The organism is Mycoplasmopsis cricetuli ATCC 35279, from assembly GCF_000526955.1.
Taxonomy (GTDB): Bacteria; Bacillota_I; Bacilli_A; order Mycoplasmatales; family Metamycoplasmataceae; genus Mycoplasmopsis; species Mycoplasmopsis cricetuli.
This window is the reverse complement of record NZ_JAHB01000001.1, coordinates 1-178,003: the sequence shown is the minus strand read 5'-3', so window position 1 is coordinate 178,003 and position 178,003 is coordinate 1. Positions and strand designations below refer to the sequence as shown.

Annotated in this window: 161 protein-coding genes, 11 tRNA genes, 1 rRNA gene, 1 other RNA gene and 1 riboswitch; of the genes, 106 read left to right on the top strand and 68 right to left on the bottom strand. The window is 24.4% G+C overall.

Translation table 4 applies throughout. The features are described 5' to 3' along the window. Together U744_RS0100935 and U744_RS0100930 are read right to left on the bottom strand one after the other, a co-directional pair. A partial coding sequence (locus tag U744_RS0100935; RefSeq protein WP_025755244.1) for a DNA polymerase III subunit beta occupies positions 1-600 on the bottom strand: 600 nt, incomplete at its 3' end. A gap of 129 nt (positions 601-729) precedes the next feature. Then, positions 730-2,148 carry a helix-turn-helix domain-containing protein gene (locus tag U744_RS0100930; protein ID WP_156921600.1) on the bottom strand — a complete coding sequence of 473 codons (1,419 nt, stop codon included), beginning with the start codon at positions 2,146-2,148 and terminating at the stop codon, positions 730-732. 350 nt (positions 2,149-2,498) lie between these two features. Between U744_RS0100930 and rpsL the strand changes: the two genes are divergently transcribed. The 7 genes from rpsL to U744_RS0100895 all read left to right on the top strand — a co-directional run bounded on the left by rpsL (position 2,499) and on the right by U744_RS0100895 (position 10,086). Next, complete coding sequence (gene rpsL, locus U744_RS0100925; RefSeq protein WP_025755242.1) at positions 2,499-2,918, top strand: 30S ribosomal protein S12; 420 nt, start codon at positions 2,499-2,501, stop codon at positions 2,916-2,918. Between the two features lie 40 nt (positions 2,919-2,958). Continuing rightward, a complete protein-coding gene (gene rpsG / locus U744_RS0100920) occupies positions 2,959-3,429 on the top strand; it encodes a 30S ribosomal protein S7 (RefSeq protein WP_025755241.1) in 471 nt (156 codons plus the stop codon). Between the two features lie 28 nt (positions 3,430-3,457). Then, a complete protein-coding gene (gene fusA / locus U744_RS0100915; RefSeq protein ID WP_025755240.1) occupies positions 3,458-5,548 on the top strand; it encodes an elongation factor G in 2,091 nt (696 codons plus the stop codon). A gap of 86 nt (positions 5,549-5,634) precedes the next feature. Then, positions 5,635-6,138 carry a hypothetical protein gene (locus U744_RS0100910; RefSeq protein ID WP_025755239.1) on the top strand — a complete coding sequence of 168 codons (504 nt, stop codon included), beginning with the start codon at positions 5,635-5,637 and terminating at the stop codon, positions 6,136-6,138. Between the two features lie 139 nt (positions 6,139-6,277). Continuing rightward, positions 6,278-6,366: riboswitch (TPP riboswitch) on the top strand. Between the two features lie 49 nt (positions 6,367-6,415). Beyond that, positions 6,416-7,660, top strand: a complete 1,245-nt coding sequence (cypl, locus tag U744_RS0100905; protein ID WP_025755238.1) for an ABC transporter thiamine pyrophosphate-binding lipoprotein p37/Cypl — start codon at positions 6,416-6,418, stop codon at positions 7,658-7,660. 7 nt (positions 7,661-7,667) lie between these two features. Continuing rightward, positions 7,668-8,390 (top strand): ATP-binding cassette domain-containing protein, encoded by a 723-nt coding sequence (locus U744_RS0100900; RefSeq protein ID WP_025755237.1) that lies wholly within the window; start codon positions 7,668-7,670, stop codon positions 8,388-8,390. Position 8,391: 1 nt separating this feature from the next. After that, on the top strand, positions 8,392-10,086 hold the full coding sequence (locus U744_RS0100895) for an ABC transporter permease subunit (protein WP_025755236.1): 1,695 nt from the start codon (positions 8,392-8,394) through the stop codon (positions 10,084-10,086). A 14-nt stretch (positions 10,087-10,100) separates the two neighbouring features. Here U744_RS0100895 and U744_RS0100890 read toward each other — a convergent pair whose 3' ends face one another. From U744_RS0100890 to U744_RS0100880, 3 genes are read right to left on the bottom strand one after another with little or no spacing between them, the layout of a single operon-like run. Continuing rightward, positions 10,101-14,444 carry a PolC-type DNA polymerase III gene (locus U744_RS0100890; RefSeq protein WP_025755235.1) on the bottom strand — a complete coding sequence of 1,448 codons (4,344 nt, stop codon included), beginning with the start codon at positions 14,442-14,444 and terminating at the stop codon, positions 10,101-10,103. A 14-nt stretch (positions 14,445-14,458) separates the two neighbouring features. Then, positions 14,459-15,484: a phosphatidate cytidylyltransferase gene (locus U744_RS04480; RefSeq protein WP_025755234.1), complete on the bottom strand. Its 1,026-nt coding sequence runs from the start codon at positions 15,482-15,484 to the stop codon at positions 14,459-14,461. 27 nt (positions 15,485-15,511) lie between these two features. After that, positions 15,512-16,255, bottom strand: a complete 744-nt coding sequence (locus U744_RS0100880) for a phosphotransferase family protein (RefSeq protein ID WP_025755233.1) — start codon at positions 16,253-16,255, stop codon at positions 15,512-15,514. 138 nt (positions 16,256-16,393) lie between these two features. Here U744_RS0100880 and U744_RS0100875 point away from each other — a divergent pair, with 138 nt between their 5' ends. From U744_RS0100875 to trmB, 5 genes are all read left to right on the top strand, one after another. Next, the gene (locus U744_RS0100875; RefSeq protein ID WP_025755232.1) at positions 16,394-17,761 is read left to right on the top strand and encodes an FAD-dependent oxidoreductase; all 1,368 of its coding nucleotides are present in this window, start codon (positions 16,394-16,396) and stop codon (positions 17,759-17,761) included. Between the two features lie 113 nt (positions 17,762-17,874). After that, on the top strand, positions 17,875-18,975 hold the full coding sequence (ychF, locus tag U744_RS0100870; RefSeq protein ID WP_025755231.1) for a redox-regulated ATPase YchF: 1,101 nt from the start codon (positions 17,875-17,877) through the stop codon (positions 18,973-18,975). A 13-nt stretch (positions 18,976-18,988) separates the two neighbouring features. After that, a tRNA-Trp gene (locus U744_RS0100865) sits at positions 18,989-19,062 on the top strand. 105 nt (positions 19,063-19,167) lie between these two features. After that, positions 19,168-19,383 carry an MAG6790 family protein gene (locus tag U744_RS0100860; RefSeq protein WP_025755230.1) on the top strand — a complete coding sequence of 72 codons (216 nt, stop codon included), beginning with the start codon at positions 19,168-19,170 and terminating at the stop codon, positions 19,381-19,383. Positions 19,384-19,464: 81 nt separating this feature from the next. After that, a complete protein-coding gene (gene trmB / locus U744_RS0100855) occupies positions 19,465-20,082 on the top strand; it encodes a tRNA (guanosine(46)-N7)-methyltransferase TrmB (RefSeq protein WP_025755229.1) in 618 nt (205 codons plus the stop codon). Between the two features lie 35 nt (positions 20,083-20,117). Here trmB and U744_RS0100850 read toward each other — a convergent pair whose 3' ends face one another. The 4 genes from U744_RS0100850 to U744_RS0100835 all read right to left on the bottom strand — a co-directional run bounded on the left by U744_RS0100850 (position 20,118) and on the right by U744_RS0100835 (position 23,452). Continuing rightward, a complete protein-coding gene (locus tag U744_RS0100850; RefSeq protein ID WP_025755228.1) occupies positions 20,118-21,044 on the bottom strand; it encodes an energy-coupling factor transporter transmembrane component T family protein in 927 nt (308 codons plus the stop codon). Then, a complete protein-coding gene (locus U744_RS0100845) occupies positions 21,044-21,976 on the bottom strand; it encodes an energy-coupling factor transporter ATPase (protein WP_025755227.1) in 933 nt (310 codons plus the stop codon). Before U744_RS0100845 ends, U744_RS0100850 begins: the two co-directional genes overlap by 1 nt. Beyond that, positions 21,967-22,767: an energy-coupling factor transporter ATPase gene (locus tag U744_RS0100840; RefSeq protein WP_025755226.1), complete on the bottom strand. Its 801-nt coding sequence runs from the start codon at positions 22,765-22,767 to the stop codon at positions 21,967-21,969. The genes U744_RS0100845 and U744_RS0100840 overlap by 10 nt, the downstream gene beginning before the upstream one ends. Positions 22,768-22,843: 76 nt before the next feature. After that, positions 22,844-23,452, bottom strand: coding sequence for a ribonuclease HII (locus tag U744_RS0100835; protein WP_025755225.1), 609 nt, complete (start codon positions 23,450-23,452; stop codon positions 22,844-22,846). A 60-nt stretch (positions 23,453-23,512) separates the two neighbouring features. Between U744_RS0100835 and U744_RS0100830 the strand changes: the two genes are divergently transcribed. Beyond that, positions 23,513-24,034 (top strand): hypothetical protein, encoded by a 522-nt coding sequence (locus tag U744_RS0100830; protein ID WP_025755224.1) that lies wholly within the window; start codon positions 23,513-23,515, stop codon positions 24,032-24,034. A gap of 51 nt (positions 24,035-24,085) precedes the next feature. On the opposite strand, the gene U744_RS0100825 is transcribed toward U744_RS0100830, so the two are convergent. Then, positions 24,086-24,394, bottom strand: coding sequence for a thioredoxin family protein (locus U744_RS0100825; protein ID WP_025755223.1), 309 nt, complete (start codon positions 24,392-24,394; stop codon positions 24,086-24,088). Between the two features lie 184 nt (positions 24,395-24,578). On the opposite strand from U744_RS0100825, the gene U744_RS0100820 reads away from it, so the two are divergent. Continuing rightward, positions 24,579-25,010: a hypothetical protein gene (locus U744_RS0100820; RefSeq protein ID WP_025755222.1), complete on the top strand. Its 432-nt coding sequence runs from the start codon at positions 24,579-24,581 to the stop codon at positions 25,008-25,010. Positions 25,011-25,375: 365 nt separating this feature from the next. Here the strand turns inward: U744_RS0100820 and lysS are convergent, their stop codons facing one another. Next, positions 25,376-26,845: a lysine--tRNA ligase gene (gene lysS / locus U744_RS0100815; RefSeq protein ID WP_025755221.1), complete on the bottom strand. Its 1,470-nt coding sequence runs from the start codon at positions 26,843-26,845 to the stop codon at positions 25,376-25,378. Positions 26,846-27,024: 179 nt separating this feature from the next. Here lysS and U744_RS0100805 point away from each other — a divergent pair, with 179 nt between their 5' ends. The 12 genes from U744_RS0100805 (at position 27,025) to U744_RS0100750 (ending at position 40,729) form a co-directional block, all read left to right on the top strand. Beyond that, positions 27,025-27,330: a hypothetical protein gene (locus U744_RS0100805; protein ID WP_025755220.1), complete on the top strand. Its 306-nt coding sequence runs from the start codon at positions 27,025-27,027 to the stop codon at positions 27,328-27,330. Continuing rightward, on the top strand, positions 27,323-28,954 hold the full coding sequence (locus U744_RS0100800) for a DAK2 domain-containing protein (protein WP_025755219.1): 1,632 nt from the start codon (positions 27,323-27,325) through the stop codon (positions 28,952-28,954). The genes U744_RS0100805 and U744_RS0100800 overlap by 8 nt, the downstream gene beginning before the upstream one ends. Further along, on the top strand, positions 28,954-29,943 hold the full coding sequence (plsX, locus tag U744_RS0100795) for a phosphate acyltransferase PlsX (RefSeq protein WP_025755218.1): 990 nt from the start codon (positions 28,954-28,956) through the stop codon (positions 29,941-29,943). The genes U744_RS0100800 and plsX overlap by 1 nt, the downstream gene beginning before the upstream one ends. After that, a complete protein-coding gene (gene rnc, locus U744_RS0100790) occupies positions 29,933-30,613 on the top strand; it encodes a ribonuclease III (protein ID WP_025755217.1) in 681 nt (226 codons plus the stop codon). The genes plsX and rnc overlap by 11 nt, the downstream gene beginning before the upstream one ends. 11 nt (positions 30,614-30,624) lie before the next feature. Continuing rightward, entirely contained in the window at positions 30,625-33,573 is a 2,949-nt protein-coding gene (locus U744_RS0100785) for an AAA family ATPase (protein WP_025755216.1), read from the top strand. Between the two features lie 107 nt (positions 33,574-33,680). Continuing rightward, positions 33,681-34,238: a peptide deformylase gene (gene def, locus U744_RS0100780; RefSeq protein ID WP_025755215.1), complete on the top strand. Its 558-nt coding sequence runs from the start codon at positions 33,681-33,683 to the stop codon at positions 34,236-34,238. Positions 34,239-34,246: 8 nt separating this feature from the next. Then, entirely contained in the window at positions 34,247-35,296 is a 1,050-nt protein-coding gene (locus tag U744_RS0100775) for a hypothetical protein (RefSeq protein WP_025755214.1), read from the top strand. A 44-nt stretch (positions 35,297-35,340) separates the two neighbouring features. After that, positions 35,341-36,225, top strand: coding sequence for an MSC_0882 family membrane protein (locus tag U744_RS0100770; protein ID WP_025755213.1), 885 nt, complete (start codon positions 35,341-35,343; stop codon positions 36,223-36,225). Further along, positions 36,225-36,782: a DJ-1/PfpI family protein gene (locus U744_RS0100765; protein WP_025755212.1), complete on the top strand. Its 558-nt coding sequence runs from the start codon at positions 36,225-36,227 to the stop codon at positions 36,780-36,782. Before U744_RS0100770 ends, U744_RS0100765 begins: the two co-directional genes overlap by 1 nt. 23 nt (positions 36,783-36,805) lie before the next feature. Then, a complete protein-coding gene (gene rsmD, locus U744_RS0100760) occupies positions 36,806-37,348 on the top strand; it encodes a 16S rRNA (guanine(966)-N(2))-methyltransferase RsmD (RefSeq protein WP_025755211.1) in 543 nt (180 codons plus the stop codon). Next, on the top strand, positions 37,311-38,633 hold the full coding sequence (locus tag U744_RS0100755; RefSeq protein ID WP_084644100.1) for a class I SAM-dependent RNA methyltransferase: 1,323 nt from the start codon (positions 37,311-37,313) through the stop codon (positions 38,631-38,633). Before rsmD ends, U744_RS0100755 begins: the two co-directional genes overlap by 38 nt. A 17-nt stretch (positions 38,634-38,650) precedes the next feature. Next, on the top strand, positions 38,651-40,729 hold the full coding sequence (locus tag U744_RS0100750; RefSeq protein WP_025755209.1) for an MYPU_1760 family metalloprotease: 2,079 nt from the start codon (positions 38,651-38,653) through the stop codon (positions 40,727-40,729). A gap of 28 nt (positions 40,730-40,757) precedes the next feature. On the opposite strand, the gene U744_RS0100740 is transcribed toward U744_RS0100750, so the two are convergent. From U744_RS0100740 to U744_RS04475, 3 genes are read right to left on the bottom strand one after another with little or no spacing between them, the layout of a single operon-like run. Continuing rightward, positions 40,758-41,675: a nucleotidyltransferase gene (locus U744_RS0100740; protein ID WP_025755208.1), complete on the bottom strand. Its 918-nt coding sequence runs from the start codon at positions 41,673-41,675 to the stop codon at positions 40,758-40,760. Positions 41,676-41,711: 36 nt separating this feature from the next. Further along, a complete protein-coding gene (gene asnS, locus U744_RS0100735) occupies positions 41,712-43,064 on the bottom strand; it encodes an asparagine--tRNA ligase (protein ID WP_025755207.1) in 1,353 nt (450 codons plus the stop codon). A 53-nt stretch (positions 43,065-43,117) separates the two neighbouring features. Beyond that, positions 43,118-43,936: a GNAT family N-acetyltransferase gene (locus U744_RS04475; protein WP_025755206.1), complete on the bottom strand. Its 819-nt coding sequence runs from the start codon at positions 43,934-43,936 to the stop codon at positions 43,118-43,120. Between the two features lie 382 nt (positions 43,937-44,318). On the opposite strand from U744_RS04475, the gene U744_RS0100725 reads away from it, so the two are divergent. From U744_RS0100725 to U744_RS0100690, 8 genes are all read left to right on the top strand, one after another. After that, positions 44,319-46,457, top strand: a complete 2,139-nt coding sequence (locus tag U744_RS0100725) for a HinT-interacting membrane complex protein P80 (RefSeq protein WP_025755205.1) — start codon at positions 44,319-44,321, stop codon at positions 46,455-46,457. Continuing rightward, positions 46,457-47,686 carry a HinT-interacting membrane complex lipoprotein P60 gene (locus U744_RS0100720; RefSeq protein ID WP_025755204.1) on the top strand — a complete coding sequence of 410 codons (1,230 nt, stop codon included), beginning with the start codon at positions 46,457-46,459 and terminating at the stop codon, positions 47,684-47,686. The genes U744_RS0100725 and U744_RS0100720 overlap by 1 nt, the downstream gene beginning before the upstream one ends. Beyond that, on the top strand, positions 47,676-48,020 hold the full coding sequence (gene hinT / locus U744_RS0100715; protein ID WP_025755203.1) for a histidine triad protein HinT: 345 nt from the start codon (positions 47,676-47,678) through the stop codon (positions 48,018-48,020). Before U744_RS0100720 ends, hinT begins: the two co-directional genes overlap by 11 nt. Positions 48,021-48,117: 97 nt before the next feature. Beyond that, complete coding sequence (locus U744_RS0100710; RefSeq protein WP_025755202.1) at positions 48,118-48,537, top strand: ribosome assembly cofactor RimP; 420 nt, start codon at positions 48,118-48,120, stop codon at positions 48,535-48,537. Between the two features lie 9 nt (positions 48,538-48,546). Beyond that, positions 48,547-50,199, top strand: a complete 1,653-nt coding sequence (locus U744_RS0100705) for a NusA N-terminal domain-containing protein (protein ID WP_025755201.1) — start codon at positions 48,547-48,549, stop codon at positions 50,197-50,199. Next, on the top strand, positions 50,171-50,482 hold the full coding sequence (locus U744_RS0100700; protein WP_245578666.1) for a YlxR family protein: 312 nt from the start codon (positions 50,171-50,173) through the stop codon (positions 50,480-50,482). Before U744_RS0100705 ends, U744_RS0100700 begins: the two co-directional genes overlap by 29 nt. Next, entirely contained in the window at positions 50,457-52,259 is a 1,803-nt protein-coding gene (infB, locus tag U744_RS0100695) for a translation initiation factor IF-2 (RefSeq protein WP_025755199.1), read from the top strand. Before U744_RS0100700 ends, infB begins: the two co-directional genes overlap by 26 nt. 13 nt (positions 52,260-52,272) lie before the next feature. Then, positions 52,273-52,782, top strand: coding sequence for an adenine phosphoribosyltransferase (locus U744_RS0100690; protein ID WP_025755198.1), 510 nt, complete (start codon positions 52,273-52,275; stop codon positions 52,780-52,782). Between the two features lie 43 nt (positions 52,783-52,825). Here the strand turns inward: U744_RS0100690 and frr are convergent, their stop codons facing one another. Both frr and pyrH read right to left on the bottom strand, forming a co-directional pair. Then, positions 52,826-53,377: a ribosome recycling factor gene (gene frr, locus U744_RS0100685; RefSeq protein WP_025755197.1), complete on the bottom strand. Its 552-nt coding sequence runs from the start codon at positions 53,375-53,377 to the stop codon at positions 52,826-52,828. Next, the gene (gene pyrH, locus U744_RS0100680; protein WP_084644098.1) at positions 53,377-54,096 is read right to left on the bottom strand and encodes a UMP kinase; all 720 of its coding nucleotides are present in this window, start codon (positions 54,094-54,096) and stop codon (positions 53,377-53,379) included. Before pyrH ends, frr begins: the two co-directional genes overlap by 1 nt. 174 nt (positions 54,097-54,270) lie before the next feature. Here pyrH and U744_RS0100670 point away from each other — a divergent pair, with 174 nt between their 5' ends. The 3 genes from U744_RS0100670 (at position 54,271) to U744_RS0100660 (ending at position 55,984) form a co-directional block, all read left to right on the top strand. Further along, positions 54,271-55,170: a Cof-type HAD-IIB family hydrolase gene (locus tag U744_RS0100670; protein ID WP_025755195.1), complete on the top strand. Its 900-nt coding sequence runs from the start codon at positions 54,271-54,273 to the stop codon at positions 55,168-55,170. Continuing rightward, on the top strand, positions 55,170-55,868 hold the full coding sequence (locus tag U744_RS0100665) for a ribonuclease HIII (protein ID WP_025755194.1): 699 nt from the start codon (positions 55,170-55,172) through the stop codon (positions 55,866-55,868). Before U744_RS0100670 ends, U744_RS0100665 begins: the two co-directional genes overlap by 1 nt. 40 nt (positions 55,869-55,908) lie before the next feature. Further along, a tRNA-Thr gene (locus U744_RS0100660) sits at positions 55,909-55,984 on the top strand. Positions 55,985-57,560: 1,576 nt separating this feature from the next. Here U744_RS0100660 and U744_RS0100645 read toward each other — a convergent pair. From U744_RS0100645 to U744_RS0100635, 3 genes are all read right to left on the bottom strand, one after another. Then, positions 57,561-58,607 (bottom strand): M24 family metallopeptidase, encoded by a 1,047-nt coding sequence (locus U744_RS0100645; protein WP_025755191.1) that lies wholly within the window; start codon positions 58,605-58,607, stop codon positions 57,561-57,563. A gap of 76 nt (positions 58,608-58,683) precedes the next feature. Then, positions 58,684-58,836 (bottom strand): 50S ribosomal protein L33, encoded by a 153-nt coding sequence (rpmG, locus tag U744_RS0100640; protein WP_025755190.1) that lies wholly within the window; start codon positions 58,834-58,836, stop codon positions 58,684-58,686. Between the two features lie 104 nt (positions 58,837-58,940). Beyond that, the gene (locus U744_RS0100635) at positions 58,941-59,585 is read right to left on the bottom strand and encodes a DUF402 domain-containing protein (RefSeq protein ID WP_025755189.1); all 645 of its coding nucleotides are present in this window, start codon (positions 59,583-59,585) and stop codon (positions 58,941-58,943) included. A 135-nt stretch (positions 59,586-59,720) separates the two neighbouring features. Between U744_RS0100635 and rrf the strand changes: the two genes are divergently transcribed. Continuing rightward, positions 59,721-59,826: ribosomal RNA gene (gene rrf, locus U744_RS0100630) — 5S ribosomal RNA — on the top strand. Positions 59,827-59,970: 144 nt separating this feature from the next. Here the strand turns inward: rrf and U744_RS0100625 are convergent. Continuing rightward, a tRNA-Gly gene (locus U744_RS0100625) sits at positions 59,971-60,044 on the bottom strand. Positions 60,045-60,237: 193 nt separating this feature from the next. Here U744_RS0100625 and U744_RS0100620 point away from each other — a divergent pair. Then, a complete protein-coding gene (locus tag U744_RS0100620) occupies positions 60,238-61,632 on the top strand; it encodes a BMP family ABC transporter substrate-binding protein (protein ID WP_025755188.1) in 1,395 nt (464 codons plus the stop codon). Positions 61,633-61,695: 63 nt separating this feature from the next. After that, positions 61,696-63,279, top strand: coding sequence for an ABC transporter ATP-binding protein (locus U744_RS0100615; RefSeq protein WP_025755187.1), 1,584 nt, complete (start codon positions 61,696-61,698; stop codon positions 63,277-63,279). An 80-nt stretch (positions 63,280-63,359) separates the two neighbouring features. Here U744_RS0100615 and U744_RS0100605 read toward each other — a convergent pair whose 3' ends face one another. Then, a complete protein-coding gene (locus U744_RS0100605; protein ID WP_156921598.1) occupies positions 63,360-63,563 on the bottom strand; it encodes a hypothetical protein in 204 nt (67 codons plus the stop codon). On the opposite strand from U744_RS0100605, the gene U744_RS0100600 reads away from it, so the two are divergent. From U744_RS0100600 to U744_RS0100520, 17 genes are all read left to right on the top strand, one after another. Continuing rightward, positions 63,535-64,986 carry an ABC transporter permease gene (locus tag U744_RS0100600; protein ID WP_084644097.1) on the top strand — a complete coding sequence of 484 codons (1,452 nt, stop codon included), beginning with the start codon at positions 63,535-63,537 and terminating at the stop codon, positions 64,984-64,986. The two genes, U744_RS0100605 and U744_RS0100600, sit on opposite strands and share 29 nt — an antisense overlap. Then, complete coding sequence (locus U744_RS0100595; protein ID WP_025755184.1) at positions 64,986-65,915, top strand: ABC transporter permease; 930 nt, start codon at positions 64,986-64,988, stop codon at positions 65,913-65,915. Before U744_RS0100600 ends, U744_RS0100595 begins: the two co-directional genes overlap by 1 nt. A gap of 194 nt (positions 65,916-66,109) precedes the next feature. Beyond that, entirely contained in the window at positions 66,110-68,104 is a 1,995-nt protein-coding gene (gene uvrB / locus U744_RS0100590; RefSeq protein WP_025755183.1) for an excinuclease ABC subunit UvrB, read from the top strand. An 11-nt stretch (positions 68,105-68,115) separates the two neighbouring features. Further along, positions 68,116-68,619, top strand: coding sequence for a hypothetical protein (locus tag U744_RS0100585; RefSeq protein ID WP_025755182.1), 504 nt, complete (start codon positions 68,116-68,118; stop codon positions 68,617-68,619). Positions 68,620-68,629: 10 nt separating this feature from the next. Continuing rightward, on the top strand, positions 68,630-71,476 hold the full coding sequence (gene uvrA, locus U744_RS0100580; RefSeq protein ID WP_025755181.1) for an excinuclease ABC subunit UvrA: 2,847 nt from the start codon (positions 68,630-68,632) through the stop codon (positions 71,474-71,476). Between the two features lie 35 nt (positions 71,477-71,511). Beyond that, positions 71,512-72,435 carry an HPr(Ser) kinase/phosphatase gene (hprK, locus tag U744_RS0100575; protein WP_025755180.1) on the top strand — a complete coding sequence of 308 codons (924 nt, stop codon included), beginning with the start codon at positions 71,512-71,514 and terminating at the stop codon, positions 72,433-72,435. Further along, on the top strand, positions 72,428-73,417 hold the full coding sequence (gene lgt, locus U744_RS0100570; protein WP_025755179.1) for a prolipoprotein diacylglyceryl transferase: 990 nt from the start codon (positions 72,428-72,430) through the stop codon (positions 73,415-73,417). The genes hprK and lgt overlap by 8 nt, the downstream gene beginning before the upstream one ends. Position 73,418: 1 nt before the next feature. Continuing rightward, the gene (locus tag U744_RS0100565) at positions 73,419-74,342 is read left to right on the top strand and encodes an NAD(P)/FAD-dependent oxidoreductase (RefSeq protein WP_025755178.1); all 924 of its coding nucleotides are present in this window, start codon (positions 73,419-73,421) and stop codon (positions 74,340-74,342) included. A 145-nt stretch (positions 74,343-74,487) separates the two neighbouring features. After that, the gene (locus U744_RS0100560) at positions 74,488-76,365 is read left to right on the top strand and encodes an alpha-amylase family glycosyl hydrolase (protein WP_025755177.1); all 1,878 of its coding nucleotides are present in this window, start codon (positions 74,488-74,490) and stop codon (positions 76,363-76,365) included. A 33-nt stretch (positions 76,366-76,398) separates the two neighbouring features. Beyond that, positions 76,399-76,857, top strand: coding sequence for a hypothetical protein (locus U744_RS0100555; RefSeq protein WP_025755176.1), 459 nt, complete (start codon positions 76,399-76,401; stop codon positions 76,855-76,857). Between the two features lie 20 nt (positions 76,858-76,877). Continuing rightward, positions 76,878-79,304, top strand: a complete 2,427-nt coding sequence (locus U744_RS0100550) for a hypothetical protein (protein ID WP_025755175.1) — start codon at positions 76,878-76,880, stop codon at positions 79,302-79,304. Next, positions 79,304-79,783 (top strand): hypothetical protein, encoded by a 480-nt coding sequence (locus U744_RS0100545; protein ID WP_025755174.1) that lies wholly within the window; start codon positions 79,304-79,306, stop codon positions 79,781-79,783. Before U744_RS0100550 ends, U744_RS0100545 begins: the two co-directional genes overlap by 1 nt. Positions 79,784-79,786: 3 nt before the next feature. Further along, positions 79,787-82,801: a carbohydrate ABC transporter permease gene (locus tag U744_RS0100540; protein WP_025755173.1), complete on the top strand. Its 3,015-nt coding sequence runs from the start codon at positions 79,787-79,789 to the stop codon at positions 82,799-82,801. After that, the gene (locus U744_RS0100535; protein WP_025755172.1) at positions 82,802-83,752 is read left to right on the top strand and encodes a sugar ABC transporter permease; all 951 of its coding nucleotides are present in this window, start codon (positions 82,802-82,804) and stop codon (positions 83,750-83,752) included. 2 nt (positions 83,753-83,754) lie between these two features. Further along, positions 83,755-84,957: an ABC transporter ATP-binding protein gene (locus U744_RS0100530; protein ID WP_025755171.1), complete on the top strand. Its 1,203-nt coding sequence runs from the start codon at positions 83,755-83,757 to the stop codon at positions 84,955-84,957. Positions 84,958-84,996: 39 nt separating this feature from the next. Further along, on the top strand, positions 84,997-85,596 hold the full coding sequence (locus tag U744_RS0100525; protein ID WP_156921596.1) for a hypothetical protein: 600 nt from the start codon (positions 84,997-84,999) through the stop codon (positions 85,594-85,596). Positions 85,597-85,723: 127 nt separating this feature from the next. After that, entirely contained in the window at positions 85,724-87,832 is a 2,109-nt protein-coding gene (locus tag U744_RS0100520; protein ID WP_025755169.1) for a bifunctional metallophosphatase/5'-nucleotidase, read from the top strand. A gap of 78 nt (positions 87,833-87,910) precedes the next feature. On the opposite strand, the gene yidC is transcribed toward U744_RS0100520, so the two are convergent. From yidC to rpmH, 3 genes are read right to left on the bottom strand one after another with little or no spacing between them, the layout of a single operon-like run. Beyond that, positions 87,911-89,950 (bottom strand): membrane protein insertase YidC, encoded by a 2,040-nt coding sequence (yidC, locus tag U744_RS0100515; protein ID WP_025755168.1) that lies wholly within the window; start codon positions 89,948-89,950, stop codon positions 87,911-87,913. Continuing rightward, positions 89,928-90,266, bottom strand: coding sequence for a ribonuclease P protein component (gene rnpA, locus U744_RS0100510; RefSeq protein WP_025755167.1), 339 nt, complete (start codon positions 90,264-90,266; stop codon positions 89,928-89,930). Before rnpA ends, yidC begins: the two co-directional genes overlap by 23 nt. Before the next feature lie 5 nt (positions 90,267-90,271). Next, positions 90,272-90,418: a 50S ribosomal protein L34 gene (gene rpmH, locus U744_RS0100505; protein ID WP_025755166.1), complete on the bottom strand. Its 147-nt coding sequence runs from the start codon at positions 90,416-90,418 to the stop codon at positions 90,272-90,274. Positions 90,419-90,601: 183 nt separating this feature from the next. On the opposite strand from rpmH, the gene serS reads away from it, so the two are divergent. Further along, the gene (gene serS, locus U744_RS0100500) at positions 90,602-91,867 is read left to right on the top strand and encodes a serine--tRNA ligase (RefSeq protein WP_025755165.1); all 1,266 of its coding nucleotides are present in this window, start codon (positions 90,602-90,604) and stop codon (positions 91,865-91,867) included. Positions 91,868-91,913: 46 nt separating this feature from the next. Here the strand turns inward: serS and U744_RS0100495 are convergent, their stop codons facing one another. The 3 genes from U744_RS0100495 to U744_RS0100485 are packed head-to-tail and all read right to left on the bottom strand — an operon-like array spanning position 91,914 to position 95,093. Next, on the bottom strand, positions 91,914-93,287 hold the full coding sequence (locus U744_RS0100495) for a M17 family metallopeptidase (protein WP_025755164.1): 1,374 nt from the start codon (positions 93,285-93,287) through the stop codon (positions 91,914-91,916). A 54-nt stretch (positions 93,288-93,341) separates the two neighbouring features. Continuing rightward, a complete protein-coding gene (locus U744_RS0100490; RefSeq protein ID WP_025755163.1) occupies positions 93,342-94,700 on the bottom strand; it encodes a M17 family metallopeptidase in 1,359 nt (452 codons plus the stop codon). Positions 94,701-94,718: 18 nt separating this feature from the next. Continuing rightward, positions 94,719-95,093 carry a YigZ family protein gene (locus tag U744_RS0100485; RefSeq protein WP_025755162.1) on the bottom strand — a complete coding sequence of 125 codons (375 nt, stop codon included), beginning with the start codon at positions 95,091-95,093 and terminating at the stop codon, positions 94,719-94,721. Positions 95,094-95,167: 74 nt separating this feature from the next. Here U744_RS0100485 and U744_RS0100480 point away from each other — a divergent pair, with 74 nt between their 5' ends. Next, the gene (locus U744_RS0100480; protein ID WP_025755161.1) at positions 95,168-96,532 is read left to right on the top strand and encodes a DUF2130 domain-containing protein; all 1,365 of its coding nucleotides are present in this window, start codon (positions 95,168-95,170) and stop codon (positions 96,530-96,532) included. A gap of 33 nt (positions 96,533-96,565) precedes the next feature. Here the strand turns inward: U744_RS0100480 and rsmA are convergent, their stop codons facing one another. From rsmA to mnmE, 3 genes are read right to left on the bottom strand one after another with little or no spacing between them, the layout of a single operon-like run. After that, the gene (gene rsmA, locus U744_RS0100475) at positions 96,566-97,342 is read right to left on the bottom strand and encodes a 16S rRNA (adenine(1518)-N(6)/adenine(1519)-N(6))-dimethyltransferase RsmA (RefSeq protein WP_025755160.1); all 777 of its coding nucleotides are present in this window, start codon (positions 97,340-97,342) and stop codon (positions 96,566-96,568) included. Positions 97,343-97,344: 2 nt separating this feature from the next. Then, positions 97,345-98,136: a TatD family hydrolase gene (locus tag U744_RS0100470; protein WP_025755159.1), complete on the bottom strand. Its 792-nt coding sequence runs from the start codon at positions 98,134-98,136 to the stop codon at positions 97,345-97,347. A gap of 1 nt (position 98,137) precedes the next feature. Next, complete coding sequence (mnmE, locus tag U744_RS0100465; RefSeq protein WP_025755158.1) at positions 98,138-99,496, bottom strand: tRNA uridine-5-carboxymethylaminomethyl(34) synthesis GTPase MnmE; 1,359 nt, start codon at positions 99,494-99,496, stop codon at positions 98,138-98,140. A gap of 57 nt (positions 99,497-99,553) precedes the next feature. Between mnmE and U744_RS0100460 the strand changes: the two genes are divergently transcribed. After that, a complete protein-coding gene (locus U744_RS0100460; RefSeq protein WP_025755157.1) occupies positions 99,554-100,237 on the top strand; it encodes a PQ-loop domain-containing transporter in 684 nt (227 codons plus the stop codon). Positions 100,238-100,310: 73 nt separating this feature from the next. Next, a tRNA-His gene (locus U744_RS0100455) sits at positions 100,311-100,386 on the top strand. A 29-nt stretch (positions 100,387-100,415) separates the two neighbouring features. Here U744_RS0100455 and U744_RS0100450 read toward each other — a convergent pair. Then, the gene (locus U744_RS0100450; RefSeq protein WP_025755156.1) at positions 100,416-103,007 is read right to left on the bottom strand and encodes a DNA topoisomerase IV subunit A; all 2,592 of its coding nucleotides are present in this window, start codon (positions 103,005-103,007) and stop codon (positions 100,416-100,418) included. A 463-nt stretch (positions 103,008-103,470) separates the two neighbouring features. After that, a complete protein-coding gene (locus U744_RS0100440) occupies positions 103,471-104,100 on the bottom strand; it encodes a Vmc-like lipoprotein signal peptide domain-containing protein (protein WP_025755155.1) in 630 nt (209 codons plus the stop codon). A gap of 692 nt (positions 104,101-104,792) precedes the next feature. Here U744_RS0100440 and U744_RS0100435 point away from each other — a divergent pair. Further along, positions 104,793-105,092, top strand: coding sequence for an HU family DNA-binding protein (locus U744_RS0100435; protein ID WP_025755154.1), 300 nt, complete (start codon positions 104,793-104,795; stop codon positions 105,090-105,092). Here U744_RS0100435 and recU read toward each other — a convergent pair. Beyond that, positions 105,089-105,571, bottom strand: a complete 483-nt coding sequence (gene recU, locus U744_RS0100430; protein WP_025755153.1) for a Holliday junction resolvase RecU — start codon at positions 105,569-105,571, stop codon at positions 105,089-105,091. The genes U744_RS0100435 and recU overlap by 4 nt on opposite strands. A gap of 97 nt (positions 105,572-105,668) precedes the next feature. Here recU and dnaJ point away from each other — a divergent pair, with 97 nt between their 5' ends. From dnaJ to U744_RS0100395, 6 genes are all read left to right on the top strand, one after another. Further along, positions 105,669-106,772: a molecular chaperone DnaJ gene (gene dnaJ, locus U744_RS0100425; protein ID WP_025755152.1), complete on the top strand. Its 1,104-nt coding sequence runs from the start codon at positions 105,669-105,671 to the stop codon at positions 106,770-106,772. Positions 106,773-106,998: 226 nt separating this feature from the next. Then, a complete protein-coding gene (locus tag U744_RS0100415) occupies positions 106,999-108,408 on the top strand; it encodes an MFS transporter (protein WP_025755151.1) in 1,410 nt (469 codons plus the stop codon). After that, entirely contained in the window at positions 108,401-109,120 is a 720-nt protein-coding gene (locus U744_RS0100410) for a glycerophosphodiester phosphodiesterase family protein (protein WP_025755150.1), read from the top strand. The genes U744_RS0100415 and U744_RS0100410 overlap by 8 nt, the downstream gene beginning before the upstream one ends. A gap of 219 nt (positions 109,121-109,339) precedes the next feature. Further along, on the top strand, positions 109,340-110,713 hold the full coding sequence (locus U744_RS0100405; protein ID WP_025755149.1) for an APC family permease: 1,374 nt from the start codon (positions 109,340-109,342) through the stop codon (positions 110,711-110,713). 241 nt (positions 110,714-110,954) lie between these two features. After that, the gene (gene tpiA / locus U744_RS0100400; protein ID WP_025755148.1) at positions 110,955-111,692 is read left to right on the top strand and encodes a triose-phosphate isomerase; all 738 of its coding nucleotides are present in this window, start codon (positions 110,955-110,957) and stop codon (positions 111,690-111,692) included. Then, on the top strand, positions 111,692-112,690 hold the full coding sequence (locus tag U744_RS0100395) for a hypothetical protein (RefSeq protein WP_025755147.1): 999 nt from the start codon (positions 111,692-111,694) through the stop codon (positions 112,688-112,690). The genes tpiA and U744_RS0100395 overlap by 1 nt, the downstream gene beginning before the upstream one ends. Positions 112,691-112,742: 52 nt before the next feature. Here the strand turns inward: U744_RS0100395 and U744_RS0100390 are convergent. After that, positions 112,743-112,819: transfer RNA gene (locus U744_RS0100390), tRNA-Arg, on the bottom strand. A 109-nt stretch (positions 112,820-112,928) separates the two neighbouring features. On the opposite strand from U744_RS0100390, the gene U744_RS0100385 reads away from it, so the two are divergent. Genes U744_RS0100385 through plsY form a run of 4 tightly spaced genes read left to right on the top strand, consistent with a single transcriptional unit; the run spans position 112,929 to position 116,774 of the window. Next, positions 112,929-113,903, top strand: coding sequence for a ribose-phosphate pyrophosphokinase (locus tag U744_RS0100385; RefSeq protein WP_025755146.1), 975 nt, complete (start codon positions 112,929-112,931; stop codon positions 113,901-113,903). After that, complete coding sequence (gene rsmG / locus U744_RS0100380; RefSeq protein WP_245578664.1) at positions 113,863-114,588, top strand: 16S rRNA (guanine(527)-N(7))-methyltransferase RsmG; 726 nt, start codon at positions 113,863-113,865, stop codon at positions 114,586-114,588. Before U744_RS0100385 ends, rsmG begins: the two co-directional genes overlap by 41 nt. Before the next feature lie 9 nt (positions 114,589-114,597). Continuing rightward, positions 114,598-116,106, top strand: a complete 1,509-nt coding sequence (gene gpmI, locus U744_RS0100375; RefSeq protein WP_025755144.1) for a 2,3-bisphosphoglycerate-independent phosphoglycerate mutase — start codon at positions 114,598-114,600, stop codon at positions 116,104-116,106. Then, positions 116,106-116,774, top strand: a complete 669-nt coding sequence (gene plsY, locus U744_RS04110) for a glycerol-3-phosphate 1-O-acyltransferase PlsY (RefSeq protein WP_036431587.1) — start codon at positions 116,106-116,108, stop codon at positions 116,772-116,774. Before gpmI ends, plsY begins: the two co-directional genes overlap by 1 nt. Before the next feature lie 43 nt (positions 116,775-116,817). Here the strand turns inward: plsY and U744_RS0100365 are convergent, their stop codons facing one another. Continuing rightward, entirely contained in the window at positions 116,818-118,767 is a 1,950-nt protein-coding gene (locus U744_RS0100365) for a DNA topoisomerase subunit B (RefSeq protein WP_025755143.1), read from the bottom strand. Positions 118,768-118,861: 94 nt separating this feature from the next. Further along, positions 118,862-119,530, bottom strand: a complete 669-nt coding sequence (locus U744_RS0100360) for a hypothetical protein (RefSeq protein WP_025755142.1) — start codon at positions 119,528-119,530, stop codon at positions 118,862-118,864. A gap of 27 nt (positions 119,531-119,557) precedes the next feature. On the opposite strand from U744_RS0100360, the gene coaBC reads away from it, so the two are divergent. From coaBC to U744_RS0100340, 4 genes are read left to right on the top strand one after another with little or no spacing between them, the layout of a single operon-like run. Next, positions 119,558-120,691 carry a bifunctional phosphopantothenoylcysteine decarboxylase/phosphopantothenate--cysteine ligase CoaBC gene (gene coaBC / locus U744_RS0100355; RefSeq protein WP_025755141.1) on the top strand — a complete coding sequence of 378 codons (1,134 nt, stop codon included), beginning with the start codon at positions 119,558-119,560 and terminating at the stop codon, positions 120,689-120,691. Beyond that, positions 120,679-121,497, top strand: coding sequence for a type III pantothenate kinase (locus U744_RS0100350; RefSeq protein WP_025755140.1), 819 nt, complete (start codon positions 120,679-120,681; stop codon positions 121,495-121,497). The genes coaBC and U744_RS0100350 overlap by 13 nt, the downstream gene beginning before the upstream one ends. A gap of 45 nt (positions 121,498-121,542) precedes the next feature. Beyond that, complete coding sequence (locus U744_RS0100345) at positions 121,543-122,529, top strand: lipoate--protein ligase (protein ID WP_025755139.1); 987 nt, start codon at positions 121,543-121,545, stop codon at positions 122,527-122,529. A 1-nt stretch (position 122,530) separates the two neighbouring features. Beyond that, on the top strand, positions 122,531-123,331 hold the full coding sequence (locus tag U744_RS0100340; protein WP_025755138.1) for an alpha/beta fold hydrolase: 801 nt from the start codon (positions 122,531-122,533) through the stop codon (positions 123,329-123,331). Between the two features lie 10 nt (positions 123,332-123,341). Here U744_RS0100340 and tsaD read toward each other — a convergent pair whose 3' ends face one another. The 9 genes from tsaD to U744_RS0100300 all read right to left on the bottom strand — a co-directional run bounded on the left by tsaD (position 123,342) and on the right by U744_RS0100300 (position 129,507). Next, positions 123,342-124,292: a tRNA (adenosine(37)-N6)-threonylcarbamoyltransferase complex transferase subunit TsaD gene (tsaD, locus tag U744_RS0100335; protein ID WP_025755137.1), complete on the bottom strand. Its 951-nt coding sequence runs from the start codon at positions 124,290-124,292 to the stop codon at positions 123,342-123,344. A 1-nt stretch (position 124,293) separates the two neighbouring features. Further along, positions 124,294-124,854 (bottom strand): tRNA (adenosine(37)-N6)-threonylcarbamoyltransferase complex dimerization subunit type 1 TsaB, encoded by a 561-nt coding sequence (tsaB, locus tag U744_RS0100330; protein WP_025755136.1) that lies wholly within the window; start codon positions 124,852-124,854, stop codon positions 124,294-124,296. Further along, on the bottom strand, positions 124,854-125,261 hold the full coding sequence (gene tsaE, locus U744_RS0100325) for a tRNA (adenosine(37)-N6)-threonylcarbamoyltransferase complex ATPase subunit type 1 TsaE (RefSeq protein WP_036431585.1): 408 nt from the start codon (positions 125,259-125,261) through the stop codon (positions 124,854-124,856). The genes tsaB and tsaE overlap by 1 nt, the downstream gene beginning before the upstream one ends. 66 nt (positions 125,262-125,327) lie before the next feature. Then, positions 125,328-125,424, bottom strand: an RNA gene (gene ffs / locus U744_RS04560) — signal recognition particle sRNA small type. A gap of 46 nt (positions 125,425-125,470) precedes the next feature. Beyond that, on the bottom strand, positions 125,471-125,824 hold the full coding sequence (gene rplS / locus U744_RS0100320; RefSeq protein WP_025755134.1) for a 50S ribosomal protein L19: 354 nt from the start codon (positions 125,822-125,824) through the stop codon (positions 125,471-125,473). Continuing rightward, complete coding sequence (gene trmD / locus U744_RS0100315) at positions 125,814-126,497, bottom strand: tRNA (guanosine(37)-N1)-methyltransferase TrmD (protein ID WP_025755133.1); 684 nt, start codon at positions 126,495-126,497, stop codon at positions 125,814-125,816. Before trmD ends, rplS begins: the two co-directional genes overlap by 11 nt. Before the next feature lie 15 nt (positions 126,498-126,512). Next, on the bottom strand, positions 126,513-126,764 hold the full coding sequence (rpsP, locus tag U744_RS0100310; protein ID WP_025755132.1) for a 30S ribosomal protein S16: 252 nt from the start codon (positions 126,762-126,764) through the stop codon (positions 126,513-126,515). Positions 126,765-127,179: 415 nt separating this feature from the next. Further along, a complete protein-coding gene (locus tag U744_RS0100305; RefSeq protein ID WP_025755131.1) occupies positions 127,180-128,688 on the bottom strand; it encodes an ABC transporter permease in 1,509 nt (502 codons plus the stop codon). A gap of 135 nt (positions 128,689-128,823) precedes the next feature. Beyond that, positions 128,824-129,507: a winged helix-turn-helix domain-containing protein gene (locus tag U744_RS0100300; protein WP_025755130.1), complete on the bottom strand. Its 684-nt coding sequence runs from the start codon at positions 129,505-129,507 to the stop codon at positions 128,824-128,826. A gap of 211 nt (positions 129,508-129,718) precedes the next feature. Between U744_RS0100300 and U744_RS0100295 the strand changes: the two genes are divergently transcribed. From U744_RS0100295 to pyk, 6 genes are all read left to right on the top strand, one after another. After that, positions 129,719-130,675, top strand: coding sequence for a phosphate acetyltransferase (locus U744_RS0100295; RefSeq protein ID WP_025755129.1), 957 nt, complete (start codon positions 129,719-129,721; stop codon positions 130,673-130,675). A 44-nt stretch (positions 130,676-130,719) separates the two neighbouring features. After that, positions 130,720-131,907, top strand: coding sequence for an acetate/propionate family kinase (locus tag U744_RS0100290; RefSeq protein WP_025755128.1), 1,188 nt, complete (start codon positions 130,720-130,722; stop codon positions 131,905-131,907). After that, the gene (gene coaD, locus U744_RS0100285; protein WP_025755127.1) at positions 131,897-132,325 is read left to right on the top strand and encodes a pantetheine-phosphate adenylyltransferase; all 429 of its coding nucleotides are present in this window, start codon (positions 131,897-131,899) and stop codon (positions 132,323-132,325) included. Before U744_RS0100290 ends, coaD begins: the two co-directional genes overlap by 11 nt. 1 nt (position 132,326) lies before the next feature. After that, positions 132,327-132,914, top strand: coding sequence for a ribosome biogenesis GTP-binding protein YihA/YsxC (yihA, locus tag U744_RS0100280; protein WP_025755126.1), 588 nt, complete (start codon positions 132,327-132,329; stop codon positions 132,912-132,914). Next, positions 132,907-134,079 (top strand): MAG1430 family protein, encoded by a 1,173-nt coding sequence (locus tag U744_RS0100275; RefSeq protein ID WP_025755125.1) that lies wholly within the window; start codon positions 132,907-132,909, stop codon positions 134,077-134,079. The genes yihA and U744_RS0100275 overlap by 8 nt, the downstream gene beginning before the upstream one ends. Before the next feature lie 121 nt (positions 134,080-134,200). Then, positions 134,201-135,631: a pyruvate kinase gene (pyk, locus tag U744_RS0100270; RefSeq protein WP_025755124.1), complete on the top strand. Its 1,431-nt coding sequence runs from the start codon at positions 134,201-134,203 to the stop codon at positions 135,629-135,631. A 93-nt stretch (positions 135,632-135,724) separates the two neighbouring features. On the opposite strand, the gene U744_RS0100265 is transcribed toward pyk, so the two are convergent. The 6 genes from U744_RS0100265 to U744_RS0100240 form a co-directional block, all read right to left on the bottom strand. Beyond that, on the bottom strand, positions 135,725-136,168 hold the full coding sequence (locus tag U744_RS0100265; RefSeq protein ID WP_025755123.1) for a hypothetical protein: 444 nt from the start codon (positions 136,166-136,168) through the stop codon (positions 135,725-135,727). Next, positions 136,161-136,964: a hypothetical protein gene (locus U744_RS0100260; RefSeq protein WP_025755122.1), complete on the bottom strand. Its 804-nt coding sequence runs from the start codon at positions 136,962-136,964 to the stop codon at positions 136,161-136,163. Before U744_RS0100260 ends, U744_RS0100265 begins: the two co-directional genes overlap by 8 nt. 30 nt (positions 136,965-136,994) lie before the next feature. After that, complete coding sequence (locus U744_RS04470; RefSeq protein WP_025755121.1) at positions 136,995-137,816, bottom strand: hypothetical protein; 822 nt, start codon at positions 137,814-137,816, stop codon at positions 136,995-136,997. A gap of 283 nt (positions 137,817-138,099) precedes the next feature. Continuing rightward, on the bottom strand, positions 138,100-138,864 hold the full coding sequence (locus U744_RS0100250) for a trypsin-like serine protease (RefSeq protein WP_025755120.1): 765 nt from the start codon (positions 138,862-138,864) through the stop codon (positions 138,100-138,102). 33 nt (positions 138,865-138,897) lie between these two features. Continuing rightward, positions 138,898-140,205, bottom strand: a complete 1,308-nt coding sequence (locus tag U744_RS0100245; protein ID WP_025755119.1) for a DUF2179 domain-containing protein — start codon at positions 140,203-140,205, stop codon at positions 138,898-138,900. Positions 140,206-140,265: 60 nt separating this feature from the next. After that, a tRNA-Lys gene (locus U744_RS0100240) sits at positions 140,266-140,341 on the bottom strand. An 89-nt stretch (positions 140,342-140,430) separates the two neighbouring features. Between U744_RS0100240 and gltX the strand changes: the two genes are divergently transcribed. The 12 genes from gltX (at position 140,431) to tig (ending at position 151,184) form a co-directional block, all read left to right on the top strand. Next, on the top strand, positions 140,431-141,834 hold the full coding sequence (gltX, locus tag U744_RS0100235; protein WP_025755118.1) for a glutamate--tRNA ligase: 1,404 nt from the start codon (positions 140,431-140,433) through the stop codon (positions 141,832-141,834). Beyond that, positions 141,824-142,243 carry a DUF1934 family protein gene (locus U744_RS0100230; protein ID WP_025755117.1) on the top strand — a complete coding sequence of 140 codons (420 nt, stop codon included), beginning with the start codon at positions 141,824-141,826 and terminating at the stop codon, positions 142,241-142,243. The genes gltX and U744_RS0100230 overlap by 11 nt, the downstream gene beginning before the upstream one ends. Before the next feature lie 68 nt (positions 142,244-142,311). Beyond that, on the top strand, positions 142,312-142,620 hold the full coding sequence (locus U744_RS0100225; RefSeq protein WP_025755116.1) for a 4'-phosphopantetheinyl transferase superfamily protein: 309 nt from the start codon (positions 142,312-142,314) through the stop codon (positions 142,618-142,620). 13 nt (positions 142,621-142,633) lie between these two features. Next, positions 142,634-143,404 (top strand): lysophospholipid acyltransferase family protein, encoded by a 771-nt coding sequence (locus tag U744_RS0100220; RefSeq protein WP_036431582.1) that lies wholly within the window; start codon positions 142,634-142,636, stop codon positions 143,402-143,404. Beyond that, positions 143,394-144,140 (top strand): segregation/condensation protein A, encoded by a 747-nt coding sequence (locus U744_RS0100215; protein ID WP_025755114.1) that lies wholly within the window; start codon positions 143,394-143,396, stop codon positions 144,138-144,140. Before U744_RS0100220 ends, U744_RS0100215 begins: the two co-directional genes overlap by 11 nt. Then, positions 144,130-144,702 (top strand): SMC-Scp complex subunit ScpB, encoded by a 573-nt coding sequence (scpB, locus tag U744_RS0100210; RefSeq protein WP_025755113.1) that lies wholly within the window; start codon positions 144,130-144,132, stop codon positions 144,700-144,702. Before U744_RS0100215 ends, scpB begins: the two co-directional genes overlap by 11 nt. 32 nt (positions 144,703-144,734) lie before the next feature. Beyond that, the gene (locus U744_RS0100205) at positions 144,735-145,580 is read left to right on the top strand and encodes a pseudouridine synthase (protein ID WP_025755112.1); all 846 of its coding nucleotides are present in this window, start codon (positions 144,735-144,737) and stop codon (positions 145,578-145,580) included. Between the two features lie 10 nt (positions 145,581-145,590). Continuing rightward, positions 145,591-145,893, top strand: coding sequence for an Asp-tRNA(Asn)/Glu-tRNA(Gln) amidotransferase subunit GatC (locus U744_RS0100200; RefSeq protein ID WP_025755111.1), 303 nt, complete (start codon positions 145,591-145,593; stop codon positions 145,891-145,893). Beyond that, complete coding sequence (locus tag U744_RS0100195; RefSeq protein WP_025755110.1) at positions 145,893-147,212, top strand: amidase family protein; 1,320 nt, start codon at positions 145,893-145,895, stop codon at positions 147,210-147,212. Before U744_RS0100200 ends, U744_RS0100195 begins: the two co-directional genes overlap by 1 nt. Then, positions 147,205-148,632, top strand: coding sequence for an Asp-tRNA(Asn)/Glu-tRNA(Gln) amidotransferase subunit GatB (gene gatB, locus U744_RS0100190; RefSeq protein WP_025755109.1), 1,428 nt, complete (start codon positions 147,205-147,207; stop codon positions 148,630-148,632). The genes U744_RS0100195 and gatB overlap by 8 nt, the downstream gene beginning before the upstream one ends. Continuing rightward, positions 148,613-149,776, top strand: coding sequence for a YhjD/YihY/BrkB family envelope integrity protein (locus U744_RS0100185; RefSeq protein ID WP_025755108.1), 1,164 nt, complete (start codon positions 148,613-148,615; stop codon positions 149,774-149,776). Before gatB ends, U744_RS0100185 begins: the two co-directional genes overlap by 20 nt. 64 nt (positions 149,777-149,840) lie before the next feature. Further along, positions 149,841-151,184 carry a trigger factor gene (gene tig / locus U744_RS0100180; protein ID WP_025755107.1) on the top strand — a complete coding sequence of 448 codons (1,344 nt, stop codon included), beginning with the start codon at positions 149,841-149,843 and terminating at the stop codon, positions 151,182-151,184. A gap of 73 nt (positions 151,185-151,257) precedes the next feature. Here tig and U744_RS0100175 read toward each other — a convergent pair whose 3' ends face one another. The 6 genes from U744_RS0100175 to U744_RS0100150 form a co-directional block, all read right to left on the bottom strand. After that, positions 151,258-152,940 carry an MAG3240 family lipoprotein gene (locus tag U744_RS0100175; protein WP_025755106.1) on the bottom strand — a complete coding sequence of 561 codons (1,683 nt, stop codon included), beginning with the start codon at positions 152,938-152,940 and terminating at the stop codon, positions 151,258-151,260. 114 nt (positions 152,941-153,054) lie between these two features. Next, positions 153,055-153,138: transfer RNA gene (locus tag U744_RS0100170), tRNA-Leu, on the bottom strand. Between the two features lie 47 nt (positions 153,139-153,185). Continuing rightward, a tRNA-Thr gene (locus U744_RS0100165) sits at positions 153,186-153,261 on the bottom strand. 2 nt (positions 153,262-153,263) lie between these two features. Further along, positions 153,264-153,339 (bottom strand) — tRNA-Val (locus tag U744_RS0100160). Between the two features lie 4 nt (positions 153,340-153,343). Then, positions 153,344-153,419 (bottom strand) — tRNA-Glu (locus tag U744_RS0100155). Between the two features lie 5 nt (positions 153,420-153,424). Beyond that, positions 153,425-153,499, bottom strand: a tRNA-Asn gene (locus U744_RS0100150). 264 nt (positions 153,500-153,763) lie between these two features. Between U744_RS0100150 and ptsP the strand changes: the two genes are divergently transcribed. Next, positions 153,764-155,467, top strand: coding sequence for a phosphoenolpyruvate--protein phosphotransferase (gene ptsP / locus U744_RS0100145; RefSeq protein WP_025755105.1), 1,704 nt, complete (start codon positions 153,764-153,766; stop codon positions 155,465-155,467). Between the two features lie 7 nt (positions 155,468-155,474). Then, a complete protein-coding gene (gene whiA / locus U744_RS0100140) occupies positions 155,475-156,356 on the top strand; it encodes a DNA-binding protein WhiA (RefSeq protein WP_156921594.1) in 882 nt (293 codons plus the stop codon). Positions 156,357-156,429: 73 nt separating this feature from the next. Here whiA and era read toward each other — a convergent pair whose 3' ends face one another. Genes era through U744_RS0100115 form a run of 5 tightly spaced genes read right to left on the bottom strand, consistent with a single transcriptional unit; the run spans position 156,430 to position 160,615 of the window. Then, positions 156,430-157,305 (bottom strand): GTPase Era, encoded by an 876-nt coding sequence (era, locus tag U744_RS0100135; RefSeq protein ID WP_025755103.1) that lies wholly within the window; start codon positions 157,303-157,305, stop codon positions 156,430-156,432. Beyond that, the gene (gene cdd, locus U744_RS0100130) at positions 157,305-157,697 is read right to left on the bottom strand and encodes a cytidine deaminase (protein ID WP_025755102.1); all 393 of its coding nucleotides are present in this window, start codon (positions 157,695-157,697) and stop codon (positions 157,305-157,307) included. Before cdd ends, era begins: the two co-directional genes overlap by 1 nt. A gap of 1 nt (position 157,698) precedes the next feature. Then, positions 157,699-158,169: an rRNA maturation RNase YbeY gene (gene ybeY, locus U744_RS0100125; protein ID WP_025755101.1), complete on the bottom strand. Its 471-nt coding sequence runs from the start codon at positions 158,167-158,169 to the stop codon at positions 157,699-157,701. A 15-nt stretch (positions 158,170-158,184) separates the two neighbouring features. Beyond that, positions 158,185-158,583: an MAG1140 family protein gene (locus U744_RS0100120; protein ID WP_025755100.1), complete on the bottom strand. Its 399-nt coding sequence runs from the start codon at positions 158,581-158,583 to the stop codon at positions 158,185-158,187. Continuing rightward, on the bottom strand, positions 158,558-160,615 hold the full coding sequence (locus U744_RS0100115) for an Mbov_0121 family peptidase domain-containing ABC transporter (protein WP_025755099.1): 2,058 nt from the start codon (positions 160,613-160,615) through the stop codon (positions 158,558-158,560). Before U744_RS0100115 ends, U744_RS0100120 begins: the two co-directional genes overlap by 26 nt. 81 nt (positions 160,616-160,696) lie before the next feature. On the opposite strand from U744_RS0100115, the gene U744_RS0100110 reads away from it, so the two are divergent. Further along, positions 160,697-161,134 (top strand): RpiB/LacA/LacB family sugar-phosphate isomerase, encoded by a 438-nt coding sequence (locus U744_RS0100110; protein ID WP_025755098.1) that lies wholly within the window; start codon positions 160,697-160,699, stop codon positions 161,132-161,134. A 127-nt stretch (positions 161,135-161,261) separates the two neighbouring features. Next, positions 161,262-161,903 carry a hypothetical protein gene (locus tag U744_RS0100105; protein WP_025755097.1) on the top strand — a complete coding sequence of 214 codons (642 nt, stop codon included), beginning with the start codon at positions 161,262-161,264 and terminating at the stop codon, positions 161,901-161,903. Positions 161,904-162,008: 105 nt separating this feature from the next. On the opposite strand, the gene U744_RS0100100 is transcribed toward U744_RS0100105, so the two are convergent. The 3 genes from U744_RS0100100 to U744_RS0100080 form a co-directional block, all read right to left on the bottom strand. Continuing rightward, entirely contained in the window at positions 162,009-163,196 is a 1,188-nt protein-coding gene (locus U744_RS0100100; protein WP_025755096.1) for a phosphopentomutase, read from the bottom strand. 1,010 nt (positions 163,197-164,206) lie between these two features. Then, positions 164,207-164,779, bottom strand: coding sequence for a nitroreductase family protein (locus tag U744_RS04790; protein ID WP_025755095.1), 573 nt, complete (start codon positions 164,777-164,779; stop codon positions 164,207-164,209). A 2-nt stretch (positions 164,780-164,781) separates the two neighbouring features. Then, positions 164,782-165,651, bottom strand: a complete 870-nt coding sequence (locus U744_RS0100080; RefSeq protein ID WP_025755094.1) for a DegV family protein — start codon at positions 165,649-165,651, stop codon at positions 164,782-164,784. A gap of 43 nt (positions 165,652-165,694) precedes the next feature. On the opposite strand from U744_RS0100080, the gene tapR reads away from it, so the two are divergent. The 6 genes from tapR (at position 165,695) to U744_RS04465 (ending at position 171,310) form a co-directional block, all read left to right on the top strand. Then, positions 165,695-166,276 (top strand): TyrS-associated PheT N-terminal domain-related protein TapR, encoded by a 582-nt coding sequence (gene tapR / locus U744_RS0100075; RefSeq protein ID WP_025755093.1) that lies wholly within the window; start codon positions 165,695-165,697, stop codon positions 166,274-166,276. Between the two features lie 2 nt (positions 166,277-166,278). Next, positions 166,279-167,511, top strand: coding sequence for a tyrosine--tRNA ligase (gene tyrS / locus U744_RS0100070; RefSeq protein ID WP_025755092.1), 1,233 nt, complete (start codon positions 166,279-166,281; stop codon positions 167,509-167,511). A 91-nt stretch (positions 167,512-167,602) separates the two neighbouring features. Then, on the top strand, positions 167,603-168,739 hold the full coding sequence (locus U744_RS0100065) for a hypothetical protein (RefSeq protein WP_025755091.1): 1,137 nt from the start codon (positions 167,603-167,605) through the stop codon (positions 168,737-168,739). 377 nt (positions 168,740-169,116) lie between these two features. After that, positions 169,117-170,304 (top strand): elongation factor Tu, encoded by a 1,188-nt coding sequence (tuf, locus tag U744_RS0100060; RefSeq protein WP_025755090.1) that lies wholly within the window; start codon positions 169,117-169,119, stop codon positions 170,302-170,304. A 218-nt stretch (positions 170,305-170,522) separates the two neighbouring features. Next, positions 170,523-170,744 (top strand): arginine deiminase family protein, encoded by a 222-nt coding sequence (locus tag U744_RS04890; RefSeq protein WP_025755089.1) that lies wholly within the window; start codon positions 170,523-170,525, stop codon positions 170,742-170,744. Positions 170,745-170,998: 254 nt separating this feature from the next. Continuing rightward, a complete protein-coding gene (locus U744_RS04465; RefSeq protein WP_156921591.1) occupies positions 170,999-171,310 on the top strand; it encodes a Rossmann-fold NAD(P)-binding domain-containing protein in 312 nt (103 codons plus the stop codon). A 436-nt stretch (positions 171,311-171,746) separates the two neighbouring features. Here the strand turns inward: U744_RS04465 and U744_RS04800 are convergent, their stop codons facing one another. Beyond that, on the bottom strand, positions 171,747-171,917 hold the full coding sequence (locus U744_RS04800; RefSeq protein ID WP_245578663.1) for a hypothetical protein: 171 nt from the start codon (positions 171,915-171,917) through the stop codon (positions 171,747-171,749). Between the two features lie 639 nt (positions 171,918-172,556). Between U744_RS04800 and U744_RS0100025 the strand changes: the two genes are divergently transcribed. After that, positions 172,557-174,179, top strand: coding sequence for an APC family permease (locus U744_RS0100025; RefSeq protein WP_025755087.1), 1,623 nt, complete (start codon positions 172,557-172,559; stop codon positions 174,177-174,179). Between the two features lie 97 nt (positions 174,180-174,276). Continuing rightward, a complete protein-coding gene (gene argS, locus U744_RS0100020; RefSeq protein WP_051449484.1) occupies positions 174,277-175,959 on the top strand; it encodes an arginine--tRNA ligase in 1,683 nt (560 codons plus the stop codon). Positions 175,960-176,108: 149 nt separating this feature from the next. Here the strand turns inward: argS and U744_RS0100015 are convergent, their stop codons facing one another. Together U744_RS0100015 and U744_RS04670 are read right to left on the bottom strand one after the other, a co-directional pair. Then, positions 176,109-177,398: a hypothetical protein gene (locus U744_RS0100015; RefSeq protein ID WP_156921589.1), complete on the bottom strand. Its 1,290-nt coding sequence runs from the start codon at positions 177,396-177,398 to the stop codon at positions 176,109-176,111. 223 nt (positions 177,399-177,621) lie between these two features. Then, positions 177,622-178,003, bottom strand: a 382-nt coding sequence (locus tag U744_RS04670) for a hypothetical protein (protein ID WP_036431579.1), incomplete at its 5' end; no start/stop codon positions are given.

Genomic DNA, 178,003 nt, shown 5'->3' with positions numbered 1-178,003 from the left:
TACTGATAAATTTATTTCAACAGGTTTTGATACTTTTAATGATCCTGTGCTTAATCGATATGAATCAGTTGAAACAAATTGTATTTCTGAATCGCCTTCACTACTAATATTTATGCATTTGTGTTTTAATGCATTTAAACGATCACTTGAAGTAACTGCAGAAATAGAAGAATTAATGATAACTTTTTCAAGTTCATAAGAATCTACTTCTGTTCTATTATCTTGATCATTAAAATCAACATAAGGATATTGTTCAGAACTTATTTTAGTTAATGTAAAATTTGTTGTATCTTCATAAATATTAATAACAGAATCTGTTGAATTAAAAGTTATAGTTTTATTAAATTTTTTAATTATATTTTTTAATATATTCGCATTAATTAAAAATTTTCCTGATTCTTCTACTTTTATATTTAATTCATCAATTTTAATTTCTTTTTTAGCTGAAATCATTGAAGATTGAGCTGTTATAGTTAAATGTGTTGAATTTAATTTAAAAAACAAACATCTAAATGGAGTAAAAGAATCAGCTGAGTCTACATAATTACTTAAAAATTCAATTATATTTTCTATTTTATTTTTTTTAATTGTAAATTTCATAAATACTCCTTATAAAAAATAATATTAAGTATTGTTAATTTGTGGAAAAATCTTAAAAAACATTTTTTTACTAAAAAAATAAACTAAAAAAAACTTTTTTGTATTTTTTAAATTGTTTATAAAATGTGTTTAATTATTTTCGATTTGCCTTTTTAAAACTTCAAATGCTTTTTTTATTGAAACTTCATTTGAACAATTTTTGAATTTTTCAATTGCATTTAAAATTGTTGAGTGATCTTTTTTAAATATTTTTCCTATTTGAGTTGATGGATAGTTTAAAATTACATTTATCAAATTAATTCCCATGTGCCTAGCTATTACAATTTGTTTATTTCTGCTTTTACCAGTCATTTCTGTAGTTGAAATTTTATAATATTTAGAAACAGCCTCTAAAATAATTTCAGGAGTTATTTTTTTATCAGGAGCAACAAAATCCTTAAAAATATTTTTAACAACATTATAAACATAATCACTGTTGACAATTTCTTTTTTATAAAAACTTAATCTTTTTACTGCTCCACTTAAATCTCTAATTGATGAAGAATGACCTTTAATTATTCAATCCACACTTTTTCTATCTAACATATTTATTTCAATTTTTGTTTCTCTAGTAAGCAAATGAGAAAATATTTTTTCTAAATCTTCTTTATTAGGTTTTTGAATTTTAGTTTGAAAACCAGAACGAAGTCTTGTTATAAAACGTTCTTCAAACATATTAACTAAATCTTTTACCTCATGTTCAGAAGCAAAAATAGTTAGTTTATTAAGAGAAATTCTTTTATCAATAATACTAAAAAGAAAATTTTTAGTTGCTATTTTCTTCCCTTCAGCAAAAATATGAAAGTCATCAAAAACAAGAAGATCCAAATTTGAAAAATGTTTTAAAACTGAACTTGTATTAACAGGATTATTTTCTTTAATTAAGTTTGAAATATAAGTTGTAAAATTATATGGACTAACATAAAAAGTTGTTTTGTTGTTTTTTCTATATTCTTTGATTAAAGCATGTAATAAATGAGTTTTACCTAATCCTGATTTACCTGAAAGATAAACAACACTTAAATCATCATCATTATCATTATTTTCTAAAATTTTTTCAAAAATTTTAATTGGTTCTTGATTAAATTCAGATTGAATATAGTTTGCAAAAGAAAAATTTTCATTAATTTTTTCATTTTGAATTTGGGATTTAATTGTTTCTTTAATTTTTTTCTGAGTTACTTTTTGCTCTTTTATTTTAGATTTGTATTCTTCTAAATCTATATTAATAAATTTTCAAACATATTCATCTGATTTTATTATATCTTTTACAGCTATATTTAAGGGTTCTCTTATTTCTTTTTCATATTTAAGTAAAAAATCATCATTAATTTTAGGGTTATAAAAAATAATTTCTTTTTTTTCACATTTTATAACACTCATATCTTGAAAAAATATTGTAAAAACAAAATTATCAACTTTATTTCCTATATATTCTTTAAATTGAGAAGTAAGTACACTTAGTCTTCTGTTTTCATGCAATAAATCTTCTTTTAAATTCTGTTTCATAACAATAAATTTTAAATCTTTTTTAAAATCATTTTTTATTTTTAAAAATTTTAAGAAAAAAAATAAGTTATCCACAATTTTATCCACAACTTTTATGCCTATTTTTATGTAAAAAAACTAATTTATTAACCTTTATTATGTTAATGTGAATAACTATATGGATAAATATGTTAATATCTTATTATTTAATATTAAAAAAATGATTTTTTGTTTTTTAATTAACTAAAAAATAATTTAAAAAAATGATACACCAGGATATAGTTTTAATGTATAATAATCTCACACATGTTTTAAAAGTGTAACATTTTGAAATTAAAAAATATTTTTGACTCAAGATAAGAAAGGAAAAAATGCCAACAACAAATCAATTGGTTACTAATGGACGTGAATCTAAGATTAAAAAGCAAAATGCACCTGCTTTAAGTCTAAGTTATAACTCATTAATTAAAAAGGCTAAAAAAATGGCTTCACCATTCAAACGTGGTGTATGCACCCGTGTTGCTACAATGACACCTAAAAAACCTAACTCAGCTTTACGTAAATATGCTCGTGTTAAATTATCAAATGGTATGGAAGTTACAGCTTACATCCCAGGAGAAGGGCATAATCTTCAAGAACACTCTGTTGTATTAATTCGTGGAGGACGTGTTAAAGATTTACCAGGGGTTAGATATCATATTGTTCGTGGAACTCAAGATGCTGCTGGTGTTGCAAAACGTCAACAAGGTCGAAGTTTATATGGAACTAAAAAAGAAAAAACTAAACAATAATAAACTTTATAAAATATAAAACAATTAAATAGGAGAAAATATGTCAAGAAAGAAAAGCGCATCTATCCGTGAAGTATTAGCTGATCCAGTATTTAATTCAGTAATTGTTACTAAATTAATTAATACAATAATGCTTGATGGTAAAAAATCAATTGCACAAGATATTTTATATTCTGCATTTGAAATTGTTAAAGAAAAAACACAAAAAGATCCAATGGAAGTATTTTTACAGGCAGTTGAAAATGTTACTCCACAACTTGAAATTAGAACTAGAAGAATCGGTGGAACTAACTATCAAGTACCAACAGAGGTTTCTCCTCGTAGAAAAAAAACTCTTGCACTTAGATGACTTGTAAATTATGCTCGTTTAAGAAATGAAAAAACTATGGAAATTCGTTTAGCAAATGAAATTATTGATGCATCAAATAAAACTGGTGGAGCTATTAAAAAACGTGAAGATACTCATAAAATGGCTGAAGCTAATCGTGCATTTGCACATTTTAGATGATAAATATATTTAAATTTGATTAGGAAAATTTATGGCTAGAGATTATGAATTAAAAGATTACCGTAATATTGGTATTATGGCTCACATTGATGCAGGAAAAACAACCACAACAGAAAGAATTTTGTTTCATACAGGTAAAATTCATAAAATTGGTGAAACACATGATGGTGCTTCACAAATGGATTGAATGGCGCAAGAACAAGAACGTGGTATTACTATCACATCAGCTGCTACAACAGCTTTTTGAAAAGGGAAAAGAATCAATGTTATTGATACTCCTGGACATGTTGATTTCACAGTTGAAGTAGAACGTTCACTTAGAGTTTTAGATGGAGCAGTTGCTGTCTTAGATGCACAATCAGGTGTTGAACCTCAAACCGAAACAGTTTGAAGACAAGCAACAAACTATAAAGTTCCAAGAATTGTTTATGTTAATAAAATGGACAAAGCTGGTGCAGATTTTGCAGCTTCAGTAGAGTCAGTTAAAACTAGACTTGGTGGAAATGCAGTTGCAATTCAATGACCAATTGGAGCCGAAGCTGATTTTAATGGGATTATTGATTTAGTTACATTAAAAGCTTTCACATATAATGGAGAACCACAAGAAGAAGAATTTGAAATTGAAATTCCTACTGATTTAGTTGAAATTGCTAAAATAAAAAGACAAGAATTACTAGAAGCTGTTGCAAATTTTGATGAAGATTTAATGATGGTTGTTTTAGAAGGACAAGATATTGATGAAACAACTTTTAAAGAAGCTATTCGTAAGGCTACTTTAACTTCTGAATTTTTCCCTGTTGTTTGTGGTACATCATTTAAAAATAAAGGTGTTAAAAAAATGATTGATGCAGTTGTTGATTATTTACCTTCACCTCTTGATATTCCAGCAATTAAAGCATTAGATGGTGATAAAGAAGTTGAAGTTGCAGCAACTGATGATGGAGATTTTGCAGCTCTTGCATTTAAAGTTATGACTGACCCATTTGTTGGAACTCTTACTTTTTTCCGTGTTTATAGAGGTGTTTTAAATAAGGGTAGTTATGTATATAATTCTGTAAAAGAACAAAAAGAACGTATTGGACGTATTTTACAAATGCATGCCAATAATAGAGTAGAAATTGATGAATGTCGCGCTGGAGATATTGCAGCAGCAGTTGGACTTAAATCAACAACTACAGGAGATACTTTAATTTCAGAGAAAGCAACTAGAATTGTTTTAGAAAAAATGGTATTCCCTGAACCTGTTATTTCTCAGGCACTTGAACCAGATTCAAAAGCAGCAACTGAAAAATTATCTTTAGGTCTTCAAAAATTAGCTTCAGAAGACCCAACATTTAGAACTTATACCGATGAAGAAACAGGTCAAACCATTATTGCTGGAATGGGAGAATTACATCTTGATATTATTGTTGATCGTTTAAGAAGAGAATTTGGTGTTCAAGTGAAAGTAGGAGCGCCTCAAGTTTCATATCGTGAAACAATTACTAAAACAGCAGAAGTTGAAGGAAAACATATCAAACAGTCAGGTGGAAAAGGTCAATATGGACACGTGTGACTTAAATTTGAACCTAATCCTGATGGAGGTTTTGAATTTGTAGATAAAATTGTTGGTGGAAAAATCCCTAAAGAATATATTAAACCAATTCAAAAAGGTCTTGAAGATAAAATGGCTGCTGGTATTTTAGCAGGATATCAAATGATTGATATTAAAGCAACATTGTTTGATGGATCATATCATGATGTTGATTCTTCTGAAATGGCATATAAAATTGCAGCTTCTAAAGCTCTTACAAAAGCAAAGGATGCAATTGGAACCGTGTTACTAGAACCAATTATGGATGTAGCTGTAGTTGTTCCTAGTGATCATATTGGTGATGTTATTGGTGATCTTTCAAGAAGAAGAGGACTTGTTAATGATCAAGAACAAAGAAATGATGGAGCAACAATTGTTCGTGCAGCAGTTCCACTTTCTGAAATGTTTGGATATTCAACAGAACTTAGATCTATGACAAGTGGACGTGGAACTTATCAAATGCAATTTGATCATTATGAAAAATGTCCTAAAAATATTGCTGATGAAATTATTAAAAAGAGAAATATTCAAAATAAGGATGATGAATAATAATTAAATTTATTAAATTATAAAAAACTATATTTTAATGAAATATAGTTTTTTCATTTTTTTTAAATTAAATATATAATTTTTACATGAAAAATTATTATAATTCAATTCAAAGTGAAATTTTAAACACTAAAAAATGATCAAAGTTAGTTATAATTATTTCAATATTAGAAATAATTTTAAATGTTTTAGTTATTATTTTTGCTATAGTTTCAGTAGCAACAGCTGTACATGCAGCATTTGATGGTGCAGTATTTAGTGCTATAGCTGGAATAGTTGGAATAGGTGCGGCGATTATTGTGTTTTTAGTTTTATTAATTGTTCTTACTATTACAAAACTTATTTTTTCAATTTTATTAATTGTAGAATTAAAAAAAGTTGAAGGCAAACTATCTGCAGCGCCAATTTTAATTATTGTTGGATTGTCATTAGGTTTAATTTCAATAATTTTGTCTTTTGTTGTTCCATTTATAGGATTTTTAGGTTTAATGGGTTTTGTTTTAGTTTTAGTTGGAGCAATTATGGCAAAAAATATTGCTAATTCTATTAGTTATGCTACCATTAAAAAAAATACAGAGGAGATAATTTAATTTAATATTTTTTAATATAACTTTAAGTGAAAAACTTAAAGTTTTTTTTTTTTTTTTTTATTTATTTTTTTATTTACACACACACACACATATATATATATATATATTATTTTTATTTATAAAGTATAGTATAATTTATAAGTATTAACGAGGGTGCTTTTTAAAAGCTGAGAAATACCTAAACTGATCAAGGTAATGCTTGCGTAGTTAAGTTAAATTTATCTGAACAAAAAAGTAAAAGTATTTTAAAAAGCACCTCTAAATTAGGGGTTTTTTAATGAAAAAAAGAAATTTATTTTGAAAGAAAATAATAACACTATTTCCTTTATTATCAATTGGAGTTTTAAGTGTAAAATCATGTCAAACACAAACAATTAATTGAGATGCAAATTTAACTATTATTGCTCCAGTTCCAAATAACAATTTTACTGAAGAAGAAAAGCTTAAATGAGAAAAATTAGTAAGTAAAAAATTTAATGAATTAAAAAATAACAATAATTTAACTAAAAATTATCAGGATGTAAAAATTAATCTCAAATTTGTTGAAAAAACATCAAATGAATATCAAAATGTTGAATCAGGAAATTTAAATAATGATTTTATTGTTTTATCTTTTTCAGACATAATAAATAAACCAAAAGAAGATCTCTTATTACCAGTAGTTCAAACAGAAACATTAAAATTTTTATGATCTCCAAATGAAGAAATATATTTAGATAATTCTTTATATTCTGAAAAAATGCTTAAATTAGCAGAAAAAGCAAATGAAATACAACTTGAAAATACTAAAATAGGATCATATCCTAAAGATTGAGTTGATAAAAAAGATTTTTTAAAATGAGATGGATCAAAATTTAGCTATTTTTATCAAGACCCTTCAAAAGAAACTTCTTATACTGATAGCTTTTTTGGAGCAATATTAATTTCAGGAACAAAAAAACAAAGAGATGAAATAAAAAAAGCTTGAATTGATAAAGATTGAGAAAAATTTAAAAAATTCGGAATTGCATTTAAAAAGTCAACATCAATTTCAAAATTTATAGTTCAAGCAAAATTAATTGCAAAAAATTTTAATTTATCATATAAAGAAATTGTTGATTATTTAAAAAATACAAATAACAAAAATTTAGTTTTATTAGGAAAAAGTGTAGAAAATATTATAGGAAATTCTACTTCAGAAAATAAAAAATATAATATTGTTTTTTCAGATGATGGTGTTTTTAATTGAACTTATCCACTTATAAAAGAAGATGATTTAAAATCAGGTTATAATTTTAAACCAGAAAATTATCCAGATGAGCAAGTTAGATATTTAACTTTAGCAGGACCTATTTTTTATAATGTAATTTTAGCTAGAAAAAATATTGATGAAAATCAAAAAAAATTTTTAGCACAAAGTTTATCAGAACTTAAATATGAAGAAAATACTTATGGAATTTATAGTGGATTTAATAAGTTTAAGTTAATTGATAAAGATGAATTTGAAAAAAAATATGATATCCAGAAAGAATTAATTAATTAATTAGTGAATGAAAAATATTATAGTTTTTGAAAATGTTAATATTTCATATGATAAAAACTTAATTTTTGATAATTTAAATTTACAAATTCCAAAAGAAAAAATGATTGCTATTATTGGAAAATCCGGATCAGGAAAAACCACTCTATTAACTTCAATTATAGATAATGAAAAAGTATCTAATGGAAAAATATTTTTTAATAAAGAAATTATTAGTGATAAATTAAAAAAAAATTTAAACAAAGATATTGCTTTTTTATCTCAAAATACAAACTTAATAGAATCTGATTCAGTGTATAATAGCATTGTTAGATCTAACATTAAGTATAAAAATTTTTGATATAAAATGTTTTCAATATTAACTAATGAACAAGAAAAATTGATATTTTTTTATTTAAAAAAATTAAATATCTTAAATAAAATTTTTACTAGAACAGATGAACTTAGTGGAGGTGAAAAACAAAGAGTCGAAATAGCTAAAATTTTGATGAAAAAAAGTAAAATTATTTTAGCTGATGAACCTACCTCTAGTTTAGATTATTCATCATCAAAAGAAGTGATTAAATTATTAAAATGATTAAATAATGAATATAATTTATCAATTTTAGTTATTATGCATGATTTACAATTAGCTTTTAAAAACTTTGATTATTTTTTAGTTGTAAAAGATAAAACAGTAAAACTAATTGAAAATAAAAATTTAACTTTTGATCAAGTAAAGGAATTAATTTAAATTGAATAAAGAAAATATAAAAATTAAAAAAACATGACTATTTTTATCAATCGAAGGACACAAAAAACAAAGAATATTAAATCCAAAATTTAAAAAATTTTTATGATTTTTAATTTTTATTATTTCAATTAGTTTGTTTTTAAGTTTAGATTTTAAAGTTAATAAAAGTGGAATTGAAATTTTTTTAAAAAATCTAAAAAAAATTTTAAGTTTTACAAATTTTAGCAAAACAGATGGTGTTGAAAAAAATTTGTGAAGTGAAAGCTTTAAATTACTATTTATTAGTATAAAAACAGCTATTACTGGAACTTTTTTAGGTTTTATTTTAAGTTTAATTAGTTCATTTGTAACTAATTCAAAATTTAATAATAAATATTGAAGTTTTATAAATAGAATATTAGCTCTTTTTTTAAGATCAATTCCTGAAATTTTTATAATCACATTATTTAATGAATCATTAAACTCTCAATTAGCTATTTTAATGGTATATTTTTGATTTACATGATTGTGACTTCATAAATATTTTTTAGAAATACTTCAAAGTGTAGATACAAAATATTATTACTTATCAATTAAATTAGGAAATAGTAAATTTTATGCTTTTTTTAAAGAAATATGACCTAGAATTAATAATAAATTTATTAGTTTATTTTTATATTCTCTTGAGTCGAATATTCGATGATCAGCATTACTTTCAGCAATGGGTTTGATTGGAATTGGAACTTTGATTTCAGAAGGAAAAGAAAATGCTAATTTTTTAGGAATTCCTTTATTTATTTTAATTTTATTTATTATATTAATAGAAATTTTCAATATTTTAATTAATAAATTTTTATTAAAAGATATATCAAAAAAATTTAATGAAAATCATATAACAAGAAAAAAAATTTTTTGAATTACTAAAAAAAGAAAATTATTTATTTTATTTTTATTTATATTGATTGCTATTTTTTCCCTTTATTGAATTATCAATACTAGCAGCGAAATTATTCAATTTGATTTTTACAAAAATTATATTAAAAGTTTTTTTAATCCAAATTTTTCTATTTTATCTTTCAAAAGTTTTAGTGTTGAAAAAAATTTAATTTTACAAATTTTACAAACTTATTTAAATGCTTTTATTGTTTTTATTATATTGATTGCAATTACTATTTTTTTACTTTATTTTTTAGTGGATTTTAATAATTCTAAATATATAAGATTTTTAATTAAGATATTTTTAATTTTGTTTAGAGTTACTCCAGTAACAATTGTATATTATGTTTTGAGCCCGCTTTTTATGACATCTATTACGCCAATTTTAATTGCTTTGGGAATTCATTATTCTGGGTCTATTTTAAAGCAGTTAAATGAAACAATTAATAAAATTGAAATGAGCACACTTTATAATTTAAAGTTAAATGGTTGATCAAAAAGAAAAATTTATTTTAATTATTTGTTACCAAAAATTAAAATTGAATTAATTGCAATTTTAGTAGTTTACTTTGAAATATGTTTTAGAGCAATTATTTTATATAGTTTTTTTTCACAACATGATTTTCTTTTAGGTGGCAATATGTATAGATATTTAAATTTTAAAACAAATTCGCTATCTGAAGCATTTGCATATATGTGAATTATTATTATAAATATTTTGATAATTAATTTTATTGGTTGATTTATAACAAAAAAAATAAATAGAAAAATGCATATTTAATACTATGCATTTTTTTAAAATAAAGTCATTTGGTCAGTTTCATTTAGTTCATCTAAAATTTTTAATTCATTAAAAGTATTAAATAAAGTTTTATTAACTGAACTACGTCGTAAAAAATCTTCTTTGGAACGAAAAGGCCTTTCATTTCGTGCTTGAATTATTTTTTTTGCAACAGCTTCTCCTAATCCTTTAATAGCAGTAAATGGAGGAATTAGTGAATTATTTTTGTAATCAATAATTCATTCAATTTCATGAGATTTTTTTAAATCAATATTTGAAATAGAAATACCTCTAGCATACATTTCTCTTGTAATTTCAAGGGTGATTAAAAGTTCTTTGTCTTTGGCTTTTTTATCATTTAACAATTGAATTTCTTTAATTTTTTTATTAATTTTTTCACCACCAAAATCATTAATTAAAGTTTCAAGTTCAAACTCACTAACTCTAGTGCTTAGAAAAGTAGCATAATATTCAATTGGATAATAAAGTTTAAATCAAGCAATAATTCAAGCCATGATAACATAAGCTGCAGCATGAGCTTTTGGGAACATATATTTAATTTTTTTCATACTTTCAATATATCAAGAAGGAATTTTGTTTTTAAGTAAAAATTCTTCTTCTTCAGATGTTATACCTTGACCTTTACGAACTTTTTCCATTATTTTAAAAGCATATAAAGGATCAATTTTTTTATCCACTAAATATATTAACATATCATCACGACATGAAATAACATCTTTAATTTTTAAGCCATTATTTTTAATTAATGTTTGAGCGTTGTTGGCTCAAACGTCTTCTCCGTGTGATAATCCACAAAGAGAAATTAAATCAGCAAAAGTTTGTGGTTGAGCTTCAGCTAACATTTTACGAACAAAATTAGTTCCAAATTCAGGTATTCCTAATGCACCAGTTTGTTCACCACCAATTTGTTCTGGTTTAATTTTAAGTTCTTTTGTAGAACTAAAAAGCGACATAACTCTTTTATCTTTTCTTGGTATGTCTTTTCAAGCATTAACATTAGTTAAACGCTCTAACATACGCACAGCTGTAGGGTTGACATGGCCTAAGATATCTAATTTTAAAATATTATCATGTAAAAATTTGTAGTCAAAATGAGTTGTTTTTCAGTCAATTGTATTATCACCAGCTGGATAATTAACTGGAGTAAAATATTCAACTTCAAATTCTTCTGGAATAATAATAATTCCACCAGCATGTTTACCAGTTGTTCGTTTAACTCCAACAACTTTGTTAGCTAAAAAAGTTAAAAAAGCAGGTGAGTATCCAAAATTGTATTCTTCATCAACTTTTTTCACAAAGGCATAAGCTGTTTTATCTTTGATTTTTAAAATAGTTCCAGCTCTAAAAATATTTTTTTCTCCAAAAATTCTTTTAACTTCATTGTGAATTTCTAATTGAAATTCACCTGAAAAATTTAAATCAATATCAGGAACTTTATCCGCATTAAAACCAAGAAAAGTTTCAAATGGGATATTGTGGCCATCTTTTAACATGATATTTTGACATTTAGGGCATGCTTTATCATCTAAATCAAATCCAGAAGTAATTTCATTATCTTGATTTAGTTCAAAATATTTACATTTAGAACAATTATAATGCGGTGGTAAAGGATTAACTTCTGAAATATTAGCTAAATTTGCTACTAAAGAAGACCCAATGCTACCACGACTACCAACAATATAACCACTATCTATACTTTTTTTAACTAATATATGAGAAATTCAATAAATAACATCAAATCCATGATTAATGATAGGGTTTAATTCTGATTCAATTCTATTTTTAATTAATTCAGGTAAAACATCACCATATTTATTATGTGCATTTTTATAAACTAAATCATAAAGTTTTCTGCTTGAATTGTCAAATTTAGGGGTGTAAAGATCTTTTTTTACAATCTCAATATTATCTTCAATTAAATTAAAAATTTCAAGAGGATTATTAATGACAATATCTTCAATTAATTGGGTATCTTTTAAAAAAGCAAATTCTTTCAACATTTCATCAGTTGTTAAAAAATGCAAATCAGGCAATTTGAAAGTATTATTTTTTATTTTACGACGATCAAATAAAAAGTGAGAAGTATTACCCACTCCTTTGGAATATACTAAAATTTTATAAAAAGCTTGATCTTCTTGATTTGCATATCTTGCATCTGACACTGCTACAACTTTTTTATTTTTTTTAAGAGCATCATAAATTATTTTTTTTAGAATTTCATAAATATCATTTAATGAAAAATCGTTTTCACCAACTAAATTTAAAAGAGATTTGGGTTGTGGTATTTCAATATAATCAAATAAGTCCATAAGTTTTTGTTGTGAATATTTTGATCGATACATATAAGAGTATAGCAAAGGACTTCTTATTCCGCCTGAACCAACTAGTAAATTAGGAGATTTTGGTAGATCCTCATAAAATAACTTTGGAGTTTTAAAAACTCTTTCTGTTAAAGTTAAACTAACTAATTTAAAAAGTTCATTGATTCCTTTTTGATTTTTAGCAAGAACACTAATTTGAAAATCAGAACGTTTTTTGTTGTAAAAATTTTCAGTAATAATTTTTGACAAATCAATAGTAGTAAAAATATTTAAATTTTTAAATTTATTTAAAAATTGAATTCAAATTTTACCTAAAACTTCAGCATCATAATCAGCTCTGTGAGCTGCTATTTCATTGTATTCAACTGATAAATAAAATGCAGTATCACCTAAACTGTGTTTTGAACGTTCATCAAAAATTAATCTAGAAACAGCAAGTGTATCAATAAATGTACATTGTAAAGCAGGAAGATTATATTTTTGAAATTTTTCAAAAATATGACTCATATCAAAATCAGCATTATGCGCAATTGCAACTCTACCTTTTAGAATTTGATAAATTTTTTCAATTCCTTCTTGCTGATTTATTCCATCATTTTGAAGCATTTCATCTGTTATTGATGTTAATTCTTTTGTAAATTGACTTAAAGGTTTATGAGCTTTAAGAAAAAATTGATGTTTTTCAATAATTTTTTTATTTTTAATAACAACAGCACCAAATTCAATAATATCTGCTATCATTGGGGATAAATTAGTTGTTTCAAGGTCAAAAGCAACATATTCAATATCATCCAAAATTAAATTATCAAATTCATTTAAAAATATTTTGTTGTTTTGCTCTATAACACTAAATGATGATCCATAAATTGGTTTAATATTAGCTTTTTTAGCTGCACTTGAAAAATTATGAAATTCTTGAATTCCATCAGAATCAAGCAACGCAACCGCCTTATGACCAAAATCAGAAGCCATTTTAACAAGTTGTTGAGCTGACATTAATCCATCCATAGTATTCATTTGGCTTTTGGCATTTAATTCAATTCTTTTTTTAGGTGCTAAATCTTCTCTTAAATCATTAGGAGAATTAATTTTTTCTATTTTATCTGCTTTAATAATTTTTTGAGTACTTTTAAATTTATTTTCAACAATTCCTGAAATTTGAACATAATCATCAATATCAAAAATATCACTACCTGAAAGCTTATTTTTAGAAAAAAAAGAAATTTCAATAGCATCTTTAAAATCACTAATTCAATATTTATAAATAAAAAATTGTTTACGATTAATAAAATCAGTTTTAAAAATAACCCCATCACAACTAATTGCAAATTTTTCAGGAATTTCATCTAGTGAATTAATTTCACTAATAGAAATTTTTTGAAAATTTTTTGAAGTTTTATATTTATTATATTTAGCTTCTGAAACACTTGCTTTAAATTTATCTTCAAAATTATTAAATTCATTAAATGAAAAATCAAAATTACTAATATCTTTTTCAGGAATATTTTCAATACTATGAAAATCTAAATCAAATTCTATTTTAGTAAGACCTAAAATTTTAAATTGATTTTGAAGAAATTCAATCATTGATTGCAAAAATTCAAATTCATCTTTATTAGTATAAGAAAAAGTTCATTTTCTATTATCTATATTATTGTAAAGAGTTTTACCTTGTTTATAAAATTCACCTTTTAAAAAATAATTAGAATTATGAAGTAAAAAATAACAAATGTATTCTTTAATTAAATTATCTTCAGGATAATAAGAATCAATATGATAAGAAACATTTATTTTAATAGGCTTGTATTCAATTAGTTTATTATTTAATTTTACAAAATCAGAAATAATAGGAAGCGTTTTAAAACAAATAGTAAAAGAAAAAGAATTATTTTTTTCATCATATAATACTTCATTTTCAAAAAAATAAGCATCCTTAATTGAATCTAAATTTTCAAGATTAATATTTGTAACAAAATTATGAAATGAAATATCACTATAAAATTTCTTTAAAGACATTACTTTCTCCTTTTTTATACAAAATTTAAAGCTATTAATGAAAAAATAAAATAAACAACACTAATACTATCTAATCTATCTAAAAAACCACCATGTCCTTTAAAAATTTTTGAAAAATCTTTAATTCCAGTTCACCTTTTAATCATTGAAAATAATAAATCACCAATAGTAGCAATAAAAGGAATAGTAAAAGTAAACAATATTATTGAAATTTTTGTTTGAAAAGTATTCTTTTCTTCCAAACCAAATAAAATATTAAATCAACTAAATGAATCTACTTTTGAATAAGAATCAATAAAGTGTGAGCATATAATAAAAATAAAAGCAGCAAAAATTGAAAAAATAACACTTCCTAATAGTCCACGTCATGTTTTATTTGGACTAATTCCTGGTGCTATTTTTTGAGGTAAAAAAGTTTTAGGTAGAAAATTACCAGCTAAATAACCTCCAGTATCTGAACAAGAAGTAATTAATACAATTCCAATATTGTATATTAAACCACTTTTTTGAGTATTTAAAAAAATGAAAGTTTTTCAAAAAATAGTTAAAATAAATATAAAAACACCAAAAACAACGGCTTTTAAAAATAAGTATTTGTAATTAATATTTTTTATAGTAATTAATCTAATTAAAATAAAAATACAAATATCAAATAAAATTAATAAATACAAAAATATATCACTATATAAAAGATTAAATAATTTTTCATATGAAAAATTATTTAATTTAATTTGATAAAAAAGAAATCTAAAATAATCAGGCCCTAAAAATAAATTTACACAAATAATGAGCGTTAGTAAAAATGAATATATTTTATATTCAACAAAAGCCTTTGAAAGTTCATAGAAAGCTAGGAAAGCTAAAATAAAATAAATTAAAATAGAAACAATTCTTATTGAAAGAAAACTGTAACTTGATCAATTTTGAGCATTAAAAAAACTTAAACGAAAAACAATTAAAACAAAAATAAAACAAAATGCTAACAAAAAAGTAGGAATTAAACGATTTTTCAAAAAATCTGAATTTTTAAAATTATTCATAATTTCTATTGTATATTTTTAAATTAGTTATTTTTTAAATAAATTATTTTTCTTTTTATATTCAAAATTGAAAACAGCATTTTCAAGCAAATTATAAAAAGGAATATCATCAAAAGGTTTAACTTCCTGAGCATTTACTCATAAAATAATTAGATAGTAAATAAATATTTTTTGTTGATATAAATATTCTTCCCAGTAATTTTCATATTGATTTAAAAAAATTTCTTCTTGCTTTTCAGAAAGATTGTTACTAGTAATAAAATATGCCAAATCAAAATGTTTATCTCCCATTGAAGCATATTCTCAATCAACAATTCATAGTTTATTGTTTTTGTCAAGCAAAATATTAGTTTGAAATAAATCATTATGAAGAGGACGATTGTTTTGACTGTGTGATAAAATTAAATTAATTCGCTTGTAATATTTGTTTAAAACTTCAATATTAATATTTTTATTTTTCAAAATTTTACGATATTCTTTAACACGCGCAGCATGATTAGTTTTTGGAAAATCTAGTTTTGAATCGTGCAGTTCTCTTAAATTATCTGCCATTTTCTTTAAAAGTGAATCATTAAATTGATATTGAATTGAATCAATTCAACGAAATTTAATAGTTTCATTTGAATTTTCTAATAATTCAGGAACAAAATTAAATTTTTTTAGAATCTCATAATTAATTTTATGATTAAATTTATTCTTTTTTTTATTTTGAATAAATTCATCTTTAAAATGATAAGACTCATTGGTATAACCTAAAGGAATTTTTTTCATTGATCTCCTTTTATTTTTTTTAGTTTAAATCTAAATTTATTTATATTTTTTAATTTTAAAAATGTATAATTTAAACTATACAATTAATATATTATATTTATTAATGAATTTTTGCAAAAAAATTTTTGAAAGGAAATTATGAAAATTGTAGTTGTTGGGGCAAATCATGCTGGAACTTCTTTTTTAAGAACTTTACAAACAGTAAATCCAAAAGATGATATTGTGGCCTATGATGCTAACACAAATACTTCATTCTTAGGGTGTGGTATTGCGCTTTGAGTTGGAGGTGAATTTACCTCACCAGAAGGACTTTTTTATTCTTCTCCAGAAATTTTAAAAAATGAATATGGAGTTAAATTAAAAACCTCACATAAAGTTATTAAAATAAATAGACAAGCAAAAGAATTGGTTGTTCAAAATTTAGAAACAAATGAAGAATTTGTTGATACTTATGATAAACTGGTTTTTGCAGGAGGAACATCAGTTATTGAACCCCCTTGTAAAGGTAGAGAATACAAAAATATTATGCTTTCCAAGCTATATCAGCATGCAGAAGAAATTGTTAATGCAGCAAATGATAAAAAAATTAAAAATGTTGTTGTTGTAGGAGCTGGATATATTGGTGTAGAGTTAGTTGAAGCTTTTCATTTAAAAGGAAAAAAAGTAACATTAATTGATCTTCAAAATAGAGTTATTCCAAATTACTTTGATCCTGAATTTACAGATGTAATGGAAAAAAGAATGATGGAAGCAGGTGTTAAATTACAACTTGGAGAGTCAGTTGTTGAATTTAAGTCAAAAGATGGAGAACATGTTTCATCAGTTGTAACTAATAAAGGTGAATATAAAGCTGAACTTGTTATTTTAGCAATTGGATTTAGACCTAGAACTGAACCTTTAACCGACGTAGAAAAATTACCAAATGGTGCAGTTAAAGTTGATGAATATCAACGTTCAATTAGTGATGAAAATATTTATGTAATTGGTGATTCAGCTGCAATGAAACATAAAGTTATTGGAGATTATGCACATGTGGCTCTTGCTACAAATGCTGTTAAAACAGGACTTGTTGCTGCATTACATATCGCTGGAATTAATGTGCCATTTGCTGGAGTTGTAGGAACAAATGCAATTAATGTTTTTAATTGTCATTATGCATCAACAGGACTTACAAAAATTGGTGCTGAAAGATTTGGGATCAAAAATGTAGCGGAAGAATATTTTATTGATAATGATCGCCCAGAATTTATGCAGGAACATGACAAAGTAGCATTTAAAATAACTTATGATAAAGACACAAAAAGATTACTTGGGGCACAAATTGGTTCATGAGGTAAATTTTATCATACAGAAGTAATTTTTATGTTTGCGCTTGCAATTCAAAAAGGTCTTACTCTTCCAGAAATAGCTTTAACTGATGTTTATTTCTTACCACATTTTAATAAACCATTTAATTTTTTCTTAGTACCTATGTTGAATGCATTAGGAATTAAGTATAAAAAATAGTTTTTAATTTATTAAAGAAACAAAAAAAGGAAATAATTCCTTTTTTTATTTCTTTTTTAATTCAAATTGATAAAATAAAATAATTAAAATATTAATTTAATAAAAGAGGTACTATGGCACTTAAAGCAGGGATTGTGGGATTACCAAATGTTGGAAAAAGCACACTTTTTAGTGCAATTACAAAAAAACAAGTTGATTCTTCTAATTATGCATTTACTACTATTGACCCAAATATTTCAACTGTTGTGTTAAAAGATGAAAGATTAGATGCACTTGCAAAAATAGTTACTCCTCAAAAAATAATACATGCAACTTTTGATTTTGTAGATATAGCAGGACTTGTAAAAGGCGCATCAAAAGGAGAAGGACTAGGAAATAAATTTTTAGCAAATATTCGTGAAGTTGATGCAATCATACATGTAGTTAGGTGTTTTGAAAATAAAAATATAGTGCATGTGGCAGATAGTGTTGATCCAGTAAGAGATAAGGAAATAATTAATTATGAATTAATTTTTGCTGATTTAGAAACAATTAATAATGTTTTAAACAGAGTAGCTAAAAAGGCTAAAAGTGGAGACAAAAATTCTTTAATAGAGCAGCAGGCAGCTCTAAAAATTAAAAAATCTCTTGAAAAAGGAATTCCAGCACGTAAAATTGAATTTTCTGAAGAAGAATTATTTCTTATCAAAAGTTACCAATTATTAACTTTAAAAGAAGTTATTTATGTCGCAAATTTAAGTAATGATCAAATAATTAATTTTAATAAAGATAAATTATTTATAGATTTAAAATCTTCTTTAGAAAATGATGAAATTCTTATTCCTATTTCAGTTCAAATTGAAAGTGAATTATCATTGATTGAAGATGAAAAAGAAAGAAATGAATTTTTAGAAATGTATTCTATTGAAAAAAGCGGAATTGATGTTTTAACTCGCGCTGCTTTTGAATTACTTAAACTTGAAACTTATTTTACTGCAGGTGTAACTGAATTAAGAGCTTGAGTTTATCATAAAGGATGAACTGCACCACAATGTGCAGGAGTAATTCATAGTGATTTTGAAAAAAAATTTATTAAAGCTGATATCATTTCATATGAAGATTTTATTCAATATAATGGTGAACAAGGATCTAAAAATGCAGGTAAAATGCGTTCAGAAGGAAAAAATTATATAATGCAAGATGGGGATGTTTGTCATTTTAAATTTGGTAAATAATTGATTTTTTTATGGGGGTTTAGTATAATGGCAATACAACAGTCTCCAAAACTGATAATAAGGGTTCGATTCCTTTAACCCCCGCCAACTTAAAAATTTGTGTTTATACAAATTTTTTTATTTTCCAATTTGATAATCAAAATAATAAATTTAATATAATTTATGTATACATAATAATGTTTTGGAGGTCTTATGTACAAATATAAAGCAAGACTAGTATCAAATGGAGAAATAGTAGCACAAGCTAATAATTTAGATGATTTAAGTGGTCTAATTAAAGGATACAGAAGAGGACAAAAACATGGAATGCACACAAAAGCAAACGAAAATATTGAAATTATTCATGTTGAGAGAGATGGATTACATGGAAAACATTTTTCTAAGGAAGTTATAATTAAAATTGTGTAAAAAAACAAAAAAATCGATAATTCGATTTTTTTGTTTTAATTTAAAATTAAATATTTCTTTCTCTTTGATATAATCAAATTAATGAGATTAAGACATAATAAAAATGCAGCTATTGAATTAAAGAAATCACCTTTTTTTATTGACAAATATCCAATTAAATTAACCAATGAAAATATTTTAGAAATTGGAGCAGGAAAAGGAGAAATGATTAGTCAAATGGCTTTGCAATTTCCAAATAAAAAATTTTTTGCATTAGAAAAATATCATACAGTGGCTTTTCAAATTTTAAAAAAAATTAATAAATTAAATTTAACCAATTTATTTATAATTACTGAAGATGCAAGTAAATTAAATGAATTATTTGAAGGAAAAATAGATCAATTATGATTAACTTTTTCAGATCCATGGCCTAAAAATGCTCATGAAAAAAGAAGATTAACTTACAAAACTTTTTTGAATTTATATCAAAATATTATAAGTAAAAATGGTGTTTTAAAATTTAAAACAGATAATGATAAATTATTTGAATATTCAATTAAATCACTACAAGATAATAATTGAGAAATTATAAATTTAACTAAAAATTTGCATAATAGTAAATTTAATGATGATAATTTTACAACAGATTATGAAATTAAATGATCTTTAAAAGGCAAAAATATAAATTATCTTGAAGCGAAATTTAATTTACAAAAATAATAAAAATCAAGATTAAATCTTGATTTTTATTATTTTTAAATTATAGCAAACATTTTAGTTCAAAAATCAGGTAAATATTCACGACCAATAATTGAATTAACAACAAAGAAAATACCCAATGCAATCATAAATAAAAGTACAAAAGTGTCAATTAATCCAAATTTTAGATGTCTATATTTAGTTCTTTTGCTATATGGTTCATAACCACGTGTTTGCATAGCATCACTAAGATCATCAGCTTTTGCAAAAGAAGAAACAAATAGCGGAATAATTAAAGTTGTAAAAGAAATAACTTTATCTTTTAAATTACCATTTTTAAAATCTACTCCCCGAGAACTTTGAGCTTTCATAATTCTTTGAGTTTCATCTAAAAGAGTAGGAATAAATCTTAGAGCAATTGAAATAATCATAGCAATAATTTGAGTTGGAACTCGAATTAATTTTAGTGGTCACATTAAATCTTCAATTGCTTTTGTTAGTAAAATTGGTCTTGTAGTATTTGTTAATAAGGTCGTTACAAGCACCATAGTGTAAATTCTAATAAACAAATTAAAGCTTCGATTAAACCCAATAGTACTAATTACGAAGCTACTTTTTGGAATGTTTATTAATTTAGTTCAAAATGAGTTAAATAAAGCTGGATCAAAAATAAGTTTAGTTTTATCAGTATTAGAATTTATATTTCCAGGAATTGAAGATTCTGAAATAGTAAAAATATTAACTATGAAAATAACAATAAAAATTATAAATGGGACCTTAAGCATTCTAATTAGAGGAAAAAATTTTTTAATTGAAATTAAATAAACAAAAATTAAAGGAATTAATAAAATAGTTGATTCAATATATGATTTGACAAAAAAACTAAACACAACATAAAAAATAACAATTAAAAGCTTTAAGCGAGGATCTAATTTATAAAAAAAACCTTCTCCTGGAACATACCTACCAAAAAGACTCTTCATTAGTTACCACCTTTTTTATTTAATCATTGTGATAATTCTTCAATGGAACGCACTTCAGGAACATTTAAACCTTTTTTTCTTAATTTATCAACAAAATTTAATAATTTTGGAGGTTGAAGATCATTTTTTTGTAAAAAAGAAATATCATTTAATATTTTATAAGGGTCACCATCTTTTACTATTTTTCCCTTTTTAAAAACTACAACTCTTTTTGCTCTTTCTAAAACATGATCTAATTCATGAGTTACATTAACTATAGTTATTCCTTGTTCATTAAGGGAAGAAAGTATATTTAAAATTTCAACAACTCCTACTGGATCAAGTCCTGCAGTAGGCTCATCAACTACTAAAAAATCAGGTTTCATTGCTAAAATTCCAGCAAGTGCAACTCTTCTTTTTTGCCCACCAGAAAGATCAAAAGGACTTCTATTTAAATAATCTAAAGAAAGTCCTACCATTTGAAGATAATGTTTAGCTCTTTCTTTTGCTTCTTCAATTGGCACACCAAATGCAATAGGAGCAAAAATAATATCATCTAAAACTGTTTGTTTAAAAAGTTGATACTCAGCAAATTGAAATACTACCCCAATATGTCTTTTAATACTTTTAGAATTTTTAAATTTAAAAGATTTTTTTTCACCAAAAATTGAATTTTTAATTTTTGGAATAATTATATTTTTTTCAGTTTTTTCAACAATTTTATTTTTTTTATTATAAATATCATCTATGTAGTGTCATTGAATAAAACCTTCACTTGGAAATAAAAGCCCATTTAGATGTTGAATAAAAGTGGTTTTACCACTTCCTGTTTGCCCAATAACTCCAATATATTCTCCCTGCTGAATTTCAATATCAATACCATTTAAAGCTTTGAATTCTCATGGTGTTTTAGGAGAAAATATATGCTCAACATTTTTTAATTTTATTTGCATAATTGTTTTATCAATTCCTCTTCATTATATGTTGGGTCAATCCCATCAATAAGTGAGCTTAATCTATAAATAAATGGAGAATCAATTTTAGCTATTTCAATAATTTCTTTATTGTTTAGGATATCAATTGGTTTTCCTGAAGCAATTAATTTACCTTGTGAAAAAACTAAGCATTTGTCTGCCATAATAGCTTCATCCATATCATGAGTGACAGAAATTAATGTTTTTTCACGAGAAGAACGAATTTCTTGAATAATTTCAAGAACTTTCTTTTTTCCCATGGGATCAAGCATTGAAGTGACTTCATCAAAAATAATAATTTCTGGATCTAAAGCTAAAACTGAAGCAATAGCAACTCTTTGTTTTTGCCCTCCTGAAAGTTTTTCAGGCTCACGTTCTAAATGTCTTAGCATATCAACTTTTTCTGCAAAAAATTTTACTTTTTCAATCATTTTTTGCCTTGTCATTTGTTTATTTTCAAGTCCAAAAGCTATATCATCTTCAACAGAAGAACCAATAAATTGGTTTTCAGGATTTTGAAAAACAATCCCAACTTTTTTTCTTACTTTTGAAAGTGTTTCACGAGAATAAACAATACCATCAACTGAAACTACTCCTCATGAAGGTTTAATTAAACCAGATAAAATTTTAGAAAGTGTACTTTTTCCTGAACCATTATGACCTAAAATTGCAACATACTCACCTTTTTGAATTTCAAATGAAACCTCTGATAAAGCAGGCTTTAAATCATTTTCTCTGTATTTAAAAGTAACATTTTCCAATTTAATCATAATGTTTATATTTTACCAAAGTTAAGTAATAATTTATTTAAAAGTAAAAATCTAAAAAATCTTTTTTATATTAACTTTAAATATCTAAGTTATCCAAAATAATTTTTTGAATTGGTTTATATTTTCTTCTATGAATTGATGTAATTCCATATTTTTTAAGTTGTTTTTTATGAAATATAGTTCCATATCCTTTATGTTGCTCAAATCCATAATTAGGGAATTTGTGAGATAATTCTACCATTAAATTATCTCTAAAAACTTTTGCCATTATACTTGCAGCTGCCACATTATAAGATATTTGATCTCCTTTAATTAAGTTAATCTGAGGTAAATCTGTGTTAATAATTTCAAAATCAGTAATTATTATCTCAGGAGTTTTTTTAAATTTTTTAACACAATTAGACATAGCATTAATTGATTCTTTTTTAGGATTTGAAATATTTAATTGATCAACTTCAACTATACTAATTTGTATTTCAATTGCATAATTTAGTATTTGATCATATATTTTTTTTCGTGTTTTTACTGAAAGTTTTTTTGAATCATTAACTTCTTTTATAATTTTACTTTTTGGCATAATAACACATGCAGCAACAAGAGGACCAGCTCAAGCTCCACGTCCAGCTTCATCACATCCTGCAATTAATTTATATTGTTTTAATTTATTTTTTTCATATGTAAGCATATTTTAATTATAAAAGCATTATCTTATTTAATAACAATTAAATTATTTTATAATTATTAAATGGCACAACAAGTATTGGCAAGATGTGAAATTTGTAATTATGAATTTAAGTACATTTTTGGAATTCCTAGAGAATTATTTTTTGTTGAAATGTTTTTGGAAAGCTGGAAAAAAGAACAAAAAAATTTGTTTGACTTTCAAAATTTTAAGAATACATTTGAAGGTCAAGTTAATTTAGCTATTCAAATGAATGATCAATTAAATAAAGAAGAAATTTTAACTAAAAATTTTAAATTTATAAAAAGTTTTTTTAATTCAGAAGAAAAAGAATTATTAATTAATAATTTTTTATTAGAATATGAACTAGAAATTTATCCAGTTATTTTAAAAAATGAACTAAATTTTTCAACTAGAAAAATTTACCAAATTCCATTATTTGAATTTAATTTTTTTAAATATGGAAAATATAAGCGTGTTTATAAGAATGTTCTTTATATCCAATTTAATTCTGAACAAACATATTTAACTTGCCCTAATGATTTAAAATTATCATGTAAAAAAATTTCAGAGCAAAATATATAAAAAAACAAATCTTAAATTAATTAATTTAAGATTTGTTTTAATTTAAACGAATTATTTAGAAAGATAAGTTATTTTTTCTTTAAGTTGTGCATAAGGCATTGAACCAACAACTTTATCAACTAACACACCATCTTTATAAAATAGAATATATGGAATTGACATAACATTCTCTTCTTTTGCATATTCATTATTTTCATTGATATTAACAGTTAGAATGCTAACATTATCTTCTGAAGCTAATTTTTCAAGTTCAGGTCTTAGCATTTTACATGCTCCACATCATACAGCATGAAATACAACTAAATGAAAACCATTTTTAATTGTTTCCATTACTTCTTTTTTAGTTACTTCTCTAAGCATAATTTAAATTCCTTTTCACTATAATTAATTATTAACATTATATATTAAAAAAATAAAAAAATGTTTTTTTTATAAAAAAAAGCAAAAAAAATGTTTTTTTTAATTAATTTAGTTAAATATTTATTAACATGTGAATTTTTTTTGTAAACTTTAAAAAGTTTTATAATTTTTGAAAAGGAATTTTATGAATAAATTAGAACTAATAATTAAAAAGACAAGGCCAACTAAACAACATTTTTTTGCTTTATTTTTTGTTGGTTTATCACTTGGATTATTTATTATTTTAAGTTTGGCATCAAAAAATACTACTTATTTATTTTTAATTAATATTTCACTTTTGTGATTTGTTTTTATTTGTGCATTTACAGGTTTTTTAATAAATAAAAGAGATAATAATAAAAATTCATTATTTGGCTGAAAAATTGTTATGTTTTTTAGTTTCGTAAACATCTTAACATCAATTTTTGGAATTGCACAACTTTCTGAAGTAACAACAGAAAATTTTAAATTAATTGGGTATTTGTTGTTTTTAATTCCTTGTTTGATTAATATTTTTTTAATTATTTTATTTAGTTATTTTGATATTTACTTTATAAAAAAAGAACACCAAAAATAAATTTATATTTACAAATTTATTTTATTTTTTGCAATTGAAATATTTATTTGAGATTTTTAAGTATTTAGTTTTAATATTTTTTGAATAACTCTATAACATTTAGAAGTAACAAGCTAATTAATATCAGAATAGATTCCATTAGTTAAATTACTTGTGCCAAATTTTTAAGATTTTCATTAATTTATTTGATGGTATTTCTTAGAGAATTTGAAGAATCAATAATTTCTTTTTCATTTAATTGTGAAAGAAGTAGTTCATTTGTTTTTTGGCATAATTTCCATTAAAGTTGTTAGTGTTTAAGCTAAAAATAAGTTTTTTAATTATTAAATAATAATGTTTCATCCAAATTAAAACAAAAAGTTTTGTTATTTATTTTTTCTTTTCATTGTAGGAAAGAGTAAAACATCACGAATTGAATCTTTTTCAGCAAAAAGCATTGTTAAACGATCAATTCCAATTCCACACCCCCCAGCTGGTGGCATTCCATGTTCAAGAGCCTCAATAAAATCTCAATCAATGTCACTTGCTTCATCATTTCCATTTGATTTTTCTTCCAATTGATCTTCAAAACGTTCAAGTTGATCAATAGGATCACTAAGTTCAGTATACATATTTGCATATTCTTTAGTGTTAATAAATAATTCAGCTCTTTCAGTAAAGCGAGGATCATTAGATTTAGCTGTAAGAGGAGAAATTTCAATTGGATGCCCTCAAACAAAGGTAGGTTGAATTAAAGTATGTTCTATTAATGACTCAAAAAGTTCATTAATAATATGACCTGTTTTAAAAAATGGTTCAATTTTAATTTTGTGCATCTTAGCAATTTCACAAGCTTTTTCAAAAGTTATATTAGTAAAATCAACATTAGTTGCTTGAGATACAGCTTCAATCATATTTAGACGCTTAAAAGGTTCAATTAAATTGATTTCAATTCCTTTGTTAATGACTTTTTCTTTATTTAATTTTGTTGCAATTTTACGAATTAAGCTTTCAGTTCTATTCATCATTCCTTCTAAATTAGAATAAGCTTCATAAAATTCTATAGAGGTAAATTCGGGGTTGTGAGTTGTATCAATTCCTTCATTTCTAAAAATTCTTCCAATCTCATAAACTCTATCAATTCCACCAACTAAAAGTTTCTTGAGTGGAATTTCAGTTGCAATTCTTAAAACAAAATTTTGATCTAAAGCATTATGATAAGTTTTAAAAGGCTTTGCACTAGCTCCTGAAAGATAATCATGTAAAAAAGGTGTTTCAACTTCCATGTATTCCAATTCATCAAAATATTTTCTAATAGTACTAATAATTTTGGTACGTGTTCAAAAAGTTTTAACACTATCGTTGTTAACAATTAAATCAATATAACGATGTCTATATTTTTCTTCAACATCATGAAGTCCATGATATTTATCTGGAAGTTGTTTTAAGGATTTTGTTAAAAGTTTTAATTTTTTTGCTTTTAAAGTAACTTCACCAGTATTGGTTTTCATTGCATAACCTTGAACATAAATAATATCTCCAAAATCTAATGTTTCTACTAATTTGACTAAGTCAGGATATTCTTTTTTAGAAAAATAAACTTGAATTTTTCCATGATAATCTTTAATTAAAATAAATGGCCCTCTAATTGTTAGAATCCGACCAGCAATAGAATAGTTGATTTGTTTTTGTTCTAACTGTTCCTTAGTAAATTGATTATTTTGTGTAACAATTTCATCTGAATAAGTTAATTTATCCAAATTATCAGCTTTAGAAAAAGCTTCAATATTTCACTCTTGATATAGCTTTAACTTGTTGCGTCTAATTTTTTCTTGTTCTGTAAATTTAGTTGACATAATTTCTCCTATTATTGGTTTTAATTATATTAAATTTATTCCAAAATTATTATTATGTTGATTTATAAATATAAAGTAATTTTTAAAAAAATTTTGTTTTTAAAAACTAAAATAATAAAAAAATTAAATTTTAAAAAAATGTAAAATATAAAAATAATTATCTTTTATAAGGAGAAATTATGGAAGTTCAAGCAGTAAAAACGCTTTTTATTAAAACAATATCTTCAATTCCAGGAGTTGTTTATGTTCATGGAACTGATGAAAATATTGACAAAAACGAAGAAGTTTTAAAAGAATATGAGTATATTAATGTCAAGTTAACCCCAAAAGGATGAGATTTTGTTGGATCTATTACAATTTTAAGATCAATAGCTGCTAAACAATTAATTGAAGAAATTTACACTCAAATGAATTTTGAACTTAAAAAAGAACGTCAAAAATTAAATAATATTACAATTTTTGTTAAAGGAGTAAAAAGTGCTTAAAAGTATTAATGGAAAGAAATTATCAGAATTACTAATTTCTGGATCGAATGCTTTGATTAATTCAAAAAATAAAATTGATGCTTTAAATGTTTTTCCTGTTCCAGATGGAGATACAGGAACTAATATGGCAACAACTATGAGTGGAACATTAATTAGTTTACAAAAAGTAAGCAATGAAACTACTGCTGAAGTACTTGAAAAGTTGTCTCATGATATGATCTATGAAGCAAGGGGTAATTCTGGAGTAATTTTAAGTCAAATTTTTAAAGGATTTTATTTAGCAGTAAAAAATAAAACAGTTTTAACTACTGCTGATTTAGTGCTTGCTTTTGAAGGTGCTACTTCAAGAGCATATAAAGCAGTTTATAAACCAGTTGAAGGTACTATTTTAACAGTAGTACGTGAAACTTCTGAAAATTTGAGCAAAAAATATTTCAATAAAGAATTAGATATTATTGAATTTTTTAAAGATGCCCTTAAATTTGCACGTGAAAGTTGTAATTCAACTCCAAAACATTTAAAAATTTTAAGAGAAGTCAGAGTAACTGATAGTGGCGGAGAAGGTTTTTATAAAATTTTGTGAGGAATTAATGAAGCACTTGAAGGGCGACCTGTAGAAAAAAAAGATAAACTCGAAGATATCTCTAGTTTTATTTCTGATGTTGAAACATATGAAGGTGAATTTGGTTATTGTAGTGAATTTTTAATAGAATTAAATAATCCCAAAAATTTTGATAAAAATAAATTTACATCTTTAATTGAAAAAATAGCAAATTCACTTGTAATTGTTCAAGATGATAATTTACTTAAAGTTCATGGGCATACACTTAGGCCCCGTGATATGTTAAATTTAGGTCAAGAGTATGGAGAATTTATAAAACTTAAATTTGAAAATATGACAATTCAAGCAAATAATTCAAAAGCTCAAACAGAAGAATTACTCAAAGCTAAGGAAAATAAAGAAAGAGTGTCAAGTGCAATTATTTCATGCAACCTTGGATCAGGTATTGTTGAATTTATGAAAGAAAATGGTTGTGATTATGTAATTGAAAGTGGTCAGAGTCAGAATCCATCAGCACAAGAAATTATTCAAGCAATTAATAAAGTTAATGCAGATAATGTTTTTATTTTGCCAAATAATAAAAATATTATTTTAACTGCTCAACAAGCTGCTACAGTGGTGAATGATTGCAATATTATAATTATTTCAACAAAAACTCAATTGGAAGGAATTGTGGCTTTATTTAATTATAATCCAGAAAATAGTGCAAAAGATAATAAAAATAATATTAAAGAAGCCATAAAATGTGTTGCATCAGCTGAAATAACAAAAGCAGTACGTGATAGCAAGATTGGTGGATTAAAAATCAAAAAAGGTGAATTTTTATCAATTGTTGGTGGTAAGATTATTGGTTCAACTGAAAATTACATTATGGCAGCCAAAGTGGCAATTGAAAGTATGATTAAACCTCAAAGTGAAATTGTTACTATTTTTTATGGGGATGAATCAAGTTATGATGATGCACAAGAATTATTAAATTTTATTAACTCTAAATGGGAAATTGAAGTTGAAATTTATGAGGGTAACCAACCAAATTATCATTTTATTATAGGAGTTGAATAATGTTTAAATATACAATTGCTTTTGATATCAATGGCAATGATAATGGACCAGAAGCAGCAATTGAAGCCAGTAAAGAATTTGCATTAAGCAATCCTGATATTAAAATTATTTTAATAGGAGATATAAAAAATGCAAAAAATGATGATTTTCCAATAAATATTGAAGTTAAAAAAAATGACAAAATTCCAACTGATCCTAAAAATTTTAAACAAACTTTACGCGAAAATACTTCAATGAATGAAGCAATTGAATTAGTAAAAAATAATGAAGCAAATTGTATTCTTTCAAGTGGTGATAGCGGAAGCTACATAGCTTCACTAACATTAAAAATCAAACGAATTAGTTCGATTTCTCGTCCAGCTTTTATGCCAGTAGCAAATGCTATTAATGGTAAAAAATTTGTATTTTTAGATGTAGGAGCTAATTTAGAAGCTAAACCAGAATGATTATATCAATGAGGTAAAATGGCTAGCGATTTTTATAGTGTGATGTTTAATGATGATAAACCTAGAATTACAATGTTAAATATTGGAACTGAAAATTATAAAGGTTTAGAAGCAACCAAACAAGCTCATAATTTATTTTTAAATGATCCAAAAATAAATTATTTAGGTTTTAGTGAAACGCGTGATTTATTCCGAGGAAACTTTGAAGTTGGAGTAATTGATGGATATGGGGGAAATTTAGTTTTAAAAAGTTATGAAGGAGCAGTTTTTACTTTTATTGATGCCTTAAAGGCAAGTATTCATAAATCATTTAAATATAAAATTGGAGCATTATTGATGAAAAATGCCTTCAAAGATGTTATGAAAACACTTGATTATCGTAATGTAGGAAGTGCTTGAGTGATTGGGGTTAAGTGTCTTGCGCTCAAATGCCATGGTTCAAGTGATAAAAAAAGTTATTTATCAGCTTTAAAACAATTAAAAGAAGCACTTGAAAAAAATGTAATAGCCAAAATAATGGAAAATAAACAACATGAATTTTAAAAAAAGTTTAAGTTTGAATGAATTTTTAGAATTACACAAAATTAAACCTAAAAATATTTATTTTTATTTTCAAGCAATCACACATGCTTCACATGCTAATTTTTTTAAAAAAGGAAAAAGTTATGAACAGCTGGAATTTTTAGGAGATGCAATTTTAAGTTACATTTCAAGTGAATATATTTTTACAAAATACAATAAATTAGAACCTGGTATGCAAACAAGAGTGCGAGCAACAGCAGTTAAAACTGAAACATTAGCAGAAATTTCAGAAAAATTAGGACTTGTAGATATTTTAAAAACAGGAGTTAAACAAACAGGTCTTGATGTAAAAAATTCAATTAAAGTTAAAGCTGATATTTTTGAATCAATGCTTGCTGCGATATATTTAGATCAAGGGCTTGAATCAGCAAAAAAATTTTTAAGTTATTATATTTTTCCAGTAATTGATCAAGTACATTTACAAACAAATAAAGATGATAAAACAATTTTACAAGAACACTTTCAAAGTTTTTCAAAAACTAGTGTAACTTATTTAGTTAAGCAAAATAAAGACAAAACTTTTACAGCTAAAGCTATTCATAATAAACAAATTTATGGAAAAGGAATTGGAATTTCAAAAAAAGAAGCTGAACAAGCTGCAGCTAAGGAAGCACTTAGCAAGTTAAAATAAAGGGATTGAATATGAAATTAATTAAAATTGAAGCTCATGGATTTAAATCTTTTGCTGATCCAATTGTATTGCGATTTGATGGAGGAGTAGCAGGAATAGTTGGACCAAATGGTTCAGGAAAAAGCAATATCAATGATGCTATTAAGTGAGTCTTAGGTGAGCAAAGCGCCAAGGAACTTCGTGGTGATGAAATGAAAGATGTTATTTTTTCAGGGTCAAAAGTTGCAAAACCTCTTGATAAAGCTACTGTCACATTAACTTTTAAAAATTCAGTTGAACTTACTAATTATGATGGTGATACCATTAGTATTACCAGAACTTTAGATCGTAATAAATCATTAAATGAATATTTTATTAATGGCAAAATAGCACGTCATAAAGACATTAAATCAATTGCTATGGGAACTGGAATTGGAAAAAGTTCGTTAGCCATTATCTCACAGGGAACTGTAAGTGAAATAGCACAAGCAAGTGATGAAAGTCGCAGGGCAATTTTTGAAGAAGCAGCTGGTGTATCTAAATATAAATTAAGAAAAACAGAATCACTTAGAAAACTTGAAAGAGCTGAAGAATCACTAAGAGTTATTAATGCTCATGTAAGTGAATTAGAAAAACAATTGATTCCCTTGAGAAAACAAGCAGAAAAAGCTTTAGTTTATAAAGAAAAAAATTTACAATTAAAAAATATTGAAATTGCTTATTTAGCCAATGAAATTAAGCATCTTGAAAAATCCTTATATGATTTAAAAGAAAAATTAGAAGGTGTTGAAGAAACAAAAAAAGATTACTCTAGTAAAATTGAAGAATATACTATTAACATAACTAATAAAAAACAAGAACAATCTAATTTAAATCAAAAAATTTCAGAATTATCAGCCAAAAAAACTAGTTTAGAAACACGCTTAAATGAATTAAAAATTATTCATAGCAATGAAACAGCAAAAAGAAATTTAATTGCTTCTGGAGAATTTCAAAGTAATTTAGAAGAGAAAAAACAAGCTTTAGAAACCAGTTATTTAGAAAGTAAACAAGTTTTACAATATTTAATAGACTCAGAGCAAGATATTAAAATTAAAAAACAAAAATCTGAAAAGCAATTGCAAGAAGTTAATATTAAGATTAATCAATTACAAACTAATCTAACAAAGTTAGCAATTAAAAAACAAGAAATTAATATTCAATTAAGAATTTTAATTTCAAAAAAAGAAAATAAAAATAATTTATATAAGGGAACTAAAACAATTTTAGAAAATATAAATAATTTAAAAGGAATTAAAGGTATTGTTGCGAATATATTAAAAGTTCAACATGAACACACTAGCGCTATTGAAGCAGTATTGGCTTCAAGTTTGCAACATGTAGTTGTAGATAATTCAGAGAGTGCTGTTAAAGCAATTAATTTTTTAAAATCAAATAAAGGTGGAAGAGCCACTTTTATTCCTTTAAATTCAATTAAAGAAAAAACAATTAGAGATGATTATTTAATGGTTATTCGCAATCAAGCTGGCTTTATAGGAATAGCAAATGAATTAGTTACAACTAACAAGGAATATGAAATCTTAAACAAATTTTTACTTGGTAATATAGTTGTAGTTGAAAATATTGAACAAGCCAATAAAATATCAAAAATTTTAGAAAAAAAATATATGTTAGTTACTAAAGATGGAGATATTGTTCGACCTGGGGGAATTATGGTAGGTGGAACAAAACAAGATAGTGATGATATTTTAGGTCTTGATGAAAAAATAATAGAACTTAAAAATTTAATTCCTGGACTTGAAATTCTTGAGAAAAAAACAATAAATGATATTGAAAGCTTAAAAAATTATTCAATTAATTTACAAAATTATGTTACTACTTATAGCAACGAATTATCAGCTAATATAATTTCAATTAAACATGCTCGTGAAAAATTAGATAAGTTAGAATCAGAATATAGTGTTTTAGGAACAAGTGTTAGTTCAATTTCAGGAGAAAAAATCAGTACAACTATTGAAAGAATTAATCAACTTGAAAAAGAATTAAAACAACATATTTTTGAGTTAAGTGCTTCATTGCAAATTAAACATAAATTAGATGCTGATATTGAACAGTTAAATGAACTTAGAAATGATGCAAATAAATTATTGAATCAATTAACTCAATCATTTAGTGAAAAATTGTTTAATTTAAAAGAAACAAGCAATTTACTTGAACAATATAAAAATCGTTTAGGTGGATTTTATAACTTAACTGTTGAATATGCTTTAAAAAATTTTTCTTTAAATTTACCTAAAGAAAAAGCAAAAGAAGTAATTGATGAATTAACTTTAGAAATTAAAGAATTAGGAAATGTTAATTTAGATTCAATTTCACAACTTGAAGAAGTTGAAGAAAAATATAATATTTTTGTCACAAATCAAACAGAAGTTGAAGAAGGAAAAAATATTTTGTTAAATGCTATAACTGAAATGGACAAAATTATTATTACTCGTCTTAGTAATATTGTAAATGATGTTAATATAGAATTTGATAAAGTATTTAAATCAATGTTTGGAGGCGGTGGAGCAAAAGTTGAGTTTGTTGACCCAAACAATATTTTAGAAAGTGGAATTTCTATTTATGCACAACCACCAGGAAAAAGTGTTAAAAATTTAAAACTATTTTCTGGTGGAGAAAAATCATTAATTGCTATTTCATTACTTTTTGCTATACTGAAAGCTAGACCGTTACCTCTTTGTATTTTAGATGAAGTTGAAGCTGCATTAGATGAATCAAATGTGGTGCGGTATGCAAATTATTTACAACAATTAAAAAATCAAACTCAGTTTATAGTTATTACTCATAGACATGGAACAATGTCAAGAGTTGATCAATTATTAGGTGCTACAATGCAAAATCGTGGTGTAACTAGTTTTTTTTCAATTAAACTTTCTGATGCAGAAAAATTAATACAAAAAAATAAATCAGCCATTTCTTAAAAAAGCCGCATTTAAAGTGTCTTTTTTGATAATTATTTATTAAGTTAAGCTAAAAACAGTTTTTATAATCTTTAAAATATTATTTGGTTTTTTAATATAATTAAAAAATGAAAAAATTTGAAATAAATATTGTTAATTTGCCTAATGAAGTTTTAAGAAAAAAATCACTAGATGTTTCAATACCTTTACTTGATGAAGATATTGAACTTGCAGAAAAAATGATTTATCATATTGATGATTCTCAAAAAGAAGGAAGTCAATTTAGAGCAGGAGTTGGTGTTGCTGCTGTTCAATATGGTATTTTAAAAAACGTTTTTTATGTTTATCTTCCTGATGATAAAGGAAATCCAATATTTAAAGATGTTATTTTTAATCCTAAAATATTAAGAAAAAGTGACCAACTAGTTGCACTTTCTGCAGGAGAGGGATGTCTTTCAGTACCTGAAGAATGAGCAAATCAAGAAGGATATGTTCCACGTAGTTATAAACTTACAGTTCAAGGGTATAGTTATTACAAAAGAGAGTTGGTAAATATTGATTTAACTGGATATCTTTCAATCATTTTTCAACATGAACTAGATCATTTGCAAGGAAAATTATTTATTGATAGAATCAATAAAAAAGATCCTTGAAAAAAACCAAACAAAAGAACCATTATTATTTAAGGAAAATTATGGAATCACAAATTAATAATATTTTAGAAAAAATTAATAATTTATTTTTTTTAAAGTATATAGGAATAGTATTTCTTGTTTTAATTGTGTTTGGAGCTATTTTTACTGGATTCTTTTTTCAATGAAAATATGTTATTACAAACATTTTAATAATTTTAACTTCAAGCGGAATAAGTGTTGGATTTTTTTTAATTGCAAAAAAATACATTAATAGTAGTTTAGTAAATAATTGGGGAACTTTTTTTATAATTTACTTATTTTTAATTGTTTATTTTTTAGCAATGACGATTACAACAATTATATTTTTAATTGTAGGAATTAAAAATCTTTTCAAAAGAAAAACAAACAAAAAAATATTTAGACGTTTAATTTTTGCTGGTTTAAATTTAGCTGTTTTAATACCAATTTTTACTTCAACTCTTGCATCTATAAGTATTAATGAACAAAGAGCAGATAAGTTTACAACTTTTTCAATTAAAGCACTAACTCTTTTTCAGGGTGATAACCCTTCAATTATTATTTCTAAAATTAAAATTTTTTTTCAAAATGATCAAAACATATTGAAAACTTTAGAAAAACCAGAAAATGAATTAACTGATAAAGAAAAATTAAAAATTACTCAAACAACAGATGTTATTATTGATACTTTAAATAATGATAATTTAAGAGAAAAAATTTTAAAAACATTTTCTGAAAATTCAAATTTAGGTTCAGTTTTAAATAATTCAATTAATGCTGCTCGTGATAATTTTAAAGAAATTGAAAAACAATTATCTGAGGAAATTTTAAATTATGAAAATAAAACAGAAAAAGAAAAAAAAGATATTCTTTTAAGTAAATTAAAAAATAATTCTAAAATAAATTTGAAAAGCGAAATAAATAAAAATGGATATTCAAAAATTATTGATAATATACTTAAAGATTTAAAACCTGAAGCAACAAATGATTTAATCTCTATTTTAGGTAAAAAAATTGATAAAATGTTAGGCTTTAATGATTTAAGTGCAGATATTTTAAAAGAAGCTTATAAAATTTTAAGATCAAATTAAAATATATAATAATTTCAAATTATAAAATATATAAAAGGAGATATGTGTTTAAACCAAAAGTATCAAATAATACAATTGAAATTCAACAATCTTCAATAGTTCAAAATTCTATTGATCTAAATCAAAAAACTAATAATAAATTTATTGATCCTCAAAATATAATTAGTCCAGAGTCATATAAAATTTTAAAAAAAGAAAAACAAATTAGAAAAATAGGTATTATATTTTGATGCATTGTTTTACTTTTAACTATTGTAGGATCCATAGTAAATTGATTTTTAAATTTTAACGCATATGGTTGGTGAGTTTTTATTGGGATGTTTTTTTTAGTTTCAGTTTTTCTTTTAGTTAAAAATTGAATTAAGCTTATTGCATGAAAAAAAATTGAAATTAGATATAGAGAAAGTTTTGCTTTAGGAGATTTAGCAGCTAGTACAACATTTGCTGAATTGTGCAAAAGTTTAATTCATAAATCAGTATCATTTTTATGAATTTATATTTTTATTTTTACATATTATGGTTTATTTAATTTAATTGTGTTTGGATTATACAAATGAAATACTATTGAAATAAAAACACCTGAAACCAGTTCTTTAAAATTAAATTTTGAATTCAATATTAGAGAAGCATTAGAAAATACCTTTGGAAATGTGAAAATTTTGTTAATTGTTGGTATTTCAATTTTATTTGTTATTACTATCTTATTTATTGTTATTCGTTTGTATGATAAAAAAAGAATCGAAGATGCTAAGTTATTTATTATCAATGACTCAGGGGTTGTTTTTTCAACTATAGAGGAATCTAAAAGAAAATTAAATAAGGCATGAAGAAATTTTTATTTTATTATTTTTACATTAACTATTTTGCTTCCATTAGCATTAATTATTTATTTAGTATCAAGAAAAATTTTAAAATTTAGGAAAAAATAATGAAAGTATTAACTATTTTAGAACCAAAATTTAATGATATTGAATTAACAACACCATTGTCATGTATAAAAAGAGCAGATGAAAATGTTTTAATTGATTATTTTCATCCTGAATTTAAAAAATTAACAGGTCAGTATAATATTGTTACAATTGATAATATTAAAAATAAAGTTAATTTTGATGAATATGATTTAATATTTATTCCTGGAGGAGTTGGTGCTCAAAATCTTAGAACAAATAAAGAAAGTTTAAATCTAATTAAAAACACCAAAACACCAATTGCAGCAATTTGTGATGCTCCAAATGTGTTAAGAGAAAACAATATTATTTCTGAAGAATTAACTTATTCTTCATATCCAAGTGAGTGATCAATAAAAACATGATCTACACTACGTAAAAATGAATATGTAACTAATAATTTTAAAAATAACAAGATCATTACAGCTAAATGTGCAGATGCTGGTATGGATTTAGGACTTGAAATAGTTAAAGAATTTTATGGAGAAAAAATTTATACTAAGGTTGTAACAGCTATGAAAGGAATTAAAGAACAATAATTTGTTTTATAAATAATTAGTTTATGTTAAGAATTATTGCAGGCATATATCGTAATTTAAAAATTAAAGAGCCAGATTCTAATTTTACTAGACCTACTACAGAAAAAGTTCGTGAATCTATTTTTTCAAGTTTGCAATTTAAAATTGCTAACAAACGTTGTTTAGATCTTTTTTCAGGAAGTGGAGCTTGAAGCATCGAAGCAGAAAGCAGAGGAGCTAAAGAAATTGTTGCAATTGAAAAAAATAGTCAGGTATATAAAGTATTAATCAATAACTTATTGTTGATTAAAAGCAAGAATATTACAGCAATTCAAACAGATGCCTTGCTATATCTAAAAAAAGAAAATCAACCTTTTGATTTTATTTTTATAGATGCCCCATTTAAAGACTTTGATTTGGTTTCAAAATCTTTAAAAGAAATTACTTTAAAAAAATTATTAAATTTAGATGGCGAAATTATAATTGAGACAGATGTGTCTAAATTAATTGAATTACCTGATGAATTAAAAATTTATAAGCAAAAAAAACATGGAAGAATTGATTTGCTCTATGTATGTTGAAAATAAACTTTATAAAGTAAAATGTTTTGAATTAACTTACCAAGGATTAGGGGTTGTTTTAGTTAAAAATAAACGCTTTTTTGTGCCCAACTTATTTGTTGATGAAGTTGCAGAAATAAAAATTATCCAAGAAAATAAAAATTATGGATATGGAGAAATTGTAAATTTAATTACTAGAAGTTTAAAAAGAACTAATAATTTATTATCATTTAATTCTTATTCTTTAATTAATTTAGATTATCAAGAACAAATTAATTGAAAGAATCAATATTTAAAAAAATTATTTGGGTGAAATTTAAATATTAATTTAAAAAATATTAAGGAAATAATTTTTGACCAAAATAATTTTTATAGAAATAAAGTTAAGTATCCATTATTTGTTGATATTAATGATAACTTTTTAAAGTTAGGAGAATATCAAATTAAAAGTAAGAAATTGTTACTAGCAAACAATTTGAGTCAAAATTTTGTTTCAATTAATAATTTTTTAAAATATTTTTTAGAACAAGCAAATAATTATTTTAAAAAAGATTTGCAAAAATTAAATTTTTTTAGTTGAATTTCTGTTAGAAGTAATATTGATAATCATTTACAGGTTTCAATAGGAATTTATAATGATTTTGATTTGCCAAAAAAATTTATAGAAAAATTAAAAGAATATAATTTAATTGTTGAGTTGTTTGTTGTAAAAAATAATATTTATAAAGAAATTTTTAAAAAAGCACCATTTTTTATGAAAATTTTTAATAAAAAATTTATTATTAATCCTGAAAATTTTTTTCAAATAAATTTAAAAATTTTTGAAAAAATTTTAGAAAAATTAAATTTTTTAATAAAAGATACTAATTTGAATATTTTTATTGATGGTTATTGTGGAGTTGGAGTTTTCTCACAAACATTAAATTTAGATAAGAATACAAAAATTATAGGGATAGAATTGCAAAAACAAGCAATAGAATTGGCAAAAATTAATGCAAATTTAAATAAAACTAAAAATTTTTATTATTTCAGTGGCAAAATTGAAAAAATAGTTAAAAATTATGATTTAAAATTTTATAATGGTGCAATTATTGTTGATCCACCAAGATCTGGTCTTAATATTGAAGTTATTAATTGAATAGATAAAATGCAATTTAAAAATATTTTTTATTTATCTTGTGATCCAAGAACTTTGCTCAGAGATTTAAAAGAATTTGAAAAACTAAATTATTTATTTGAGGAAATCCAACCTTATGATATGTTTCCAAATACACATCATATTGAAACTTTGGTAAAAATTTCAAAAAAATAATTTTAAGAAAGAAAAATATGAAAAACAAATTTATTCCATTGATTTTTGCAACAATTTCACTTTCAGCTATTGGTTTTATAACTGGATTTTCTTATCTTTTTTATAAAATTTTAAATGTTAATGTTTCACCAAATATAAATAAGTCCAAAAAAACAATTAAGCAAGATCTTAAAAATCTTAAAATTATGAATAATTATTTAAATTTTGATCAACAACTTGATATTTCTCCAAAATCTTTAGTACCAATTAGTGATGGAGAAGTGCAGGTGGTTAATTGAAATGAAATAAAACCAGGTGTTCGTGACATAATAGTTAAAAAATACAACAATAAAATTGAAGATTTTAATATAGTTGAAGAATTTTTTAACAATGAATACAATCAATGATATATAGAATTTCAAGATCCAATTACTAAAATTAAATTTAGAGAATATGCATATTATAATGATTCTCATGATAATAAACGTTATCTTTTAGGAAAAAATGCACTTGTTAAAATAGCTCAGGAATTTAAAAGAAAAGTTCCATTTGGACCTGAAGTATTTGATTTAGAAGCAATTAATATTAATGATTTTAATGTTATTCCTCCTCTTGCGAATGGACTTTATATTCCAAATAATAAAAATATTTACATTAATGCTTTTAATTTTTTAGAAAAAGGAATTAAATTGTATAGCATTGTAGGAAGTATAATGAGTGTTATTTTTCATGAATATTTACATCATTGATCAAACTCTTATGCTCAAATTGTTTTACCTGATGATAAAGATGAAAATGAAACAAGTGAAGACAAGAAATATACAAAGTATCCAATTTATTATCATGGAAGCTCAATTGAAAATGAACAAGGACATGCACAATATTGAAATGGAGAATTTGTAAAAAAATTTAAAAATATTTTAAATTTTAATATAGACACAATTAGTTATTTAAAAAATAATCCATTATATATAAATGCAAATAATAAAATAAAAGAAAAATGAATAAGCAACAATTTTTCTTTAAAAAATTTATGAGATTTTTCTAATACTAATAATGATTTTTTAAATATTAAAGATAATGAACGTTATTATTTTAGTCCAGAAGGTCAATATGGTCTTACTAAAAGTGAAATTCGTTATTACTATTCTTTAACCGAACTTGTTGCTCGAGAGTATACTAAATATGCATTTGAAAGCTATTTTCCTCAAGATGGACTCGAAAATACATTATTAGATCCTGGACTTATTTCAAATAAAGTTAATTTTTTTAATTGATATGGAGCAATTGAAAGTGATAATTCAAAAGGAAATTTAGTTGTTTCTCAATATGGACAATCAAATGATTGAATGAGAGTTTATTTAAGCTCATTAAAAAATATTGTTGATAACAAAAAAATAAAATTAAATGATTATGTAATTTATCCAAATACTCCTTTTAAATTTGAATATTTGACAGAATCTAAAGAAAAACCAAATGAATTTTTAACTTTAAAAAATAAATTTAAAAAAGATCGTTCTGAAGAATTTTATAATTTGTATCTTGAAACTATGGGGTATGGTAAAGCTATTGCACAAATTTTTAGTAAAAATGTTTGAAAATGAAATGATCTAATTAACAATGATAATTTATTGCATTCAAAAATAAATTTTGATCATTCAGTTTCAGATGAAATTAAATTTGTTGGGTATTTGCCTGATAAAAAATATACAGGATTTGCAATTATAAAAAAAGATAAATTAATTCAAAAAGCAAAATTTCAATATTCAGATACATTTAGCTTTTTTGGTCATAAAAATTTTGATTATGGAGCATTTTTAAATTCAGGAAAAAAACGAAAAGAACAATTTTTAGATCGCAGATATCCTAAAGAACATTTTTATAACTATATAACTGAAGAATTTGTTAAGATTTCAAATGGGAGTGAAGTTTATTTTTGAACTGATTTAAATAATGATAATGAAATTCAAGAAAATGAAATTGATTTTAATAAAAATATTTCAATTCCAGATCAAAGAAGAGTTACAACTTTAAGAGATGAACGAAATTCTGATTTAGATTTTTATATTGAAAAATCATCTAATGAAAAAATTCAAATTAAAAAAATTTTATATTAAAAATAACTCATTAGCAAAATTTAATGAGTTATTTTTTAATTTTCAGCAAAACAAATAAATATGCTCTTTTAATTCTTGAAGCTGTGTATCTTTTACTTACACATGCTTGAATGAATTCATCATAACTTTTGTGATGAATTTGTTTTTTAAAAAGATTTTCCATCCCTTCAGAAATCATTTTGTATTTAGCTATTTTTTTTGCTGAAGTATTTTTAATAAATTTTTGAAATTTAATATAAGTACTTTCAATATTTTTTTGTTTTATATCATTAATTTTTACTGGAGTGTAATGTGAAAAGTTTTGTTTAAATTTAATTAGTTGTCTAATTTTTGAGGCACTAGCAAAATTTTCAGTTGTAGTTTCAGAATGAAAATCAATTGTTCTAGCTATTGAAATGGGTACAATAGGCAAATTGTAATTTACTATTGTTTTAACATATTCAAGTCCTAAAATGTCATTAGGCATATTTATATTAACACCCATTAGTTCTTGCAAAGCTAAATTGGTTGCTCTAGGAAAACTTAACCCCTTTTGTTTTAGAAACTTTTTAACCAAAAAATTATATTTATCAATATTTTTTTTTAATGTGTGAGCAATTTGCAACATAGTTTCAATGTTGTTTGTTTCACTACCAAAAACTAGATAATCAATTTTCTTTTTAGCTAATTTCAAAACACTTTCCTTGGCAAAAATATGGGCAGCTTGTGCAGAAATTGAAGTTTTTAGTTTGATAAATTTATTAACTCCATATTGTTTTGCATACTTTTTACGCTTTCTTCAGGAAAGACAAATAATTTCTCCCCTTTGTGAATATTTATGTGACATAGCTACATAAATTTTCGAGTTAGGAAATGTATTTTTAATTCAATTGAGCTGATAAATATGCCCATTATGAAAGGGATTGTATTCAACTACAATTCCAATTTTAGTAATTTTGTTTTTCATTGCAAAATATATAAAAAATTAGCATTGCTAATTTTTTTACATTCTAATATTTCCTGAAGTTCTCGGAAAAGGAATAACATCTCTTATGTTGTCAATACCAGTTACATACATCACCAATCTTTCAAATCCAATACCAAAACCAGCTGATCCTAAATTTCCAAATCTTCTTAAATCAAGGTATCATTTTAAATCATTTTCATTAATATTTAATTCCTTAATTCTTTTAGTTAATTTATTTACATCACCTTCTCTTTGACTGCCACCAATTAACTCACCAACTCCAGGAACCAATAAATCAAATGAAGCAACAGTTTTTCCATCAGAATTTTGAGTCATGTAAAAAGCTTTAAAATCTTTTGGAAAGTTAATAACTGCCACCGGAGCCTTATAAATTACTTCAGTTAAATATTTTTCATGCTCAGTGGCTAAATCAAGTCCAAACTTAATATCTTGATTTTCAAATTTTTCTTTAACTTGTGATAGTTGTTTAATTGCTTCAGTATATTCAATAATTTTTAATGGAGTTTTAACAAAGTGTTGTAATCTATTAATTAACTCTTGATCAAAGTTGTCATTTAAATATTGAATTTCATCTTTATTTTTAAACAATGTATTTCTAATAACTGTTTTCAATAAATGATCAGCAAGTTCAATTACATCATGTAGCTTATAAAAAGCAACTTCAGGCTCAATCATTCAAAATTCAGCTAAGTGTCTCTTAGTATTTGAATTTTCAGCCCTAAAAGTAGGAGCAAACGTATAAATTTTATTCATTCCAAGCGCAGCTGCTTCTCCATGAAGTTGACCAGTTACACCTAAAGTGGCTTTATTGTTTTCTCCAAAAAATGTTTGACCTTTATTATCAACAACATTAAAAGTTTCACCTGCTCCTTCACCATCATTACTAGTGATAATTGGTGAATTCATATAGTAAAATTGTCTTTGCATAAAATATCTATGAACTTCATGGGCCAAGGTAGAACGCACTAACATTATTGCTTTTAAAACATTAGTTCTATGTCTTAGATGAGGTATTTCTCTTAATGTTTCTAATTTGATTTCATTTCCTTGTATTGGATAATCTTCATCAGCAATTTTATATTCTTTAATTTCAGTAGCTTCAAGTTCCACCGGTTGCTGTGCTTGGGGAGTTGATTTTAAAATTCCCTGAACAATAATAGCACTTCCAATTTTAATTTTATCTAAAATTTCAAAATTAAAATCAATACCTTTAAATACTACTTGTAAAGATTTGATTGTTGTTCCATCATTTACACTAATGAAACGAATTTTTTTATTACCTCTATTTGAAGTTACTCATCCTTTTAAAAGATATTTTTTTTCATTATAATAATCTGGCTTTAAAATAATTTTTTTAATTGAAACCATAATAAGCTCCTTGCTAAACTCAAATTATAAAATTATACTTTATTTACAATAAATTATTTCTTTACTAAAACAGCTAATTCTCCAATTTTTTTAAATCCAAGTTTTTTATATAAAAATCCGGCAGCTGGATTGTTTCAAAATAAAATTGGAACTTTTCCTTGATTTATTATTTGATTGCATAAATTAATTGTACAATCAGTAGCAAAACCTTTTTTTCGATTTGTTTCTAAGGAAAAAACACCCCCAATCATAACAGCTTCTTTTGTTATAGAGGAAGAAGCTGCATGAGCTAATATTTGATTTTTATTTTTAATAATATATCCAAAATATGTTTTATTTTTAAATGAGTTTTTTAAATATTCATAATTTAAATATTGTTTTCCAATTTCATTAAATTCTTTAATTGATTTTCTTGATTTAATAATTTCTGGAATATCATTTAAAGTAATTTTCTCAGATTTAAGAGGAACCCCCTTGATATTATCTTTGTATTTTTGTTTATCTAAACGATCAAATTGTTCTAAGTGAATTTCATAATTAATATTATCTTCTTTGGCAATTTTGACTAAAATTTCTGGATTTATTCCAACTACAACTATATTTTTAACTTTGTGTTTGATTAAAATTTCTCTAAATTGAATTTTATTAAAATTATCATCTTTAAAATAAATAACTAAATTTGAGTAAAAATACAAAATTATGTGTGATAAATCTAAATCATCATTGATATAAGTGATAATATCATTACCTTTAGAAACTCCGAATCATTCAATATCAGAGATTAAAAAGGTATTTAAATATGGAGATTCTTTATATAAAAAATCAAGAATTTTTTCTTTTTCTTCAGATTTTGCTAAAATGAAATTTTTCATGTTTTATAATTATAAAGTATTTATTTATAACTATTATATTTTGGATATTATTTTACTTAATGATAATTAAGTTTTTAATTTTTAAAAAATGCTATCATTTTTAAATAAAATGAAATCAAATTATAAATAAAAAAATTAATAAGAAAAAATAATGTTTATTGTATTTTTTGTTTAATCACATTATTAGTGTTAATTTAGTTTATATTTGAGATTTTTTTAGTTTTTAAATATTAAAAACAAGATAAAAAATTATTGAGTTATTTAAAAAAGCGCATGGTATTTTAGGAATTTTTTATTACATTTTTATAGTTTAATTAATTAAGCAATAAAAATTACTTTTTTAGTATAATTTAAGATAAATTATACCCTTATAAGGAGTGTTATGGCGAAGAGACAAAAATCTTTTTTTGAAAGATTAAGTGAAGTAAATTCAAAACATGAAGAAAAATTTATTAAACCAACAAATCAAAAGAAAAGAAATAAGTTAGTATTAATTTCACTTGGTCTTTTGTCTGCTATTATAGTTTCAGCAATTACTATTCCTCTTTTGGTTTCTATTACCAAAGTTAATTATGTTGATGCAGTAAAACCACAAGAAACTATTTTAGAATTTAGTGATAAAGAAAATAAAAAAATAGATTTAACAGCAAAACAATTGCAATCAATTATTGAAGGCGCTAATGAAAATATTAAAGAAAAAAGCGAAGAACTTTACAAAAATGTAATTTCCTTTTGATATGACAAAGAAGTTGAAGCATCAATTGAATATCAAAGAGTATGAAACTCCTCAAGATATAATAATGAATCTGAACAAAATAACATAGCTTTAAAAACTTATGACCAAATTAACACAGAAAATAAAAATAAATTAGAAGACTTAAAACTAAGACTTCAATCAGTTTATGGGTTTGAAAACTGAAAAAAACAATTTGAAACCACATTAAACACTGATGAGTATGGAAAAAGTTCAACTGAAGAAGATGCTTTAAATTATTTAAATTTCAAACAAATTGAAGAACATGCTTTAAGACATTTTAGAATTGATTTACAAAAAAATGTTAATGTAAGAGAAATAAATAGATTCACAACTAAAGATATTTATAAAGTTGATGCTGATGGAAATGTTATAGCAGAAGAAGGAAAACCTGTTATTTTATTTTCAAAAGGAGAAAAAATTGCTCCATATTTTATTGCTCAAAGTTTTGAAACAAAAGAAAATGCCAATTTTGCAGTTAATTCAACTAATTCAAATCTTGTGACTTACATAACAACAAAAACTTTTATTCCTAAATTTAAATCAGTAACACCACTAATTGAAAAATATTTTAGAGAAAATAAATTAGTTTTGCCAGCTATTTATCAGTTACCTGGAATAATTAATAAAAACCTTTCATCACCATGATCATTTGATAAAGATTCAAAAAAAGTTTTAATTAATTTAGGAAAATATTTAGTTAATAAAAAAGATAATAAATTTGAAATTAAAAGAAATATAGATGTTTTAAAAAACTTTAAACTAGTAAATGACTATGTTATTCCACAAAATGGTCAAACTTTAGAGCAATTAAGCAAAGAGCGTTCAGAAGTTGAAACATTATTTGATTTACTTACTGTTAAAACTAAAAATTTAGGTTCAAGAGGAATAACTACTGTAGCAAAAGAATTTGAAAATGATTTTGAATTAGGACTTTCATTTATTAATAATTCAATTTTAAGAAATAGAAATTTACCAGAAGTATCAATTTCAAAGATATTAACACCAGTTTTTGAACAGCATCATCAACAAAAAATTGATGAAATGCTTGAAAAAGCTAATAGAGCATCAAATGATAATGAAGTTTCAAAACAAGTTTTCGCCATAAATCGTTATATTGATTCAATTTATGATAATTTAAGTGAAAAACAATTTAGTGATTTAATCATTAAACAATTTAATAAAAATATTGTTTTAAAAGTTAATGAAAAAGAACTTTACTCATACATTTATAAAATTTCTGATATGAATGATGCTTATTTAATTATTTCAGATAAGGGAACTTTCATAGTAAGAAATACAGCCATTACAAATAAAAAAGATTTATTTGAATTATTTCAAAATGATCTTTATTCAATTGCTAATAACAATGAATCATTATTTAAATTTAGTGAAATATTAAATAATGTATATGATAAGTATTCTATTATTAAAGAAACTTTAAACAATGATGAATTTGTAAAATATCTGTTAGAAAAAGAAAATAAATTTAACCAAAATAAAAAATATACTGACAAAGATATACAAGATTTAAAAACAGAAAATGCTTCAATTATGAATGGTAATATTACTTCTGAAAAAAATAATTTAATTTTAAAATCAAATGATTGAATAAAAGAAAAATTAAATGGTTTAAGTTACAATTTATTTGTTGAAAATGGGATTAGTAAATTTGTTTATAATTGAAACCCATTGGAAACAAGCGCTAAAAGCGCATCTGATATTTTAGTTTCTGAAATTGATAAGATTGTTAAAGGAGATAAGTAATGAAAAAAAAATACAAAACATTTACTTTATTAATTACTTTTTTAACAGCTAGTTCAACTTTAATTTCCTGTGGGAGAACAGAAAACACAGAAGCAAGAGTAAAACAAATTAATGATGCTCAAAATGCGGATTTAGCAAAAATTGCTGAAAAATTTTGACTTAATTCAACTTTAAAACAAATCTATAATATTGATGAAGATAATTTATTAGAAAATAGTAAATTTCAAAAAGAAGCTTATAATGCTTATGTTAGCAAACTTGAAAATGATTTTTTAAATGATCCATTTGCATTGTATAAAAAAATTGCTAACTGAAAAAGAGAAGGTGTTTTTAATGCGAGTGACTTAAAGATTTTAGATGATTTGAAAAATGATATATCAATTTCTAAAACTACTCCGAATTTAGAACAATTTCAAGTTCTTTATAAAAAAAATAAAACAGATATTAATTTAGAAACTAATAAAATTTTAATTGTTAAAAAATATTTTGAAATTAATAATCCCGAGCAGTTAAAAATTATTAATAAAACATCTTATGAAAACAATAAAGATACTTATGAATTGAAAGATTTTAATTTAATTGATTACTTAATCAAAGAAAAATTAGCTCAATTATGAAGATATTCTTCAAATAGTGAAAATGATGTTTTTTCAAATTTAATTAGAAGAGTTTCAAAAATTGATGATTATAAAATATTTTTTGAAAACACAGATTTAGCACTAAAAATAGCACCTAAAAGTTTACTTTTTAACAATAAAAACTTTGAATCTTCTCTTGGTAGTTATCAAGGAATTTCAAAAGATTTAAAAGATTATCAACTTAATTTTTCACAAACATATTTATTAAGTCAAACTAATTTTAGTAATTTATCAGGATTTTATGATTTTACTAATAATAAAATTGTTAAAATTGATGATAATGAAAATTTGAATGAGTCAATTAAAGTTACTAAAGATGAAAAAAATATAAATATTAGCTATTTAAATTTAGTTGCCCCAATTGCTAAAGAAATAACTAATTCAGAAAACAAAACAATTAAAATTTTAAGTTTTGACAACACTCCTTATGCAAGTAAACTTGATAATTTAAAATATGCCATTATTATTTATGGTGGAGATACATTATATAAAACAGTTCAAAATGCTTATGTGGATTTAGGGTATACTTTGAAAATTAAAAATACAGAAATTGTGGGAAAAAAATTAGAAGGTTTATCTTTTGTCAAATAAAAGCATTTTTTCTAAAATTATTAGTCGTGAAATTCCAGCACAAATTATTTATGAAGATGAAAAGGTTATTGCTTTTTATGATGCATTTCCATTTCGTGAAGGTCATTTTTTAGTTGTCCCAAAAGAAGAAAAATCTAATTATTTATTAAATGATGAATCTATATTTTTACATGCAATGAAAATTGCTAGGCAATTAGCGAAAAAATTAATTATTGATCAAGGAATTGATAGCTTTAAAACCCTTATTAATACTGGTGCAAATGCTGGACAAACTATATTTCATACTCATATTCACATTATTCCATTTAAAGAACCATATAATAAAGAACATTAATAAAAAATAATGAAAATTTGTTATAATTTATTATATCTTCTTAATGTTAAATGAAGAGTTGCCTTGCGCAACTCTTTATCTTTTTATGAAAGGGAGTATGGATTTTTTAAAAATTTTAAAAAACAAGTTTGGAAATAATATTTTAAATGTCAAAATGCAAAATGATATTTTAACAATTGAGGTAGATACTTGTGATTTAGAACAAACAATTAAATTTACAAAAGAAATTCAACAAGAATTTAAAGAAAAAAATATTAACTATGATGATATTAATTTAGAGGTTCTTTCAAGAGGAAAAAAACTAGAAGTTGAAATTAGTGAGTTAAATCAACACTTTAGTAATATGTTAAAATTTGAATTTAAAAAACCAATTGAAGAACATAAAGTTATAATTGCAAAATTAAAAGAAATTAATGATGATTCAGTTTTAGTTATATGAAATCAAAAAGGTAGAATTAGAAAAATTTCAATAGATAAAAATAATATTAAAAAAATAGAAATTTATATTAAATTTTAAGGAATAAATATGGCTATTAAAAAAGAAAATAAAGTTCATTATAATTTAACAAATGAAGAAAAGTGATACAAAATTGCCAATGCAAAAGCAGTTAAATATAATTTAGATATTGAAAAAGTTTTGGAAATATTTTCATTTGAAACAACAAAAGCTATAAATGATAAAATTGATCGAGATGCAAAAATTTTGTTTACTTTAGACAAAGAAAATCATTTAGTTTATGTTAAAAATATTAATGGAGTTGTTGAAGAAAATGACCCAGATGTAGAGTCTTCTGATTTGAAAAATACATATATTTCATTAGAACAAGCACAAAAAATTGACAAAAATGCAAAAATTGGAGATCCCTTTGAAATTGATTTTGATTTTGATTTAGTTCCTAGATCTACAAAAATTGCTATAAATAATGGATTTATGCAAAATTTTAGAGCAACAGAAAAAGAAATGATTTATGAAAAGTATGAATCTTTAATTGGGAAAAAAATTCGAGCTGAGGTTTTATCAAGCAATAAAGATGGATCATATAATGTTAAATTTGAAGATGGTACAACTGCATTTTTACCAAAAAATAAAATTAATAAAAATGCTAAATTAAATTTAGGATCTCATCTAGATGTTTATTTAGAAAAAATAAATATTTCAAACAAATTAAGTATTTGTGAAGTATCAATTGATTCTCCAAATATGGTGCGTGATATTATTAAAACAGAAATTCCAGAAATAAATCAAGGTTTACTTGAAATTGTTAAAATTGAACGTTCACCAGGAATTAGAACTAAAATTGTTTTAAAAACTTTAAATAGTGCAGAAAGTTTTGATCCATTTGGAAGTGTTTTTGGTGAAGGAGCAAGAAGAATTTTATCTATTTCAGAAAAATTAAATAATGAAAAAATAGATGTAATTAAATATTCAGAAGACATTAAAGAATATATTAAAAATGCTTTATCTCCTGCAAGAGTTTTAGATGTAGTTGGTGATGATCCTAAAAAAGGATATATTGTTATAGTTGATGTGAATGAAATGAAAAATGCCATTGGAAAAAGAGGAATTAATATTGAATTAGCAAATAAAATTATAGGTGTTAAACTACAAATTTTAAGTGATGAAGAAGCCATTGAAAGAAATATAGATTTTACCAGAACAAAATATGAAGAAAGACATTTAATTGGACACAAGAAAAGAAAATTTACATCACGTGACAATCAAAGAAATGAATATTTTAAGGGAATTGAAATTGATATGAATGAATTTTCAATGGATGTTGCTCAATTTAATGAAAGTTTATTAACTGAAAATAAAAATAAATCAACAATTCAAACTAAAAAAATTGCTAAAAAACCTGAAAAAATTGAAGAATCAGAACTTGATGATTTATTTAATAAAGAAAGTTTTTTAAATTATTTAGATGATGGTGATGATTTTGATTTTGTAGAAAAAATTAATTTAGCTGAAAATGATGAAGAATTTGAAGAAAAAATTTCACTAGATGAAAAAGATAGTAGTGAAAAAATTAAACCTATAGTAAAAGCTTATAAAGAAGCAAAAGTTGAGATAAAGGATTTTAAAGTTGATAATGATTTAGCTAATTATGGACTTAATTTAAATTTAGATTCAGTTGATTTAAGTGGTTTTGATGATGAGTGAGATTCAAATAAAAAATAAATTCTATACTCGAAAATGCATTGTAACAAATTCTATTGTTAATGTAGAAAATTTGATTCGTTTTTCTTTTGACAAAGAAAATAAAATAATTAAATTAGATTTAAATAAAACAAAAAAAGGAAGAGGAGCATATTTATTGTATAGTCCTGAAAATTGAATGAAATTGAAAAAAACTAAAAGTTTTAATAGAGTTTTTAAATTTAATTTTTCCTCTGAAACATATCTAAAACTTGAACAAGAATTATTGGAGGTAGTTTATGAGCAAAAAGAACAACAGAATTAGTAATGTTCATGATGTAAAAGAACAGTTAGTAACTACAAAAACAGAATTAAAAAATGGAATTTTTACTTTTACTGGACAAATGACAATTCATGATTTTGCAACTAAGATTAATAAAAGTGCAAATGACATCATTAAAAAATTCTTTCTGCAAGGAAAAGCAAGAACTTTAAATTACATTTTAGAGGAAGAAGAAATTGCTGAACTTTGTATTGAATATGGTTTTGATTTTAAAAAAGAAACAAACGTTGATGCAACAAATTTTTTAGATGAGGTTAATTTTATTGACAATGTAGAAGATTTAATCACAAGAGCTCCTATTATTACTGTAATGGGACATGTTGATCATGGTAAAACTACTTTAATTGATAAAATTCGTGATTCAAACATTGTTGATTCAGAGGTTAGTGGAATAACTCAACATACTGGAGCTTATCAAATTGAATATAAAAATAACAAAATCACTTTTATTGATACTCCAGGACATGAAGCATTTACTCAAATGCGTGCTCGAGGTGCTAAAGTCACAGATATTGTTGTTTTAGTTGTAGCAGCAGATGATGGAGTTATGCCGCAAACAAAAGAAGCTATTAATCATGCAAAAGCAGCAAGTGTTCCAATTATTGTTTTTGTTAATAAAATGGACAAAGCAAATAAGGATTTAGATCGAATTAAAGGTGAATTAGCTGAAAATGATGTAATTATTGAAGAGTATGGTGGAGATACTCAAGTAGTTTATGGTTCTGCTTTAAATGGGCAAGGTCTTGATGATTTATTTGAAAAAATTATGATTTTAGCAGAGGTTTTAGATTTAAAGGCCAATCCAAAACGTTATCCAATAGGAACAGTAATTGAATCAAGGGTTGACAAAGGAGTTGGATCTGTAACCACTATTATTGTAGAAAATGGAACATTATATAAAGGTGATTTTATTGTAGCTGGTTCAAAATATGGAAGAGTTAGAATGCTTTTAGATTCACACAAAAATGCTACAACTAAAGTTCTACCAGGAACTCCTGCAATTGTTTCAGGGCTAAATTATGCGCCAAATGCAGGAGATAGATTTATCGGATTAAATGATGAAAAATTTGCCAAAAAATTAGCTCTTCAAAAAGCAACTCATGACAAATTAGTAGCATTAAGTTCAAAAAATAAACAAGAATCTGTTGATGGTAAAAAAGTAATAAATATTATTATAAAAACTGATGTACATGGAACTAGTGAGGCAATTAAAAATCAAATTAATGATATGGCTAATGATGAAGCTATAATTAAAGTTATTTTTTCTAGTGCAGGAAACGTTAGTGGTTCAGATTTAATGCTTGCAAAAGCATCAAAAGCAACTATTTTTGTGTTTAATTTAAAACCAACTCAACCAATTAAACAAACTGCATTAAATCAAGATATTTCATTAATTAGTCATGATGTAATTTATAAAATTATTGAAGATTGTCAAAAATTACTTGATGGGGAAAAGGCGCCAATTTATGAGGAGAAAAAAATTGGTGAAGCACATATTATTAAAGTTTTTTTCTATTCAAAAATTGGAAAAATTGCTGGTTGTATGCAAGATAATGGTGTTGTTAAATTAGGATGTAAAGTAAAAGTTTTTCGTAAGGGCAAAAATATTCATGAAGGAATAATAGAAACTTTAAGAAGAGAATTAAATGACACAAAAGAAGTTGTTAAAGGAAAAGATTTTGGATGTCACATAAAAAATTACAATGATATTGAAGAAGATGACATTTTAGAATTTTATGAAGATGTTCAAATAAATTAAAAAGGTAAATTAAATGGAAATTAAAAATCTAATAAAAAATGTTAAAAATTTTCCTAAACCTGGGATCTTATTTAAGGATATTTCTCCTCTTTTAGCTGATGGTGAAGCATTACATTATACAATTGAGCAAATTGCAAAACATGCTCAATTAGCTGATGTGATTGTAGGGCCTGATGCTCGTGGATTTTTATTTGGAACCCCTACTGCTGCGATATTAAAAAAACCATTTATTATGGTTCGTAAGCCTAAAAAATTACCAGGTGAAGTAATTTCAATGAGCTATGATTTGGAATATGGTTCTAATACTTTAGAACTACAAAAAGGATATATTAAACCTGGACAAAAAGTAGCAATTGTTGATGATGTACTTGCAACTGGAGGAACAACTAAAGCAATTATTAAATTGCTTCAATCACAAGGAGCAGAAGTGATCAAAGTAATTGTAGTACTTGAACTTTCTGAATTAAAAGGAAGAGAACTTTTAGAAAAGTATACTGAAGTTGTTTCTCTTATAAGAGTATAAAAAATAGAACTCTTAATTTTAGAGTTCTATTTTTTATTTTTATTTAAATCTTTAAAATTTCTTTTTCTTTTTCAGATGTTAAATCATTAATTTTTTCAATTTGTTTATCAACAAAAGATTGAACTTGTTCTAAATAATTTTTTTGTAAATCTTCTGATAATTCATCATCATTTTTAATTTGTTTGTTGATTTCTTGACGAGCATTACGTACTCCAACTTTTGCTTGTTCAGTATATTTTGATAAATTTTTAATAATTTCTTTTTTTCTCTGAGTTGTTAAAGCAGGAAAATCAAGTCTAATTTGATGCCCTTCATTAACTGGAGTTACACCTAAATTTGCATTTAATAAAGCTTTATTTACTTCTTTTACTGAGGTGATATCATATGGTTTAATTAATAGTTGCTGAGGTTCAGGAACACTAATATTTGCTAATTCTTCTAAAGCTGTTGGAGTATTATAATAATCAATTTTAATTCCCTTAACAATTTGTGGATTAGCTCTACCAGTTGAAATTTTTGATAATTCAAATCGATAGTGGTTAATTGCTTTTTCACATTTTTCTTCTAAATCAAGTAAGTATAAATTAATTTCCATTATTTAGTTACCTCCGTATGTTGAGTTTTATTGCTTAATACTTTAATAATTGAATCTTTTTCTAGTAAATTAAATACAATCAAGTTAATATTATTATCTCTTGCCATACTTGTTGCAGTTAAATCCATCACTTGAAGTTTTTTTTCCAATATTTCATCATAAGTGATTTTTTGAAAATGTTTAGCTTCAGGATTTGTTTTTGGATCACTATCATAAATCCCATTAACTCTATTTTTCCCCATTAAAATAACTTCAGCACCAATTTCAGAAGCATACAAAGTAGCAGCGGTGTCCGTGGTAAAATATGGTCTACCAGTTCCTCCAGCGAAAATAACAATTTCTCCACTTTCTAAACATTTAATTGCTTTTTCATTGATATAATTTTCAGCTACTTTTGGATCAATATTAATTGAACTTTGCACCCGAGCTTTTAATCCAATTTTTTCAAAACCACTTTGTAATGTAAGCGCATTCATAATAGTAGCAAGCATTCCAATGTAGTCAGCACGATTTCTTGGAATTCCATTTTTTTCAGCAGAAACCCCTCTTCAAAAATTTCCGCCTCCAATAACAATTGAAATTTGAACACCTTGTTCATTGATTAATTTTAATTGTCTTGCTATGTCAGTTACTAATTCATAGTCAATTGCAAGATGTTTATCTTTATTGGCAAAACCTTCACCAGAAAGTTTTAGCAGTATTCTTTTGTACTTCATTAAATAATCTCCAATATCTTATAAATTATTATAAATTATTATTTATTTATTATATTTTAAAAACTTATTTTTAATTCAATAATTTTGTTAATAGTTCAAAATTGCTTATTTTGTTTAATCAAAAAAATAGATAAAAAAGCAAAAATGCTATAATTTTTTAGCAAAAAGGAATTTATTATGGAAAAAGAAAAATATTTATTTGCCATTGATTTAGATGGAACTACCTTACTTTCAAGTACAACTGGTGAAATTCATGATTTAACTGTTAATGCAATTAAAAGGGCAACTGAAGAAGGGCATATAGTTTGTATTTTAACTGGACGACCTTGAAGAGGAACTAAGTTTATTTATGAACAGCTCAACTTAAAGACAGTAGTTGGAAATTATAATGGAGCACACATTCATCATCCAAATGATGAAAATTTTATTCCATATGTAAAATATTTAAATTTAAATGAAGCCTTATATATTTTAGGAGATGAAAAAGTAGCAGCAGAAATAACAAATATTGCAATTGAAGGACCAGACTGAGTGCAACTTCAGCACCGTGATGAAGCTCTAGAAAAAGTATTTGGATTTACAAATACACCAAAACTAAGAATTGGACTTGATTTTCATAAAATTCCTTTAATGCCAACTGGTGTAATTTTTGATGTAAAAGAAACAACAAATGTTGAAAACTTAAGAAAGTATTTAAAAGCTAAATATGGAGATTTAGCAGAATTTTCATATTGATCAAAAGGAGAAGGATTAACTCCAGTGTTTGACATTACCAATATTACTGCAAATAAAGGAAAAGCACTTAGCATGCTTATTCGTTATTATAAAATTAAGGTTGAAAATACTATTGCAATTGGAGATGGTTTTAATGATGTTCCAATGTTTAAAGTAGCTAATGTGTCAGTGGCAATGGGAAATTCAACTAAAGATGTTAAAAAATATGCTACTGTAAAAATTTCTAAAACCAACAAAGATGGTGGTGTAGGATATTATATTAATCGTTTTTTGGATAATCCATTAGATGAAATTGCTAAAAGTGAAATTCGCAAACAAAAAAGAGATGAAGAGTTTGCCTAATGAATTACTTTGAACTAGAAAATTTAAATGTTTTAACAAACAAAGAAGTAATAGGTATTGATGAAACTGGTGTTGGAGATTATTTTACTCCACTTGTAGCTTGTGCATTTTATTTACCAAATCATTTGGTTGAATGAGCTAAAACAATTGGAGTTAAAGATTCAAAACTTCTTTCATTTAAACAAATTGAATTTTTAGCAAAAAAACTTAGTTATAATTTAGAAGTCAAATGATCAGTTTATCGTTTGAAACAAAGCACTTACAATAAAATGTCAAAAGAATATAATGCTAATGAATTAAAATTTTTTATTCATAATGGAGCATTTAATAATTTATTAAAAAAAATGACTTTAAGAAATCATGTGCTATTAATTGATAAATATTCAACAACAAAATCGATTTTAAAATATGATCAAAATATTTTACAACTAAATAATTGAATGAATTTTAAAAATGTTAATGTTGATACATTTTTAGCAACTAAAGCAGAAAGTGTTCATCTATCAGCTGCTTGCGCTTCAATTATGGCACGCTATCAACTAAATCTTTATATGAATGAACAAAGAAATAAATGAAAATTTAATTTTTTATTAGGAACAAGCGAATTAGTTCAAACTCAAGTAATTGAGTTTGAAAAAATCTATGGAAAATCAGCTTTAAATGAAGTTTGCAAGACTAATTTTAAAATAAAAAGTTAAAAATTTTGCTATTTAAATTTTATGGTAAAATTTTAACAATGCCGTCATAGCTCAGCAGGCAGAGCACATCCATGGTAAGGATGGGGTCGCTGGTTCAAGTCCAGTTGTCGGCACCATATCAAAATTGTCCTAAAATATATCAAGCAAATAATTGCTTGATATATTTTTATTTATTTGAAAAAATAATAAAAAAAAATATTATGAAGTTTTATTATATTTACATAATTGAAGCAAAAAAATAAAATATTTTTTTAAGTATAAAAAAAATTTTATGGCAAAAATTAAAGCAAACTTTGTTAAATATATTTCAGTCTTAACAATTTCATTTATTGGATTACAAGCTTTTACATTGAGAGCACCATTGTATATTTTAAAATTACTAGTGATTTTTAATTTGCATTAATTCTATATTTATCAATTCAAAATCCTTCATTAATTTCTTACTTTACATCTCAAAAAAAGATTTTTAATTATTTTAATTGGCACCAATACTATTGTTGTTTTTGTACATTCATTTAGATTCATATATTTAAATTATTTACTTTATTTTTGTTTCATAAAATCCAACTGAATTAAGAATATAATATTGCTTTTTCTTTTGTTATATCACTTGGTCTTTTAACTTTATTAATTCTTTATATATAAACATTTTTCTTTTTATTGGGTGATTGTTTTAACTGTATAATTTATTTAATTTCTGAAATTTTATGTTTTCTATGAAATTACATTTAAAAAGTAAATTCTTTACTTTTTCAAATAAATTAACGCATAATAATATTGATGTTAAAAATAAAAATAAGTATAAATTTAATTTTATCAAGGTAAATTATTATGGGGCTTTTCTATTTTCAAGAGTCTTATAACTTTGTATATAAATAATTATGATATTAATACATGAGGTTTTTATTTGAATATTATTTTAAATTACTTTATATTAATTGAAAAATTGTTTTTCTTTTTTATTTAAATATTAACTACTATAAATTAATAATTTATTCAATGATTGCTATTGTTTTAACTAATTTAAGTTGGATTTATTTAGTTTTAGCTCAAAATAGCAGCACTTTATTTTAGTTTTATTATTACATCAATTCAACAAGTTTTTTTAAAATTTTTTATAGTATTTTATATCAATTATTTGACAAAAAAATTTTCATAAAAAAATAAAATTTCATAACAATTAGAATTATTGCTAGATCATTGATTATTATTTTATTTATTTTTACACATATTTAACAATAATATTTATTTTAATCATATTGATGTATATAAGTTGTATTAAAATTAAACAAAAATTGCGGAACTAAAAGAACTATTTTTAAACTTGCTAAATTTTTTTTAATGTTTAAATTATTGCAATTGATATTTCTAGTGAAATTGATAAAAATTGCATTTTTAATTTTACTATTTATAATTTTTATTCTATGGATTAGTATTAAATTATTAACCTAAAAAAGTTAAAGTTGTTAAATTATCTTTATTTTCAAAAAAAATTATTGACAATATGAAAAACAATATCTAATAAAAAAAATGTTTTTATATTCAAAATGATATTTTTTCAATTGCAAAAATATTTGATTATAAAGGTGTTAATGCATAAAAAATGAAAATTTAAAACTTAAATGAATTAAAAAAATAAATCAAAAAACAAAACTTTAGAAATTGTGTTTTTTGATTTATTAAAATTTCAAATTATTTATTTTCTTCAGGACGCGAAAAAACATAGTGACCAGTTTCAGTTACTAAAACATCATCTTCAATTCTTGCACCACCTAAACCTTTAATATAAATTCCAGGTTCAACTGTAATAATCATTCCAGGTTCTAAAATATAATCTGATTTTGATGAAACAGAAGGTAATTCATGTACATCAATTCCAAGGCCATGACCAGTTGAATGTAAAAAATTATCTGCATAGCCTTTACTTGCAATGTAATCACGACATATTTTATCTATTTCACTTGCTTTAATTCCAGGTTTAACATGTGCCCGACCAAGAGCTGCTGCTTTTTCAACAATTTTTAAAATTTCTAACATTTTAGGATTAGCCTTAGTTGAATCTCCTAAAATAAAAGTTCTTGTAATGTCAGCTGCATACCCATTTAAAAGACCGCCGAAATCAATTTTGAGTAATGAATTATTTTCAATTATTTTATCAGTAGGGTGGTGATGAGGTTCAGCAGAAGAAGATCCTGAAGCAATAATTTCATCAAAACTTTCTTTATCAGATCCATTTATTTTTAATAAATAATTTAATTTTGCAGCAGCTTCTTTTTCAGTTATTCCAGGCTTTATTCATTGAATAAATTGATTGTATGCTTTAAGTGAAACATCAATAACTTGTTGCATTTTTTCAATTTCTAATTGACTTTTAACAATTCTAAGTTCTTGTGAATCAACTCATTCAATTTTTTGTGCATTAGTTAATTTTTTAATTCTATTTTCTCAGTTTTTTACCAAATAATTACTTTCAAGTGCAATTGATTTTAATTGTCTTTTGTTAAATCATTCTTCAACACTATTTTCCTTAATTAAAATAATTTCAACATTTTTAGCTTTTTTGTTTGCATATTCAATGTATCTTGAATCAACAAATAAAGTTGCTTTTTCCTTTTCAATAACAATTAATCCATCACTAGTTTGTACATCAGCATATCAAAGTCTTGTTTGAGGTGCTTCAGAAATTAAGGCTTCCACTTTAGTTTTAGCAAACATTTGATCTAATTTATTACGATTCATTTTTAATTCCTTTGAATAAAATTTTAATTTTTATTTTAAAAAATACAAAGAGCATCTTTGTATTTTTGTAAAAAAATTATTTTTTTTCTTTATGTGTGGTGTGTGTATTGCATTTTGAACAATGCTTAGATAATTCAATTTTTTCAGGGTGAGTTTTTTTATTTTTCTTTGAAATATAATTTTCCATTTTGCATCCAGTGCATGCTAAAGTATATCCTTCTCTTGCCATATTTGCTCCTTTAATTCAAATTATAAAATTTATTTAAAAATATGTTTAAAAATTTAAAAGTATTATAACACATTCATGTTTTTTAGTAATTGAATATTAATTTGTTACTTGTTTTTCATAATTTCCGAAAAAATATCAAATTCTTCATTATATTTTTGAATGTTATTTTTTACAAAATTATCATAAATACGTTTGTCCAATAATTTATCTTTTACTAGAATATCTAAATAATAAGCGAAAATTTCATTATTAAAAAAATATGCATAATTAGTATATAAGGAAATAATATTTTTAAGTTCTTCAAAAACTTTTTTTCTTAAATTTTCAGGATATTGCATTTGTACAATATTGCGAGAAAATTCATCACGATCCACAATTTGTAGTTCTTTTTTTGGGTAGCATTTGACATCTAAGTCATAATCAATAAATTTAATAGTTCCTTCTTCAAATATTGGTTTTGAAGCAATATTTATGTAATGATAGATACCAAAATTATTTTTTAACAAAATAATTGCATTAAAATAAGAATTTTTTGGTAAAAATCATAATGCACTTTCAGTATATCTTCAACGATTCAAACATTTATCATATTCATTTACTTTAGTGTTTGATAAAAATAAAACAACATGCCTTGAATTGTTAAAAATTACTTTTGCTGAAGATCATTGACGATATAAAAATCCATTAAATTTATAAGCTTGAACATCTACCATTTGTCCAACTTTTAGATTTTTAAAATCTCATTGCATAATAGTTCCTGATCATATTTTATATACTTTTAAATTATATATAATTAATATATTTAAATTGTTATTTCTAAAAAAAATTATTGTAAAAAAATAAAAAAATTTTTTTGATTTTATTTTTTTGTGTTATACTTTACTCAGAGCAACCAAAGCAGAGGGGATCACCTGATACCATTCCGAACTCAGTAGTTAAGCCCTCTTACGCCGAAGATAGCAGAAATGCAAAAATAGGGAGTTGCTTTTTTTTTTTTTTTTTTTTTTTTTTTTTTTTTTTTTTTTTTTTTTTTATATATATATATATATATTAATACAAAATTAATAATTAAAATGATTATAAAGCAAAAAGCACATCACAAAGGATGTACTTTTTTAGGACAAATAAATGAAATGGAGCGAGTGAAGGGAATCGAACCCTCACAGTCAGCTTGGAAGGCTGAAGTTCTACCATTAAACTACACTCGCAATTTATTCACTACAAAACAATTATAATACAAAAAAAGCAATAACAAAATTTTTTTTATTTTATTTTTTTATCTTAAAAAGTATGAAATAAATAATATTAATAATAATTAAATTTTTAATTAACATTGAATGATATTTGTAATTTGTTATAATTCAAATATAAATATTAAATTATTTATAAAAAAGGATTATTATGAAGAAAAAAATTTTATTTCTCTTAGGAGGAGTAGCTACTTTAGCTCCTGCAACAGTTGCTATGTCTTGTGGACAAAATACTCGTGGACAAAATATTTATGCTAACACAGATGTTGCAAATATTAAAGATGTTGTTCAAGCTAAACAAGCAGAAGTTGAAAAAGCTATTACAGAAAACAAAATTGCTAAATTAGACATTGTTTTAGTAACAGCAAGTGGAAGAGTTGATGATAAATCATTTAATCAGTCATTGTGAGAAGCAATTTCACAACATTCAAAACAAGTTAAAAATAATGATAACAATTATATTAATGCTGATGCAACAAAATTAGGGGAAACCTATACAAATCTTGTTAATTCTAACAAAAATGTTTGAGTTCTTACAGGATTTCAACATGGTACAGAATTTGAAAAATGATATAAAATTGAGCAAAATAAAAAAGCTTTTGATGATAAAAATATTATCATCATTGGTGTTGATTGAGATTTACAAGATGACAATGTTAAACCAGGAAGTTTAATTTCATTACTATATAAAACAGAAGAAGCTGGTTGAATGGCTGGATGAGCTTCAGCTAAATATTTATCAGAAACAGTTGAAAAAGATGAAGATCGAAAAGTAAATACATTTGGTGGTGGAGCAGGAGTTGGTGTAACTGATTTCATTGCAGGATATTTACAAGGTATTAAAAAATATAATGAAAATTCTTCAAAAATAACAAAAATTTCAACAAATACAATTAGTCTAAATACTGGTTTTATTTCAAATGAAAATACAAAAAATACAATCAGTTCTATTATTGCAACCAATCCAAAAATTATTTTACCTGTTGCTGGATCACTAACAGCAGAAACAGGGCAATTGGCTTATAATTCAGAAAACAAACCTTATATAATTGGTGTTGATACTAATCAAGCAGGATTATTTGGTGAAGATGTTGAAAAACTGTTCTTTACATCAATTGAGAAAAAAATCGGAAACACTTTATATAGAACATTAACTGATTTATTTGTGCAAAAAGGTTCAAATTCAGATATTATTCCTAATTTTGTTCTAGGAAGTAAAAATGAACATGCTAAATTAGGATTTAATGTTGATGCCGTAGGGTTATCTCCATCAACAATTGCAAAGACAACTAATAATGATACAAGAGATACAAGCAAGGCACAACCTGCAATTGATGCAGCGATTGCTAAATTTAAGGAAATAACTCAAAATCAGAGCGACATTAGAAAAACATTAAATATTCCAGAACTAAAAAATGGTGATGATAAAGGTAATATAACTAAAATTAATAATTTAGTAAAAGAAATCAATGAGCAAGTTCCTCAAGCAAATTCTTCTACAGCTAAAACTTCTTCACCTTTAAAAGGAACAAATTCAACTTACTAGATTAAATAAAAAATAACTTTTACTTAAAAAGTTATTTTTTGCATTTTTTCATTTTATTTTAATATGAATAATATAGATAAAAATCAAATAAATTATGCTGTAGAATTTGTTAATATTACTAAAAAATTTAATTCTATTGTGGCAAATAAGAATATTAGTATAAAAGTTAAAAAAGGCACAATTCATGCTTTAATTGGAGAAAATGGAGCAGGGAAAAGCACACTTATGTCAATTCTTTTTGGACTATATTCTTCAACAAGCGGTAGAATTAAAATTAATGGACATGGAATTTCAATTAAAAATCCAAATCAAGCAAATGCATTAGGAATAGGAATGGTTCACCAACATTTTAAATTAGTAGGTGCATATACTAATTTAGATAATATTATTTTAGGAAGTGAATTTGAAAAATATTCTTTTTTAGATAGAAAATCAGCAATTGAAAAAGTTAAAATAATTCAAAATAAATATAATTTGCATTTTGATTTATTTCAAAAAACTCAAAATGCAACTGTTTCAACTCAACAAAAAGTTGAAATTATGAAAATGTTATATCGTGATGCTGAAATTTTAGTTTTTGATGAACCAACAGCAGTTTTAAATCCTCAAGAAATTGAAGGTTTATTAGAAACTATGCGTATTTTTAGAAAAAATGGCAAAACAATTATTTTTATTTCTCATAAATTAAATGAAGTTAAAAGTGTAGCAGATGAGGCTACAGTTATTCGCTTAGGAGAAGTTGTTGCTCATTTTCCAACATTAGAAAATGTTAATACAGAAAAAATTGCTGAAGCAATGGTGGGAGAAAAAGTTGTTTTACCTAAAAATACTGAAAAAAATATTCAAAACGAAATTGGATTTGCTTTTAAAAATGTTTCAGCAAAATATTTAAAAGGAATTAAAAATGTTTCATTTGAAATTCAAAAAGGCGAAATATTAGCTATTGCAGGTGTTGAAGGAAATGGACAAGAGGAAATTGAATTTGTTGCTTCTGGAATGCTAAAGCCATCATCAGGTAAAATTTTTATAGGAACTAATAATAATGTTAAAAATTCTAGTAATTCTATTCAAAAAACTAGTTCATTAAAAGACATTACAAATTTATCAGTATCTCAGAAAAAAAATGAAGGAATTTCTTATATTCCAGGAGATCGCCACAAACACGGACTTGTATTAGATTTTTCAATTTTAGATAATTCAATTATAAGAAGATTAAATGAAAATACATTTAGTAATAATTTATTTTTAAAAACTAAAAATATTCAAAAATTTTACAATCAAATTCAACAGGATTTTGATGTAAGAGGCGGAAGAGAAGGTTATTCAGTAGCACGTTCTCTTTCAGGGGGGAATCAACAAAAAGCAATTGTTGGAAGAGAAATGTTAACTGATCACAATTTTATTATTGTAGTTCAGCCAACAAGAGGACTTGATGTTGGTGCGATAAATATTATCCATAGCAAAATTTTAGAAGAAAAAAAACAAGGAAAAACAATTTTATTAATTTCATATGAATTAGATGAAATTTTTGCACTTGCTGATTCAATTGTGGTTATTAATAAAGGAACAGTTTCAGAAAAAAAATTTGTTAAAGATATAACTAGAAATGAAGTAGGATTATTGATGGCAGGAGTAAACAATGGATAATAAAACAAAAAATATACATAAAGAAAAAAATAATTCTTTTTTCTTTAAAGAAGATAATATTTCTGCTAGAAAAAAATATTTTATTCTTCTTGAGCAATTGTTTTTGGATTAATAATTTCTTCAATTATTATTTTAATTATAGGAGTAAATCCTTTTAGTTTTTTTAAAGAAATAATTAGAATATCAGCTAAAATAAAAATATTTCAATTATTAATAACTATTTCAGTGTTTATATTTAGTTCAATAGCAGTTGGAATGTGTTTTAAATCTGGAATGTTTAACATTGGAGTTCCAGGTCAAATGATGTCTTCTGGACTTTTATCATTTTTAATCACTAGTTATTTATCATCAACTAGTGATAAAGTAATTTTTTCTTCTTGATGATCATTACTTATTGGATTTATTTTTGGAATATTAGCAGCATTACTTGTAGGTTTAATTGCAGGTGTTTTAAAAGCTTTTTTAAATGTTAATGAAGTAGTAACAACTATTTTATTAAATTGAATTATTTATTATATTTGTTATCAGATTTTAAAAGGAGTTATTCAATATCCATTTGCCTTATCACAAGGCTTTTCATCTTCGCCAACCACTAAAGATTTAGTTTTTCAAACAGATTTTTTTAAATCCCAAATTTTTGCTTGATTAATTTTAATAATTTCAATTATTTTTGCTTTTAGTATGTGAATTCTTTTAAAAAGAACCACTTTGGGTTATAAAATTAAAATGAATGGATTAAACAAGGAAGCTGCAAAATATGCTGGAGTAAATGAAAAAGTTTTAACCATTTTAGTTATTGTTGCATCAAGTATTTTTGCAGGAATAGCAGGTTTTTTATGATTTGTATTTGTTCGTGGAAAAATTGCAGTTGGTTCTTCACCTGAAACAATTGGTTTTGATGCGATTGCAGTATCGCTTCTTGGACATAATTCACCAATTGGAAGCATATTTACATCTATTTTTTATGCCTTTTTAACAACATCACCAAGTGGAGGAGGATTACAACTTTTATCTTCAAAATTAGATGAAGGAACAGTTCAAATTATCTCTGGAATTATTATTTACTTAGCAGCTATTTCAGTTGTTTTTGCTAAATTTAGACCAATCAATAAATTTATTAAGTTTATATTTTTAATTAAAAGTAAGTATTTTTATACTGATTTAAAAGGATTTAATTTTTCACTTATAAATAAAAAAATTCACACTGAAAATCAAAACAATTTATTAGAATTTAAAAAGCAAACAATAGATTATTTACAAAAAGAAAATATGAATTTTGTTAATCATATAGAAAAATTGAATAAATTGGCAAAAGAACATAAAATTAGTATTTTTAAAACATATTGAACTATTAAATATTTATTGTTCAAAAAATATTTAAAATCTAAACAAATAATTAAAATAAAAAATTTAAAAAATTCTAAAAATTGAGCTAAATGAAAAAATGAATTAAAAAATACTTTTTATGCTCGAGCTAGTGAAAATTTAAGTGATGATCAAAAATTAAATTTTTATAATGAATTATCAAAAAAGAGAATTATTCTAAATGAAAAATTAACAAATAGTGGATATTTTGATTTTAAAATTTTAAAAGAACAGTATGAACTGGAAAAAATTGAAAATAAAAAATGATATAACTATGAAAAATCACTTATTGTAGAAAGTATGCTTAAAAAACATTCAAATATTAGAATGGAGATTAAATAATGAGTGAGTTTATTTTAATTTTAATATCCACCTTTGCTTTTTTTAGTATTTTAGGGATAGCTTCTTTTTCAGGATTATTTAGTGAAAGAGTAGGAATTGTTAATATTGCAATAGAAGCAATGATGATTGTAGGTGCGGTTTTTTACGGATTTTTAGCACAATCATTTAATATATCATCTCCATGAATGCAAATTCCAATAACTTTTATAGCAGCAATAATAACAGGTTTTTTTGCTTTATTACATGGTTTTGTTACTATTAAATTAAAAGGAGATCACATTATTTCAGGAGTTGCATTAAATTTAGTTGCACCTGCAATTGCCTTTTTTATGTTAAAAATATTTGGAGAAGGAAATAAATTTATATCGCCAGTTGCTGAATTGGCTGTATCAACTGATTCTTCAACAAATCTTACTAATATTATTTCATTTAAAGTTTTTATATTAATTATAATTTTTATAATAACTTTAATTATTTTAAACAAAACTAAGTGAGGTTTAAGATTAAAATCAATTGGAGAGAATCCTCAAGCAGCTGATGTTGCAGGAGTTAATGTTAATTTTTATAAATGACAAGGAGTTTTTATTTCAGGATTTTTAGCAGGAATTGCTGGATCAATATTTTTTCAATTGCGTGGAGTTGCATTTACAGGAACTACAAATGGTTTAGGATTTTTAGCTTTAACTGTCTTAATCATGGGACAATGAAAATCAATTTATATTATTTTAATTGCTTTTATTTTTTCACTTATATATGCAACATCTTCAACTATTTCTTCAGGAATAAATTCATTTGAAAGTATTAAAAATTATTCTGATTATTTTAATATTTTACCTTATGTATTTACAATTGTATTGCTTGCATTTACTTCCAAAAATTCAAAAGCTCCAGCAGCTGTTGGATTGCCATATGATAAATCAAAAAGATAATTTGATTTTTAAATTAAGAAGTTAATAATAATAATAATAATATTTACTTAATAAAGCACTCATATTTAATATGACTATTAAGTTTAAAAAATTTAATAGCAAATTAATAAAAGAGTGTTTTTCTTATTTTTAATTAACAATCTTTATTCTTCAGTTTTAAATGATTTAATTTGAAAAAATATATAATTTAATTTATGAGTATTTACAAACTGCATTCAAATTACAAACCAAGTGGGGACCAACCTAAAGCAATTGCTGAATTAGTTGAAAATATTAAAAACAATCAAAAAAATCAAGTTCTTCTTGGAGTAACTGGATCTGGAAAAACTTTTACAATTGCAAATGTTATTAAAGAATTTAACAAACCAGTTATTATTCTTTCACACACTAAAACATTAGCAAGTCAATTATATAGTGAATTAAAAGGCTTTTTTCCTGAAAATGCTGTTGAATATTACATTTCATATTTTGATTATTATCGTCCTGAAGCATATTTACCTGGTAGTGATACTTATATTGAAAAAGATTCTAAAACTAATCAACAAATTGAAATTTTACGTTTAAGTGCAGTTAATTCATTATTAACTCGAAAAGATACTATTGTAGTAGCTTCAGTTAGTGCTATTTATGGAATTTTAAATCCAGAAATGTACAAGGAATCTTTTTATAGTTTTTTTCTTAAAATGAAAATTAGTGTTAAAGATTTTATTACTCACTTAGTTCAAATTAAGTATCAGCGTAATGATATTGATCAACAGCCAGGTAATTTCGCGGTGCGAGGAGATATTGTTTTAGTAAGACCAGCTGATTCAGAAAATACATGTATACGTGTTTCATTTTTTGGAAATGAAATTGAAGAGATTGCTTTAGTAGATCCATTAACTAAAAATGTTTTAAAAAAAGTAGCTTTATATTCATTATCTCCTGGTAATGCTTATGCTACTGAGAGTTCTATTTATGATGAAATTATTCCTTTGATTCAAAAAGAACTTGAAATCCAATTAAAACATTTTTCTGAACAAGGAAAACTACTTGAAGCTACAAGACTTAATCAACGAATTAAAAATGATATTGATGATATGAAAGAGCTTGGAATGTGTAAGGGAATTGAAAATTATTCAATGTATCTTGATAAAAGAATTCCAGGTCAAAGACCTTATACAATTTTAGATTATTTCCCAAAAGATGCTTTGATGTTTATTGATGAATCACATATGTTTATTCCTCAATTACAAGCCATGTATAAAGGTGATTTTTCACGAAAATCTTCACTAGTTGATTATGGTTTTCGACTTCCTAGCGCACTTGATAATAGACCATTAAAATTTCATGAATGAGAAAATAATTTTGATTTTACTAAAATTTATATTTCTGCTACCCCAGGAGATTATGAGTTAGATAAAACTGAAGGAGTAGTGACCAGACTCTATGTTCGTCCAACTGGATTGCTTGACCCTGAGATTGTTATTAAACCAACAAAAAATCAAATTGAAGATATTTATGATACTATAATTGAACAAAGAAAATTAAATGAAAAAACAATCATTTTAACAACAACCAAGCGAATGTCTGAGGAACTAAGTGCTTATTTGTTAGAACGTGGAATTAAAGCAGCTTATATTCATTCTGAGCATAGCACTTTTGTAAGAAATGAAATCTTAAGAAAATTAAGATCAGGAATCTATGAAGTTGTTATTGGAATTAATTTATTAAGAGAGGGAATTGATTTACCTGAAGTTTCTAAAGTAATTGTGCTTGATGCTGATAAGGAAAGTTTTATGCGTAATACACGTTCATTAATTCAGATCACAGGTAGAGCAGCACGTAATCATAAAGGTCAAGCTATTTTTTATGCTGATCATATTTCAAAAAGCATGCAAGCATGCATTGATGACAATCAAGAAAAGCGAAAAATGCAAATTGCTTATAATTTAAAAAATAATATTATTCCTCAAACAATCATCAAACCAATTCATGATCCAATTCAAGGGCATGATTTAATGAATGCAGTTGAATTACTTCTTTCAAAAAGTCAAGAAGGTAAAAATATTACAAAGAAACCTACTGTTAAAAATAAAGAACAAATTATTAAAGAAATTAAACAACAAATGGAAGAAGCTGCAAAACTTCATGATTATGAGCGAGCAATTGAATTAAGGGATATTTTAATTGAATTACAAAAAAATTAAGAGGAGCAAAAATGATTTATTCAATTGAAGAAATTAAAAATAACAAAGATTTTATTTTAAGTCAAACTTTAGATGTAGTATCAATTTATGATTCATTTCGAAAGATACTTTTAAAAGTAGCAACAAATGATCAAGCTTTGTTTCACTATTTAACTTTTTCATATTTTACTGATAATTCTACTTTTACTAGAGACATTAAATTGTTTGCTGGGGCTCTTGGATATTTAATTGTTTTAAAAAGATCATCATTAGATAAAAAAACTCAGTTACTATTTGAGCAACTAGAAAACAATAAAATTAAATGTTTTGATGATTTAATTAAAAATCAAGTTTTATTTCATCAATTTTATAATTTAGCAAAGGAGACTTTCTTTTTCTTACAACTTGATGGTAGTGCAAATGATATTATTAAATTAGTTAATGATTTAAATATTTTTACTTTAGATCAGCAACAAAAACTTTTATCAACTACTTTAATATTAAGGCCAGTTAATGGATGTGATTTACCAAATTAGGAGCAATTAAATGGCACAAAAAGATCAAATTATTATTAAAGGGGCAAGAGAAAATAACCTAAAAAATGTATCTTTAACACTTCCTAAAAACAAAATGATTGTTTTTACAGGATTAAGTGGTTCAGGAAAAAGTTCACTTGCTTTTAATACAATTTATGAAGAAGGACGCAGAAGATATGTTGATAGTTTAAGTAGTTATGCCAGAATGTTTTTAGGAGGAACAAAAAAACCTGATGTTGAATCAATTGAAGGTTTAAGTCCTTCTATTTCAATTGAACAAAAAACTACTGCTAACAATCCAAGATCAACAGTTGGTACAGTAACTGAAATTTATGATTATTTTAGATTGCTATTTGCTCGAATTGGTAAAGCTTACTGCCCAAAACACAACATTGAAATAACTTCACAAAGCACTAAGGATATAATTACTTCAATTTATAAACAGCCTAATGAATCAAAGTTAATTATTTATGCACCATTAGTTGATGGAGAAAAAGGATCACATCAAAATTTACTTGAAAAATTAAAAAAAGAAGGTTTTTTACGTGTACGTATTGATGGACAAAATTATTTACTTGAAGATAAAATTGAACTAAATAAAACTAAATCACACACAATTGATTTAGTTATTGATCGAATTACATTAATAGAGGAAAATCGCAATCAAATTACTCAAGCAGTTGAAATAGCTTGTGAAAAAGCTGAAGGATTGGTTCGTGTACAAAATTTTATAACAAGTGAAGAACAAATTTATTCAAAAAATCACTCATGTATTTACAAAGATTTTACATTACCAAAAATTGAAACAAGATTATTTTCTTTTAATTCACCATATGGAATGTGCCAAAATTGTAAAGGATTAGGAGTTGAATTTAAAGCAGATTGAGATGCTCTTGTTCCTGAACCTTGAAGAAGTATTTCTCTTGATGGAATTAAATATTTTGAAAATAAATTATTTTCTCCAAATATTGAAGTTCAAGAATTTGAAGCTTTATTAAATCATTACAATATTGATAAAAATATTCCAATTGATGAAATTCCTAATCATCTTTTAGACTATATTAAATATGGTTCAGATAAAGAAATTGAATTTGAAATTGAGTCTAAATCAAGAACCTCAGTGAGAGTTAAAAAATATATTGAGGGATTATTAACTAAAATTGAGAGAAAATATTATGAAACTACAAGTGATGCAGTTAGAGACTCATTGAAAAAATACATGGGTTCTTTTACATGTCACACTTGTAAAGGATCTCGTTTGAATAACAATGCTTTAGCAGTTAAAATTAATTTAAAAAATATTTATGAATTTAGCAAAATGTCAATTGAAGAATGTTTGGATTTTATTGATAAACTTCAACTAATTTTTACTAAAAATGAAAAACAAATTTCTAAAATTGTAATTAAAGAAATTTTAAATCGTCTTTCTTTTTTAAAAGATGTAGGACTTGAATATTTAACTTTGAATAGAAGCGCTGAAACTCTTTCAGGTGGTGAATCTCAAAGAATTAGACTTGCAACTCAAATTGGTTCAAATTTAACTGGGGTTTTATATGTTCTTGATGAACCATCAATTGGTTTGCATCAAAAGGATAATATTAAATTAATAGAAACGCTAAGAAAAATGGTTGATCTAGGCAATACATTAATTGTTGTTGAACATGATGATGATACTATTTTTTCAGCTGATTATATTGTTGATATTGGACCATTAGCTGGAAGCGAAGGTGGAGAGGTTGTAGCGGCAGGCTCAGTTGAAGAAATTGTGCAAAATAAAAATTCAATTACTGGAAAATACTTATCTGGCGAGTGAAAAATTAAAGTACCAACTACTAGAAGAAGTGGAAATGGAAAAACTATTACTATTATTGGTGCTAAAGAAAATAATTTAAAAAACATTGATGTAACAATTCCTCTTGGAAAGTTAGTTGCAGTAACTGGTGTTAGTGGATCAGGAAAAAGTACTTTAGTTAATGAAATATTAGTGAGAGGAATTCAATATTCACTTGGACTAAGTGAAGGACAAAATCACAAAAAAGCAAATTTTTCCTCAATTAAAGGATTAGAAAATATAGATAAAATTATTCCAATTTCACAAAGTCCAATTGGTCGAACACCAAGATCAAACCCTTCAACATACACTGGAGTTTTTGATGATATACGGGATATATATGCTAATGTTGAAGAATCTCGCATTAGAGGATATTCTAAATCAAGATTTAGTTTTAATTTAAGTGGAGGGCGCTGTGATAAATGTTCTGGTGATGGATTTATTAAAATTGAAATGCATTTTTTACCAGATGTTTATGTAGCTTGTGATGATTGTGATGGAAAAAGATACAATCGTGAAACTCTTGAGATTAAATATCGAAATAAAACAATTTCAGATGTGTTAAATATGACAGTAGATGATGCTTTAGTATTTTTTGAATCAAAAGTAAAAATTGTGGAAAAATTAAAAATTTTACAAGATGTTGGACTTGGATACATTAAATTAGGACAAATGTCAACAACTTTATCAGGTGGAGAAGCACAAAGAGTTAAATTAGCAACCTATTTACAAAAAAGACCAACAGGAAAAACCCTTTATGTTCTTGATGAACCAACTACAGGTTTACACAATCACGATGTAAAAAAATTAATTTTGATTTTAAATCGTATTGTTAATAATGGTGATTCAGTACTTGTAATTGAACATAATTTAGATGTAATTAAATGTTCTGATCATATTATTGATTTGGGTCCTGATGGTGGAATTAAAGGAGGAAAAATAATTGCTTCAGGAACTCCTGAACAAGTTAGAAATTCTAAAATATCATATACTGGGCAATTCTTGGATAAAATTTTAGAACAATAAAATAAAAGGTATAATTGAAGATTATATGGAGCAACATGAATAAAAAAATTTATGCCAATGATATTATTAATTTTTTTGAGCTAGATATTATCAATAAAGATATTAAATTAAATAATTTTGAAATTTTTTATCCTACTATTAAAAGACTTGGACTTGAACTTGCAACTAAAACAGGTAGCGAAAGAATTGCGCATAATGTAGTGGCTTGAGGAACAACTGAAAGCAAATGATTTGAATCAATTGGGACTCAAAAAACAAAAGAAATTTTAGAACATATTTTTGGATTTTATCCTCCTCTTGTATTACTTTCAAAAGGGGTTAGTAAAGAAAATATTGTTTTAATTAAAGAGATTGCTTCTAAATATAAAATTCCTGTTTCACATAGTCAACAATTTTCAAGTTCAATTATAGTAACTAGTATTGGCACTTATTTAAATAGCCATTTTGCTCAATTAATTCAAGTTCATGGTTCCTTGGTGCTTGTTGGAGGAACTGGTGTATTAATTGTTGGGGAATCTGGTTCAGGTAAAAGTGAGGCAGCATTAGAGTTAATTCAAAGAGGTCATATTTTTATTTCTGATGATGCAGTTTTAATTAAAGATTTAGGAAATCATTTTATTGGCTCATCACCTAAAATAACTAAAGATTTACTTGAAGTAAGAGGAATTGGAGCAATTGATATAAAATATACTTATGGAACCAGAGCAGTGGCTTCTTCTAGTGTAATTAATTTGGTAGTTGAACTAGTAAACAAAGAAAAACAAAATCAGTTAGATCGAATTGGTATTGAATTTTTAAAGTATCCAATTTTTGGTCGTTCAATTAAAAAAATTCAAATTCCAATAAAAGAAGGTGGTTCTGCTGCAGTTTTAATTGAAGCTGCTGTTAATGCTTATCTAGCAAGGCATGATGGTTTAAATGTTATTGAAAAAATGAAAAGGAGATTAAATGATGAGTAATATTCCAAGTTATGTTCCTGATGCAGCTATTCGTGTTGGAACACCAACAATTTTATTTAGAATTGGAAATTTTGATTTTAGAGTTTATTCTTTTATGATTATGCTCGGAATTATTGCTTCAATTTTAACAATTGTTTTTTTCTGAAAAAGAGAAAATTATAAAATTGATATTTTACTTACTTTTGTTGTTGTTATTATACCTATTTCATTAATTGGAGCAAGATTAGGATATGTAGTTGAAGCATTAATTTATGAAGATAAGCCTTTTGAAGGTACGCATTGGTATGCTATTTGAGATGGAGGTCTTTCAATTCAAGGAGGAGTTATTTTAGGGGCTCTTGCTGGAATGATTTATGGATGAAAAAAACGTGATGTTATTGATTATCGTAAAACATTAAGCATTATTATTCCAACTATTTTAATTGGACAATTTGTGGGGCGGTGAGGAAATTTTGCCAATCATGAAGTTTATGGAAAAATTGATTGAAGTGGAAAATCCGCAACTTCACTTGGAAAAATTATTGCTGATAATTTATACATTTCTGATTCATATACTGATACTTTGGGAATTAGTGGTGCTTATCGTTATCCATTATTTTTATATGAAGGACTCGCTAATTTATTTGGATATTTAATTATTGTTTGAGTTTTAAATTTATTTGGTATTTTTAAACCAGGAACTCATTCAGCACTTTATTTTATTTGATATGGAACTGTTCGTTTAGCAATGGAACCACTTCGTCAAGAAGCTTTTTCACTTTATTCAAATGCAGCTTTATTTTTTATTCTTGGTGGTGCTATTGTCTTTATTTATTTTCAATTTTTATCAAAAGTCAAATATATTCGTACTTGAGAAAAATATCGTTTTGTTTATACATATGAAGATGAACTTAAATATCAACAGCATGTAGCTTGCACATCATTTACAGCACATGCTTGTCGAGTTAAGGAAAAATATATTCAAAATAAAGGAGTCATTTAAAATGAATGTTAAATATGATTTAATTATTATTGGAGCTGGACCAGCTGGTTTAAATGCAGCTTTATATGCTTCAAGGGCAAATTTAAAAGTAGCCTTTATTGACAAAGAAATTGGTGGAGGTAAATTATCAGCTACTAGTAAAATTGAAAATTGAATTGGTACTGAATTAGTTGAAGGTTGACAACTTGCTACATCTTTTTTAAAGCACGCAAAAATGTATGGAGCAGAACAAATTTATGGTAATGTAGAAAAAATTATCAACCATGGCGATTATGAAAAAGAAGTCATTACTAGTGATGGCAAAATTTATAAAAGTAAAGTAATATTGATAGCTTCAGGGATGAAAAATAGAATTCCAACTTTTATCCCAAATTGTGAACGTTTAATTGGGCGTGGAGTTAGTTTTTGTGCAATTTGTGATGGACCTTTATATAAAAATTTACCTTCATTAGTTTTAGGAGGTGGTAATTCTGCCGTTGAAGAAGCAACTTATTTGAGTAAAATTGCTTCAGAAGTGCATTTAGTTATTAAAGATGATTTTTTTAATGCAGAAAAAAAACTTGTGCAAGAAATGTTAAAAATGCCTAATATTAAAGTTTACTATAGTTCACAAATTGTTAATTTACTGGGAGAAAATGCCTTAGAAGAAGCAATTATTAAAGATAGTCAAGGAAATGAACACACAATTAAAGTAAGTTCATTTTTCCCTTATATTGGTCTTTTACCTGTAGCAGATTTTGCAAAAGATCTTGATATTTTTGATAGCAGAGGATTTATTGTAACAGAATCAACTATGCAAACAAAAATTCCAGGAATTTTTGCAGCAGGAGATATTCGAGCAAAGGAAATTCGTCAAATTGTAACAGCTGCATCTGATGGAGCAATTGCAGCAAAAAAAATTTCTGATCTAATTAACAGTTTATAATTTTAGTCATAAAAAAAACACTTTTAATATTAAGTGTTTTTTTTATTTTTATTTTATTTACTTTTTAAAAATTTAAAACAAATTTAAAAAATAAAAACATTTTAAGTAATAAAAAAAGTTATTTTAAAATTTATATAATTTAATTATGATTATAAAATTTTTAAAATTTTTACTTCCTTCTTTTATTTTAGTGCCTGTTTTGTTAGTTACGTCATGTAAACAAAAAAATAAAAATGTGCAAAAATGAGGAGATACAAAGTTTTCTGAATATATTTTAAAGAATAGTTTAATCAATTTAGATTATGTACAGAATTCATTAAATACAAATAATGTAGCACCTTTTGAAAAAAAAGTTAATTCACAAACTATATATCAATTAACTGTGTATTCTTTTGCTGATGGAAACAATGATGGAATAGGAGATTTTATTGGTTTAAAAAATAATTTACATTATTTTATTGATTTGGGAATTAATACTTTATATTTATCACCAATTCATCCAGCTAGTTCATATCATGGATATGATGTAATTGATTATTTAGATGTTGCACCAGAATTAGGTGGCAAAAATGCATTTTTAGATTTTTTAAAACATGCACATAAAAATGGTATTAAAGTAATTCTTGATTTGGTTTTTAATCATACATCATATGAACATCCCTGATTTCAAGCTGCTCTTGCTGGTGATAAAAAATATCAAGATTATTATTACTTTTTAGATTTAAGCATTCCAGATAATACTGCGGGTCTTGGAATTGATGATGATCATAGTAGAAGACATTTTTTGAATTTAAAAAGTAGACAATCAACTAGTAAAAAATATGTAGCTGAATTTTGAAAAGGAATGCCTGATTTAAATTTAAATAATCCAAAAGTAATTGAACAATTAAAAGCAGTACAAAGATATTGATCTAAACTTGGTGTTGATGGCTTTCGATATGATGCTTTTTATCATTTTTTTGATAGCAAAAATCCATATAAACCTAAAACAAATGGTTTAAATAAAACAAATGAATTTTTTAGACAACTAAGAAAAGTTAACAAAGAAGTGCTAAATGATGGAACCATTAGATCTTCAAATGAACCATTTTTATTTGGCGAATGATGAAAATCACCTCAAGAAGCACAACTTTATATTAAAAAAAATAATCTGGGTCTTGATAGTGTTATTGATGGTTTTCATTGAAAAGATCAAATTTCAGTTTCTATTGAACATGAACAAGAAAAACAATTACTTGAATATTTAAATAAAAATAATTCAACTTGAATGCCATTTTTAGATAATCATGACGTGCAAAGATGAATTAATCAATTTAAAATTAAAGTCAAAAATTTGAGCAATTCTGTTTTTAATGATCAAAAACTAACTGAAGTTGATAAAACAATTATTGAATATGGTTTAACTAGTTTACTTTCACGTCCAGGGAGTCCAATTTTATATAATGGAATAGAGTTAAATTTGCATGGAGGTCCTCAACAAAAAGGAGATAATTTAATTCGTGAAGCCTTCCCTTGAAGTGATAAAGATAAAAGAGTTGATTTTTATGAAAAACGTTCTGGAGAAAAATTTAGTAGAATTTATTTAAATTTATCTAAGAATGAGCAAACAATTGAAAATGCAATCAAAGATCCTAATTCAACTTATAATTTAGTTAAAAAATTAAATTGAATTAGAAATGAATACCCTTATGTTATTTCACAAAATTTAAACACTATTGTAGATATTAAAGAATTAGTTGAAAATTTAGACAATATTGATTTTTCTAAATTTAATGTTCGCACTAATGGAAAAGGAGAATATTTACTTTATATTTTTGATTGAAACAAAATTGATTTTAAGGTTAAATTAAAAAATTCATATCAAATTATCGACACTTTAATTTCAAAGAACATAAAAATATGTGATGATAAAAATTCTTTTTTAGGTAATGGAATTGGAGCTATTGGAGTATTTAAAATAATCAATTTGACTAGTCAAAATTGAAGTAAAAAAATCTGAAATAATGCTTCCAGAAAGAAATAATCATCTTGTTTTAAACTAAAATAAAGTTAAGGCATGATTAATAATAAATTCAAAAAGCAAAGACAAAAAAACATTTCATTTAAAACTAAAATGAGATATTTTTTGCTTGGTAAATTACCACTTGAACGTAAATATGTTCCAAAAATAATTGAATATTTATTTATAGTTTTTGCAAATTTGGTTATTTTAATAGCCTTAATATTTATATTTATGTTATTCTATTCAATAAATTTTCATTTTAATGAAGCAAATTTAAAAATAATAGTTAATCAAATTAAAACATTTTCTGGAAGAATTTTAATTATTTTAATAGTTAGTTCCTGATTGATATCAACTTTAATGTGCATACACTTAGGATATATTTTTTCTAAAACTGAAAAAGGAAAAATGTGATGTGTGTTTTGTATTATTTGTAATGTTTTAGGTTTAGTTCCTTTAACTGTTATTTTTGCTATTTTAGGTTACATAAAAAATGAAATTGCATTTGAATAACATTTTAAAAGGAAAAAATTATGAAAAAAAAATTAATTTTATCATCATTGTTACTATCAACACTTGGCAGTATTTCAATTGCTAGTTCTTGTTCTTCAAATTCAACCTCAACTGTTGATAATCCAGAAGCTAGAAATGATCATATATCAAGCAATGAGTCAAAAGAAATTTTAATTGCTGTTGATGGAAAACAAACTACTTTTTATGATGAAGTAAATAAACTTTTTAATAAAAGTGAAAGTTATGCTAAAGGATATAGATTAAAAATGGTTCAAAAGGATGTTTTTAGTGCTTTAGATACTCAAGTAGGAATTGATGATCGTGAGCAAGTTCCTGATATTTTTTATGCTCCTCAAGATAGAATTACTGATTTTGTTGTTAACAATAAAGTAGTTGAACTTAATAAATTTAATCCTACTCTTTTCAATGAAATTACAAAAGAAATTGGCTCAACTGAAGAAGAAAAAAAACAATTAGAAAGTTTTGGAAGTGTTACAGGTCTTGTTACAAAAAATGGACAAATTCAAGCTGAAAATCGCTTGTATGCAATTAGACATAATACTGAAGGAATTATTTTAGTTTCAAATAAAGAACAAAAAGATGCACTAGCTGATTTACAAAACACTTCAACAAATAGTTTAAAAGAGTTAGTGGAAAAAGGTGATGCTATTATTCGTATGCAAGATTTATGATATGGAAATGGAATTTTAGCTGGAGTGTTTAAAAAACTTAATGAGACAAAATCTGAAAAAGATAAAGTTAACTATATTTCCAAGTTTCTTTATTCAAAAGATGGAAAAATTAGCTCAGGTTTTTTTGATAAAAATGAAAATATTTTCAGAGAAGAATTTAAAAAAGCAACAGGAGTTGCAGCAGAAATTTATTGACCAGTTTTTAAAGCTGCATATTTAATGTCAAAAAATGATTTTAAAACTTCAGTATGATATAAAAAAGGAATTAGTCAAGAAGATTTAAAAGCTGTACTAACTTCTGATATGGCTCAAGTGCAAAGTAAAATTTTTGAATTAATGAAGGATGGAAAAATTAACTATGCAATTATTGGTACTTGAGACTTGCAAAATGCTGAAAAATCTGCTAATGCAAAGAGTTTTTTTAATGTTATTAATGCTACTGATGAATATGAATACATTCAAGCCAAAGGGGCATGATCTTTTTTAATTAATATTAGAAATAATGGAGCTTCAGAACAAAGAAAAAAAGCAATTAGTGAATTATTAAAAAATATTTTTTCTGTAAATGCCAATTTTGCTTATTTTAAAGCTGACTCAAAAGTTCCATATACACATTTATTTCAAGATAAAATTAAAAAAGAAGCTTCTGAATTTGCAGTTAAGGAAAATCAAGAATATTTTGATTTTATTAAATCACTTAATTATAAATCACATCAAGAATTAATGGAAAATTTTAAAGAATTTGTTGAATTAAATCAAGCTAGTTCACTTGGAATTTTTTATGTTTGGGAACAAAAAGTAGAAAATACTAATGATCCAATTGGACAAAAAAATATTTTATTTAAAGAAAATTTAAAGAACAATAGCGAATTTAATTCAATTCCAAAAATTTCTCAACAGTCACGTAACTCATTTGTTGAAACAATTAATCAGTATACAGGTCTTAGAAATGCCTTAGCAGCAATGTTTGAAAAAAAATTATCAGAATTTCAATCAAAAGATGGAAAAACATGATTAATTCAAGATAATATTATTAAATCAGATAAACTTTCAACAAAAATTGAATTATTAGAAGATGAAAACAGCTGACATCTTAGAAAAATTGAAAAATATCTTTTTGGTGCTAACGGTGATAATTCTTCAGAAAAATTAAAACTTGTAAATTCACTTGTTGAAATCATAAATGATAATGAAAAACTTGAAAATAAATTTAATGAAATTGAAAATAAAGCTTTATCTTTTGTAAAAGAAGTGGCATTAACTCCAGCTGATGATTTAACAATCAAAAAAGCAGCTAGATTATATTTTGGAGCTTATGTAAATCAAGCTAAATTAAAAGTATTTATTGAAGATCAAGTTAAAAAAGCTGAAAATGAATTACCAAATAACATTAAAATTAAAACAATTGAAGAAAAAATTTCTCAATATTTAAAAACTCTTAGTTTTGATAAAATTTTAAATGTTTTAACTTCAACTAAGACAATTGAAAATGATGGACTTGGTATTTTTAAAACCCAAAATGGTCGTTTTGATAATTCAAATCCTCAGTTTGGTAGTGTTGTTTGAGACAAATGAAATGATAAAACTTTTGGAAATGTTGATTTTTTTAATAAACTTGTAACTAATAATCAAGTTAACAAAGATTTAAATTGATTTAAACAAGAAATTTTTAAGCAATTATCAGAAAATTTTGAAGTTGGAGTTAGAAACATTAATGATAGCAAAGGTGATACTTTTATAAAATTTGACAAATAATGAAATTTAAGATTAATTTTCAAAAACATGATTTTTATATCTTTGCAGTATTAAATGCAATTATTTCAATTGCACTTATGTTTTGAATTATTTCAACAGGATATGATATAAATGGTTTGTTAAAAATAAGTATAAATAAATTTGAAAATTTGAAAATTTTAAAACTTTTTTCATATATTTCTAATTCATTAATTGTTATTTTTTTTATATTTTATGCATATTTTTTAAGATATAAGCTTAAAGCTGGTTGTTTATTTTTTATTATTTGAATTATTATTTATGTTGTAATATCTTTTATTCCTTATTTGTATAAATTTAATACACTTAATATTTTTCAGCAAATTTCTGGAGTAATAATAACAATTTGTGCTTTATTGTGTGTGTTGTATTTAATTTATTTATTTGTTAATTTAATTGTTAAAAGAAAAATTAATAAATATGAGTTAAATCAAAATATGACCTCAAGAAAAAGGAGGTAAAAATTGGAGGATTTAAAATTATATAATTGATATGGAGATGAACATAAAATACTTGTTCCTGAATTATCAAAATCCCTTAAATCATATAAGCATTTTGCAAAAGTTAAAATGCAAAGAATGTTAAAAGAATTAAATTTTCAAAAAAAAGTTAATCAAGATTTGTTTTTAAGGACTAAAACAAAATTAGATTCTAATTTAAAAAGAGAATTGTATAGTCATAAAGTAGCTTATATAAATAAAATTAAGGTTTTAAAAGAAACTTACAAAAAACTATCTTTTTCTGATTCATTTGAGAAATTTATAGCATATGAAATTAAAAAATTAAAACAAAAGAAAAAAAAGTTAATTAAATATTCATTAGATTATCAAAATTCACTAACAAACACTACTGATAGTATTAAACAAAAAGAATTGTTAATTGAGAATTTAAAATTTAATACATTAAATGAAGAAATTAAGCTTTTTCAAAAATATGCTATTTTAAACGCTTCAGTTATTTGATATAAAAAATTCAATATAAAAGAATTTAATTTAGATGAAATTAAGGAAAATCTAAGTGAATTAGATTTAAAATATTTAAATCAAATTAAAAATATTAATTTAGTTATGCGAGATTTTATTTGAAAATTTGAAGAAAAAAGAATTCAATTTTTTAAACAAAAAAGAGAATTTCAAAATAAATATTTTAATCAAAAAGAAAATTTAAAAAAGCAATACTTAGTAGAAAAATATAATCTAAAATTAGATTATAAACAAAGAGCATTAAAAGCTGAATATCACTATAATCAAAAATATATCGAAGAAAAACAAAAAATAAAAGAGAAAACAAAAATTTTTAAAAATAAAATTAAAGAAAATCAAAATTTAATTTTAAAATTTCAAAAACAAAATAGTAATTATTTAAGCAATATAAAACAAACTTCTTATCAAAAAATTAAACAAATCAAATCAGAATATAAAAAAGTTTTAAAATTAATCAAAGAAGATATTAATAGTTCTCATCAGAAAGACTTAATTAATATTGCAGGTGATTTATTAAATTTAAAGAATTTGACAAATCAAAATTTAAATGATAAAATTTTATCTTTATCAGCTCAAGAGCAACATTTTTTTAAATTAATTAAAAAAGAAGTTTATTCATTAATTAACACTTATAATATTAGAAAAATTATCAAATATTATTACAAAGGAAATTTTTTAGTTAAAAAAGGAAAATGTATAGAAAAATTCACTTATAACGGAAAGTATAATTTAGTTATTGGACAAGCATATTTGGATTATGCACATGATTTAAATACAACTCGAATTCATTTTTTAAAAGAAAAATGTGAAAACATTATTCATAAACAAATTTTTATTTTAAACAATGGAATTAAAGCAGAAAAAGATAAAATCAATCATAAAAAACAAATTGCTAAAAAAAATTATGCAGATACTCTAAAAAGTATAAAAATTAAATTTCAAAATAAACAAATTTCTAAACAAGCATATAAAAATTTAAAATTAGAAACTAAAATAAATTATAGAGAATCAAAAAATGATTTAAAAATAAATAATCAATATTCTAAAATTAAAAATACTTTAAACACTCTATTTTTTAGAAGAAGATCTGAATTTAATATCGATAAAAAAATATTTGAAAGTAAATTTAATGAAGCTCAAAAATCAATTCCAGTAGAATGCATTAAAAACATTCATATTTGGGCAACTTTTCTAGGATTTATTTTTCCAGGACTACCTGAATTAATATGATTTAAACAATACATCAAAGGCTCATTAATGGTTGCCACCTCATTACTTTTTTATTTAGGTTTTATTCCATTTGCACTTGGTTTGTATTGACATAAAATTAACGGAATTTTTGGACTAATAGATTTAGGAGCTAATATTAGAGATATTGAAAAAGGTATTTTACCTGATGCTCGTTTTTATCTTTTTGGTGGCGTTGTTTCAATTATTTTACTTGTGTTTACTTTTATGTATTTTTTAATTTCAGCAATTGGTGCACGCAGAGTTTCAATAGCTTTAGAGCATGGATTGAGGCCAAGCAAATGATCAGCAACTAAAAGATGATTAAACACAAGCGGATTTCCTTGAATGATTTCTCTTTTTGGATGAGTGTTAATGATTTTTATTGTAGCAACTCCAGTAATTACTTCAATTTTAATTTCATTTACTGATTTTGGATACTTGCATGATCCTGTTACACAAAAGGTTTCGTGAGTAGGACTTGGACAGTGGGGAAAATGATGAATTTTTAGAAAAAATAATTTGTTATTATCAATGTTTAAAGTTTTTTCATGAACTATTGTATGAACTATTTTTTCATCAATTTTACCAATTATTTTGGGTATGATTTTAGCAATTTTAGTTAATAATCCTAGATTAAAAGGTAAAAAAATTTTTCGGTTAATTTATATTATTCCTTGAGCAATTCCAGTATTTGTAACCGTTACATTTTTTAAAAATTCATTTGTAGCAGGTGATTCAGGATATTTTAATTTTATTTTATTAAAATTAGGAATTTTAAAAAACTCAATTAATTGACTTAAAGAAAGTGCTAATTTAGCTCGAGTACTTGTGATTTTAGTACAAACATGAATTTCTTATGCTTGAATTTTTATGCTTGTAACAGGGAATTTACAATCAATTTCTAAAGATATTTATGAGGCAGCTTCAATTGATGGGGGTAAAGGAAAACATTTGTTATGATTTTTAACTATACCACAATTATTTTTAATGATTACACCTATGATTATTGGACAATTTGTTGGAGCATTTAATAATTTTACTACCATTTCCTTATTTACAGGTGGAGGACCAGCTTATGCACATGCAACTGCTTTTGGAGAAGGAACAACCGATATTATTATTTCATGAGTTTATAAAATTGCCACTGGAGCTGTTAAAATTGAAGGTGATCAAGCATTTGCTGCAGCACTCACTACTTTAGCTTCATTGATGACAATTGCAATTTCAGCTCGAGGATTTATTAAAAGTATGTCAAAAAAGGATTAAATGAAAAAAAATAATTTTTATAATTCAGTTGCTAACAAAATTCAATTTAATGATAATAAATATAAAATCAAAAAACGTATTAATTTTAATGAATCAGATTTAAAACCACCAACTTTAGGTGAAATTTTTTGATTGTTTGTTAATTATGTTGTTTTAATTTTTTGAGCTATTGTAATTCTTTTTCCAGTTGTTTCTCTTATAGTGACTTCATTTAATGTTGAAAATGAAAGAATTATTTCAATTTTGCCATTTAAATTTGGTTTTGATAATTTTGAATATTTATTTAAAAGTGATCGCAGTCTATTTGGACAATGATATAAAAATACATTAATAATTGCAACATTGACAATGATTCTTTCCACTTCAGGAGTAGCTCTTAATGCTTATGCATACTCACGTTTTAAATTTGTAGGTTCAAAGCATTCACTAGGTATTATTATGCTTTTACAATTAATTCCAGCTACTTCTTCACTAATTTCACTTTTTATAATCGTGAAAATGGGGCAAGCACTAGGCTTTAGTCCTATTTATATGTTAGTTATAATTTATACTGGGGGTTCAATTGCATCAAATACTTTTTTGCTTAAAGGTTATTTAGATACAGTTTCATCAGAGTTGGATGATTCTGGAAAGGTTGATGGTTGCACTAACTGAGGATTGTTTTTTAAAATTTTACTTCCTGTAATTCGTCCAGCATTAATAATGGTTGCACTTTGATCTTTTTTAATTCCATTTACTGATGTCATTTTACCACGCTTTGTATTATTTGACAATAGTGATCGAACCTTGGCAGTTGGATTACTTACATTTATTGAAACTGAACCAAAACAAATTCATTATGGAGCTTACTTAGCAGGATCACTGCTAGCTTCTGCGCCAGCTTTTGCATTATTTATGTATTTGCAAAAATATATTGTTGGAGGACTTTCAGAAGGAGCAGTTAAAGGATAACTATGAATAAAGATGAAAATTTAATATTAAATGAAGAGACTGTAGAAAATTTTTCATTTAATCGAGTTGACTTAGATAAAATGATAAATGAATTAGGTCAAATTTCAGAAACTAATAATGGTGCTCACATTCAACTTGTTAATTTGTCAAAAAAGTATGAAGGAAATGAAAACTATACTTTAAAAGATATTAATTTAGAAATTAAACAAGGATCATTTTGTATTTTTTTGGGTCCTAGTGGATGCGGCAAAACCACACTACTTAGAATGATTGCAGGGTTAAATTCAATCACTAAGGGGGATTTACTTTTTAACAATAAAAGATATAACAACTTACTTCCTAATGAACGTAATATTGCTATGGTTTTTCAATCTTATGCTTTATATCCACATATGAATGTTTATAATAACATTTCATTTGGATTAAAAATCGCAAAAGAACGCAAAGATGTTATTGATAGAAGAGTTAAAGATGTAGCAAAAATATTAAAAATTGAAAACTATTTATATAGAAAACCACGTGATCTTTCAGGTGGTCAAAGACAAAGAGTTGCAATAGGAAGAGCGATATCACGCAAACCTTCAGTATTTTTAATGGATGAGCCTCTTTCAAATTTAGATGCAAAATTACGTGAAAGCATGCGTCGTGAAATTGTTTCAATTCATCGCATGCTTAAAACTACAAGTATTTATGTAACACACGATCAACTTGAAGCAATGACTATGGGAGATCAAATTGTTGTGTTTAATGATGGAAAAATTCAACAAAATGGAACAGGGAAAGAACTTTATTTTAAACCTAAAAATCTGTTTGTAGCTAAATTTATTGGTTCGCCTACAATGAATACTTTTGAAGCAATTTATCAAGAAAATCAACTTGTTTCAAAAGATAAATTAATTAAAATAAATTTAACCGAGAACTTAAAAAAAATATTAATAAACAATCAAGAAGTTATTGTTGGATTTAGAAGTGAAGATATTAATATTGTATTTTTTGAAACTAAAGATAGTTTTCAGGGAATTATTTTTAATATTGAATTAATTGGCAAAGATCAGTTGATTGTAGTAAAATTAAGTGATTCACTCGAATTTACGATAACTATTTCAAACAGTAAAGAATTTAAGTTGTATCAAAAAATTTATATTGAGTTTGATATAAATAGAATTCATTTATTCGATATCAATAACAAAGAAAGAATTAATTAAATGCACTTATTTTTAAACTATAAAATTAGAAAAATTTTTGTGATTATTTCAACTTTTCTTTTATTGATTAGTATTATTTTTTTAATTGTTTTAAATTTTAATTTTTTAAATTGAGTTATAGAAGAAAAAAAATGAATTAGTGATCAAATTCAAAACGATTCAATTTCAGCAGAAAAAAATGTTTCTCAAATTATTCAAGAAAACTCTAATTCTTTACACTTGTTAAAAATTTTTCAAGTTTTAGATTTTTTGATAATAAGTTTATTCATTGCCGCCATTATACTGAATTTAATTAGTTTATATGGACTTTTCACTGAGAAATTCAATGGATATAAATTATTAAAATATAGTTTGTTAAATATAAGTTTAGCTCTTACTTTATTGTTTTTCTTAATTTCATTACAACCATCGGAAGTAACTTTGAGTGTAACAAAAGAAATAACAATTCCAAATACAAATGAAATAATTACAGTTAATGAAACAAAAAGCAGTGATAAAATAAGTTATTTGTTTGCTTGATTAACTTTGTTATTTAATGTAGTTACTTTTATTTTAATCATTATATCTCGAACTAAATATGGATATTTGGTTAAAGATGTTATTTTAAAAAGAAAATTTAGGCAACTAAACAAAACTTAAATCATGAAAACATCAAATTTTTATTTGGTGTTTTTTATGAAATTTTTTTACAAATTAAATCATTTGATTTTATTTATAAATTTAAAAAGTAAAATTTTATATATAAACTAAAAAATAAGGAGCTTTAATGAAAAAATTAAAATGATTTAATTTATTATTAACAAGTGGATTATCAGCTGTGACTCTACCATTAGTTGCATCCAGTTGCAATCAAACTGCAACATTAAATGAGCAAAATTCTCAAAAACGTAAAGAATATTTTAATTCTTTAAAAGAATATAACATTAAAATAAAAGAGTTAGCAACTAAATTTGAAAATAATACTAAGTCTTTGGAAAAGGCACAAAAATTAAAAGATGAAGCACAAATCAAAAAGGCATATCAAGATTTATATGATATTTATTTTGAGTCCAAATTTACTTTGAATAAAATGACAAAACAGTTAAATTTTCTTCATAGTTATCTTAATAAAAATGAACAAAATGATACATTTAAAACAATTAAAATTTTTCACACTAATGATGAACATGGAAGATTACTTTATGATAATTCAAAATTTTCTAAATATAGCGGACTAGAAGGTTTAAATAAATTTATTGAAAGATATGATTATGATTTACTTTTATCATCAGGAGATTTAATTCAAGGATTACCATTATCCGATTCAGATAAAGGAAAAACCATCACTAATATTGCTAAATTCAATGGTTATGATTCAATAGCAGTTGGAAATCATGAATTTGATTATGGGTTAAATCACATTTTAGAATTAAATAAAAAATCTTCTGAATCCAAAAATGGAAGAGAAATGCCTTTTATTTCAGCTAATATTTATTATCAAGAATTTAAAGATAATGAAATAAAACCTGAGGGTTATGATTCAACTAAAGTAAATCAAAGAGTTTTCAAGCCATATATTATTAAAAAATTAGATAATAATTTAAAAGTTGCTATTTTAGGAATTACAACTCCAGATACTAAATATACATCACATCCATCTAATTCAACTTTAGTTTACTTTAAAGATCCTGCTACTTCTGCAAAAGAAACTATTGATGAAATCAAAAAAGCAGAACCAAATATTGATTTAATAATAGCTACAGTTCATTTAGGAACTGGAAGAAGTAAAGTAGAATGAACTTCAGAATATTTAGCTAAAAATACAGATAACAAAATTGATTTAATTTTAGATGGACATAGCCATACTTATGTAAAACTTAAACAAGTCAATGATTCCAAAAGTTATGTTACTCAAACTGAATCATATACAAAGTATTTAGGTGATATAAGTTTAGTATATAATACCAAAGAGAAAAAAATTGAACAAATTGAAGATAATTTAAGAGATATTAATGAAATTTCAGTAGGAATTTTCGATGCAAATAGATTATTAATTGGAGAACTTGAAAAAATATTCAACAAAGAAAATAAAGTTGTTGTATTTAAATCTCCAGGAGAATTTATCCATGTAGAAAATCAAGTAATTGACAAAACTCCATATTGAGTTGGAAGAATTAAGCCAACAGCACTTGGTTCTTTTGTTTCAAATGCTTTAGCATGAGACTTTGTTAAAAATACCCCATGAGTAAGTCAAAAAAATTGAGAACCAGGCACACTTGATAATACCATTGGATTAACTAATGGTGGTGGGATAAGAACTGATTTAAAACAAGGAGATATCACTCGTGCTGATATTTTAGGACTTTCTCCATTTGGAAATAGAATTTCTGGAGTAAGAGTAAAAGGAAATACTTTACTTGAGACACTTAAATATGGAGCTTCAAAAGGAAGAAGTGGAGGATTTGCACAACTTTCATCTAATGTAAGCTATCTTATTAATGTAGTTAAAAAAACTGATCCAAAAACAAATGAACCTGGTTGATTGTGAGAGCTTGATACAAATTCAGTTAAAATTAATGGAAAATCAATCGATCCTGAAAAATACTATTACATTATAACTAATGATTTTATTTTAGTAGGAGGAGATGGATATACAATTCTTGATATTTCACAACCTGACAAAAATTCTGCAGTTCAACTTGCTTATGAAGGTTCAAAATGAATTGATAGTTTAATTAATTATGGACAAATTTATGGTAAAGAGTCATTAACAGAAGAAGAAAAAAATAAATATTTTGGAATTCAATTAAATAAATATCTTGAACAAGATTTTTTAAAAAATCAAATTGTAAATATTCCATCTGAAGCAATTGGAGAGCCAATTCCAAAACCTTAATTAACAAACAATTTAAAAAGCACCAATATGGTGCTTTTTAAATTGAATTATTATTATTATTATTATTATTATTATTATTTATTTTCTAGATAATGATTTTAAACTATATTTATCTTTGAATCATTTAGTTTTTTTGATTTTATGCATAAATAAGTGTTGCAATAATGTAAATAAACCAGTAATAATTCAGTAAATTTGAACTCCAGCTGAGAAAAATACCACAATTACTGTAAACAAAATAATAGTAATTCTCTGAGTTTTTTCTTGTTTTTTTAAAGCTTGTTGTTCAGCAATTGATGTTCTTTCTTTAAATCTTCGTCTATTAAGTAAGGAAGGAATTAGTTGAGAAACTAGTTGAACAATAATACTGATTGCAATAACTGAAATATAAATTCATTCTCCTTCAGTTACTTTGCTTCATGAAGTTGATCCAAAGTTAATTCCAATTCAATTAGTTGATTTAATAATTGGAATAATTTGAATTGCCCGCCACATAGTAAGAAAAATTGGAATAGTAATAATTTGACTTGCAATAGTATCAAACATATTGATGTTGTATTTTTTGTTTAAAGCTTGTAATTCTTGAGCTTTTCTAGCTTTCATAGCTTTATTATTTTCAAAACCTGAATATTTTAGTTCAATAGCTGCTTTTTTAGATTTTAATTCTTCTTGAACTGATGATTTGGCAGTTGATTTAAAAGTTAAACAAAATACTGCAAATCTAATTATAAAAGTAACTAAGAATAAAACAATAATTGTTCCTCATCCATTTAAAACACCAATTCCATGACTTAAGGCATTTATTAAATAAGTAGCAGGATATACAAATAAACCATAAAATGGACCATATGTTCATGCTTCTCCTCATGAGGATATATTAAGTAAAGGAACAGAGTCTTGATAAGCTAAAGTTTTAACATCTTTACCAATTGAGTAAATATTTTCATTGTAATTGTATTTAGTTGAGCCATCACCATTTAGAATATCATTTGAAACATTTGACTGAAGATTTTCAATTAAAGAAGATTGAATAATTTTTCCATTTTTTCAAATATAGCCAGTAGCTGTTAATCAATTGTAAACCAGTCGAATATATTCTTTAACTAATACAGCTTCTTTAGGAGTTAAAGTAAATAAAACTGTATCTGTTTGTGATTTGTAAATGTTTTTAGCTTTAGCTTCATCAATTTTTTCTTTTAAAAATTCACCTGGATCTTTATTAAAGGTTTTATAAAATTGACTTTCTTTGTTAAAAGTATAATCATAAAATAGTTGTAAAACATCACGATTAAATTTATTAACAATTTTTTTATTAGGATCACTAGAAAGATCTTGAGATTGCAAATTATCAATTTTTGCCAATCCTGATGTTCATACAATTTCATATTTGCCTTCATTATTTAAAGTTGCTTCATTAATAATATTGGCAGAATTTCCAACTGTACTAATAGTAGTTTTATTATCATTATCTTTTTCTTTTTTTATAAAACGAATAAAATCAGCATTATTTTCTTTGATATTTGCATAAAAATTAAAGAAATAAATATCTTTTATTTCATTTACAAATTTATAATCTTGAATATCATTGATTTTATTTGCTTTAGGTCCAGCAATTGCTGCCGCTAAATAATTTCCATTCTTTTGGTATATAGGTTCATTATTATTTGAAATACTAATTGCAGAAGTAAATGAATTATCTTTTCTAAAATATCCTTTATCATTATTAGTTCCATTTATTTGAACTGCAAGATTATTTAGTGTGTTTTGATCAGATATGTTATGGTTAATGCTTGTATTAACTTGTAGAGTTTTGATTTTAAACTCTTCTTTGTTTTCAGAACTATTGTTGTTTGGTAATTGTAATGTAATTTCTTTTTCTTCTAAATTTGTTACTTTAGGAGAAATTTTTTCTTTTCCATTTGTAAATTCCAAACCAGCACCAGTATTTGTTGAAGTTTTAATTACAAATGACTGAATGCAACCTGTTAGAGAAATTCCAGCAATAATGATATAAAAAGCAACTCTAAGTCATTTTCATATCTTTTTTAAAACTTTATTTCTTCTTTCTACAGGATCTTTGCTTTTGGTAAAATAATTAAAGTGTTTTGATCTTTTCATTTTTAAACTTTTCGAATAATTTTCTTATTGATTTTTCTTTTTCTAAAAAACTGTTTAAAAAAAAATCTTTACGAACAATCATTACAAAATGATATTCTAAATTAATTAAATTGCAATTTTGAATAATTGCACGTAATTGCCTTTTGTAGTAATTTCTTTGTACTGCATTTGCAAACTTTTTTGGAACAGTTAAACCAACTTTAAAAGAATTTGCTTTAATGTAGTAAACAATTAAATACTTATTTAAAAATTGTTGTTTTGAATTTATTACTTCATTAAATTCTCAATTTTTTTTTAGTCGATTTATTTTTTTCATTTTAATTATTTATCTGAAACTGTTAAATATTTTCTACCCTTAGCTCTTCTATTTGCTAATACTTTTCTACCATTTTTTGTTTTCATTCTAGCTCTAAAGCCATGAATTTTTGCATGTTTACGTTTGTTTGGTTGATACGTTCTTTTACTCATAATTCCTCCTTTTGCTATATTGTGTATAAACGTAATAATATTATAACAAATAGAGAAAAAATTGATATTTGAAAATTTAAGAGTTTTACTCCTATAAATATAGTAAAAAAGTTTAAATTAACAATAATTATAATTTAATTTTATTAAAAAGTATATAATGTAAAACATATATAAAGAGGACTAATGTTAGATATAAAATATGTATTAAAAAATCCTGAAATAGTAAAAAAATTACTCAAAAAAAGAGGATTTGATTTAAAAATTTTTGATAATTATTTAGAATTAATTTCATATCGTGGACAAGTTATGTTTGAATCGCAAAGAAAAAAAAATGAACTTAGCATGTTATCAAAGGAATTTGGAAAATTAAAAAATAATTTTAAAGAACTTGAAATTTTAAAAACAAAAATCGCTTTAATTAAACAACAAGAACAAAAATTAACTGAAAAAGCCAATAATTTAAATGATGATATTTTAAAAATTGGTGCTACAATACCTAATTTACCACTTGATGAAATTCCTTTTGGAGTTGATGAAAATGACAATGTATTAATCCAAGAACATTCTAATTTAGGTCGAGGAAAAATAACCAATGTAATCTCGCATTATGAAATTGCAAAAAAACTTGACATTTTAGATATTGAAAGAGCAGTTAAACTTGCAGGTTCAAGATTTGTCATTTACAAAAATACTGGAGCAAAATTAGTAAGAGCTTTGATTTCTTTTATGCTTGATTTACATATTTCAAAAGGTTATATAGAATTTGCAACACCTGTTTTGGTAAAATCTCCAATTTTATATGGAACAGGACAATTGCCTAAATTTGAAGAAGACTTATTTAAACTCACTCAGGATGATTTTTATTTAATTCCAACTGCTGAGGTAACATTAACTAATTATTACAATAATGAAATAATTGATTTAACAACGCCATTCAAAGCCACTGCATACACTGAATGTTTTAGAAGTGAAGCAGGAAGTTCAGGTAAGGATACCAAAGGTATAATTCGCCAGCATCAATTTAAAAAAGTTGAACTAGTTAAAGTAACTTCCGAAATAGATGCATTAAAAGAATATAATTTAATGGTTCAAGATGCTAAAGAAGTCCTAGAAAAATTAGAAATTCCTTACCGTGAAATTTTATTATGTACAGGTGATATGGGTTTTGGATCACGGAAAACAATTGATTTAGAATTATGGCTTCCAAGTGAACAACGCTATCGTGAAGTTTCTTCAATTAGCTATATGGGTGATTTTCAAGCAAGAAGAGCCATGATTCGTTACAAAGATTCAAATGGAAATAATAAATATGCTCACACTATGAATGGTTCAGGTCTAGCAATTGATCGTGTTATAGCTTCAATACTTGAACTATATCAAAATCCTGATGGAACAATTTCAATTCCAAAAGTGTTAATTCCATATATGCAAAGTGATTTAATTAAATAATAAAAACATCAATTGTTAAATAATTGATGTTTTTTATTTGTTATTTTTAATTATTTTTAAGTGCAAGTTCAATTAGTGTTTTAACCATCACACCAGTTGGTTTACCAGCTAAATCAGCAGTACCTGCAACATCTAAATGTATGTATTCAACACCTTCAGTAAATTCTTTTAAAAACATTGCAGCTGAACAACTACCAGCTCCAGCCCCAGAAAGATCGGTATTTTTTAAATCAGCAACTTCTGAATTACGAATTTCTTTAGCAAATGCTTCATCTAGAGGTAATCTTCAAACTAATTCTTTGGCTCTATTTGCAGCTTCTTGTAGATCTTTTCATCCTTTTTCAGTTGTTGATCATGCTCCGGTATAAGTGCTTCCAAGCGCAATTAATATTGCACCAGTTAAAGTTGCAACATCAACAATTCTTGTTGCTTTTAAATTTCTAACAGCATAAGTAATTCCATCAGCCATCACTAAACGCCCTTCAGCATCAGTGTTATTAATTTCTACTGTTTTTCCATTCATTGAAGTTCATACTGAATCAGGTAAAGAAGCATCACCATTTACACGATTGTCAGTAATGCACATCACTGCGGCTACATTAGTTTTAGGTTTTAATTGTGCAATTGCTTTTAAAGCACTAGCAACAAAAACAGATCCTGACATATCAAATTTCATATGAAGCATTGAACGACTTGGTTTAAGTGAATAACCTCCTGAATCAAAAGTAATTCCTTTTCCAACATAAACAGTTTTTTCTTGCGATTCAGGGTTTCCATTATATTCAATTACAACTACTCTAGGTTCATACACACTTCCACGATTAACTGAAAGTAAAAGACCCATTTTCATAGCTTCAATTTCTTTTTTGTTGTAAACAGTTACTTTTAAATTTTGATATTGTTTTAGTTCATCAACAACAGTTTGAGCTAAATATTCAGAATTTAAAATATTTGGAGGAGTAATTTGTAAATTTCTTGCAAAATTAACAGCTTCGGTAACAATTGAGTATTTTTTAAACACCTCAGCATAACTTGCTTCATCTGCAACCATTAAAAGTGAAACATCAAAATGCTTATCTTTTTTAATAGTTTTAGCTGAATAAATTTTTCCATTTACAAAATTGTATCCTTCAACAAAAGCTCTAACTACACATGGTTCACAAATATCACCTTTAACAAATGAATCAAGATCAATTTGTACATTTCTAACAATATTTTTAAAATAATTTTTAGCAAACGCTAAAAGATCTTTAAATTTATAATCTTTTGCCTCTCCCATGTAAACCAAAGCATAATTTTGATCTAAATATTCAGTTACAACACCATTTTTTTCAATTACTGTTTCAGGATATTTATCATCTTTAAAAACAGCTTTAACTAGTAAATTATTATTTCTAGTTTTATCGATTTTTTTAATCATTTTCCCCTTTCTTATTTTTGATTAATTTAATTATGTATTTATTTTACATTTATTTTATAAATTTTTAATAAATTCAACCAAAGTTGAAACTAAAACTCCTTGTGGTTGATTATCAATGTCAGCAGTTCCCGCTACATCGCAATGAATGTAGTCGATGTTTTTAACAAATTCTTTTAAAAACATAGCAGCCTGGGAAGAGTCTTGTTTTACTTTTGAAGTTCAATTCATTAAATCAGCAACTTTTGATGATTTAATTCCTTTAGCAAAATCTTCATGCATTGGCATTCTTCAAACTTTTTCACATGCAATTGTTGCTGATTTGTTAAAAATTTTTCACTTTGAATCATTTTCAGTAAATACACCAGTGTATGTTTTTCCTAAGCTAACTTGCATTGTTCCAGTTAAGGTTGAAACATCTAAAATAGTGGTTGCTTTTAATACATCAGCTGCATAGTATAATCCATCAGCTAAAACAAGTCTTCCTTCAGCATCAGTATCAGAAACCTCAACTCATTTTCCACTCATTGATTGATAGATATTTTCAGGCAAGGACGCATCATCATTGATTCTATTATCAGTAATACACATAACAGCTGAAACATTTTTATTTAATTTCAGTTGAGCTGCCACCTTAACAGCATAAGCGACAATGGCAGAACCAGACATGTCAAATTTCATACCATTCATGTGATATCCCTTGGTGTTAACTCCACCAGTGTCAAAAGTTATTCCTTTTCCAACATAAACAGTTTTTTCTTGCGATTCAGGGTTTCCATTATATTCAATTACAACTACTCTTGGTTCGTGAGTGCTACCTTTATTTACAGATAAAAGAAGATTCATTTTAAGTTCTTTTATTTCATGTTTAGTTAAAATTTTAACAGTTAAATTTTCAATTCCTGAAAAATCTGAAGCAATTTTTGCAGCAAGAATTTCACTGTTTAAAAAATTCTCAGGCATAATTTGTAAATTTCTAGTATTAGTAATTGCTTTGGCAATTATTTGCAATTCATTTATTATTTTTTGAGTTTTTATATCATTGTTTTTAATTAACAAAGTAATTTGCTTTTGTTTATTTTTTACTTGTAGTGTTTTTTTAAATAATTTTGCTTGAGCAAATTCAACTCCTAAAATAGCTAATCTAAGTGATTGTTCTAAAGTAAATAATTGCTCTAAAGAGGCAACATCTAGAAGGTAATCACGATGTATTAAGGAATTTATGTTTTTTATTATTTTCTCAACTAAATAGTATGAACTATTTTCTTGATTAACATATAAATATGCAACTGATTGATTTAAAAATTCAGTTATTTGCCCATTTTTTTTAGCAATTAAATTTGGAATTTCTTTGCCTTCAAAAACAAATTTTAAAACAATTTGATTTTCATTTATTTGATCTTGAATTTTTATCATTACACTCCTTGTTAAATATTATTTTTTTTGACTTAAAAAAGAAATTATTGATAAATTAGCACTTTGACGATAAGTTCTAATTAATAAACCTGAACCAAGTTTAATACCACCAAAGTAACGTATTGTTACTACTAAAATATTTGACATTTTTTTAATTTTTAGCAATTCATAAATAGGTCTACCTGCAGTATTTTTAGGTTCTCCATCATCATCAAAACCAGCTTGCTCAATTCCATTTTTAATTAATAGATATCCAAAACATATGTGTCTAGCTTTTTTGTGTTCAGATTTTAAATTATTAATAATTTCTTTAATTTGTTCTTTTGAATTAACAACAAAAAGATAAGAAATAAAAGTAGATTTTTTTATTACCAATTCAGTTTTATAATTCATAGTGTTAATTATATAGAATTATATTTTTTTACTATCAATGTATATAATTAAAATATATGTAAAATGGGAGTAAAATGAAAAAAACAGTTAAACTTAACATTGTTGATTTAGATAAACTAATTTTTGAATTAGCAGAAGATGCAAATAAAGGAGATCAAATTAATTTAGATCAATTTTATAAATCTAATTTAAATAACTTAAGCAAGGAATTAATAAAGATTAATCAAAAAAATATTGATGAACAAGTTAAACTTGCAAAAATAGATTTTGAAAAAAAAATTAAAAATACTGATGAATATATTAAATTAGACAAGGATAAATCAATTGAAATTGAACAAGTAAAAGAACAAAAACAAAAAGAAATAAATCAATTAAAACATGAAAAAGAAGAATTATTTTTAAAATGAAATGATGAAAAAAGAAAAAATGAAAACTTTGAACAATTAAAAAAAGCTGAACTTAATTCAGAAATTTTAAAAATTAAAGAAGAATATGTTACAAAAATTAATAATTTAACTCAACAAAATAGAGAAAATAAAAATTTATTGAAAAGTCAAGAAGAAAAATTTGAGTTACAAAAAAAACTAATTATCAAGGATACAGAAGAAAAACTAGAAAAAACTAAAAATAATGAAATTGAAAGTTTAAAAATTGAAATAAATGAACTTCAAAAAAGTTTAAGTTATTATTCATCATTACCAACAAAAACTGTTGGTGAAAATTTTGAAAATGCAATCAATGATGATTTAGTTCAATCATATTCAATGCATCCATTTATTGAATTTGAAAAAGCAAATGAGGTAATTAAAAATACTAAACCTGATTTTGTAATAACTTTTTATAATCCAGAAAATAAAGATGAACAAATTGGGAAACTTATTATTGAAGCTAAATCAAAACAAACAACAGAAGGGTCACGAAAAAATAAAGATTTTTTCAAAAAATTAGAAAAAGATCGTCAAAATTATCAAGCTGACTATGCCTTACTTGTAACAGCCCTTGAACCAGATAGTAGTTTTGTTATTTATACTCCAAGCGAAAATGAATATAAAAATGAATTAGTACTAAGAAAATTCGCTTTAATTCCAACTATTAATTTATTATATTGAATTTCAATTGAAAAAAATAAAGTTAAATGAGTGCAAAAAAATTTAGATGATGAAAAAGCATTTATCAATGATTTTGAAAGTTTTAAAGAAAACCTAACCACTGCTTTTGAAAATATTAACAAACAAGCACAAAAAATTATTGGAAATATTAATGATGGAAGAAAACTTTTTGATACATTAGAAAAAAATATAACTAATTTGGTAAGCAAAAATTTCAAAAGCTTAATTACAGCAAATAAATTTAAAACAAAAAAAATTTTAGAACTTGCACATAAAATTGAAGATAACCAATTAAGTTTGGAACATATAGAAATAGATGATGAAGAATAATGAAAAAGCACAAGAATAATAACTCTTGTGCTTTTAATTGTTTAATAATCAAAACATTTGAACAATTGTTTCAACATCAAGTTGTTGAATACGAATATTTTCAGATAAACTAAGTTGTTTAAAAACATTATTAATTTTGTTTATATGATATTTTTTTAAAAGCGAAAAAATAAGTTTTTTTCTTCGATAACCAAAAACAAGTTTAAAAAAGTCTTTGATTTCAAATCAATTTTCTAAAGAAATATTTTTTTTGAAAACAAATGATACAATAGCTGAATCTACTTTAGGAGCAGGTATAAATGAGTTTGCTTTTACAATAAATTCAATTTTCACATCAGCTAGATACTGGCATGAAATTGATAACTTTGAATAATCTTGGGAATTTTTAGCAGCAACAATTCGTTGAGCAACTTCTTTTTGAACCATTAAAAGCATTTTTGAAAATTTATTTTTGTTTTCAAAAATTTTAAACAAAATATCGGTAGTAATATAATATGGAATATTAGCAATTAAGTATGACTGCTTTAAATTAGTTAAATCAGCTTTTAGAAAATCTTGATGATAAATATGAAGATTTTGCTGATTGTCAAATATTTTATTTAAAATCGCAATCATATCTTTATCTACTTCAAAACAATGCACTGATGTAGCAACCTTTATAAGTTCTTTAGTTAATGCACCCATTCCAGGACCAATTTCAACAATATTTTGATTGTGCAAATTAAAAATATTAATAATTTTTTTAATAATATTTTGATCACTTAAAAAATTTTGACCAAAATGTTTTTTGGCTTTAATTTGTGTTTTCATATTTATTTTAAATTGAATAATTTTCTTAAATTTGAGTTAATTTTATTAACAAATTTATCCATTCCAATTTTTTTAATTCCTGCAATATAGTAACTAACAAATAAAACTGTATTTGGTTCATTTAATTCACCTGTATATGGATGCACTCTTAAGTATGGTGAATCAGTTTCAGTTAAAATTTTATCAAGTGGAAGATATTCAATTATTTTTCTAGTTTCATCAGCACTTCCATAGGTAACAGTACCACTAAAAGAAAAATAACAATTTAAGGTTTGAAATTTTTTTGCCATTTCTAAATTGCCAGCAAAAGTGTGTAGCATTGATTTGACTTTATATTTAGACAAAATTTTATATACATCTTCATATGCTTGATAACAGTTTTCTTTATCACGGATGTGCACAATTACTGGGAGATTGTATTTTTGAGCTAAAATAACTTGATTTTCAAAGGCTTGTTTTTGCAATTCAGGATCTGAAGCATCTTCATAGTAATAATCAATACCAATTTCCCCAATAGCAATAATTTGTTCATTTATTAAAGGCTCAATTAATTTAATATCATCATTGTGCTTTAAATCTTCTGGATGAATACCAATAGCAGGTTTGACAATTTGATATTTTTTTGCTAATTCTATTACTTTATAATTTTCCTCACGATGCCCACCATTAACAATCATAAATTCAATATTATGAATTTTTGCTTGTTGGATAATTTCATCAATAGCCCATTCAGGATAGTATTTATCAGTTAGATGATTATGTGCATCTACAAATTTAGTTCTTTTTTTTGCCATATTATTTTCCTAAACAAAAATTCGCAAACATATCATCAAGTAAATCTTCACGATTAATTTGACCTGTTATGCTTTTTAAAGCATCTCAAGCATCATACAAATGAATAATAAAAATATCAAAAGTAATTTCATTTTCAATTGCAATTTTAGTTTCTTGAATTGCTATTAAAGCTTTTTTAATTAATGAAAGTTGCCTTGTATTTGATAAAATTTTTGCATTTGTAAAATCAATTTTGCTAAAATGATCAATTAAAGCTTTTTTTAGGGCATCAATATCATTTTTTTTAGCTGATATTAAAATTTTATCAACATTTAAATTATCAAGTAAATCTGATTTGTTTAACACTTGCAAATAAACTTTATTAAGTTCTCTAGCTTTTTGTTCAATTATTTGATCAAAATGATTAAATTCCTGTATTACGTCAGTTACATGAATTACTACATCGGCCTCACTAATTTGTTTAAATGATTTTTCAATACCAATTGTTTCAATTTTCTCTGTTGTTTTTCTAATTCCAGCAGTATCAACTAGTTTAAATAAAATTCCTTGAATTTGATATGAAGCTTCTATAATATCTCTTGTTGTTCCTGCTATATCTGTTACAATGGCTTTTTCTTCATTTAATAATGCATTTAAAATACTGCTTTTGCCAACATTAGGCTTTCCAACAATAGCTACTTTAACTCCTTCAAAAATATATCTTGAATTTTCAGAAAAATAAATAATTTCTTGAATTTGTTTTTCAAGATCAGTTAAAATTTTAAGCGATTGTTTTGATTGTTTTAAAACATTTTCATAATCAGTGTATTCAGGATAGTCAATATTTACTTCACAAAGACCAATTAAATAACTAATTTTACTTATTAAATTATCAATTAATTTATTTGTTTTACCATCAAATTTACTAATTGAAGCTTGAGCTTGAGTTGTGGTTTGGGCAAAAATTAGATCATGAATAGCCTCAGCTTTGATCAATGACATTTTTCCATTTAAAAAAGCTCTGCGTGTAAATTCACCTTTTTCAGCAAGTCTGGCTCCATGTTTGAGTAATAACTCTAAAATTTGATTCATTACTATAATCCCACCATGACAGTTAATTTCAATTAAAGGTTCACCGACATAATTGTTGAAAAATTTTTGACCATTTTTTTCACTTCCAACAAATCACATTATTAAAACTTCATCAATTATTTTTTCATGATCATAAATATAACCATAAGTAATTTGATGATCTTTTCCTATTTTTCCTTTAAAAATTTTTTTTATAATTTCAACTGCATCTGGACCAGAAAGACGAATAATACCAATTGGTTGATTTATGTGATTACCTGAAGAAATTGCAGCTATATTATCATACATATTTGAATTTTACCTTTTAATTATTAAAATATTACTTTTTGTTAGAATATATTTTATATGATCTTAAATGTTTTTAATAGTATTTTTTCATGATTGACAGTTATAATTACTGTTTCTCTTTCAATTCCACAATTAATTAAATTATTTAAAGAAAAACAAACTAAAAACATTAGTTTTGTTTCATTTTGAATTTTTCATCTAGGAATTTTAATGTGAACTATTTTTGGAGTGTTAAGCGATAAATCTATTCCATATAAACTTCAAAATATTGTTATTGCTGATGGTCTATCACTTGTGTTGAATGGGATAATGACATATTTTTTATATCATTTTAAATTTAAAAGAAATATTCAAAATTATTTAATTAAAAGACTATTTGCTGCTGCGGGAGTGATTGCTACTTGAACTGTTGGTTTTGCATTTATTGTTATTTATTTTAAAAATTCAAGTTTTAGAATTTCAAGCAATACTGCTGCTATTTTTTCAGTTATAGCTCCTGCATTGACAACTTTTGCTTTTGCTCCTCAGTTGTATGTTTCAATTAAAACTAATAAATGAAAAGGTATTTCACCTTTTATGTTTATTTTATTTGAAATTAATAATTTAGCATGAATTGGTTTTTGATTAACTTCAATTTTTATTCATGGAATTAATTTAGATTTAATTGGTGGATTGATTTGACAGATAATTTCATTGTTGCTTTATGGATATCAATTAGTTAAAATTTCAACAGCAAAGTAAAATTGCTAATTAAACATAGCTTAAAAGTTTTGGTTTTTAAATTTTAAAATATGTTATAATAAATTAGCAATTGGCAAATGTGGTGAAGCGGTTAACACAGCGGGTTGTGGTCCCGTCATGCGCGAGTTCGAATCTCGTCATTTGCCCCATGTAATAAAAGCATCACTAAAGGATGCTTTTATTTTTCTTTTTTATAATTATTTAAAGTTTTTTGAACTTTTTCAAGTAATTTATCTAATTCTAATTCAACATTATCTAAATTTTCATTTGTTAAATTAAAATTTTTTTCTTCTTTTATATTATCTTGCTGAGAAAACATTTTTTCCAAATTTAAATGTAAATTTGAAGTTTTATAATTCTTTTTAATGCGTACTTTGTATAAATTGGGAATATCAATTTCAATTAGTTGCGGATCAATTTTTGAAAATGAATATTTTTTAATTTCATCTAAAAAAGTATTTCCTTGCATGTTTTTAATTAACAAATAATCTTCTTCACGAGTTGGATAAATGTCTGAAATTATAAAGTCTTTTTTGTTAATTTGATCTTTAAAAATATCTTTACCCTTAAGATTTTTTGATACATAAGGAATTTTTTTGTAACGAATTTTTTTCAAAAATCCATCATCAGTAATAAATGTAATTACATCATCATGTTGAACTATTGTAAAATTATTAACAACATCATTTAATGATAAAAATACTCCTTTATTCCCTTTTGCTTTTGGACCATAAATTCCTAAATCATTTTCTGAATATTTACTAATTAATCCATTTTTAGTGATAATAACAATGTCTTTAGTTCCATTACTTAAACAAGCATTTACAATAAAGTCATTTTTTTCCAAATTCATGGCAATATAGGTTTTATTTAATCTTGAAACTTGAAATTGTTTTAATAATGTTTTTTTGAACATTCCTTGTTTACTTCCAATAACTACAAATACATTATCATTTCAGTTAGATACTTCAATTATTGAAACAATTTCTTCAGAACTTTGAATGTCAACAAAATCAGTTAAGTGCATTCCAAGATCTTTTCATTTGCATTCTTGAATTTGATAAACTGGAACAATAGCGTAGTTTCCAAAATTGGTAATAATTAAAAACTGATGTAAAGTATTTGCTTTTTCATAGTGAATTAAATAGTCATCTTGTTTTAATACATAATTAGAAAATTGATTTGAGTCAGCTACTCTTTGAGAAATTCTTTTTAAATATCCATGTTTGGAAACTCCAATAATTATTTCTTCTTCTTTGATTAAATCTAGTTTTTGATATTCAAAATTATATTCTTGATTTTCAATTAAGGTTTTTCTTGGCAAAGCAAATTCTTTTTTAATTTCAAGAAGTTTTGTAATTAAAAAATTATTAAAATTTTTTTCATTATTTAATAAGTTATTAATTTGAGTAATTTCATTTTCAAGAGTTTGCTTTTCTTTTAAAAATTGCTCTTTATCAGTTTTACTTAAACGATATAGTTTTAATTCAGCAATTGCTTCAGCTTGATTATGTGAAAGTTTAAAATGTTCAATCAAAGCTTTTATAACTCCAGATTTTGATCCTTCAGCTTGTCGAATAACTTTGATTACTTCATCAGTAATTTCACTAATTTTAATAAATCCTAAAACAATTTCTAATCGAATTTGAGCTTTATTTAAATCAAATTGAAGTGATTTTTGTTTTATGTTTTTTATATGAGATATATAATTGTCAATTAAAGTTATTAAATTTGCAGTTGTTGGAGAGTTGTTTAAAATAACAGTATTGTTGTAATTGTAAAAAATTTGTAAACTAGTTTTTTGATATAAATAATTGATAATGCTTTGTTCATTTGCATTTTTATCCAATGTAATTAAGATGCTAATTCCTTCACGATCAGATTGATCTTTAACATCAATAAACCCATCAAGTTGTTCATTTAAAGCTAAGGTTTCAATTTCATACACTAATGAGGATTTTATAACTCCATAAGGAATTTCAGTAATTTCAATAAACTTATTTTGAGCTTTTTCAAAAGTGCGATATCTACTAAATAGTCGAATTTTTTCTTTGGAATTTTGTCCAAATTCAAATGCTTCTAAAATACCTTTATTTCCATAGATAATTCCCCCTGTAGGAAAATCTGGACCTTTAATAAATTCAGTTAATTCATTAAAAGATAATAAAGGTTTTTTAATTTTTGCAATAACTGCATCAATAACTTCACCTAAATTATGTGAAGGCATATCAGTGGCCATACCAATTGCAATTCCTTTAGAACCATTAACAAGCAAATTAGGAAAAAATGAAGGTAAAACCTCAGGCTCAACTTCTGAATCATCAAAATTTGGAACAAATAAAGTAGTATTTTTTTTAATATCATTTAAAAAATAATTGGCAATTTTAGCCATTTTAACTTCTGTATAACGCATAGCAGCAGCTGGATCATTATCAAGAGATCCAATGTTTCCATGCATATCTAAAAGTGGAATATTCATTTTTCATCACTGTGACATATTAACCATGGCTTCATATACTGAAGAATCTCCATGAGGATGATATTTACCAATAACATCTCCAACAATTCTAGCTGATTTTTTGTACACTTTATCATTTGTTAATCCAAGAATAAACATAGCATATAAAATTCTTCTTTGAACTGGTTTTAAACCATCTCTTACATCAGGGAGAGCTCTCTGCTGAATAACATACTTAGCATAACGCTCAAATCCTCTTTCCATGATTTTTTCAACTGAATTATTAATAATTTTTTCTACTTTACTATTCATAAAAACCTTTTAGTGTTTTAATTTTACTTTAAAGTATAAAAAATACATCAAAAACCTTTCTAGAATAAAAAAAATGAAAAATTTTTTATTTTTCATTTTTAACTGATAAGTTAATTTAACAGATATATATATATATATATATATATATATATATTATTGTAATTTTTTGATTATTTTATCACTACAAAATTTTCAAAAGCAATAATACTTTTGACTTTATAAAATTTTAATCAGTAAAATATACTTTTAATTTTTAACATTAATTTCTTTTTTTAACATTGCATTTAAGAAGTTGAACTTCATAATTTCAGGTTGTTATTATTTGTGTTTGATCTTCAAAAATATATTTACTATTTATTTGCTTTTAAAACAAAATCTTTTGTATTAGTTTAGTCTTTTTTGCTTTTTAATAATATTTTAAATTTAAACTTAAATTAAGTTTTTTACAAATTTTATTTGCACTTTATTCTTTAGTTGTAATTTTATTAAAATCATCAGGCAATTTAATTTCATATAAATATACTTGATCATTCAATAAATATTGAATCACTATTGTATTTTCTTTTACAATTACATTTCCCTTTGAATTTGTTGGATGAGTGTAGTTAGCAAAAAATAATTTAATTCCTTTTCTTGCTGATCCATCTGATCCAAATCCTTTAATTTCATTACTTGAATTATTCATTTGAATTAAAGCAAGTGGATTTTTAAATAAACTAAAATAAGAACTATTGTTTTGTTTGTATAAAGTTAAGTATGGTTTTAATGTGCTTTCATTTGTTTGTCTATATTTAGCAATTTGATCTTGTAATTCTTTTTGATTTAAAATAGTAAATTCAATATTTTGATGGATTTGTTCAATTTCAACTTCTTTTTCAATTGAATCTTCTTTTTTCTTATTTGCTTTGATTTTTTCTTTTTCTTCTTTTTGGCTTTCTTGCTTTTCTTGCTCTTTTTGAGTTGCTTGCTCATTGCTTGATTCATTTGTTGGATTGGAATCTTCTTGAGTTACATTGCTTGATGAACAACTAGCAGCAATTGAAACAATTGAAGTTGTAGTTAATAATGATAATAATGTAATTAGTTTTTTCATATTTTATTCCTTTGTAGTGTTGAATAAATTTATTCTATCAAAAAAATAGTTAAATTTTAAATTGATTTAAATTTATATAAAGTTATTTGCAATCACATTCATTTTTAAAATGCAAAAATAAAACTTAATTTTAAAAAAATGATTATAAATTAACAAAATTTTTAAAAAATTTCAAAAACAAAATAAAAATTATTTTCAAAAAAAACATCAAAAACAGAATATGAAAATTAATCTTTAGTATTCAGAATTATAATTTGTTAAATTTCATTATAGAAAAACATTAAAATTTTTTTTATTTTTAAAAAATAATTAATGATATTTTTAACAATAATAAAGTTTATAAGCTAAAAAATAATGAAAGTTTATCATGAAAATTTAAACTTTAATAATGATTTAAAAAACTTAGATTATATAAAACACACAATTTAACAATAACTTAATTCTTTTTAGAAATGATTTCATTAAAATAGTTTTTGAATTATTAAATTACTTTTGGAATTAATTTGAAACATCTAAACAACCTTTATTTTGAATAATATTTTGATTTTTTTATTTTTAATTTTTGTTATTTAATTGTATTTTTAAAAAGTTAAAATACAATAAACAAAATATTTTTTTAGGGTATTTTTTATTACATTAAAAAAATAAAAATATTATAATTTGTTTATTAAACTTATACTTATAGGAGAGTAATGACCAAAAAAGAATTTATTAATGCTGTTGCAGAAAAAATTGAGGTTAATCCTAAAGATGTAGATAAAGTTTTTGATGCAATGGTCTTTATTTTAAAAGAACAATTAATCACTGAAGACAAAATTCGTCTATCACATTTAGGTATTTTCTCAACAGAAATTAAACGTCCACGTAGAATTACAAATAAATTTTCAAAAGTAGATGAAAATGGTAATCCTATTGTAATTGAAATTCCACAAAGACGTGTAATTAAATATAAACCTTCAAAATATTTACGTGATTTAATTGATTTTAATTAATCTAATAAATTTAAATATCCAGGAAATTCTAAAGTTAATTCTTTAGAATTTTCTTTTAATCATTCTAAATCAATTTTTTTTCTGGCAGAATAGATTTTTTCTAATGTTAAAAAATCTATTTTAAAAAACAAGCATTTACTAGAGAAAAATAAAATTAAAAATGCAATTCCTTTTGCTTGATTAATTAAATTTAAGTATTTATATTGATGCTCTTTAATATTTGATAAATAAAATACATCTTCATCAGTTGTTTTCGCCTCAAAACAAATAAACTTACCTTGATAAATTCCAATATAATCTACAGTGCTTTTACCTAAAATAGTTACATTTTTAAGTTTCAACTTATTTTTTTCTACTATAATGTTTTGAAAATTATATGGAAGTTGTTTTTTCTCAATAAAAGCAATTTTATTTTTTCACATAAAATTAATAGTTTGATTAATAATTTTTTCAAGTAACATTCCTTTATTTTTATTCATATATAAAGTAATAAATATTTGCTTAATTTTTTAAAACAAAAATATTTTAAATATAATTAGCAGATTAACTATTTATGTGCTAAAATTATATTTAATTATGGCAAGAAAAAGAGATTATTATGAAGTGTTAGGTGTTTCAAAAACAGCCACAGAAAAGGAAATTAAAACAGCATATCGAAAGTTAGCGATGAAATATCATCCAGATCGTTCAAAAGAACCAGATGCTGAAAAGAAAATGCAAGAAGTTAATGAAGCTTATGAAATCTTATCAAATTCAGAGAAAAGACAAATGTATGATCAGTATGGACATGATGGCGCTAATGCAAATTTTAGCTCACAAGGATTTAATGGTTTTAGTGGGTTTGGTGGATTTGAAAATATTTTTCAAGATATTTTTAGTGGGTTTGGTGGATCATCTCGTCGTAGAAAAGGACCTATTAAAGGCGAAGATAAAGAACATAATTATTTTATAAATTTTATAGATTCATTTAATGGTCTTTCAGAAACTCGTAAATTCCCTAAATATGACTTATGTTTGTTTTGTGGTGGAACTGGAGCAGATAAAGCAGATGGTTTTCATACATGCAATACCTGTAATGGGAGAGGAAGCGTAACTAAGCAAATTAAAAGTTTTTTTGGTTCTCAAATTGTAACTGCTCAATGTGAAACTTGTGAAGGAACTGGCAAGATAATTACTAAAAAATGTTCAAATTGCAAAGGGCACCGCTATATTAAAACTGAAAAAGAAATTAAAATTAACATTCCTGCTGGAATTAAAGAAGGAACAGTTTTAAGATGTGCAGGATATGGAGAACCAGGTTATAATGGAGGACAACCAGGAGATTTATATTTACATATTAGAGTACGCGAACATAAATTTTTCAAGCGTCATGGAGAAGATTTGATTCTTGATTTTCCTGTTTCTTTTGCAGATATTATGCAAGAAAATACAATTGAGGTTCCAACCCCTAATTCAACTATTAAAATTAAACTTAAAAAAAGTTATTTAGAATCTAAAGTGATAAATTTAAGTGGAGAAGGGTTTTCACACAATTCAAGAAAAGGGAATATGAAATTAAATTTAAAAATTATTATTCCTGATTATTCTTCAAAACAAAGAAAAGAACTTTTAAAAGTTCTAGAAACTATTGAAGATACTACAAATAAAGATTTTGTAAGCAAAGTTAAACGATCAAGTTAAAAAGGATAAATGGTAAATATGGAATATTTTCCATATTTTTTTATTTAATCTTTAAATTTGTTTTTTTTAAAAAAACTTAAAAAAGTAACAAAAACAATAAAAAAAATGTTTTTTTTAAAAAAATATACATTTTTTAAAAAATGCCTTATTTTGTATTTGAAAAAGCAATTGTTTTTAGATATAAAATTAAAAAAGAAAATTTTATAAATAAAAAGGAGGAAAAAAGGTGTTTAAAAATAAATTTAAACAACTAACATGAAATCAAATTATTGCTTTGATTATTCTTGCAGCAGCTGATGTATTTGTTATTGCTGCTCCTTATTACATTAAAAATATAATACCTAATCTTCATACTTATTTACATATTAATGAAGATGATGTTGCAAGATTAACTTCAATAATTGGGTATGTAACACTAGCAACTCAATTGCCAGGTGGATTTTTAGCGAACAAATTTAGGTCAAAATGGTTATTATTTTTAGCAGTTTTTACAACAGGAATTTTAACAGTTTGATTTGGAATGAATATTTTAAATCCAAATAAATTAAGTCGCGATAGCTTAATGATTCAATATTCATTCATTTTTGGATTTTGAGGAATTTCAACCACCTTGGTGTTTTGAACTCCGCTTTGAAAATTAGTTTCACAACAAACAACAAAAGAAAATCAAGGTCTTGCTTATGGTATCCAAGGAGCAGCAAATGGTTTGGTTGGGCTTATTTTAGTGTATGTAATAAGTTTAATTATCACAGAAGGATGGGCAAAATCTAAAAATTATGTAGAATCTAACATTCCATTTGCAACATATGCATTTATCATTGCATTCTTTTTAGTTGCTACAAGTTTTTTAGTTTTAATTTTGGTGCCTGAAAAATTTACCAAAAGCACAGAAAAATGATCATGAGAAAAAGTTAAAAGTAACATTCGTCAAGTATTTAAAGCAATGTATAACTGAAAATTATGAATGCTTTCAGTATTTGTGATGGGAATGTATACCTTCCAATCAGTTTTTGCATATTATTTAGTCCAATTAATTTCAAATGGATTTCATGCACCTATTATTTTAGGTTCAATTTTAGGTGGAATAAGAACTTATGCAATTAGAATGCTAATTTCAGGATATGTAGGAAGAATTGCAGATAAATTTAAATCATATGTACTTTTTTTAATTATCGCTCTTGGAATTGGAATTATTTTAATTGGAATTATTATTTTACTTCCATTTGCAGGAAATGACGCATCAACAGAAGCATCAATTCCATTAATTGTTATTGCTTCAATTTGCTTTATTTTAGTTGGTATTTTATCATGAACAATGGTTACTTTACGCTATGTACAAATTGGAGAAATTGAAATTGAAAAGTCTTCATATGCTTCTTCAATTGGAATTTTATCATTTATCGGATTTAGCACTGATGCATGACTTTATGAAGTAACTGGCGCAATTGGTAAAGCTTATACAATTGATGGACAAACTAATACTTCACTGGCTGGATATCAACTTATTATTTTAGTTTCACTTGCCATTGCACTTGTAGGATTATTGGCAGGAGCAATTGTACATATTGCAAACACTAGAGAACTTAAAAAATTGGGCAAAACAAATTATCGTTGAAGAGAGTTACAAAATGCATAAAAAACAATTATTGCTTGCTCATAGAGGTTATTCAGGAATCGCCCCTGAGAACACTCATTTAGCTTTTGAAATGGCTTATCAATATGATTTTGATGGCGTTGAATTTGATGTGCATTTAACCAAGGATAATCATCTTGTAATTATTCATGATGAAAATACTAAAAGAACTGCTTTAACTGATAAAGTTATTGCTAAATCAACACTTAAAGAGTTAAAAAAAGATGATCATAGCGCTTTTTTTACACTAAAAACTTTAAAACAAGAAATTATGACTTTTGAAGAGTTTTTGGATCTTTATTTAGACAAATTTAGATTTATTAATGCAGAAATTAAAACTGATAATTATGATTATCCAGGAATTGAAGATGCAATTGATAAATTAGCAGAAAAATATGGAACAAAATTTTATTCCAAAATTGTTTTTTCATCATTTAATTTTTCAACTTTAGAGCGTATGTATGAAAAAAATAATAATTATAAATTAGCTTTTTTATGATGAAAAAAAAGAGAATTTGAAAAAATTAATTCTAAAAAAATTAAAAAAATTTGTTCATATTTAAATCCTTGAACTGTTTTATATGATAAATTTAAAGATAGTTATAAAGAACTTAAAATACCTTTTTTGCTTTGAACTATCCGTTCAAAATCATCTTTTGAAAAATACAAAAAAGATAAAGATGTTTATGCGCAAATTTCTAATTATAAATTTTAATTATTAAAAAAATGCCTCATTATTAAAAGTAGGGCATTTTTTAATTAAGACTATATATAATATTAGTATATTTAGTATATTTTTAATGTACACTTATAAATTAAAATTTATTAGTTAGTTTTTAATGAAAGTATTTGTGAACTTTTTTTAATAAATTTTATTAAAAATATTTTAATATATGCATTGAAATTCAACATGTTTTTTAAAAAAAGGAATTAAATGAGAGCAAAAAATAAATTATCAGAAAAAAATTTTATTTTTTTTGGAATAAATTATATAGTTGGATTTGGATTTGTTGTAACAATTGCTAATGTTATTTCAAAAGGATTATGAGGAATGTTAATTTTTACATTAACCTCATTTATCGCTCTAATTGTTATGCTTGCATTTTCAAAAGGAACTCAAGCATTTGGTAATGAAGTCGGAGGCTCATACGTTTATTCTAAAAAAGCTTTCCCAAAACAAAAATGATTTATTTTTTTAACTGGTTGAAATCAGTTTGCGCAGATACCTTTATTTGCAGCAACTACACCATTGTTTATTTCACAACTTGTTTCTGAATTTGATAAATCTAATCAATTAATTTATCAAATCTGTTCCATTGGAATTTTTATTATTTTATCCTTACTTAATTTACTTGGATTAAAGTTATCTAAGTGATTTATTTTAATAACCGCAATTTTTAAATGAATTATTTTAACACTTGGATTTATAATAGTTATTTATTTTTTAATAACTTCAGGTTCTATAACTAATGTTTTTCAAACTAATGAAAAAATTTCAATTTCTATAATTGCTTCAAGTGTTTTATCATTTTTTTATGCATTTGGAGGAATTGAAGGATTAGCTGGAATTTCTTCTGATATAGAAACAAAAAGATTTAGAAAATTATTATTTTTAATTTTTTTAATTGTATTTGTATTTTATTTTATTTTTTATTTAATTTTTATCTGAATTGACACTACAAATATAATAACAAAGGAAACTTCTTTTACCTTTAATAAAATTTTTAAAATTACTTTTGGAATTACAGGATCAATTTTATTTATTATTGGAGGTTTTTTTAGAAATTTCACTTCAACATTGAGTAGCAATATTTATTATTCAAGAATTATAGTATCACTTGCTCAAGATAATTTTATTCCAAATCAATTAGCTAAAAAAGCTAAAAATAATGAATATAAAAATGCGATTTATTTTTCTACATTTTCATCAATTATTTCAATGATTATTTTTGGTATTATTCCTTACTATTTAAATCTTGAAGATCAATTTGCATCTATTTTAAATGCTGGAATTATTGTATTTTTTATGCAATATTTATTAGCTATTTTTTCAATTTTAGTGCTTTCATTTAAAAAAACACAAATACAAACAAGCATTTTTGAAAAATTTTTATACATTATTGGAATAATTTTGATTGGATTTATTATTTTGTTAAATTTATTTCCTCCAATAGTGGGAGAAAATTATCAAATTAATTCATTACTAATTTTAATAAGTTATTTTTCTGTTATATTAATTGGATTTTTTTTATGATGAAGTTATTCATTTTATAAAAAAAGAAAAAATTTAAAATCAAATTGTAGTTAACTAAAAAATAATTTTTTTATTAATTAATATTTATAAAATATGTTGCCATAACTAATTCTATTATTATTATTTATAAATTTAAAAATAATAGTTTTTTATATTTAAAAAAATTAAATTTATCTTTATATGAAACAAAAAAATAAATTTAAATATAATTAAAAGTGTAATTAAAACAAAGTTTTAGAAAAAAATAAATTTGAAAGTTTTTAGTTTTAAAAACTTACAACCAAATTGGAGAATTATGAATAAATTAATTATTATTGGAAATTGAAAAATGAATAAAACTTTTACTGAAACAAAAAATTTTATTCATGAATTTTCCCACTTGTTTAAAAAATATCAAACTAAAATTACCTCTAATATTGAATTTGGAATTGCTGTACCATCAATCAATTTAGCTGCTTTTCAAAGTAATGAAATCAAACAATTGGGAGTTGCAGCTCAAAATGTGTCTAAACATATAAAAGGAGCTTATACTGGAGAAGTTTCTATTGATATGTTAAAGGACTTAAATGTTAAATATGTTATTTTAGGTCATTCAGAAAGAAGAATGTATCATCAGGAAAATGATTTTAATGTTAATTTAAAAGCTAAATTAGCTTTAGAAAAAAACATTACACCAATTATTTGTGTTGGAGAAACACTGGAGCAGTATGAACAAGGAATCACAAAAAAAATAATTGAAAAACAAATTAAAGATTCACTTAAAGATTTACCTTTGGATAAAATCATTGTTGCCTATGAGCCAGTTTGAGCTATTGGAACTGGGAAAGTTGCTACTCCAGAAATTGCTCAAGAAATTTGTGAATTTATTCATAAAATCACTAATAAAAATTTAATTGTTCAATATGGAGGAAGTGTTTCCCCAACAAATATTGAGTTGTTATCTAAACAAAATGATATCAATGGTTTTTTAGTAGGAGGAGCATCTCTTGAGGCATCAAGTTTTATACAGCTTCTTACATTGGGTCAAAAATAATGAAAACTAAAATTTACATTGATTTTGAAATTTTAAATACCAAAATTTACAAATTAGATTCTTTTGTTAAAATAATTCCATATTTGTATACTCTTGGGATTAAAACAGAAAAAGGATTTAAGTTTGAAACATTTTATATTCGACCTGCGAGCTTATACAAAAAAAACCCAAAAGAAACAAAACATATTTTGTTATCTCACATTAATAATGCTATTAAAAATTTTGCAAAAATTAAGTTATCAAAAAAAATTAATGAAGTTGAATTTATTGGATTTAATCCATCACTTGAAAGAAAAATTTTAACATCATTATTTCCTGGAATAAGTGTTAAAAATATTTATTCTGGATCTGAAGATGCTATTTCTTTAAATAATCTTTTAAAAGAATTGGGGAATACTGAAAATTTTGAATTTAACTATCTTAAATCAATTTCACAAAAAAATAGCAAATTATATAAAGCTATTGAAAAATCTAAAAAAGGATATATTGCAGAATTAGGTGGAGCTATTTTATATGCTAATTATTTAAAAAAGAATGATGTTATTGAAAAAATAGTTGGATCTAAAAAGATAAATGTAAAAAATGTTTTAGATGAATTAAAAAATTATAATTTAAATGATGTTAAAGCTTTGGAAATAATTGAAAATAATTTAGACAAAGTTGATGAAATAATTAAACAATTTAAAATAAATAAAGTCCTACCAAAGAAAGATGATATAAAAAATGAATTGTCAAATCAAATATTAGTTACTTCTGAACAAATAAATATAACATCTTATTTGTTAAAAATGATAAACTGAATTAATGATTCTCAATTAAAAAAAGTTTTAGAATCGTTTGCAAATTATTTAATTAACAATAATAGTGAAAATTTAACCGATTTAATTACATATTTAGATAAAAATAAAACAAAAACAAAAATTCACATTCAAAATTTTCATGAATTGTCAATAAAAACAAGTTGTTCTTGTAATTGTAACCAACATAATTGTAAATAAAAAAAGAAAGAATAAAATCTTTCTTTTTTTTATGTTTTAAAAAATAAAAAAATGGCGATCACGACAGGATTCGAACCTGTGACAACAAGCTTAGAAGGCTTGTGCTCTATCCAGCTGAGCTACGCGACCACTAAAAATATTCTACACTATTTTATATAATTAAAAAATAAATTAAACACTTTATTTATAATTAAAATTATATAATTAAAATAAACTATTTTATAAAAACAAGGAAAATATGGAAAAGAAAAATATAATTTTATTTGGAATGAACAATTCAATTCAATTGGCTAATAAAATTTCAAAATTAATTGAAATACCATTAACTAAAATTAATAAAACAACATATGCTGATGGTGAATGTATGTTAGTTTCTGAACGTTCAGTTAGAGGTATGGATGTATTCATTATCGCAAATACTTCAAAACCAGTTAATGATAATATTATGGAGTTAATGATTTTTGTTGATTCACTTACTAGAGCAAGCGCAAAAAGTATCACTGTATGTTTGAGTTATTATGGATATGCGCGTCAAGACCGTAAAGCTAATGGAAGACAACCAATTACCGCAAAACTTGTAGCTAATTTGCTTGAAAAAGCTGGGGTGACAAAATTAATTTGCATTGATTTGCATAATCCTTCAATTCAAGGATTTTTTGATATTCCTGTTGATGACTTAAGAGCACAATTTCCAATTGCTAAAGAAATTAAAAAACAAAATCAAAAATTTACAGTTGTTTCTCCAGATCATGGAGGAACTGTTCGAGCTAGAAGATTGGCTGAAATTTTAGCTGATACAATTAAAATTTGTATTATTGATAAAAGAAGAACAGATGTTAATAAAACTGAAGTTATGGGTTTAATTGGTGAAATTAAGAATAAAAATGCTATCATCATTGATGATATTATTGATACTGGCGGCACAATTATTAAAGCAACTGAAACCTTGATTAAGAATGGGGCAAATGAAGTTACAATAGCAGCGACTCATGGTCTTTTTAATAAAGGGTTTGAAATTTTTGAAAATAATAATGCAATAAAACAAGTAATAGTAACTGATAGTATTGATAACTATGAGTTAGCAAAAAAATATTCAAAATTAAAAATTGTTTCCCTTGATAATTTTTTAGCCCAAGTAATTCAAGCGCAAATTTCAGGTGAAAGCATTTCAGATGTTTACAAAAAAATGAGAAAAGAAATTAATGCACTTTAAAGAAAAAGTACAATTTATCTGTGAGAAAAATAATTGAAATTTTGATAAACTTCATCAATATGTTGAATTAATTGAACAAAAAAATAAAGTAATGAATTTAACCGGATTTACTAAAGATAAGCTTTGAGAAGAAGGAATATTAGAATCATTAGTTTTTATGGATTCAATTGTAAATGAAAATGCAAAAACTATTTTAGATGTGGGATCTGGAGTTGGATTTCCATCATTGCCATATGCAATTGTTAGAAATGATTTAAATTTTACTATTTATGAACCACTTCAAAAAAGAGTTAATTTTTTAAATATGGTAATTCAACAATTGAAATTGAAAAATATTTTAGTGATTAAGGATAGAGCAGAAAATATTAAAGAAAAAAATCTTTTTGATATTGTAACAGCTCGAGCAGTTGGTGATGTGGCAACAATGCTTATGATAAGTTTTCACTTGGTGAAATTAAATGGAAAAATTTCTTTAATAAAAGGAATTAAATATCAAGAAGAACTTAAACATGCTCAACCTATTTTAAAATTACTAAAATGTAGTATTGCAGTTAATTTACTAGAAAATAGTTATTCAACTAAACAAAACTATGTTATTAATATTGTAAAATTACGATCAACACCTAAACAATTTCCATTTTTATGAAAAGAAATAGTAAAATTTAAAAAAATAGACAGTAACTAAAGAGGAATAATGAAAAAAACAATTTTAATCGTTATTGATGGTCTTGGACTTCGAAAAGAAATTCAAGGAAATGGCTTTGCACTTGCTAGCACTCCTAATTTTGATAAATTATTTAAGGAATATCCAAATTCAATCATTCAAGCTTCAGGAGAATTTGTTGGATTGCCTAAAGGACAAATGGGTAATTCTGAAGTGGGTCATTTAAACATTGGAGCTGGAACAATTGTTTATACTGGATTATCACTTATTGCTAAAGATTTAAAAGATGGAAAATTTAAAGATAATAAAATTTTTCTTGAAGCTTTTGAGGATGTGAAAAAAAATAATTCAACTTTGCATTTAATGGGACTGCTTTCACCAGGTGGTGTTCATTCACTTGATTTGCACTTATTTGAAATTTTAAAATCAGCTCATTTAAATGGTGTAAAAAATGTTTCAGTGCATGTTTTTGGAGATGGAAGAGACGTTGCGCCAGCTTCAATTGAACATTCACTTGATCAGTTAATTGAAATAACTAACAAGTATGGGTATAAAATTGCTTCAATTGCTGGAAGATTTTATTCAATGGATCGTGATAAGATGTTTGATAGAGTTGAAAAAAGTTACAAAGCAATTTTAGGGCAAGCTAATAAAACTTTTACAGATGTTAAAGAGTATGTTAAGCAAAGCTATCAAGACAATATTACTGATGAATTTTTTATTCCAGCACATAATTTAACATTAACAAATAAAGATTTTTTTAATAATGGAGATAGCATTATTTTCTTTAATTTTCGGCCAGATCGTGCAAGACAGTTAACTCATTTATTTATTGGATCAGATTTGTATGATGTTAAACCTTCAATTATTTCTAAAGTAAATAAATTTGTTTCTATGATGAAATATGAAGGAATAAATACTAAAGTTGCTTTTTCAGAAATGGAGATTACAAATCCAATTGGAAAAGTGCTTGAACAAGCTGGTAAATCTCAATTAAGATTAGCTGAAACACAAAAATATGCACATGTTACATATTTTATGGATGGTGGGAATGATATTGAATTTAAAAATTCACATCGAATTATGGTTCCTTCACTTAAGGTTGAATCATATGCGGATGCGCCACAAATGTCAGCAAAAGGCATAACTGATGAATTAATTACTAATGCTTTAAACTATGATGTAACTATTATGAATTTTGCTAATCCAGACATGGTAGGACACACTGGTAATTTAACTTCAACTATTCAAGCAGTGGAAATTCTAGACCAACAAATAGGACGTATTATAGATTTTGCAAATAAAAACAATATCACTGTATTTATTACGGCAGATCATGGAAATGCTGAAATCACTGAAGATGAAAATCGCAACCCAGCAACTAAACATACAAATAGTCCTGTTATGCTTATTACAACTGATAAATCACTTAAATTAAGAGATGGAAAACTATCTAATATAGCCCCAACAATCTTAGATTACATTAAAGTAAAAAAACCAATTCAAATGGATGAAGATTCCCTTCTTGTAAAAGAATAATGTTAATTTTTTATAGTATTATTGCTAATCTAGCTACATTTTTAATTGGTTATTTATGAGGATCATTAAACACTTCAATTATTTTAAGTAAATTAAGTAAAAATGATGATGTTCGCAATCATTATTCTAAAAATGCAGGTGCAACTAATTCATTTCGTGCTTATGGGAAAAAATTTGCTTTAATAGTTTTAATTATTGATATTGGCAAAACAGTTTTAGCTGTATATTTAGCATATTTTCTTTCATTTGCATGACAAAATTCTAATGCAATTGTTTATTTTCCTATTTTAGCTGGTGTTGGGACCACTATTGGTCATGTTTTTCCTGTATTTTTTCAATTTAAAGGAGGAAAAGCAGTTGCTTGTTCAGTTGGGTTATTAATTGCGACTAATATTGTCTTATGACCAATTGCAGCACTGATTTTCTTTGGGAGTTTATACATTAAACGAATGGTTTCTTTAAGTAGTTTACTAACTGCAGCAGTAATGATTGTTCTTTTGTTTATTCCTTGATTTGTAACAGGTTTTTTGGCTATTACTCAAGGGCAAAATATTAATCATCACTGATATTTAAATTCAATTATTACTATTGCTCCTTTATTGTTATTAATTTTTGCTCATCGAAGTAATATCAAAAGATTGATCAATAAATCTGAAAACAAAATTTAAACCAAAAAAATAAAAGCATTTTAACAACAAAATGCTTTTATTTTTATAAATCAATATTTTTAACATATTTGGCATTTTTTTCAATAAAATCTTTTCTTGGTTCAACTAACTCACCCATTAGTGTACTAAATGCTAAATCAGCTTTATAAGCATCAATAATTTGCACTTGCAACATTTTTCTGTTTTCAGGGTTCATGGTAGTTTCTCAAAGTTGTTCTGGATCCATTTCTCCAAGACCTTTATAACGTTGAATAGTAATTTTAGTATTTGGATTTAGTTTAGATATAATTTCTTCTTTTTGAGCATCATTGTAAGCATATTGAATAGTTTTGTTTTGTTGAATTTTATAAAGAGGAGGCTGAGCAATATATAAAAATCCATATTCAATTAATGGTTTAAAGTATCGATAAAAGAAAGTAAGCAATAAAGTACGAATATGAGCACCATCAACATCAGCATCAGTCATAATTACAATTTTATGATATCTAAGTTTATTAATATTAAATGTATCTCCAAGACCAGTACCAAGAGCAGTTATTAAAGATAAAATCTCTTCATTTTCTAAAACTCTTTCTTGACGTGCTTTTTCTACATTAATAACTTTTCCGCGCAAGGGCAAAATAGCTTGAATTGAGCGATCTCTACCCATTTTAGCACTTCCCCCAGCTGAGTTACCCTCAACAATATAAAGTTCACTAATTTCAGCATTTTTACTTGAACAATCGCTTAATTTTCCAGGTAATCCACCATTGTCAAAAGCACTTTTTCTTCTTGCGCTATCACGGGCAGCATTTGAAGCAAGACGGCCTTTACGTGCTGATGTAGCTTTTTCAATGATTTTTTGAGCTAATTTAGGCTGTTCATTTAAAATTCTTTCAAATACATTTGAAAACACACGATTGACAGCTTGACGTGCATCTTTGGATCCTAATTTTCCTTTAGTTTGTCCTTCAAATTGAGGATCAGAGTGCTTAATGGAAATAATAGCACTAAGCCCTTCAGTTAAATCCTCTCTAGTAAATTTTTCTGCATCAGATTTAATATAATTTTTTTCAATTGCATAATTGTTAATAATTCTCATTAGTGAATCATAAAACCCAGAAACATGGGTTCCACCTTCATGTGTGGCAATATTGTTTGTGTAAGAAATAATGTTACTATGATATGAATTATATAAATATTGACAAGCAATTTCAACTCCAATTGAAATTGGATGTTTATTTTCATTGTAATGGGTAATAAAATCATCAGAAGCGTAAATGATTTCTTGGTTGATTGGATTTAGTCCTTCATTAAGTTCTTTTATGTAATCAATAATACCATTATCATATTTAAATTCTTGATAAGAATTATCTCTTTGGTCTTTAATTGAAACAAATAGACCCTTGTTCAAGTGAGCTATTTGTTTGGCATGATCAATGATTAAATCTTTATCAAAAGGAATTTTTTCCATAATTTTGTAATCAGGATGAAATTCAATTTTAGTTCCAGTTTCACTAATAGGAACTTGACCAATTACTTTAGTTGAAGTTACTGTGTGTCCACCATTTGCAAACTCAGCAAAATATAAATTTCCATCTCGTTTAGCTCAGGCTCTCATTTGATCACTTAAAGCATTAACAACACTAGCACCAACTCCATGAAGACCACCTGAAACCTTGTAAGCACTTGATTCGAATTTTCCACCAGCATTTAGTTTAGTTAATACCACTTCAAGTGCACTAATTCCAAATTGTTCATGAATTCCAGTGGGAATTCCTCTCCCATTATCTTCAACAATAATATGTTCATCATTGGTAATAGTAATATAAATTTTATTTGCAAAACCTGCCATACATTCATCTACTGAATTGTCTACAATTTCTCAAACCATGTGATGAAGTCCAGCTTTTGAGGTAGTTCCAATGTACATTCCAGGACGTTTTCTAACATGTTCTAAACCTTCTAAAAATTTTATGTTACTTGCATCATAGTTGTGTTTTTTTGCTTCCATAAATACCTCTTTAAACAGTATTATTCATTATACCAAAAAATTAAAATATTGTTTCTATGAATAGAAACAAGAAGAAAATTTAAAAAATAAAATATTATCAATAAATTGAATAAATTTGTTTTTTACGTTTTTTTCATAAATAAACAAGAAATGGAGCAAGAAAACTTGTTAGCATACCCATAGCTAAAAATTCAAAAATAGCATTAAAATAAATACTTGTAATTCAAAATTTAAAAGAAACTGCAATTTTCACCTCTTTAAGCCCAAAAATACTTTTATGTAAAAAAACTCCTGATGTGACAAATAAAGTATTTATTAATGCAATAAAACACCCAAGAAAAAAATAGCTTGCAAAAATTAATCATTTGCTTTTAATATTTTTAATATTTACATTTTTTTTAATAATTTTTTCCTCAATTAAATAAAGAACAACAAAAAAACAAATTCCAACTAAAAAACGAGGAAAAATTGAAATTAAAGGATAAATAAAAAGAACCCTTCCTTTAATTAAAGCATTAATAAGTGAACATATTCCAAGAAATAAACCACTAAATAAAGAACCTAAAAAACCTATATGAGCTGCTGCAAATACAATGATAATGCTAGTGATGTTAATAGAAGCTATACCAATTGGAATTAATGTTAAATTAGAAAAAGTTCCAATAATAATTAAACATAAATAAAAAGATAAATAAATTAAAATTTTAAAATTATTATTATTATTATTTATCTTTAAAAATTGAGAATTATTTTTTAACTTCATAATAAAATTATAGTAGAAAAGAGAAAAATGAAAATTTTAGTTTTAATTACAGGAAGTATTGCTTCAATTAAGTCAAAAAAATTAATTAATTTGCTTGAGAAAAATAATCATGAAGTTAAATATGCACTTACTGATTCAGCATATAATTTTGTTAATCAATCAGATTTTCCTGAAGCATTAAATAAAATTTGATATCAAAAAGGCATTTTAGAACATATTGAAGCAGTTTTATGAGCTGATTTAATCATTGTATATCCAATTACTTATAATACTCTAAATAAAATTGCTTTAGGAATAAACGATAATTTTATTACTGCTATTTTTAGTACTCAATGTTTTCAAAAAACTATTATGTGCCCTGCAATGAATAAAAATATGTATTATTCAGAAGTGCTTCAAAAAAATATTAAAAAATTAATTAATAATGGTGTTATTTTTATTGGGCCAGAAAGTGGACAATTAAAAGATGGAATGATTGGAATTGGAAGGGTATCAGAACCAGAAAGAGTCATAGATTTTATTGAAAATAAAAAAGGACCAAAAATCCTTTTAACTTATGGGTACACAACAGTAAAATTAGATCCAGTGCGAGTAGTTTCAGTTCCATCTAGTGGAAAAACAGGAATATTACTAATACATGAACTTGCAAAATTTGCGAATTTAACTGTAATTTCTGGGAATTTAAAACATTTAAACAATAAAATTCCTTCAAGTGTTAAAGTTATAAACATTGAAACAGTCAATCAGTATTATGAGGCAGTAGATAAATATATTGTTGAAAATGATTTTTTTATTTCCCTTTGTGCAGTTAGTGACTTAATTTTTAAACCAAAGTTAACTAAAATTAAAAAAAATGAAAAAATAGCATTTGAGTATAAAATTGGACGTGATGTTTTAAAGTCAATTGCTTTAAAATATCCAAATAAAATTAAAATTGGATTTGCCCTTGAAAGTAATGATTTGCTCAAAAATGGACTTGAAAAATTAGATGAAAAAAAGTTAAATGCAATTGTTATCAATGATTCTAATTCATTAAAAAATAATACTAGCAGTGGTTACTTGGTTATAAAAAATGAAAAACCCATTTTCTTTGAAAATTTAAATAAAAATGAATTAGCTCAAAAAATAGCAAAAATGGTTGAACAATTATGAAAAAAATAATTATTTTTGATATAGGAAACACCAATATTAAATGTTTTTTAGTTTCATTGATAAATTCAAATTTTTTAATTGAAAAAGAAAGCATTATTTCAAAAAGTAATCAAATACTTAAAGATCCACAAAATGTAATAAATCAATTTGTTCAAATTGCTTCAAAGTGAGATTTTGATAGTAAAATGCAATTTTATATTGCTTCTCCATCTCGAGAATATGTAGTTCAGTGAATGAAGTTACTCAAAAAACATTTTAAAAATTATAAAATTAATATTATTGATTCAAGTTATCCTTTTAATGTTAAAACCAAAATTGATAAATCTAAAATTGGAATTGATATTTTAGCTGCTGTAAACTATGCAAATTTTTTGTCTGATAATCATTATCTTTTTATGTTTGGGACTGCATCAGTTGCAGTTAAAACCAAAAATAAAACAATTCAGGGAGTTTCAATTGCCCCAGGAGTTAGTTTTTCATTTCAACAATTGCAACAATTTTTACAAAAAAGTAAATCAGGTCTTAAAAAGTGAAAATATTCAATTAAACCTAATCAAAAATTAGGAAATAACACTAATGAAGCATTAAATAGTGGTTTTTATCATCAAATTAGCGGTTTTATAATTTCTCATTTATTGAAAGATAAAATTTTTCTTATGATGAACAAAAAAGTAAAAATTATTCTAACAGGTGGTGATTTTTCAAAAATGGATAGTTTAACTATTTTTCTTAGAGAATTATTTCCAAAAAATGAATTTATTTATGTAAACAATGCAGTTACTTTAGGGTATTTATTAACTTTGAAAAAAGATTAATTTGAAAATATTTTTTATAAGATATAAATCTTATATACTTTATTTATGAAGTTATTTTTAAGTAAAGAAACAAGTCCATATTTTAATCTATCACTTGAAGAGTTAATTGCAACAGATTCAAATTTTGCTAATGAAGATGTTGTATTTTTATATCAACATGATAATGCGGTTATCATTGGAAAAAATCAAAATGCCTATGAAGAAATTAAACGTGACTATATTAAAGAAAATAAAATTGAACTTTCAAGAAGAATTAGTGGCGGAGGTGCTGTTTATCATGATTTAGGGAATGTTAATTTTTCTTTTATTACAAATTACAATAAAGATAAAACATCATATCAAAGATTTTTAGCTCCAATAATTGGTTATTTAAATTCATTGGGTCTTAATGCAGAATTTAAAGGACGCAATGATTTACTTTGTAATGGTGCTAAGATTAGTGGAAATGCACAGTTTATTAAAGGTAAAAGAATTGTCTCTCATGGTACATTGCTTTTTGATGTTGATTTAACTAAATTAGTTAATGCTTTAAATCCTTCAAAGTTAAAAATTCAATCAAAAGGAATTCAGTCAGTTCGCCAAAGAGTAACTAACATCGCAAAAGAACTTAATTATTCTTTAACTGTTGAAGAATTTATTAGTGGTTTAGTTAAATATTTTGTTGAACATCATGGGGCCAAATATGAAGAAATTGATACTAGAAAATATCAACCAGAATTAGATAAATTAATTTCATATAGAGCTTCTGAACAGTGAATTTATGGAACAAATCCAATATTTAATGTTCAAAATGTAATTAAATATCCAAATGGGATTTTGAAGGTTAAATTAAATATTGAACATAACAAAATTAAAGAAATTGCTTTTGAAGGGGATTTTTTAAGTAAAAAGGATTTAAATGATGTTATTGAATTATTTAAAAATATTGAGTATAAAAAAGAAGCATTTGCAAAAGTTTTAGATCAAATTGATTTAAATTTATACTTTGGTGGAATAGAAAAAGAAGAAATTTTAACATTAGTTTTTGGATAGCATGAGCTTTTTTTATTGAAAAAATCTTAAAATTCATTACGTTTATGAAAATGAGAATACAAATACGCCATTAGTGTTGTTTTTTCATGGTTTTAATGATAGTTTAAGCACATTCAATCCCATTTTAAAGTTAAATAGAAATTTTCGTTTTGCAGCAATTGATTTCCCTGGTTGTGGATTAAGTGAGTTTAAAAACAATCAGATCAATTTAGAACAATATTTTAAAGTCGCAAGTGAATTTGTAAATACAATTTTACAACATGAAAAAAATATTATTGTAGTGGGACATTCTTTGGGCGGAGCAAGCGCTTTATTTTTAAATGATATTAAATCAATTAAACACACTATTTTATTGTCACCAATTAATGAATTTTTACTAAAATACAAAGACACTAAAAGTTTAAAAGAAAAATTATTACCACTAACTGTAAATCAATGTATTAATTCATATGAAAGTTTATTTGCAATACTAACTGAAAGAATTTCTAAAATTGCATCATTTACTTGTTCAAAAAGAGCAAATCAATTTCAAAATGTTTATAATAAATTTTTTTATTTAGTTGAATTTAATATTTTAAACGAAAATTATTTAAGTAACAATTTAGCTAGACTTTATTTTCAAAAACAAAATATTACTATTATTTCTGGTGAAAATGATTTGTATACAACCAAAGAAGAAATTCTATCAGTTCAAGAAAAATATCAAATTCCGGTTATTTTACTCAAACAAACAGGGCATGCAATTATTTTTGAACAACCAAAAGAAATTTTAAAATTAATTGAAGAAAAAATTAAACAATAAAACACACATTTTATTTTTGTGTGTTTTCTTTTAATTTATTGTTTAATTTTAAATAAGCACTTTGAGCTATCATTGCTCCATTATCAGTTGCATATTTAAGAGATGGAATAATTGTATTAAAGTGTAGTTTAACAAATTCTTTTCTTAGTTGTGAGTTAGCCGAAACGCCACCTCCTAAAACTAAAGTTTTAACTGAATATGTTTGCAAAGCTAATTTAGTCTTATTAATTAAATATTCAATAGCTGTATTTTGAAAACTTACAGCAACTTCGATGGGATCATATTTTTCATGTTTTAATTTTTTAGTATTTACATAGTTTAAAACTTGAGTTTTTATTCCACTAAAAGAAAAATCAAAAATTTTTTCAGTTTTAGGAATTGTAAATTTAATTAAGTTACCTTTATAATTTTGTGAATATTTATCAATTAAAGGACCACCAGGAAATCCTAAATTTAAACGAGAAGATATTTTATCAAAAGCTTCTCCAACTGCATCATCTAAAGTTTCACCAATAATTTCAATTTGATTGTAATTTTTAGCATAAATTAATTGAGTATGCCCACCTGAAACAAGCAAACAAAGAGCTGGAAAATCAATTTTATTAGTTAATGTAGCTGAAAAAAAGTGCCCATCTAAATGATTAATTGGAATTAGTGGAACCTTTAAAACTTTAGCAGTTGCAAAAGCAAATAAATAACCAATTTGCAATGTACCAATAAGTCCAGGTTCTTTTGTGTAAGCAACATAATCAAAATCATTTTTAGAATATTTTTCAAGCAGCAATTTCTGAATAATGGCAATATTTTTAACATGTTCTCGTGAAGCAAGTTCAGGAATGGTTCCACCAAATTGTTTAAATAAATCAATTTGTGAAATTGTTCACATATCTAAAACTTTTCCATTTTCTAAAACTGCAATTGAAGTATCATCATGTGAGGTTTCAATGCCTAAAATTTTCATTTTATTGCCCTCCAATTTGAGGTTTACTAATATATAAAGGTTCTATTTTCATTGTTTCTTCTAAGTAAAAAATGTTTTTATACTTAACAAAATTATCAATTAAATCTTGATAGTTAATTAAATTGGCATCTAAATTATTTTCCACTATAGCTATTTTATCTTTTAAGTTAAAATAATTATTTTTAATCAAATTATCATTAGTAATATGATATTTTTTAAATTTATTCGCTTGAATAAAATACTCATTCTGAGTTTTTTGTTTTTGTAAAATTAAAAAAGAATTAGTAGTGTAAATTGGAATTTGATTTCACAAAGCAATTGTTCGAACAAAAACTAATGAGCTTCGAACTCCAGTAAAAAAACCTGGACCCTTATTGATATAAAATTGTTTAATTTCATCAACTTGTAAATTATTTTTTTGTAAAATAAAATCAAATTGACTAGTAATTAATTCAACTTTTTTTTTGTAATTTTGCAGGTATATACTATCAATTACTTTAAAATTTTGATCTAATAAAATCATAATAAAATCGCTTGCAGTAGTATCTAAAAATATTATCATTATTTAATCTCCATAATTTCAAAAAAATGTAAATCATTTTTCATTGAAGCTTTAATTAATAAATATTGTGAAAAACTTAAGGTTTTTAAATTAGCTCACTCAATTGCAACAATATTATCTTCAAAATAATCTTCAAACTCATCTAGTTCACCTTTGAAATTGTAAAGATCAATATGTACTAACCCATTATAAATTTTCATATAAGAAAAACTTGGACTAGTGATATTTTCTTTAATGTTTAATTTTTTAGCTAAATAACGAACAAAAGTGGTTTTCCCTGATCCAAGATCACCTTCAAGCAAAACAATTTTATATTGTTTTATTTTATTAAAATATTGATCAATTAAACTGATTAAATCACTTTCATTTAAGCATACAAATTTTTCTTGATTGATTATTTTTGACATAAATTACCTTATTTATATTTTACTTTTAATTTATTTTTTATTAAATATTAGTTGCAATTATTCTAAGCAAAAAAAAAGACCGCTAAACACAACACTTCCTCATGTGGCTGCTCCATTTCTGTCCTGACCAGGTTAGTGGGTTATTGTTTTAACGGCTTTAATATTATAACATAAATAAAAAATCACCATAGTGGTGATTTAGGACATATTTATTTTCTTTTGATTTCTTTAAGACGAGCACTTTTTCCAGTACGACTTCTCATAAAGTAAAGTCTTTTTCTTCTAACTTTATTTGAACGAATAACTTCAATGTGAGCAATAAGTGGAGAGTTAACAGGAAAAGTTCTTTCAACACCTATTCCATATGAAATTTTTCTTACAGTGAAAGTTTCTCTTGTTCCAGATTCTTTTTTAGAAATTACAAGTCCCTCAAAAACTTGGATACGCTCTTTTTCGCCTTCACGAATACGAACATGAACTCTTACATTGTCTCCAGTTTGAAATGCAGGAATATCTGAACGTAATTGAGATTCTTCAACAAGTTCTAATAATTTATTTCTCATTTTTAATCCTTTCAATAATATCTGGGCGATTTTGCTTTGTTTTATTAAGCTGTGCCTGATATTTTCATTTTTGTATTTCTTTATGATGTCCACTAAATAACACTTCAGGAACTTTCATTCCTTTGTATTCCCTTGGTCTGGTGTATTGAGGATAATCAAGCAAACCAGTTCCTTGAAAAGAATCAAATTGGTGAGATTCAGTTTTTATTACCCCATCAATTAAACGAATAATTGAATCTGCCATAACCATAGCAGGAAGCTCTCCTCCAGTTAAAACGTAGTCTCCAATTGAAAGTTCAATATCAACCAAACTAACAATTCTTTCATCAAAACCTTCATAGCGACCACAAATAAATGTAATTTCTTTATGTTTTGATAATTCTTGAGCAATTTTTTGATTAAAGACTTTTCCTTGAGGAGATACTAAAATTTTATAACCACCACGATTTTGTAATGAATCAAGAGCTAAATCAATTGGTTCGATTTGAAGCAATAATCCATGTCCACCACCATAAATTTCATCATCAACTTTTTTGTGTTTGGATTTACTAAAATTTCTAAAATCAATCACATTAAAGCTAACTATTTTTTTTTCAATTGCCTTATTAATAATACTTTCATTTGTGAAAGCGTCAAAATAATTAGGAAATATTGTTAAAAAGTTAATTTTCATTTTGAAATTATTTATCTATTTTTGAATTGATTGTTGAGTTTTGTTGTAACTTTTAAATAAGTTTGAAACAGTTGTTGTAGGTTTTGCTCCTTTTAAGATTCATGTATCTACTGCTTTTTTATCTAAAACAAGTTCTTTAGTAGATGGGTTGTAATGTCCTAAAGCTTCAATAAATTTTCCATCACGAGGTGCACGCGCATCAGCTACTACAATTTTATAAATAGGTTTGAATTTACTTCCCATACGTCTAAGTCTAATTTTTACCATATGTCCTCCTTTTTACTGTCAAGTACTTTTACTTGACATTTTTTAATGTGTTTAGTATTATATAGTAATTTTAGTTTTTATTAAATAATTAATATTAAATAATTAGATTTGCTGCAAATTTATTGACTAATTTAATTTTTTAATTGTTATTTTTAGTTTATAAAATTTACTTAAATAAACAAATATTTCTTAATTTTAAATTATCATTTTGTAATTTTTTTTTTTTTTAATTTATTTAAGTAAGAGTAATATATTAGATATTAAAAATAAAATGAAAAATACACAAAAAACTATAAAAAATCCAGCTCTTGGAGCTGGCTCAAAAAACAAATAATTATGTTTCTCTTTATTTCTATAATTTAAATACTATCATAAATTTTTTAATTATAAATTTAACTTACTACTAAACTATTATTTAAAAATAATCTTTTTTTATGTATATAAAATATGTTGCAATGGTAAAGAAAAAACTTAGAGATATAATAAATATTATTAATACATGATTTATATTAATACTTGATTCCTTATATATAAAAAATTCATTAACAGATCTAAATATTTTAATTTTTTTTGAGTTATTATTATCAAGTTCTGAAATATTTATTTTTTTTCCATTTAAATCAATTTCATTATTATTATCTAATATACCACTTATAAATGTTTTAATAAAATTGCTTTCCGGGTAATTTCTATATAAAAAAATCAAAATTTCTACAAAAAGATTTTTATCTTCTAAAATTTTTGAAAAATTATTTTTTTCAAGATGATTTACAAAATTATTTTTTATGTTTTCAAAATTAGAAGATTCATTATTTTTGCTATTATTTATAAACTCTTCTCAAAATTTTTTAAATTTTTCAAAATCATTTATCCTTAGTTTTTCAAAAACTTCATCTAGACTATAGTAATTTTTTTCAAAATCTGGACCTTTTAATATTTTCTTTTTATTAATTTTCTTTAAGTAAAAAAAATCATTTGGGTAATTTTGTCAATTAATTTGATTAGGATTAAAAGAATCATTAGGATCAACATTATTTAAAAAATTAGAATATCTATCAATCTGCACTGAAAACAAAAGTCAAGGAATAGGGTTTAAAAATTTTATTAAAAAACTCAATAAATAAAAATTATTTCCAGCAGAAAAAATTCTGTTTTCTTCTTGTTTTGAAAAAACATTTTTTTCTGTTTTTGTATCATTAGGGACAATTTCAAGGCTAATTTTTTTATTTTCATTAATTTTTAATATATTTTCAGATAAAAGTCATTCCCTTTTATTAAAACTTTTAATATCCTCGTAAAATGAAGAAATTTTAGTTGGAATTAATGATACCACAGAATATAATGGTTGTGGTAATAATGTTAAAAATATTAAAATACTAAAGGATATTTTTGTTGATCATTTTAGTTTTAATAACATAAAAAAAGATCCAAAAAAGAAATAAATCAAAAAATTAATCAAAAAACTTAAATAATATCAATATTGATAATGTTGCAAATCATTTTTTACTGTTAAAAAAATAAATATTTTAAAGACATATGTGAATATTGAATAAAAAACCCCCAAAATAAAAAAAACAAAAAATTTATTTATAATAAGATTTTTTCTTAAAAAAGATCTAGAAATTAACATAATTTCATTGTTAGAACTTTTAGTTGAATAAAACAATTTAGATGTGGTAAGCAAAGTTCAAATAATAAAAATAATATCCAAAAAAGAAATAAATGTTGCCGCAATAGTTCCAAAATCAATATTATAATTAGGATTATTTTTTGATTTATTTTTTAAAATTAATATTGTTGTAATTGCACATGTTAAAATAAGTATATAAACAACTAGAAATGTAATTAAAAATATTTTTTTTCGAAAAATATTTTGAAAATAAAATTGAGAAATTTTTAAATTATCTTTAAATGAATTTTTCATCAAATATCCTTTTATATAAAATTGTTGTTAAACAAAATCAATTATATAGATTATATATAAATAAGAAATAATAGTCAATAATAGTCAAAATATTTATATATGAATTCAAAACATTTTAAGTTTTATTTAGTTAAATTATCCAATTTTATGTATTGAGGCAAATTCTTGATGAAAAAATCTAAAGTCATCAGGATTAATATACATTTTTCCTGCAATTGAAATGCTATCAGCATCATAACCATGAAAAGTAATCACAACTAATTTTGTTACCCCGAAGTAATTTACATCTTCATATTCAAGAGAATATATAATGTTGTTTAGCATTTTATTTTTTACTAACTCATCAACAATAGATTTTGATAAATCAAGTTTTTCAATTACTTGAAAAAGTTTATTTGTTACATAAATAGTTGATTGAGCAATTTTTCTTTTTTCTTTAAAATATTCTTTTTCATATGTTGTATACCCTGAAATAAAAATTATATTTTTCTTTTCAAATCAATCTGGATCAGTTGCTAAATTATTAATTTTTATTCCTTGTTGTTTATCACATTTTAACAAAAAAGATAAAGGCTTAATTAAATTATGAAAATTTTCAGCAACAAAATGTCCTCTTTTATTAATTGAGTAAGTTGCTCCTAATGCTGCTAATTTATTATAAGCACTTACAACAACTCCACGAGAGCAATTAAAATGATTCATTAATGCATGTTCAGAAGGCATAATTTTGTTTGGAGGAATTTTTTTAGACTTAATTAAACCAAGTAAATATTCAACAATTTCTTGAGTAATAGTAGTGTCATTTTTGGTGTATTTCATGTTTTTTAATTAGTTTTTTTAAAGCTAATTTTTTCTCCTTGATAGATTTTATATTAAAAAGTTTTTTGTTTTTACTCTGTATTTTTATTTATTTTAGCAAATCTTTATTTAAAAAAATTTTAAATATCTCTATATTATTATTTTTTTACTATATTTTTTATAAAAATATAAAATATAAACAATTATTATTTTTATTTATATAGGAGATATAATGAATTTTGAAACATTATTACAAAATAAAGTGCTTCAATTAAAAAATACCAAAACAATTATATTAATTGATGGTGATGATCAAAGAATGATTCAAGCAGCAAAGGAATTGAAAAAATATACCAATATTAAACCAATTTTACTTGTTGAAAAAGATGAAGATAAAATTGAAGGACTTGAATTTATCAATATTTTTAAAGATCAGGCAAAGACTAAGCAATTTATTGACAAATATTTAGAAATTCGAAAAGGCAAAGAAACTTTAGAACAAGCAAGCAAAGCTTTAGCTACTCGTCCATTTTATGCTATGATGTTAGTTGTAATGGGAATGGCCGATGGAGTTGTTGGAGGATTGTTATATCCAACTGCAGATATTTTGCGAGCAGCTTTTAAAGCAATTGGAACAAAAGAAGGAATTAAAACAATTTCTTCAGCTATGATAATGCATAAAAAAGATCAAACAATTATTTTTTCAGATATTTCAGTTAATGTTAAACCAACTGAAATGCAATTAGCTGAAATTGGACTTAATGCTCAAAATTTTACTAATCAAATGGGAATTGATCCAAAAGTTGCATTTTTATCATTTTCAACTAGTTTTTCTGCTAAAACACCTGAAAGTGAACTTGTAAAGAATGCAACAGATTTATTTAATGAAAAAACTAAATTAACAAAAGCTATTGGTGAAGTTCAGCTAGATGCCGCAATTAATTTAGACATTAGAAAGTTAAAATACAAAAGCGAAAGTTTTAATGAACCAGCAAATGTTTTAATTTTTCCTGATTTAAATGCAGGAAATATTGGATATAAAATTATGCAAAGATTTGCAGACTTTGGAGCAATTGGTCCTATAGTAGTTGGAACTAAAAAGGCAGTTAATGATCTTTCAAGAGGTTCAACAGTTAATGATGTTGTAAACACTGTTTTAATCACTGCACTTCAAAGTGAAAATGAATAATTTTTTTAGATTAAAATTAAAATAATTAAAAATAAAGGAAAAAAATGAATAAAATTTTAGTTATTAATGCTGGAAGTAGTTCAATTAAAATGAGCTTGTTTGAAAAAGATACCTTAAAGGTAGTTGCAACTGGACTAGCAGAAAGAATTACTCTTCCTCAAGGAAACATTACAATTAAAACTGAACAAAAATATGAAAAAAATGTAGTGATGTTAAATCATGAACAAGCTGTTGAAGAAGTTTATAAGCTAATGCAAGAAATTAATTTAATTAAAGATAAATCTGAGATAGAATACATTGGTTTTAGAGTTGTGCAAGGAGGAGAATTTTTTAAATCATCATCAAAAATTGATGATAAAGCAATTGAAATTATTGATAAATGTTCAATTTATGCACCTTTGCACAATCCTGGTGCTGTACAAGCAATGAAAGGATTTAAAAAAGTTTTTCCTAATGCTAGATTAAGCGCCAATTTTGACACAGCTTTTCATACTACAATTGATAAAGTTAATTATACTTATCCGATTTCAAGAGAATTAACTGAAAAATACAAAATTCGTCGTTATGGAGCTCATGGAATTAGTCATCGTTTTATTACTGAAAAATTACAAGAAATATTAAACCAAGATAAAGTTACATTTATTAATTTGCACATAGGAAATGGGGCATCACTTTGTGCAGTTAAAAATTCAAAATCTTTTGACACTTCAATGGGACTTACTCCACTTGCAGGAATTATGATGGGAACTCGTTCAGGTGATATTGATCCTTCAATTCATGAATTTGTTATGAAACAAAATAATATGACTATTTCTGAGTTTACCAATGTATTAAATAAAGAAAGTGGTCTTTTAGGAGTTTCAGGAATTTCATCTGATATGCGTGATATTACTGAAAAAGCAAAACAAGGAAATAAAGATGCAGAATTTGCCATTGATTTATACTCACAAAAAATTGCAGATTATACATCAATGTATTTTAATAAAGTTGGTGGAAAAATTGATGCAATTGTATTTACTGCCGGAATTGGAGAAAATGCTTTTATTATTAGAGAAAAAGTAATAAGCAAACTCTTTTTTAAAAATATTAAATTAAATAAAGAAATTAATGAAGGTAAGATTGGTGATTATCAGCTAATTTCAGCTTTAGATAGTGATATTCCAGTTTATGTAATTAGAACTAATGAAGAACTTTTAATTGCTCGCGATGCTTTAAAATTATATGAAGTCTAAAATAGCAATTTATCCAGGATCATTTGATCCAATTCACAAAGGGCATATTGAAATTTTAAAAAAAGCTTTGAATTTATTTGATAAAATTTATGTTATTGTTTCAGTAAATCCAGATAAATTGCACCAAAATGATATTCAGATTCGTTATCAATTAGTCAAAGAAAAAACTAAACAGTTTAAAAATATTGAAATTTTAATTAATGAAAATGAATTAACTGCTTTAGTTGCTAGAAAACTAAAAGCAAATTTTATCATTAGAAGTGCACGCAATATTTTGGATTACAATTATGAAATTGAACTAGCAGCTGGAAATAAACATTTAAATAAAAATTTAGAAACTATTTTAATTATGCCTAATTATCAACATATTAATTATTCATCAACCTTGATGCGACATAAAAAAAGACTTAATAAATAACATGTTTAAATTTATTCAGTCTTCAACAAATAAAACAAATTGATATATGCATAATAATTTTGAGGTAGCTTTTTGAGGTAGATCAAATGTTGGCAAGAGCAGTTTAATTAATGTTTTAACAAATAATTCAAAACTAGCAAGAGTTTCTAAAACACCAGGAAGAACTCAATTCATTAATTTTTTTGAAAATGAATTTAACATGGTTTATGTTGATTTACCTGGTTATGGGTATGCTAAATTATCTCACCAGCAAAAACAAAAAATGCTTATAATGATTGAAGAATATCTTGTTAATCGTAAAAATTTACTAAATTTATTTTTATTAATTGATTCACGAAGAGGTTTTACTGAAATTGATTTTAAAATAATTGAATTTTTAAAGCAAAATAAAGTAAAATTTTCAGTTGTTTACACTAAAATTGATAAATTAAAACAATCAGATAAAACTAAATTATTAAAACAAAATAAACAATGATCTGAATTATTTCAATTTAAAAATACTCATTTTGTTTCAAGTGAAAGTAAAACAGGATTAATTGAATTAAGAAAATTTATTGATAATATTTTATTAAGGAGCTCAAATGATTAAAAATATTAATTTTAAATTTAAGAGTAGGTGAAATGACATTCGGAAAATAATTATTCCAATTATTGCAATTACTGAAACAATTACAATTGTTGGATTAAGTATTGGATTAGCTCAGGCAAATAAAAATAAACAAAAAACTAATCATTTTGACCAATTTTTTTTAAGTTTTACTAAAAAAGGTGAAGAAATTGCTGCAAAAAAATTTGCTTCTCAATATGCGAGCAACAATTCTATTTTAAATTCTAAATTTACTAGCGCTCTTCTTCGTGATCAATTTATTTTTAAAAAAATATTTGATCAAAATAAAATTAATCAAGAAAAATTTTTTACTTTAACCAAAGCAGATGGTACACTTTTAAATTTTTTTAATGATACTTATGATTTAAGTTTTTCATCTTATGCTGATGATGTTAATGGGAAGTTATTAATCAAAGTTAATTTAATAACTCGTGGATCAGTGGATAAAAAAGAAAATATTGAACAAATTTATGAATTAGATGGATTCCAGAAAATAACTCCAGAAAATTATAAAAAATATATGTTTTTAAGTGATTTGTCATTTAATATTAGTTCATTTGCAGATTTTGAATCATTTGATGATTTCAAAAATCAGTACACTCAAGCAGATAGCCTTAAAAAAGGTGAAATTAATAGTAAAATTTTAAATTTTAATTCTTCACCTACTAGCACACTTAATTTTTTAAAAACTACACTAATTTTTAAAGATGACTATCAATTTGAAATCACACCAGTGTTAAGTGCAGTTGCTAACAATGCAAGCAAGGAAAATCTTAATGCAACAACTATTTTAGATCAAGAAAATTTTTATGTAAAAACCCCTATTAAATTTTTATCTTTAAAACAATATTTTGATTTTAAAACAAATTATAGTAGTAAGATTTCTTTTAATCAATCAAATATAAAAAATTTAAATAATTTAACCTTTGATGATTTTAAAAAAACATTTAACAAAAATTTGCAGAGATTTAATTTACTTGGTCTTGAAAACATTCCACAAGGATATAGTTATAAAATGATTGAGGACATTCAAGAAGATCAACAAAATTATATTTTTAAATATTTAATTACAAACAATATTAGTGGATTAGTGGAATATTCAGGAAAAATTAAACTTAACAAATTTTCATTTAAGCAAACTAGTTAATAGTTTTAAAATAAAAAAACACAAACAAATAAAATAACTTATGTTTGTGTTTTTTATTGTTAAAGTTTATTATTTTTTTAGGAAATTGATAAAATTAAAATAATTAATAAAAAGGAGTGCAATGAATATTAAAAAAAGAACAAAAATTATTGCTACAATTGGACCATCTAGTGATAATTATGATACACTAAGAGCACTTGTTGAAAATGGGGTAACTTGTATTAGAGCTAATTTTTCACATGGAGATCATGAAGAACAATTAAATAAATTTGTTATAGCAAAAAAAGTTTCTAAAGACTTAAAAATTCCGATTTCATTAATGCTTGATACAAAAGGTCCTGAAATTAGAGTTGGAGCAATGAAAGATGGTGCTCAAACAATTAAAGCAGGAACTATGATTACTATTTATTCAACTGAGGATAAATTTAAAACATTGCAAGGAACTGACATTGAAATTTCAGTAAGTTATGACATGTCACAAGATTTAGTTATGGGAAATCAAGTTCTTTTAGATGATGGTAAATTATCAACAGTTGTTGAAGAAATTGGAAAAGGATATGTAAAAGTTAAAGCAGAAAACACTCATAAATTAAAAACAAACAAAAGAATTAATTTACCAGGAGTTGATTTTAGTTTACCATTTTTAGCTGATAAAGATAAAAATGACATTCTTTTTGGAATTAAAGCAGGGGTTAACTATATTGCAGCATCATTTGTAAATTCGGCTAAAAATGTTCAAGAATTAAGAGAATTACTTAATTCTAATGGTGGTTCACACATTCAAATTATTTCAAAAATAGAGTCTCACTTAGGAATAAAAAATATTGATGAAATTATTGAAGCATCAGATGGAATTATGGTAGCTCGTGGGGATTTAGGACTAGAAATACCTTATTATGATGTTCCTTATTATCAAAAGAGAATGATCAGAAAATGTCGTGAAGCAGGTAAACCAGTAATTGTGGCAACTCAAATGCTTGATTCAATGGAGAATTCTCCACATCCAACAAGAGCGGAAGTAACTGATGTTTATTTTGCAGTTGAGTTAGGAGCTGACTCAACAATGCTTTCAGGAGAAAGTGCTAATGGTTCTTTTCCAGTGGAAGCTGTTAAAACAATGACTGAAATTAGCAGAAAAGCAGAAAAAGAATTTTATTCAAAACAATACTATGATGTGCAACTTGATTTGAATTTAAAAAATTCAGATTCAAATGACATTCGTACTTTAATTGCTTATTCTACAGCAAATCGTACAAAATCAGGAGAATATAAATTTATTGTAGTGCTTTCTAGAACAGGACAATTGATTAAACAAATAGCAAAATTCAGACCAAATTCAACAGTGGTTGGTGTTGTTAAAGATGAAAAATTAATTAATGGCTTTGGAATTTATTCAGGAGTTTTTGTGTCTCTTAATTCAAAAGAAATGGCTGAAAAAATAAAGATTTCTCATGATAATGCAGTTGAAGTTTTAGCGCCATTTAGCGCTCAAAAAGGTGATAAATTTATCGTTGTGGAAAACACTAAAATCACTGAACATATTGTTGAATAGTTAATAATAAAAAATCTAATTAGTAATGAATTATTAAAATTTAATTTACTAATTAGATTTTTTTTATTTTATTTATATCAACAAATTAATGGATTAGTTGATTATATAAGAACTTGGATTTAGATCATTAAGGTTTTTATTGAATTTATTTTTTCAAGATATTAATCTATAAATTATTACAATTTGTGAATAAAATGTGAAAAATAAACTTAAAATTTGAAAGTTATAAATTTTTTTAATTAAGTCATCAATATTTTGATTATTTTTACCTACAATTATTAAGTTAAATATTTTTATTTTAAATGTAAAAATCACCAAAATAAATCATGTTAAAAGTAATGATATAACTTTAATTGATAAGGCATTACTGAAAATATCTTCTCTAGTTATTCTTTTTATTTCATTTGTATATACAGAAAATATAACAAAAACAGAAAAAATGATAATTAATTTAATTGTTGTTAAAATTAATAGTGTTATATTTGAAACTAAAATTGTATTATATTTTTCTTTGAAAAAATTTTGTAAATTACGCATGATTAAAACCTCTTTTATAAGATTTTATTATTTCTAAAAGAATTATCACTAAAGGTAAAAATGGGATTAATATTCCATATAGAAATATTTTTTGTAATATTTTATTTTCAATAAAAATAAAATATTTAGAAATAAAATTAATGAAAAAAGGCAACACAACCATAGGTAAAAATAATAAAATTCAAAAAAGTGGAAGAAGAATTTTTTCTTTAATTCCAGCAGTTTTAAATGACTCAAAATTTTCAAATACTAATAATTGAGATAATGTTACAACAATAATAATTGGAAGTACTGAAAAAATAAATACTATTATTCAATCAAAAACAAATTTACCAAAAGTATCATTTTTTAGTTTTAAATTTTGAGAGTAAACAATGTTTTGAAAGTTTAAAAAGCTAATTTTAATATTTGTTTCTTTTTCAATTATTTTTATAATTTTATTTATTTTAATAACTGAAAATGGACCCATTAAAAGATATATTAATCAATTAATATTATTTTTAATACTTATGTTATTTATTTTATAAATATTGTTTAAAACCAATTTAATATATTTATTATTTTTAAATAATAGTGAAATTCAAATAATTAAAAATATGTAAAGAGCAAATCCAATGTTAAGAGAATGAACATCACGAAACTCAGGAATTTTATTAATGATAAATAAAATAGCTGTTAAACCAAATAAAATATAAAACAATCCTGAAAAAAGAGCTATAAAATAATTTGAATATTTTACAAATACTAATTTTTTTAGTGATTCAATATCTAATTTTATAATGTTTTTCTGTTTCATTTTAATACTCCTTTTTAATAATATATTGATCTAATAATTATTATATAAATCTTTATAGTAATAATATTTAGTAAGAGCAGAAAATTTAGCACTATCCAATAATTTAATTATTGCATTAGAAACCTCCTTAGCAAGAACAATAGATGATCTTAAAAGAATTTCTTTTAGTAATGATCCTAATTCTTCAGCAATAAGGTAGTTTATATCAACTAATTTAACATTATAATTATTTTTTACATATAATTCAAAAACTTTTAAAGCTCTAATATAAGTATCATATTGTGTGTTTTTTTGATAAGAAACATATTCATCATATGATACAATTATGTCATTGGCAAAATTAATAATTGAATTAATTTCATGCAATATTATAGAGACAATTTCGGTTGCTCAATATACTCCTCATCAAAAAGCCATTTGAAATCAATGATATCATGCTTGCTCTAATTCTTTTTTATTATTAAAATTAGATTTAGCGCTATCAATTAAGCTTTTTGCAAGTTTATCATAATCAATTTTTTGATTTGACATTGATGAATTATTAAAATTAATATAATACTCTTTTAATAATTTTTTTAATTCCTTAGTATCTTCTTTTCCTTGAAATGATAAAGAAGTTTGTTCTAAAATTTTTTCTTTTAATATTTCAGTTTGACTTAATTCAATGTTCTTAGAATTAATAGACTTAACAGCTTGGTTAGAAATATTCGTAACAAAAGAAACTTGACTAAGCACAGCAGCACTTAATGGAACTCACCCAGCAAAGAAAACAAATTTATATTTTTTTTCATCTCAAAAACCTTCTTTCTTTTTACATTCATTAATATTATATTGATTTTTGCTGAGAAACATTATAAAGTTATTTTTTTAAAAAAATTTTTCATAAATTTTCAGTTAAAATTTTTAAAATATTATTTGATAATTTTTAAATTAAAAAATATAGTTTTTGGATCTAGATCAAAAAATCAAATAATTATATTGCTCTATGATTTAAACATTTATCTAATGTAATTTAAATTAACTAATTTATTTTTTAGTTATTGAGTTTATTAATACACAATATATATATATATATATAAGATCAACTGAGCAGTTTAATATTGTTATATTTTTTATTAAATAATATAAATTTATTTTAAAAATTTTTAATAAATTCATTTAATTTATTAAAAATATTATTTGTAAAATAAACAAAAAAACTTCTTAATTTGTTTTGGAATATTTTTTTGCCTCTATAAATTCCTATAATCTTATCTCCATTAAACAGTGGAGATCCAGAATTACCATCAGAAAAATTGTTATTCTCAAGTATAAAAATATGTTGAGTGTCATAAAAAATATTTTGAACTGTATTACTTACTGAAACTAATTTAGATAAATTATCTTGTTTAAAAGAAAAATTATTGTCAGTTAGAATTAATCTATATCCAGCAAAAAAGTAAATATCATATTCATTGGTAAAATAGTTAATTTCAAAATTTTTATAAATGTTATGATTTATTTTTTTAAATTTAAAAAGCAATAAATCATTTTTATTGTCTCTATAAATTTCTTCAATAATAATTTTATGTCCCTTTAAATTTTTTTTATTATTGTTGCTGGTTGTATTATTTAAAAAATTTATAAATATTTCAATTTTTTTGTTTAAATTAGGTTTTAGAACATGAGCACTAGTTAAAACTAAAAAATCAGTACCATTTTCTTTTATAATTGTTCCATTAAAACTAGAAATTAAATGATTGTCTAGTTTTAATGTAAATGCAGCAACATTTTTTTCTCAATTTTCTCTTGCATTATTATTGTATTTTTCAGAATTATTTTTAATTTCCTGATTTATTGAACAAGAAGTTAGTATTGTTACTGAGAAAAAATAAAAAATAAAAAAAATGATTTTTTTCATAAACACAACAATCCTTTTTAGTAGAATGGAAATTTAAAATTTTTCATTTGGAAGATAAATGTAGCCATCAATACTTTGAACATCAGAAACAACAGTTAGTGCTTCTGGATCAATTTTATGAATTTTCTTTAAAATTCGTGGAACTTGTCTGAATAAAGTAATAGATTTTAAAATATTAATATCTTTTTCTTCTTTTCCAGTTTTCGCCATAAATGAAGTTAAAGTAATTACCATTTTTCGATCTTCAATAATAGCGTGTTCAAGTTCGGTGTATTTTTTTGAATAAACTTCAATTTTTACTAATTTAAATTTAGGATAAATTTTATTTAGAACCAATATATAAGCAACATTTGTTAAAATTGTTGCTACAAAATTAGGAGATAAATAAAATTCAAAACTTCATTTTTGTCTTTGTAATATTTCTAATGTTTCATTGTTATTATCAAATCCTATTTGATTGGCTAAATTCACAATTTTTTGAATTAAAATAGAACCTGGCAGTCATGAACCAATAGCAACTGAAATAAAAATAATAATAATATTTAAATTTCCAGAAATAGTTCCAAATGATTTGTGTTTTGTATTTGAATATCATTCTCCAATAATCCCAGTTACTCCAGCAGTTCCACCAATAATTTGAATTAAGGCAAAAATTCAAGCTAAAATTACCCCATAAACAATAGCTATTAAAATTAAAGCTAATGTATTTCCTCCATCATTTCAAGAAAGAGGAATTAATTGTGTTAAATTAGATAAAGAAATAATTTGTTGTTTAATTTCTAAACTAGTTGTATTATTTTGCATGCTAATTAGTAAATTTTTAATTTCTTGATTTCCAAAATTTCCAATAATATATATATTGTTAGCACCAGGAATAAAACCAATAAGAAAAGAAATGCTAGAAGATACAAATAAAAAAACCACTGTTAAGTGACCGAATAATTTTCCAATTTTTTTGTATCCAAAAATAAAAATCGGAATGCTTAAAATAATATAAGCAATTCAAAACACAGCTTGATCAATGGCGTTATTTAATTCATTTGAAATAACCCCAACAGTATTTACAACAATTAAACGTGCAAATGCTTGACCAAAAGCCGCTAATCCAAAATTATAAATTCCAACATTTTTAACAAAAAAAACACTAATAATTCCAAAAACAACTGCTGTTATAAATGTAATTGAAATTAACTTTCATGTTGGTAATTGAGAATAAAAATAATTTAATTTTAATCCAAAATTAGACATTCTTGTTTTTTTGTAAATTGTATTTTGTTTTTTTATAATCTTACAAGATTCATTGCATTTTTCATTTTTACTATCATGATCTAAAAATAACAATATATCCTCCTTTTTTAAAATAAAATAAATAAAAACCCCTAAGGGTTGGCGCTTTGCATATGGTACATCGTACAGGGTTCGAACCTGTGACCCACTGGTTAAGAGCCAGTTGCTCTGCCAACTGAGCTAACGATGCATTATTTTTGTATTTATATTATAATACTTTTATAAAAAATATTAACTGTATTATAATTTAAATAATTTTTTATAAGGATAACAATAAAAATGAATAAAATTAGAACAAGATATGCACCAAGTCCAACAGGATATTTACATATTGGAGGAGCAAGAACAGCATTGTTTAATTATCTTTTTGCTAAACATTTTAATGGAGAATTTATATTTCGTTTAGAAGATACTGATGTAAAAAGAAATGTTGAAAATGGCGAAAAATCACAACTTGAAAATTTAGAATGACTTGGAATAATTCCTGATGAAAGCCCTTTAAAACCTAATTTAAAGTACGGAAAATATCGTCAATCTGAAAAATTATCTCGCTATTATGAAGTTGTTAATTGATTGCTTGAAAAGGGTTTTGCATATAAAGCATATGATACAAGTGAAGAATTAGAACTTCAAAAAAAAGAATCAGATGAAAAAGGAATTTCATCATTTAAATACAATCAAAATTGATTAAAAATTTCTCCTGATGAACAATTAAAAAGAGAACAATTAAAACAATATTCAATTCGTTTAAAAATGCCTAAAAATGTTAATTTATCTTGAAATGATATTGTTAGAGGAGAAATTCATTTTAATTCTTCTGAAATAGCTGACTGAGTTATTTTAAAATCAGATGGGTTTCCTACATATAATTTTGCTGTTGTTGTTGATGATTATGATATGAAAATTTCACATGTCTTACGTGGAGAGGAACATATTGGTAATACTCCAAAACAATTAGTTATTTATAATTATTTAGGTTGAGAACCTCCTAAATTTGGTCATTTAACTATTATCACTAATATGGAAGGAAAAAAACTTTCCAAGAGAGATTTAACTTTAAAGCAATTTATTGAAGATTATAAAAATGAAGGCTATATGCCTGAAGGTATTTTCAATTTTTTAGCACTTCTTGGTTGAACTAGTGAAGATGCAAAAGAAATAATGTTTCATCAAGAGTTAATTAAAAAATTTGATTATCAAAGATTATCAAAATCTCCTTCAAAATTTGATATTGATAAAATGAACTGATTTTCAAAACAATATTTTAAGTTAAAAAACTTCTCAGAAATTGAAAAAATGCTTGATTTAAAAATTAATAAAAATTCAAATTGAATTGAGATTTTTATTAATACTTTTAAAGAAAGCTGTTCAACATTAAAAGATTTAAAGAATCAATTAAATAATTATTTATTTCCAAAAATTGAAAAAATTATTTTTAACCAAGAACAAATTTTAATAATTAATGAATTTATTAAAAATTTAAAAAATCAAAAATTTAATATCGAAACAATTCAACAGGCAATAAATGCAACATCACAAAATATTGGTGTTAAAGGAAAAAAATTATTTATGCCAATAAGACTAGCCAGCACAAATTCTGAACATGGACCCGAACTTGCTAAAGCAATATATTTATATGGATCAGATGTAATACATGAAAGGTTAAAACAATATGAAAATTAAATTTCAATCACACACATTACAAAATGGCAAGGAAAATAACATTGAATTTACTTCAAATGGTGAATTTATTTTTGAAAATGGATTTGATATTATTACATTTACCGAACCAACATATAACATTTCAAATCGAATTGAAATATCATCTAAAAGAATAAATATTTTTGCTGGACCTACAACTTTATATTTAATTTTAGATAAAAATCAAAGCGCTTTAAATTTATTTGAAAAACATGTTGGGACAGGTTCTGTTAAAACAGGAACAAATCAAGAATTTGAAGTATTTACTCAAATTTTGGACCATCAATTTAAAACAGGTAAACAATACTTTTTTTCATATGAATTATTTCAAAAAGTTAATTCAGAAAAAAATGTTATTGGAAAATTTGACATTACTTTAACATTAGAATAAAGTCTATTTTTTGTTTTTTTGTTTTCTTAAATAAGTATATTTTAAACATTTTATAATATAATAAAAATATGTTTAATATTGGAGTTGATATAACACAAATTAGTCGTTTTCATAATAAAAAAATCACTTTTGCTCAAAAGATTTTAGGAAAAAAAGAATTATTGGAATATCAAAATTTAACTTGTAAAGATCAAGCATTATTTTTAGCAAGAGCATGAGCTATTAAAGAGGCAATTTATAAAGCAGATAACAGTTATAGCAATTATCATAAAATTGATTTAGTTAAATCAAATAATAAATGAACATTTGAAAATTTTAATATATCAATTTCACATGAAAATGATTTATTAGTAGCATTTGTAATTAAAAATATTTAAATCTGAGGTAATAATGATAAAAATAACTATTAGTCCAATTTTTAAAAAAATATTTTTTTGATTTCCTTGACTTTTTAGAGTTAAAAAAATTATGTCAATGTATCGTAAATATAAAAAAGATCCAGAATCACTTGGGGCCCAATTTAGAAATGATTATTTTGTTAAATTAAGCAAAAAAATTTTGAATATTTACAATATTGATTTAGAGATTATAGGTTTTGATAACATTCCTAAAAATGGACCACTAGTTTTAACACCAAATCATAAATCAAATATAGATGCAGTTGCTTTAATTGCAGCCCTTGAAAAACAATCTTTTGAACAGGGAACAAAAAATAGAATTGTTAATTTTTTAGCAAAAGAAGAGTTAAATAAAAAATTTCTTTTAAAAAGAATTATGTTTTTAAAAGACACTATCACTCTTGATCGTTCAAATTTTCGTGATAGTTTATTAAAACTTAAAGAATTTGGAGAATTTATTAAACAAAATGGAAATATTGGAGTTATTTTTCCTGAAGGTACTAGAATTAAAGAAGAAAAATTAGGCGAATTTAAAAGTGGTCCATTCAAAGTTGCTGCTAATTTGTATTTACCAATTGTACCAGTTGCAATTATAAATTCATCAAGAGCCTTTGAAAAGAAAAGACCTAAAAGATTAAAAATTACAATATCATTTTTAAAACCAATCAAGCCAATTAATTTTTTAAGCCAAGATAGCAAAGCAATTGCAAATCGCATAAAAAACTTAATTCAAGAGGAAATAGATAAATATAATGTTAATTAATGCAAGTGATTATAGTTTTAAGCTTAATAAATTTGATGGACCTTTAGATTTACTTCTTACACTTGTTAAAGATAAAAAAATTAGTATTTTTGAAGTTGATGTAGTAGAACTTGCAACTCAGTATTTAAAAATTATTTGACATTTAAAAGAACATGAAATTGATATTGCAGGTGAATATTTATTAATGGCAGCAACTTTGATTCAATTAAAAGCTAAAATGGTATTGCAAGAACCTAATTATATTGAAGAAGTTGAACAAGAAAAAGAAAATTTAATTAAACAACTAGTGGAGTATCAACAATTTAAAGAAATTAAAGAAACACTCAAAAATTATCAAAAAGAACGCGAAGATATTTTTATTAAAAAACCAAGTAATATTGATAATTTTTTAGTTGATTCAGATGATTCTAGACTAGATGGCTATTCAAATCCAGTCAAATTAATTACTACCTTAAGAAAAATGTTTGAAAGAGTTTATGCGCAAAAGTTAAGAACTACTAAATTAGATACCATTAAATTAACTCCAACTGATCAATTCCCATTTATTAAAAAATTATTAAAAGAAAATGAAATTATTACTTTTGAACAAGTTTTTAATCAACCTACAATTAGTCATTTTGTAATTACATTGCTTGCTTTGCTTGATTTAGCTCGTCAACAGCAATTAATTATTATTCAAAAAAAACAATTTGGTGATATTTTTATAAAAAAAGGAAGTGAATTTAATGAAAAATAAAATTTTAGAAGCCTTATTATACATTCAAGGTGATGATGGATTATCACTTGAGCAAGTTAAAGAAATTTTTTCACTAAATACTATTTCAGAAGCAAAAAAAGTTATGGATGATTTTCATCGTGATTTTAATTCTGAAGATCGAGGTTTAAAGGTGATGGTATTTGATACAGTTTATAAATTAGCTACTCGAGAAACAATAAAAGATTACATCACTAAAATGGTTTCAGTTGTAAAAAAACAAAGACTTTCAAATGCAGCAATTGAGGTAGCTGGAATCATTGCTTATAAGCAACCAATCACTAAAAGTCAAATTAATAAAATTAGAAATTCATCATCAGAACAAGTGGTAAATACTTTACTAGTAAAAGGTATTGTTGAAGAAGTTGGAATTTCGCCAACTCCAGGAAATCCAGTATTATATGGGGTTACAAATAAGTTTTATGACCATTTTAAAATAAGAACTATGCGTGATTTACCTAAAATTAATGATTTTAATTATATTGAAGGGGTTGAAAACGAACAAACTGATTTTGATTTATTTACAAGCCAAAGAGAAGATTAATCTTTGGTTGTATTTTTTTAACAAGGAGTTAAATGTTTGAAATTTATGCAACTAAAAATGATGCTACAAGAACTTTGTACAAAGTGATTCAAAAATATTTAAGTGAAGTTCCCTTAAGCAAAATTGAGCAATTATTTCGTAAAAAAGACATTAAAGTTAATGGGCGCCGCATAGCAACAAAAAATTATAAAGTAATTGAAAATGACCATATTATCATTTATGGAATTGTCAATATTAGTTTGAAAGAAAATAAAAAATTTGAATATAAAAATGAACTTTCAATAATTTATGAAGATGAAAATATTTTGGTTGTTAATAAAAAAACAGGCATTGCAGTGCATGGCTATGAAAATTGTTTAGATAATTTAGTTTTAGGATACTTAAACTATCAAAAAATTGACAGTTTTATTCCAAGTCATGTTGGTCGTCTGGATAAAGATACCAGTGGGATAATGATTTATGGAAAAAATTATTTAACTATTAAAAGCTTAAATCAAGCACAAAAATATTTCATTAAAAAGTATCAATTTTTAAGTGATTTTATTCCAAATAATAACAAAATTAATTTGTATTTTTATCAAGATAGCAAATTAAAAAAAAATAAAGTGAGTTCAAAGCCAGTTGCAAATTCTAAAATAGGGACAACTTTGTTTTATATGGAAAATAAAAAGAAAATTGCACAAATTTTAAATGGACGTAAACATCAAATTCGTTTAACCTTAAAATATTTAAATAAACCAATTTATGGTGATAAAAAATATGGAGGTAAAATAGCGCCAAGATTAATGCTCCATTCATATTATTTAAAACTTAATAATCTACCAAATGAATTAAATTATTTAAATAACATGGAATTTTGATGTCCAATTAAATGATAAAAGGAAAATTATGAAACAAATAACAAAAGAAAAACTTAAAAATATTGTTAGTTCATTAATGTTAGAACCAAAGGAAGAAATTTTAGATAATATTATCGAAAATTGAAATCAAATTCAAAAAGAACTTAAAAAATTAGATTTACTTGATTTAAACAATGTAAAACCAATGGTGCATATTGATGAAACAACATTTGTTGATTTTTTTCGTGAAGATGAAATAGATGAATCATTTTCAATTTCTAAAGTTGATCTTTTAAAAAATGCTTCTCAAAAAGACCAAGATTACATTATTACAACTAAGGTGGTCAAATAATGAATTCAAAATTAAAAATATTAGGTGATTTTAAAGCTGCTAGTTTAAATTTAAAAAACAATTTAAATAATTCACTGGCAGAGTTAGTCTCTTATAACAAAATTGGGAATGGAATTTTAAATGATGCAGTTTTTACTTTAAAAGATGTTTATGCAACCAGTTCTGGAAAAACTAGATCATCATCACTTATTTTAGATAACTTTGAACCATCATATAATGCTACTGTTGTTGAGAAGCTGCTTGCTCAAGGTGCTGTGATGGTGGCTAAAGTAAACAATGATGAATTAGCACTTGGAGGAACAGGAAAACATAGTGCTTATGGAATGATTGTCAATCCAAAAGATCCAACACGTTTAGTTGGCGGCAGTTCAAGTGGTTCAGCTGCAACTTTTGATCAAAATATTTCTTTTGCTATTGGAAGTGATACAGGAGATAGTGTACGCTTACCAGCTTCATACAATGGAATTGTTGGTTTTAAACCTTCATATGGAGCCATTTCACGATATGGTTTGTTTGCTTATACTTCTTCACTTGATACAGTTGCTTATTTTACTCACAATGTTAATGATTCATTTTATGTTTCGAAAGCTCTTTTTGGAATTGATTCTAAAGATATGACTTCAAAAGAAGTTGCTATGAAAAAACTTGAAAAAACAAAACCTAAAACAGTTATTGCTTTTGATTTTTCTCAATTTTGTGATGAGGAAGTTAATCAATCATTTACTAATACAATTAAATTAATGAAACAACAAGATATTGATGTAAAAATTATTCAACCCAACCTAGATATTTTAAGAGCAATAAAACCAGTTTATCAAATTGTTAGTTTTTCTGAAGCTTCATCAAATCTATCAAATTTAACTGGAATTGGATTTGGTGTAAGAGAATCTGGAAATGACTATCAAGAAATTATGACCAATACAAGAAGCGCTAAATTTGGACAAATGGTAAGTGAACGACTTTCACTTGGAAGTTATTTTTTATATCAAGAAAATCAAGAAGAAATTTTTTTAAAGGCACTAAAAGCAAGAAGAGTAATTAAAGATTATTTATCTGATTTACACAATCAATGTGATGTTTTAATTTATCCTTCATTTGGTTCAATTGCCCCTAAAATTAATGAAATTAAATCTCATGATGTGGTAGATTATATTTTAACTGGAGCAAATTTAGTTGGAAATCCATCAATTTCAATTCCACTAGGAAAAAAGAATAACTTACCTTTTAATTTAGAAATTGATGCTAAATTATATGATGATAATAAGTTATTAAACTATGCACTATACATTGAAGAATTATTAGGGGGAATGAATGAATAACTTTGAAACTATTATTGGAATTGAAATTCATGTTGAGCTAAAAACAAAAACTAAAATGTTTTCACCAGCAAAAATTGATTTTAATGCCCCACCAAATACATGTGCTAATCAAATTGATTTAGGTTATCCAGGAACATTACCTCTTCTTAATAAAAATGCAGTTAAATTTGCCATTGCATTAGCTAAGGCGCTTAATATGAAAATTGATGATGTGCTTCATTTTGATCGAAAAAATTATTTTTATCCTGATTTACCCAAAGGATATCAAATTACTCAGTATTTTCGACCAATTGGAAGCGATGGAACAATTGAAATTAAAACTTCACAAGGAAAAAAACAAATCGCAATTGAACGAATTCATCTTGAAGAAGATACTGCAAAGCAAATTCATGAAAACGGAATCACTAAGTTAGATTACAATCGTGCTGGAGTTCCTTTAATTGAAATTGTATCTTATCCAGTAATAAATAATGCAGAAGAAGCTGTTGCTTATATTGATATGATTAAAAAAACAGTTTTATGTTTAGAAATTTCTGATGGAAAATTAGAAGAAGGTTCACTTAGAGCTGATATTAATATTTCGCTTAGACCTTGAGGATCTAAAATTTTTGGAACAAAAGTTGAAATTAAAAACATGAATTCACTATCAAATGTAAAAAAAGCCATTGAATATGAAATTAAACTACAATCTGAAAAACTTTTAAAACAGATTCCAATTTTGCAAGAAACTAAAAGATTTGATGATCAAAACAATATTAATGTAGCAATGAGAGTAAAAACTGGCACAGTTGACTATAAATATTTTCCTGAACCAAATATTCCATTTATTAAACTTTCAAAAGAATTTATTGATTCAGTAGTTATTAATGAATTACCTTTGCAAAAAGAACAAAGATATAAAAATAGTAAAATTCAAGATGTTTACATTCAAAGTTTAATTGATGATTTGGAACTTGCTAAGTATTTTGATTCAATAAATTATTTTGATAAAGAAAAATTATCTAAAGTTTTTTTTGCTGAAATCGTTTCACTTGCAAATTTAAAAAAAATTCATCCAACTAAATTAAATATTAAATCTGAAAACATAACTCAAGTATTGCAGATGTTAGATCAAGGAATTATTTCTGGAAAATCATTAAAAAAATTAGTTCCATTATTAGTTGATTTTTCTGAAACAAAATTAGATTTTTTACTTGAAAAATATAATTTAAAACAAATTTCAGATCCAGAAATTATTAAAAATGAAATTGTAAAAATAGTTAACCAAAATGAAAAGTTAGTAAGTGAATACTTAAATCGTCCTGAAAGAGTTTTAAAATTTGTACTAGGAAATTTGATGAAAATAACAAATGGTCAAGCTAATCCAATTTTAAGTGATCAAATTTCAAAAGAAGTATTGGATGCTAAATTTAGACAATAATATAAAGTGAAATAAAATCACTTACAAAAAATTATTGTGACTTAGATATAGACGATGAAGATATCGATATTGATCAGTTAATTTAATTTGAGATGACCCATTAAAATATCTTGGATTGTGATCAAATTTTATTTTAAAATCAATTATTACATTATTTTGTTGGTTTTTAACTTTTTCATTTTCACGTTCATACAAATGATTAATTTCTGAAAATAAAAATAAGGAAATATTTCATAAATACAATAAAAAAAGACAAGCAGTTGTTGAAATTGTTTTTCAAAAATTTCGTACTAATGAGTTTAATTTTACTTGATTGACAATTGCTTTTTACTTTTTAATTTCATTTGTTCCAATTATTTTTATTGTTTCAAATTTACATTTTTTAGTTGGATATGCATATTTTGGACCTGAATCAGAAGAAAAATCAATACTTAATAATTGATTTATTTCTGGAACATTAAATAATTTTTTACCTGACATTAAGCAATATGCTAATTCTATTTCGCTTGTTGAATTTGATAATTCCACTTCAAATTTTCTAGTGTTTTTTAGAAGATTTTTCATTTTTATTGCAACTTTATGATTTGCTTCAACTGGATATGGTAAATTAGTTTCTGCAGTTAACTATATGTATGATCATGAAAAAAGCGGAACTTATTTAGGAAATAGATTAAAAGGATTAGGATTAGTGTTACTAGTATCTGTTTTATTTTGATTATTTTCACTTGGATATACATTAATTAATTATTTATTTTTAGAATACAATGAATTTTTAAAAGTATCAGTAACAACTTTTTCAAAGGCTATTTTTGGAATTTTTGTATTTGTTTTTTTGTATTTTTTATTTTTATTTTTATTTAAGTTATGCCCATCATTTACAATTAAATTTCGCCATATTAATCGAGGAATTTTATTTGCAGCCATTCCCAATGCCATTTTTGTAATTATCTTTTCTTTGTGAATTGGTGACTTTCTTAATTATGATAAATATGGAAGTATTGGATTTGTATTAACACTTGCTTTTTTTATTACATGATTTGTTAATTTGATGTTTTTAGGCATTTTATTTAATCAAGCATACTACAAATCATTTCACAATCAACGCACATACAATCGTGGATCAAGTATTTATTATCTTTATTAAAAATTAAAATTTAGTAAAATATTAAAATACATATATTATTATTGAAAATATAAGGAAATTATCTATGATAAAAAATAAAATTGAAAAAGAAAATCTAAAATTAAACATTTTTGTTTCAATTAGTTTTGATGAATTTAGCAAAAAAATTGAACAAGAAATTGATAATGCAATGAAAAAAGTTAAAGTTCCTGGTTTTAGACCTGGAAAAGCACCTAAAAATAAATTACTTGAAAGAGTTAATATCAGTGAAATTAACAATAAAGTTATATTTTATTTTGGAAATGCTAACTATTCTAAAGCATTAAATGAAGCATTGAAAATAGCAAAGGAACAAAATTTAAAATTAGCTGGAGTCAAACCTGTTGTTGATATAGATAATTCAGATAAAGATCAAGATAAAAAAGAAAAAAAAGATATAGTTTTAGTTTATTCATTTGCATTATTATTCAATTTTGATGAAGTTTCATTAGAAAAAATCAAAGTTGAATGAACTCCTGTTGAATTTTCAAAAACAGATATTGAAACTGAATTAAAAAGAATTACCACTAAAAATGAAGATGTAGAAAAATTTGAAAAAGGTAGCAAAGAAAAAGCAAAACTTGATGATATTGTTAACATTGATTTTAAAGGATTTATTGGTAATGAACCTTTTGAAGGTGGGGAAGCTGAAGGATATGATCTTAAATTAGGATCTGGTTCATTTATTGCAGGTTTTGAAGATCAACTTGTTGGGAAAAAAGCTGGTGATAAAATTGAGGTAAAAGTTGTTTTTCCTTCAAATTATTATGTTGAAGATTTTAAAAACAAAGATGCTGTTTTTAATGTAACTATAAATTCCATTTCACGCGCTAAAAATTTTGAACTTGATGATAAATTCATTCAAGAACTAAAACTTAATGGCATAACAACAGTTGAAGATTTTAAATTATTTACAAAAGAAAAAGGAATGATCAATAAATTTGATGCAAACATTAACAAATTTATTGATGATGTTATTAATGAAATAATTAATATTACTAATTTTGATGTTTCTAAAGAAATAGTTGAATATAAATTAAAAGAATTAAATAAAAATTTTACTGACTCATTAAAATCTCTGGGTGTTAAAAAACATGAATATTTAAACTTGATTAAATCAAATGAACAAAAACTTCAAAGTGAATTATTAGTGGCTGCTCAAACACAGTCAAAAACAATTATTGTTCAAGATTATATATATAGTAAATTTAAGCAAAATGAAAACAAAAAAGATGAATTTAAAAATCTTGAATTTAAATTTTCTTCAATTAATGAAAAAGACAAAAATACTATTTTAGAAAAAAAAGATCTAGCAATTAATTTAGCACAACAAATTAATAAAAAACTTGTTCAAGAAATTGAAAATGATTTTAAAAAACTTATTAAATAATATAACAAAAAGTACAAACATTTTTAGTTTGTACTTTTTGTTTTTAAAATAAATATCAAAAATTTAGAAAAAATTAAATAACAAAATTAGGAGCATTTTCAAAGGAAATACTTGAATTTTGTAAAAGATATTCATTAATTTTAGAATAATCAAAACCTTTAAAACCATTAATAAATATGTTTTTTGTTTCTAAAATTATTTTTTTATTTTTTAGATCTATAATGTTAATATCTACAATAATAGAACCAGCAGTTTCATTATTTGTTCTTATATTTTTAAATTTAACATTTAGTGGAACTAAATTATTATTATCTTCAAAATCAAATAAAAAGCTATTATAAACAAGAGTTGTTAAAATTTCAATTCATCTCAAAGGATTGTTTAAATATTGATTATCAAGAAAGTTGAATGCATCAAACTCTTTCATTGAAAAACCATTTCATAATATTTTGTTGTTTTGATTTTGATATATAAAGTAGCTAATTATTTTTTTTAAATTAACTTTAGTAAATTCTTCTAAAGATAATTGAGATTTAAATTCCATTTTATTGCTATTTTTGTTTAAAAATTTTTTAAAATTAGCAAGAGTATATTTATTTTCAAAATTAAATTTTAAATTATTTTCTAAATAATATCCATCAAAAATATGTCTATGTGAATTCAAGTCAATTGAATATCATTTAAAATTTGAATAATTTTCATTAATAAAAATTGGCAAAATAGTTTGTGAATTTAAAAATAAATTATTATTTAATTTCAATGTTTTATCTAAATCAATTGTAAAATTTTGTTCAAAATGTAAATTTGGTATTGTAATTTTAGTTAATTCTTTAAAATTATAAAGCAAACTAGCAAAGCCTTTAGTTGTAGTGTATTTATACAATGAGTTACCTTCAACTAAATCTTCAACTGAATTAATTAAAAGAGGATTTTTTTTAAAACTTAAATTTGGTTCTTTAAATATTTCATTAAAAAAAGGGATTTCTTCATTAATGTCCAAATCAAATTGACGTGGCCAAGTCTTTTTATTATTATAATTTTTGAAATTAGGTAAAACAAATTTAGTTTGTTTATAATTTTTATATATATCATTTCCTAATTTATCAAGCATTTGAATTCAAATTGATTCATCATCTAAAACATTTATTTTAAAACGTTCAAATTCTTTGATTTTAAAAGCTTTAAAATAAAAATTTAATGCAATTTCAAGGTATTGAATTTGTTCTTTATTATTTTTTCATCCTTGAAAGCGAATATTATCAAAATCAATTCAGTTAGGCAAAATTTTGTTAAATATTTTTTTATTAGTGTAAATATCAAAAATAGCAATTTGAATATTAGGAATAAAGTCTGATTTTGGAAATTTTGATTTTTTAAGATTTTTTATGTAATTTTTTGAGTACAAATTTTTCAAATCATTAATATTAAATTGACTGTTATCATAAAATGAATCAATGTCAGAAAAACCATTATTATTTGTAATATTGAAATTTTTATAAGTAATAAAATTATTTTTCTTTTTTTGAATTATAAAATTTACTTTATTTTTGTCAAGATTATCTATTTTCTTATTATTTACAGTAAAAAAATTTGAATTGTAAATAATATACTTAAGTTGTTCCTGATTAAATGAGTAATCAAAAAAATCAGAATTATACACATATTCTGTTTGTTGAATTTGATTTTTATTGCATGATACAGAAAATAAAATTACCACTGGAATTATGCTAAGCAAAAAAATTTTTTTTAAATTCATATTTGTCTTTTCAAAATAAATATATTTAATTTTACTTTATTTTTAATAAAAAATAATTTAAGTAATAAAAAAAGAGATTTTTCAAAATCTCTTATTAAAATTCAATTTTAATAATGGTGCGCGAGGAGGGACTTGAACCCTCATGCTATAAGCACTAGAGCCTAAATCTAGCGTGTCTGCCAATTTCACCACCCGCGCTCATTTTTCTTTTAAAAAAAGAAATAAAAAAAGCACTAAGCAATGCTTGGTGCCGTCTATAGGACTCGAACCTACGACCTACTGATTACAAGTCAGTTGCTCTACCAACTGAGCTAAGACGGCGATGGTGGAGAATAAGGGACTCGAACCCATGACATTCGCCTTGTAAGGGCGACGCTCTCCCAACTGAGCTAATTCTCCATAATGGCAGTCTGTACGGGGATCGAACCCGTGAATGCATGGATGAAAACCATGTGTGTTAACCGCTTCACCAACAGACCATAAATGGCGCCGATTATTGGGATTGAACCAACGACCAACTGGTTAACAGCCAGCTGCTCTACCGCTGAGCTAAATCGGCAAATGTATTCAGCTTAATAATTATAGCATTAAAATAAATTATTTAAAATATTTTAAATTATTTTTTTTAAGACTTTTATAACATTTGTTATTTATTATTATTATTAACATTATAATGTTATCAAGAAAATTAATTTTATAAATTTTTTAAAAAATAATTTTATGCAAAATTAAAAATGCTTTTAGATTTAATTTTATTATTTTAATATAATAAGTACAATAAATTAAAAATCTTACTTACATAAATTAAAGGAGATATTTGCTTATGATAATAAAAGGAATTGGAGCATCACAAGGTGTAGCTATTGCCAAAGCATTTAAAATTGATGAAATTAAATTAGATTATAACAAATCAACAACTAATCCAGAAGCATCAATTAAAGATTATGAAAAAGCTCGCACTCAAGTATTAATTCAAATTGATAAGGCTAAAGAATTAGCCACCGATCCAGAACATACAGGAATTTTTGAAGCACACAAAAACTTTGTAACTGATGAGTATGCTATTCAATCAGTGACTGATTTAATTAAAAACGAAAACTACTCAGCAGAATATGCAATTGAAATTTTTTATAAACAATTTGCTGAAATGCTTATGGGTCTTGATGAATATATGCAAGAGAGAGTAGCTGATGTTTATGATGTTTCAAAAAAATTAATTTATGCTCTTTTAGGAATTAAAGAAATTGATTTAACTTCAATTAATGAAGAAGTGATTATTGTTGCTGAAGATCTTTCTCCATCACAAACAGTCCAATTAAATAAAAAATATGTTAAAGGCTTTGTAACTAATATTGGAGGAACTACTTCTCATACTGCTATTATGGCGCGAAGCTTAGGCATTCCTTCAGTTGTTGGTACTAATGTGATTTTGAAAGAAACTAAAAATAATGATTTATTAGCTCTAGATGGTTCAAAAGGAATTGTTGTTATTAATCCTTCTGAAAAAGAAATAGCAGATTTTAAAAATCAAGAAATAAAATTTCAAAAATATTTAGAAAATTTAAAAAAACTCAAAGGAAAAGAATCTAAAACTCTTGATGGACATCATATTGAGATTGCTGCTAATATTGGAACTTCAAAAGATTTAGAATCAGTGTTAAAAAATGATGCTGAAGCAGTCGGACTTTTTAGGTCTGAATTTCTTTATATGGATAATGAAAATTGACCAACTGAAGAAGAGCAATTCAAGGCATATAAAACTGTAGTTTTGGGAATGAAAGGAAAAAAAGTTGTTGTTCGTACTTTAGATATTGGAGGAGACAAAATTTTAAAATATTTTAAATTTCCAACTGAAATGAATCCATTTTTAGGATATCGAGCAATTAGATTTTGCTTGCAAAATCTTGATATTTTTAAAACTCAATTAAGAGCTTTAATTCGTGCTAGTGAATTTGGGAAAATTGCTATTATGTTTCCAATGATTACCAATGTTGCTGAATTTTTAGAAGCTAAAGCCATTTATGATCAAACTTATGAAGAGGTTAAAATAAATCATCCAAATATTGCTTCAAAAAGTGATATTGAAGTTGGTTTAATGATGGAAACACCAGCTGCAGCAGTTCTTTCAGATAAGTTTTGTAAATATGCTGATTTTGTTTCAATTGGAACAAATGATTTAATTCAATATTCAATGGCAGCTGATAGAATGAATGAAAGCATTTCATATTTATATCAACCTTTAAACCCTTCAATTTTAAAATTAATTAAATTAGTTATAGATGGCGCACATAAACATGGTAAATGAGCTGGAATGTGTGGAGAAATGGCAGGAGATCCTCAAGCTTTACCAATTTTATTAGGACTTGGACTTGATGAATTTTCAATGTCAGCTTCAAGTGTTCTTGTTTCAAGAGAATTAGTGCGTTCTTTAAATTTTAAAAAGGCTCAAAAATTAGCTCAACAAGCTTTAGAACTTGATACAGAACAACAAGTTAAAGAATTAATTACTAAATTTGGAATTAAATAAAAAATATATGAATAAAAAAAGTTTTACTTCTGAAATTAAACAAGAAATTGTTACCAGAGTTAAAAAAACAAAAGAAATTGAAAAATTTATGCATGGATTTATTTATGCTAACGGTGAATTTTTCAAGGAAAATATTCAATTAAAAATTCAAGATCAAAAAATTTTTGAAAATATAATTAAATTTTTAAAAAAATTAAATGTTAGTTTTGAAGTTAAAGGTAAAAAACGCAAACTAATTACTTTGAAAAATAGTTTAAACTTAAATTTAAGTGAAATTAATTTTAAACTTTATGAATCAAATTTATTATCAACTTTTTTTGCTGGTTTTTTTTATGGAGGCGGTAATATTTCAAATATCAAATCGCATTCATATTATTTAGAATTAAATTCACAATATTTTCATTTTTTAGAACAAATTCAAAATTTTTTTCTTTTATATGATCTAAATTTTAAATATAAAAAACAAAAAAATAAACATACTATTTATTTACGTGCAATTGATGCATTAACAGAATTTTTAAGTGCCATTCAAGCCCCCAAGGCTTATTTTAAATTTTATGATCTAAAAATTGATCGAGACATGCACAATACTATTAACAGAATTAATAATTTAGATTATGCTAATTTAAACAAAATAGCAAAAAGTTCAATTAATTATGTTAAGTTAATTAATTATTTGTATAAATGAAATTTAGAAGATAATTTTAGTTCAAATGAATTAGTTTTTTATCGTATTCGATTAGAAAATTTAGGATTATCTTTAAATGAAATTTCAAATATTCTTCAAAATGAACACAATATATTTGTAACTAAGTCTGGATTAAATCATTGAAATATTAAATTAAAAAAAGTAGTAGCAAAACATTTGTTATCTAAAAAATCCAAATAATAAAAACACCATAATGAATTTTAAATTTTACATTATGGTGTTTTTGTTTGTATTCGCAAACTTAAATGCAATATTACTTATATCCAAAACGAGCTAATTCTTTATCATCATCATTTCATTTATTTGCAATTTTGACTTTTAATTTTAAGTTAACTTTATTGTTGAAATGAATCATCATTTTATGTCTTGCATTTTGACCAATTTGTTTTATTTTTGAAGCACCTTTACCAATTACCATTCCTTTTTGAGAATTTTTTTTCACATAAATAATTGCTTCAATTTCAAACAAATTATCATTTTCAACAAAATCTATTACTTCTACAGCAATTGAATGAGGCAATTCATCATAAAGTAAGTTTATAGCACTTTCACGAATTATTTCTTTTGCTAAAAAACGCATTGATTTGTCAGTTACAAAATCTGGATCATATTGCAATTCACCTGGATATGTATACTTTTTTAAAAGCTTAATTAGTGAATAAATTGAATTTAAATTATTAATATCAGTTGAAATAATATGTTGAAAATTAAATTCTTTTAAATGATTCATTTTTTCAATTAAAAGCTCAGGATTTTTTTGAATTTTGTCAATTTTAGTTATTACAGCAATTTTATTTTCATGTTTTATAATTTTTTCTAAAATCATTTTATCTCCTGTGCTAATTTTTTCATCAGCTGGTGATAAAAATAAAATTACATCAATATTTTTAAGTGAACTATATGCGCTTTTATTTAAAAAATCTCCTAGTTTATTTAGTGGTTTATGAATTCCGGGGGTATCAGTGAAAATAATTTGTGTTTCTTCATCAGTGTAAATACCAGTAATTTGTTCTCTTGTAGTTTGTGCAACATTAGTAACAATAGCAACATTGTATCCTACAATAGCATTTAACAAACTACTTTTACCAACATTTGGTCGACCTATAATTGAAGCAAAACAAATATTCATTACTTTATATCACTTTCTAAAATACTAAATGGAACTAATTCTTTAACTGTATTAATTCTAACTTTTGTTCCATCATTTGAATATTGATAAATTTTTCCATCTTGTGGCATAAATTCTGTTATTACTTGACGACATCCAGCACATGGGCTAATAATATCCTTTTTTTTGCTAATTACATGAATTTCTTTGAATTTTCCAACAATTCCCCCATATGCAACTGAACCAAAAAGAGCTGCTCTTTCAGCGCATGTTCCAGATGGAAAAGCAGCATTTTCAACATTAACTCCATAAAATTCTTTTCCATTTGCATCAATTGCGCAAGCAGCTACCTGAAAGTTTGAATAAGGCGCATAAGCTTTTTCTAATAATTTTTTTAAGTATTTAATGTCCATTTTATTTTTCCAATCTTGTAATTTTCAGTGGTTTAAAAATCGCATCTACAATTGCATTCATTTCAATTCTTTCATCTTCTTTTTCATGATTATAACCATATAAATGAACTAAACCATGAGCAAATAAGTAGCAAAATTCACGTTTAATTGAATGATTAAATTCTTTAGCTTGTTCAATCATTTTTTCATAACAAATTACAAGTTCCCCTATTAACAAAAAAGGCATTTGTTTATACAATGCTTGATCATTTAATCCAAATGACAAAATATCAGTTACATAATCTTTTCCGCGGTAAATACTATTAAGTTGACGAATTTTTTTCTTTGAAACAATTTTAATATCAAGCAAAATAGTTTTTTTAATTTTAAAAAATTTAGCAAAATTATTGAGTATTTTATGCATTTCATTTTCAAAAGGTATTTGATGTTTTGTTTTATTTTCAATTGTAATTTTATTGACAATTTTGACCATTTTCAAATTATAAACTTATTTATTAAAAATATACTGGAAAATATATTTTATAAAGGTAGTTTTACCAAATATAATTGATCCTTGCACATAACTTAAATTACTGTTTTTAAGTTCATTTAATAATTCATTTGACTGAATTTGTATTTGTTCATCAATGTTTTTAATTAATATCTTATAACTTTGAAAATTTCCATTTATGCTTACATTAATTGTAATTTCATTTTGATTAATTTGTTTTCATTTTTCAATAGAAATATTTTGAACAAAAAGCTGATCATATTCTTTTTTAATAGTAATTTTTATGTAATCATTAATCTCAAAAGTTACTAGAACAAATCCAATTATTCCTAAAGAAACAAACAATAAAAAAATAATTAAAATTTCTATTTTAAATTTCCATCAAATTGTGTTCAAGATATACCTTTCTTGTATTATCAAAAATGTAACGATTGTTATGACTAATTTCAATTACAAGTTTTTTTGCTAAATATTCTTGCATAATATTTTTTATTTCCAAAAACAAATTTTCATTGAAATTATCAAATGCTTCATCAAATAAAAATAAATCATAATCACCAAAAATACAAATTAAAAAGGTTAATATTTGTTTTTGACCTGCTGAAAGATGAGAATATTTCCCATTAAAAAGTTTATTAATTTGATTTTTTAAATTAGGAGATATTTTATTTAAGAAATTATCAGTGAGATTATTTAAACTAAATAAAAAATTTGTTTGAATGTTTTCTAAATTTATATTTGGACCAACATAAATAATTTTTGATTTAATTTTTAAATTTTGAAAAATATTTATTTCAACATCATTTATTTTTATTGTCCCATATTGATTTTGCAAGTTTCCACTTAAAACACCACATAATGTTGTTTTACCACTTCCATTTTTTCCTAATAAATGAATATTTTGATCAATGATTAATTTTTGAATATTCAATTCTTTATTGTTTATGTTTGATGTATGTGAATATGAAACATATGAAAGTTCAATTTTATTTATTTTTGAATCAAGAAAAATATTATTTGTATTTTGTAAATTATCTCAATTTAAAAAATCAATCAAAATTTTAGAATTTTTATATTGATTATAAAAACTAATTAATGGTAGAAATTCTTTAATTGGTCTAATTAAAATGCTTGAACCAGTTAAAAAAAAGATTAAATCAATTATTTTCATGTTATTGTTTCAAATTTCAAAAGCACCAACAGTTAAAATAATAAAAGGACCTATTAGTTCAATTGAATTTATAAATATAAAATTAATTGAACTTGTATTTTTAGATTTTTGAGTTGCTTCATTAAAATTTTTAATACTTGTTTTTAATTGATCAAAAAGTTTTGAGGCAAATTCTGGATGAGAAAATTTTTGCAAATACTGATAGTATGTTTCAATTTGATTGTTCATTTCAATTGAACTATTTATTTCTTTTTGATAATTTACTTCATTTGTTTTTTTAAACAAAAATGAATTAGCAATTAAAATAAAACAATAAATTAACAAAACAATTGATAACAATAAATTAATTTTATAAAGCAAAAACAAACTTGCTAAAAAATAAATTATATTTATTGCAACATTAGCATAAAAAACAATTTGATACATAACAACTAAATCAAGAGCAAAAATTCTAACTAAAAATTCTTGCGAAGAAAGCTTTTGAATTTGTTTAAAATTAGTATATTTTAAATTTTTTAAAAAAATTATTTTTTTACTTGTTATTATCTCGCTTATATAATGATTAATTATTTTGTTTAATAAATGTTTTAAATTATTAAAAATTAAAACAGTTCATAATAATGTAATAGTAATAAAAATTATATAAATTGGCAAATGATTTGGAATAATTTCAGAAAGTACAAATTTATTGATAAAAGGAATTGAAATAAATATAAATAATTCTAAAATTAAAATTAAAAAATATAAAGTTCTACAAATAAAAAATTTATTTAATTTAAGTGGTTTAACTTGATCATTCTCTTGTTTTTTAAAGTCTAAATTTTTATTAATTTGTTTTTCAATAATTTTCAAATCACTTAAAATTTCAAATCCAATGACTATATTAAAAAAAATTTCTTTAAATTCTTTTAAACTAAGTTTAATTATTCCCTGAAATGGATCAATTATGATAATTGTGTTATTTTTAATTTTTTTAATAACTATCATGTGTTGAACATTATTTTGATTAATAATTGTTGCCAGTGGAAATTCACTTGAATTAAGTTTCATTAATTCTTCAATATTACAATTGTATACATTTATTTTTAAATTATAATTGTTTGCAATTCTATCAAGTTCAGATAAATTTATTCCATTTTCAAGATAAGTAGTTTCTAATTTTAATTTATTAATATCGGTATTTTTATTTAATTTATTTTTAATAAAATATTGCAATACTATAAGTGAAAAATCTTTTGAATCAATTTGTTTTAGCATATAATTTAGTTATTAAAAAAATGTTCAAAATTTTTGAAAAAAAATAAAAAACCTTTTTGTTTATGTTTTTAAGGAGATATCATGAAAAAAATAGTTGCTTTAGCAAGTGATCATGCTGGTTTTAAACTTAAGGAAAGTTTAAAAAAATATGTTGAAACAAAAGGTTATGAAATAGTTGATTTGGGACCATACACTGATTTAAATCCTGAAAGTTATGCAAAACAAGGAAAAAAATTAGCTGAATATATTCTAGCTAATCAACCTGATTTTTCAATTGGAGTATGTGGAACTGGGCTTGGAATTTCATATGCATTAAATCGTCACAAACATATTCGAGCAGCTAGAGTAACATCACTTGAAGATGGTCATCTTGCAAAACAACATAACAACGCAAATGTGATTGTTTTTGGAGGACGCCAAATTGAAGAATCTAAGGCTAAAGAAATTTTAGATGAATATATTAATACAAAATATGAAGGTGGAAGACATCAGAAAAGAATTGATGAACTTGATGAATAAAATTTTAATATATATATATATATAACGATTAATTTTTATTAAATTAATATTTTTTATAAGTGATATAATTTATCAAAGTTTAAGTAAAAATAATACATTTTAAGAATATTATAAAAATAAGGAAACTATGAAGAAAAATTTTAAATTATTATTTTCAGTACTAGCAGCCACTGTAACAATGTCAGGTATTGCAACTGCTTGTACACAGAAAAATGAAGTAATTAATCCAACTCCAATTCAAAAACCTGAAACTAAGGAAATAAATAAAGATGAAAATCAAGAAAATTTAGCAAGAGAAGCAACAGTTGTTTCTAGAATGTTAAAACAAACAGTTGAAAATTTATCACTGGTTTTATCAGTAGAAGGAAAAGATAAAAAAGCAGAAGATGCAAACTATAAAGATGTTTTTGTTGTATTACCTCCAAAATTTTTACAATTTTATAATTTAGCTGAAAAGAATATTAGTTTGGTTTCAAAAAATGAATATTCAGCCATTTTTGAAATAAAAGTATCAACTAAATTATCTACAGGAACTACAATTACAGAGTCTAAAATTCAAGAAGTATTTGGATATAAGAATTTAGAGAAAATTGAATTTGTAAATAACATGATGAATCAAGCAAAAGAAATTGATAAACAAATAGAAGAATTAAAAAAACTTTTAACTGATGTTACAGACGAAGCTGAACTTGAAAAGATTTTAAGTGAATTAGATGAAATTTTAAAATTAATTAATGAGTTAAAGAAATTAGAAAAGCAATTTATTTAAAAAAACAATAAAATTAAATAATTAATTAAAACATCAAATTTTTGATGTTTTTTTATATAAAAAAAAACATCAATATTAAAAATTGATGTTTAATTATTTTGATTTTTAAATCAATTGATCAAAAATATCTTCTCCTGTTTCAAGTACTATTTCTGCACCAAAATTTTTTGCAACAATATTTCCTAAGGTACCTAAACCATTTAAGTTTTGAAGTTTTTTAGGTTCTTTAAATATTTTTGAATAAATAGTAGCTGGCAAAAATTCACGAGTGTGATTAAATCCTGGATAGAGTGGATCATTACCATGATCACTTGTAACAATTAATAAATCAGTTTCTTTAAGTGAATTAATTAATTTGGTCAATTTTATATCAAATTTAGCTATATTTTTAGCATATCCATGAACATTTCTTCTATGTCCAAAATGAGAATCAAATTGAACTAAATTTGTAAAAATAAATTTATTACTACTATCTTCTAAAGCAAGTTCAATTGTCTTATCCATTCCAATTTCATCACTTCCACTTGGTATGTGTTGTGTTATTCCTTGACCAGCAAAAATATCATTTATTTTTCCAATCGAGATAACATCTACTCCTTTTTCTTGAAGTTTATTTAAAATAAGTTTAGGAGGTTTATTTGCATAATCATGACGATTAAAGGTTCTAGTGTAGTTACCTTCTTCTCCAATATATGGCCTTGCAATAATGCGTCCAACATTTCATTCAGGGCGTGAAGAACAAATTTCTCTTGCTGCTTTTGCATATCTATAAAGATTATCAAGTCCAGTTCATTCCTCGTGAGCGCAAATTTGTAATACTGAATCCATTGAAGTGTAAACAATAATTGAACCATCTTTTTTTTCTAAATGAGCTAATTCATTAATAATTTCAGTACCACTACTTGATTTATTTCCAATTATTTTTCTTCCATCAAAAGCTTTTTCAAGTTCATCAATTAATTCTTGAGGGAAACCATTTTCAAAGAAAGTTGGAAAGGGAACTAGTGTTTTAATTCCCATCATTTCTCAGTGTCCAGCTAAAGTGTCTTTTGCATTTGAAATTTCTTGCACTTTAGCAACATAAGCAAGAGGTTTGCTAACATGATAATTTCCTTGCATTTCAGTTATATTTCCAATTCCAAGCTTTTTTCAAGTATTAATTTTGAATTCTTCAGACATTGAAGCAGAACGAATTGTGTTAGCTCCTATATCACCAAATGCTTTTTGATCACGATCTGTTCCAATTCCTAAACCATCAGTTATAATCATAAAAACTCTATTAAATTTATGCATATATCTCCTTAATAATGCCATTATGTATTAATTTTAAATCTTTTTTATTTAATTTTAAAATTAATTAAAAAAATAAATGTTAAAAAATATGGTAAAACTGAAAACTTTGCAGTTTTAAAAATAAAAAAGTTAAAATTATTATGCTAGGAATAATCCTAGCAATATTCAATAAAAATTTTTTATTTATCTTTTATAAAATTTTACTCTAGCTGTATTACTTTAATATAATTTTAATATATTACTAATATAAATCTATTTTGTTAATTCTATATTTATAATCATTTTTCTATTTCTTTTTTTCTTTGTGATTTATTATTTTTAATTTACTAACTTCTTCTTTTTATACATTTATTTTAAAAATTTAATAACTAAATGCAATTAATCAATCAATTAATTTGTTTTAAAACTTATGTAACTATATTTTAATAAAATAGAAAATACCTTTTTAATTTTGAAAAAACATTTTTCATTTAAATATCTTTTATAATGAAATTTAATATGTAGTTTTTAACTTCATTTTATTATTAAATCCCTCTGTTTTACAAAAACATGGGGGATTTTTAAATTTTGGTAAATAAATAAGCATTTTTAAAAAATGCATTTAACTGTTTTTGAATTGTAATGTTAAAATAAAAATCTTTGTTTATATATTGAGACCAATAAGATGTTCATTCATTTATTTTTTTAAAATGAAAAAAGTATTTTTAAAATCAAAAATTTATTTAAATTTAGCTGCGCATAGATTTTACTGTAAAAATTTTTTGTTGTATTTTTAATTAATTTAAAAAATTCAATAAAATTATTGATTTTAAAAAACATTTTAATTAAAAAATGATATTCAGTTAAAAAAATATTTTTAACACTTTTTTGTTTATGTTTTTTTTATTTAATTTTTATGCAATCAAGCTTTTTATTTATTTTTAAAAACAAAAAAATAACTTATTATAATTTTGCATTTTCATAGTGCTGCACTTTAACTTTTAACTTAAAACGTTTTAATTTAGTTATTTTTATTTTATTACTTTTATTCGAGTATTAACATCATTTTTTTCAATTGATTTTGCTGGAATTTCAATTCCTCCAAAAGGCATTTGAGCTATATAAGATCAATTTGAAGAAATTTTATATTTGCTAATAATCATTTGATCAATTTCAGGAAAATTATAATGTTGTAAATTTGCACCAATATTTTTTTCAATAAAATAATTTCAAATATTAGCTTGCAAAAAAGCACTGTCCTGAATAGCAAATTGATAAATTTGTTCATAAACTATTGAAGTTTTTTGAGAAATATTTTGCAAAATATTTTTATCAATAAAAAATAGAATTGTACCTTTTGCTTTCAAAAATCCAGAAAATTTTTTATTATTTATTTTATCAGGAATTAAGTTTTTAACTTGATTTCAAAAATGTATTGATTTATCATTTAAAAGAACAATTATTTTTGTGCTTTGACCATGAAAAGAAGTTGGAGATTCTTTTAAAATAGTTTTCAAATCTTCTATTAGTTTTTGTTCAGAAATTGAAATATCATTATTTAAATCAAAATTTGAACGTCTTTTTTTAATAATATCTAGAAACATAATTAAATTTTATCCAATATTTGTTTTTGTTCATTTAAAATTTTATTTATTAAAATAACCGCAATTGCTTCAGGACCAGTATGAATTGAAATCACTGATGGGCATTGCAAAACAAGAGCTTCTTTATTGTAGGTATTTTTAATGTATTCTTTATAATAGTTAATTTCAGGATTATTTGAAGTTAATAAAACAAAATCATAATTATTTCAATCATTTACAAGATTGGCTTTGGCATCAATTGCACTAATAACTGTTTTTGAAAAAACTCTTCCTTTCCCTTCTTTTTGTAATTTACCATGCTCAAATTTAATCATAGGAATAATTTTAAATAACTTAGCCAATGCTGCAGCACTTGGAGTTAATCTGCCACCTTTAACTAAAAAATCATTATATTTAGGCATTAAAGTCACACTTAATGAATCATCTCATGTTTCAATTTTTTCAATTGCTTTTTCAAAAGAAATTCCTTGTTCAATAAATTTTAAAAATTCAATTATTTTTAAAATAATTAATTGAGCAACATATAATGATTTAATTACATAAACATTTTTAAATTCATTTGCAAATTGAATTAAATTTTGATTTTGCCCTGAAAGATACTTGGAAATAGGAAAAACAACAACTTTTTCATATTCCTTTGATAATTTTTCCATCAATTCTAAAGCATGACCAATAATAGTTGAACTTGTTTTAATTTTTTTAGAATCTTTTGAGAATTTTTCAAAAATATTATTACTATTAATTTCAATTCCATCTAAATAATTTATTCCATCAATTTCAATATTCAATGGCAAAAAATATCAACCTAATTTATTTGCTTGCTCTTTTGTTAAACCGCAGGATGAATCTACTATAATTGCTATTTTTTTCATTCTCCAATTATATCTATTAAAATTTTTTTAGTAAAATAATAGTATGATTTTATTACATAAATTAAGTGGCCAATTTTCAAATTGTAGTATTTTAACTTTAAATTCAAAAGTTAAAGTTACAAAACAAATTGAAATTGATGAGTTAGTCTTTTTTGTAGATAATGAAAATAGAGTTCATTCAATAAATATTTTTGATGAAAGAGTTTTAAATTTTTCAAAAAATAAACCTTTCCAGTCAATTTCAGGAATATTAGAAAAAAAACTTATTGATAATTTTTCAAAAAAATATTCACAATTTAAATTTGAAAGTTCAAAAAAATTTGTATATGGAGAAATTCTATCTAGAAACATTCACCCAAAAAGTGATAAGTTGTTTGTTTTGGAAATTGATATCAAAAGTAAAAAAATACAAATTGTTACAAATACTTTGGATTCGCAGGTGGGTAAAACTGTTGTTTTGGGACTTGAAGGTTCAATTACAGCATCAGGAATGAATATTTTAAATGGAAAAATACTTGATATAGATAGTCATGGAATGCTTATAAGTTATCAAACTTTAGGATTTGCTAAAAAAGGTCTTATTTTTGGAGAAAAAATACAAGTTGGAAAGGATTTTGAATTTTAAAAATGAACATTATTGAAGAACTAAAACAAAGAGGTATTTTTAAACAAATTTCAAATTATCAAAAATTTTTAAATTTACCTTCAAATTCAGGTGTTTATGTTGGATTTGATCCAACTGCAGAAAGTTTGCATTTAGGTAATTACATTCAAATTGTTAACTTAATTAGGTTTCAGAAATATGGATTTAAAACATATGCTATTTTAGGTGGAGCAACAGGAATGATTGGAGATCCTTCATTTAAAGAAAATGAAAGACAATTACTTGATGAAAAAACGATTTTGATTAATAAAAACAAAATCAAGAAACAACTTGAAAAATTTAATTTAACTGTAATTGACAATTTTGACTTTTATCAGAATATGACAGTAATTGATTTTTTACGTCATGTTGGAAAATTGGTTAATATTTCTACAATGCTTAGCAAAGATTCAGTTAGTGCACGAATTGAAAAAGGATTAAGTTTTACAGAATTTGCATATCAATTAATTCAAGGATGAGATTTTGCTACTTTGTATAAAAATTATAATGTTTGTATTCAATATGGTGGTTCAGATCAATGGGGTAATATAATAACTGGTCTTGATATGATTGCGCAAATCCATGGTTCAAATCATAACGCCATTGCTCTTACTGCAAATCTTTTAACAGATTCAAATGGGGTTAAATTTGGCAAATCAACTGGAGGTGGGAACAACTGAATTGATTCAGAAAAAACAAAACCATATCTTCTGTATCAATTTTTAGTAACTCAACCAGATTCTGAAGTTGAAAAACTACTAAAATGATTGACATTTTTAACTATTGAAGAAATAGACAAACTTATTAAAAATCATTTTCAAAATTCAAAATTAAAATTAGCTCAAAAAAAATTGGCTTTTGAAGTTATTAAAGATATTCATTCATATAATGAAGCTAAAAAAAGTGAAATTATTAGTGATTTATTATTTAACAAAGATATTGATTTTAAAAGAATTAGTATTGAGGATGTGAAATCAATTAAGTATGATTTACCTCTGATTAAAGTAAAAATGCAAAGTAATTTAGTTGAAAAATTAATTAATTTTAAATTAATTCAATCAAAAAGAGAAGCACGAGAGTTTATTGCAAATAAATCTTTAAAAATTAATGGGATTCCAATTGAAGAAAATTTTTTAATGCAATCAAATTTATATGAAAACAAATTTGCCTTTTTAAATATAGGAAAAAAGAAATTTTATTTAATTGAAATTAATTAATATTTTTTTTATTTAAAAATTGTTTTTTTTAAAAAAATATATGTGTATAATAACATTACTAAACAGTAATATAGTTTGAAAGGAAAAAAATATGAAAAAAATTAAAATATTACTAACAACATTTTTATCTTCAGCGCCTATGATTTTGATTGCTGCAGGTTGCACAACTACACCTGTAACTGATAAGCCAACAGATTCTGAGCAAAAATTTGATAAAAAACTTAAATTAATTGATTTAAATAAATTATCAAATGAAAAATTTTCTGAGAGAAAGAAAGCAGAAGTAAACAATTTAATTGAACTTGCTAAAAAAACAAATAATATGAATCAAAAGTACTTTAAATTAAGTAAAGAAGGTTTTGTTAATCAGGATGAAAAATTAGTTAAGGCAATGAATATTATTTTAAAAAATAATGATTCAATTGTTAATGTTGTAAATGAAATTTTAAACAAAATAAATACTGATAAAAATCAAAAAAGCACAGCAGAAAAAAACAAAGAAAAATTAGCAGAAATTGATAAAACATTTAAAGTTATTTTATTTGATAAACTTGAAGATGTCATTGCAGACATTGATGATGTTGTCAAAGAAATTGAATCACAAAATCGTGAAAAGTTGGAACAAAGTACCTTAAATATTTTAGAATATGTAAGAGCATTTTTAAATTCAGAAAGTTCTATTAATGGGACACAATCAAATGTATTTTTAGATCAAGCAATTAATTCATTATATAAAAATGTAAATGATATTTATTTTGATGAAGAAAATAATGAAGATCAAAAAGAAGAATCACTTGATGAAATTTTAGAAGAAGATTTAAATCCTGAATCTGATGATCACAAAACTAATGAAGAATCTCACAATCATTCACATTCACTTGGAAATTTAATTTATAGTGCATATCAATCAATGAAATTATTAAATGAAAAAGTGAATATAGAAGAACTTATTAATAAATTGAAAAATATTGATGAAACATTAGATTCTGAACATAAAATAACATCTGAAATATCTAAACTAAAAAAATTATTAGATGATTTTAAAAATATTTTTTCAGATGAAATTGTTACAAGTGAAAAAGAAATTTTTAAAACTTTAGAAAATGAAGTATTAAAAATAAAACAAAAAGCTGAAGAAATAGCTAATAATAATACAGCAATAAGTATTAAAAAAACAAGTCATGATCATAATCACAACCATGATCATAACCATGATCATAAAAACTAAAAAGCATATTAAAAATATATGTGAAAAATGTAAATTTTTACTAAAATAATCCTTAAATTTAACTAATAAATCTTAATTAAAATTCTCTTTTATGTTTTTTAATAAAGAGAATTTTTATTTTATGTATAAAATAAATTGATAATTTATTTTTCTCTACTAAAAAACATTGACTCTCTAAAAATATTTTTTTTCAAATTTTTATGTTAAAATTTTAATGCTATTTCTAACGGACAGGTTCTAGTTGAAAGGCTAGACTATGGTGGTTTTAGCGCTAAAACTTATAATGTGCAAATTTATATTGTGTAGATATAAAATTGTATCTTAACTTTAATATAATGTATATTTTGTTAAAAATAGAATAGAAAGGATTTTAAAATATGGCAAAATTAGATTTTGATCGTAGTAAAGAACATGTTAATGTTGGAACAATCGGACACGTTGATCATGGTAAAACTACTTTAACTGCAGCTATTGCAACTGTTTTATCTAAAAAAGGTCTTTCAGAAGCTCGTGATTACGCTTCTATTGATAATGCTCCAGAAGAAAGGGCACGTGGAATAACAATTAACACAGCTCATATTGAATATCAAACAGAAAAGCGTCACTATGCACACGTAGACTGTCCAGGACATGCTGATTATGTTAAAAATATGATCACAGGAGCAGCACAAATGGATGGAGCTATTCTAGTAGTTGCTGCAACTGATGGACCTATGCCTCAAACTCGTGAACACATTCTTTTATCTAAACAAGTTGGTGTGCCACGTATGGTTGTTTTCTTAAACAAATGTGACATGCTTGAAGGTGATGAAGAAATGATTGAACTTGTTGAAATGGAAATTCGTGGACTTCTTTCAGAGTATGGATTTGATGGAGACAATGCACCTATTATTCGTGGTTCTGCTCTTAAAGCTCTTCAAGGTGATGCAAAATACGAAGACAAAATTATGGAACTTATGGATGCAGTTGATACATACATTGAAACCCCTGTTAAAGAATTTGAAAAACCATTCTTGATGGCTGTTGAAGATGTATTTACAATTACAGGTCGTGGAACTGTTGCAACAGGTCGTGTTGAACGTGGGAAATTAACACTTAATGAAGAAGTTGAAATTGTTGGTCTCAAACCTACTAAAAAAACAGTTGTTACTGGAATTGAAATGTTCCGTAAAAATCTTAAAGAAGCTATGGCAGGAGATAATGCAGGTCTTTTACTTCGTGGAGTAAACCGTGAAGAAGTAGAACGTGGGCAAGTTCTTGCAAAACCAGGTTCAATTGTTCCTCACACTGAATTTGAAGCAGCTATTTATGTTCTTAAAAAAGAGGAAGGTGGGCGTCACACACCATTCTTTAAAAATTACAAACCTCAATTTTATTTCCGTACAACTGATGTTACTGGAGGAGTTGAATTTGAAGCTTCACGTGAAATGGTTATGCCTGGAGAAAATGTTAATTTAAAAGTTAAACTTATTTCTCCTATTGCTGTTGAAGAGGGAACAAAATTTTCAATTCGTGAAGGTGGACGTACAGTTGGAGCTGGTTCAGTAACCAAAATTATTAAGTAATTTATATAAATTAAATTTATTAAAAGAACTCAAAATGAGTTCTTTTTTATTTGGGAAAAATTTCAGTTTTAAGCAAAAAAAATTTTCAATATTTTAAAAAGTTTAAAATTTATATGTTTAAATGTTATTGTTTTGCACATTAAAATTATCCATTTTTAAAAAAGGTTTTAAAAATGTAATTTTTATTAGAAAACATAAAATTTTTCTTCACTAAAAAAATGCAATGAATTTATTATAGAAAAAACAAAAATAATTTTTGAAAAACAACAGAAAAATTAATTGAACAAAAAACAAAATTTAAAAATATTTATGCAATTAATTTTACCTCACTACCAAATTTAATGCACTTAGATACTTGACTTACCATGCTAGATGTAGATAAATTTTTTTATTCACCGAATATGTTAGATGTTTTGAAAATTTGATTTAAGTGAAAATAAAATAAGAAAAAAGTAATTAATTTAAATTTTGAGCAGTTGCTTGAAAAAATAATTGGTAAAAATTAATTTTAATTCCTGTTTTAGGAAAAATGTCAACTATATTGATATTAATGTAGTAACTAATTTTGATGCAACTAATTATTTAGTGATTCAACTAAGAATTGTGGCTGGTTATGATCATAACAAAAAAACTGAAAAGACTCTTCAAAAGCAACGATTACATATTAATAATTTACCATTGGAGGGAAAAAACATTGTCATCATGTTTCAAAAAGATTCAACTAAAAACGCTGTGTTTGTGAAGTGCAGCAATTGATTTAAGAGCTTCATGCACATATATTGGACCTGCTAGATCAAACTTTAACAAGAAAGAATCAATTAAAGATACTGCTATGATACTTAATGAATTTTATGAAGCAATTGAATTTAGATGATTTTTCCAATCAGATGTTGATGCTATTTTTAAATACTCAGGAGTGCCAGTTTGAAATGATCTAACTGATGTTGAACTGAAACTCAAATGTTTGCAAATTATATTACTACAAAAGAATTTAAAGGTGATTTAAAATACAAAAAATCGCTTTTGCAGGAGATATCAAAAATAATATTGCTGGTTCGTTAATGATTAAAGCAGCTTTTTGGGATGAATATTGAAAAATCAACATGATATTGTTAAAATGTACCAAAACATAAAACCATTTTTCAGGCTGTGTAAAAACTTTTTAAAGACAATGGTGATTCAGTTTCATCTTCTGATAATAAACCTAAAGCAGCAAAAAATATAGATGTTTTTTACACTGTTTTCTAACATTTTATAATGATCATACCAAGTTTTTAAAATCTATTAAAGAAAAATTTATTTTAAAATATCCAGTTATATAGTTACTGAAGTTATGGAAGTAATTGATAAAGTTTTCAATCAAAATATAACAAATCAATTCAACAGGCTGGTAATCATGCACATTTTTAACTACTATAGGATATTAATTATGAGCCATATTTTTATTGTTTTAGGGGCAATTCATTAGATAATACCCCTGAAGAGCAAAAAGAATTAATAAAAATATCATCTCAAAAAATAGCAAAACTTGTTAAAGAAGGTAATCAAATAATTATTGGTCATGGCAATGGACCACAAGTTGGAATGATTTTTAATGGCTTTGTTTTTGCCATACAATAAATGAAAAATCTTTACTTATTCCATTAACTGGAGTTGGAGCAATGATTTAAGGTTATATTGATTATTATATGATTAATACCATTACAAATGCATTCAAGCAAAAAAATGAATCCAAACAGTATAATCATTGAAGATTCAGGTAGAGAATTTCGAAAGTTAGTTTCTTCTCTAAAACCAACTAATTTTGTTGGAATAAAACAGATAATTAAATTAATAAAAAAATAATGCTACTGTTATTGTTGGAGGTTGTAGTGGAATTCCTACAGTTACTGATAAATATGGTATGATTTATGGGGTTGATGGGGTTATTGATAAAGATTTTGCTTTAGCAAAATGACCATTTTAACTAAAGCAGATTATTTTGTAATATTAGCTGCTGTTGATAATGTAATGATCAATTACAAGCAACCAAATTAACAAGTTTTAAAACATATTAATGTAAAAAATAAAACAATACATTAATGAAAATCAGTTTGCTTCTTGGAATATGCTGCCAAAAGTGCAAGAGGCCATACATTTTCTTGAAGAAGGTGGAAAAGATGCATTTATTGGTAATCTTAAAGATTTACAAGGAATTATTATTGAATAAGCTGGAAAAAATTATTTTAAATTAAAATTAAAGAAAGATTTTTATGAATAAAGAAAAATTAGAACAGAAAGGATTATTTCAAAATAGCAAACCTGTTAAAAAAATTGGATTTATTTCAATTATTTTAATTGTAATTGGTTCAAGCATTGGTGCTGGTATTTTTTTCAAGTCACAAACAGTTTTAGAAAATTCTGGAAATAATCTTATTTTGGCCATTATGAGTTGAATTATTGCAGCAATTGCTGTGATTGCTCTTGCTCTTGCTTTGATTGAAATTTCAAGTGGAAGAAATGATAATTTAGGTATTATCGGTTGAAATCAAACATTTACTAATAAATATATCTATAAAATGTGTAAAAATTTTATGATATTTATTTATTTACCTCTTACATATTTTTTCATGCCACTTTATGTTATTTTATCTTTACAAGATGGTTTAGCTGGTTTTGGAATTACCAATCATTTTGGAACAAATCATGATTGGTTTATTTGAACTGCTATTAGTTTAGTCATTTCTGCATGATTTATTTTCATTCCAGGAGTGTTTACAAAAATTGGTAATGCTCATAATATTGTTATTTTAGCTGTTAAGTTTATTCCTTTAATTGCAGCTGGTATTTTAGGTTTTGTGGTTTTAGGTGCAACCAGAAAAGCGCAAAATATTGATATAAACAATACCACTTGATTTGCAAAAGCTTCACTTGAACAAGGAATTACTTTTTTTAAAATTAGTCCTTTAATTGGTATCTTTGGATCATTGGCAGCAATTTTCTTTGCATTTGATGGTTTTTATGTTACTGCTGGAATTCAAACTGAAATGAAAGAACCAAAGAAACTTCCTGTAGCGCTTGTTATTGGCATTGGAGTTATAACTTTAATTTATCTAATTATTGCAATATCAATGTCAATTGGAACTAAAGGAGGGGATTTTTTTGGTTTTAGTGATTGACTTAATGAAAATAAATTAAGTTGATTATTTGGAATAATTAATATTTGTATTGCCATTGGTGTTTTAGGTATTATTAATGGATTTTCAATGTGAGCACCAAGGTTTATTGAAGATTTAATTAAAGCTAATGAATTTTGAGTACCTGAAAAATACAAAAATAAATTAAATAATTCACGGCCAATTGTTGGTTCAGTAATTGTTGGATTTATTTCAATTGGATTTGTATTAGTTCTTACAGTAATTGGAGCACTTGGTTATATCCCAAGTTCTTATGTAGGAGATTATGAAGTAGAAGGCTCATTTTCAATGAGTAAACTTTATTCTTTTGCTGATTTAATGGCTAATTGAATTTCAGTGATTACTTTTTTATTTATATCAACAGCAATTTTAGGTGGATTATTTAATCGAAAAACAAAGAAGGTAAAAATAACAAAAAGCAAGTTTTTTGTTCCTTCAGCAATTATTTCGGTGGTTATTGTATTTTTATCAATGTTTTTTTCATTTATTCAACCATTTGTTGATTTAGGAATTAGCGTTTCGGCTATAGCAACAGAATCTTTTTCACAGGAAAAAATAAACAATTCTATTATTGGAAATTCTATGCTAATTTTAGTGCTTTTTTTATTTTTAGCAATCATTATTATCCCAAGTGTAGTTTCAATTTATAAAGATAAGAATCAAACATTAATTACAAATCACAAAAATGGTATTAAATAGTTTTTAATATAATTTAAAATGTAATATTTTAATATTGTTTACATTTTAAATTTAAAGTAAAAATTTATTAAAATAATCTAGTAAAAGGAATAATTTTATGACCGTTACATTAAATAAAATTATTAAAGAGGAATTGGAAAAAATTTTTGTTTTATTACAAAAAGAAAATTTAGTTGATTTAAAAATTCAATTTAAAAATTTAAACTTTAATATTACTGAACCAGCCCAAAATAATGAAATGTTAAAAAAATATGAATATGCAACTAACTTTGCTTTTATTTTAAAAAAATATTCATCTAGATCTATTTTAGAGTTAGCCCAATTTATTGTTGATAAACTCAATAAAGTTCAATTAAACTCACAAAAATTATTCAAAGACATTCATATCGCTATGCCTGGATTTATTAATATGTCTTTTAATGATGTAGCATTTAAATTTGTACTTCAAAATGTTTTGCAAACCGCACACGGATATGGAGCAAAACAAACAAATCATTTAGATAATATTAAACCAATTAATGTTGAATATGTATCAGCAAATCCAACAGGTTTTTTACATGTTGGTCATGCTCGAGGAGCTGCTATTGGTGATTCTTTAGTTAGAATTATGCGTTATTTTGGACATAAAGTAACAGCTGAATATTATATAAATGATGCAGGAAATCAAATTGATGTGTTAGTTGTTTCAACAAGAGTTCGTTATAATGAATTATTTAACATACAAATGCCAATGCCTGAAGATTGTTATCGTGGACATGATATTATTTGACTGGCAAAAAAAATCAAAAATCAGTATCAAGATAAATTTTTAAATAATTTTGATGAAAATTACTGAGAATTTCGTAGTATTTGTGTAAATATGTTACTTGAAAAAATTAAGAGTGATTTAAAAAATTTAGATATTGAATTTGATTTATTTAGCTCAGAGTTAGCAATTTATAAAAGTGGTCAAATCGATAAAGCAATTGAACGTTTACATGAACATATTTATAAAAAAGATGGTGCCATATTTTTAAAAACAACTACCTTTGGAGATGATAAAGATCGAGTTTTAGTTAAAAGTGATGGTAATTTAACCTATTTTACTCCTGATATTGCTTATCATTTGCAAAAACTTAGTCAATCATCTAAGTTAATCAACATTTGAGGAGCTGATCATTCAGGATATATAGCAAGAATGTCAATTGCATTGCAAGCTTTAGGTTTTTCAGAAGACATTATGTATGTTTTAGTGGTCCAACTTGTGAGATTAATTAAAGATGGCAGTGAATTTAAGATGTCCAAAAGAGCTGGAACAAGTGTTACTTTAGATGATCTTTTAAGTGTTTCTTCAAAAGATGCAATCCGTTTTATGATGGTAACTCGTGATTCAAATACTAAATTTGATTTTGATATTGATCAAAGCAATTCTAACTCTCAAAACAATCCAGTATTTTCCGTGCAATATGCTCATTCTAGAGCATGTTCAATTTTAGCAAAAGCACAAAACTTAAATTTAAATTATAATTTTTCGTTTTCTGAATACCCCAAAATACGTAAATTAATTTTACAATTAGATTTATTTCCTGAATTAGTTAAAACTATCACACAAACTTATAAAGTTCAATTAATGACTTCATATTTAATTATACTTGCTAATTTGTATAATAGTTTTTATTCAGAACATAAAATTATTGGTTCAGAACATGAATCTTCATTGTTAACTTTAACTAAAGCAACACAAACAGTACTTCAAATAGGACTTAATTTAATTGGTGTTTCTGCTCCTGAAAAAATGTAATAGCATAATTTTAAAAACATCAAGAATTGTTCTTGATGTTTTATTTATCTTATCTTATTTTATTAAAAAACATCTTATTGTTTAAGATGTTTTTTAATTAGTTAAAATCTTTTTTAAAAAAAACAATGTTTAATTTTAAATATTAAATACTAGCTGTTTGTAGTAGTAGATTCTGGTGAAGGTTGAGAAGCATCACTATTTGGTGTTTCTGCAGTTTTTTGAATAGTGCTAGCATCTGCATCTTGAGAATCGCCAGCAGCAGGTTGTTCATTTTGAACACTTGCTTCATTAGTTGGTTCTGTGCTTGAAGTTTCAGGAGATTCATTTTTTTGCATCTGAGTACCATCATTTTGTTGATCAGAAGTTTGTGCATCAGTGGTAGGACCAGAACTTTCACCTGGAGTTTGAGAAACATCAGTTGTTGCACTTTGGTCAGTGTTATCTTGTGTATTTGTTGGACTAGCTGTTTCTTCACTTGAAGCTCCAGCAGGTTCTGCTGAAGGTTGAGAAGCCTCAGCGCTTGGTGTTGTTTCTACAGTTTTTTCAACAGCGTCAGTCTGTGTATCTTGAGAATTGTCAGCAGCAGGTTGTTTATTTTGAACACTTGTTTCACTCTCTGGACTATTATCAGTTTGTTCAGCTGTTGCAGAACCAGAACTTTCACCTGGAGCTTGAGAAGCATCAGTTGTTGCACTTTGGTCAGTGTTATCTTGTGTATTTGTTGGACTAGCTGTTTCTTCACTTGAAGCTCCAGTAGGTTCATTACTTTGCATCTGAGTATTATCAGTTTCAGAGGAAGAATTATTTTGAGGTTCTGAGTTTGAATTAGAGGTTACATCTGTTGAACTTGTAGAAGAAGTTTCTTTACCTTCTTCACTTGTTTGTTTTGTAACAGTATTTGTGTTTTCAGAATTTTGTTGCAATTCTTCTTTTTCTTCTTTTTGTTGTTTTATTTTTTCAGTTATTTCTTTAATTTTTTCTAATATATTTTGAATTATAGCTTTTAATTCTTCTGATGTTTTCTTGTTTTTGTTGGTAATTATGTATGAATTTAAATTAGGTTTAGTGTTAGGAATTGTTGTTGTTGATTCATTTTTTTCTGATTTTTCTTTTTCTTGTTTTTCATTATTTTCAATTTTTTCTTCTTTTGTTGTATTTATTTTTGAAGATTCAGTATCATTTTTTGCTAAACTAGAATCTGTATTATTATTATTATTATTTGTTGAAGAATTTATTGATTCATTGTTAGAATTTGGCAATTCATTTTTTGTATCTTGTGATTCAGGAGTTTTTTCTTCAGTTCTTGGATTTTCTGAAGTAGCATTCTGATTTGGTGTTTTATTTTGTTCAGTTTGTTGTGAACAAGCAGAAGAAATCGCTATCATAGGAGCCACACTAACAAGTAGAGTTGATAAAATCATTAATTTTTTGCGTTTCATTTTAATCTCTTTTCTTTTAAAATAGTAAAAATATAATAATTTCTTAGCTTTTAAAAAAGCATAAAAAATCAATAATATTATAAAATCTTTTTTTTTTTTTTTTACAAAAAAGTCTTCTTTTTAAAAATTTTCACATTTTTTTACCAAGCAAAATAATTATTTTTTTTTTAAAAAAAAAAAAAAAACATTTCATTTATTGAAATGTTTTTTAAATATTAAATTTTTAAGCTCTTACTTCTGCATTTGAGCTAGTAATATTAATACTTGTTGCACTAGCTTTTTCTGTTCCTTTTTTTAATGAAACAAATTGAAGAGTAAATTGTTTATCTTTTAAACTTTCAGGAATAGTGAAATCAAAATCAATTTGATATTTATATGTGTATTCAGTTGATTTTTCTGCAGTTGTGCCTGTTTTAGATTCAGTTGATAACATTTGTGTTTGATCATTTGAACCATCATTGTAAATTGCGTTAAATTCTAAAAATAGTTTTTCATTATTTGTTAAAGAGAATTCAGTATTTGAATGAGGAATCTCAAGTGAATAAGTTATCTTGGTGCTTGAACTTGAAATTTTAGAAAACACATATGGTGTCTCTGAAGTGGTT